Origin of the sequence: Anoxybacillus sp. FSL W8-0104, from assembly GCF_038004465.1 — a bacterium.
In the GTDB taxonomy this organism is placed as follows: domain Bacteria; phylum Bacillota; class Bacilli; order Bacillales; family Anoxybacillaceae; genus Anoxybacillus; species Anoxybacillus flavithermus_G.
This window is the reverse complement of sequence record NZ_JBBOQU010000001.1, coordinates 1,287,161-1,517,846: the sequence shown is the minus strand read 5'-3', so window position 1 is coordinate 1,517,846 and position 230,686 is coordinate 1,287,161. Positions and strand designations below refer to the sequence as shown.

The window sequence follows — 230,686 nt, the reverse complement described above, 5'->3', positions numbered from 1 at the left end:
ACCGATCAGTTCGCTAAATTGCAAGCAGGGGTAGAAAATCAGTCTAAATTACTTGAGTCACAAATCGAGTTGACAAAAAATACGAGCCATGACGTCACGAGTCGATTAGTTGATCAAATTACCGGTGGAACGCAGCAATCGATTACGCACTTTACTACACTCGTTCAAGATGCACAAAGTCTTCAACAACAAATGATGATAACGGTTGAGAGATTAATTGAAAACTTTGCAAGTACGGAAAAGAGTCAAGCAACCACGCTAGAACGTACAGAAAAAATGTTTGAACAATTTGAGAAGATGACCCTTGAGTTAGAAGGAATGAGAAATCATTATAAAGAAACAGCGAGTGTCATGGAGAACTTAGGATTGACGTTCCAACATATTCAACAAATGACAAAAGAGCAGCTTCCTGTTCAACATGAAATTGTCAAAAGTAATCAGACGCTAGTCGAGAAATATAGCGACTTAACCGAAGGATTTAAGCAATTTAACGCTCAGTTAGAGGCAAAGTATGAAACGCTCCTTCAACAAATCGTGACGACTTCGGACTCTTTATCACATTCATTCAAAGAAATGGCCGAACGCTTTGAACGCTCGCTTGTCATGCAGCAAAAGACACTACAAGAATCGGAGGTTCTTCTAACCAATATTCAGTCGGTTGTTTCTGTGTTGACACCTTTAGCTCCAGAGTTGAAGGATGTAGCTGGAGATATTAGGCGTCTACAAGAGCAGCTGTTACATATGCAGGAGATACAAAATGAATTGTTGCCTGAGCTTGTTCACCTAAGAACACAAACGAACGAAACGGTAGAAAATGCATTGCAAACAACGAAAATGTATATGCAAGACATAACAAAGCAGCTAAGTGTACTTGAAGAAAATTGGACAACGACGAAAGAACAACTCACAAAAATAACAGATGCGTTACATTTGTCGATGAAAGATTTCGCTGAAAACGTTGATAGTGGTTTAAGTAAAACGTATCACCATTTCGATGAGACGTTGACGAAAGCGGTACAAGAAGTAAGCAATCTTGTTTACCAATTTAGTGAAGTACAATCAGAGTTCATTGATACGTTTGAAGAAGTGGTAGAACATCTCGATAAGATGAAAGCAGGGGCAGCATCATGAGGTACAGAAAAAGAGGAGAGGTAAACTACTGGATGTCTTATGCTGATCTTATGAGTGCAATGCTCATGGTGTTTGCCCTGCTGCTTATGGTTGTTATTCTTGATTATCGTGAGCTACTTGAAAAAAAAGAAAAGCAAATTAAAGAAGTGGTGAGTGTTAAGACAGAAATTATTCAAGCACTAACAGAAGAATTTAAAAAATCGAATATGTCTATCGAAATTGATCAACAAACCGGGGCGATTCGTTTTCCAGGAAGTATATTGTTTAAAACAAATTCTTCAGAAATCTCAGAGGAAGGGAAAGTATTTCTCAAAAAATTTATTCCGAAATATTTAGGGATTTTATTGCAAGATCGATTTAGAAACGAAATTTCTAGCATTATTATTGAAGGGCATACAGATAAACAAGGGACTTACATGTACAATATGTCTCTATCTCAAGCAAGGGCGTATTCTGTTTTGGCATATATTTATGGCGATCAATTTCCGAACTTTAAGGAACGGGAACTCTCGAAGAAATATATCACAGCAAATGGGAGAAGCTTTAGCAGTCCATTGACAAATGAAAAAGGACAATATGACCCTGAGCGTTCACGACGAGTAGAATTTTTATTCCGTCTGAAAGAAGATGAAGCGATTAAAGCCATTGAAAAGTTGGTGAACGAATGAGATATGAATATAAACCGTCTTTATTGCAAGGGTGGCTGCGTGAAAAACGGCAGCCACTTTTAGAAAAGAAAATAGAAAATAGTAATGAAAAATATCGTGGGTTATTAGAGCAATTGAAAGAAGAGTTCCAAAGCAAGTCATTTCTTTCAGAAACCGCATTCATTCGCTGGGCAAATAAATTATCAAGACGGGAAAAGCTGCTTTTGCCTAACTTATACGATGAAAAATTACCAGAAGATATAAAAAAAGCAATGATTCATGTGTTTCAACAAACGGCGAAAAACGAACGTCGGTTGTTTCGTGTCATGGTGGATGTTGTGTATCAAACGTGCAACTTAGATGAGTTGTGGAAAATTTTAAAGTACTCTTACGCTTCTCATAAAGAGAGGCTTGAGAAAAGAATGGAAGAGAAACAAGCGGGAAAATGGCGGAAATTTTTAGTGAGTAAAGATCCAATTTTGTATTTAGCAACCGAAGCATATGGGAGCGAAAAAGGGATTTTAGAGGAGTTAGAGACGTTCTATCTGAAGAAAAACTTCCCACTTTTCAAGTTAGTTTTAATGGAAATTTTTAATTTAGCAGATGAACAATTTTTTCTTCAAGAACAATCGCTTTACAAAGAACTGTTTATCTCAGCAACAAATGAAGAACAACAAAAAATGGCACATCAATTGATTCATAAGTGTAAGTTGAATCATGTTAAACCGTTAGGAAAGCTTATATTTGAGAAATTAAAAACATATAGAAGGAAACCGATGTTGTGGCGGTATGTAGGGGAGGAAGAAAAGCGACGCTTTGCTCAATGGATATTGAAGTTAGAAATGAAGGATTTTTTTGGGGATGTAGACCAAAACCATGAGCGATACAGATATTGGGAAAAATTTATTAGTAAGTTAGAAGATGTTGTCGTCACGGATGGGCGTTCGACGCTTATCATGTATTTTTCAGACGTTGTCATTATGGAAGTATTAGGAACAGGGGCCGTGTACATTTACAGTTCTGCTGTTTTTCAAAAACATTTTCAGCCTAAAATTGACCGAATGTTAGCAGAAAGAGAAAAGTATAGCCACTCTTGGATGAAGTCGAGGGAGGTAAAACGAAGCGAACTAATGAACAAAGATTTGACCCTTCCTGGGGGATGGCTAGTTCATAACGGGGATTGGCAGTATAAGTTTGATGCATGGCTTCGTCGCGAACTTGGTTGGGAGGTACGAAGGGATGTTCTTCTTCAAAAAGAAGCAGAAAGAGATGAAGGTGATTTTGACACCGACTGAGGGCGGGATTCATCTATCGTTTCAAGTGCAAGACGGAAAAACAGTTCGTGATGTTCGTCTTCCGTTATCTAAGGAGGAGATTGAAACGTATTATCGATATAACGGCTTTCAACAATATGTAGCGTGGGAAGAATTGTTCGATGCAGGGGTGCTCGTTGATTCGGTCTTACCGTATGATCATTATTACGAACTGTTGCGTGATGAACAAGGACGGGAAACGTTGCGCACATTATCGTTGCCTATAGAAGAAACAGAAGTAGATGGACAGTTATTATTGCAGTCCTTGCCGCAAGAGGGGCAGTTAGCTTTGCGATTGTTTGATAAAAGTGGACGGAATTTAGACCGAATCGGTAGACCGATCGGTGCTTTTTATCATGTGAAAGACGAGTTGTATTTACTTCCAGAAAAAGTATATCACTTAAAGAAAGCACTTTCGCAAAGTTACGAATCAGGGTATCAAAAAGTTGGCATTTGTCAACAACTCGCAAAAGAAGCAGGCATCCAATTAGAACATTTCCTTGAAAACGAAACGTACCATGTGGTTGATCAATATGATTTAGACATTAAAGTGCATAGCCATGATCATATTGAGCTAGTTCCTGTTGGAAGAAATGAGTTAGAAACGATGTATTTAAATCAACCGTTACTCGAGAAAGGATTTAAAAACGGGGAGAAAAGGGATCGTTTTGTTCGTACTCCGCGTGTTCACGAAGATTTAGTTCATCTAAGTAAAAAGCGGCATATTTTTGGGGAAGAGGTACCGTTATTTTTTGAGAACCCGGCAGCGGTATTGCCAGAACATGATTATTTAATTGATTTGGAGAAATTTTCTGATCGTGTGAAAGGAATTGTACAGATTGAGCGAGTTCGGCCAATTTCCCACGAGGGTACCGGGTTAAAATGGTTTGATGAAACGAGTGGGATGCAAGTTCCTTATGATATAGAGTTTCTGAGAGAGTTAATGATGAAGCATCCGCACCAGCAATACGTGGAATATAACGGGAAATGGATCTATTTAGATCCTGCGCTTCGTAGGAAGCTACTTGAGTTGCCGCAAGATGTTGATGAGCCTCTCAAGCGTCATTTTATGCTTGATATAAAAGATAATGAGGAAGCGTTAGAGTATAAAGTTGATACTGCTAAAGAGGAGTCGTTTTATCATTATCCTATTCCAGACGGGTTACGAGCTACCTTATTCGATCATCAAGTGGAAGGATTTCGTTGGCTCTGTAACTTGGCAGATCAAGGGAGAGGCGGATTGCTTGCGGATGATATGGGGCTTGGCAAAACGATTCAAGTCATCACATTTTTATTGCATCAAAAAAATAAAAATCAATTAGGCCCGACTTTATTAGTTCTTCCCATCGCCTTAATTGAGAATTGGATTGAAGAGATCAGTAAATTTGCTCCGGAATTGATGAATAAGTTGTATGTTCATAAAGGCAGCCAGAGAATTAAATCTGCTGAATTTATTTCGCAATTCGACATTGTCATGACGAGCTACGATACATTAAAGATTGACCAATTGTTATTAGGGAAGGTTAAGTTTCAAGCCATCATCTGTGATGAAGCGCAAAATATTAAATCACACACGAGTCAACGTTCGCGTGCAATTCGAGCGATGCAAGCTCAGTTTAGATTGGCGATGACAGGGACGCCGGTAGAAAATAGCTTGGATGAGCTTTGGGCTATTATGGACTTCGTCCAGCCGGGGGCGATGGGATCGTTAAAAGAATTTCGCGCAAAATTCGTGGAAACGATGAATTATGACGGGTTATTAAAAGTGCTTCAGCCTTATTATTTACGTCGGACAAAACAACAAATTTTAGATGATCGTTTGCCAAAAAAATATGTAGTGGAACCATTTTATGTGGAAGCATCGCTGATTCAACAAGATATTGCATCATCCATGCTGGCGACAAAAGAAATGGGACAAATCGCTATTTTAAATATGTTAATGAGGTTGCGACAATTGTATGGGCACCCAGGTGCAATCATCTCACAATATGAAAATCTCTCATATGCAGAAGTCCCTAAGTTGAAGCAAACGATTGAAATCATTGAAAAAATCAAGGAGAAAAACGAGAAAGTTATCATTTTTACTGAGTTTCGCAAATTGCACTTTATTTTAAAACGTTTATTTATGAGTATGTATGGTATTTCTGTTCCTGTGATTGATGGGGATACCCCGAATCGACAAGAAATTGTGCGACGTTTTAATGAGGTACCTGGCTTTGGGATTATGATTCTTTCCCCTAAAGCCGCCGGTGTCGGATTAACGATAACAAGTGCGAATCATGTCATTCACTATACAAGATGGTGGAATCCAGCGATTGAAAACCAAGCGACAGACCGTGTGTATCGTATCGGTCAACAAAAAGACGTCTATGTATATCACATTATCACAACAGATAAGAAAAACTTTCCGAATGGTACAGTGGAAGAGTTAATGCATGAACTGTTAGAAAACAAACGAGATTTAGCGGAAAATCCTGAATCCGTGATGGATTGACATCGACTTTGACTTTTTTGCTGGTTTTATGGATGCGTGATCCACAATTCCCTTTTTATGTTTAAAACAGATGTCATCTTCACTCTCGGAAATGAAATAAATATCCTTTTTAGGTATATAAACCAAAGAAAAAACAAAAAAGGACAGAGGGTTAGGATGAGTACAGAATTGCGAACAATCGTTCGTTATGCTCCTTCTCTCCATTTTATGTAAATGTTCAGTAGGGGCTCGCTATAGCCACTCCTTCGCGTCAGTTTCATCCAGATCTGTCGTGATCGGCGGACGAGTCGACCTGCCATCGTGATCACCGTCTGAATGATCGTCTTGATGCGGCGGCGTTTCACTTTATGATGTAATGGATGTCTCGGATCGCTTAATAGATCTTGTCCAATCAGGCGAAGAAGGTTGTACACGAATGCTCCCATGACTAACACGAGCGCATTCGTTTTCATCTTCCCTGATGGAAGTCGCTCTAAATCTAAGTCGCTTTTCAGTTCGCTATGAAACTGTTCGCATGTCGCATGATCGTGATACAATGCGAGCACATCACTCATTCGAACATGCTCGTATCCTTCGAGGCGCACCCAGTAGCTTTCGACTTCGTAATCAGGAACGAGCATCAGCTGTCCATTTCGTTCCATCGTTCGTTCCGTCACTTGGGTGACTTGAACGTACGTATACGTGTGTCCATCGATTGCTGCTGTCTGTGGAAGGCATAACTCATACGTTTGTACTCCTTCTGTTTGTCCATCATCGACGCGTCTGCCCTTTTGCGAAGCGATCTGGAACCAAAGCGCTTTCGATTCTCGGCGTAAGTTTCGCTTGATGACAAAGTCCACGTCTTCCTTTAGACATACGTGCACATTCGCTTCCGCATCGTTTCCTGCATCCATGCGGACAAGCAGACGAGACGAGGTCAGCGGACGAGCTCGACGGATGGCGGTAGTTAAAAACGAAGGCATGTTGTCTTGTACATGTTGTTTCCCTGGACGCAGCTCGGCATGAACGATATACCCTTCCTTCCCTGCGTACGCAAACAACGGCGTAAAACCGTCAAATCCTTTATACGTTCGACTCACTCCTTCTTTCTTCGTATCGGAGTTGTCAAATGGGGAAGCATCTATATCAAGGGGAAGCCATGTCGTTTTCCCTTTCGCCCAACAAGGGGACAAGGTAGCGTGTTGTCGAACCAACAGACGCATCGATTCCTCCCAAATGATGGTTTCGGTCATCGGAAGACAAGCGAGCTGATCGAGACGCTGTCGCAACGTTGGGGAGGAAGGTACGTGCCGAATGCCCATTGATGTCGAAAAGATATCGTCCTGACGATACGCTTCGATATGATCAAAATCCGTTTTTCCTGTGGCAAGCAAGCCGATCATCGAGCGAATGACGTCGCTATGGGAAATGTGCACATCTCGACGAACCGTTGGGAGCCGAAGTGCGTTTACTCGTTTATCCAGCTTCGTTTGGTGCAGTAAGTAGCCCACGAGAGCAAGCCCAGCACTTGGAGTAATCGCTTCATCTGTCAATACAAACCGAATCGGGAAATCTTTCATCACATTCACCTACTTGATGAAGAATCGTCAACGTCGTTTTCCCTTATCGTATCAACGGTTTGCGACCATTGTAAAGATGTTTTGTCACGGATTCAGGGAAAATATCATTGTTCCATTTAATGTATCGGACATTCAACAAAAAATCGTTGAGCAGATGGTATCGTAAGTAAGGGTGTGTATGTTTAATTGCTTTATTTTTCAGTGGGGTTGGAACGGTGATAGATACGTTTCTAGCATTCTTGGGAAGGTTAAAACATCACTTGTGCTAAGTACAGGTTGTGGTGATGAATTTAATAATCCCAGATACTATTCCCGAGGAGGGCTATATATAGCTGGGAAGTTTAACTTGTCGGAAAATTAATCGCTCACTCCATTTTCGAGTGAGCGATTTTATTGACCATTAAAGAAACTTTCATTCTTCTAGCCACAACCCACCTATTTTATATTATAATGGTATAAAAATCCTATTTTCCACTGGAGCTGGTTGAGATGGCGTACACGATTCCGGAAACGATTCGTTCGAGTGCAACAGCAGGGGAGCGGTTGTTGTTTCGAACGCTAAAAACGTATTTACCAGATGACTATATTGTCTATTATGAACCGGAGATTCGGGGGAGACGACCGGATTTTGTCATTATTGGCCCCGATTTAGGGCTTGTTGTGCTTGAGGTCAACAACCCAATGACTAAAGTCATGGGCTTGTAAGCCCCATGTTGACCAGACCAAGGCTTGAAACAGAGCCTACGTTATAGATGTCATGACACGTTCGGGTGCTTCTCCAGCCCGTTCCTCTGTCGTGCAAGGTTAAACAAGCGTGGTGGGTAGCGCTAGTGTCTTGCACATAACAAGCATCTATAACATGGTCGAGGAGAATATGACCTGCTTTATGCAGAGGAAAGGGGAGAACCCTATGGTTTTTGTGTTAGACACAAACAAACGTCCGCTTGCTCCTTGTCACGAAGCAGTTGCGAGAAAGCTGTTGAAACAAGGGAAGGCAGCGATTTACAGGCGATTTCCATTTACCATCATCTTGAAAAAATCAGTAGACGAATCAGAAATTAAAGCAACATATCGGCTAAAAATCGACTATGGAAGCAGGCATACAGGATTAGCGATTTTGCGAGGACAAGAAGTGGTATGGTTAGGGCAACTTGACCATCGCACAGACATCAAGGAAAGAATAGATAAAAGGCGTGCTTTTCGTCGAGCAAGACGAAATCGAAAAACAAGATACAGAAAACCACGCTTTCTGAACCGCAAGCGAAAGGAGGGGTGGTTGCCGTCATCACTAGAGAGTCGTGTGCAAAATATCCAAACATGGGTTAACCGCCTAAAGAAGTTATGCCCCATTGGGTATATATCATACGAAAATGCCAAATTCGACACGCAACTCATGCGAAATCCTGAAATCAATGGTGTAGAGTATCAACAAGGCACGCTACAAGGATATGAAGTACGGGAGTATTTGCTTGAAAAGTTTGGGCGGAAGTGTTGTTATTGCGGAAAAGAAAATGTTCCACTTGAAGTGGAGCATATCATTCCAAAATCGAGAGGTGGAACAGACCGAGTGGATAACCTATGTCTTGCCTGTCATGACTGTAATCAGCGCAAAGGAAGTAAGACAGCAGAAGAATTCGGGTATCCGCACATTCAAAAGCAAGTCAAAGAAACATTAAAGGATACAAGTGCTATCAACTCGACAAGATGGAAAGTGTATGAAGTGTTAAAGCAGACAGGATTAGATGTCGAGTGTGGAACAGGTGCACGAACAAAAATGAATCGTATTCGTTTAGACTTGCCGAAAACACATTATTTTGACGCTTGTTGTGTAGGCGAAAGCACAACAAATCACTTATATTTCAAAACAAAAGAAGTGTTATTTATCAAGGCAAAAGGGCGTGGTAGTCGCTCTCGTACAAACCTAGATAGATATGGCTTCCCAAGAGGTTATCTTGCAAGACAAAAGTTCTTCTTTGGCTTCCAAACAGGGGACATGGTTAAGGCTGTTATCCCAAGAGGGAAATATCAAGGCGTTTGGTTTGGCGAAGTCGCATGTAGAAAGACTGGAAGTTTCGATATTAAAGGCAAGGACGGTAAACGTATCGCACAAGGAATAAATTATAGATATGTCCAAGTCATTCAGCGATTTGACGGATATGCTTATGGAAAGGGGGTGGCGGAACTTGCGTAAGGTGCAATTCCTCCCCGTGCCTAAAGGCAGGGGCTTCCTTGCGTAAGTTTCGTGATTGATCGTGACAACATATGGAATTAACCAAACCGTATTTGAACGCCTAATGGCATATTTTCAAAGTGAAGAAGAGATCCGACGAGTTATTTTATTCGGCTCGCGCGCGAAAGGAACGGCGCGTTACAACTCCGATATTGACTTGTGCATCGATTATATAGGAAAGCAAAAGTGGAAAGTCATCGATGCGATTGATGAAATCGTCGGTATTTATTCGTTCGATGTGTTGTTTGCTGACTCGTTGAACAAAGAAATCGCACAGCAAATTAAGCGTGACGGAGTCGTTATTTATGAGAAATAAACAAGCAGGGGACAATCGTCCGCCTGCTTGTTTGGTTTTATGCTGTAACGGATGCTTTTGTTTTTTTCCGCAGGTCAAAGCGGTCAGCGTTCATCACTTTTACCCAAGCCTTGATAAAGTCGCGGACGAATTTTTCCTTGTTGTCGTCTTGGGCGTAAAATTCGGCGTACGAACGGAGGATCGAGTTCGAACCGAACACTAAGTCGACACGTGTGGCAGTCCAACGAACTTCTCCTGTTTTCCGGTCGCGAATGTCGTACAAGCCATCTTCTTTTGGTACCCACTCATAGCTCATATCGACGAGGTGGACGAAGAAATCGTTCGTTAGCACGCCGATACGATCCGTAAATACACCGTGAGGAAGGTCGCGATACGTTGCCCCTAACACGCGCAATCCACCAACTAATACAGTCATTTCTGGAGCGGTTAAGCCAAGCAACTGCGCTTTGTCGACAAGCAGCTCCTCAGGCGTGACGCTGTATGCTTTCTTTTGGTAGTTACGGAATCCGTCCGCAACCGGTTCTAATACAGCAAAGCTTTCGACATCTGTTTGTTCTTCGGTTGCGTCGCCGCGCCCAGGCATAAACGGTACACGAACGTCAAAACCAGCGTCGCGAGCAGCTTTCTCGACAGCGGCGCTACCGCCAAGTACGATTAAATCGGCAAGGCTCACTTTTTTCGGAAGTTCACGTTGAATATCTTCGTAAACGGAAAGCACTTTGGCAAGTCGCTCTGGTTCGTTTACTTCCCAATCTTTTTGCGGAGCGAGTCGAATACGCGCACCGTTTGCTCCGCCGCGCTTATCGGAGTTGCGGAATGTGCTAGCGGACGCCCAAGCTGTTTTTACAAGCTCGCTCACTGTTAGTCCTGATTGCAAAATGCGCGTTTTGATGTCTTCGATTTCTGCATCAGTTAATTCCACATCGCCTGCTGGAATCGGGTCTTGCCAAATGAAATCTTCTTTCGGTACTTCTGGACCGAGATATCTCGTTTTCGGCCCCATGTCGCGATGAATAAGTTTAAACCATGCGCGTGCAAACGCATCAGCAAATTCTTCAGGATGTTCATAAAAGCGGCGAGCAATTTTTTCATATGCTGGGTCGAACCGTAACGCTAAATCGGTTGTCAGCATCATCGGTGGCACTTTCTTGTTCGCATCTTCGACATCTGGAGCGAGATGTTCTTCTTTTAAGTTCACTGCTTCCCACTGATACGCACCAGCTGGACTTTTCGTGAGCTTCCATTCGTATTCAAAAAGCAATTGTAAATAGCTGTTATCCCATTTTGTGGGTGTCGGTGTCCAAGCGCCTTCTAGGCCACTTGTAATCGTATCACGTCCTTTTCCTTTTCCGTATGAGCTGATCCAACCTAATCCTTGTGCTTCGATTGGAGCGGCTTCTGGCTCCGGACCGACATGCGATGCATCGCCAGCTCCGTGCGCTTTACCAAACGTATGACCGCCTGCGATCAGCGCCACCGTTTCTTCATCGTTCATGCCCATTCGTTTAAACGTCTCACGAATGTCACGTGCGGCTGCGAGCGGATCTGGATTACCGTCCGGACCTTCTGGATTGACGTAAATGAGTCCCATTTGCACAGCAGCAAGCGGATTTTCTAACTCACGATCGCCTGTATAACGTTCCGAAGCGAGCCATTCTTTTTCCGCACCCCAATAAATGTCTTCCTCTGGATGCCATACGTCTTCACGGCCAGCGCCAAACCCGATCGTTTTTCCACCCATCGACTCAATGGCTACGTTGCCAGCTAATACGATTAAGTCCGCCCACGAAATTTTATTGCCATACTTCTGTTTAATCGGCCACAGCAGGCGACGTGCTTTATCTAAATTCGCATTGTCTGGCCAGCTGTTCAACGGTGCAAAACGTTGCGTGCCTGTTGATGCTCCACCTCGTCCGTCACCGATGCGATACGTTCCTGCCGAATGCCAAGCCATGCGGATAAATAGCGGTCCGTAATGACCGTAGTCGGCAGGCCACCAATCTTGGCTTGTCGTCATCAGTTTGCGTAAATCTTCTTTTAACGCCCAATAGTCAAGTTTTTGAAACTCTTCCGCATAATCGAACGTTTCGTCATGTGGGTTCGTTTTTCGGTCATGTTGATGAAGGATGTTTAAGTTTAGTTGATTTGGCCACCAGTCTTTGTTTGTTGTTTTGTTTGAAGCGTGACTTGTCACGCTCCCATGGAATGGGCATTTGGATACGTGTTCGTTTTTGTTTTCCACTCTTTTATTCCCCTTTCTAGCATATAAATAAAATGAATTGTCTCTCAGTTGTATACACAATGAAGTGATAATGATTATCAAATTATAATTATACTAAATTAATATTTAATAGTAAAGTATAAAAAATATTTTTATAAAAAAATTATAAAAATCCCCCATTTCATTCTGTTTACAGAATAAAATGGGGGATTTATACGTTTACATCTGTATCTCCGTTCATCGTTTCACTCCAATCTTTAACTTTGGATCATATGTTGGACTTGTTCAGTTGTCAAATTGCGAATAAATTCGATTAAATCAATTGCTTCAATGCCGAACTCACGACATTTTTCAACGTATCTTTGGTAAGCTTTTGTATACATATCCATAAACAAAACCCCTTTCGCACGTTTCTTTTGTTAGCTACATTGTATTATAACAGATTTAAAAAATCAATATCTGTTATATAATTATTTTTTATTCTTGTTGCAGGAGCGAATGCAGGAAAGTTTGGGATTGATCGATGGGTTATCCCATATGTGCGTAAATATTGAATTAAATAAAACAAAGACGGCCATGTGCACTATTGTGCGTGGCCATTTTTTTCTTGTTTTAAGTAATTTTCGCATGTAAGTAGTACAATGAAAATGTTTGTAGTACAATAGAGTAGGCGCCTGTAAGGGATTATACATATTTAACCAAACAAGAAAGGATGGACATACATGCATATCATAGAGCTAATTAAAGCGCTTATTTTAGGGCTAGTGGAGGGAGCGACAGAGTTTGCACCTGTTTCATCGACAGGTCATATGATTATTGTTGATGATATGTGGCTAAAATCGAGCGAGTTTTTAGGAAAATATGGGGCGAATACGTTTAAAGTCGTCATCCAGCTCGGTTCAGTTTTAGCTGCTGTTGTTGTGTTTAAAGATAAATTTTTTGAGTTGCTTTATTTACGAAAAGGTGAAGTGAGAAAAGGACCACGCTTGACGCTGATGCACATTTTCGTTGGTCTTTTTCCTGCTGGAGTGTTGGGGGTTTTATTTGAAGACTATATTGATGAACATTTATTTTCCACAAAAACGGTGCTCATTGGGCTCGTGCTTGGAGCTTTGTTGATGATCGCAGCGGATCGTTTCGGAAAACGAACAGTAGCACAAACTGTAGATGACATTACGTATAAGCAGGCGTTTATTGTCGGTCTTGTTCAATGTTTATCGCTTTGGCCTGGGTTTTCGCGTTCAGGTTCGACCATTTCAGGTGGCGTACTTGTTGGCATGAGCCATCGTGCTGCAGCTGATTTTACATTTATTATGGCGGTGCCAATTATGGCAGGAGCAAGCGCCATTTCGTTATTGAAGAACTGGCAGTACATCACGTTTGATGCGCTACCATTTTTCGTTGTTGGTTTTATTAGCGCGTTTATTTTTGCGTTAATTACTATTCGCTTTTTCTTACGTTTAATTAATCGTGTTCGCCTCGTTCCATTTGCCATTTACCGTATTGTGCTTGCAGCGGTCATTTATATTTTGTATTTTGCTTAAATCTCCACGATGGCTTGTGGAGATTTTTTTATGTTAAAAAATCGTCAAAAACGCACGAACGTAGTGCTGGATAATCAGTCTATAATGAATGTGACGGGCGGTTATATGGAAAGTCAACAACCCAATGACTAAAGTCATGGGCTTGTAAGCCCCATGTTGACCAGACCAAGGCTTGAAACAGAGCCTACGTTATAGATGTCATGACACGTTCGGGTGCTTCTCCAGCCCGTTCCTCTGTCGTGCAAGGTTAAACAAGCGTGGTGGGTAGCGCTAGTGTCTTGCACATAACAAGCATCTATAACATGGTCGAGGAGAATATGACCTGCTTTATGCAGAGGAAAGGGGAGAACCCTATGGTTTTTGTGTTAGACACAAACAAACGTCCGCTTGCTCCTTGTCACGAAGCAGTTGCAAGAAAGCTGTTGAAACAAGGGAAGGCGGCGATTTACAGGCGATTTCCATTTACCATCATCTTGAAAAAATCAGTAGACGAATCAGAAATTAAAGCAACATATCGGCTAAAAATCGACTATGGAAGCAGGCATACAGGATTAGCGATTTTGCGAGGACAAGAAGTGGTATGGTTAGGGCAACTTGACCATCGCACAGACATCAAGGAAAGAATAGATAAAAGGCGTGCTTTTCGTCGAGCAAGACGAAATCGAAAAACAAGATACAGAAAACCACGCTTTCTGAACCGCAAGCGAAAGGAGGGGTGGTTGCCGTCATCACTAGAGAGTCGTGTGCAAAATATCCAAACATGGGTTAACCGCCTAAAGAAGTTATGCCCCATTGGGTATATATCATACGAAAATGCCAAATTCGACACGCAACTCATGCGAAATCCTGAAATCAATGGTGTAGAGTATCAACAAGGCACGCTACAAGGATATGAAGTACGGGAGTATTTGCTTGAAAAGTTTGGGCGGAAGTGTTGTTATTGCGGAAAAGAAAATGTTCCACTTGAAGTGGAGCATATCATTCCAAAATCGAGAGGTGGAACAGACCGAGTGGATAACCTATGTCTTGCCTGTCATGACTGTAATCAGCGCAAAGGAAGTAAGACAGCAGAAGAATTCGGGTATCCGCACATTCAAAAGCAAGTCAAAGAATCATTAAAGGATACAAGTGCTATCAACTCGACAAGATGGAAAGCGTATGAAGTGTTAAAGCAGACAGGATTAGATGTCGAGTGTGGAACAGGTGCACGAACAAAAATGAATCGTATTCGTTTAGACTTGCCGAAAACACATTATTTTGACGCTTGTTGTGTAGGCGAAAGCACAACAAATCACTTATATTTCAAAACAAAAGAAGTGTTATTTATCAAGGCAAAAGGGCGTGGTAGTCGCTCTCGTACAAACCAAGATAGATATGGCTTCCCAAGAGGTTATCTTGCAAGACAAAAATATTTCTTTGGTTTTCAAACAGGGGACATGGTTAAAGCCAACGTACCAAAAGGGAAATATCAAGGCGTTTGGTTTGGCGAAGTCGCATGTAGAAAGACTGGAAGTTTCGATATTAAAGGTAAGGACGGAAAGCGTATCGCACAAGGAATAAATTATAGATATGTCCAAGTCATTCAGCGATTTGACGGATATGCTTATGGAAAGGGGGTGGCGGAACTTGCGTAAGGTGCAATTCCTCCCCGTGCCTAAAGGCAGGGGCTTCCTTGCGTAAGTTTCGTGAACCGTTTTGCGTATATATACCAGAGCGCATGAGGGAAAAAGGGGAATCCCAAACCGTGTTCGCTTAACGCGAGCGTGGTTTGGGATGATGTATAATTAAAAATCAAAGTTATCTGGATCTGGACCGATGCGACGGTTTTCGTTTAATGCATCGATCGCATCCATTTCTTCTTTCGTTAACGTAAAGTCAAAAATGTTTGCGTTTTGCGCGATGCGTTCAGGTGTGACGGATTTTGGAATTGTGACAACTTCATGTTGTAAGTCCCATCGTAAAATGACTTGAGCCGGCGTCTTGTCATACTTTTTCGCAATGTTGACAAGTGTTGGCTCGTTCAACAGTTCGCCGCCGCGCATGAGCGGTGACCAAGCTTCTAATTGGATATGATGCTGTTTACAAAATTCAAGAAGCGGTTTTTGTGTTAAGCGGGGATGGAATTCGACTTGGTTTACCATCGGCTTAATTTCACAGTCGGCGAGAACATCTTCCAAATGGTGAGTTTGGAAGTTGCTTACCCCAATCGCCCGAACAAACCCATCTTTATACAATTTTTCAAGCGCTTTATACGTTTCTTTATATTTTCCTTTCACTGGCCAATGGACTAAGTACAAATCAATATAATCAAAACCGAGCTTTTTTAAGCTTGTGTCGAACGCTTTCAACGTCGATTCATATCCTTGGTCGGAGTTCCACACTTTTGTGGTGACAAAAATTTGGTCGCGAGGGATGCCAGATTCGCGAATCGCTTGTCCGACTCCTTCTTCATTTTGATAAAACGCGGCGGTGTCTACATGGCGATAGCCGACTTCCAACGCCGTTCGAACAGCTCGTCTCACTTCGTCTCCTTCTTCTACCTTGTAAACCCCTAATCCGAGCCACGGCATGCGAACGCCGTTATGTAACGTTGCCCCATCTTGTAAATGTTTCATCGCTCTACCCCTTTCCAATATTTATCTATTTTATTATTAGCCTGTTTCTGTGAAAAAGCAAAACATATGCTTATACGACGCTATAAATTCAAGTCACGATAATTTGGATGATGCTTTAACAGTTCAGAAACAGTAACAAACGTATACCCTTTCTGTTTTAAAATCGGTAAAATTTCTTTCAATGCTTGTACCGTCTGTTTTCGGCTACCGCTTCCATGGTCGTGAAACAAAATAATTTGTCCAGGCTGAATGTGGCGAATGACGCGGCGGACGATTCGATTCGTTCCGGGGTTTTGCCAATCGTATGTATCTTGATGCTTCGACCACATGACGACCGTATATCCTTGTTCTTTTGCGATGTTCAAGATGCGTTGATTGTAATACCCAAGCGGTGGACGAAATAATGTCGGGCGCTTTCCTGTGATGTTGTACAATACTTCTTCTGTTTTTTGTATTTCTTCCACAATCGTTTCTTTTGATTGGCCACGAAAATCGCGATGTTCGTACGTATGATTGGCAATTTCATGCCCTTCCTCTATTTGTCGTTTAATGATGTCGGGATATTTTTCAGCACGAAATCCGACGACGAAAAAAGTCGCCTTTGCATCGTATTGTTTTAAAATCGCTAAAATGTCAGGTGTATATAACATATCTGGGCCGTCATCAAACGTAATCGCAACCATTTTTTCATTGACGGGAACGTGCCAAACAATATCGTCATGTATACGTTGTACTGGAGTTGCAGCGACTAGAACTAAAGACAAAAGCAACGAAAATACGTTCATGTTCATCCCCACTTTTTTATATATATCATGTGAAAAAAGTTGTTTTGCCATTCTCTTTTTCTCGAAAGACGTAGTACAATAAAAATAACGCACGATGGGAGTCAACAACCCAATGACTAAAGTCATGGGCTTGTAAGCCCCATGTTGACCAGACCAAGGTTTGAAACAGAGCCTACGTTATAGATGTCATGACACGGTGGGGTGCTTCTCCAGCCCGTTCCTCTGTCGTGCAAGGTTAAACAAGCGTGGTGGGTAGCGCTAGTGTCTTGCACATAACAAGCATCTATAACATGGTCGAGGAGAATATGACCTGCTTTATGCAGAGGAAAGGGGAGAACCCTATGGTTTTTGTGTTAGACACAAACAAACGTCCGCTTGCTCCTTGTCACGAAGCAGTTGCGAGAAAGCTGTTGAAACAAGGAAAAGCAGCGATCTACAAACGCTATCCATTTACGATTATTTTAAAAGAAATTGTCGATAATTTTCGACCGAAAACACCGTATCGGCTCAAAATCGATCACGGAAGCAAACACACAGGACTTGCGATTTTGCGAGGACAAGAAGTGGTATGGTTAGGGCAACTTGACCATCGCACAGACATCAAGGAAAGAATGGATAAAAGGCGTGCTTTCCGTCGAGCAAGACGAAATCGAAAAACTCGATACAGAAAACCACGTTTTCTTAATCGTAGGAGAAAAGACGGGTGGTTGCCGCCATCACTAGAGAGTCGTGTGCAAAATATCCAAACATGGGTTAACCGCCTAAAGAAGTTATGCCCCATTGGGTATATATCATACGAAAATGCCAAATTCGACACGCAACTCATGCGAAATCCTGAAATCAGCGGCATTGAGTATCAACAAGGCACGCTACAAGGATATGAAGTACGGGAGTATTTGCTTGAAAAGTTTGGGCGGAAGTGTTGTTATTGCGGAAAAGAAAATGTTCCACTTGAAGTGGAGCATATCATTCCAAAATCGAGAGGTGGAACAGACCGAGTGGATAACCTATGTCTTGCCTGTCATGACTGTAATCAGCGCAAAGGAAGTAAGACAGCAGAAGAATTCGGGTATCCGCACATTCAAAAGCAAGTCAAAGAATCATTAAAAGATGCAAGTGCTGTCAACTCGACAAGGTGGAAAGTGTATGAAGTGTTAAAACAAAGCGGATGCGAAGTAGAGTGTGGAACAGGTGCACGAACGAAAATGAATCGTATTCGTTTAGACTTGCCGAAAACACACTATTTTGACGCTTGTTGCGTGGGAGAAAGCACACCAAATCACTTATATTTCAAAACAAAAGAAGTGTTATTCATTAGAGCAAAGGGGCGTGGTAGTCGTTCACGCACAAACCTAGATAGATATGGCTTCCCAAGAGGTTATCTTGCAAGACAAAAGTTCTTCTTTGGCTTCCAAACAGGGGACATGGTTAAGGCTGTTATCCCAAGAGGGAAATATCAAGGCGTTTGGTTTGGCGAAGTCGCATGTAGAAAGACTGGAAGTTTCGATATTAAAGGCAAGGACGGTAAACGTATCGCACAAGGAATAAATTATAGATATGTCCAAGTCATTCAGCGATTTGACGGATATGCTTATGGAAAGGGGGTGGCGGAACTTGCGTAAGGTGCAATTCCTCCCCGTGCCTAAAGGCAGGGGCTTCCTTGCGTAAGTTTCGTGAAGAGTATATGAAAACATTTGTGACAATTATTATCGTTTTCACAGCGATCGTGGGGGGCGGTTATTTGTTAGCGCAAGGAAATGAAACAGTGCGGGCGACGTGGCTTTGGAATCCATGGTTATTCATTCAAGATGAAGACCGCGTCCTTTCGTTTTTAGAAAACAAGCGAATAAGCGACGTATATGTGCAAATTGACAAAGAAGTTCCAATAGATGCGTACCGGCAATTTATTCGTCGTGCAAATGAGAAGGGCATTCGAGTTTATGCGCTCGATGGAGCCCCAAATTGGATTGAACATGAAGAAGCGTTGGAGCGCCTATTTCAACGGCTAGATCAATATGAAAATGACGCTCAGCCAAATGAAAAGTTTAGCGGCGTACATTTAGACGTTGAACCGTACTTGCACGTATGGTGGCGTACGAATCGCGAGAAGGCGATCGTCTCGTACCAATCTGTTTTACAGCGCGCCCGTCAACTAGCGAATGAGCGATCGTTGCGGTTCGAGGTGGATATCCCATTTTGGTTTGACGAAGTAAAACATAGGGATAAAACGCTCGCGGAATGGGTTATTGCTCATGTGGATGGCGTAACGATCATGGCTTATCGCGATCGGGCTGATGCGATCATTAACATTGTGGAAAAAGAAATGCGATTAGCTAAAAAATACGGAAAACAAGTTGTCGTCGGCGTAGAAACAGGACAAGTCGGTGAAGGAGATGACGTTTCCTTTTTTGAAGAAGATGAGGCATACATGAACGAGCAACTTGCTATTGTCCAAAAACATTACGCCCGAACAAAAAGTTTTTCTGGTATCGCGGTGCACCATACAGAACAATGGATGAAACGAAATGGAATTGTGTTTGAATAAAAAATTTTTTTCGCGTTTTGTTGGAGAATATGAAGTGAAATATGGAAAGGGGCTCATGTATGTCTAAACATACGAAACTTATAAACGAAGCAGAAACAAGAGTACAGCGTGCAAAAGAAAAAATGGACAGCACGTATCGCTTAGCATACCATATTATGACGCCGGTAAACTGGATGAATGATCCAAACGGATTGATTCAATGGAATGGAGAGTACCATGTATTTTATGTAACTATTCAGCCACATCATAAAGTGAGCTGAATATTTTTTGCTTTTCCTGTCCATGATGTGAATATTGATAGACAAGGAGGTGAATCGCATGTTGACGGTACAACAAGCTGTATTTACAGTTGAAAGCTTAATCAGCAAAGTCCAACAACAAAAGCAGCTCATTACTCACCAACAACAAGTCATTGAGCAACTGTTGAAAGAAAACAAACAGCTACGCAAAGAAAATGAACAACTGAAGTACCGTGTTCAAGAGCTGGAAGCACGCACGAAAAAAAACAGCTCCAATAGCCATTTGCCCCCATCTTCTGACCGTTTTGCCAACACACGTTCTTCTCGTCAACCATCTGGCAACAAGCCAGGCGGACAAGAAGGACATCAAGGAACGACGCTCCGTCAAGTGGAACATCCACATCATCGTGTCGTCCACCGTGTGCATACGTGTCAAGGATGTGGGGTTTCTTTGCGTGACGTCAAACCGTTCAAAGTCGATATCCGTCAAGTGTTTGATGTCCCTCCTGTGGCGATCGAGGTGACACAACATGAACGTGAAGTGAAATCGTGTCCGCATTGTCGATGCGTGCAACAAGCCGAATTCCCATCCCATGTCACGAATCATGTGCAATACGGTCCACGCCTTACTGCGCTCGTTGTTTATTTACATCATATCCAATTGATCCCGTACAAGCGTTTAAGTGATACAATCGAAGCGTTATATCAACACTCGATTAGTACAGGAACCCTTGCCAATATGGTGAAACGAGGACGCGAAGCGCTGGAATCAAATATGGACATCATCGAAGACGCCTTACTTGAATCCAACATCCTGCATGTCGATGAAACGAGTTTGCGCATCAATGGGAAACTCGCATGGGTGCATGTCGCGTGTACATCGAGATATACATACTTGGCTTCTCACGCTTCTCGTGGAAAGAAAGCAACGGATGAGATCGGGATTCTTCCACAATACAAAGGGACGATGATGCACGATGGGTTCGGTACGTATCCGAAATACACACATGCCACCCATGCCCTTTGTCATGCCCACCATTTGCGTGAGTTAAAAGGATTCATCGAACAAGGGCATACGTGGGCGATGCGCATGACCACGTTTCTGTTAGCCGCCAAGCAAGCCGTCGAAGCCCATCACGGTGCACTTTCCGAAGAAGAAGCGAGACGGTGGGAACGAGTGTATGATCGCATCCTAGAAAGAGCACAACATCGATTGGAAACGATGACACCTCTTCCGAAAAAAGCACTCGCTTTTGTTCGACGGCTTCAGAAACGAAAGGAAGAAGCGTTGCGTTTCTTACGTGAAGTACATGTTCCCTTTGACAACAACCAAGCCGAACGCGATCTTCGCATGGTTAAAGTCAAAGAGAACATTTCGGGTACGTTTCGCGTAGAAACATTCGCCCAGTCTTTTTGTATCACAAGAAGCATCGTTTCCACACTGACGAAACACGAAAAAAACGTGTGGGATTCGTTATGTCTTCTGTTGACGGGTGACACGCTTGATCGCGTTCTTTCTACCACTTAGGGCATTTTCTATTACGGGGATGCCCTATTTGTGTTGCGCTTCTTTACATACTACTATCGGAGTGAATAGTTACTATTTTATCAGTTCCATCCCGACAGTCCAAAGTGGGGGCCGATGCATTGGGGGCATGTGAAAAGTAAAGACCTCGTACATTGGGAGCGTGCACCGATTGCGCTTGCACCGAGTGAGTGGTACGACGAAGGCGGTTGTTTCTCTGGAAGCGCAGTCAATAATAATGGTGTCCTGACACTCATTTACACAGGAAACGTTTGGCTAAATGAGGAACAAACGGAACTGAAACAACATCAATGTATTGCAACAAGCAAAGATGGCATCCATTTTGAAAAAGACGCGTCCAATCCTGTGCTTTCCGAGCCACCATTTGACTGCCAAGGGCATATTCGCGATCCGAAAGTGTGGAAGCGTGGCGACGACTGGTATATGGTGCTTGGGACAAGAGAGGGGAATAACGGAAAAGTCGTTTTATATAAGTCGAAAGATCTGCGTCAATGGGAATATGTCAACATCCTTGCACAGAGCGATGGTAGCTTAGGATATATGTGGGAGTGCCCGGACGTCTTTCATTTGAATGGAAAAGATATATTGCTGTTTTCCCCACAAGGAATCGAACCAGATGGTGATCGTTTTCAAAATCTCCATCAAACGGGCTACGTTGTCGGAACGCTTGATTATGAAACAGGAAAACTAGCGCACGGAGCGTTTGAAGAGTTGGATAAAGGATTTGATTTTTATGCCGCTCAAACGTTCGAAGATGAAAAAGGACGACGCATTTTGTTCGGCTGGATGGATATGTGGGAGTCTTTTATGCCGACGCAAGCACATGGTTGGGCAGGGGCGTTGACGATCCCTCGTCTTTTGGAATTAGCGGATGATGAGAAACTGTTGATGAAGCCGGTGCCGGAATTGCAGTTACTACGCGAAGGTCACGTGCGGATGGAATCGATTTCAATTCGAGAAGGTACATATACGTTACCTGTGAAAGACGACCGTTTAGAGTTGCTCGTCCGCTTTTCGTTAACCGATTTTCGTGGGAATGCATTTGGTGTCAAAGTGCGCTGTTCGAGTGATGGAAGTGAAGAAACGATCTTCCGCTATGATGTGAAAGACTCGATCGTGACGTTTGACCGAAACCGGTCCGGAAAAGGAGAGGGCGGCATTCGCCGTGCCGTATTGGATAAGCAAGAAGACGTCGTCACGTTCCATGTCTTTATTGACCGTTCTTCTGTTGAACTATTTGTCAACGGCGGCCGGCTTGTCATGACAGGGAGGATTTATCCATCTGAAACGAGTCAAGGGATTAAATTGTTCGCAGAGGGTGGAATTTTGACGGTGCTTTCTGTTGAGGCATGGACGTTGCAAGATATTTGGGGTGAGGAATAAAACGAATCGCCCACCTTTGTCGTGGGCGATTTATACATATTTGCTGATCGCTTCGTTAAACTGTTTTTGTATATCTTTGGTATTATGTCAAGATTTTGGACTGCCATACGTTTCTCTTGACTCGATATGAATCGTTTTGATTTGCTTTTTCAATGCTTCCTGTCTTTTCTTTTGTTGACTTTCTGGTCGTTTGACCCATGCATAGTATCCACTTCTTGAAACGCCTAAGACTTCACACGTCTTCGCCACGCGAAACTCCTTTCTATGCGTATGAATGAATGTATAAGCTTGTCGCTATCACCCGAAAAGGCGAAAGCACGCCGTTTGTGGCGTACCAATACGATGAAGGCGGCCGCCGCATTCAAAAGAACGTGGATGGCGTCATAAAAATGATCGGATGAAAAAGAGCAAGGAGAGGATATTGGTGTGAGGAGAAGGTTCTTAGAAGTAGGGGGAATTGTCAGAATTAAAGCGAATTTTTATGTTATCGTACATAGTGAAATGGTATAATATGTTTAATAAGCCCCGCCTTAATTGAAAGGAGTGAAAAAGCATGGATTTTGTACGAGTAATAAAACACAGTAATGATTTGGAAAAGTTTATAGATATACCTGAAGGATTAAAGAATAGGAAAGTAGAGATTATTATCCTTCCTTATACAGATCAAGAAGATATAGAACAAGGGAAAAAAAAGAGCTTGAGGGGAGCTCTATCAAAGTACAAAAATGAGGTTTTGCAAAATCAAGAAAGCGATGCTTGGTCTAAAAACGTGGTGGATCAATATGAAAATCGTTGATGCAAACATTGTTCTAAGATATTTGCTTAATGATCATGATGATTTGTCAGCGAAAGCAGCAATGATTATTGAAAATAACAAGGTGTTATTGCCGAATGAGATAGTAGTTGAAGTTGTTTATGTTCTTGAAAAAGTGTACAGAGTAAAAAATGACGAGATATGTGATACTCTTTTAGAGCTGTTTAAGTACGATAATATCGACGTGGATGATATGGAAATATTAGAAGAGGCGCTCATTCTCTTTAGAGAAAGACGGCTAGACTTTGTTGATACTCTTTTATACGCCTATAATAAAGTGAAGGGGTACCAGGTATATACGTTCGATAAGAAGCTAAATCAGTTACTTAAGGAATAGGCATCATTGGAATGTGGACATTGATTATCACTATATAAAATAAACCGAAAGAAGTAACCACTTCCCTAAAAACTAACGGAAGAAGCTGGTTACTTTTTTGTTGATCGGGTTAGATATCGTGCAGTCCGCTGTCTCAACTCCACAAGCGCATGTCGTTCCTCCACATTTTCTCCATATTTTTTTTGCTATAATGAAGAAAAACGCCAGTAAGGAAGGAATTTTTGTGCGAAAACTTTCGTTTAAGTTAGGGCTATTGTTTTTTGTCTTTGTACTAGGAATCGAAACGGTATTATTTGCGTCGTTATACGTGACACTTGTGAACGCGAGGATTAATGAAGAATTTGAGCAGTTGCTGGCAAGAGGAAACAATCACCGGGATGTATTGGAAAAAAGCTATCACCCTTCCACGTTAGAACATGTCGTCATGATGGAGTCGGAAGCGGAAACGGATGTCGTCATTACCGATGCGAAAGGGAATGTGTTGTATTTTTCTGATCATATTTTGCCGTTTGCGAAAAAACTTATTCCGTCTGTGGATGTCCGCCACATTCCACATAGCGGAATGGTCGTGCAAAGCAACTGGAAAAATGAATCGTATATCGCCACCGCCAGCCCGATTCGGATGGACGGCAAAACAAAAGGACATGTCTATATGTTTCAGCGGACGGCTTCCATTCAAAACATGATTGCCAAATTAAAACACCATTTTCTCGTTGTCGGCATTCTTTCTGTCTTTTTGACGATTTTGACGATTTTTTTCTTATCGAGGGTGATTACGATTCCGCTCGTTCGAATGAAACAAGCGACTGAGAAACTAAGCAAGGGGGACTTTTCAGTTCGTGTGCAAGTAAAAGGAGAAGATGAGTTAGCACAGCTCGGAAAAGCGATTCAAACCCTTGCGACCGATTTGGAATATTTAAAGAAAGAACGAAATGAATTTTTAGCGAGTATTTCACACGAGTTGCGCACTCCGCTTACTTATGTGAAAGGATATGCCGACATTGCGCGCAGACCGAACATCGCCGAGGAAGAACGAGCAAAATATTTGTCCATTATTTATGAGGAAGCAGAGCATATGCAAAAATTAGTGAAAGACTTGTTTGAGCTTGCGAAAATGGATCAACATTCGTTTCAAATCGAGAAAGAGCCAACTCCGCTTTGCCTTTTTTTAAAAAAAGTATACGTGAAAATGTATCCCGCGTTTCAGGCGAAAAATATGTCGCTTGTCTACCGCTGTGATGAAGACATTACTGTCCATATTGATCGACAGCGTTTTGAACAAGTGATGATCAACCTTTTAGACAATGCGTTAAAATATTCGCATCAAGGCTCTACCGTTTCCATTGATGGGAGAATGGAGAAAAATAATGTGATGATCGCTATTTCAGATGAAGGAATAGGAATTCCTGAAGCAGATTTGCCGCATATTTTTGAACGATTTTACCGAGTCGATAAATCACGGTCGCGAACAGGCGGGGGCACAGGGTTAGGTCTGGCGATTGTGAAAGAAATTGTCGAAGCGCACGGCGGTTTGGTTTATGCAACAAGCCACTGTAGAAAAGGGACGACGATGATTATTACGTTACCGAAGGGAGATGAACATGTACACGATATTACTAGTGGATGACGAAAAACGAATGTTGGATTTACTAGAGTTGTATTTGATCCCGAACGGGTACCGTTGTGTGACATGCGAGTCGGGAGTAGCGGCGATCCGCTATTTAGAAAATAATAAAGCGGACCTTGTGTTGCTGGATGTAATGATGCCAGAGATGGACGGATGGGAAACGTGCAAACAAATACGGGAGTTTTCAAACGTTCCGATCATTATGGTTACTGCACGGGATGCAACGACAGATGTTGTGCAAGGACTAAAAATTGGCGCGGATGATTATATTACAAAACCGTTTGACGAATCCGAATTGCTCGCTCGGATTGAGGCGGTATTGCGCCGTTCGGTCGGAAAACAAACGAAACTCGAGTTTAACGGCTTAGTTTGGGATGAAGCGCAGCATAAAGTTCAATACGATGGGCACGATATTTTTCTCACACCAAAAGAGTTTGCCATTTTAGGTCTTTTTCTCACACATCCAAACCAAGTATTTAGCCGAGAACAGATCATCGTGACATTATGGGGATATAACGCCAATACGGAAGAACGAACTGTCGATTCACATGTGAAAAATATTCGCGAAAAGCTCCGCCAAGCCGGTTTTCCGATCGATGAATGTTTGCAGACCGTTTGGGGTGTAGGATATAAATGGAAGAGCAAGTAATTGCTTTATTTCATACGTATCCATCGATCGCTTTTCTCATCAGCATTGCCATTAATATCGGGATCAGTATTTTAGGCGTTGTCCCGAGCGTCTTTCTTACTGCGGCTAACTTGGCGGTATTCGGTTTTTGGAAAGGCACCTTTTTATCGTTTGTAGGGGAAGCGGTTGGCGCGATTGTATCGTTTCTGTTGTATCGAAAAGGTTTTCGGAAACTTTCGGAAACGAAATGGTTTTCCTATCCGAAAGTCAAACGTTTGCTTGCGGCAGAAGGAAAAGAAGCGTTTTTGCTCGTTTTATCGTTGCGTCTTCTGCCATTTGTTCCATCAGGAATTGTCACGTTCGTTGCCGCTATTGGGCGCATATCGCTTCTCCTTTTTACAGCCGCCAGCTCGCTCGGAAAGCTGCCAGCACTTTTGTTAGAGGCATATTCGGTGTATCAAGTGATGAATTGGACATGGCAAGGGAAAGTGATATCGACTGTTTTTGCTGTTTTTTTATTTATCTTTACTTGGAAAAAAGTTGTTCAGAACAAGACGTAAACGCCCCATTACATCTTGCATATACAAAATCTACGTTTATACAAAGGAGAATCAATCATGACAAAAATGACGAAAGCGATCATCATTACATCATCCATTCTTCTTCTAAGCGCTTGTTCATCATCCAATGAAAAAGAACAGTCCTTTATTACGAGCAAAGAACAAGCAAAATCCAACACATCTGTTACAAATAATCCTTTCTTTAAAGAAAAGAAAGAAGGAAAGTTCGAACATTTACATGGAATTGGTTATGCAGGCAACCAAAATGCGATTTACTTTGCTACACATGAAGGTTTACTTGTTTACCAAAATAATAAGTGGTATGAAACGATTTCGAATAAACACGATTATATGGGCTTTTCAGCTACAGACGACGGCTTTTACTCATCAGGGCATCCGGAAGAAGGTTCATCTTTAGGAAATCCACTTGGTCTTGTGAAAAGTTTTGATAATGGACAAACATTGATGAATTTAGGATTTTATAAAGAATCTGATTTTCATTATATGACCGTTGGCTATAAAAGCCATACCATTTATGTGGTGAACCAAGAAGAAAACAAAACGCTCGGACAAGGGGTATTTTACAGTAAAGACGACGGCAAAACGTGGTCGCCAAGTCAATTGAACGGCTTGCCGCAAACAGCAGCGGGAACGATTGCTGCCCACCCAACGGATGAAAATATGGTTGGAATTAGTACATCGGAAGGAATTTTTGTTTCAAGAGATAATGGGAATACGTTTGAACGGTTCACGCGAAAAATCAATACGACGACGTTTGCGTTCCAAGAAAAATCCATTGTATTTGCAGCTGTAGAGAACGATAAGCCGATCCTCATCAAACAATCACTAGACACAAAACAAGAAGAAGTTCTTTCCGTTCCTGCATTGGATGAAAAAGATCATATCATGTATATCACTTTTAATCCAGCAAATGACAACGAAATAGTAATTGCGACGATGAACGGGGATATTTTCATGACGAAAAATAACGTAACTATTCAGCCACATCATAAAGTGAGCTGAATATTTTTTGCTTTTCCTGTCTATGATGTGAATATTGATAGACAAGGAGGTGAATCGCATGTTGACGGTACAACAAGCTGTATTTACAGTTGAAAGCTTAATCAGCAAAGTCCAACAACAAAAGCAGCTCATTACTCACCAACAACAAGTCATTGAGCAACTGTTGAAAGAAAACAAACAGCTACGCAAAGAAAATGAACAACTGAAGTACCGTGTTCAAGAGCTGGAAGCACGCACGAAAAAAAACAGCTCCAATAGCCATTTGCCCCCATCTTCTGACCGTTTTGCCAACACACGTTCTTCTCGTCAACCATCTGGCAACAAGCCAGGCGGACAAGAAGGACATCAAGGAACGACGCTCCGTCAAGTGGAACATCCACATCATCGTGTCGTCCACCGTGTGCATACGTGTCAAGGATGTGGGGTTTCTTTGCGTGACGTCAAACCGTTCAAAGTCGATATCCGTCAAGTGTTTGATGTCCCTCCTGTGGCGATCGAGGTGACACAACATGAACGTGAAGTGAAATCGTGTCCGCATTGTCGATGCGTGCAACAAGCCGAATTCCCATCCCATGTCACGAATCATGTGCAATACGGTCCACGCCTTACTGCGCTCGTTGTTTATTTACATCATATCCAATTGATCCCGTACAAGCGTTTAAGTGATACAATCGAAGCGTTATATCAACACTCGATTAGTACAGGAACCCTTGCCAATATGGTGAAACGAGGACGCGAAGCGCTGGAATCAAATATGGACATCATCGAAGACGCCTTACTTGAATCCAACATCCTGCATGTCGATGAAACGAGTTTGCGCATCAATGGGAAACTCGCATGGGTGCATGTCGCGTGTACATCGAGATATACATACTTGGCTTCTCACGCTTCTCGTGGAAAGAAAGCAACGGATGAGATCGGGATTCTTCCACAATACAAAGGGACGATGATGCACGATGGGTTCGGTACGTATCCGAAATACACACATGCCACCCATGCCCTTTGTCATGCCCACCATTTGCGTGAGTTAAAAGGATTCATCGAACAAGGGCATACGTGGGCGATGCGCATGACCACGTTTCTGTTAGCCGCCAAGCAAGCCGTCGAAGCCCATCACGGTGCACTTTCCGAAGAAGAAGCGAGACGGTGGGAACGAGTGTATGATCGCATCCTAGAAAGAGCACAACATCGATTGGAAACGATGACACCTCTTCCGAAAAAAGCACTCGCTTTTGTTCGACGGCTTCAGAAACGAAAGGAAGAAGCGTTGCGTTTCTTACGTGAAGTACATGTTCCCTTTGACAACAACCAAGCCGAACGCGATCTTCGCATGGTTAAAGTCAAAGAGAACATTTCGGGTACGTTTCGCGTAGAAACATTCGCCCAGTCTTTTTGTATCACAAGAAGCATCGTTTCCACACTGACGAAACACGAAAAAAACGTGTGGGATTCGTTATGTCTTCTGTTGACGGGTGACACGCTTGATCGCGTTCTTTCTACCACTTAGGGCATTTTCTATTACGGGGATGCCCTATTTGTGTTGCGCTTCTTTACATACTACTATCGGAGTGAATAGTTACAAAATAACGGTGCAAGCTGGACAAAACTAGCATCGAAAGGGAAAATATAAAAAGAGTATGAGTAAAATGTTTGTGGGAGGGCGCTAAATCCTCTTCCATATGTTTCAAGGGGAGGGTTCCTTGAACAGAAGGGGGATGAGCAAAAAAGATGCAAAAAGGACTCTCTCCCTGTAATGATAATTTACAACATACGTTAATCACGTTATGCTATTAGTAGTTAAGATTTTTTATCTGGCAGGGGAAATTTTATGTTGCCGTATGAAGGAATTTGGGGAATTATAGAAAAAATTATTGAACATGGGCCGGAAATCAAGACTTCTCGCAGATACAAAGGTTTTGACGAAGAACTTTTTGAGGAACTAAAAAATAAGGTAGAAGAGTATTATTTAAATACAGCAGAATATCCAGATAAAATCGTTGAATTAATTAAACATATTCCTGAAATTGACTTTACGGGGGAAGCGCAAGAAAGCCCCTGTCTTTAGACACGGGGATGAATTGCGTATTTTTTTTTGATAAATTTATTAGATGTGTTTATTTTATCTATTGTTTATGGTATATTTAGTATAGAGGTGATTGTTTTTGGAAAACGAAAAATACACCGATAAAAAAGGGATTGTTTATCTCAATCAATATCATATTGTGTTTTGTCCAAAATACCGTAGAAAAGTGTTAGTTGGAGATATTGAACGAGATTTAAAAAGAATTTTTGAAGAAGTTGCCAAAGAACATGATGTACAAATCAAAGCAATGGAAATTATGCCTGATCATGTTCATTTGTTCATTTCTTTTGACCCTCGTCAACATTTGCACAAAATTATACAAGCGTTTAAAAGGAAAAGCAGTCGAATATTAAGGGAGAAATATCCTTCGTTAAAAAGCAGACTACCGTCGCTATGGACACGAAGTTATTTTTGTTGTACTGTCGGCCATATTTCAGAAGAAGCGGTTAAACAATACATCGAAAACCAAAAGAACGTATAAAGGAAGTGGTGTCGTTGGCGAAAACAAAAACCAAAAGTTACGTGCTGACGTTGAAACTCAAAACAGAACTATGGCAGGTGCACATATTAGAGAAACGTTTTGAAATTGGCAGAAAAATATACAACGCTTGTTTGGGCGAATTGCTGAAACGGCATAAAAAATTACAACATGATAAGCAGTATCGTCATCTAGCCCAACAACCAAAATCAAAAGAAAGAAACAACTTGCTAAATGAGTTATATCGTCAGTACGGAATCAATGAATACGCTATGCACGATTTTGTTAAGCCAATGCAACACCATTTCAAGAAACACATCGACTCACACACCGCACAAAAAATCGCTACGAGAGCATGGATAGCAATGGAAAAACTCATCTTTGGTAATGCAAAAAAAGTGTCTTTTAAGAAATACAACGATATGGATTCATTAGAAGGAAAAACAAATAGCACAGGCATCCGTTTCAAAAACAAACATTTGCTTTGGAATGGTTTATCTATTCCTGTTATAATTCACCCAAACGACATATATGCACATCTGGCTCTACAAGACCGTATAAAATATTGTCGCATCGTCCGTAGACGAATTAGAGGAAAAATCAAGTATTTTCTTCAACTCACTCTTGGAGGTGTGCCACCAAAGAAAATAAACCGCCAAACAGGAGAAATAAAACATCCAATAGGGCGAGGCGATGTTGGTATCGACATAGGAACACAAACCGTCGCTATTTGCTCGATGAATAATGTCAAGTTGCTCATTCTTGCGCCGAGCATCGAAAACATAGAAAAGCAAAAGCGAGTTCTTCGACGAAAATTGGATCGTCAAAGACGGGCGAATAATCCGCACAAATACAATGAAGATGGGACAATAAAAAAAGACAACAAGGAAAAATGGGTTTGGAGTAAAAATTATCTCAAAACGAGAAATCAGTTAGCAGAATTACAAAGAAAAATAGCAGATAAACGGAAACAAGATCATCAACGGCTTGCCAATTGGATCATCGCATTAGGTCATCATATCCAAGTAGAAAAAATGAATTTCAGAGCACTTCAAGCAAAGGCAAAAGAAACAAAAGTCGATGCCAACGGAAAATACAAAAAGAAAAAACGATTTGGAAAAAGTATTGCGAATCGTGCACCAAGTTTGTTTTTAAACATACTGAATCAAAAACTGCAATATGAAGGCTATTCCCTTCAGTACATCGACACATTTCGCGTCAAGGCAAGTCAATACGACCACCAAAACGATGAGTACAACAAGAAAACACTTTCCCAACGATGGCACGAAGTAGACGGACATAGAGTGCAACGAGATTTATACAGCGCATTTTTAATCATGAATGTGAAAGACAATCGAAAAGAAATAGATAGACAAAAATGTTTAGAGAGATGGGATCAATTTATTCGACTGCATGATGAAGAAATCAAACGACTTCGTCTTCATTCATGTGTCGTAAGTAGTATGGGAATTTAAATGATAAAAAGCGTCTTGAACCGGGCGCACAGGGCGATAAGCACCAGTAAGGTGTTTGCCCATGAAAGTCTTGTGGAACAAGGGTGAGTTCTACACACAGGTGTACGAGAAACCCTTTTGTACACAAGAACCCCGTGGCTTTAGCCATCGGGAGGTTCAGAAGGATCCTGTATCAATAAAGCTGAAATTAGAACGTAATCAATTGACAAAACAGCTCTACAAAATTGCAAACGACATTTTAGGAATACGATTTATTATTAAAGCAGAGACTGCAGAGTTGAAACAGATAGTTCATGAATTTGTAACATGTTGTCCGTATGGACAAGATGCATGCAACATTGTTGATCAAACATTAGGGAAAACTTATGATGATGGGTATAAAGCTATTCACGTTTATATAAGACCAAATAATTATGTTTTCCCTATTGAAATTCAATTTTGGACAAGAACACATGCATTATTGAATGAATATTTACATGAACAAATATCACTAGTGTCGCATTAAAATAATTTAACACCTTTAAATAAACAGAATTTTCTGAAATATAATCCAAACACAAAAAAATCCTTTATAATGGTTGGGTGGTAGTAAACCATCCAAATCCAATACAAAGGACAAAACCATGGATAAGTTTACACGAAAAACATCATTTGAACAATGGTTTTCACCGATTAATCGTCCATTATTTGACGACCTAGTGAAAACACATCAATTAAATCACTATACCAAGAAACTTTATATGGCTTCATTTATGAAACTGCTTTTGTATGCCCAACTCCATGAAACCGAGAGTTTACGGGCGTTGAGTGACGCTGTCTTTTTAGAAGAATTACAACGAGCAACGGGATTGGAATCGATTAGTTTTTCACAGTTAGGGAGACGAATCAATACCATCCCAACTGAGTTCTTTCAAACGATTTTTCTCGATTTAGTGGCACAAATTCATCGGAAAACCAATTTCCAAACAAGAAGAAAAGTGACAACGCCTTTGAAAATCATTGATTCGAGTACATTACCGCTTAATTTGACCAATCATAAGTGGGCAGAGTTTCGAAAGACAAAATCAGGAGTAAAGCTTCACTTACGACTTGTTTTTATGGAAAAAGGACTCTCCTATCCAGATAAAGCCGTACTCACGAATGCCAACGAACATGATCGTGGTCAACTAGAAGTATTCGTGGATGACAAAGAATGCATGTACGTGTTTGATCGTGGTTACTTGGATTATAGGCGCTTTGATCAAATGACGGAAGATGGCTATTTCTTTGTGACCCGTTTGCGTAAAAACGCTGTTGTCCGAGTGTTAGAATCCTTTTCGTTACCAGAAGATTCACCCGTATTCTCTGATGAAATGGTTGTCATTGGAACACCACAAAATCGTTCTGAAAACGTGTTTCGCTTACTCAAATTGCAAGATACAAAAGGAAATGAGCTTCATTTACTGACAAATCGGTTTGACATTGACGCAGATGAAATTGCAGAAATCTACCAATCACGTTGGGCAATCGAACTTTTTTTCAAATGGATGAAACAACATCTGAACATTAAAAAGTTTTTTGGTCACAGTGAACAAGCTGTACATAATCAAGTGTACGTAGCCATGATAGTGTACTGTCTGAATGTTTTAGCTCAGTTGAACACGAATAGCGAACGCAGTTACTTACAAATTAGTCGCTATTTGAAGGCTTCTTTGTGGAAATCCGCTCACATTTGGTTACGAAAAATCGAAGGAAACAGCGTCCCATAAAGGTTTGCCAGTCGTTGTTGCACAAGTCATAGGTTATAGTAAAAAAATGGATGTATACTACCCTCGCTTAGGTGTTTTCGTTTTTTCTCTAAAGTCCAGAAAAAATAAAACTGAAAATTCAGACATCATTTATGCGACGGTAGTGAACAAATATACAAAATGGATAATGATCAATTAACCTGAATCCGTGACAAAACATCTTTACAATGGTCGCAAACCGTTGATACGATAAGGGAAAACGACGTTGACGACTCTTCATCAAGTAGGTGAATGTGATGAAAGATTTCCCGATTCGGTTTGTATTGACAGATGAAGCGATTACTCCAAGTGCTGGGCTTGCTCTCGTGGGCTACTTACTGCACCAAACGAAGCTGGATAAACGAGTAAACGCACTTCGGCTCCCAACGGTTCGTCGAGATGTGCACATTTCCCATAGCGACGTCATTCGCTCGATGATCGGCTTGCTTGCCACAGGAAAAACGGATTTTGATCATATCGAAGCGTATCGTCAGGACGATATCTTTTCGACATCAATGGGCATTCGGCACGTACCTTCCTCCCCAACGTTGCGACAGCGTCTCGATCAGCTCGCTTGTCTCCCGATGACCGAAACCATCATTTGGGAGGAATCGATGCGTCTGTTGGTTCGACAACACGCTACCTTGTCCGCTTGTTGGACGAAAGGGAAAACGACATGGCTTCCCCTTGATATAGATGCTTCCCCATTTGATAACTCCGATACGAAAAAAGAAGGAGTGAGTCGAACGTATAAAGGATTTGACGGTTTTACGCCGTTGTTTGCGTACGCAGGGAAGGAAGGGTATATCGTTCATGCCGAGCTGCGTCCAGGGAAACAACATGTACAAGACAACATGCCTTCGTTTTTAACTACCGCCATCCGTCGAGCTCGTCCGCTGACCTCGTCTCGTCTGCTTGTCCGCATGGATGCAGGGAACGATGCGGAAGCGAATGTGCACGTATGTCTAAAGGAAGACGTGGACTTTGTCATCAAGCGAAACTTACGCCGAGAATCGAAAGCGCTTTGGTTCCAGATCGCTTCGCAAAAGGGCAGACGCGTCGATGATGGACAAACAGAAGGAGTACAAACGTATGAGTTATGCCTTCCACAGACAGCAGCAATCGATGGACACACGTATACGTACGTTCAAGTCACCCAAGTGACGGAACGAACGATGGAACGAAATGGACAGCTGATGCTCGTTCCTGATTACGAAGTCGAAAGCTACTGGGTGCGCCTCGAAGGATACGAGCATGTTCGAATGAGTGATGTGCTCGCATTGTATCACGATCATGCGACATGCGAACAGTTTCATAGCGAACTGAAAAGCGACTTAGATTTAGAGCGACTTCCATCAGGGAAGATGAAAACGAATGCGCTCGTGTTAGTCATGGGAGCATTCGTGTACAACCTTCTTCGCCTGATTGGACAAGATCTATTAAGCGATCCGAGACATCCATTACATCATAAAGTGAAACGCCGCCGCATCAAGACGATCATTCAGACGGTGATCACGATGGCAGGTCGACTCGTCCGCCGATCACGACAGATCTGGATGAAACTGACGCGAAGGAGTGGGTACAGTATACTCCTACTGAATGTGTATCAAAAATGGAAAGAGGCAAGATAACAAACAGATGTTCGGGTACTCATATCCATCACTCCCCCCTGTACTTTTTTTGTCTCTTTTTTGGTTTGTATCTCCATAAAAGAGGATTTATCTCGTTTTCAAACATGAAAGTGGTGCAGGGAATCATCAAAAAAAGGGATGTATGGATCATATATCCATAGAACTAACACCAAAATCAAAGTTGATTTCCAACCATCACGGATTCAGGAATTAAATCAATATGCGTTGGATTTGAGTAAGTGGCTTGAAAGTGTTCCAAGATTTCCTAATAGCGATGAAGTTGCAATTAAGTCATATGTAGACTATATTTATGAACAAGCATTTTCAAACAAATATTTAGATGAAAACGATGAAGATATTGATGACGTTGACCAATATTAAAATGGGTAAAGTTAGGTATCAGTCGGGTATAATTCACGTAATAAGTGGGGGAAATGAAAAATGAGCAAAGTTTATATTATTTCTGCTGCGGATGATAAGTCGGTTATTCTGGAATTACCGTCAACAAAAGAGGCTAAAATAGCCTACAAATACATTCGTTCTAAAACACCAGAAGCAAGCATTGGAGTATATGGTGCAAGAGATCTTCAAACATTTAGAAGAACACAAAGGACAATCGGACCTGCTACTGTGACGAGATCAGTTGAAACTTTTGTGAAAGCTTTGAACCTGAAAGAAAAATATATCCGGCGTGAACCAAAGACCACCTTATAAAAGAGGTGGTTTTCTTTTTGTTTTGATTGTCATGCCTGAGTTCGACAGTGACTAGGCAAACCAAATGTCTCTCATCCGTTGATACAAAAGGGACGAGAGGCATTTGGGCATACTTCGGGCGTGTATCTAGGTGCGAGGATGGATGCATAGAATCTTCGGAGGAAGTTTCAGCCCTAGAGCCGCAAAGAGTTGAGTCTGTTTGTCCGTCAGTTCGATTCGTTGAGAAAAGTCTCTGTTTTTGGAAGAAAAATGTCCAAGCATGAGACGCTCACACTCTTCTCTTACTTTCGGATATGATTCATGAGTCAGGGGAAAGGAATCGCAACTTTTGGCCAAACGCCCCAAGACAGCGCGATCCACCTCGTCTTCGTGCCCGAACGAATCCATCACCTTCGCTTTCGCATATTTGGACTTCGGGTTCCAATTCGTTGTGAGCAGGCTGGAGATAGGCCATGATCGTTCCATCTTTGTTTTTGCGTGTGACTCGTCGTATGTACATGCCTATATTATAATTGACCTGTGGTGCTAGTTGAGCGCTAGCGGTCAACTAGCACCACGAGTAAAGTTTTTATAATTTACATTTCGTACCCTCTCGACAAACTGAAGTGATAGAATTTTTGTTTCATAAAAAATCTACCAAAAGTGAATAGATCATGGGAAAACGTTGACGATAATAATGTTGTCAACACTTTCGTTGCTTTATATACCCATTACCGGTATAATGTAATTGAAGAGGTGATATTTGATGAACCATTGCGAAGATCATAATATGGATAAAAAAATGGTTCCGCGTACAGAAGAAGAGATCGAAAGCATTATGAAGCGCTTGAAGCGCATTGAAGGACAAGTGCGCGGGGTGCAAAAAATGGTCGAAGACAATCGGTATTGCATCGATATTTTAGTGCAAATTTCTGCAATCACGGCCGCGTTAAATAAAGTCGGATTAAATTTACTCGAACGCCATGTCAGTCATTGCGTTTCCAAGGCGATCCGTGAAGGAAGCGGAGAAGAATCGATTCGTGAATTAATGGATGTCATTAAGCAATTCTCAAAGTAAGGGAGGGAAAGGTGGATGGATGAACAAAGAACCGTGACACTGAAGGTGACTGGCATGACATGTGCCGCGTGTGCCAATCGGATTGAGAAAGTACTAAATAAGATGGATGGAGTAGAAGCCAATGTCAATTTGGCGATGGAAAAAGCAACGATTAAATATGATCCATCGAAACAAACAATCGCCGATATCGAAACGAAAATTGAGAATTTGGGGTATGGCGTTGCGACAGAAAAAGTGACGCTTGATATTGAAGGAATGACATGTGCGGCATGTGCGACACGGATTGAAAAAGGGTTAAATCGGATGGAAGGTGTGACAAGCGCTGCTGTAAACTTGGCGACAAACAGTGCTGTTGTCGAATACAAGGAAGGCGTTACATCTGTCGAAGACATTTTAGAAAAAATCAAAAAGCTTGGGTACAAGGGGCAGATTCGAAACGAAGAACAAGACGATGCTGGCCGGAAAGAAGAGCGGCTGAAACGAAAACAACGGCAACTCGCGATTTCTATCATCTTATCGTTGCCGCTGCTTTATACGATGCTTGCCCATATGCCGTTTGATATAGGCTTGCCGATGCCGCATCTGCTGATGAATCCGTGGTTCCAGCTTCTTTTAGCTACACCGGTTCAGTTCTACATCGGCGGTCCCTTCTATGTCGGGGCGTACCGGGCGTTACGAAATAAAAGCGCAAACATGGACGTTCTCATAGCGCTTGGAACATCGGCTGCGTACTTTTACAGCTTGTATGAAGCTTTTCGGACGCTTGGGAATCCTGAATATATGCCAAGATTATATTTTGAAACGAGTGCCGTCTTGATTACGCTTGTGCTTGTCGGCAAATACTTTGAGGATCTTGCGAAAGGGAGAACAACCGAAGCGATCTCTAAGCTGTTGAGCCTTCAGGCAAAGGAAGCGACTGTCATCCGTAATGGGGAGGAAAGAAAGGTTCCGCTCGAGGAAGTGGTGATCGGCGATACGATTCTTGTCAAGCCAGGAGAAAAAATCCCGGTAGACGGTACGGTCATCGCCGGGGCATCTTCCGTAGATGAATCGATGATTACTGGTGAATCGATTCCAGTTGATAAGAAGGAAGGCGACTATGTGATCGGGGCGACGATGAATACGAATGGCGTACTGACCATTCGTGCCGAAAAAGTCGGAAAAGATACCGCGCTGGCCAATATCATTAAAATCGTTGAAGAGGCGCAAGGGTCGAAAGCCCCGATTCAGCGGATGGCGGATACCATTTCCGGCATTTTCGTACCGATTGTTGTAGGAATTGCTGTCGTTGCATTCATTATATGGTACTTCTTTGTTGCGCCGGGTGATTTGGCAAAAGCGCTTGAAGTGGCCATCGCTGTTCTTGTCATTGCGTGTCCTTGTGCGCTCGGTCTTGCCACGCCGACATCGATTATGGTCGGTACAGGAAAAGGGGCAGAACAAGGAATTCTCTTTAAAGGAGGTGAGTACCTAGAGGGAACGCATAAAATCAATGCCGTATTACTGGATAAAACAGGAACAGTGACAAAAGGAAAACCGGAAGTGACAGATGTGTTACAATTCCAAGAAAACATGCTTGACTATGCCGTTTCAGCCGAGAGCGCTTCAGAACATCCATTGGCACAAGCGATTGTGGCTTATGGAAAAGAAAACGGAATTATCGCGCAGCCGTTGACGCAATTTTCTGCGCTTGTTGGACATGGAATTGAAGCAACGGTGAATGGAAAACATGTACTCATTGGCACACGAAAATTAATGAACGAACGAGGGATCGAAATCGCCGAACATGAACTAGCCATGATAAAGCTTGAAAACGAAGGAAAAACGGTCATGCTCGTTGCCATCGACGGACAGCTTGCTGGAATGATTGCTGTTGCTGATACGATCAAGGAGACATCAAAGCAAGCGATTGCGACATTAAAACAAATGGGCATCGATGTATATATGGTGACAGGCGATAACAAACGAACAGCCGAAGCGATCGCCAAACAAGTCGGCATAGAACATGTGTATTCGGAAGTGCTTCCGGAAGACAAAGCGAACATCGTCGAGGAATTGCAAAAGCAAGGGAAACGAGTGGCGATGGTCGGTGATGGAATTAACGACGCTCCAGCTCTTGCGAAAGCGGATATTGGGATGGCGATTGGCACAGGCGCAGATGTCGCGATTGAAACGGCGGATGTGACGCTTGTTGGCGGCGATTTACTGCATATTCCAAAAGCGATTGAACTGAGCCGGCAAACGATGCGCAACATTCGGCAAAATTTGTTTTGGGCTTTGTTCTATAATACAGTTGGCATTCCTGTAGCCGCTCTCGGATTATTGGAACCATGGATCGCTGGGGCAGCGATGGCATTTAGCTCTGTATCCGTTGTGACAAACGCGCTTCGTTTGAAACGCGTGAAAATATAAACATTTAAGGAGGAATGGATGATGACGATTACGTTACAAGTACAAGGAATGACATGCGGACATTGCAAAGCGGCGGTGACAAATGCACTTCAAACGTTAGATGGAGTCAGCCGCGTCGAAGTACATTTGCAAGAAGGTACGGTTGATGTGGATTATGATGAAACAAAAGTAAGCGTAGAAAAACTAAAAGAAGCGATTGAAGAGCAAGGATATGATGTGAAGTAAGGGAGAAAAGGGTATTCCTCTGTCGAAGGGATGCCCTTTTTGTAGTATCGAAAGTTTTTTTCTTTTTATGAAGAATAATGAAAAAACGAGATGTTATAATTTATAATGAAAATAACAGGTATGTATAAAAGTAAGCGTCAAACTCTTCCCACCTAGTTTTATCCCTATATCCATGTCATAATTTCTTTCAAAATCTTAATTAAAGCAGTTTAGATATGGATAAAATTGAAAATTATTCGTGGGGATCATAACGGATTTTGGTTGTATTATTGCTGACTCGAACGTGGAACATTTGATTGGCCTTCTGAGCATCACTCGGAACCTTTAAAAATTAGTCCACGCCAATTACGCTGGCTACTCGATGGACTATCATTCGACCAGAAACAAGCTCACTCTTCTGTAACCGCAAAGAAAGTTATTAATCTTTGTTGGCTTATTCCCTGGTCGGGCTGGTTGAGCGCTGAGGCTCAACTAGCACCACGGGTTTTTGTAAACAGTTTTTGTATGGAATAAATTAAAAGAATACTTGAAATAAAGATTAACAACGTATAAGCATTAACATAAACAGTATTTGTATATTGATTTATCCAGCTAAAACGGTAGATTCTAGAATTTATGTTAGATGGGGGTCCTCCGAGTTGTTTAATTAAGTCTAAAACATATATAATTTCTAAAAAAGCGGACATGCTTAAAATACAGAGTGAACCAATACTCATAAACAACAAACCTCTCTTTGAGATACTCATGTTAGTGAGGATTTTCCATAACCCCCTCCCAAAGAACAAAAATGAAATTGCAGCTAACATAATAATAAGAAGCCCTGGATTTCCGTTCCCTGAAGTTACGTGAGGCTCTATCGTAAAAAGTTCCGTTAGATATAACATCAATAAACAAACTAAAAATGATATAATAAGTTGTTTAGAGAATAACTTCAATATAATTCCTCCTCGTATAGTATGTTTAGAAAGATTTTTAAATCGAATTTCCAGTTCGATATGCTCCTTGACAATCGCATATTCTTGGGTGACTTGCCCACGGGGGAGGGGCGCCCCTCCCCCGTGGGTCGCAAACATATTTCACAAACATCGGGGTTGGACTTTTCGCGATGTTCCTAGATAATGATCTTGAGGATCATCGGGGACACTCTTCTTCCTTCTGTAGCCTTGACTACTCGTGAAGTCTGTCTCCCCGGCTCCTGTTCGTACGTCTAACCCGCAGGCTGTTCCCGTTGGTTCCCCATGCTGGAAGGAGCAGCTTCCAGGCAGCCCATGGCCCAACGTGAGTTCTCATACGCGAGGGTGACTGGTCAACAGGCGCGGTCCGGGGGCATCCCGAAGAGTCCCAACCCCACGATCCTACTTATCCATTTTTATAAATTTACTGTAGATGAGCAAATTTACTAACATAAATTTACAACCAAACAAAAAAGAAGACATGAACCCGATTCCTTGGTTAGAATAGATGTGCCAACAAACCATTCACAAGGAGGTTCATGTCTCATGAATAGATTAGCACATCACCAAGGAATCCACAAGTTTTTGACGATGTTGGGGTTGGCCCTTTATTTCTCGAAACCTGTCATGAAGCATCTCGTTCATATCGTGGATGCGATGATTACAAAGGGCTTTTCGGGAACGCTGACCGATCTACATCATGGGAGTTTTCATCCGAACCATCGCACGACACTGAGCCATTTTTTCACGAAAAGCCCATGGGAGGAAGAGACGCTGCTTCGCAAACTCCAACAGTGGGTGCTTCATCGTGTCGAACGCAGCTCGAAACGAGAGAATCAACCCATTTTTGTTTCGATCGATGATACGATTTGCCAAAAAACGAAGCCCTCGTCACGGGCAACACACGCCATTCAAGGGTGTGATTGGCACTATTCTCACGCAGAGAAAAAGTCGATCTGGGGACATTCTCTCGTTTGGCTCATGGTTCATACGATGACCCAAGCGTTTCCTTTTGCCTTTCGCCTCTACGACAAGACGGTGGGGAAAAGCAAAGGGGAACTCGCGATCGAGATGCTTTCTTCGTTGGATGTGAGTCGACCCGTTTATGTGCTCATGGACTCTTGGTATCCATCGAAAACCCTCGTGGGAGCCTGCTTAAAAAAAGGGTTCCACGTCATCGCGATGCTGAAGACGAATCGGATTCTCTATCCAAAAGGGACGGCCATTCAAGCAAAAGAATTTGCCAAATCTATGGAGCCACGGGATACCCGCCTCGTCACGGTGGGAAAAGAGCGTTATCGGGTGTATCGCTACGAAGGCGCTCTGAACGGTCTCAAGGATGCCGTGGTGCTGCTCGCATGGAAAGCCGATCAGCCGATGACGCCGAAACATCTTCATTGCGTCTTGAGCACCGATCGCGAGCTAAGCGATGAAGAGATCTTGCGCTACTATGCTGCACGTTGGTCGATCGAATGTTTTTTCCGTCAAGCGAAAGACCAGCTGAAACTCGATGGATACCGCGTTCGCGGGCGTCGGGCGGTGAAACGGTATTGGATCTTGGTGCAACTTGCGTATGTGTACAGCATGTTCGAGTCTAACAGTGATTTTTCGGATGGGCTCGATCTCCTGCGCAAGAGAAAAGGACATAGCCTCGTGGAGTTCATTTATCGTGCAGCAAAACAAAATATTCCCATTGATACCGTGAAAAAACAGCTCCACGTGGCATAAGGGGTACCCTGTTTGTCTCTTTTTAAATGGTAATTATTGTAACGAAAATTGCTCAACTACAGTAAATTTATATGAATGATAAAAGCCCTTAATTAACATAAGGGCTGTTTTATGTTTAGGATAGCCACGCAAAATCGATGTCTTGGTCATCGTCTGTCCAATCAAACCAGTGCGTACCTGTATTATCCGCACCATTATCAGGATCTTTGTAAGCGACATGTAAATCGCCTGCATAAGAACCGTTTTTATCATATCCAATTCCACAAACAAAATGATATTCGATTGATGTTCCACCAGAGTCAAATAAATCAAAACGGATGGCAACAGGATCGTTGCTATCTATGGCACCAATAAACTTAGAACTATTCCCAACCGCATCTGTTACTGTATTAGAGCTCCAAGCATTACTTGTATGGTAAACGTGTGTAAGAGCACCGTTGGCCCACATTGTAATTGTTGTTCCTAACCATGTACTCCCCATCTCGTTATAAAGATGATTAACTAACGCGGCCCATGAGCCATAATAAGCGTTATCTCGAACATTATAACCTAACTCATCATGATAATAATCCATAATCATAGCGGCTACTGTTGGACCACAAGCTGAATTCGGATTATTAATTCCGGAACTACGCTGATAGATACGGTCAACGCCACTTAATACTTTATAGTCTGTAGCGGCGATAGATACCATTCCGTTGCCACTATCTTTCAACAAACCGTCCCAACCTGGGCTTCTCTTATCACCTTTTTTCAACGATTTTAATTGTGCTTTTTCAACTTTTTTATACTCTTCTGTTCCATCTTTTTTTTCGTCTTTTAATTTCTTTAATGTTGCAGATTTAGCCTTCTCAAATTTTTCTTTTACCTCCTTACCGCTTTTACCGAAGCTAAATTTGTTTACACCGAAATAGTAAACTTTTTCATCTTTCATTTTTTTATTCAGAGTTTCTTCTAGGTCTACATCTACACCATACTGTATCATAGGATCTATTGTATCAACAGCTGAAGTAATAAAATAGCCTTTTGTCTTTTCGGACTCCACAGCGAAATAATATCCCACAACGGTATCATCAATATCGTAGAGATGTTCTTTAAATACAATTTTACCGTCTCTTAAATTATATAACTGTAGTTGAGCAATTTTCGTTACAATAATTACCATTTAAAAAGAGACAAACAGGGTACCCCTTATGCCACGTGGAGCTGTTTTTTCACGGTATCAATGGGAATATTTTGTTTTGCTGCACGATAAATGAACTCCACGAGGCTATGTCCTTTTCTCTTGCGCAGGAGATCGAGCCCATCCGAAAAATCACTGTTAGACTCGAACATGCTGTACATATACGCAAGTTGCACCAAGATCCAATACCGTTTCACCGCCCGACGCCCGCGAACGCGGTATCCATCGAGTTTCAGCTGGTCTTTCGCTTGACGGAAAAAACATTCGATCGACCAACGTGCAGCATAGTAGCGCAAGATCTCTTCATCGCTTAGCTCGCGATCGGTGCTCAAGACGCAATGAAGATGTTTCGGCGTCATCGGCTGATCGGCTTTCCATGCGAGCAGCACCACGGCATCCTTGAGACCGTTCAGAGCGCCTTCGTAGCGATACACCCGATAACGCTCTTTTCCCACCGTGACGAGGCGGGTATCCCGTGGCTCCATAGATTTGGCAAATTCTTTTGCTTGAATGGCCGTCCCTTTTGGATAGAGAATCCGATTCGTCTTCAGCATCGCGATGACGTGGAACCCTTTTTTTAAGCAGGCTCCCACGAGGGTTTTCGATGGATACCAAGAGTCCATGAGCACATAAACGGGTCGACTCACATCCAACGAAGAAAGCATCTCGATCGCGAGTTCCCCTTTGCTTTTCCCCACCGTCTTGTCGTAGAGGCGAAAGGCAAAAGGAAACGCTTGGGTCATCGTATGAACCATGAGCCAAACGAGAGAATGTCCCCAGATCGACTTTTTCTCTGCGTGAGAATAGTGCCAATCACACCCTTGAATGGCGTGTGTTGCCCGTGACGAGGGCTTCGTTTTTTGGCAAATCGTATCATCGATCGAAACAAAAATGGGTTGATTCTCTCGTTTCGAGCTGCGTTCGACACGATGAAGCACCCACTGTTGGAGTTTGCGAAGCAGCGTCTCTTCCTCCCATGGGCTTTTCGTGAAAAAATGGCTCAGTGTCGTGCGATGGTTCGGATGAAAACTCCCATGATGTAGATCGGTCAGCGTTCCCGAAAAGCCCTTTGTAATCATCGCATCCACGATATGAACGAGATGCTTCATGACAGGTTTCGAGAAATAAAGGGCCAACCCCAACATCGTCAAAAACTTGTGGATTCCTTGGTGATGTGCTAATCTATTCATGAGACATGAACCTCCTTGTGAATGGTTTGTTGGCACATCTATTCTAACCAAGGAATCGGGTTCATGTCTTCTTTTTTGTTTGGTTGTAAATTTATGTTAGTAAATTTGCTCATCTACAGTTTATCATTTATTTGTAATAATGCTTCCTTAGCAGTAAGATTAATCTCTTTACCGGATAAAACTTCTGTATTGGTTGCCAAAGGCAGTTTCTTACTGGAGTCCTGTGCGGTGTTTTCTTCCTTCATATTCATGTTGGACATGTCGTGTCCTTGCATCGAAGAATTATTTGAGCAAGCTGCACTCAGCGCAATGACTCCTACCAATACAGTTCCTAACCATAATTTCTTCATCGCTTTCCCTCCATAAACTTGTGATGTAAGTCATAGTAACATCATCATAAAAAATAAATGTGCAAAATGTATGGAGAAAAGCTTATAAAGACAGTGGTCAAAATTTATGGTATAGTCTTTTATGTGAATGAGAGTTTTTGTTCATCATTTCTCCACATTTTATTGTTTAAATAAAATAGCAAAAACGAAACAGCAAGTTTAATCATTCTCATGTGCAAAATGACGACTAGATGGAGGAAACTGTAGGATGTGTGGTTTTGTTGGCTATATCTCTGATGTTCCGAAAGAGATAAATAGTAACTGGAAAGAAACGTTCCAAAACATGAACGATCTGATCACTCATCGTGGTCCGGATGATTATGGCTATTTTTTTGATGAGCATGTAAGTTTTGGATTTCGACGTTTAAGTATTATTGACCTTGAAAGTGGACATCAGCCACTATGTTATGAAAATGAGAGATATTGGATTATATTTAACGGGGAAATTTACAACTACGTCGAGTTGCGTGACGAATTAATCAAGAAAGGGTGTTCGTTTTCTACCCATTCTGATACAGAAGTGATCGTTGCTTTATATAGTATTGAAAAAGAAGACGTGGTAAATAAACTTCGTGGCATGTTTGCATTTGTGATTTGGGATAAACAAGAGAAAGAAATTTTTGCAGCACGTGACCCGTTCGGAATTAAACCTTTTTTTTATGTAGAAAAAGACGATCATCTGTTTGTCGCTTCTGAAAAGAAAAGCATTTTATATGCTCTTGAACACGACGAACTAAATCATGAAGCTTTGCAACATTATTTAACCTTTCAATATGTTCCAGAGCCATTGACAATGTCTGCTCACATTCGTAAGCTAGAACCTGGACATTATATGAAGAAAAAAATAGGAGAAAAATTAAATATCCAGCGCTATTGGAAGGCTACATTTCATCCAATTAATCAATCGGAAAGTGAACTCGTCAAAGAAATTCGACAAGTGTTGTTTGATTCGGTAAGTATTCATATGCGTAGCGATGTTCCGGTCGGCTCATTTTTGTCAGGAGGAATTGATTCTTCGCTTATTGTAGCTATTGCAAAACAATTTCATCCGCATATCAAAACATTTTCAGTTGGATTTGCGAGAGAAGGATTTAATGAAATTGATGTAGCAAAAGAAACGGCAGAAAAGTTAGGAGTTGAAAACATCAGTTACATCATTTCTCCAGACGAATATGTGGAGGAATTGCCGAAAATTATATGGCACATGGACGATCCATTAGCAGATCCTGCAGCTGTCCCTCTTTATTTCGTAGCAAGAGAGGCTAGAAAACATGTAACCGTTGTTCTTTCTGGCGAAGGGGCGGATGAGTTGTTCGGGGGATATAACATTTATCACGAACCAAAATCTTTACAAATATTCGAGAAAATCCCGAGTTTCATACGATCTATTTTAGCGATGATCGCAAAAGTATTGCCAGACGGGGTAAAGGGGAAAAGTTTTATTGAACGTGGGATCACTCCAATCGAACAACGTTACATTGGCAATGCAAAGATGTATAGTGAGCGGGAAAAGAGAGAATTGTTGAAAGTATATGATCCAAATGTATCATACACCAACATTACCGCACCGTTTTATCACGAAACAGAAGGATATCCTCCGATCAACCGAATGCAACATATTGATATTCATACGTGGTTGCGAGGCGATATTTTGTTGAAAGCAGATAAAATGACAATGGCTCATTCTTTAGAACTGCGCGTCCCTTTTCTTGATAAAAAAGTATTCGAAGTAGCCACGAAAATCGCCCCGGAAATGAAAGTCAAAAATAAAACAACCAAGTATATTTTGCGAAAAGCAGCAGAAGGAATTGTTCCGGATCATGTTTTACATCGCAAAAAGCTAGGCTTTCCTGTTCCTATTCGGCATTGGTTAAAAGATGAAATATATGACTGGGCGAAACGTACGATAAAAGAAAGTGAAACAGATCATCTATTTCATAAAGATGTATTGTATCGTCTGCTAGAGGAACATTGTCAAAACAAAGCGGATCATAGTCGGAAAGTATGGACAGTACTCACTTTCATGGTTTGGCATCAAGTGTATGTCGAGAAAAAATATCACTTTATGAATGAAGAAGAAAAAATAAAACTGTTCGTGTAAATGGTTAGTTATGTTCGGAGCTTCTTTTTATCTAGGAGCTCCTTTTTTATTGCGTTTTATGCATACAATAATATAAAGGTAGCGTCAAAAAATCTATGAAAAGTCATCACGGGCTACCTTTTGAAGGAAAATAAAGAGGATAGTGGAATCAAAGGAGGAGAAAACATGGAAAATCAAACAGGTTTTCGTGTGAATGTGCAACGTTTTGGCAGTTATTTAAAAAATCCAATTATTTACGCACTTATTCTCGGTGTGATGTTTCGATTCGCTCATATTCCAATACCATCGTTTATTTGGCAGCCGCTCGAACGTGTAGCCGATGCCTTTTTGGTGATTGCTTTGCTGACGTTAGGTGCTCAACTCGCCTATATGAATATGAAGCGGCTTCCTCGTCTTATGTTTATAACGAATGGTAGTCGTCTCGTTTTATCTCCTTTGATCGCTTTTTTAATCGTTTCACTTTTACATATCAAAGGGACGACAGCTCAAGCACTACTCATCGCTAGTGCATATCCTTGTTCACGAAACACAGCGTTGTACGCATTAGAATATAATCATCATCCAGAGTATGCTGCTCAAGCTGTATTTTTATCTACGTTACTTAGTCCGTTGACGGTATCGGGTGTCATCGGGCTTGCCCGTGTTTGTTTTTAACTTGCATGCCAAAGGAGTGCTCTGCTCCCGCACCTTTGGCTATGTTTGTTCGGTTATTTACGTATAACGGGAACCCATAATTCATTTTCAGGACGGTGATCCGGCGCATAATAACATTCAATACACGGAGCATCAGCAAGTTCATATTGAGAAAAAGGAAGCCATTCATATAATTGATTCCACGCCTCAGTTACGTTTGAAATCACCACCCACGTGTCATGTTTGATCGTCATATATTGCATATCGCTCGGAACTTCCCCGTCATAACGTATTCCCATAAAATAAGTAAACTGTTCGCCTGTTATTTTAGCTTCTTCCCCACAAACACCCAACAGCCCTTCAAGTGTGCATTTTGGATGCTCCCATGAGAGATCGATCAGTTTTTGCATAAATCCATCTTGTTCGGCATAAGCCCAAAGCGAAGGAATCATTTGGAATGCTTCGTCTGTTTTCACGCGGTACCCTTTTCCTACAATGGTTAATTCAAATGGAATCGTCTCAATTTTGTGCTCCATGTTTGATAGCTCCTTTTATTGATATGGATATTTTTGTGTGAATTGAAATTCCTCACCTTTTTATATTAACATAAAAATCCAATATGAGTTTGTACCTGAATCCGTGACAAAACATCTTTACAATGGTCGCAAACCGTTGATACGATAAGGGAAAACGACGTTGACGATTCTTCATCAAGTAGGTGAATGTGATGAAAGATTTCCCGATTCGGTTTGTATTGACAGATGAAGCGATTACTCCAAGTGCTGGGCTTGCTCTCGTGGGCTACTTACTGCACCAAACGAAGCTGGATAAACGAGTAAACGCCCTTCGGCTCCCAACGGTTCGTCGAGATGTGCACATTTCCCATAGCGATGTCATTCGCTCGATGATTGGCTTGCTTGCCACAGGAAAAACGGATTTCGATCATATCGAAGCGTATCGTCAGGACGATATCTTTTCGGCATCGATGGGGATTCAGCACGTGCCTTCCTCCCCAACGTTGCGACAGCGTCTCGATCAGCTCGCTTGTCTTCCGATGACCGAAGCAATCATTTGGGAGGAATCGATGCGTCTGTTGGTTCGACAACACGCTACCTTGTCCCCTTGTTGGGCGAAAGGGAAAACGACATGGCTTCCCCTTGATATAGATGCTTCCCCATTTGACAACTCCGATACGAAGAAAGAAGGAGTGAGTCGAACGTATAAAGGATTTGACGGTTTTACGCCGTTGTTTGCGTACGCAGGGAAGGAAGGGTATATCGTTCATGCCGAGCTGCGTCCAGGGAAACAACATGTACAAGACAACATGCCTTCGTTTTTAACTACCGCTATCCGTCGAGCTCGTCCGCTGACCTCGTCTCGTCTGCTTGTCCGCATGGATGCAGGGAACGATGCGGAAGCGAATGTGCACGTATGTCTAAAGGAAGACGTGGACTTTGTCATCAAGCGAAACTTACGCCGAGAATCGAAAGCGCTTTGGTTCCAGATCGCTTCGCAAAAGGGCAGACGCGTCGATGATGGACAAACAGAAGGAGTACAAACGTATGAGTTATGCCTTCCACAGACAGCAGCAATCGATGGACACACGTATACGTACGTTCAAGTCACCCAAGTGACGGAACGAACGATGGAACGAAATGGACAGCTGATGCTCGTTCCTGATTACGAAGTCGAAAGCTACTGGGTGCGCCTCGAAGGATACGAGCATGTTCGAATGAGTGATGTGCTCGCATTGTATCACGATCATGCGACATGCGAACAGTTTCATAGCGAACTGAAAAGCGACTTAGATTTAGAGCGACTTCCATCAGGGAAGATGAAAACGAATGCGCTCGTGTTAGTCATGGGAGCATTCGTGTACAACCTTCTTCGCCTGATTGGACAAGATCTATTAAGCGATCCGAGACATCCATTACATCATAAAGTGAAACGCCGCCGCATCAAGACGATCATTCAGACGGTGATCACGATGGCAGGTCGACTCGTCCGCCGATCACGACAGATCTGGATGAAACTGACGCGAAGGAGTGGCTATAGCGAGCCCCTACTGAACATTTACATAAAATGGAGAGAAGGAGCATAACGAACGATTGTTCGCAATTCTGTACTCATCCTAACCCTCTGTCCTTTTTTGTTTTTTCTTTGGTTTATATACCTAAAAAAGATATTTATTTCATTTCTGAGAGTGAAGATGACATCTGTTTTAAACATAAAAAGGGAATGGTGGATCACACATCCATAAAACCAGCAAAAAAGTCAAAGTCGATGTCAATCCATCACGGATTCAGGTTTGTAAATTTTTTAAGAAGGTGTTGCATGGCATGGTTCGTTTTACTGTTGTTGGAGTGAGTAATACATTTGTGGATTTTTTGTTATTTTTCTCCCTCATAGCACTTCATGTGCCATATATGTGAGCACAAATGTTTGGCTATAGTGCAGGTGTGATCAATAGCTACATATGGAATCGGGCGTGGACGTTTCGATCAGTAGGAGGGGGGAAAAAACAATTCGTTCGTTTTCTTGCCGTAAACCTTTGTTCTCTCATCGTGACGATCATGATGCTACACGGTTTCAGAGAAATGTTTCCGATTGTTTTAAACAAAATGATAGCGACGATAAGCGGAATGGCGATCAACTGGATCGGAAGTCGTATGTGGGTGTTTTCTACAAAAAGTGTGTCGTAAAGATAAACTTTTAGGTTACGTGGTTGGAGTTGTCGGCATCGATTTGTCTATGTAGTCACACAGTAAGCCAGTTGCGCTTATCAGCTGGCTTACTGGTATTGATTTAACGTAGCAAAAAATTGTTTTACGAACTGATAAAATACGTTGACAGAAGGTGCGAGGTCACATTTTGGTAAAATGATTCCGACGTTGCGACGAACGAGTGGAAATTCGATCGGGACTTTCGCTGTATAACGAAGTGTTGTTCCGTAAAATGTGCTTTCAGGGAGCAGAGTTACCCCGATTCCTGCCGAAACGAGTCCTTTGATCGCGTCTAAATCTTCCCCTTCCGACGAAATGATTGGAGAAAAGCCGGCTTGTTTACAAGCATCTTCGACTATTTTTCGCAAAATAAATCCTTGGGGAAACATGATAAACGGTTCGTGCCGCAATTCGCTTAAAGCAATGCTTCGTTTTTGACTAAGTGGATGATCTGTCGGAATGAGTGCGGCGAACGACTCCGTAAATAAAATATCCCCTTGAATGCCTTTTTCTTCTGTCGGCACAGGACCTAAAAAAGCTAAATCAATTTCCCGTTTTTTTACCGCCTCAATTAAAAATTTATATGAGCCTTGACGCAGATGGAAAGAAATATGAGGGTGTTGTTGCTTAAAAGTTGAAATGACCATTGGCATCGTATAGCTTGCGAGACTTGTTGGAAAACCAATTTTAATCGTTCCTCGTTCAGGGTCTAAATACTCCTCAATTTGTTGTTTCGCATAGTCAATTGCTTTTAATGCTAATTCAATATGTTGTAAAAAGTGACGGCCGATAGGTGTTAATTTGACATTCCTTCCTTCTCGTTCAAATAACTTAACCCCGAGTTCATCCTCTAAATTTGAGATTTGGCGGCTGACAGCGGATTGAGCGACATGTAACGCTTCAGCAGCCTCCGATACATGTTCTCGTTTGGCAACTTCCGTGAAATAAATCAATTGTCTTAATTCCATTTTTTCCACCTCTTTCTATTGTTCTCGAAATGAGATGAATATTATCTAAATTATATATTGTTTGTATGATTATTGAAACCTACAATTATACATACATGATAACGGAATGGGGGATTCGCATGAGAGGACTACCAAAAGTGCAAGGATTGTACCGTCCACAATTTGAACATGATGCATGCGGGATTGGGTTATACGCTCACTTAAAAGGTGAAGCGTCTCATCATATTGTGAAGCAAGGTCTTCACATGTTACGTCAACTAGAGCATCGGGGAGGCCAAGGAAGCGATCCGCAAACAGGTGATGGCGCGGGGATCATGGTACAAGTTCCTGATGATTATTTTCGATCCGTTTGTTCATTTTCACTTCCCGCAAAAGGACGTTACGGAGTCGGAATGGTTTTCTTTTTTGAACATAGTGAACAAAAGAGAGTCATTTTAGAGCGGAAAATCAATGAAATTATCTGCGAGGAAGGACAAACGTTACTCGGATGGCGTGATGTACCTGTAGATATCGGAAAACTCGGAATATTAGCGAAACAAAGTCGACCGTTTATTCGCCAACTTTTTATTGCAGCGAGCGATGACGTAACAGATGAGCAACATTTTGAGCGTAAGTTGTACGTCATTCGTAAACGAGCGGAAAAGTTAGTAAAAAACAATGAGTACTATTTTGCGAGTTTATCCAGTCGAACGATCGTTTACAAAGGGCTAGTCACCCCTGAGCAACTGGATGCTTTTTATATTGATTTACAAGATGAACGATTTCGCTCCGCGTTTGCGCTCGTTCACTCGCGTTTTAGCACAAATACATTTCCGAGTTGGGAGCGAGCGCATCCGAATCGTTATTTAATTCATAACGGGGAGATTAATACGTTGCGCGGAAATATTCATTGGATGATGGCGCGTGAGAAGCAGTTTTCCTCCCCGATGTTTGGGGAAGATTTACAAAAAGTACTCCCGATTTTAGATACGAACGGAAGCGACTCTTCCATGCTCGATAACGCGTTTGAGTTTTTCGTTTTAGCCGGAAAGTCGCTTGCTGAAACAGCGATGATGTTGATCCCAGAACCGTGGTATTGGGATAAAGAGATGGATGAACATAAAAAAGCGTTTTATGAATATTACAGCTGTCTGATGGAGCCGTGGGACGGTCCAACGGCAATCGTATTCACAAATGGCAAGCAAATTGGCGGTATTCTCGACCGCAACGGTCTTCGTCCAGCTCGTTACTATGTCACAAAAGATGACTATATTATTTTTTCATCAGAAGTAGGCGTGATCGATGTAGAGCCGAACAATATTTTATACAAAGAACGATTAAGCCCGGGAAAAATGCTTTTTATTGATTTAGAAGAAGGGCGAATCATTTCTGATGAAGAGGTCAAAAAGCAAATTGCGCATAAGCATCCGTATCGTCAATGGGTGAACGAACAAACTGTTTCTATTGAACAACTTGACGAGCAGTTTGCGGGAGATGAGGAACAGCCGTTTGACAATCTTATCACATGGCAGAAAGCATTTGGGTATACGTATGAAGATGTTGAAAAAACGATCATTCCAATGGCGACGGAAGGAAAAGACCCAACCGGAGCAATGGGCAACGATACGCCGCTAGCTGTATTATCCGAACGTCCGCAAAGTTTATTCAATTATTTCAAGCAATTGTTCGCCCAAGTAACGAACCCGCCGATTGATGCGATTCGTGAATATGTTGTCACATCCACTGTCACGTGGCTCGGAAAAGAAGGAGATGTGTTGCATCCAGATGAGTCGTCTGCGCGGCGCATTCGCTTGTATTCCCCAATTGTCACGAATAAGCAATTACAAGCATTGCGAATGAATCCATACCGCGAATTTTTATGCGTTACATTGTCTACTGTTTTTACAAATGATTTAAAAGAAGCGTTAGACAAATTATGTCAAGCGGTAGATGAAGCAATTGCTAATGGTGTGACGTTAATTGTTTTATCCGATCGCTCAATGAATGAGCAGCGCATAGCCATACCTGTTCTTTTGGCAGTCAGCGCGGTGCATCAACATCTCGTACGGAAAGGGACGCGCACGAAAGTGAGTTTAATTGTTGAAAGTGGGGAAGCGCGCGAAGTACATCATTTCGCTGCGTTAATCGGTTACGGAGCGGATGCGGTCAATCCGTATTTGGCATTTGCGACCATTCGAGAAGCAGTCGAAAAAGGAGTTATTGCTTCCACATACGAAAAAGCAGTTGAAACGTACAAAAAAGCAGCGACAGATGGCGTTGTGAAAGTGATGTCAAAAATGGGCATTTCAACAGTGCAAAGCTATCGCGGTGCGCAAATTTTTGAAGCAATCGGTATCGGGGATGATGTTATCGATCAATATTTCACCGGAACAGCGTCGCAAATTGGCGGAATCGGTTTGAATGAAATTGCCCAAGAAGCAAAAATGCGCCATATGCAAGCGTTTTTCACGTCTTATGATGAAACATTAGATTCTGGAAGTGAATTACAATGGCGTAAAAACGGTGAACATCATGCGTTTAATCCGAAAACGATTCATACGTTACAATGGGCATGTCGAAAAAATGACTATGAGTTATTTAAGCAATATTCCAACATGGCCAATGAAGAGCAACTAACGTTTTTGCGCAATTTGTTTGAGTTTGACGAAACGCGTACGCCAATTCCACTTGATGAAGTCGAACCGGTAGAAGCGATTGTTCGTCGATTTAAAACGGGGGCGATGTCGTACGGTTCATTGAGCGAAGAAGCACATGAAGCGCTTGCGATTGCGATGAATCGCATCGGTGGAAAAAGTAATAGTGGAGAAGGTGGCGAAGATCCGCGTCGCTATGTACGGGATGAAAATGGCGATCTTCGTCGTAGTGCAATTAAGCAAGTTGCATCCGGTCGTTTCGGTGTAAAAAGTCATTATTTAGTTCATGCGGATGAACTGCAAATTAAAATGGCGCAAGGAGCAAAGCCTGGAGAAGGTGGTCAACTGCCTGCGAATAAAGTATATCCGTGGATTGGAAAAGTACGCGGCTCCACGCCGGGTGTGGAACTTATTTCGCCACCACCGCATCATGATATTTATTCCATTGAAGATTTAGCCCAACTCATTTATGATTTGAAAAATGCAAATCGCGATGCGCGCATTAGCGTGAAGCTTGTCGCAAAATCTGGCGTTGGTACGATCGCGGCAGGAGTGGCTAAAGGTGGTGCGGATGTGATCGTCATTAGCGGATATGATGGCGGTACAGGTGCTTCGCCAAAAACGAGCATTAAACATGCCGGGCTTCCGTGGGAACTCGGTTTAGCTGAAACGCACCAGACGCTGATGTTAAACGGACTCCGTGATCGCGTCGTATTAGAAACAGACGGAAAATTAATGACTGGTCGCGATGTTGTCATGGCGGCGTTATTAGGTGCTGAAGAGTTTGGCTTTGCGACGGCTCCACTTGTCGTTTTAGGGTGTGTCATGATGCGCGTTTGTCATTTAGATACATGCCCAGTCGGTGTAGCGACACAAAATCCAAAACTGCGGGAAAAATTTACAGGTAAACCAGAGCATATTGTGAATTTCATGTATTTTATCGCTCAAGAAGTGCGCGAAATTATGGCTCAACTTGGCTTCCGTACAATCGAAGAAATGGTTGGACGCGTCGATGTATTAAAAATAAGCGAGCGGGCAAAGCGGCATTGGAAAGCGAAACATCTTGATTTATCGCGTTTGTTGTATCAAGTGGAAGGACCGCGAACGTTTTCTAAACCACAAAATCATCATCTTGATCGAACGCTTGATGATACGGTCATTTTGCCAGCAGTCAAGCGGGCAATTGAACAAAAAGAGCCGGTACAATTGCAAGTTGCCATCCAAAACGTTCATCGTACAGTTGGCACGATTGTCGGCAGCGAAATATCGAAACGGTACGGTGAAGAAGGGCTTGCAGAAGATACGATTCAGTTATGTTTTCACGGTTCCGCTGGGCAAAGTTTTGCGGCGTTCGTACCAAAAGGAATGACGATGACATTAATTGGCGATGCGAATGATTACGTCGGAAAAGGTTTATCGGGGGGGAAAGTTATTATTCGTCCGCCGCACGAGGCAACGTTTGCATGTAGCGATCAAGTGATTATCGGAAACGTAGCTTTTTATGGAGCGACGAACGGTGAAGCGTATATTCGCGGTCGCGCCGGCGAGCGTTTTTGTGTTCGAAATAGCGGCGTGCATGCGGTCGTTGAAGGAGTAGGGGATCATGGTTGTGAGTATATGACCGGAGGGCGCGTCGTTATTCTCGGATCAGTTGGAAAAAATTTCGCTGCTGGAATGTCTGGTGGTGTAGCTTACGTATTCGCTTACGATGATACGTGGCAAAAAAACGCGAACCGTGAACTCGTTTTATTTGAGTCCTTAGTCGATGAAAAAGAAAGAAGCGATGTGCGCGAAATGATTGTGAAACATTACAAATATACAGAAAGTCCAAAGGCAGCATATGTGCTTGCGAATTGGGACGATGTAGTCAAACGGATCGTTAAAGTGATCCCGAAAAACTATAAATTGATGATTGAAACAATCGAGGCGATGAAGCAACGCGGGATGTCGCATGATGAAGCGGTATTTGAGGCGTTTGAAACAGTTGTAAACAAAAAAGGTGTGAAAGTGGTGGAAGCGGTCGCGAAATAGGCGAACGCTTCCGAATAGGTGAAAGGGGGAGAATGATGGGGAAAGCAACGGGATTTATGGAATATGTACGGGAGGAAGAAAAAAAGCGCGATCCGCTTTCCCGTTTACATGATTGGAATGAATATACGTTTCCATTTTCAACCGACACGTTAGCGAGACAAGGTGCGCGATGTATGGATTGCGGTACGCCGTTTTGTCATATGGGCATAGAGCTTCAAGGCTTGACATCTGGCTGTCCGATTCATAATCTCATTCCAGAATGGAACGACCTTGTGTATCGTGGAAGATGGAAAGAGGCGTTTGAACGGTTAGTGAAGACAAATAATTTCCCAGAATTTACAGGACGCGTTTGCCCAGCGCCGTGCGAAGGATCGTGTACAGTAGCGATTTCTGATCCGGCAGTAGCGATTAAAGGAATTGAACGAGCGATTATTGACAAAGCGTTTGAGGAAGGGTGGGTTCAACCGCGCATTCCGAAAAAGAGAACCGGAAAAAAGGTGGCCGTCATTGGCTCTGGTCCTGCAGGGTTAGCTTGTGCAGATGAACTAAATCAAGCTGGTCATTTTGTCACTGTGTATGAGCGCGCGGATCGAATTGGTGGTTTGTTGATGTACGGCATTCCGAATATGAAACTTGGAAAAGACGTCGTTGAGAGACGTGTACGCTTGCTTGAAAAAGAAGGAATTACGTTTGTTACAAACATAGAAGTCGGAAAAGATTTGTCGGTGGATGAATTGCGCAAACAATATGATGCGGTTGTGCTTTGTATTGGAGCACAAAAGCAACGCGATCTTATGATCGAAGGACGCGAGCTTGATGGCGTTCATTTTGCGATGGACTACTTGACAATGACGACAAAATGGCTACTTACCGGCGAAAAAGATGAAACGTTTATTGATGCCAAACATAAACATGTCATCGTAATCGGTGGTGGCGATACAGGGGCTGACTGTGTCGCGACGGCATTGCGGCAACAATGTAAAAGCGTTGTGCAATTCGGCAAACATCCGGCATTGCCAAAAGAGCGTACAAACGATAATCCATGGCCGCAATACCCGCTTGTATTTACAGTTGACTATGCATATGAAGAAGCGGAAGCGAAGTTCGGCAATGACCCGCGTCAATATTGTATTCAAACGAAAAAAATTGTTGGTGATGAGAGAGGGAGAGTAAAAGAACTGCATACGATCCAAATGGAAAAAATAATAGATGATCAAGGGCGTGCTGTATTTAAAGAAATTCCAGGTACAGAGAAAATATGGCCGTGTGATCTCGTATTGATCGCTATTGGTTTTGAAAGACCAGAACCGCAACTTTTACAACAGTTTGGAATCGAGACAATTAGTAAAGCATACAAGACGAATGTTGAAGGTGTATTTGTCGCAGGTGATGCAAGACGTGGACAAAGCCTTGTTGTTTGGGCGATTCATGAAGGACGCGAAGCAGCGAAAGAAATAAATCATTTTCTTATGGGGGATTGAGAGGGGGACATCTGCGAAAGTGCATATTTTAAAAACTCTTTTTCTGCGTTTTTTGTAGAAAAAGAGTTTTTTTATTTTTAGAATTGTTATTTTATTTAAAAAAATGTTACAATGTTTTTTAACAAGTTCAGAAAAAATGGAGGGATTTGTTTTGCGTAGCGATATGATTAAAAAAGGATTTGACCGTGCACCCCATCGCAGTTTATTGCGTGCAGCAGGGGTAAAAGAAGAAGATTTTCATAAGCCGTTTATTGCGGTTGTGAACTCGTATATTGATATTATTCCAGGTCACGTTCATTTGCAGGAGTTTGGTAAAATTGTAAAAGAGGCAATCCGTGAGGCCGGTGGTGTTCCGTTTGAAATGAACACCATCGGGGTCGATGATGGCATTGCGATGGGACATATTGGTATGCGGTATTCGTTGCCGAGCCGAGAAATTATTGCTGACTCTGTTGAGACGGTCGTTTCTGCCCATTGGTTTGATGGGATGGTATGCATTCCGAACTGCGATAAAATTACACCTGGCATGATGATGGCGGCGATGCGCTTAAATATCCCGACTATTTTTGTAAGCGGAGGACCGATGAAAGCAGGTGTGACGAGCGATGGGAAAAAAATTTCGCTCTCTTCTGTATTTGAAGGAGTCGGTGCATATCAAGCCGGAAAAATCGATGAAAAAGGGTTACAAGAACTTGAACAGTACGGCTGTCCGACATGTGGTTCTTGTTCAGGAATGTTTACAGCAAATTCGATGAACTGTTTAGCCGAGGCGCTCGGCTTAGCGCTCCCTGGTAATGGCACGATTTTAGCGATTGATCCGGCACGAAAAGAATTTGTACGACGTTCAGCTCAGCAGTTAATGTATTTAATCGAGCATGATATTAAACCGCGCGACATCGTCACCGAAAAAGCAATTGACAATGCATTCGCACTTGATATGGCGCTCGGTGGTTCAACAAATACAGTGCTACATACGCTAGCTATTGCTAACGAAGCAGGCATTCATTATCCGCTTGAGCGTATTAACGAGGTCGCATCTCGCGTGCCGCATCTAGCAAAATTGGCACCAGCATCAGATATGCATATTGAAGATTTACACGAAGCGGGTGGTGTATCTGCAGTATTGCACGAACTGTCGAAAAAAGAAGGCACCCTTCATTTAGATGCATTGACGGTGTCAGGCAAAACACTTGGTGAAAACATTGCAGGATGCGAAGTAAAAAACTATGAAGTCATTCGTCCAATTGACAATCCGTACTCAGAAACAGGTGGACTGGCTGTTTTGTTTGGAAATTTGGCTCCAGACGGCGCCATCATTAAAACAGGTGGTATTCAAGGTGGCATTACACGCCATGAAGGACCGGCGATCGTATTTGATTCTCAAGAAGAGGCGCTTGAAGGCATTGCGGCAGGAAAAGTACAACCTGGGCATGTCGTCATTATTCGTTACGAAGGACCAAAAGGTGGACCAGGGATGCCAGAAATGCTTGCGCCGACATCGCAAATTGTCGGTATGGGACTTGGACCGAAAGTTGCCCTCATTACGGACGGTCGTTTCTCCGGTGCTTCTCGTGGTTTATCGATCGGACACGTATCGCCAGAAGCTGCCGAAGGGGGTCCAATTGCTTTTGTACAAAATGGTGACCATATTGTCATTGATATTGTGAAACGAACAATTGATGTCCTCGTTCCAGAAGAAGAATGGGAAAAGCGAAAAGCAAATTGGAAAGGATTTGAGCCGAAAGTGAAAACCGGGTATTTGGCCCGTTACTCGAAACTCGTCACGTCAGCTAGTACAGGCGGCATTATGAAAATTTAACGGATGGGCGAATCGCCCTCCTTTTTTTGTAAAAATATTAGCCTTAAAAAGCGTTTACTATTTTTTGAAGCGTGAAAGAATCTTTAATAAATTGAAAAAATAGTACGTTTGCCCGTAACTATTCATCCCGATAGTAGTATGTAAAGAAGCGCAACACAAATAAGGCATCCCCGTAATAGAAAATGCCCTGATGTCGTTGTGCCTGTCACCTGTCGAAGATTTATACAGCGCATTTTTAATCATGAATGTGAAAGACAATCGAAAAGAAATAGATCGACAAAAATGTTTAGAGAGATGGGATCAATTTATTCGACTGCATGATGAAGAAATCAAACGACTTCATCTTCATTCATGTGTCGTAAGTAGTATGGAAATTTAAATGATAAAAAGCGTCTTGAACCGGGCGCACAGGGCGATAAGCACCAGTAAGGTGTTTGCCCATGAAAGTCTTGTGGAACAAGGGTGAGTTCTACACGCAGGTGTACGAGAAACCCTTTTGTACACAAGAACCCCGTGGCTTTAGCCATCGGGAGGTTCAGGGTGTCGTATTTGTTATTGTATGTTCGATCATGAAGCTAGTTCGTTTTCTAAAAAGACGTTTGCAATAAATGATACGTTGCACAAAATATTTTTGAACGTTTCCGCCATCCTGTACTGGATGGTTTTTTGTTATACTTGTTTCATCGATACATAGAAAGGACAACGAAGATGGAACGAGAACATTTGTTATTAATTGACGGGATGGCGTTATTGTTTCGAGCGTTTTATGCGACAGCACCGCGTTGGATGATCAATAGCCGCGGTGTGCCAACGAATGCGGTATATGGGGTAGTGAAACAAATCGAAGCGGCAACAAATGCACTTCAGCCGACGCATGTCGTTTGTTGTTGGGACATGGGAAGCACGACGTTTCGCACGGAATGGTTTCCAGATTATAAGGCTAATCGAGGCGAGCCACCGCATGAATTAATGCCGCAGTTTGATTTGGCGAAAGAAGCGGTTGCGATGCTTGGCATTCCGAATATCGGCGTACTTGGTGCCGAAGCGGACGATTGCATCGGCTCGCTTGTAAAGCAATATCGTGATGGGATGCGCATTTCGATTGTGACTGGAGACCGTGATTTATTCCAGCTTCTTTCGGAACATGTCACTGTTTATTTGTTGGCAAAAGGCATTGGCAACTATGAGGCGTATACGCTCGACCGCTTTACTCAAGAAAAAGGGATTCAGCCTCATCAGCTTATTGATGTGAAGGCGCTTATGGGCGATGCAAGCGACAATTACCCAGGCGTGCGCGGCATCGGTGAAAAACAAGCGTTTAAACTTATTCAACAATACGGATCAATTGAAGGAATCATCGAAAATTTTGCGAACTTAACAAAAGCACAGCAACAAAAAATAACCGAACATCTCGACTTGCTTCATTTGTCGCGAAAACTTGCGGCCATCCATTGCGATATCCCAATTTCGTTGCGATTGGAAGAGGCGAGATGGGATGATGAGCGTAAGTGGTTTGCGGAAGTATTAGAAGCAATTCGGTAAGACGAAAAACCCAGCCCCATATAGAGGCTGGTTTTTATGTCCGCACTTGCCCGTTCCCGTACACGAGCGTTTTTGTTGTCGTGATGGCGCGTAAGCCCATTGGACCGCGGGCGTGCAGTTTTTGTGTGCTAATGCCGATTTCCGCACCGTATCCGAACTGTTCGCCGTCGGTGAAGCGGGTAGAGGCGTTATGGTACAATACGGCGGCATCGACGCGAGCGAAAAATTGCTCCACGTGTTCCTTACATTCAGAAATAATTGCTTCGGAATGTTTTGTGCCGTAGCGCTCAATATGCTCTATCGCTTCATCGACTGTTTCAACGAGCTTCACCGCTAGAATCGGGGCTAAAAATTCGGTTGCCCAATCTTCTTCTGTCGCTTCACGGACGAACGGATATGTAGCCGCAAGCTGGTTGTCACCGCGTAGTTCGACCCCTTTTTCATGCAGCGTTTCAAGCAACTCGTTTATATATGGCCATTGGTGGTGGATGATGACCGTTTCGACCGCATTGCAGACAGATGGGCGTTGCAGTTTAGCGTTTATGGCAATATCAATCGCCATTTCTTTTTCAGCAGAGTCGTCAATGAAAATATGGCAATTGCCGACGCCTGTTTCTAACACAGGAATCGTTGCGTTTTCGACGACGGATTGAATAAGACCGGCGCCGCCGCGTGGAATGAGAACATCCACATATTCTTTTAAACGAAACATATGTTGTGCCGTTTCGCGACTCGTATCTTCTAGCAGTTGAATCGCGTCAACTGGGACAGAAGACCATTTTAACGCCTCTTGCATGACCGACACGAGCGCTTTATTCGAGTGAATAGCGGAAGAACTGCCGCGCCACAAGACGGCATTTCCTGTTTTTAAGCAAAGACTCACGGCTGTTGATTATCCAAAATTAGGCATACTCCTCCCATATATTCGGGCATACTCAAATAAGACAGCTGCCATCTCGGATTTCCATTCGAGAGGAAGTTGCCCAGAGAAAAAACGACGGACAAACGAAAGAAAGGTAAGGGACGAGGTTGTCCGTTTTTCCGTTCGATGATATAGCCATCTCAGTAACACATAAGCGATAAATGCCGCAAAAAGTTGGTTGTATACCGCATGCTCGTTGGTGCCAAATAAGGTCGGAACGTTTAGATATTGCTTGATCCATCGGAAAAACACTTCCACTGTCCAACGTTCTTGATACATCTCGGCAATCTTTTCCGCCGATGCCTCTAAGACGTTCGTGACCACACGGATTTCATGCCCGTTCGCATCCTGAAAGATCACGACGCGATGGCGCTTTTTGGAACGACATTGTTTCGTTCCTAACTGGCAAGTAAAATCCGCCACAATAGAAGAAGAGGAGGAAGAAAGGCGCTTTAGGCTCTTTTTTTGATGGATCTCGACATTGTCTTTCATCCGAATCACAAACGGTTGCTTCTGTTCGACAAACCGATCGAGGCGTTCAATTTTAAAGTACGCTCGATCTTCGACAAGAACCGTTTGTACGTCTGTGAGCCGCTCTCCCACCGGTCCATCGTGGCGCAACCCTACGGTTTCTACGATGTCGCTCGGCATTTGTTGCTCAGGGGAATACGCGACGTGCATTTTCACTCCGGATCGTTCCCCATGATAGGGTGCCCATGTCAGGCGGTTTTTCCCCACGGTGACGGTCGTGGAGTCTACTATACGCAATGCTTTTGGAAAGCGAAGCGAACGGCGGGTTTGGCGATTGCACTTAGAAACAACCAAAGCAAATAAGCGCTTCATCACCTCGTACGGAACTTCTTTCGCTTTCTTAGAAACCGTCGAGTAATGAAACGTCGGCAATCCGTACATTTTCGCCACATCGGCACCATGACGGAAACTTTTCCATTCGTGAAGTGCCGCCAGCAGAAAAAAATCAACCAACGTGCGCACCGTAAACGTCCGCGAAGTGTCATGGTAGCCAACGGCTTCGGTAATCGACTGGAGATCTTCATCAGAAACAATTTTTTGCATCAAATTTGGGAGTGTGGTATGCTTGTGCATAGAGAGCACCTCCTAGGTTTGTTTGTGTTGTTACTTACATTCTACAGGAAAGGTGCTCTTTTTTCTATGTTTTTTATGGATATTATTGGTTAATCAACACGCCTGGCAAAGACTAGCTGCATCGACTGTTACATTTGGACGGGCTTCATATACCATACCGACAACACCAAGCGGTACGCGAATTTGTTTTAATAGGAGTCCGTTTGGTCGCGACCATTGTTCGATCGTTTCGCCGATTGGATCTGGTAGCTGAATCACTTGGCGAACACCGTCAGCAATTTGGTGAATACGTTCTTCCGTCAGTTGTAGTCGGTCAAGCAAGGAAGGGGAGAGCCCGTTTTCTTTTCCACTTGCCATATCTTTTTCATTCTCTTCTAAAATGTACGATTTTCGTGCAATTAGTGTTTCCGCGATGATCGCCAGCGCCTCGTTTTTTTCTTCCGTCGATAAAATCGCTAAACGTTTCGCGGCCTGTTTTAATTTTTTTGCTTTTGTTAGTAATTCGTTCATCCGTTTTCGCTCCTTTCGTTTTTAGTGGACAGGCGTCCTTTTTAAGCAAACTAAATGATCGCGATGAATGACTTCTGGGCGGTGATGGAAAGAGTATTGTTTTGCGTGTTCACTTGCCATTCCTTTTACCTTTTGTAAGTCATCCGCAGCATAATATACTTGCCCTCTAGCGATCACGTCGCCTTTTTGATTGACGACGTTGACGACATCGAGCGCTTGGAACGAACCGAACACATTGGTCACCCCAGCAGGTAATAAACTTTTTCCTTTATGCAAAATGGCTGTTTCTGCTCCTTCATCGATTTCGATTGCTCCGGTGACTTCGGAATGGTATGCAATCCATTGTTTGCGCATTTGCATCTGTTCTTGAAAAGGAGAGCCGATATACGTCCCGTCGCCTTTTCCTTCTAAAATATGTTTGATTTTTTCTTTTCCTGTTCCTGTCCCGATAAAGACGCTGACACCAAAAGAAAGAGCTTTTTGTGCGGCAAGCAGCTTCGATTTCATTCCCCCCGTTCCAACCGCTGATCCGCTACCTCCAGCTTGTTCCAACAGTTCGTCAGTAATTTCAGACAGAAAATGATATTTTTTTGCTTCCGGGCGGCTTGGGTGTTGGTCATATAGGCCGTTAATGTCCGTTAAAATGATCAAGGCATCCGCATGCAAAAAACCGGCTACAAGCGCGGACAATAAATCGTTATCTCCGAACGTCAACTCTTCCACTGAAATTGAGTCGTTTTCATTAATAATTGGAAGAACGCCACGTTCTAACAATGTAGAAATTGTCGCAAATAAGTTACGAAACCGCTCGCGATCGTAAAAATCTGCGCGTGTTAACAACAATTGTCCGGCAACGATATCAAACGAACGAAAGGCGGAAATGTAGCTTTGCATCAGCATTCCTTGCCCGACAGCCGCGGCTGCTTGTTTTCCCGCAATCGTTTTCGGACGCGAACGATACCCAAGCAACCCAAACCCAGCGGCGACCGCTCCGGAAGAAATGAGAATGATATCGTGCCCAAGTTGTTTCATATACGCAAGTGCTTCAACATGTTCACGTAGTTTTTGTTCCGAAAGCGTCCCGTTTTTTTCGGTTAATGAGCTACTGCCAATTTTGACGACGATTCGCTTTTTTCTCACCATTTCACCCCTTTCCACAAAATAAAAAACGCTTTTTCGCCCTTACAGAAAAGGACGGAAAAGCATTTTTTCCGCGGTACCACCTTTTTTGGCGCAATGCGCCCACCTCGTGCCCTGTAACGTCGGGGGAACGGCTTATGTTTGCATAAGCGGCCGTATAGGGTAGGTTCAACCGACTTTCCGTGAGGAACCTTCCAGCCTATGGGTTCCATTCTCTGTCACATTCCATCGGTTTACTCGTCCCGTACCTCGTTCCATATATACCTTTTTTCAGAATTATGAAACAAAAAAACAAAGATGTCAACGGATTTTTTGAACATAAAAAAGTAAATGTATGAAACTTTTACCTGTATTTATACGTTATAATGGAATAAAGGAGAAAGTCCTGCGGTAATATGTCAAGGTGAAAAATCATCGAAATTGGAAATTCGATTGTCCGATGACCCGAAAAAAGGCAATACTTAAGAAGCCCAGTCTTGTCTTATGTCATTAACTGGGTTTTAATGCAAAATCAGTTAGATCGATACCCCTATCGATCTTCCCCCTTTCTTGGCGTGTAGATTTGACCGTTGCGTAGCAGCGCATCGATCACACGCACGAGTTTTCGAGCGGTGAGGACGAGGGCTCGTTTGTGTTGGTGCTTTGGTACTTCCTCATACTTCTTCCGGTAATAGGTGCGAAACGACGCATCATGCCGTTGTACCGAGTTGGCAGCCTCCACTAGGTAGTAACGGAGATAGCGATTGCCGGAACGAATGAGGGAAGTCTCCTCGGCTTGGAACCGACCGGACTGGTGCTTAGACCAAGTCAAACCTGCATACTTTGCTAAGGCGGCTTGGTTGTCAAAGCGCTCGATTTGTCCAATTTCGGCTAAGATGCCAGCGGCGTAGACCGGACCAATGCCGGGAATCGTTTGTAACGTATTTGGGATGCCTTCCAAATGGCGAGTAATCGCTTTATCTAGCTCTTTAATTTGCGCTTGAAGGCTACGGATGGATTGAATCGATAGCCCTAAAAGCAAGTCGATGGAATCCTCGACACATTTGGAAAGCCGATACGACGAACGAGCCGCCTTTTGAATGGACTTGGCGATGCATTCCGGATCGGCAAAGCGATTGCGTCCTTTTTGGCGCAAGAAGTCAGCGAGCTGTTGCACGTCCATCTGACTGATTTCGTCTAAGCTAAACGACTCGAGAAGAAGCTCTAAGATGGCATGTCCGAACACGGAGCTGTCCACCTCTTGGGTAAAGGAACTGCACTTGTAAAACAAGTGTTGGAGGAAGTACTGCTTTTCCCGAGTCAGCTGATGGACGAGATGATAGCGCATGCGCGTGAGCCGTTGAAGGGCGATAAACTGTTCTTGCATGACAGCTGTCACTTTCAAACGGCCAAAGCGAAGCCGATCGGCGATGATCCACGCATCGATGCCGTCCGTTTTATCCAAGTCAGTGTACGCTTCTTTAAATTTGCGAATGAGCTTTGGATTGATGGTAAACACCTTGACATTCCAAGACTTCAGCTCCTCCTGTTGGTGGAAAAACATCGCTGGATGCCAGCTGTAGACCGAAGTGGCTTCCATCCCGATGAGAATTTCGGATGGTTGGAGCTTGTTGGCCCACAGGAGGATTTGATCGCGAAGGAAGGTCGCGCCAAGGAGATGATTGTCCACCTTGAATTGGGCGCACGTGTTTCCTTCTTGATCCATGATACACGTGTATAAGTCCGTTGAGCTCACGTCAATCCCGACGTAGAGTTTCATGAGATCACCTCCAATCGTAGTAGGATCGTGGGGTTGGGACTCTTCGGGATGCCCCCGGACCGCGCCTGTTGACCAGTCACCCTCGCATATGAGAACTCACGTTGGGCCATGGGCTGCCTGGAAGCTGCTCCTTCCAGCATGGGAAACCAACGGGAACAGCCTGCGGGTTAGAAGTCCGAACAGGAGCCGGGGAGACAGACTTTCTAAGTAGTCAAAGCTACAGGAGAGAGAAGAGTGTCCCCGATGATCCTAAGACCATTATCCAAGAACATCGCGAAAAGTCCAACCCCGATGTAGTGCCATCCACGGGGGAGGGGCGCGCCCCTCCTCCGTGGGCAAATCACTTACACATATGCGATTGTCAAGGAGCATATCCAACTGGAAATTCGATTTAAAAATCTTTCTAAACATACTATACGAGGAGTGGAAAACATGGGATTAGTGTTGCAACATGTAACAAAACAGTTTGGCTCGTTTACAGCAGTAGATGATGTGACGTTGTCTATTCCGGAAAAGGGTATATTTGGATTTCTGGGGGCGAACGGAGCAGGAAAAACGACAACATTTCGAATGATCTTAGGATTGCTTGAGCCAACGAAAGGAGAGATTACATGGAACGGTGAGCATATTACGTATAAACATAGTCATCTCATCGGATATTTGCCGGAAGAAAGAGGATTGTATCCAAAGTTAAAAGTAAAAGAACAGCTTATTTATTTAGGGAGATTGCGAGGATTACATAAAGAAGAAATTGTGAAAGAAATGCACAATTGGCTGGAGCGTTTTAAAATCCCGCAATATGAAAATCAAAAAGTAGAACAGTTATCGAAAGGTAATCAACAAAAAATTCAATTTATCGCTGCGGTGTTACATCGTCCGCAATTGCTGATTTTAGATGAACCATTCAGCGGATTAGATCCGGTAAATGTTGAAATGTTGAAAAAGGCAGTAATAGATTTACAACAACAAGGAACAACGATTGTCTTTTCAAGTCATCGGATGGAACATGTTGAACAATTATGTGAACATATATGCATTATGCATAAAGGAAGACCTATTGTTCATGGATCAATTAAAGAAATTAAGCAATCTTTCGGCAAGAAAAATGTCATTATTCACGGAGAACTTCCGTTTGAAACATTAACAAACGTTCCTGGTGTATTAAAAATGGAGAAAACGGTTGAAGGAGTTCGCTTACAAATAGCAGATGAAAGTGTATCCCAGCGCATTCTTGAACATATTTATGCAAAAGGATTTATTCGTACGTTTTCGCTAGAAGAACCATCGCTCAATGACATTTTTATCGAGAAAGTAGGTGCAGCGTATGAACAATAAGTTTTGGATCGTTTTTCTTCACACGTACGTAACGAAATTAAAATCAAAGTCTTTTTTCATTTCAACGATCATTACTGCTTTTATTGTATTTGGTATTAGTCAGTTAGATCGTATCATTGAAGCGTTTAGCGATAATGCTCAAAAAACAATTGGTGTTATTGATGAAACAAATGGGTGGTACGAAGCATTGCAATCGCAATTGCAATCGAATAAAGAAATAAGTCTTGTTCGCCATGATGGAAGTGAAGAACAAGCGAAAATATATGTTCAAACGGATCAATGGTATGCGTATATCGTGCTTGACGTACAAAATGCGCAGCCGAAAGTGACATATTATGCAAAAAATATTGCAGATAGTGATGTCATTCATGGCATTGAGCAAGCGTTGCAACAAGTTAAAATTGCGATGATGGCAAAACAAATTGGATTAACGTATGAACAAATAAACGCATTATATGCTCCAATTGCCATAGAAAAAGTAGCGCTTGAAGAACATGCAAAAACAGAAGAACAATTAAATCAAGCAAGAGCGATCGTATATGTGCTATTGTTTGCGATGTATATGTTCGTGTTAATGTACGGAAGTATGATTATGATGGAAGTAGCAACGGAAAAATCATCACGTATTATGGAAATTTTAATTTCAAGTATCTCACCTGTTCAACAATTGTTCGGAAAAATTTTAGGAGTTGCTTTGTTAAGTTTGACGCAGTTTATGTTTATTTTTTCAGTTGGCTATGTCTCGATGAAACAAAGCGATATATTGCGTCAGTTGCTTGGTATGAATGAACTCCCGCTTTCTTTAATTACGTACGGCATTATCTTTTTCTTGCTCGGTTATTTGTTGTATGCGATGTTATTTGCGGTACTTGGCTCGATTGTCAGCCGCGTCGAAGAAGTACAACAAATGGCTGGTCCTGTGACGATGCTCGTTGTCGCAGCGTTTATCATGGCGATGTTTGGTTTAAATGCACCGGAGTCACCATTTATTACAGCAATGTCGTTTGTCCCGTTTTTTACCCCGATGATTATGTTTTTACGTATTGGCATGTTGAACGTTTCAACTTGGGAAATTGTCCTTAGCATCGGTTTGCTCGTCGGAACAATTGCCTTTTTATTCGTATTTGGTTCAAAAGTGTATCGTGGCGGCGTGCTCATGTATAATCAAGCATCTTCATGGAAAGATCTCAAGCGGGCATGGCAATTAACGAAAAAATAAAAAACCGAGCGAAATGCTCGGTTTTTTACATCGGCTTTGTCGGTGTCGGTTTAGCATAGCCTTCTTTATATGTTTCATCAATAAGACGGCGAATGTCTTTCACAGACATACCTTTTTCATATTGCTCGATTGAAATGGCTGCGATTTCTAAACAAACTCCGCACTTTGTCGCATGGTCATCCCAGACGATGGCACCGTCGCTTTTGTTGTCATATACAAAACAATCATAATTATTTTTGTGATCAACCGATTCACCACAGCCGCAATAACAGGGGATGTTTTCTAACAACGTTTGATGATTTGCAGCCTGTTCGTACAAATGAGCCATGGATTCGTTATGTTTGGCTAAAAAAGACGGCAAACGATGAATGGAAGCCGTTTCTTCGCGTATATCATTTGTTTGATGTTCCTCAGCATGATCATTTTCTTTTTGTGCACATCCACTTAGCAATAAACTAATGGAAAGTATTGCGCTAAATGTAGCTCGCTTTTTCATATCACCCATCCTTTTATTACGAAATTCATTATACAGTCCGACTTTTTTCACTATTTCTTTTTATCTTTTTTACTATTATAATAAAAATAATGGAAAATGATAAGGGAAAAAGGCGGGGGAAAAATGGATTGCATCGAGGTAAAAGGAAACACGCTAGAAGAAGCGATTGCAGAAGGGCTAAAACAACTTCAAGCGACGCGTGAAGATGTCGTCGTTGAAATCGTTCAACAAGAGCGTAAAAAGCTGTTTGGTATCGTTTCGCAACCAGCTGTTGTTCGACTAACGAAGAAGCATCAAACAAAGCAAACTGTTCAGCAGAAAGAAGGAAAAGCGTGGATACAAGACGGAGATTTTTGTTACGAATGTTTGGACGTAGGCCCAACGATCATTATTGGCGAGGGAGTCATTTGTTTGCATAACGGGAAAGCGATCGAAGGAAAGGTGACGTTACAAGAAGGCGACGACGTTCGCATTTGCCCAAAAGAAGAAAGCATTGCACAATCCGTTTGGAGAGTTGATGTAGATGCTATATACATCCAATTTAAAATTTTAACCTCTGGTTCACGCAGTACACCCGATGCGGCGCAACACCTCATCCGGGTGTTGTAGAACGTACTGTTCAAAGCGAGTAATGGACTGGGCAATGTCATTTTGATCCTTGTGAAAAACATTGGCAATCACTTCATCTTTCAACCACTTCCATAACCGTTCAATCGGGTTCAACTGTGGAGAATACGGCGGCAAAAAGATGAAATGAAAAGCAGTACCTTCCTCGCCATCAAGAAAGGCTTGTACCATCTTGGCATGATGAATACGCGCATTGTCTAACACAAGCACGAGGAATTGATCGGCATATTTCTCTTTCAATCGGCGCAAAAAGTCAAGGAACGTTTCGGCATTGGCAGATGAAGCACGATGGAAAACCACATCGCCTTGTTGAACATCGACGGCGCCAAAAATAGAAACGTGGGCATGGTGACCGTAGCTTGGCACTTGTTTTTGATTTCCTACTTCTGCCCATGTCGTACGTAGCGCTTGATAAGCACGAACATGTGTCTCATCCACATAAAACAGCGTGACATTCTCGGTAATTAGTTTTTTTTTATAAATTCAAGTTCTTTTTGAAAGGCAGCTTGACGCTTAGCGTCTCCTTTGACGAGCTTATACGTCGGACGTGTCCATGACAAACGAAGACGATGCAACAACTTACGAATCCCTTCACGTGACATCGAAACGCCATAAGTTTGTTGGATGTAAGATTGTAAAATGCGCGTGTTCCATGATGAAGCGATGCCCCAGCCAGCATCCACAGGTGTGGTAGTTAACACGAGTTGTCTAATTTCTTGTTGTTGTTCTTCCGTAAGAAACGGCACACGACCAGGCGGCAACCGACGATCGAGTAGATGATCGAGCCCACCTTGATTAAACCGTGCAACGTAGATGGCAACGGATTGACGGCATAGATTGACCATTTTGGCCACATCTTTACCGAGATGACCTTCCATGACAAGACGAACAGCGGTCACCCGAACGCGAAGGGAAGCATCTTTGATTTTCCGTTCTTGTTTCCGAAGTGTTCGAGGCGTCCAACCGTGATCATTTGTGATTTTCAAACGTTTCATGCCAATTCCGCTCCTTTTGTATAGAAATATTTAGGAGCAGTATAACCATGAAAAAGGTGTTCATACAGAAGTCATGGTTTTAAGGTGCATGTATATAGAAAGTTAGAAGCAACATTAACGTTTGTGCCTGGGGTGCGACGTCGATATGTACTTGAAGATCAGCAACCATCTAACAAATTACATATACAAGCAAAAATGGAGAATGAGCTCATTTATGATGTGTCATATGAGCAAGTGATGGCGAAACTGCAAGAGTTAGGGATTGTTTACGGCGTGAACGAAGACATGATTCGAGAAGTGTTGCAGTCGGAGAAAAAAGTAAGCACGACTATAGCAAAAGGAGTTGAGCCAATTGAAGGAACAGACGGTTGGGTGGAAGTAAAAGTAGGAGAGGGGAAAAGGAAGCCGAAAGTACGTGAAGATGGAACGGTTGATTATCGTGAAATGGAAACGATCGCAACGGTCGGTGAAGGAGATTTAATCGCGATTGTTCATCCCCCGCAGCCTGGAAAGCCGGGATTAAAGGTGACGAATGAAGTGATTCCTGTTCGCGAAGTGCATCCAGTCATGGTTAAACTAGGCAAAGGTGTAACGATGGATGAAAACCGCATTTTAGCAACAACAGGAGGAAGGCCACAAATGGCAAAAAAAGGAAAAACGGTCGTTGTCTCCATTATTCCAAAGCTCGTTCATCAAGGTGATGTCGATTTATCGGTAGGAAACATTCATTTTAAAGGTGATGTTGAAATTACAGGCAATGTTCAAGACGAGATGGTCGTTGAAGCGCTTGGTAGTATTATGATTTTACAAAATGTCAATCGAGCAAAAATTCGTGCGCAACAATCTATTTTTATTCAACAAAACGTCATTGGCGGTACAGTCACATCAGGTGAAAATAAAATGCTCGTTACACAGCTTATCAGTTTATTACAACAAATTCGCCACTCGCTTGAACGAATGATTGTTGCCATTCAACAATTGATGGTCATGTCAAAAATTCGCGAACAAGATATTTATCCGCTAACGAAAAGGCTGCTTGAAAGTAAGTTTCAAACGATGATGGAAGCAATGAAAAAGTATAAAATGATGTGCGAACAAAAACGCGAACAAATTGGTGAACAATGGTTCGATATTGGCTCACAGTTGGATGGTTGCTTGCTCGCTGATCGTCCGAATCATTTTCATTGTTTAGCAGGCATGGCGAATTTGCTTCGAGAACTAAATACGTTTATCGGGCAATACGACCGCGAAGAAAACGATGCAATTGAGCTTTCTTACGCTTTAAATAGCGTCATTCACGGAAGTGGAGATGTCGTTGTAACGGGAAAAGGGTGTTACAATTGTAACATTTATGCTGGAGGCACATTGACTGTTCACGGAGTGTTACGCGGTGGTGAAGCGTATGCGCAAAAAGGGATGAAAATTAAAGAAGTTGGCTCTTCGCTCGGGATTAAGACTGTATTAGCTGTTCCAAAAGGGGAGACGATCTATATTGAACACGCATGGGAAGGAACAGTTGTACAATTTGGTAAAAAGACGTATACATTTTATGAAGAGAAAAAACACGTTGAAATGAAATGGGACGACGAACGTCAAGAAATTGTATTTGGATAAAAAAGACGCATGGCCAACAAAGCAGATGCGTCTTTTTGTATATTTTTCGGATAATCATATAGTATAATGTAAATGTTCTTAATTTTCTTTCTTTTTGAAGAAGGGGCTAGAAAATGAAAGCGACTACGGATAGGGATATTTTATGGACGCCAACGAAAGAACAAATCGAACAATCAAGCGTGAAAAAGTATATGAATTGGCTAGAAGCAAAAAAAGGGCTTACGTTTGATTCGCATGCGGCGTTATGGAAATGATCGGTCGAGAATCTTGAGCAATTTTGGGAAACGGTGTGGGAATATTGCAGCGTTCAGTCGTCTGCACCGTATACCAGTGTGTTATAAGAACGAAAAATGCCACGGGCAAACTGGTTTCCAGGGGCACGGCTAAACTATGTGGAACACATTTTTCGCAACATGCAGGAGAAGCCAGCGCTTTTGTTCCGTTCCGAACACGTTTCGGTGCGTGAAGTGACGTGGAAAGAGTTAAAACAACAAACGGCAGCCGTCGCTTCGGTGCTGAAAAAACTGGGGGTCAAGCAAGGAGATCGCGTCGTTGCTTAAATCGCCAATCGCCTTTGCGACTTGTATTTGGGCGTCATAGCGTTAAAAGAAGCGGAAGAAAACGAACGAAAACAAATTATCGCCCGCCTTTTCTTACAGCATATTTGGGGATGCGATTTATTCGATGCCGAGATGTTATCGGTTCGTCATTTTGATTTAGTGATGAATGAAACGAAAGAGGTAGAAGTATAAAAAGGCAAGGGACCAAGTCGGTTCCTTGCCTTATAGTAAAACAAATACAGCCAGAAAATGAGCCACAGACCCGCCTAATACAAACAAGTGCCAGACAGCATGATGAAATTTAAAGCCGCGCCATACGTAAAAAACAGCGCCGACTGTGTACAAAATTCCGCCGATGACTAAATATAACACACCGTTTGGCGAAAGGCTGGAAACGAGCGGTTTCCATGCAAATACAATCAACCAGCCCATGATGATATATATAATCGTCGATGTATATAAAAACCGATCGACGAAAAAGCATTTAAATACGGTACCGAAGAGTGCAAGCCCCCAGACGATGCCAAACAATGTCCAACCGATCGCTCCTCTCACCGCTAAAAACAGAAACGGCGTATACGTGCCTGCAATAAAAAAGTAAATCGCCGAATGGTCGAAAATCTCAAACAATCGCTTCCAGCGCCCTTCCGGCAACGCGTGCACAATCGTTGATGACAAATACAAAATAAGCATCGTGCTTCCAAACAACGTGAAACTAACGACGTGCCATGCATTTCCGTACATCGCAGCCATGACCGTCAAAATAACGAGCGCCGCGATACTAAACACCGCACCGATGCCATGAGTAATCGCATGCACGATTTCTTCTTCTTTCGTAAACGTATGGGTAAAAGCCAATAGTCTCATTCCTTTCATTGAAAGACATTTTGTTTATTATATCACATCGATATACATTTTTGTGCATTGTTGTTTTCGTTCGCGACATAATGGAAAAAAGAGAGGTGAGGACGATGCAAATACAGGTAGAAAGGCAACGAAAGACAAAAAAATGGCTTGTACCATCGTTTATTGGTGTATTGTTGCTTGCGGCGATTGCGTGTGTCGCCATTTCCATTTACGTCGGTTGGAATTTGACACATAAAGAGCGAAAAGCAGTCGTCGAAACGCCGAAGGCTTATGAAATGGCTTATCAAGATGTGACATTTACAAGTAAAGACGGCGGACTAAAGCTGAAAGGGTGGGTGATTGAGCCAAAGAAACAAGCGAAAATGACCGTTATTTTTTCGCATGGATATGGCGGCAATCGCTACGAACCAAACGTCCCGTTTTTGCCAATTGCTAAAGTACTAACAGACGAAGGATATCGCGTCATTATGTTTGATTTTCGCGCAAGCGGCGAATCGGAAGGAGACATGACAACGATTGGCGCAAAAGAAAAATATGATTTGCTTGGTGTCATTGATTATGCAAAACAACATTATGCCGAACCGATTGTTCTGTATGGAGTATCGATGGGAGCAGCAACGTCGATTTTAGCAGCAGGAATGGATAAAGAGGTGAAAGCGGTTATTGCTGACAGCCCGTTTAGCGATTTAGAAGGATATTTGCGCACATATATGCCTGTATGGACGCATTTACCGAATGTTCCGTTTACGTATTTAATCATTACCCTTATTCCGATGATTACTGATTTAGATCCAGCCGAGTCGGTGCCGATCAAAGCGGTTGATGCAATTGCTCCACGGCCGATTTTATTTATTCATAGCAAAGCCGATCTATCTATTCCATATGAAGAAAGTGTAAAGATGTACAACAAACATCCAGAAGTGTTTGCACTTTGGCTCACGGACAAAGCCAAACATGTGAAAAGTTTTGCGATGTATGAAGAGGAATATATTAAGCATATGTTAGCATTTCTAGAAAAAGTGCAAAAATAAAAGACAAACCGTCGTTCCAAGAGGGGAGCGACGGCTTTGCTTTTAGTTTGCTTTTTTGAGCATGTGCAATTCTTCCTCTGCACGTGCAATACGGCCGAGTTGATAGTCAAGTCGTTCGTGGATATAGGCAATGTCCTGCTTTGTAGCCATTTCCCCACGAATGTGGGCAATTTCATGACGCATAGCATCTTGAAGGCTACGTTGTTCTAATTGATTGTCTCGAATAGCCTTAATCATTGCCGTATTTTCTTTCATTTGCTCTTTTAACCAATGAATATCTTCTTCCTGCTTATGCACTTTTGTTTTTAATTCATGCATCTCTTGCTTCATTGTTTGTATTTCTTGCTTCATTGTTTGTATTTCTTGCTTCATCCATTGCATGTCTTCGGATAAGTTTTGGACGAGGTTAACGAGCTGGAGGAGAAGTTGTTCTTGCACGCCTGATTCACCTACCTTTCATCATAAAGGTATACGGCATTTCTAGTGGGAAATATGAAGAGGAGTTTGATGAAATGCCTTTGCCGTCATCTTATCATAATTTGTCGAAATGGACAAACTATTTTTTATATATGTGTTTGAATCGCTTATTTTGTCGTACGTGTAGCATACATGCGTTCTTTCGCAACTTGTAATAACTGTTGTAATTGTTCCCCTTCGATTGGATATGTCGCATAGCCGACGAGAAAAGATATCGGGCTATTTTGTTTAATTCGCTTAATTATTGTAGATGGTTTTGCGTTATTTTCGACAGCGATAATTAAATACTGGTCATTTGACCATTTGGCTACGATGTCACTTTTTCTCGTTGTCTCGACTAACAGCTGTTCGAAGGCAGTTTGTTGTTGGGGATGACTGTCTTTTTTCGTTTGGAGCAAATAGATTGTTAAACGACTATCTGGGTCGCGATCAACGAGCGCTGCGATTTTTTCGAATGTACTCGTAGCAAAGTCTTTGCTTTTTAGCTGATATATTAGATCTTTTACACAAGCTTTTCGATCATATCGATTACCAAAATAAATGCCGATAATCGTCTGAAACACGTAAAAACCAATGACAACATATAATTCTGTTCCATGGAGTTGTGTTAAATCAATTGTACCGTTCATAGCCATTATTTCTGGTAACAATACAAGTTGGCTAACGAATAAGCCGATTGTTTTTCCGATATGTTGTTTAAGCATATACGTCACCTCTCTCCATACTATGAATCAAACGCGCCATTGGGATGGACAAATAAAAGTGAAATAAAAAAAGGGCGAGATGACTGCCCTTTTGCGTTAAAAAATGAAATGTGCAATAAAAACGATAATTGGTAACGTAATAAATGTGCGAAGAAGGAAAATGACAACGAGATCCTTAAACGTAATTGGTAGTTTTGACGCAAGTAGCAATCCGCCTACTTCGGACATGTAAATCAATTGTGTTACAGAAACACAAGCGATAACAAAGCGAGTAAATTCGCTTTCAATGCCGCTACCGATAATGGCAGGTAAAAACATGTCCGCAAAGCCGACAACCATCGTTTGTGCAGCGGCTGACGCTTCTGGCACTTGTAGGAGCGTCAAGATCGGTACAAACGGTTTACCGAGCCATTCAAATACCGGTGTTGTTTCGGCGATAATTAGTGCGACCGTTCCAATGGCCATAACGACAGGTAATACGCCTAACCACATATCGATCACGGTTTGTACACCGTTTTTCAATAATTTCCCCATGTCGCTATTGCGCTGTGCCACTTCTGTTGCCTGTTTTAATCCCCATTGAAAAGGAGTATAGCCAGCTGGTACTGTTTCATCAACGGGAGCGTGATGTTCATGATAATATGTGTCTGGCTTTTTTGATAATGGAGGGATACGCGGCATAATGATCGCGGCTACAAGACCAGCAACGACGATCGTAAAATAGTATGCGCCAAACATATGTTCAAGTTTCATATACGTGATGACAACGATGCTAAATGTAATCGATACAACGGAAAAAGTTGTTCCAATCACCGCTGCTTCCCGCTTCGTATAAAAGCCGTCTTCATATTGTTTATTTGTTAACAATACGCCGATCGTTCCGTCCCCTAACCAAGAAGCAATACAGTCAATGGACGAGCGACCAGGTAATTTAAATACCGGACGCATAATCTTTGTTAAAAGTGCGCCACATAATTCAAGTAATCCGAAATCTAATAGTAAAGGTAAAAACAAGCCTGCAAATAAAAAGACGGAAAACAAAATGGGAATGAGACTATACAACAGCAAAGCACCTGTATTTTCTGACCATACCCATTCCGGACCGATTTGCCACAACGTCATCGCTCCTAAAATTGTTCCAACGATGCGCGCAACGACGAACAAACCATTCACATCGAATAAACGCCGAAGAAATGGGCTGTTCATGATGAAAGAAGGATAAGCAATTTTTGCAACGATTGTGCCAACCGTAGCGATAAACATAAATAAAACAGAAATTGTCGGAATGACTGAAGAAAAGTTTCCTTCGACCCATTTAGCTAAAATAGCTACAGGGATCGTCATCTCGCCTTTATAAGGAACAGGGATCATAAATAAAAATACCCCAACAAGCGAAGGAATAAGAAATTTCAGTATGTCAGAGAGATGATGCGATTGTGTATGTTTTTCTTTTTGTACGACATTCATTTTCTAAAACCACCTTCCATTTTATGTTTTGAAAACGGATACATAACATTACTACTATCGTAATATAAAAATGAAAATAGTCAATATAGCAAAATGATTCAGAAATATAAATGAGCGATAAGGACTGCATAAATATGAAAGTATAAAATTATACAAATACACAAATACGAATAAATAATAATTAAGTTATAGTAAAATAGGCAACATAAAGCATAATAAAACAAAGTGACGATATAATCAATCATTTTTTTGTATAAACGTTCAAATTCAAAATTTTTTGTTTTTTTCAACACATTGATGCGTGTATTTTTTCTGTTTATGCGATATGATAAGCGAAAATATGTGTGAAAGGAGTACGGGTAGTGTGGCATTATGGTGAGGAAAAACGGTATGTCCATGAGCTGTTAGAAAAATATCGGGCAGGCAAGCTGCCGCTAAGTAGTGTAACAGCCGTCATTCGTTCATGGGCCATTCGCTATCAAAACGAATATTTGTTGAAACAACGATATTTTCAACCTTATCCAGAACCGTTACTTGACGTGACGGATTCAGGAAAAGGAAGAGATTATTAAAAGAAGCGACAAAGGGTTATCCTTGTCGCTTTTTTGTAACGATATAATATACCGGAATGCCAGATATCGTCACAACAATCGATAAAAATGTATCGAGCGGTGCATGGAGTACCGTACTTATAATAATATATGCTGTGCCAACAATAGCAACAATCGGGGTGAAAGGATAAAATGGCACTCGATATAATTGTTCGTTAGATGGTAATGATTTTCGTAATAAAAATACCGCATAAAAAGCAAAGCCGTAAAATAAAAAGACACTAAAAATAGCAATATCCGTTAAGCGATCTGCATTACCAAGTAACATCATGATAATTGCAATAGTAATTTGCATGAACGTTGCTAATACAGGTGTGCGCCACTTTGGATGGATGCGAGAAAAATAACGAGCAAGTGGAAATAGCCCATCTATTGCCATTGCCAATGGCATGCGAGGGAACGTGAGTACTTTTCCATTTAAACAACCAAAAATAGAAATTAAAATGCCAATAGCGATCAATTTTCCACCAAATGATCCGAATAAAATGGTTGCAGCTTCACTCGCTGCATTCGGACCGAGTGCAACAATGTCATCAGCGCGAAGCACGTGAAGTAATGCTACATTCACAGCTACATAGGCAAACATCACGATAAGAATACCGGTAATAATCGCTTTCGGTAATGTTTTCGCAGGGTTTTTCATTTCCCCAGCAACAAACCCAACGTTCATCCATCCATCGTACGCCCACAATGTTGCTAAAACTGCCGCCCCGAAGTTTATTGCTTGACTAGAGTCGCTATCCATGCCGAAAATAGGTACATTACCCTTGAACACCCCGAAGACAATGATAAGAAAAATAGGTAATAATTTCGCCGCTGTTAAAACACTTTGAACGATTCCACCAACCTGTGAGCCGAGCGTATTTACAACGGACAAAAACAAGACTGCCATGATCCCGATCCAAAGTTCGCTTTCTTTTGGTAGAGAAAAAATACCTGCAAACAGTGTACCAAAATACAGCCCTAGTGCACCGATAACGGCAGGACCGTAAATGATCGTTTGTACCCATCCGCATAAAAAGCCCCAAAACTTCCCGTAAACTTTTTCAATATATACGTACAATCCACCTGTTTCAGGAATTTTTGAGCTCACTTCTGCAATCGTTAACCCACTAGCTAACGTAATGATTCCCCCGATAATCCAAGCGAGAAGAGCAAATGTTGAATTTCCAGTTGCTTCAATGACAACAGCGGGTTTCATAAAGATACCGGATCCTATCACAGTACCAACGACGATGGCTGTTGCTGTAATAAAGCCGATGCTTTGTTTCAATTCTGTTTTCGTCATGTTGTTCACCTCTAAAAAACAGTTGTTTTTTTGTGTCGGACAATCGATATTATAGCATGAGATGAATGAAAACTTCTTTTTTTGAAAATTAAAATATTGACAGGGAGAAAAGAAAAGAATAAGATAAAATTAAATTTGGTTTAAAGAAACTTTTTTAACCTTAATCATCATTGTTTGCTTGTTCCACATGTCACACGTTTTTTGTTCATGCATATAATGGGCATATAATGGGCGGCAAACAAATTTTTTTGGCTTTATGTTGCATTGAGGAAACTTTTATATCCTTATACAACTTTGGTAGCGTCAAAAAATCTATGAAAAGTCATCATGGTCTACCTGTTGAAGGAAAATAAAGAGGATAGTGGAATTGGATTCGCCCTTGACCAACACTCGCCAAAGGAGAAAAACGGTCAGTAAGGGCAAGGGCAGAAAAGAAGGGCATAGGAAAGCAGCCCTTGCCCTATCCTGATTTTACCTTTGGCGAGGTTCGGATGGTCAAGGGTACGCTCCGCCGAATCCGTCCTTAGGATGCAGCTTGTTGGGTCAACATCTCTTGAGCCATGACAATGAGCCTTGCCCAACGTGCCGGCATATGCGGAAGGCTCTCTAATGCTGGGATGACGACCGGTACCCGTTTTTCTAACGCGCTATGCGGACGCAAGAAGTTGAAATACGCCACAAAGAGTGTGACAAAGGAAACCGAGCCTTCTTCTGCGCCAAACCCATGAGTCGGTCGGTAGTTGCCTTTAAACGTTCGGTTGAATCGTTCAATGATCTGTTTAAGTGGTCGATATTCCTCGGACACAGGATCCTCGTTTGTCAGCCCGATGACTTGACGGACATCGAAAGAAATCCCTTGTTGGGCGAAAAAGTGCTGCGCCAACAAGTAGATCGGGTTGCCATCGACGACAAAAGACAAATCTTCAGGAATGGACGGCAGTTTCTTGAGAACATCATCGATCGCACGGATGGCAGAGAGTGTATCCCGATGTGGAGAGACCCGGTAAGACAGCACGACCTTTTTCACGGCATCAAACATAAAAAACAAGTAATGCCAGCACCCTTTGACGCGGATATACGTCTCGTCGCCGCAAAAAGAACCAGACAGTTCGTAAGGAAAGTGATCGATGAAAGGTTTGACGATCAGCGCAACACTGTTGGCATAGTTGATGACGGTCTGATGAGAAATCGACAACCCATGAATGTCTTTCATGATCCTCGCTGTTTTCCGCGCGGAGAGCCCATAGTTGACGTGATACGTCAAGATGAGTCCGAGTGTATGCGAAGACACGGAAAGACGCGACAAATCCACCTTCGACTGTATCGGTGACGACGGTGCCAACGGCTGAAAATCAAAGAGAAACTCACGGAAAATGTATCGAACTTTAAAGGCATACGGCGCATGTTGAAACTGTTCTTTTTCCTGAGGTGTCATCTGTCGCAAGTTTGCTTGGTAAAACGAGCAATCATCATTCTTACATTTGTGGATGTAATAATCGTTGCGCTCTTTGATTTTCTCGAGTGCCTTTAAACAATGTGGGCACCGAAAAATCACTTGTTTGGCAAAACGGCTACGATGGTTGAAACGGCAACGACACACTTTGCATTGATACTGCCCTTTACCCCCGTTGTTGGCGTACACATAATTAGATGGCGCTTGGCACTGTGGACACGTCAATGCATCAGGCACCGTGGTTTTCGTGTTCGCGTGCCTCTTGATCGGCTTCAACGGTTTTCCGTGTTGTTGTTCGTATTCGACAAGAAGATGACGATAGTCTAAACGCGGAAGCGTTTCGATGACAGGCAGTTCATCGACTTGGAGTTTCTGATACGATTGATTCACCGGTTCTTCGTCATCCCAGTCTGTGAGGGACTTTCCAAAAAGTACACCTAGTAAATAAATAATGATTTGATATTGGGTCTTGATTATTTGAAGACATTTGATTAATAATTGAGGTAACAAGCTTGTCACTCCTTTGTTTGGATTGGGTGTGTGGTTACCTCAATCGTACCAAAAACAGCAGGGGTGGCAAGCTTTTTTTGTCGAAAACCGCATAAAATCAATAAAAACTTAGGGTATGTCTTTAAAACTTTTGACAATACCACAACTTTTGAAGGAGGATGTATATGAAAAAATGGTTGGTTGTATGGACCGTTTTATTATTGTTGTTCGGTTGTGAAACGAAAGCACCTAAAAAAGACGTTATTTACGTTGTCGCTACAACGGGGCAAATTGCAGATTTAGTTGAACATGTCGGGGGAGAGTATGTTCATGTGGAAGCGTTGATGGGGCCAGGGGTAGATCCGCATTTGTATAAAGCGACACAAGGTGACATTCAGAAGTTAAGTCAAGCAGACATCATCTTTTATAACGGGCTTCATTTAGAAGGAAAACTCGGAGAAATATTCACAAAAATGTCAAAAACGAAAAAAGTCGTCGCAGTAAGTGAAACGATTCCGAAAGAGAAGTTAATTGAAATAGACGGAGTGTATGATCCGCACATATGGTTTGATCTTGATTTGTGGAGATATGCAACGCAAAAGGTAAGAGACGAATTAAGTGCAGTGGATCCGAAACATAAACAAATATATCAAAAACGAGCAGAAGCATATGAATCTCAACTCATGCAGTTAAAAGAGGAAGCCAAAAAAGAGATGAACGCCATTCCAAAAAAACAGCGTGTTTTAATTACAGCCCATGATGCTTTTCATTATTTCGGTCGTGCGTATGATATCGAAGTAGTTGGCCTACAAGGGTTAAGTACAGATGCAGAATACGGATTGAAAGATATTCAAGAACTTGTTGATATGATTGTTGACCGAAATATTCAAGCTGTATTTGTGGAAAGCAGTGTATCGAAAAAGGCAATTGAAGCGGTTGTTGAAGGAGCAAAACAGCGTGGCCATCACGTTTCGATTGGTGGAGAACTATTTTCAGATGCGCTCGGAAAAAAGGGGACTGAAGAAGGGACGTTCATTGGTATGTATCGTTACAATGTTAAAACGATTGCACAAGCATTGAAGGGGGAAGGACGATGAATCCGCTAGTTGTTGACCAAATGACAGTTGCGTATGATCGGCAACTTGTATTAGAAGACGTATCATTTTCTGTTCCAGAAGGAAAGTTAGTAGGGATTATCGGTCCAAACGGAGCAGGAAAATCAACATTAATGAAGGCGATGTTAAATTTTATTCCGCGTATGCACGGGAATGTTTTCGTATATGGCCAACCGTATGAGAAGCAAAGACATCTTGTCGGATACGTTCCGCAACGAAATTCTGTTGATTGGGATTTTCCAACGAATGCGCTTGATGTTGTATTAATGGGGAGATATGGTCATATCGGACTATGGAAACGACCACGAAAAGAAGACGTAGAGATTGCAATGCAATGTTTAGATAAAGTCGGCATGTTGCCTTATGCGAAACGGCAAATTAGCCAACTATCTGGTGGACAGCAGCAGCGTGTGTTTTTAGCGCGTGCACTCGCACAAGATGCTTCTATTTATCTTATGGATGAACCGTTTGTTGGAGTGGATGCCGCGACAGAAAAAGCGATTATTCAACTGTTAAATGAACTAAAAACGCGTGGAAAAACGGTATTGGTTGTCCATCATGATTTGCAAACGGTGCGAGATTATTTCGATTATGTTTTATTGTTAAATAAACGTGTCATAGCGTTTGGTGAAACGGAACGCACATTCACGTATGATCATATTCAAAACACGTATGGTGGGAAAGTGACTTTTCTCTCTACCACACATATTGTGGGGTGAACGAAATGGATGTTAATGTTCAATGGGTATTTACAAGCATGGCTTTGCTCGGATTGGCGAGTGGGATGATTGGCACGTTTGCCTTGTTGAAGAAACAAAGTTTGATAGGGGATGCAATGGCACATGCCGCGTTACCAGGCATTTGTATCGCTTTTCTCTTCCATGGACAAAAATCGCTTCTCGTTTTTTTAATTGGTGCTGCTTGTTCAGGTTATATGGCAACAGTATGTATTCAGTTTATTGTAAAACATACGCGCATTAAAGAAGATGCTGCCATTGGCATCGTATTGTCTGTATTTTTTGGTTTAGGCATTGTGCTATTAACATGGATTAATCAACATGAAGGTGGAAATCAGAGCGGGATCAATGACTTTTTGTTCGGAAAAGCAGCATCGTTAACTGGAAATGATGTGAACGTTTTAACCATAACGGCTGTACTAATGGTTATAACGATCCTCTTTTTTTTCAAAGAGTTCAAAATCATTACATTTGATCGAGCATTTGCGCAAGGAATCGGTATACCTGTGTCGTTGTTGAATGGTGTGCTTATGTTTTTAATCGTTTCGGTTGTTGTGATTGGTTTACAGGCTGTGGGCGTTGTGTTAATGTCTGCGCTACTCATTACGCCGGCGTTAGCTGCAAGATATTGGACTGAAAGACTCGGATGGATGACATTGTTAGCCGGCGTATTTGGTGCTTTATCTGGAGTTGCTGGGGCATATGTGAGTTTGATTGCTTATGTGCCTACCGGTCCACTCGTTATTATTTTTGCGACGGCTCTGTTTCTCTTCTCGTTTTTATTCGCCCCGAAACGTGGTTTATGTAGCAAAATCATTCGTCGGCATGTAGAAAGAAAAAAATTGCGCGTGAAACAACTAATGTATGAGCGAGGGGAGCAGTTATGAGTTATACGATTTGGATTTTGCTTACTGCAACTCTTGTCGGGATTAACTGTGGATTAGTCGGTACATTTCTCGTATTACGGAAAATGTCGATGCTCTCTGATGCGATCAGTCATAGCGTATTGCTAGGAATTGTGGGGGCGTATATGGTAAGCCATCAACTGCAAGGGGTGTCTATGCTCATCGGCGCTTTGCTTGTCGGATTGCTAACAACATTTCTCGTCCAATTGTTGCATCAAAAGGGGGTGCAAAGTGACGCAGCCATCGGGGTTGTGTTTACATGCTTGTTTGCGATCGGGGTTGTCCTCATTTCCTTATTCGCAGATCGTGTTCATTTAGATGTCGAACATGCGCTGATGGGTGAAATTGCATTTGTGCCGTGGGATGTGCTGGAAGTTGGCGGACGAAGTATTGGACCGAAAGCCGTTTGGTTGCTTGGATTTGTTTTAGCGATCAATATATTCGTTATTGTTTTTGCTTACAAAGAATTAAAAATTAGCTCATTTGATCATGAAATGGCAATTACGCTTGGAATTCCGGTCGTGCTGATTCACTACGTATTAATGGGGATGTTGTCGTTAACGACTGTTGCCTCATTTGATAGTGTTGGTGCCATTTTAGTTGTAGCGATGCTTATTGTACCGAGTGCAACAGCTTATTTATGGACGGATCGACTTAGCATGATGCTTATATGTAGTGCTTTTATCGGTGTATTGGCATCGGTGATCGGCTACGTGGGAGCGACAGCATTCAACGTCTCTATTTCTGGAGCAATTTCTGTATCAACCGGTGTCATCTTCTTTGTTTCATTATGGATCGCTCCAAAACATGGGGTATTGCGGAAATGGATGAAAAAATCTCCTGCCTAGGCAGGAGATTTAATCTTTTATGGCAGAAAGAAATGCATCAACAACGCCTACATCATTTGTGATTAAAAAAGCAGGAAGTAACGTTATAATTGTCACAACTGTCGCATATGAGACGATAATATTTTTTCATTATTTTCATTGTGTTCACTTCCTTCTGATTTTATTTTCTTAATTTTTTGTATTTTTGTCAATATTTTTTTACAAGAGAAATTTTTGTACGAAAATGGTATAATAAAAAAATAGTTGTTTTTAAGGGGGGATACGATGCGAATACGAGATTGGGATCGAAACTTACGTATTCGTTTAATTGGGGAATCACTCGTTGGAGTTACTTTTTGGATGATATTTCCTTTTATCGCTATTTATTTTTCTGGCATATTCGGTCGAGAAAAAACAGGTGTATTGCTTGTTATTTCGCAATTATTTTCGGTAATTGCTAATTTACTTGGAGGGTATTTTGCTGATCGCTTTGGAAGAAAAAAAATGATGGTGCTCGCTGCGTGTGGGCAGGCAGTTGCTTTTTTCTTATTTGCATTAGTCAATTCTCCACTATTCTCATCACCTGTGATGAGTTTTATTTGTTTTGCCCTCGTAGGCGTATGCGGTTCACTTTATTGGCCTGCTAGTCAAGCGATGGTTGCCGATGTCGTGGCAGAAAAGGATCAAAGTAGTGTATTTGCTGTATTTTACACGATGAATAATGTAATGGTCGTTATTGGTCCGCTACTTGGAGGAATTTTTTATCCACAACATTTTTTTTACTTACTGCTCGTTGCCGGAATATTTTGTGCAATTGTTGCTACCGTTTTGTTCATTTACTTAGAGGAAACGGCACCGTTGTGGGCGAAAACGACAGGAACATGGTACACCTTTTTTGTTGAGCAATTAAAAAATTATCGTCTTATTGCGAAAGACCGCACGTTTCTTTTGTTTATCATTGCTGGTGTCCTCGTTGCCCAAACGTTTATGCAACTTGATATTTTAATCCCTGTGTATGTGAAAGACGTTGTTTCAGAGCAAACGTTAATTTCTACCGATCATTGGTCACTTTCGTTGAGCGGAGAAAAAGCATTTAGTGTACTTATTGCTGAAAATGGATTGCTTGTTGCTTTATTTACGGTGGCGGTAACGAAATGGATGGGAAACTACAAAAAAAAGTCGGTATTTGTATGGTCCTCTCTTTTGTATGGACTCGCTATTTTCTTTTTCGGTCAAACGACATCCCTTTGGATCATGGTCATTTTAATCGGTATATTTACACTTGCGGAACTTATGACGGTTGGTTTACAACAAACATTTGTCGCTAGATTAGCCCCTGATCATATGCGTGGACAATATTTTGCTGCAGCGAGCCTACGTTTTACGCTTGGGCGCATGATGGCTCCACTCGCTTTGACGCTTCCTTTTGCGTATCATTGGACGTTTTTTATTTTAATGTTACTTGCCGTATGTAGCGCATGGTTGTATGCTGTTATGTTTCAAATGATGGGAGGAAAGCGTGCATGATTATTCTCATTCGGCATGGAAAGCCTGTTTGTAAAATGGTACACAAGCAAGAAAAAGTAGGCATATTGGGAAGTTGTGACGTTATCGTTGACAAGGCGCACACCGTGATGTACATATATGGTGTGTAGCCCCTTCTCTTTCTCATATTTTCCCTTTTCTTCTCATACATATGATGATGTAAATATGAGAAAAGAGGGGAAATACGTGTGAATGAAAAAGGGGGATTACAAAAAGAAGCGATGACACGAAGCGAACGACGAAAACGAAAACAACGATTTGTTTTTGTATGTTTATTATTCGTTGTAAGCGCGTGTGTCGTCGGTGCATGGGGAGTGGCGAAACAAGAGACGAGTGAACAGAAAGTAATTGAGCAATTCATCACCGCGTTACGTCAAGAAGATATGAATACGTTGAAACAGTTCATTGATGCTCCATTAGAAGAAAAGGCGTCACTTTTACCACTTTTTGCGTATTTACGTAAACATCCAGAGGGTTATGACCAAATAAGGAAAGAGTTAGCGCAACAAAAAGATGATCGAGTTTACATAAAAGGATTAACGTCAACTCCGCCGATTTTTTTAATGAAATTGTCGCAAGGAACGTACAAATTTGAACCGACGCTGTATCATGTATATGTGCAAACGAACGAGCAAGGGGCTCGTATTTTGATTAACGACACATACGTCGGTGAAACGAATGCATCGTTAGTGAAAGTAGGAGAGTATGTTCCAGGCCTATATGAAGTGAAAATGGTGACAGATGAACGAGAACAAACGAAGCAAATATCGCTCTTTGGAGGAGAGCGGATTCGTATCGTTCGTTTCGATTCGAACTAAAAGATGCAACGACATGTTGCGTCTTTTTTTGTCAAAGTCGAAACATATCTTCTCGTTCGTACGTAATATAGTCATCATTTTCATTTCATAAAAAATCATAGTAAAATAAAGGAACATAGACGATGGGAGGACAACAATGAAACGGTTCATTCGAACAATATGGCGATGGTTTGTATCATGGAATATCGGTTTATTTAGTGCTCTGATCTCGCTGCTTGCATTTCGTTTGCCTTTTTTCATTTCATTTTTGATTGGTGTAAGTGTAGGAGTGATTTATTCCGTTTACATGAAGAAAAAAGAAAAGAAGGATCGATTGCATGATTTTAAAGACGAGCGATTGAAAGATGCGAAAAAAAAGGTTCGGAAAATCGGACAAAGTTTATGGCGAATTCGTTCGATTTCGATGTTTTCTAAGCTTTCTCGTTTATACTCCATCTGTCAAAAAATAATTGAAATTGTCGAAAAGCAACCAGATCGTCTCGCTGTCGCGCAACCGTTTTTTAACACAACATTGGACTCCATTGTTACCATTATTGATAAATATATTTACTGTAGATGAGCAAATTCGCTAACATAAATTTACAACCAAACAAAAAAGGAGACATGAACCCGATTCCTTGGTTAAAATAGATGTGCCACAACTATCCACAAGGAGGTTCATGTCTCATGAATAGATTAGCACATCATCAAGGAATCCACAAGTTTTTCATAACGTTAGGGTTGGCGCTTTATTTCTCGAAACCTGTGATGAAGCATCTCGTTCATATCGTGGATGCGATGATTACAAAGGGCTTTTCGGGAACGCTGACCGATCTACATCATGGGAGTTTTCATCCGAACCATCGCACGACACTGAGCCATTTTTTCACGAAAAGCCCATGGGAGGAAGAGACGCTGCTTCGCAAACTCCAACAGTGGGTGCTTCATCGTGTCGAACGCAGCTCGAAACGAGAGAATCAACCCATTTTTGTTTCGATCGATGATACGATTTGCCAAAAAACGAAGCCCTCGTCACGGGCAACACACGCCATTCAAGGGTGTGATTGGCACTATTGTCACGCAGAGAAAAAATCGATTTGGGGACATTCTCTCGTTTGGCTCATGGTTCATACGATGACTCAAGCGTTTCCTTTTGCCTTTCGCCTCTACGACAAGACGGCGGGGAAAAGCAAAGGGGAACTCGCGATCGAGATGCTTTCTTCGTTGGATGTGAGTCGCCCCGTTTATGTGCTCATGGACTCTTGGTATCCATCGAAAACCCTCGTGGGAGCCTGCTTGAAAAAAGGGTTCCACGTCATCGCGATGCTGAAGACGAATCGGATTCTCTATCCAAAAGGGACGGCCATTCAAGCAAAAGAATTTGCCAAATCTATGGAGCCACGGGATACCCGCCTCGTCACGGTGGGAAAAGAGCGTTATCGGGTGTATCGCTACGAAGGCGCTCTGAACGGTCTCAAGGATGCCGTGGTGCTGCTCGCATGGAAAGCCGATCAGCCGATGACGCCGAAACATCTTCATTGCGTCTTGAGCACCGATCGCGAGCTAAGCGATGAAGAGATCTTGCGCTACTATGCTGCACGTTGGTCGATCGAATGTTTTTTCCGTCAAGCGAAAGACCAGCTGAAACTCGATGGATACCGCGTTCGCGGGCGTCGGGCGGTGAAACGGTATTGGATCTTGGTGCAACTTGCGTATATGTACAGCATGTTCGAGTCGAACAGTGATTTTTCGGATGGGCTCGATCTCCTGCGCAAGAGAAAAGGACATAGCCTCGTGGAGTTCATTTACCGTGCAGCGAAACAAAATATTCCCATTGATACCGTGAAAAAACAGCTCCACGTGGCATAAGGGGTACCCTGTTTGTCTCTTTTTAAATGGTAATTATTGTAACGAAAATTGCTCAACTACAGTATTTATTTAACAAAACAACCCGTAAAAAGTGAGGAGATTCGACAGGCGATGAGGGAAGCAGAGGGAGCACTTGATCTGGCGCTAATGAAAGCGGAAAATGAACTGTTGGACATGCTTGAAGAAGATTTGTTTGATTTAAAGACGGAAGTAAAGCTTGTGAAACATACGATTGCATCAGACGATCCCTTTTCTTTACCAACAAAACATACAATAACAGTGACGGAGGAGAAAAAGCATGAGCAAAAACGATGAAATGCTTTGGACAAGTTCGATCGATTCGTTGCTTGCCAGTCCATTTGGCGAAGTGACAGAAGCAAGCGTCAATCCATCATCTCCGCGTCTCATTGATCAATTAAAAGAAGAGCATCGACAGAAGGCGTTAGCACTTGCTGAGCAAATTGATCCGCGCAATCATCAAGCTATTTTACAATATGGAGTAGCAGCGCAAGCGGAGTTGTCACGCTTTTCCCATTCGATTTTAAATCATGTGCAAAAGAAAGATGTTGGACCTGTTGGGGAAGTCATTCATGAACTTATGATTAAAATGAGAGAAGTTAATGTAGAAGAATTGACAATGACTAAAAAAAGCTTCTTAGCTCGCATGCTTCAATCTGTTACACAGTCCGTTCAACATATTTTATCTAAATATCAAAAACTTGGTGTGGAGATTGATCGCATCGCGGATCAACTTGAGAAACATCGTCAAATGTTATTTCGTGACATTATGATGTTAGAAACATTATATGAAAAAAATAAAGAATACTTTGATGCCTTAAACATTTACATCGCTGCAGCGGAGTTGAAATTAGAGCAACTGCGAACAAAAACGATTCCAGAGCTAGAGAAAAAGGCATTACAGTCACAAAATCAAATGGACGTGCAAGAAGTCAATGATATGATTCAATTTGCTGATCGACTTGAAAAACGGATTCATGATTTAAAATTAAGTCGACAAATTACAATTCAAACGGCACCGCAAATTCGGCTCATTCAACATGTCAATCAAACGTTAGTTGAACGTATTCAATCGTCCATTTTAACAGCCATTCCACTCTGGAAAAATCAACTTGTTATCGCACTAACGCTCTTCCGCCAAAAGAAAGCGGTAGAGGCACAAAAAGCGGTAACAAAAACGACGAATGAGCTGTTGCTGCGTAACTCGGAAATGTTAAAAATGAATACGATTGAAGCAGCCAAAGAGAATGAAGAAGGGCTTGTTAGCATCGATACGTTAAAAAAGACGCAAGAAAATTTATTAGAAACACTTGAAGAAACATTGAAAATTCAACAAGAAGGGCGCATGAAGCGTCAGCAAGTGGAACGAGAGCTTGTTGAAATGGAAGAACAATTAAAACAGAGGTTGCTTACACTAAAAAGGGCTGAATAAAATCAGCTCTTTTTTATTGATTTTATATACCTGTTAGGGTATGATGTAAAAGGGAGGTAAGACAACATGACTTATATAGTAATCGGTGTGCTCGTGCTATATGCTTTATATTATCGCTATGTACCTGTTCGTGGTGTCAAAGAGTTGACGTCTTTATCATCATATGAACAAGTGACGTTGCTTGATGTACGTGACTACAACGAGGCAGACGAAATGAATGGGGCTCTCCGCGTTCCCGTTGCATACTTAAAACGTTATTATCAAACCATTCCGAACCGTCAAGTGATTGTCATTGCAAAAAGCAATCTAGCGAAAAATGTCGCGATCCGTTTACTTAGACGTTATCATTTCTCAATAGAAGGATATTATATAAAAGGGCACGAGCATGTAAATGAGTTAAATATGGTAAAATGTCACTAACTGTTCAAACTTTATGAAGCAATTGTTTGTTATAATACGGTTACACGTACTTGTATACGGAGGGGATGTACAATGAGAAAAATCGTCATTGTTGGTGGTGTGGCTGGAGGTGCTTCCGCTGCGGCACGTTTGCGTCGGTTAAGCGAAAAAGATGAAATCATTATGTTTGAACGCGGTGAATATATTTCATTCGCAAACTGCGGGCTCCCTTATTACATTGGGGATGTCATTCAAGAACGAAGCAAGTTGCTTGTTCAAACGGTTGATGGCATGTCAAAACGGTTTCGTATTGATGTGCGTAACTTAAGTGAAGTGACGAGTATTAATCGTGAGCGAAAAACGGTAACGGTAAAACATTTACGAACAGATGAACAATATGAACAACCGTATGATGTTCTTATTTTATCGCCAGGGGCAAAACCAATCGTCCCACCAATTCCAGGTATAGACGAAGCAAAAGCGCTTTTTACGTTGCGCAATGTGCCTGATACGGATCGTATTCGCTCGTTCGTTGATAATGAAAAACCGAAACGAGCTGTCGTTATCGGTGGTGGCTTTATCGGTGTAGAAATGGCTGAGAACTTAACAGAACGCGGTGTGCATGTGACGCTTGTAGAAATGGCGAATCAAGTGATGGCACCGATCGATTACGAGATGGCAGCGATTGTGCATACACATATGAAAGAGCACGGCGTTGACTTGATTTTAGAAGATGGCGTACAGGCGTTTGAAAACGAAGGACGGCGCGTCGTGTTAAAAAGTGGACGCACGATCGAAACAGATATGATTATTTTAGCCATTGGTGTCCAGCCAGAAAACCAATTGGCGAAAGAGGCAGGATTAGAACTTGGTTTTCGTGGTGCCATTAAAGTGAACGAACATTTACAAACGTCTGATCCGAACATTTTTGCGATCGGTGATGCTATTGAAGTGAAAAGCTTCATTCATGGATTTGAAACATTCATTCCGCTCGCATGGCCAGCGAATCGACAAGGGCGGCTTGTTGCTGATTACATTAATGGCCATGATGTGAAGTACAACGGAACACTCGGCACGTCAATCGCTAAAATTTTTCATATGACTGTAGCAGCCACAGGATTGAACGAAAAAATATTAAAACACCACGGCATCGATTATGAAGTTGTTCACGTTCATCCAATGAGCCATGCGAGCTATTATCCAGGCGCAACACAAATGACGTTAAAATTAATTTTTGATCGTCAAAGTCGCATTTATGGAGCGCAAGCAGTCGGACAAGATGGCGTGGACAAACGTATTGACGTTATTGCCACAGCGATAAAAGGTGGATTGACAGTATATGATTTACCAGATTTAGAATTGGCCTATGCTCCACCGTTTTCATCAGCAAAAGATCCAGTCAATATGGCTGGATATGTAGCGTCAAACTTGTTAGATGGTATGGTAGAAACGGTGCAATGGCATGAAATTGATAATATTGTGGCGAACGGTGGATTGCTCATTGACGTTCGCACACCGAAAGAATTAGAAACAAGAGGAGCAATTCCAGGAAGCATCAACATTCCACTTGATGATTTGCGCGACCGCCTCCATGAATTACCGAAAGATCAAACGATTTATGTGACATGTCAAGTCGGTTTGCGCGGATATTTAGCTACTCGTATTTTAAAAGAACATGGCTTTGAAGCCAAAAATTTAGACGGTGGTTATAAATTGTACTCGAGTGTGAAGTAGGAGGAGTAGGTATGTTTGAAAACATTTTACCGACACAAGCGGATAAGCTACGTCATGAAGCAAATGTCGAAGTTCTGGATGTTCGGGAAGTGCATGAAGTGGCGGCAGGAAAAATTCCAAATGCGCGCCATATTCCGCTCGGGCAACTATTTGCTCGTTTAAACGAGCTTGATCGAAATAAAACGTATATCGTTGTTTGTCATTCAGGTGGGCGAAGTGCATTAGCGTGCGAATGGCTATCTGAACGCGGCTTCCATGTAAAAAACATGGTAGGCGGCATAATGAATTGGGAAGGAGACGTGGAATAAGACTGGTGGTATGCCAGTCTTATTTTTTATGCATTGGCATCGTTTTATTGTACAATAAAATACATGTATTGGAAGATAGAAAGGAATGAAGGGGAATACATATGTGGAAAGATAAAAATGTCATTCTTATTTTTATTGGTGAGTTTATTGCTGGGATTGGTTTATGGCTTGGGATTATCGGAAACTTAGAATTCATGCAAAAGCATGTCCCATCTGACTTTGTAAAGTCGCTTATTTTATTTTCGGGATTGCTTGCTAGTGTGATTGTTAGTCCAATCGCGGGGAAGTGGATTGATACATATGCAAAAAAACGTATTCTTTTATACGCCGGAATCGGTCGTGTATGTAGCGTTATTTTTATGCTGTTTGCATTAAAATATGAATCTATTTTTCTCATGATATGTTTTATGATCTCCATTCAAGTCGCAGCTGCTTTCTATTTCCCGACGTTGCAAGCAATCATCCCACTTGTTGTGCGGGATGAGAAACAACTCATGACGATCAATGGGATGCATATGAATATTTCAGCGCTATCACGAATTTCTGGTACCGCCTTTGGTGGTGCTCTCCTTATGATTACAAGTTTGCAAACGTTATATATTGGCGCAATAGTCGCATACAGTTTATTATTTTTACAGGCGTGTTGATTAACCAATAATATCCATAAAAAACATAGAAAAAAGAGCACCTTTCCTGTAGAATGTAAGTAACAACACAAACAAACCTAGGAGGTGCTCTCTATGCACAAGCATACCACACTCCCAAATTTGATGCAAAAAATTGTTTCTGATGAAGATCTCCAGTCGATTACCGAAGCCGTTGGCTACCATGACACTTCGCGGACGTTTACGGTGCGCACGTTGGTTGATTTTTTTCTGCTGGCGGCACTTCACGAATGGAAAAGTTTCCGTCATGGTGCCGATGTGGCGAAAATGTACGGATTGCCGACGTTTCATTACTCGACGGTTTCTAAGAAAGCGAAAGAAGTTCCGTACGAGGTGATGAAGCGCTTATTTGCTTTGGTTGTTTCTAAGTGCAATCGCCAAACCCGCCGTTCGCTTCGCTTTCCAAAAGCATTGCGTATAGTAGACTCCACGACCGTCACCGTGGGGAAAAACCGCCTGACATGGGCACCCTATCATGGGGAACGATCCGGAGTGAAAATGCACGTCGCGTATTCCCCTGAGCAACAAATGCCGAGCGACATCGTAGAAACCGTAGGGTTGCGCCACGATGGACCGGTGGGAGAGCGGCTCACAGACGTACAAACGGTTCTTGTCGAAGATCGAGCGTACTTTAAAATTGAACGCCTCGATCGGTTTGTCGAACAGAAGCAACCGTTTGTGATTCGGATGAAAGACAATGTCGAGATCCATCAAAAAAAGAGCCTAAAGCGCCTTTCTTCCTCCTCTTCTTCTATTGTGGCGGATTTTACTTGCCAGTTAGGAACGAAACAATGTCGTTCCAAAAAGCGCCATCGCGTCGTGATCTTTCAGGATGCGAACGGGCATGAAATCCGTGTGGTCACGAACGTCTTAGAGGCATCGGCGGAAAAGATTGCCGAGATGTATCAAGAACGTTGGACAGTGGAAGTGTTTTTCCGATGGATCAAGCAATATCTAAACGTTCCGACCTTATTTGGCACCAACGAGCATGCGGTATACAACCAACTTTTTGCGGCATTTATCGCTTATGTGTTACTGAGATGGCTATATCATCGAACGGAAAAACGGACAACCTCGTCCCTTACCTTTCTTTCGTTTGTCCGTCGTTTTTTCTCTGGGCAACTTCCTCTCGAATGGAAATCCGAGATGGCAGCTGTCTTATTTGAGTATGCCCGAATATATGGGAGGAGTATGCCTAATTTTGGATAATCAACAGCCGTGTTATTTTTACTTACTTTTTTTATTGATATAAAAGAAGAAAAGAGAGACATAAGCAGTTATACAAAAGAAAAACAACGATTTACAGACATATTCCCGATCATTCGCGGATTGCCTGTTGTTTATACGGCTGTTGTTTTAACGATTGTACCGCAGTTGTTTATTGGGGGATTCAATTTGATGGTTATTAATATTAGTGAATTACAAAATGACCCTTCGATTAAAGGGTGGTTATATACGATTGAAGGCGTTGGTTTTTTATTTGGGGCCTTCCTCATTAAATATATCGCTCGTGAACAAACATACGTAAAATGGATGTATGGATTAACATGTTTTATTGCTTTTACACAATTATCTTTATATTTCGCTCATGTCAAATGGGTTTCGCTCGTTTCATTTGGATTGTTTGGCATATGCGTCGGTTGTTTTTTTCCGATGATCGCGACGATTTTTCAAACGAGCGTTCCGAAATTGTATCACGGTCGCTTTTTTTCATTTAAAAATATGTTTGATCGCGTGACGTTCCAAGTCGTATTGTTAGCTACGGGATTTTTATTAGATACGATCGGACTAGAATATATGGTTGTCTTGTTTGGTGTTTTATCGTTGTTATTAATTGTGTACACGATGTTTCGTAAAAAAGAAGCTGTGTTAAAAGGCGAAAGGGCACAAATTTTTATTAAGGACCACGAAAAAATGTAAATTTATTTTCTAATAAAGAAATATTTGTATTTACAAAATTTTTCGTTTGTTTATAATGGGAACTAACAAATAGTGAAAGGTTGAGGCGCATGTCAGCGCGTACAAAAGGATTATGGATGGTAATCATTGCTGCGACGATGTGGGGGCTTTCTGGCACAGCGGCACAATGGGTGTTCCAACAAAAACATGTAGGGACGGAATGGCTTGTTTGTGTGAGGATGATCGTTTCTGGCTTTTGTTTGTTAGCTTTTGCATCATTCCGTGGCATTCCCTTGTTTCACATTTGGCGCGAGCGAAATAGCCGGTTGTTGCTCATTTTATTTAGTTTCGTTGGCATGCTCGGGGTGCAATATACGTATTTTTTGTCTATTGCATATGGCAATGCTGCGGCTGCAACGTTATTGCAATATTTAGCGCCCATTTACATCGTATTATATTTTTTTATTCGTGAGCGGAAACATCCATCTGTTTCGATTTGGGGTGCTCTTATGCTAGCGATTTGCGGTACATTTTTGTTGTTAACAAATGGAAAAATAGGGGCGCTAAGCATTTCTTTTCCCGCGTTTTTATGGGGGGTTGTGTCGGGAGTGCTTCTTGCGTTTTATACGATTTGTTCAGCGAAACTATTAAAAAAATGGGATTCGCTTATTATTGTCGGATGGGCGATGGTGATCGGCGGAATCGCTATAATGCCGAGCGTTGATTCATTTTTTGCGCCGTTTGCAACATTTGATTTTCAAACGGTTGCTTCGCTTTTATTTATTGTTGTATGCGGGACGTTGCTTGCATTTTTGCTATTTATTGAAAGCATTCGGTATTTATCACCAACGGAATCAAGCATTTTATCAAGTGTAGAGCCTCTGTCGGCTATTGTTGCGTCCGTTTTATTTTTACACGTATCGTTCGGCTTTTTTCAAACGGTTGGAAGCTTACTCATTATTGCGACAGTGATTCTTTTAGGAAAACAAAAAATGGCGTCTCCGTCGTGAAAAAATATATACATGCTAGTCAAAGGAGACGCCAAGCGTCAAGCATTTTAATTTTGGCCGTTCGGATTGATGTTGCTAGCCGAAAACGGAAAACAAGTTAGATAAAAAAGCTGATCGTTTTCTCGGTCAGCTTTTTTCATTTATTGTATAATTGTTTCGGAGGGATGTTTGTGCAAATACATACAGTTATTTTACGATACTTACAAATGGAATTAAAATCACCATTTACAACAAGTTTTGGGACGATGAAAACGCGTCCTGTTTTATTAGTTGAAGTCGTTGATGAAGACGGTGTGTGTGGCTGGGGAGAAGGTGTCGCGTTTTCTGCTCCGTGGTATACAGAAGAAACGATTGAGACGACGTGGCATATGCTCGAAACATTTTTAATTCCGCTTCTTTTTCAAGCACCCGTTTATCATCCTGACGAATTGCGTGACCGATTTTCGATTGTTCGCCGCAATTACATGGCAAAAGCAGCGCTTGAAGGAGCCGTTTGGGATGCGTTTGCGAAACGACATGGGGTGTCGTTAAGCTCTGCGCTCGGCGGTGAAAAAAAAGAAGTGAAAGTCGGCGTCAGCATTGGCATTCAACCGATAACAAATATATTAAAACGGATCGAACAGGCGCTTGCGGAAGGATACCAACGTATAAAAATAAAAATTAAGCCCGAATGGGATGTAAATGTTGTTCGAGAGATTCGTCATCATTTTCCAGACGTTCCGCTCATGGTAGATGCAAACTCCGCTTACTCGCTACGGGATATCGACCGCCTGAAAGCGCTTGATGACTATGAGTTACTGATGATTGAACAACCTCTTGCTGTAGATGATATTGTCGATCATGCAAAACTACAAGCGAAATTAAAAACGCCGATTTGTTTAGATGAAAGCATTTGTTCGTATGAAGATGCGAAAAGGGCGATTGAGTTAAAAAGTTGCCGAGTGATCAATATAAAAATTGGTCGGGTCGGTGGACTGACAGAAGCGAAACGCATTCATGATTTATGTCAACAACATCATATTCCTGTATGGTGTGGTGGTATGTTAGAAGGCGGAGTCGGACGAGCCCATAGCATTGCTTTAGCAACTCTCCCTCATTTTTCTCTCCCGGGGGATACAGCGGCATCAGCAAATTATTGGGAACGGGATTTCATTGATCCGGAAGTAACCGTTGACAATGGACGAATTTTCGTTCGGCAACAGATTGGAATCGGTTACACCGTTAATCTGACAGAAGTCGAGCGGCGTATCGTTCGCTCAAAAATATATAAAAAATCGAGAGGATGAGCATATGTTTGACCCAACGATTTTCGACAATTTAAAAACGGTCATAGAAGGAGCTGTTTATGATTTAGATGTAACAGATGAACTCGTAACAGTTGTTGATCGCTCAGACATCATTGATTTAGCGAAATTTACGCGCGCATATGCGCTTTCTTTTCAATTGCGGCATGCGCGTAAAGTGACGTGCACTATTTCTCTCGCGATGACGCTTCAACATATTGCAAACGAATTGTTATATGAAGAAATCTCGCAGGCCGGATGCACGATGACCGTTTCGTTTTCTTTTTCGGCTACACATGTCGATGGACAAGCTGTAGAACAGATGCTAAAGCACATTTGGGGGGAACAGCGCACAGTTATACAAACGTTAACGTATACATACCCAAAACATGAGCGATATACTCATCAAGTGACGATTGATTTCGAACGCATGATTAACGAAAGTCATGTCGACGATTTATTGCAGATGATTCCGTACATCATTCGTTCGCTTGAGCATTTACAACAATATGCCAAGTAAAAATCATTGAAGGAAGCAAACATTCAAAGTATGATAGAAATGAAAATGATTATAGTTATCATACTTGGAGTGTGACGAAATGAAAAAAGTGCACTTTTGCAAGAAAAATAAGTTTGCAACAAAAACGTTATATATGTTTCTAAAACAAACATTCAAACATGTCAAAATAAAACGAAAAGATTGCGTTGGTAAATGTAAAACATGCAAACATTGCCCGTTTGTCCTAATCGATGGCGAAGTCGTTAAAGCGACAACAACGGATGAATTGTATGATCGCATTTCTTATGAAGTGACAAAACAATGGTGGGCGTTTCGAAAAAAATAAGCAGGAATTTTTTTATTTTTGTTTAATTTCATGTGTGAAAGGGGGGGAAAACAATGTGGTCAGAAGTGAAAAACGTTTTATCTCGCATGATGTCCTCACTTGCTTTTGAAACATGGATTGAAGGAACGACAGCGACGATGGAAGACGATAAAGTCATCATTCATTGTACAAACCCACTGCAAAAAAATTGGATACAAGCGTTGTATATGCCTCACATTGAACAAGCGATTGAAAAAGTTTACAGGAAGCGAATGATTATTCAGTTAGAGGCGCCTCATGAGCTGTCTGACGAACAATTTATGCGCATGTGGAACTACATGATCGCCCTCGAAAAACAAACGTGGAACCTCGAAGCGCGTGTAACGAAAGTCGAACGACAAATGGAAGAAATAAAAAAAGAAGTCGCTCAACTACAAGAGCGCACCGATTTTCTTGAACGGTTGCTATCTGCTGAGGAACAACCAGTATCGAAAACGTATATTCACTAAAAAGGTGTTCCAACTAACGGAACACCTTCATTCATTAACATTTTTTATAATGCACAGTCATACATAACTTTCCACAGCAAATAGAACCAGTTGATCCGTCGGGTTTAAGACATGTAATTGATACTTTTTTCAAACTATTAAATGTTTTAGAAAACGATTGTCCTTCTGTTAACGTAGCAATTAATGTATCGTTCACATATACTTCGACACCATCACAACTATTTTCCACTAATACCGTTACGGTTCCAAATGGTTTAATGACATCCCCATCTGCTTCCCAAATCGTACGATCTGTACTGTCGCAACGAAACTCCCAGTTTTGACAAACTTCATCCGTCGCGATTGGACGGTCTGGACAACATCCGCCACAGCTCATTATATCCGCTCCTTTTTGTTTTTTATGGAAGAATAATCCTCCCTTATATACAATGCAGCAAACAAAAAAGTGTGTAGGATGTTGTCCTATGTTTCGTACCTATTTTTTATTACATTTTTTCATCGTACGTCTATGCACGAATGTATATCGACACATAGTATGATATATCGAATGAAAAGGAGGGAGTGGCAGGTGGAGAAGCATTGTATTCATGTGGAAAAAGTGTTTGATTGGGTTTCGCGTTCGATAAAATTAACGAAAAGAGAGACGTTGACCGAGCCGATTGTCGAGCATAATATTTGTGTTAACATTTGCGCGCCATGCGAGGAAAAAACGATCGTATGGTCAGCGGAAGAACATGTGCATGCGTTTGGAACGGTGACGGTTGTATATTATGAACAAGGGTGCGGACGACAAATGGACGTTTTGATTAACGGAGAAATCGTATGTTCATTACAAGAAGGGGAATCCCGTTCATTGACGATGTCACATTTGCGCGATGTGCATGTTGAATGTAAAGGAAATGGGACGTGCGTCGGACGTGTATGCATTCAACTTCATCAACAGCTCGATCGTCTTGACGATTGTGAACATATTCGTTGTATATTGACCGATGCGTGCGGTCAGCCGATTGTGCCAGAACAGATGACTTGTCGTGTGCTTGATGAACGCCAGACGGTGCATGTCACGTTGCCAAACGGAAAGAAAGTTGCATTGCAAAAAATATATGTTCTCGTTGAAACATTTATTGTATTACAATGTACACGAAAAGATGGGACGGTATGGAAAACAAAACCGATTTCACTAGCAACGATCGAGGACGTATTATTATGTGCCCCGCCAGAGACGGATATCGTTTGTGAAACGGTTGTTGCTGACTGTAAAGCAGCGCTTCTTTCAACAACGTGCCCGCAAATACTCATTTCTGTTCATCTTTGTCAACATATTCAATCGCTCGGACGTGTCAAAATTGAAATTGAAGGAACAACATGCACGCCGCGCGTCGAACAACAAGTCGACATATGCCCACCACATCACATACCCAGTTGTCCGATATAAAAAGAGAGCGACGCGTCAAGCGAAGCTCTCTTATCGCGTAAAGCCAAATATGCCCGAAATAAAACAGCTGTTGATGATCCATGTGTTGTTCATTGTTGTCAAACGCACGGTTCCCTTCCCGACGGCATCGATTGTAACATTTTGTATATTGTTAAACTGTCCCGTCGCAAGTGTATCGACATCTACCGTTTGTCCTTGAATACGTTGCAAAAAGCTTGTAATTGAACGTCCACAACAATCACACGTTTCGTCAATGGCGGGAAGAGGAATATCCTTTAACACATTTCCTCTCACCCCGACGACGTTACAAATCGGAAATGCTGCTGAACGTTTATTTTGTCCGCTTCCAGGGATCTTACCGGTGACAATCAAGTCATTTACGATCTCACTAACAGTAAAATTATTATTTCCTTGCCCTGACCCTGTTTGATCGAGCATGGCAACATCGACTTTTTTTCCGTTTAGCTGTGCTAGCACCTCTTTCATTCCTTCGACACAGCACGGGCATTCATCGCGCTGTGGTGGTATTGGTTTATGACGCACAGGTGCACAACAACATTTTTTCATTTCGTTTCCTCCTCTCTATTTTATCTTATGAATGAGAGAGAGGAACGGTGTGGACGGGCGGCTATAAAAACGGATTGCGCCATTCCATAAGCAAGGCGTAGTTTTGTCATCGTACTTCCGTATCCTGCTTTTCGTTTGTCGATGACAACAACGTCTAAATCCGTTTCACTCAAATAATAAGCACATAACGCTCCTGATCTGCCCGCTCCGACAATTAATACGTCGCATTGTATGTCGTTGTCTAGCGGTGGATACGAAGGGGGCATCAGGAAATGTCGTTGGCCAGTATAATTTTCCTGTTTGTAAATCCATCGCAACAACCATCTTTTTTATTCGTTTTAGTCTTTTTTAGATTGGCTTGCATATGTAAAAGTATGCGATAAGAGTAACACTATTTATATACTAACATAACAAAAAAACTTTCTTATTTTTGGAATATTTGATAAAATAGAACGAAACGACAATCGAAGTACGAAAAGGTAGGGATAGTGTATGAGAGTATTTCTCGATTTAATGTGGTTTTTTAAACAAGAAAAAAAAGCATACATAATCGGCATTATATTACTTGCGATCGTTTCATTGCTTGAGCTCGTTCCCCCAAAAGTAATTGGGCATGTTGTGGATGCTGTAAAAGCAGGAGAACTGACGAAAGAAAAGCTGATTATGTGGTTAAGCTTGCTTGCAGGTGTTGCGCTTTGTATGTACGGTTGTCGTTACGTTTGGCGGACGATGATTTTTGGCTCAGCAGCAAAGCTCGCCCGGTTGTTGCGCGATCGGCTATATGAGCACTTTACGATGATGTCGCCGTCATTTTACCAAAATCGCCGCATCGGTGATTTAATGGCGCATGCGACAAATGATTTACAAGCGATTCAACAAACAGCAGGTGTTGGCGTCTTGACGCTTGTTGACTCATTATGCATTGGGGGCTTTGTCATCGCGACAATGGCGTTAACAATTAGCTGGAAACTGACGCTTATTTGTTTATTGCCGATGCCGCTTATGGCGTATTTAACAAGCTATTACGGTTCTTTGCTTCATCAACGGTTCCATTATGCGCAAGAGGCATTTTCTGCTTTAAACGATAAAGTACAAGAAAGCATCGCTGGAATCAAAGTAATAAAAACGTTTGGACAAGAAAAAGAAGAAATTGAATCGTTTCGAGCGCAAGTTGATGACGTCGTTCGAAAAAATATGGCAGTTGCTCGCATTGATTCGTTGTTTGATCCAACGATTTCGCTCATTGTCGGCGTGTCGTTTTTTTTATCGATTGTTTTTGGGGCACGTTTTGTCGTTCAAGGAGAGCTAACGATTGGACAGCTCGTTTCTTTTACGATGTATTTAGGACTGCTCATTTGGCCGATGTTAGCATTTGGATGGTTGTTTAATATTGTCGAACGCGGTAGGGCTTCGTATGATCGGGTGTCATCATTGTTGCGTGAAAAATCGGATATACAAGAAGACGATGGATTGCTTGATGAAGTGCCGACAGGTGACATCACATATGACATTCGTTCCTTTACGTATCCGAATGAAACGGAACCGATATTGCAACACATTCAGTTTACGTTAAAGAAAGGGGAAACGTTAGGAATTGTCGGGAAAACAGGAGCCGGAAAGACAACGCTTTTGAAAGTGTTGCTGCGGGAGTTTGTTGGAATAGATGGAGACGTGTATTTTGGTGGATATTCGATCACGCAATATCGATTAGAACGATTGCGTGAAGCGATTGGCTATGTCCCGCAAGATCATTTTCTTTTTTCTGCTTCCATCCGAGATAATATTGCGTTCGCTCGCCCTGATGCAAGTCAAGAAGAAGTGGAACGGGTCGCTAAACTCGCTCAAGTGCATGATGATATTATGCAGTTTCCAGAAGGATATGAAACGGTCGTTGGCGAAAGAGGCGTTTCTTTATCTGGAGGACAAAAACAACGGTTGTCGATTGCTCGTGCGCTGTTGCTTAATCCAGAAGTGCTCATTTTAGATGATTCGCTATCGGCTGTAGATGCACAAACAGAGGAGCGTATTTTGCAGTCATTGAAAGAAAATCGTGCGGGAAAGACGACAATGATTGCGACACATCGGTTAAGTGCCATTCAACATGCACATCTCATTTTAGTGCTTGAAGATGGAAAAATTGTTCAACGTGGCACGCATGACGAGCTCGTTGCACAAGACGGATGGTATCGGGATATGTACGTTCGTCAACAGCTTGAACAATTTGTGGAACGTGGGGGTGCGCAATGAAATCAAATATGAATCAACGACAAGTGTTTATGCGACTGATGGGCTATACTGCACCGCATCGAAAGTCGTTGTTGTTCGCTTTTTTTCTTTTAGCGTTAACGACTGCTGGAGACGTACTTGGTCCGATCATTGTAAAAATTTTTATTGACGATTATTTAGCGCAGATGACATTTCCGCTTCGAGCAATGATCGGACTAGCGACAGCGTATATCATGATTCATATCGGAAAAGTGTTTCTTTCTTATTTTCAATTATTAAAGTTCCAAGAGATTGCATTAAAAATCATTCAACAATTGCGCATAGACGTGTTTGCGAAAGTGCAATCATTAGGAATGCGTTACTTTGATCGCACGCCAGCTGGAAGCATCGTTTCACGAGTGACAAATGATACAGAAGCCATTAAAGAAATGTTTGTTGAAGTGCTTGTCACGTTTATTCAAAGTGCTTTTTTCTTAGTCGGCGTGTTTGTCGCAATGTTTTTGCTTGATGTCCGATTAGCTGCTTTTTGTTTAGTCATTTTACCGACCATTTATTTTATTATCCGTACGTATCGGAAGTACAGTTCGGTGTTTTATAGCGATTTACGCGAATATTTAAGTCAACTCAATGCGAAATTAAATGAGTCACTTCAAGGAATGGCGATCATTCAAGCGTTCCGTCAACAAAAGCGGATGAAAGAGCAATTCGGAGTCATTAATGAAAAACATTATACGGCAGCGATGAAAAATATTAAACTAGATAGTTTATTGCTTCGTCCAGCAACAGACTTAGTTTATGTGTTTTCGCTCATTGTTGTGTTAAGTTATTTCGGTATTTCTTCCTTTCAAAGTCCAGTTGAAATTGGAGTGTTATATGCTTTTGTCAATTATTTAGAGCGTTTTTTTGAACCGATTAACCAAATGATGATGCGGCTATCGATGTTTCAACAAGCGCTTGTTGCTTCCTCACGTGTATTTCAATTGTTAGATGAACAAGAAGAAGAACCGAAACAAGCTGAAAAACCGCTTGTTATTGAAAAAGGAACGGTTGAATTTCGCAACGTATCGTTTAGCTACGATGGAAAACGCGATGTGCTAAAAAATATTTCGTTTATTGCTCGACCAGGAGAGACAGTTGCGCTCGTCGGGCATACCGGAAGCGGAAAAAGCTCAATTATTCAACTGCTCATGCGTTTTTATGAGTTTGAACGTGGTGATATTTTGATTGATGGTCATTCGATTAAAGAGTATCCAAAGAGAGAGTTGCGGAAACATATCGGCCTTGTGCTTCAAGACCCGTTTTTGTTTTATGGGACGGTACGAGATAACATTCGGCTCCATCATCAACATTTGACGGATGAACATATTGAGCAAGCTGCCAAATTCGTTCAAGCTCATGCGTTTATTGAAAAGTTGCCAAAAGGGTATGATCATCCCGTAACAGAGAGAGGGACGACGTTCTCAAGCGGCCAGCGTCAGCTCATTGCGTTTGCTCGTACAATTGCGATGAACCCAAAAATATTAGTGCTTGATGAAGCGACTGCAAACATTGATACAGAAACAGAAGAAGCGATTCAACAAGCGCTTGAAAAGATGAGAAAAGGGCGAACAACGATTGCCATCGCCCATCGCTTATCAACAATTCAGGATGCAGATCAAATTCTTGTCTTGCATCAAGGGGAAATTGTCGAGCGTGGCACTCATCAGCAATTGCTTGCAAAACGAGGATTGTATTATCGCATGTACGTATTGCAAAATGGGGTAACGGAAGATATATGTATATAAGAGAATAAGTCTGAACCGCCACGCTTTATGTGGCGGTTTCACAATGTACGATTTCGCCTAATTTCAGCACACGTAGTTGTTCGTTCGGAAAGTTGCGACGTTTCCATTCAGCATAAAGGCGATCTAACGCTTCTTTTGGTGTATCATCAGCTAGCGGGAATGTGCCATAATGCATCGGAATAAATGTTTTCGCCCGGCAATCGACAAATGCTTGAATGGCTTCTTCAGGGGTAACGTGTTGAGGCCCCATAAACCACTCGGGTTCATATGCACCAATCGGCAATAAAGCGTAATCGATATGGAAACGTTCCCCAATATCGCGAAATCCATGAAAATATCCGCTATCCCCTGCAAAATAAAACGTCGGTTTATCTTTTGCTTCAATCACCCATCCACCCCAATGGGACGTATTTGTATCAAATAACGTTCGTTTCGACCAATGTTGTGCAGGAACGAATGTGAATGAAACATCTCGTTCGACAACGGTGTCCCACCAATTGCATTCCACAACATGCTCGAACCCTCTTTTCAGAAAGGATGAACGCAACCCGCTCGGTACAAGAATGAGTGGGTTTCCTTTCAGTTTTTTAATGCTCGCAAAATGTAGGTGATCGTAGTGACTATGAGAAATTAATATGACGTCAACGGGAGGTAGATCGTCAATCGACAGAGCGGGCTCCGTTAGTCTGCGGATCGTTCCTAATCGTTTTGCCCAAACTGGATCTGTAACAATCGTCAATCCGTTTATTTGAATAATGAATGTCGCATGCCCTATCCATGTGAGTAGCGTTTGCCCCGTATTTGTATGTAGCAACGAAGGTTGAATATGTTCGCAAGGCAAAGTATATGACCAATCTTTCTTTTTTTGTCTTCTTTCCGCATACCATTTCCGCAAGTCAGCAAACGATTTCGTTGTTGGGACGCCACCTAAATTTTCATATCGCTTTCTCATTTTTTCTCCTCCGATATGGGTGTTTCTTTCAAGTATTACATTCTATATATAATCCTTTATTGTTATATAACATAATTTCATTGTTTTTTGTTCGTATTAATAAAAAATATATCTATGTTCGATTTTTGTCACTATCTATTTTATCAAAAGAAAGGCTTGCTGGTGAAAATGAAAGGCAAGAGCTTTCTATATTTGTTAAGAGATATTTTAGTAAGGGGAGTCACTATGCTCTGTTCTATTTTTTATTGTGTACATATTGATTATAATAGGTGTATGAAACAAAAGAGCGGAGACGTAATGGACAATATACGAATACATTATAGTAAAAATGATTGGAGAGAAGAATGGTGGAAGATGTTATCCATCAACATGCAGAGCAGCTGAAGCGTTGGGAAGAAAAACAGAAAGAAATTTTGCAAGAACTTATTGAAAATCAACAAAAAATTCGGCAACAAAACGCTTTATATTATAACGAAAAGGAAGAAGAGCGCATCATTGACCGATATTACGAACACATCGATCATCAAACGGATGGAAAGTTGTTATTTCAAGCGTATCACGATTTAATGAAACGGACGCATATACGTCGCATCCCGTATTTTTTAAGCAAAGATTACTATTTATACACATGGGTCGATTTGCAGCCGGATGGAACAGTAAAAAGCATTTATTCGGGGAAAAAGAAAGATCCACGTACAATTATTTTACAAGATTACGAGATCATTCAAAAGCGATATGAACAATTTGTTCAGCTTGTAAAAAAGGCAAAAAAAAGCGAACTCGATTTTAATCAAAAACTGTAGTTGAGCAATTTTCGTTACAATAATTACCATTTAAAAAGAGACAAACAGGGTACCCCTTATGCCACGTGGAGCTGTTTTTTCACGGTATCAATGGGAATATTTTGTTTTGCTGCACGATAAATGAACTCCACGAGGCTATGTCCTTTTCTCTTGCGCAGGAGATCGAGCCCATCCGAAAAATCACTGTTAGACTCGAACATGCTGTACACATACGCAAGTTGCACCAAGATCCAATACCGTTTCACCGCCCGACGCCCGCGAACGCGGTATCCATCGAGTTTCAGCTGGTCTTTCGCTTGACGGAAAAAACATTCGATCGACCAACGTGCAGCATAGTAGCGCAAGATCTCTTCATCGCTTAGCTCGCGATCGGTGCTCAAGACGCAATGAAGATGTTTCGGCGTCATCGGCTGATCGGCTTTCCATGCGAGCAGCACCACGGCATCCTTGAGACCGTTCAGAGCGCCTTCGTAGCGATACACCCGATAACGCTCTTTTCCCACCGTGACGAGGCGGGTATCCCGTGGCTCCATAGATTTGGCAAATTCTTTTGCTTGAATGGCCGTCCCTTTTGGATAGAGAATCCGATTCGTCTTCAGCATCGCGATGACGTGGAACCCTTTTTTTAAGCAGGCTCCCACGAGGGTTTTCGATGGATACCAAGAGTCCATGAGCACATAAACGGGTCGACTCACATCCAACGAAGAAAGCATCTCGATCGCGAGTTCCCCTTTGCTTTTCCCCACCGTCTTGTCGTAGAGGCGAAAGGCAAAAGGAAACGCTTGGGTCATCGTATGAACCATGAGCCAAACGAGAGAATGTCCCCAGATCGACTTTTTCTCTGCGTGAGAATAGTGCCAATCACACCCTTGAATGGCGTGTGTTGCCCGTGACGAGGGCTTCGTTTTTTGGCAAATCGTATCATCGATCGAAACAAAAATGGGTTGATTCTCTCGTTTCGAGCTGCGTTCGACACGATGAAGCACCCACTGTTGGAGTTTGCGAAGCAGCGTCTCTTCCTCCCATGGGCTTTTCGTGAAAAAATGGCTCAGTGTCGTGCGATGGTTCGGATGAAAACTCCCATGATGTAGATCGGTCAGCGTTCCCGAAAAGCCCTTTGTAATCATCGCATCCACGATATGAACGAGATGCTTCATGACAGGTTTCGAGAAATAAAGGGCCAACCCCAACATCGTCAAAAACTTGTGGATTCCTTGGTGATGTGCTAATCTATTCATGAGACATGAACCTCCTTGTGAATGGTTTGTTGGCACATCTATTCTAACCAAGGAATCGGGTTCATGTCTTCTTTTTTGTTTGGTTGTAAATTTATGTTAGTAAATTTGCTCATCTACAGTCAAAAAATAAAATTGGTTGATCAACAATTGAAATTTAATGCCGAACATGTCGTGCCACAATCGTGGTTTGGGGCAAAGGAACCAATGAAAGGGGATTTGCATCACTTATTTGTTTGTGAACCGCGATGCAATTCTATTCGCTCGAATTTTCCGTATGCGGATTTTCCGTTTTATGAACCAGAGTCTCCTAATGAAATCGTTCAAAACGATTGTGGCGTGGCATACGGGGAACATTTTGAACCTGAACACGGAAAAGGGGCGGTGGCGCGAGCGATGCTATACTTTCTCGTTCGCTATCCACGAGCAATCAAACAGCCTTTTATTGATCAAGTCTATATTCCGCTACTTGTTCAATGGCATAAACAATTTCCTGTTACAACATATGAGAGGCATCGAAATGCGGCGATTTTTCGAATTCAAGGAAATCGCAATCCATTCATCGATAAACCAAATCTTGTTGATCAACTTTATTTTTTGATTGGACGTAAAAGTGATTAGGCGTTCGCACACATCGTTCCCTTTTTCATATGCTGTATTACAGTTTATGAAAAGGGGAAGAGGACGATGGGTGTGGAGTTAACAGCGTTACATTGGATTTACGTCTCATTTATTTGTATCATTATCGCATTGATGATTTGGCGTAAAGATACATCTTTAGCTTGTATGGTAGGCATTTTTTTGTTAGCGATTACAGCGACAGGATCTTTACCGCAGCGAAGACGACATAGCGGATATATTCGGTATGGATCCAGCGTTCTTCAAAACATCCGTTGTGAGGGAGGTGATTAGTTACTATTAGGAATGTCTACTTAAATAATGCTAATGCAGACAGTGAGGTAGTTCACTGTCTTTTTGTATTCTTTCCGGAAAGGTTGTGAGTGGATGGAACAACGCATTCAAAAATTGGAGGCAGACATGGTGGATGTAAAAACACGCTTGGCGGTCGCAGAATCAAACATCAAAGATATGCGTGAAGATATTTCGGCAATCAAGAACAACACAACATGGATTTTACGGTTAATTGTAGGCGGGATTGTAGGAGCTTTATTAACTTTCATGTTTCGAGGAGGAATGCAATAATGGAAGCTATTCTTTCAGTTGAATTTACCGCGTATGTAGCGTTGGCCGTGTTGTTGTATGCCATTCGTGAAGCAACAAACATTCCTAATCGCTATATCCCAATTGTCGCGGTTGTGTTAGGCGTTGCTTTCTCTATCTTTGAGAAGAACGCTTTTTCTTTTGAAGTGTTAGTCCAGGGGCTTCAATATGCACTGTACGGTGTTGGTTCGGTGGCGACTGTGAAATATGCACTTGAAAAAAGGGGAGATAAATAATGGTGAGAATTGTGCTTGACGCAGGACATGGTGGAAAGGATGTAGGAGCGGTCGGGAACGGCTTGAGAGAGAAGGACTTAACACTTACTATCGTCAAGCATATTGGGCGTATGCTTGGTGAATATGAAGGCGTAGAAGTGCATTATACACGTACCGATGACCGATTCTTGGAATTATCCGAACGCGCGGAGCTCGCAAACAAATTGAAAGCCGACTACTTCATTTCCGTCCATATCAATGCCGGCGGCGGCACGGGATTCGAATCATATGTGCACCCAAACGCTAACTCAGCAACGATTGCGTATCAAAATGTAATTCATGCGGAAATCATGAAAGCGATCGGCAACGTGACTGATCGTGGTAAGAAGCGAGCTAACTATGCTGTTTTGCGCGAAACACACATGCCGGTCATCTTGACGGAGAATCTTTTCATCGACAATGCCAATGACACGGCGAAACTCAAGTCAGAGCAATTCCTTCTACAAGTCGCGCATGGTCACGTTGAAGGTATCGTGAAAGTGTTTGGGTTGAAGAAAAAAGCAAAAACACAACCACAACAAAAAGTGCCTGACGGAAAACTCTATAGAGTGCAAGTCGGGGCGTTCAGCGACATAGAAAATGCAGAACGGCTTGCGGAGGAATTGAAAAAGAAAGGATATCCGTCTATCATCGTGTGACCCCTGCTACTCGGCAGGGGATTTTTTTGTTTTTATGACATGTTTCGACATTTTTCATGATGGTTGTCTGATATGATAATAAACAAAAAATAACTAGGGGGATCAAAAATGTACGTTGTGGATAGTGTTGGTAGAGTCACTTATCCCTGAATCCGTGACAAAACATCTTTACAATGGTCGCAAACCGTTGATACGATAAGGGAAAACGACGTTGACGACTCTTCATCAAGTAGGTGAATGTGATGAAAGATTTCCCGATTCGGTTTGTATTGACAGATGAAGCGATTACTCCAAGTGCTGGGCTTGCTCTCGTGGGCTACTTACTGCACCAAACGAAGCTGGATAAACGAGTAAACGCACTTCGGCTCCCAACGGTTCGTCGAGATGTGCACATTTCCCATAGCGACGTCATTCGCTCGATGATCGGCTTGCTTGCCACAGGAAAAACGGATTTTGATCATATCGAAGCGTATCGTCAGGACGATATCTTTTCGACATCAATGGGCATTCGGCACGTACCTTCCTCCCCAACGTTGCGACAGCGTCTCGATCAGCTCGCTTGTCTCCCGATGACCGAAACCATCATTTGGGAGGAATCGATGCGTCTGTTGGTTCGACAACACGCTACCTTGTCCGCTTGTTGGACGAAAGGGAAAACGACATGGCTTCCCCTTGATATAGATGCTTCCCCATTTGATAACTCCGATACGAAAAAAGAAGGAGTGAGTCGAACGTATAAAGGATTTGACGGTTTTACGCCGTTGTTTGCGTACGCAGGGAAGGAAGGGTATATCGTTCATGCCGAGCTGCGTCCAGGGAAACAACATGTACAAGACAACATGCCTTCGTTTTTAACTACCGCCATCCGTCGAGCTCGTCCGCTGACCTCGTCTCGTCTGCTTGTCCGCATGGATGCAGGGAACGATGCGGAAGCGAATGTGCACGTATGTCTAAAGGAAGACGTGGACTTTGTCATCAAGCGAAACTTACGCCGAGAATCGAAAGCGCTTTGGTTCCAGATCGCTTCGCAAAAGGGCAGACGCGTCGATGATGGACAAACAGAAGGAGTACAAACGTATGAGTTATGCCTTCCACAGACAGCAGCAATCGATGGACACACGTATACGTACGTTCAAGTCACCCAAGTGACGGAACGAACGATGGAACGAAATGGACAGCTGATGCTCGTTCCTGATTACGAAGTCGAAAGCTACTGGGTGCGCCTCGAAGGATACGAGCATGTTCGAATGAGTGATGTGCTCGCATTGTATCACGATCATGCGACATGCGAACAGTTTCATAGCGAACTGAAAAGCGACTTAGATTTAGAGCGACTTCCATCAGGGAAGATGAAAACGAATGCGCTCGTGTTAGTCATGGGAGCATTCGTGTACAACCTTCTTCGCCTGATTGGACAAGATCTATTAAGCGATCCGAGACATCCATTACATCATAAAGTGAAACGCCGCCGCATCAAGACGATCATTCAGACGGTGATCACGATGGCAGGTCGACTCGTCCGCCGATCACGACAGATCTGGATGAAACTGACGCGAAGGAGTGGGTACAGTATACTCCTACTGAATGTGTATCAAAAATGGAAAGAGGCAAGATAACAAACAGATGTTCGGGTACTCATATCCATCACTCCCCCCTGTACTTTTTTTGTCTCTTTTTTGGTTTGTATCTCCATAAAAGAGGATTTATCTCGTTTTCAAACATGAAAGTGGTGCAGGGAATCATCAAAAAAAGGGATGTATGGATCATATATCCATAGAACTAACACCAAAATCAAAGTTGATTTCCAACCATCACGGATTCAGGTTATCCATCTAACTTTGCAAATAATTTATGGAGTGGGCAAACGCTAAAAAGAGGTGATCGAAATGATTATGTGAAAACGCTGCAATCTTGGCTTTACAAAGCCGGATTTAACCCTGGGGGAATTGATGGAGTTTATGGAGCAAATACAGAGAAGGCTGTGAAGGAATTTCAGAAGAAGGTTGGAATCACGACCGATGGAATTGCGGGGAAACAAACGTACCAAGCTCTACAAGAGTATGTGAGAACACAAACAACAGTGTCCCGATCAAACTCATCAGGTAGCGATGATCATTGGACAGGTCAGACGCTTAGAGAAGGAAGCAAAGGAGAGGCTGTAAAGGAATTACAAAGAATGTTAAATTCGGCAGGATATAATATTAAAGTGGATGGTGTATATGGTTCCGAGACAGAGGGAGCTGTAAGAAGTTTTCAAAAATCAGTTGGTATATCTGTTGATGGTGTAGCCGGGGCGCAAACTTATAGAAGTCTAAAGTCTTATATCTCATCAAAAGCTAATAAGGGCGTAACAGTTGATATATCTAAAGAAGCACAAAGACTTCAAAAAGAGGCAGAGGAAAAGAAGAAACAGGAATTAGCTAAGTCACTAATGGATGTGGTCACCGATTTTGTTCCTGTTGTTGGTCAATTTAAAGACGCATATAATCTTGTCAATACTTTATTTAATCCTAATGCTACTGCTAAAGAAGTTGGATTAGCATTATTTGCATTCATACCTGTTATTGGAGACTTAAAAGACTTAAAAAATATTGGGAAAGCAGTCGATGTAATCAAAACGACGGTAAAAAAAGGAACAGATAAAATTGATGATGCTGCAGTCAAATTCATTTCAGATAAAATAAACAATATTGACGCAGGAACATTATTAAATTATTCTGAAGATAAAGGTCATACAATTCTAAAACATGTTTCTTTAAAAGATAATGAATTAATTGATCGTATGAAATCAGAAAGAAAAGACGTAAGTACTTATACTAATAAAACTACTGCCAATAATGTGATTGAACTAACAATAAAAGCGAATGCTGATAAAATTGCTGGTTGGCTGTTAAACTCCGAAAGTACAACATTAAGTCTAAATTATAAATATAAACATCCGGTGGGAAGAGGAGTTAAAAAGGGTGCAAATAAAATTGATTATGACCGTAACTATTCACTCCGATAGTAGTATGTAAAGAAGCGCAACACAAATAGGGCATCCCCGTAATAGAAAATGCCCTAAGTGGTAGAAAGAACGCGATCAAGCGTGTCACCCGTCAACAGAAGACATAACGAATCCCACACGTTTTTTTCGTGTTTCGTCAGTGTGGAAACGATGCTTCTTGTGATACAAAAAGACTGGGCGAATGTTTCTACGCGAAACGTACCCGAAATGTTCTCTTTGACTTTAACCATGCGAAGATCGCGTTCGGCTTGGTTGTTGTCAAAGGGAACATGTACTTCACGTAAGAAACGCAACGCTTCTTCCTTTCGTTTCTGAAGCCGTCGAACAAAAGCGAGTGCTTTTTTCGGAAGAGGTGTCATCGTTTCCAATCGATGTTGTGCTCTTTCTAGGATGCGATCATACACTCGTTCCCACCGTCTCGCTTCTTCTTCGGAAAGTGCACCGTGATGGGCTTCGACGGCTTGCTTGGCGGCTAACAGAAACGTGGTCATGCGCATCGCCCACGTATGCCCTTGTTCGATGAATCCTTTTAACTCACGCAAATGGTGGGCATGACAAAGGGCATGGGTGGCATGTGTGTATTTCGGATACGTACCGAACCCATCGTGCATCATCGTCCCTTTGTATTGTGGAAGAATCCCGATCTCATCCGTTGCTTTCTTTCCACGAGAAGCGTGAGAAGCCAAGTATGTATATCTCGATGTACACGCGACATGCACCCATGCGAGTTTCCCATTGATGCGCAAACTCGTTTCATCGACATGCAGGATGTTGGATTCAAGTAAGGCGTCTTCGATGATGTCCATATTTGATTCCAGCGCTTCGCGTCCTCGTTTCACCATATTGGCAAGGGTTCCTGTACTAATCGAGTGTTGATATAACGCTTCGATTGTATCACTTAAACGCTTGTACGGGATCAATTGGATATGATGTAAATAAACAACGAGCGCAGTAAGGCGTGGACCGTATTGCACATGATTCGTGACATGGGATGGGAATTCGGCTTGTTGCACGCATCGACAATGCGGACACGATTTCACTTCACGTTCATGTTGTGTCACCTCGATCGCCACAGGAGGGACATCAAACACTTGACGGATATCGACTTTGAACGGTTTGACGTCACGCAAAGAAACCCCACATCCTTGACACGTATGCACACGGTGGACGACACGATGATGTGGATGTTCCACTTGACGGAGCGTCGTTCCTTGATGTCCTTCTTGTCCGCCTGGCTTGTTGCCAGATGGTTGACGAGAAGAACGTGTGTTGGCAAAACGGTCAGAAGATGGGGGCAAATGGCTATTGGAGCTGTTTTTTTTCGTGCGTGCTTCCAGCTCTTGAACACGGTACTTCAGTTGTTCATTTTCTTTGCGTAGCTGTTTGTTTTCTTTCAACAGTTGCTCAATGACTTGTTGTTGGTGAGTAATGAGCTGCTTTTGTTGTTGGACTTTGCTGATTAAGCTTTCAACTGTAAATACAGCTTGTTGTACCGTCAACATGCGATTCACCTCCTTGTCTATCAATATTCACATCATAGACAGGAAAAGCAAAAAATATTCAGCTCACTTTATGATGTGGCTGAATAGTTACTTATGACCTAAGAAATACTTTCACATTATTAAAAAGAGATCCTAATTCTCCATATGGTTTTTATATTGTTACATCTTATCCGAAGTGGTGATGAATATGATGGAAATTGAGAGAAAATTTAAGACGCTTAAATACTTTGTAGACGGATATTATAATCAATCAATCGATGATCATGAATTTGACGACATGATTAGAGAATTTAGAGACGAAGAACCAGAGAGTTTGGTTAACGCATTAAGAGCTGAATTAGCTGAATTACAAAAACTAATAGACAATGGGGATAGAGAAACATTTAAAAAAGTAGAGATTTTATTGCATGATAATAGTTTACGATATATTGAGTTTGAAGATGGTCAAGCGTTTATTAATCGTGTTTTAAATGTTCTGGATAATAAAAACTAAAATATCCTTACCCAATTTAATTAAAAAAGGCGGAATATGAGCAACGAAAAGAAGGCGGAGTGATCCGCCTTGTTTTTATTGTTTCTTTTGTTGTCTATCGGTGTGGCGATGGCGATGAATTTATTCGGGCACGGCATTGCACTATCAGGTGATTTTATTATTCAAGGAGCACCGAAATTAACAGCAGACGCAGCGGGGATTCCTGTTTCCGACGTCATTTCAGCAAGCATTCCTCTCGTTTTTATCATGGGGATCGTCACCGTGACAACCGCATTTTTCTTATTGCGTCGAGATGTAAAAAAAGGTAACATTCCACAAAGCGAAGCCATTTCGATCGAAGAAAACGAAGTGCAGTCTCACTTATTAACGAGAAGGATGAAAACAACATTTGCGTTTCTCATCCCCATTTTATTTGGATTAGATGTTGTAGCGATGTACTATTTTCAATTGCAAGGTGGAGATGCAACGGCATTAATTGGTGGAACAGCGATTTTCATTTTATCTCTTTTATCAGTCGTTGCATATCACTAGCATTGCAGTAATTAAATCTGATGATTCAAAATACTAAGAATGTTCAATTTTTTATTGATTTCGAAACAAAAAAATCCTTTACAATGGAAGTACAGGTGGTTCCTGTCCAAATCCAATCGTAAAGGATAACTGTTATGGACAAGAATACACTAATTTCATCATTTGGTAAATGGGTTTCACCCATAAATATTCAAAAACTTAGCGAACAAGTCAAAGAATTGAAACAGGACTATTACACAAAAAAGCTGACAACAGAAGCCTATATTAAATTTTTATTGGTAGCCCAACTGCTCGAATTTAAGAGCTTAGAGGAAATGAGTGATGCACTTGTAGACGAAGATCTTCAAAAAGCACTCGGATTTGAATCGATAAGTGCCTCTCAGCTATCCCGAAAAAACAATCAGATCAACCCACTAATTCTTGCAAATTTGTTCTTGGATCTTGTTTGGAAAATTCAACGGTACCATTATAAAAACGGAAAGAATATGCCACTGAAAATCATTGATTCGAGTACACTCCCGTTGAATTTGACCAATTATAAATGGGCAAAATTCCGTAAAACAAAAGCTGGTGTAAAGCTACACTTACGGCTCGTTTTCATGGATAAAGACACCGTCTATCCTGAAAAAGCAGTGATTACGACAGCAAAAGAACATGACCGAAATCAACTCGAAGTCCTAGTGGATGATAAAGAAGCCATGTATGTGTTTGACCGCGGTTATGTGGACTATGAACGTTTTGACCGGATGACAGATGATGGCTATTTCTTCGTTTCAAGACTGAAGAAAAACGCAGTCATTCGTGAAGTCTATACATTTTCACTTCCTGATGATTGTCACGTTCTATCCGATAAAATGGTCTATATTGGTACCACACAAAATCGTACTGAAAATGTCTATCGTCTACTAGAAGTTATGGACACAAAAGGGAACTTACTTCGTTTAATTACCAACCGATTTGATTTAAAAGCAGAAGAGATAAGTGGTATTTACCGATCTCGCTGGGCTATTGAACTCTTTTTCAAATGGCTTAAGCAACACGTAGAAATTAAGCACTTTTATGGAATGAGTGAAACAGCTATTCAAAATCAAATTTTCTTAGCCCTTATCACGTATTGCTTACATGTTCTCATTCAATTGGAGATGAAAAGTAAGAAATCCCTACTTCGAATTACTCGTTGGTTAAAGAGAGCTCTGTGGAAACCAGCTTATGTTTGGTTGCGAAAATTTGATGGGCGAGCCAGTCCATAATCTCCCTTTTGTCGTTGTCGCTCTGATTTAACTGTATATATTTACCAAATGGACAGTGCCGCCTTTCTTTAGGTTTTGTCTTTTTGGCACAAATTCACAAAAAATAATTAACAGAAAATTCTAACTATATTTATGCAATGCTAATGGTTGCATATAAAAAGAAAAGTTTAGAACAAATTACAGATTTGTTCATTCAAGGATTTCAATTTGGGTTTAAAGTGTTCGGTCCGGTCATTCCGATTGCCGCTTTCTTCTACTTAGGAGATTCAGGATTTCAAACAATTATAGGAGAGTTTTTACCAAAACAGTCGCATGGTATTGTGAATGACTTAGGTGTTGCTTTATCTAGTGTCGTTCCATTAAGCAAAGAGGTAGGAGCGATTACGTTAACAGGAGTAGGAGCGATTACCGGATTGGATGGATCAGGTTTTTCAGGCATTTCTCTTGTTGGTTCTATTGCCAAATTGTTTGCAACGGCAATCGGAACAGGAATTGCTACATTAACAGCACTTGGTCAAATTGCAGCCATTTGGGTTGGTGGAGGAACATTAGTGCCTTGGGCGCTTATTCCAGCAGCTGCGATTTGTGGTGTTAGCCCATTTGAGTTAGCGAGACGAAATGTTGTGTCGGTTATTACAGGATTGATTGTCACGACAATTGTCGCCATGTTTCTTATTTAATTCAAGAGAGTGTCTCTATGGAGGCACTCTTTTTTATGTTACAAAACATAACATAAAAATAAAAAAATTTTCGAAAAACTGTTGCATTTCTTTCTGTTTATGTAATATATTATAACCATAAATGTTATAAAAAATAACATAAGGGAGAGATGGGAATGAATGAGGCACAGTTGAGTTTGGCGCTTGATTCACTTTGGGTTATGTTAGGAGCGATTTTAGTCATTGGAATGCAAGTCGGATTTGCTTTGTTAGAAGCTGGGTCAACACGAATGAAAAACGCAGGTCATGTCGCTGGAAAACAAATATTAAGTTTTGCGATTGCATCACTTGCGTTTTGGGCAGCAGGTTTCGCAATTACATTCGGAAAAGGGAATGGATTCATTGGCACAGAAGGATGGTTTTTAAAGGAAGGAAAAGAGACGTTTTCTTCTCTTTCGTGGGCAAACGTTCCACTTGAGTTGAAATTTCTATTTCAACTTGCCTTTGTTGGTGTATCTTTAGCGATCGCGTGGGGAGGATTTGCTGAGCGAGCAAAACTATCTGTTTACTTCATTTTTGGAACGATTTTCACGATCGCCATTTATCCAGTCATCGGTCATTGGGTATGGGGAGGCGGTTGGCTTGGAGAAATGGGAATGCAAGATTTCGCGGGCTCGACGGTTGTCCATTTACAAGGAGCGATTGCAGCACTCATTGCGACAATGTTGTTAGGGCCGCGCATTGGCAAGTTTAATAAAGATGGGACACCGAATTACATCCCAGGACACAATCAAGTATACACAGTCATTGGTGGCTTCGTATTATGGGTCGGTTGGTTTGGGTTTAATGCGGGAAGCACAATGGGAACTGCAGATGGATTTTTCGGTTATGTAGCGTTAACGACAAATATTGCGGCAGCAGCTGGCGCGATCGCTTCCATTTTGACGGCAAAATGGCTCGTTGGAAAAGCGGATATTCCAGCCATGGTCAACGGTGTATTAGCAGCTCTCGTTGCGATTACAGCAGCATGTGCATTTGTTGAGCCATGGGCAGCTGCAGTCATTGGTGCCGTTGCGGGATCGTTTACATTTTGGACGTCTGTATATTTTGAGCGAAAAGGCATTGACGATCCGATTTACGCGTTTTCAGTTCATGGTATCGCCGGTATTGTTGGTACGATTTCAACGGGCTTTTTTGCTTCACCACGTTTAGTAGAGATCACAGGAATTGGAAAACCGGGATTGTTTTATGGTGGAGGAACTGATCAACTTATCGTTCAAACAGTCGGCGTTTTAGGTGCAGCGTTGTACGTGGCGATTGTCTCATTTATTGTTTTATATACTTTAAAAAAGACGATCGGCTTACGAGTGACGCCTGAACAAGAAATTTCTGGACTTGATATTAGTGAGCATGGTTCATATGGGTATCCAGAACAATTAGATCCAGCTTATAAACAAACGACAACAGTCGTTTCATCTCGTTCGTCATGAAGATGGTGATGTCATGAATAATTTTGAAGCAATCATCGTTCGAGCGGAACAATGCAACAATATGTCAGAATTGAAGCAACTTCACGATGAAGTTGCTTTTCTCCTCTCCTCTTTTTCAATTTCTTTTTCCTGTATATTTGAAGTATACGATATGCTTTGTATGTGCCACGATGCATTCATGAAACAGGCGCTGTCGTTAGCTGAACGGGAGGTTGATCGAAAAGGAATTGGCAAAAAGCCCTCGTCTTTTTGTTGGTTTGTGATGGGGAGCAGCGGACGGAAGGAGCCGACCATTTGGACAGATCAAGATAACGGAGTAATTTTTTCATGCTTTTGCAATGAAAAAGAAGAATGCTACGTATATATGCGTGAGTATGCGCGCGTTGGTGTTCTTTTTTTGAATGAAATAGGGTATCCGTATTGTAGTGGGTATGTGATGGCAACAAATAGAAGATGGCTAAAAGAAGCAGATGATTGGAATGAACAAATTGATAAATATGTAGCAAACGAACATATAGATGATATTCGTTATTTATCTATGTTAGCTGATATGCGGCCAATTTACGGCGAGTATGCACTTGCTAATCAGCTGAAAACGACATTGTATAAAAAGATTGCGACGACTTTTTCTTTACGTAGTCGAATGATTGATAGCGTTCGTATTCCCATTGTGCCGATTGGACCTTTTGGACGGGTGTACGTCGAACGTTGGGGGGAGAAAAGCGGCATGGTTGATATAAAGCAAGGGGGGTATGTTCAGCTCAGTTATATGTTAAAATGGGTTGCCGTTCAAAAACAATTTATTGATGCGCATTCAACATTCGAGCGATTAACGCGTTGGTATGATGAAAATGGTTGTTCACAACAGCAATTTGAACGCATAAAAGAGGCACTTGAGACGTTTTTATATTTCCGTTTACGTTGTTCGTTAGAAGGAACTAATTTAGTCATCCATCATTTATCGAAAGAAGAAAAAAAGCGACTAAAAAGAGCGCTAGCAGTAGCTAAACGAGTACAACGTGATGCAAGGAAGTGGGTGTGATTGATGGAGCGACCGTTTCAATGGATCAGTCGCATACTATCGCTTGGTCTTCGATACGATCAAGCAACAGCGGTCGGTCCAGCTTTTCAACAAGAGGCGTGGATTCGAAAAATAATGAAAGAAGCAAAGAAGCATACGTATTCGCTCGAAACGCCGCTTTCTGACGTGACGTTTATTTTATTAGATACAGAGACAACAGGTTTTTCTCCACAAAGGGGAGATGAAATTTTTTCACTTGCAGCCTTAAAAACAAAAAACGGTGACCCGCTTGATTTATATTGTTCCAACTTCCGACCAAAACGCCGCATTCCCGAACATGTTGAGGTGCTTACAGGGATAACAAACGACGATGTTGCATGCGCTCCGTTATTAGAGGAGGAAATTCATCATATTCTTTCTTTTTTGAACCATGGCATTTTACTCGGTTATCATATTCAGCATGATGTGGCGTTTTTAAATGAATTTTTATCACGAAATTATCGTACAGTTTTACAACAAACAACAATAGAAATGAGAAAAATTATGGAATGTATATATCACGACTCATTTCCGACGCTTGATGATGCTCTTTCATTTTATCATCTAACTCCGATTGATCGTCATACAGCAAAAGGAGATGTCATGAGTTTATTTGAAATGTGGAAGCGAGTGTTTATAGAGTTGCAACAGTTACAAATTGATACGTTGCACGACTTATATACATTACTTAGTCAATGTTCGTAAACGAGCGTTGACTTTTTTTGTGAAAAACTATACAATTTGATTAACTTATATGAACATATATTCATATATTGAAAGAGAGGGGATCGTATGGAACATCAATATGAGCAGTTAGATGAAGAAACGCTTTTCATCGTATCACAAACATTTAAAGCGTTAAGTGACCCGACGCGTATTCGTATTTTACATTTGCTTTCATCTGGCGAGTTTTCAGTAACTGAAATTGCGAATCGGTTGTCACTTTTACAATCGACTGTATCCCACCAACTTCGATTTTTGAAAAACTTACGTCTCGTTAAATATCGGAGGGAAGGAACGACACTATATTATTCGCATGATGATGAACATGTTTTGCACATTCTTGAACAAACGATTCGCCATGCGCGCGATCATTAGGGGGGGAATCAAATGAAAGAGTATGAAATCAAAGGATTAACATGCGCTAATTGTGCGCGGGCATTAGAAGAACAAATTCAGTCACTTCCATATGGCGACGGAGCAACGTTGAACTATAATAGCGGAAAATTACGCGTACATGAACGCATCGATTTAGAAAAAGTACGGACGATTTTAGCAACAGATGGGGCATATATAGCAGACGATGAACAGACGCAAAAAAAACGAAATCCGCTCCTCTATCTCGTAGGTGCCTCTCTTTTTCTTTTTTTGATGGCGCTTGTGCTTGAGCATTTGGACATAGATGGTGCGAGCATTGTTATTTATATGACTGCGATAGCACTGAGCGGATATAAAACATTTGTTAAAGGATTAAAAAATATCATTCGTTTTCGTTTTAATATGGATACGTTAATGACGATTGCACTAATTGGCGCATTTGGAATTGGTGAATGGAAAGAAGCCGCTGTCGTTGCTATTTTATTTGGTATTAACGAATATTTAGAAGGACTAGGGATGGAACGAGCGCGTCGCTCGCTTGATATGCTGCTGAAACAAGCGCCAAAAGAAGCACTTCTTATATCGAACGGAAACATGCGTGTCGTTTCCATTGATTCGCTACAAGTTGGCGATGTGGTGGTTGTTCGCCCTGGCGAAAAAATTCCCTCAGACGGTGTCGTTATTGAGGGGAAAAGCTCTGTGAATGAAGCAGCGATTACAGGCGAAGCCATGCCGATCGAAAAAGAATTAGGAATGAACGTGTACGGCGGAAGTATAAATAACGAAGGGGTGTTACACGTTCAAATTACAAAACAATATAAAGACAGCTCTTTGGCGAAAATTTTACATCTTGTACAAGAAGCGCAAGAAACAAAAACACCACTTGAATTGTTTATTCATCGTTTTGCAAAATATTATACTCCCTTTATTATGATTGTTTCGTTATTCGTCATGCTCGTTCCACCGTTATGGTTTGAAGCGTCTTGGCATGATTCGTTATATCAAGGGTTAGCTGTATTAATTGTCGGATGTCCTTGCGCCCTTATTTTATCTTCCCCAATCGCTTTATTAGCTGGCATGACGCGCAACGCGAAGAACGGCGTGTTAGTGAAAGGTGGCGTTCATTTAGAAACGCTTGGACGCGTACGTACGATTGCTTTTGATAAAACAGGAACGATAACAAAAGGAAAGCCACACGTAACAAATGTGATTGCATATAGCGATGAAAATGAACTGCTTTATATTGCTGCGTCTTTAGAAAGTGTATCTTCCCATCCGCTTGCACAGGCCATTGTCCAAAAAGCAAAGCAACACCATATTGCATACAAACAACCAGAACAAGTCGAAACACGAACAGGAAGCGGTATGGAAGGAAAAGTCGATGGGATATGGTATCGTATCGGAAACGAAAGAATGTTTGATCACCAATTGTTTACCGAACAAATTCAACAAGATGCAGAAAAGTTAAAATGTGAAGGGCGTACGATTGTTTTTGTCGCAGATGAACAACGTATACTTGGTTTATTTGGTATCGCTGATGAAATACGTGAAGAGAGTAAAAAGATCATTCAGCAACTACACCGTATTGGTATTCGGCGCACGGTCATGTTAACAGGAGATCACGAAAAAACAGCTAAACAGGTTGCTAAACAAGTTGGAGTGACACATACATTCGCAAAACTTCTTCCGGAACAAAAAGTAGAAAAAATAAAGGAGTTAATGAAAACAGATATAGTGGCAATGGTAGGAGATGGAATGAATGACGCCCCTGCCCTTGCTCATGCTCACGTTGGGATCGCGATGGGGAAAGGAACAGATAGCGCCATTGAAACTGCTGATGTCGTGCTTATGCAAGATCATCTCGAGAAATTGCCAGAGGCGATTGTTATTGCCCGGCGTGTAAATCGCACCATTCGTTTAAATATCGCAATTGCCCTTTTGTTAAAGGCAACGGCGCTACTATTAACCATTCCAGGTTGGTTAACATTATGGATCGCCATTTTATCGGATATGGGGGCAACGATTTTCGTTAGCATACTGAGCTTATTCATTTTATGGGAAAAGCGCACGATTTAAAGTTGTGCGCTTTTTTAAAAAAAGGATATTGTTCAGAAATATTAGAAACGTTGTTGATTTTTTCACCGTTTTCGCCATTTTTATCATCTTCGTGTGAATCGAGAGCTGTTAAAAAAGTTGATTCATGATGCACAACATGGTCGCATCGTTTCGTATGATATTTTGAAGGAAGATGAGCGTAAAAATATATATGTTCAAGCCACCGCTCTATGTAACAAAACAGGTATGCTACAAGCCATTGTTGTGACGTATCGTGACGCACCGTTTATTGATATGCGTCTCACTTCTTCTATGGCTTCAATGGCGTCTGAATTTACATTTATTTTATCATCAGAAGGTGAAATTACATACGTTTCACCAAGTGCTCAACACGTGCTAAAATGCGCAGAAGAAGTGTGTAACCATGAGTTGTTTTCTTTCGTTCATCATGATGACATCCCGCTTTTGATGGAAAAATTACATACGATTTACGCGACAAAAGAGAAAGAAACAACTGTTGAATGTCGTTGGCGAACACACAAAGGGCATTTCATATGGATTGATATGCATGCTCAGCCGTTACTAAATGAAAAAAATGAGATAGAACACGTGATTGTTGTGGCAAAAGATATTACAAAATGGAAATGTTGTGAGGAAGAACTGATCAAATTAAAACATTTCGATTCGCTAACTAATATTCCAAACCGCTTTTATTTTGAAACGTATGTGCAACACATGATTCAAAAAATGCGTCCATTTGCATTATGCTACATTGATTTTGACAAAATTAAGTGGATTAACGATCATTTTTCATATCAAGCAGGGGACTTTTTTTTTACAAGAGGCGGTTCGTCGCATTCAGCAACATTTGCAACAAGAAGACTTTTTTGCTCGTATCGGTGGCGATGAGTTTGTCATTGTGTTACATGATGTCAACAAAGAGACGATGGTTGCGCGCATGGACCATTTGCTTCAATCGTTTGTAGAGCCATTTCGATATAAAGAGCATGTCATCCAATCAGGTCTTTCTATTGGGGTGACGTTCTCTCCGCAAGATGGTACGGATTTAGACACGTTGCTGAAACAAGCCGACCAAGCGCTTTGCTATGCGAAGGAACGTGGGAAAGGGTATCACTTTTATCACCCTCAACAAAATCGAAAAACGATGATTGAACAAGAGTTACCGCTTGCGTTATTGAACAATCAGTTTTATTTATGTTATCAACCGAAAGTGTCGTTAGATAATAAATCAATTATGGGGGTCGAGGCGCTCATGCGTTGGACACACCCGACGCTCGGAGTGATCTCGCCATTAGAGTTTATCCCAATTGCTGAGAAAAACGGCTTCATTTTTGAAATTACAACATGGGTGTTAAAAGAAGCGTGCCAACAAGTAAAACAATGGAAAACTCATTTTCCGACATTAAAGCTCGCAGTAAACTTATCACCATTTTTACTCAATCGAAAAGAATTTGTGATGCATGTGAAAAATATTTTGCAAGAAACACAGTTTCCACCTAACTATTTAATTTTAGAAATAACGGAAAGCGGATTAATGGAAAACATCGAAACAGGAAAACATATTTTAACAGAGTTAAAACAGATCGGCATTCAAGTTGCGATTGACGATTTTGGTACCGGCTTTTCATCGCTTGCTTATATTCGCAATTTGCCTGTTTCGTTATTAAAAATCGATCGTTCATTTATTCGCGATATTACCGACAATTCGAAAGATGCAACGATCGTCGATACAATTATTCATCTCGCTAAAAGTTTAGATTTACAAGTGCTCGCTGAAGGGGTAGAACGCGACGATCAAGTCTCTTTATTACAGAAGATGGATTGTGATTTTGCCCAAGGGTTTTACTTTAGTCAATCGTTAGAAGCAGAAAAGTTACTTCAATGGCTTGAACAACATAATCAATCGAAAGAGGCGCTACATTAGCGTCTCTTTTCACGTTTTGTTCACATATATTTTCTTTTTTCTTCACAAATTTACATTAATGTGGATATATAAATGACAAACATGAGGACGGAGTGGACATGCGTAGCTTATTTTTTTTGCTCATACCGATCGTTACACTTTTGTTTACAAAAACGGTATATGGAGAAAAGATTGAAGCACATAAACAACTGCAACAAGCTATTGATGAAGCACATGCTGGCGACGTGTTAATCGTGAAAAAAGGGATATACAAAGGTCCGATCATCATTCATAAGCCGATTCATCTCATTGCTGAACCCGGAGCGGTAGTTGATGGGGAAGGAAGCGAATATGTTGTGACAATTCGTGCTCCTCGCGTTCATGTCGAAGGATTAACGATTCGCAACAGCGCATATGGAAAAGGAGCTGGTGTGCTCATTCAAAAAAGTTCACATGTTACGTTAAAACACGTACGTATAGAACATGTACATTACGGTGTTTATGTAGAAAAAGGAACAAATATCAACCTTTTAAACAATGTCATTCGTGGACGAGATATTCATTTCGCTCAACGAGGAAACGGTATTCACCTATTGAAGACAAGCGGGGTTGTTGTGCGAGAAAATCATATTTCACGTGTGCAAGATGGCATTTATTTAGATTGGGCTAAACATACAATGATCGAAAAAAACGAAGTAACGAATGCACGCTATGCCATTCATTTCATGTATGCTGAAGACGGGATGGCAAAAGAAAATGTGCTCGCAGAAAATATTAATGGAATGATGATGATGATGTCCAAGCAGTTTACGATTGGATATAATACGATTGCTAAACAATTAGATTATCGTGGATACGGAGCGCTCATTTACGATAGTGAACATGTAGTGATGCACAACAACACCTTCCGTTATAATAGCACAGCTTTATCGTTACAAAACGCACGTCATTGTCATGTAAAAGATAATGAATTTATCGGTAACTATCGTGCATTGCACAGCTTATATGAAAATCCCAACATCATTGTTGTGAAAAATAAATTTTTAGGAAATATGGAAGATGCACTTATCCAAGGAGCGCCCATTACATTTGATGATGGAATAAAAGGGAATTATTGGGATGCTTATCAGTTTTATGATTTCAATGATGATGGAGTCGGTGATACCCCACATCGCATTCGTTCTATGTATAGTCGACTGCTGCGGAAATGGCCAAGTGTGCAATTTTATTTTCAAAGTCCGGCGTTATCACTTCTTGATACAACGGAGTCATTTTTTACGCAAGCACAGGCGCAAGGGGAAGACCGCTTTCCACTTATAGAAGTCGATCGCAATAAAAACGAAACAATCGAAAGATCGTGGAAACTGTTGCTGTTTGGAAGCATTTTATTTGTAAGCAGCTTGCTTATGATTGGATATGGAAGGAGAATGACATATGAAAAAAATTGCTAGCCTTTTCTTTGTATGTTTTCTCGTCGCATGTAGTGGAGCGAAAACGTACGAGCCTGAAGAAATTAATCCAGATATTGATGTATGTGTAGTTTGTAATATGAGTATAACAGCAGAACCATATGCTACAGAAATAATTTTAAAAGATGGAACGGTGCATAAGTTTGATGATATTGGGTGCATGATCGAGTGGATGAATAAAAGCAAAGAGGACATTGCAAAGAAATACGTTCGCGATGTAACAAACGGGGAGTGGATTGAGCTTGAGCACGCTGTTTTTGTATACAATCCAAATTATTGGACGCCGATGAATTATGGAGTCGTTTCATTTGCAAACGAAAAACATGCCAAAGTATACATGGAACAAGAAGGAAATGGAGAGTTATGGACGTATGAGCAATTAAAAAAACATCGGTGGGGATTTGAACAATGAATACAGCGATAAAGTACCAATGGATGATGATGATTCGTAGCAAATGGCTTATCACTTTTGCCGTTTTGTTTGCCGTTTTATCATCAACTGTGATCGCAAGTAGCGGACACGAGGCATCAGGAGTATTTACACGTTCGACCGCGGCTTTATTAAATTTGTCCCTTTTGCTTGTCCCACTCGTTGCTTTATTAGCAGGTAGTTTGTTTATTGCGGGGGAAAAGGAAGACGGCCGATTATCGCTTATATTAACATATCCGGTTTCCACTCACTCTTTAACGCTTGGTTTATATGTGGGGAGCTGCATATCATTATGGACAGTTGTTGCGCTCGGGTATGGAAGTGCAAGTATCGCTCTTTTTGCAACAGGAGGGACGTGGTCGACGTTTGTTTTCCTTTCATTTGTATTCACCATTGTATTAACAAGTATTTTTTTAGCGATTGCTTTATTCGTTGGACTTGTTGCCTCTAATCGTTTACAAGCCCTCGGCATTAGTTTATTTATTTGGGCGTTTTCCGTTTTATTTTATGAATTTATCGTATTATTTTTATTATCAGTTGTTCCAAAGCAATGGACCATTTTTTTATTTGCTTTATCTATCATATTGAATCCGGTTGAACTCGTGCGTGTTTGGACCGTGGCTGCTCTGAAAAGTAGCGCACTATTTGGTCCGCAATTATATGAATGGTCAAAATGGGCAGAGAGTGCAAGTGGCCAGCTTACCTTTATTGCAATCGCATGCATATGGATCATTGTGCCGTTGTTTTTAGTAAACGTATGGATGAAACGAGGGAAACGTTATGCTTGAAGTGAGACAATTGACGAAAATATATAACGAACAAAATAAAGTAGAAAACATTTCTTTTTCTGTTCAAGAAGGACAATGTTTAGCGTTATGCGGCGGTAACGGTGCAGGAAAAAGCACGATTATTAAAATGCTAATCGGACAGCTCCCACCGACGAAAGGAGACATGTATGTAAACGAACAACCAATTCAAAACAACGACAAGCAATGGTTTTCGTTTATGCCGGATCATCTTCAATTTCCCCCGCTTTTAACAGGTTATGAAGTGTTATCTTTATTTGGACAATGGCAAGGAGCAACAGACGAGCGGGTGAAACAATGTTTAGATGTTGTCGGACTGACGAATGATCAACATAAGCAAGTAAGGATGTATTCAAAAGGCATGCAACAGCGGCTCGCTTTTGCGCAAGCGCTCTTAGCGGATGCCGCATTGCTTATTTTAGATGAACCAACAAACGGTTTAGATCCGTATTGGGTATGGGAATTTAAACGACTTATTCGTTTGGAAAAGGAAAAGGGAAAAGCTATTATTTTTTCGACACATATGCTGTCAATAGTTGAGGAAATTGCAGATACTGTCGTATTTATTCATCAAGGACAAATGCTTATATACGATTCGGTTTCCGCGCTTTGTCAAGATGGAAAATCGTTAGAGTCTATATTTTTTGCACAAATTTCACAACATATGTCATACTGAAAAAGTAAGCAAATATTGCTTGCTTTTTTCATTCGAAGGGGGAGGTAAAGTGTTAAAATTATACGTCATTCGTCATGCTGAAACAGAGTGGAATGCACAACAACGCATGCAAGGATGGAAAGACTCGCCTTTAACTGAAAAGGGAAAAAAACAGGCAGCACTTTTACACGATCGGTTTCGTACAGTTCCGTTTACTGCTGCGTATTGTAGTCCAAGTGATCGTACGAAAGAAACAGCACAAATTGTTTTAGGGCAACGTCATGTGCCAATATATTTTGATGAACGGCTACGTGAGATTTACTTAGGTGATTGGGAAGGGAAAACGATTGCAGAAATTGCGCAATCCGACGAGCAAAATCATTATCATTTTTATCATGATCCAGATGCATACAAGCCGATTATTGGCGAGACGTTTTTTGATGTTCAACGTCGAGCTGTTGCTACGATCCAACATATAGCTAAAAATCATTCAGAAGGTCATATTCTTGTCGTTACACATGGTATGGTGATTCGCACGCTTCTTGTATATTGGAAACAACAAACGCTTGCGGAGTTGTGGAAAAATAGCCGTGTATACGGTACGAGTGTGACGATCGTATCGTTTGACGGGGAAAAGTGGGATATGGAATGTGAATCAGACATTTCACATCTTGAAAGTGGGCTGACACATTTATGAGAAAATGGATTATGTTTTTTACGGCAATTGTCTTTATTGTCGGTTGTACATCGCAAAATAAAGAGAAAACATTTGTTACGACAGTAGAATATGTTGTTGATGGGGATACAGTAAAAATAAAAAAAGATGGCGAAATCGTAACGGTTCGTCTACTAAATATCGATACCCCCGAAACGTATCGCGAAAAACAGGCGTATGGCGAAGAGGCAAAACAATTCGCTAAAGACGTTTTGCTTCACAAAAAAGTGACAGTTGAACTAAGCGCAAAAGAACAACCGTACGATCGTTATGGTCGATTGCTTGCGTACATATGGTTAGAGGATGGAACTTTATACCAAGAAAAAATTGTACAAGAAGGGTTTGCGCGTGTTGCTTACGTATTTGAACCGGACACAAAATATGCAAAAAAAATTGTATAAAGCACAAGAAAAAGCAAAAAAAGCAAAAAAACGAATATGGAGTGTCGATGGATACGTGACAGAAGAAGGATTTAATATGAGTGTATGGTTAAATAAAGCTTCGTAAATGTGAAAAGGGCTGGATGAAACAGCCCTTTTAATGTGCGAGCATCGCTTGCATATCTTCTTCTACATCGCCGATAAGTTTGAGACCGAACATGTCTTGTAGGACGCGTAACACACTTTCAGAAATAAAGTGCGGTGCTTTCGGTCCAATTCGAATGTCTTGAATGCCTAAACTAAACAATCCGAGTAAGATTGCAACTGCTTTTTGTTCAAACCATGAAAGAACGATGCTGACCGGTAACTCATTGACCTCACAGCCGAATGCTTCCGCAAGCGCCATTGCAATTTTGACAGTCGAAATCGAGTTGTTGCATTGCCCTAAATCAATATATCGTGGAATGTTCGTGCCAGGAACAACCCCGTAGTCGACATCGTTAAAGCGGAATTTCCCACAGGATGTCGTTAAAATGACAGTGTTTTTCGGTAACGATGTAGCTAACGTGCGATAATATTCACCGCCTTTTCCAGGAGCGTCGCAACCTGCGATAACGAAAAAGCGTTCAATTTTTCCTTCTTTTACAGCTTGAATAATTTCTGGTGAAATTTGAATTACAGTTTCGTGATGGAAACCAGTCACTAACGTTTCATCCGATTCAATGTTTGCTTCTGGAAGTTGTAGCGCTTTCTCAATTAACGGCGTGAAATCATCGTTTTCGATTTTTTGCACATGTTCTAATCCGGCTACATCATATGAAAACATGCGATCAGCATATGAACCTTTTATCGGCATGACACAGTTTGTTGTCGCTAAAATAGCACCAGGGAATTTTTCAAATAGGCGACGTTGATCGTACCATGCTTTTCCGACATTTCCTTTCAGATGTTTATATTTTTTTAATTGTGGGTAACCATGTGCTGGAAGCATTTCGGAATGTGTGTAAATGTTAATTCCTTTTCCTTCTGTTTGTTTTAATAGTTGTTCAAGGGCAAATAAGTTATGTCCTGTAACGAGAATACATTTTCCTTCAATTCTATTTTGCGTTACACGAACAGGTTGAGGAATGCCAAGTCGTTCTGTATGTGCTCGATCGAGTAGTTCCATTACGCGAATGGCTGCTCTTCCGACTTTCATCGCCATGTCTATATGTTCTTGTACGTTAAAGTTAGAGTTTGTTAACGTCATATATAACGCTTCATGTGTCGTTGTATCAACGAACGGATCGGTATACCCAAGTTGATGGGCATGCGTGCGATATGCTGCAATTCCTTTTAATGCAAATACGATCGTATCTTGCAAACTTGCAATTGTTTCATCTTTCCCGCAAACTCCAACAACAGTACATCCCCCTGTTGGTGTTTGTTCACATTGATGACAAAACATGATGACCCCTCCTTTTCTTATTGACACTTTAACAATAGGAGAAAATATGTACGTCGTAAGTGATACATATCACACTTTCATACAAAGTAACTATTCAGCCACATCATAAAGTGAGCTGAATATTTTCTTCTTTCCTTGTCTATGATGTGAATACTGATAGACAAGGAGGTGAATCGCATGTTGACGGTACAACAAGCTGTATTTACAGTTGAAAGCTTAATCGGCAAAGTTCAACAACAAAAACAGCTCATTCATCAACTCGTTCAAGAAAATGAACATTTGCGTCACGAAAACAAACAACTACGCAAAGAAAATGAACAACTGAAGTACCGTGTTCAAGAGCTGGAAGCACGCACGAAAAAAAACAGCTCTAATAGCCATTTGCCCCCATCTTCTGACCGTTTTGCCAACACACGTTCTTCTCGTCAACCATCTGGCAACAAGCCAGGCGGACAAGAAGGACATCAAGGAACGACGCTCCGTCAAGTGGAACATCCACATCATCGTGTCGTCCACCGTGTGCATACGTGTCAAGGATGTGGGGTTTCTTTGCGTGACGTCAAACCGTTCAAAGTCGATATCCGTCAAGTGTTTGATGTCCCTCCTGTGGCGATCGAGGTGACACAACATGAACGTGAAGTGAAATCGTGTCCGCATTGTCGATGTGTTCAACAAGCCGAATTCCCATCCCATGTCACGAATCATGTGCAATACGGTCCACGGCTCACGGCGCTCGTTGTTTATTTACATCATATCCAATTGATCCCGTACAAGCGTTTAAGTGATACAATCGAAGCGTTATATCAACACTCGATTAGTACGGGAACTCTTGCCAATATGGTGAAACGAGGACGCGAAGCGCTGGAATCAAATATGGACGTCATCGAAGACGCCTTACTTGAATCCAACATCCTGCATGTCGATGAAACGAGTTTGCGCATCAATGGAAAACTCGCATGGGTGCATGTCGCGTGTACATCGAAATATACGTACTTGGCTCCTCACGTTTCTCATGGAAAGAAAGCGACCGATGACATCGGGATTCTTCCGCGATATCAAGGGACGATGATGCACGATGGGTTCGTTACGTATACGAAATACACACAAGCCATCCATGCCCTTTGTCACGCCCATCATTTGCGTGAATTGAAGGGTTTCATCGAACAAGGGCATATATGGGCATCGCGCATGACGACGTTTCTGTTAGCCGCCAAACAGGCCGTCGAAGCTCATCACGGTGCGCTTTCCGAAGAAGAAGCGAAACGATGGGAACGAGTGTATGATCGCATCCTAGAAAGAGCACAACACCGATTGGAAACGGCGACGCCTCTTCCGAAAAAAGCACTCGCTTTTGTTCGACGGCTTCAGAAACGAAAGGAAGAAGCGTTGCGTTTCTTACGTGAAGTGCATGTTCCCTTTGACAACAACCAAGCCGAACGCGATCTTCGCATGGTCAAAGTGAAAGAGAACATTTCGGGTACATTTCGCGAAGAAACATTCGCCCAGTCTTTTTGTATCACAAGAAGTATCGTTTCCACACTGACGAAACACGAAAAAAACGTGTGGGATTCGTTATGTCTTCTGTTGACAGGCGACACGCTCGATCGTGTTCTTTCTACCACTTAGGGCATTTTCTATTACGGGGATGCCCTATTTGTGTTGCGCTTCTTTACATACTACTATCGGGGTGAATAGTTACCATACAAAAATGTGAACGGAATTTGACAATAATCCATATTGAATCAAGACCTGAATCCGTGATGGTTGGAAATCAACTTTGATTTTGGTGTTAGTTCTATGGATATATGATCCATACATCCCTTTTTTTGATGATTCCCTGCACCACTTTCATGTTTGAAAACGAGATAAATCCTCTTTTATGGAGATACAAACCAAAAAAGAGACAAAAAAAGTACAGGGGGGAGTGATGGATATGAGTACCCGAACATCTGTTTGTTATCTTGCCTCTTTCCATTTTTGATACACATTCAGTAGGAGTATACTGTACCCACTCCTTCGCGTCAGTTTCATCCAGATCTGTCGTGATCGGCGGACGAGTCGACCTGCCATCGTGATCACCGTCTGAATGATCGTCTTGATGCGGCGGCGTTTCACTTTATGATGTAATGGATGTCTCGGATCGCTTAATAGATCTTGTCCAATCAGGCGAAGAAGGTTGTACACGAATGCTCCCATGACTAACACGAGCGCATTCGTTTTCATCTTCCCTGATGGAAGTCGCTCTAAATCTAAGTCGCTTTTCAGTTCGCTATGAAACTGTTCGCATGTCGCATGATCGTGATACAATGCGAGCACATCACTCATTCGAACATGCTCGTATCCTTCGAGGCGCACCCAGTAGCTTTCGACTTCGTAATCAGGAACGAGCATCAGCTGTCCATTTCGTTCCATCGTTCGTTCCGTCACTTGGGTGACTTGAACGTACGTATACGTGTGTCCATCGATTGCTGCTGTCTGTGGAAGGCATAACTCATACGTTTGTACTCCTTCTGTTTGTCCATCATCGACGCGTCTGCCCTTTTGCGAAGCGATCTGGAACCAAAGCGCTTTCGATTCTCGGCGTAAGTTTCGCTTGATGACAAAGTCCACGTCTTCCTTTAGACATACGTGCACATTCGCTTCCGCATCGTTCCCTGCATCCATGCGGACAAGCAGACGAGACGAGGTCAGCGGACGAGCTCGACGGATGGCGGTAGTTAAAAACGAAGGCATGTTGTCTTGTACATGTTGTTTCCCTGGACGCAGCTCGGCATGAACGATATACCCTTCCTTCCCTGCGTACGCAAACAACGGCGTAAAACCGTCAAATCCTTTATACGTTCGACTCACTCCTTCTTTTTTCGTATCGGAGTTATCAAATGGGGAAGCATCTATATCAAGGGGAAGCCATGTCGTTTTCCCTTTCGTCCAACAAGCGGACAAGGTAGCGTGTTGTCGAACCAACAGACGCATCGATTCCTCCCAAATGATGGTTTCGGTCATCGGGAGACAAGCGAGCTGATCGAGACGCTGTCGCAACGTTGGGGAGGAAGGTACGTGCCGAATGCCCATTGATGTCGAAAAGATATCGTCCTGACGATACGCTTCGATATGATCAAAATCCGTTTTTCCTGTGGCAAGCAAGCCGATCATCGAGCGAATGACGTCGCTATGGGAAATGTGCACATCTCGACGAACCGTTGGGAGCCGAAGTGCGTTTACTCGTTTATCCAGCTTCGTTTGGTGCAGTAAGTAGCCCACGAGAGCAAGCCCAGCACTTGGAGTAATCGCTTCATCTGTCAATACAAACCGAATCGGGAAATCTTTCATCACATTCACCTACTTGATGAAGAGTCGTCAACGTCGTTTTCCCTTATCGTATCAACGGTTTGCGACCATTGTAAAGATGTTTTGTCACGGATTCAGGTCAAGAGAAAAAATGTATTAAAATGAAAGAAATTTGAATCAATCAAACTACTAGGGGTGCCGGATGGCGATGGCTGAGAGGAAAACGCGCAATCAGTTTTCCAACCCTTTGAACCTGATCTGGTTTGTACCAGCGGAGGGAAGTAGGCTATGTTTTCAGTACGCAAACTAGTCGACTCTGTCCGACTAGTTTTTATTTTTTTTAGGGGGAATGAATGATGAATGTAGGACAATGGTTAACGCGTGTTAGGAAGGAGTCACCACTCGTACATAATATGACAAATGTTGTGGTGACCAATTTTGTTGCGAATGGTTTGCTTGCTGTAGGCGCATCTCCTGTTATGGCGTATGCAAAAGAAGAAGTAGCGGATATGGTTCGGTTAGCTCGTGCTTTAGTGTTAAACATTGGCACGCTAAACGAAACAGACGTAGAGGCGATGTTAATTGCCGGAAAAGCAGCAAATGAGGCAAACATTCCTGTCATTTTCGATCCTGTTGGAGCTGGTGCGACAGCGTACCGCACCGAAACAGCCAGACGTATATTACGTGAAGTAAACATTTCGATTTTACGTGGGAACGCATCGGAAATTGCGAGCATTGCGGGTGAACAAGTACGTACAAAAGGAGTCGATGCAGGAGACGTTCAAAGTGACCTCGTGGATGTAGCGAAAAAAGCAGCACTCATGTTTCGCTCTGTAGTTGTTGTCACAGGGAAAGATGATGTAGTAACCGATGGAGAACGTATTGTAATCGTCTCAAATGGTGATGCGATGTTAACGAAAGTAACCGGGACAGGTTGTTTGTTAAGTTCGGTATTAGGTGCATTTGCAGGTATAGGAGACGATATGATGATGTCATCAGTTGCTGCCCTCGCTTATTACGGTGTGGCGGCTGAAAAAGCAGCCAAACAAGCAAAAGTACCTGGTTCTTTTCAACTTTCTTTTTTAAATGCTTTACATGAAACGAGCGCAGAAGAAGTTGATCAATACGCGCGTATTCAAGGGGAATAAATGATGAAGCAGAAGCTATCGTTGTATTTCGTTATGGGAAGTATCGATTGTACGAAAGATCCGCTCGCTGTGCTTGATGAAGCAATTAAAGGCGGTATTACAATGTTTCAGTTTCGCGAAAAAGGAAAGGGGGCGCTTACGGGGATTGAAAAATACCGCTTAGCCGAGAAATTACTTGAACGATGCCGAATGTATAATATTCCTTTTATCGTGAATGACGATGTCGATTTAGCCCTCGCTTTACAGGCAGATGGCGTTCATGTCGGTCAAGAAGACGAAGTAGCTGAACGCGTTCGCGATCGCATAGGAGATAAATATTTAGGCGTATCTGTTCACAACTTAAATGAAGTAAAAAAAGCGCTTGCTGCTTGCGCTGATTATGTTGGATTAGGTCCGATTTTCCCAACTGTTTCCAAAGAAGATGCAAAGCAAGCATGTGGACTGACGATGATTGAACATATTCGTGCCCATGAAAAACGTGTTCCACTCGTTGCGATCGGTGGAATTACAGAACAAACAGCCAAACAAGTGATCGAAGCGGGTGCAGACGGAATTGCTGTCATTTCGGCCATTTGCCGTGCTGAACATATTTACGAACAAACAAAACGACTATATGAGATTGTCATGCATGCAAAACAAAAAGGCGACAGATGATGTCGTCTTTTTGTTTTGTTCTGTGCAGGATTTTATTCATATATGTCGAAAGAAAATAGCGAACAAACGAAAGAGGGGATGGAGAAGATGGAACATATCGTACTATCATACGAAAATCGCGTCGCAACCATTGAATTGAATCGTCCGAATGCGCTAAATGCCTTACATGAACAAATGTTAACAGAGTTGTTACAAGCGTTAAAAGAAGTTGAAGCAAGTGAAGCGGATATCGTCATCATTCGTGGGCGTGGCAAAGGATTTAGCGCAGGGGGCGACATTAAGACGATGTTGCAATCAACGAATGAACATTCATTCATTGAAGTGATGGAAACGATTAAACAAATAGCGATGACATTGCATCAATTGCCGAAACTAACGATTAGCTACATACATGGTGCCGCTGCAGGATTAGGATTTAGTTTAGCCCTTGCTTGCGATCATGTAATCGCAAATGAACAAGCGCGCGTTGCAATGAATTTCATTGGCATTGGTTTAGTTCCAGATGGTGGGGGACATTTCTTTTTAAATCGAAAAATTGGAGATGTCAAATCAAAACAAATCATATGGGAAGGAAAAATAATGAGTGCACAAGAGGCATATGAAGTGGGACTCGTTGATGAAATCGGTGATGAACAAGCGATTCAGCACAAAGTGAATGAATGGCTAGCAAAACCGATTCGTGCGATGATTGCGACGAAGCAGTTATATGCTCGTTTAAGCGAACAACAGTTGTTTAACACGTTACAAATGGAGACAGCGTATCAAGCGGAAATGCGCAAAACAAAAGACCACGAAGAAGGGATTCGAGCATTTTTAGAAAAGCGACGTCCGCATTTTAGCGGAAAATAAAAAATTTGCAAAACTTTCATGATTAATCACGCAGGAAACCCCTGCTTTCAAGCATGGGGAGGAATGCGTTTTTTTGTTTATTTTGAATGATTGTGTAAGCACCTAAGTACCATTCTGGAAACAAACCGATTCGGTTATGAACATTGCCGATCACTTTGCGACGAATAATATATTGCTCACCAATTTCCCCCGATACCATATCCATTAAATACGCGCGTAACGTTTGTTTTAAGCGATCAATCGTTGAATGATTATCAATAATGCGTCTTAAATGAGGCATTTGCCCAACTTGATCGTAAAACGCATTGACGATTCGTTCGACATGTTTAGCAAAAAGTGGGCGAATCGAAGTAAGTCGTTGTACATCTTCCTCTGTTAATTTGACGAACGCAACTTGTTGCTTCTGATCGCTTGAGGCGAGTTGGCGATAATATGTAGCAACATGTTCAGTGGTAGGAGAGCGAGAAGTTGTATTTTCTTTTTCTTGTTGGTGCTTTTTGCGAAAAAATTGCATGGCTCCACGTTCATTAAAAAGAGCATGAAACGGACATTTTGACATCGCATTCCCTCCAATTTTCATAAAAAATTCCCCAAAAACATTATATCATGTGCAAAAAAAGAAGAAGGAAAATTTTTATGTTATTTCCGAGGGAAGCGCAAAAAATGACAAAGTTTTCCCTGCTTGTCGAACAAAGAAGAACGAAGTAGAATGTTTATTTATGAACAATAAGAATAGAGGAGAGAGAAGCGATGAGTAAAAAAATTTTATATTTATTTTTTGTGCTAGTGGGAGCTATAGTTATCATTTTTGCCAATATGAAGCATAACATTTATACGTTCATGTAAAATAGGTATTTCCATTAGTACATGTATACCCCTTGATACATACGCTAGTAATGTAACGAAATTCAATACGAAAGGGGTATGAAATATGCATTGTCGCCCAAATATGATGCCGCCAATCGTTCATCCGACGAAGTGCTGTACACAACATCAAATACAAACAACGATTGTGCCGCACATTCATCCGTCACATACGACGTATGTGAACCATCATGTATTTCAACATCAACATTATTTTCCGCATACGCAATCTGTTGTAAACGATGTATCCCATCAACATGTTGTTTGTCCAGGGCCTGGTCCGTTTCCACGTCCATTTTAACCGAAGGCAATTCGCCTTCGGTTTTTTGTCGAAAAAAAGACGAACTTTGTGAAAATGAAAAATTGACAACGACTGCTTTTTTTGAAAGAATAGGTGTAGACATGGATAATTGAGGTGAGCAAACGTGCTTTCGGATCGCATCAACTTAACAGCAAAAGACATTCTTGAAAAAGAGTTTAAAATAAGCATGCGCGGATACAATCAAGATGAAGTTGATCGCTTTCTTGATTTAGTCATTAAAGACTATGAAACATTTCATCAAATGATTGAACAATTGCAACAAGAAAATGCAAAATTGAAAAGCCAATTGCAGGAGGCACAAAAACGTCAGCCATCTCAAACAGGGACGACGAACTTCGATATTTTACAACGTCTTTCCAATTTAGAAAAACATGTTTTCGGAAACAAACTTTACGAATAAATATTCCAACCTTTTCTATTGATTTGGCTTATCGTTTCGGATATACTAGCATATGCTTACATGAATCATGTTCGGGTAATCGCTGCGATGTGTATGCATCGTAGAGGAAAGTCCATGCTCGCACGGTGCTGAGATGCCCGTAGTGTTCGTGCCTAGCGAATTCATAAGCTAGGGCAGTCTGGCGTTGCGCTGGGCTGACGGCAGGGAAAGAGCCTACGTCCTTCAACGGATATGGCTCGACTACCTTTAAAGTGCCACAGTGACGTAGTCTTGCTGGAAACGGCAAGAGTGGAACGCGGTAAACCCCACGAGCGAGAAACCCAAATGATGGTAGGGGCACCTTCTCAAAGGAAATGAACGGAGAGAAGGACAGGCGTGCAGCCTGTAGATAGATGATTACCACCGAAGTACGAGGCGCAAGCCGTTTGCAGTACGACGGAACAGAACATGGCTTACAGAACATGGTTCATGGCACCACTCTCCTGCATTACGTCAGGGGAGTTTTTGTTTTGCAGACATGAGGGGAGAGCGTGTTGTGAAGAAACGGATGTCGACGTTGTTTGAAACAGATACATTTTTAGCTATTGCCTATACTATTATTCAAGAGGCAGATGAAGGAATAATTGTTACCGGTGAAAATGGGCATATTTTATTAGCTAATCCGGCCTTTGAAACGGTAACAGGCTATACACAAGAGGAAGTGCTCGGAAGGAAGACAAATATTCTTCGCTCCGGATTGCATGATCGTACGTTTTACGAAAACATGTGGGAAACGTTACGTGACCATGGGATTTGGAAAGGAGAAATTTGGAATAAAAGAAAAAATGGTGAATTGTTTGTTGAATGGTTAACGATTAAGGCGATTTGCGATGCTACTGGAAAACCGACGCATTATGTGGCCATTTTTTCAGATGTGACACAACATAAACGGACGATGGAGCAATTAGCACGGCTGTCAAATTATGACGTGTTGACCAACGTTCCAAACCGCCAACTATTTACAAAACGTTTACAACATTTACTTCATATGGCGCAACGTCATAACCAACAGTTAGCGATCTTATTTCTCGATTTGGACCGATTTAAATATATTAATGACGAATTCGGTCATTATAGTGGAGACATATTGTTAAAAAAAGTAGCCAATCGTCTAAAAAAGCTACTGCGCACGAAAGATACGTTAGCTCGCATTGGTGGAGATGAATTTGTTGTTATTTTGCCGAAATTAAAAGACGTTCAAGAAGCTGTTAGCATAGCAGAACAAATGATTGAATCATTACAAGCTCCTTTTCTATTACATAACAAAGATATATACATCTCGGCAAGCATTGGGATAAGCATGTATCCGAACGACGGAGATGATGGGGAAACGTTATTACGTCGTGCCGATCGCGCTATGCAAAAAGCGAAAGAAAGCGGAAGAAATCGTTTTGAACTATATACGGCTAAATTAGACTATCAAAGCAAAGTAGTGACGTTAGAAAATTATTTGCGAAAAGCGATTGAACGAAATGAATTATTTGTTTACTATCAACCGATTGTCAATATGAAAACGAAAAAAATTGAAGCATTAGAGGCGTTAATGCGTTGGAAACAACCGAATATCGGGTTCGTTTCTCCTGCGCAATTTATTCCATTAGCAGAAGAGACAGGATTTATCGTTCCAATTACGAAATGGCTGTTAGAACAAACGTGTATACATATAAAGGCGATACATTCGTTCGCTCCGCATATGAAAGTCGGAGTAAACATCTCAGCTGTCCATTTTCAACAAGATGATTTTGTTGAACAAGTATCACATATTGTAAAAGCGAACAATGTTCACCCACGCTTTTTTAAATTAGAACTGACGGAAAGTACGATTATGCCAAATGCAGAGGAATCTGTTCAAAAACTTGTACAGCTTAAACGGTACGGTTTTAAGTTGGCGATTGATGACTTTGGGACAGGTTTTTCTTCTTTAAGTTATTTGCATCGTTTCCCAATCGATATTTTAAAAATTGATCAATCGTTCATTCGACGTCTCTCCTTATATAGTGATGATGCGACGATTGTATCTACAATTATTATGATGGCACACAATTTGCACTTAGCTGTTGTGGCCGAAGGGGTCGAAACAGAGCAACAATATGAATTTTTAAATAAACAACAATGTGATATGGTGCAAGGATATTACATTGCTAAACCGATGCCAATCGACGAGGTACAACAATTTGTTCAAGAATGGGACGAATACATCAATGAAAGGTGAATGAATATGGGACAGATCACATTAATTGCTACTGCAGCAATGGGGCTTGAGTCGATTGTTGCAGATGAAGTGCGTGCGCTCGGGTATGATTGTCAAGTGGACAATGGAAAAGTGACATTTGTGGCGGACGAGCGGGCGATTTGCCGTACAAATTTATGGCTTCGCACAGCTGACCGTGTAAAGGTAAAAGTAGGGGAATTTCGCGCAACGACGTTTGATGAGTTATTTGAACAAACAAAAACGCTTCCGTGGGCACAGTTTTTACCGGTTGATGCCCAATTCCCTGTTGTAGGAAAATCAGTCAAATCAACATTGTTTAGTGTATCCGATTGCCAAGCGATTGTAAAAAAAGCGATTGTAGAACATTTAAAGCAACATTACGGTGTTTCGTGGTTTGAAGAAACGGGTGCGTTGTTTCGTATTGAAGTTGCTCTCCATAAAGATGTTGCTACATTAACGATCGATACGAGCGGGGTAGGGTTGCATAAAAGAGGATATCGCGTAAGACAAGGAGAGGCACCATTAAAAGAAACATTAGCGGCAGCGCTCGTTCGGTTGACGAATTGGATACCAGATCGTCCATTCGTTGATCCGTTTTGTGGGTCGGGAACGATTGCGATTGAAGCGGCGCTGATTGGTCAAAATATCGCACCAGGATTTAACCGCGATTTTGTATCTGAACAATGGAGTTGGATTCCACCTCATTTATGGGATGAAGCGCGGGAAGAGGTGGAAGATTTAGCACGCTATGATCAACCGCTACATATTGTCGGATTTGATATTGATCACCGCATGGTCGACATCGCGAAAACAAACGCACAAGAAGCAGGATTAGCAGATTTGATTACATTTAAGCAAATGCAAGTGAAAGATTTTCGAACGAAAGAGGAATATGGCGTCATCGTCGGCAATCCTCCTTATAGTGAACGATTAGGAGAAAAGGAAGAAGTAGAACAGTTATATCGAGAAATGGGAAAAACATTCGCTGCACTCGATACGTGGTCGATTTATATATTGACCTCTCACCGCCATTTTGAGCAATTGTACGGGAAGCAAGCAACGAAGCGTCGCAAATTATTTAACGGTTTCATTGAAACACAATATTATCAATTTTGGGGACCTCGTCCGCCACGTTCATATGACAAGCTGTCTCATTGACAGCTTTTTCTTTTCAACTTCATTGACATCTTTCTTTTTTTGGTCAATAATTAATGTTTGTGTACTTCGTTAAAATTAATGGAGGAGCTAAAAAGTATGAACAAATATCCGTTTGTATTAAATAAAAATGAGAATTTTTTTGATAAACTTAACGAATGGATCGGGGATGTATTTTACGATATTTTACCTGAAGCAGGTTTTGAATTGCGAGATGAACAAATTTTTATGGCATTTCAACTTGAGCGGGCATTTAAAGAGAAAAAAGTGATGTTTGCTGAAGCTGGAGTAGGAACAGGAAAAACGATTGTATATTTGCTTTATGCCATTTGTTATGCACGTTATATCGGAAAACCAGCCATTATTGCCTGTGCAGATGAAACGTTAATTGAACAGCTTGTAAAAAAAGAAGGAGATATTGCTAAAATTTCACGCGTTTTAAACATAAACATCGACGTTCGCCTAGCGAAATCGCCCGATCAATATTTATGTTTAAACAAATTAGACGATATATTGATGACGGAGGAAGAGGAATTATATGAACAAATTTTTGATGAATTGCCTTCATTTGTTCATGACCATGCTCCGCTTCAAACGTTTTACCATTATGGCGATCGAAAAGATTACGCTCACTTAAGCGATGAGCAATGGTCAAAAATTGCTTGGGATCCGTTTCAAGACTGTTTAGCGTGTGAAAAACGTCATCGTTGTGGGCAAACGTTATCGCGCGATTACTATCGCAAAGCGAAGGATTTAATTATTTGTTCTCACGATTTTTATATGGAACATATTTGGACGTATGAAGCACGGAAACGCGAAGGGCAGTTACCACTTTTACCTGAAGCGAGCTGTGTCATTTTTGATGAAGGGCATTTATTAGAATTTGCTGCTCAAAAAGCGTTAACATATCGCATGAAAGAGGCGACGTTAGAAACGTTGCTTTCTCGTTTATTAGAAAATGATATTCGCGAACAATTAGCTTACTTAATCGAAGATACATTAGAACTTAGTGCACGGTTTTTTGATGAGTTGATGAATCATGCTAAAGCGGTACCAGGATCCAATCGTCAAGAATTAATGTTCACTCCGTCTCTGTTACAACTAGCACAAACGTTACGAACAAAAGTTGAACAAATTGGAGACGAGCTCGTATTTGAGAGTGAGACGTATACGATCGACCATTATCAATTGAAAGTTGTTGATGAATACTTAGATCAAATTCACCATTCACTATATTTATTCATTCATAATCGGGATGCGATTACATGGCTCGAATCGTCGCTCGATGGCAACACGCTTGTTATTATGCCGAGAACGGTTCAAGAAGTGTTGCGCGAAAAAGTATTTTCTAAACGTATACCATTTATTTTTTCATCTGCCACATTATCCAATGAAAAATCATTTGATTATATGGCAAAAAGTCTGGGTATTGATGAGTATTTATCATTTCATGTTGATTCCCCGTTTGACTATGATGAACAAATGGCGATTTATATGCCGATATTTGAAAATAACGAACGCACATCTGAAAAGAAATACGCATACGCTATCGAAAAAATTCGGGAAACAAACGGGCGTGCACTTGTATTGTTCCCAACGCGCGAACAATTGAATGAATTTAAAGCTCGTGCACAACAAGAAGAAGGACTCACTTTTTTATTTGAAGGCGATCAAGAAATTAGCGAACTCGTTTCGCGCTTTCAAAACGAAGAGGAAACGATTTTATGTGCCCAACATTTATGGGAAGGATTAGACATTCCTGGTCCGTCACTAAGCAACGTCATCATTTGGGCGCTCCCTTATCCGCCAGATGACCCTGTTTTTCAAGCGAAACGAAAACAAACAGACAATCCATTTTGGGAAGTCGATGTTCCATACATGATTTTACGATTACGACAAGGGGTAGGCAGACTTATTCGCCAACGAGATGATCGGGGAATTGTATGTATTTTTGTGACAGACGATGAACCTATGCAAGTGATTGAAACAATAAAGCGTGTACTGCCGACAGACGTACATCAAAAATGAAGGAAATTTATAAGTATTGTAGAATAACAAATACAATGGAATGGAGGGAGAAGATGAAAAAAAATATTCAAGCAGTAGAGAAGCAGTTTTTACAGTATGTCAAAAAAATAATGGCATATAAGGAAGCGATTTCGCTTATGTATTGGGACTTACGTACAGGGGCGCCGAAGAAAGGGATTGACCAACGCTCGGAAGTGATCGGGATGTTATCACAAGAGGTGTTTCATATGTCAACGTCCGAGCAAATGGCCGCATATATTGCGGAACTTTCAACGAAGTCTGTACAAGAACAAGTATCGTCGGTCACTCGTTATACGTTAGCAGAATGCCAAAAAGAGTATGAACGCAACAAAAAAATTCCTGCTGATGAATACAAACAATATGTCATTTTACAATCAAAAGCAGAGAGTGTGTGGGAAGAAGCGAAAGCGAAATCTGACTTTTCGCTTTTTGAACCATACTTAAAGCAACTTGTTGATTTCACAAAACGCTTTGTCACATATTGGGGGACAAATGGACACCCATATAATACGTTATTAGATTTATACGAACCTGGTGTGACTGTCGACTTGTTAGATGATGTGTTTTCAAAATTACGCAATCATATTGTTCCGCTCGTTCAACAAATTAACGAGTCGCGAAACAAACCGAAAACGAACTTTTTATTTCAGTCATTTCCGAAAGAAAAGCAACGAGCGTTTAGTCTAGTCCTTTTAAAAGAATTAGGCTATGATTTTGATGCAGGACGACTTGATGAAACTGTACATCCTTTTGCGATAACGTTAAATGAAGGGGATGTCAGAATTACAACAAAATATGACGAAAACGATTTTCGAACAGCAGTATTTGGTACGATTCATGAATGCGGCCACGCTCTTTATGAACAGAACATCTCTAAAGAATGGGCAGGTACACCGCTTTACGATGGTACGTCGATGGGCATTCATGAGTCGCAGTCGCTGTTTTATGAAAACTTTATTGCTCGTCATTATTCGTTTTGGAAGCGATATTATAGCTTGCTACAACAATATGCTCCGCATTTTGTTGACATTTCATTGGATGATTTTTATTGCGCAATTAATGAGTCCAAACCGTCTCTTATTCGCATTGAAGCGGATGAGTTGACGTATCCATTACATATTATTATTCGATATGAAATGGAAAAAGCGTTGTTTGATGACGCAATTGAAGTAAGAGATCTACCACATATTTGGAATGAAAAATATGAGGCGTATTTAGGTGTTCGTCCAAAACGTGATGCAGAAGGGATTCTTCAAGATGTTCATTGGGCTGGGGGAAGTTTTGGTTATTTTCCGTCATACGCCCTCGGATATATGTATGCCGCCCAGTTTAAATACGCAATGGAGAAAGAGTTGACAAATATTGATCAGTTGATTGAAAACGGGGAATTCGGGCGTATTCGAGAGTGGCTTACAAACCATATTCACCAATATGGAAAGACGAAAAAGCCGCTTGAGATTTTGTATGAAGTAACTGGAGAGGGGTTAAATCCAACTTACTTGATTCGCTATTTGGAAGATAAATATAAACATATTTATCGATTATAAAAAAAAAGTAACTATTCAGCCACATCATAAAGTGAGCTGAATATTTTTTGCTTTTCCTGTCTATGATGTGAATATTGATAGACAAGGAGGTGAATCGCATGTTGACGGTACAACAAGCTGTATTTACAGTTGAAAGCTTAATCAGCAAAGTCCAACAACAAAAGCAGCTCATTACTCACCAACAACAAGTCATTGAGCAACTGTTGAAAGAAAACAAACAGCTACGCAAAGAAAATGAACAACTGAAGTACCGTGTTCAAGAGCTGGAAGCACGCACGAAAAAAAACAGCTCCAATAGCCATTTGCCCCCATCTTCTGACCGTTTTGCCAACACACGTTCTTCTCGTCAACCATCTGGCAACAAGCCAGGCGGACAAGAAGGACATCAAGGAACGACGCTCCGTCAAGTGGAACATCCACATCATCGTGTCGTCCACCGTGTGCATACGTGTCAAGGATGTGGGGTTTCTTTGCGTGACGTCAAACCGTTCAAAGTCGATATCCGTCAAGTGTTTGATGTCCCTCCTGTGGCGATCGAGGTGACACAACATGAACGTGAAGTGAAATCGTGTCCGCATTGTCGATGCGTGCAACAAGCCGAATTCCCATCCCATGTCACGAATCATGTGCAATACGGTCCACGCCTTACTGCGCTCGTTGTTTATTTACATCATATCCAATTGATCCCGTACAAGCGTTTAAGTGATACAATCGAAGCGTTATATCAACACTCGATTAGTACAGGAACCCTTGCCAATATGGTGAAACGAGGACGCGAAGCGCTGGAATCAAATATGGACATCATCGAAGACGCCTTACTTGAATCCAACATCCTGCATGTCGATGAAACGAGTTTGCGCATCAATGGGAAACTCGCATGGGTGCATGTCGCGTGTACATCGAGATATACATACTTGGCTTCTCACGCTTCTCGTGGAAAGAAAGCAACGGATGAGATCGGGATTCTTCCACAATACAAAGGGACGATGATGCACGATGGGTTCGGTACGTATCCGAAATACACACATGCCACCCATGCCCTTTGTCATGCCCACCATTTGCGTGAGTTAAAAGGATTCATCGAACAAGGGCATACGTGGGCGATGCGCATGACCACGTTTCTGTTAGCCGCCAAGCAAGCCGTCGAAGCCCATCACGGTGCACTTTCCGAAGAAGAAGCGAGACGGTGGGAACGAGTGTATGATCGCATCCTAGAAAGAGCACAACATCGATTGGAAACGATGACACCTCTTCCGAAAAAAGCACTCGCTTTTGTTCGACGGCTTCAGAAACGAAAGGAAGAAGCGTTGCGTTTCTTACGTGAAGTACATGTTCCCTTTGACAACAACCAAGCCGAACGCGATCTTCGCATGGTTAAAGTCAAAGAGAACATTTCGGGTACGTTTCGCGTAGAAACATTCGCCCAGTCTTTTTGTATCACAAGAAGCATCGTTTCCACACTGACGAAACACGAAAAAAACGTGTGGGATTCGTTATGTCTTCTGTTGACGGGTGACACGCTTGATCGCGTTCTTTCTACCACTTAGGGCATTTTCTATTACGGGGATGCCCTATTTGTGTTGCGCTTCTTTACATACTACTATCGGAGTGAATAGTTACAAAAAAAACCGGGCAAACGCCCGGTTTTTTTTACCAAAGTTTAAATCCTTTTGAGCCAGGAGGTGCATTTTGGATCATATCGATAAATGGAACAGTATATGCAATTAAAATGAGTACAACAGTAATGCCGATCCATAATTTCCAGTTTTCAAATACGAGTGGTGTACGCTCAGCCTGTTCAGCAACTTCAGCAACTGGAAACTCTGTCTCACCTTTTGGAGCGAAAAATGCTAAGTTTGTAACGATAATGAGCACAAGAATAATACCGATGAATAAGATTGTCCCGCCAACTGCTTGAGCGATTTGGTAAGGAATCCACTCTAGCGCTTGTGGTGCATCTCCGTATGTTGAAAATGCTGAACGGCGAGGAGCGCCAAGCAACCCTGCAAAGTGCATTGCACCAGACATGAAAATCATACCAATCGACCAAACGATCGTTTGAATGATCGCTAAACGGTTCATCGCTTTTGTCATCACACGTCCTGTTAAATGTGGGATGAGCCAATAAGCTGCACCAAAGAATGTCAATACAACGGTTGTCGCTAATGTTAAGTGGAAGTGGCCCGTTACCCAAATCGTGTTATGAACAACTTGGTTTAATTGATGTGATGCGTTGATAAGACCACCGGCACCAGCAGGGATAAAGAACAACATACCGATAAAAGGTGCAAAGAAACGAGCATCACCCCAAGGGAGTTTACGTAACCATCCGAACAATCCTGTTGCCCCTTTGGAGCGACCGTACATCTCAAACGTTGCAAACATCGAGAACGCTGTCATTAATGATGGAATAACAACCATAAACGTTAAAACAACTTGTAAGTATTTCCAAGCTGGATCGATTCCAGGCTCCACAAGTTGATGGTGGAAACCGACAGGAATCGAGAAAATTAAGAATAAAATGAACGACATGCGAGCAAGTGAGTCTGAAAACATTTTTCCGCCAATAATTTTTGGGATAATCACATACCAAATCATATATGCAGGCAATAACCAGAAATAGACGAGCGGGTGACCAAAGTACCAGAACAATGTTCGGCTCACAAGTACGTTAATGCGATCGACATAACCTAATGACCAAGGAATAAGTTGGAATAATACAGTTGCTGCAACACCGAGCGAGCAAACGAGCCATAACACCATGTTAACAACAGACATGAACGTAAGTAACGGACTTACTTGACCAGGATGAGCTTTTTTCCATTTTGCATAATGAGCGAACATCGCAAATCCACTCACCCAGCTACCGACAACAACAAGTGTTAAACCAATATAAAAACCCGCGTGTGCTTGTAGTGGTGCATAGAATGTATATAAAACAGAAGCTTCACCAATTAAAATGTAAAAGGCAGTAATTGCTGTACCAATTGTCATGAGCCAAAAACCGACCCATCCCCAAAAGCGTGCGCGATCAGAAAGCGTTCCAGCCGTCCGACTTACAGCTGCAAATTGAAAACCGATAATGAAAAATGTAGTTAAAACGAGTCCAAGCAATACGCCATGCGTTGTTAAAATTGTATAATAGCTAATGCCTGCCGGTAATTCTAGTTTTCCAGAGCGTACAAGTACTTGTAATAGACCAGCGAGTCCTCCTAACGCCAGAGCAACGAAAGCGACATAAATATGGGCCATGGCTAATTTGCCATCACGTGCATCTACTTTCCAAGTTCCGTTCATCATTGTTCAACCACCTTCACTTTCGCCGTCATTAAGTGGTGACCGGCACCGCAATATTCGTTACACAAAATGACATACTCACCGACTTTATCGAATGTTTGTGTGTAGCTGCTTACATAACCAGGTTCAACCATCATATTTACGTTTGTTCCGGCCATTTCAAATCCGTGAATGACATCTTTCGTTGCTACGTTGATCGTTACTTTTGCTCCTTTTGGAATTTCGACTTGATTTGGCGTGTACGCAAATGCAGAAGCAACGATATTGAGTTGATATTCATTGTCTCCAGTTTTAATAAGACCAGGTTTATCAAATGGTGGTGTTTGATCGACTTTTTCCGGATCGATCGTTGTTAAACAGCTTGGCGGCTGTGTTCCTTGTGCGAATGCACCAACTCCTAAGACAGCTAAAAATACAAATAATGAACCGATGCCGAAAAACAGCCAAATTTTTTCATATTTATGCATGTGCATAACGTCCCGTCTCCTTTCTCTCTATAAACGATTCAAAAACAAGAAATATACGCTTACCCACGTGAAAATGAGGAAAAATCCTAAAAATAAAACAGAAGCGAGCGTTCCTTTCAATGTAGGCTCTTTCTCCACTTTTGTTTTTGGGGTGTTTGTGTTTAATTGGGTTTTCATTTTTATTCCTCCCTCCCTAAATAAACCTTAATTAGAAATGTATACACTTACATCATACAAAACAATTTGCGAAATGAAACGCTTTCTTCGTACATTTCACAAATTGTTCATTCGTTACTTTACCATCATCATAACCGTAAAAATAAGGAGTAGCTGTGACTTTTGTCACACAAATTTTGTGAGGTTGTGAAAAAAGTGTGAAATATTTAGAAAAAGATGGATAAAAAATAAAAAAGAAGCTTACAAACGCAAGCTTCTCTTTGCACTTATTCGTTATCAATTGTTAAAATAAGCTGCAATTCTCCTTTATTTTCAAAGTGAATCGGCACGCGAAATGCTTTATCAAAACCGTAAATTCTTGTTTGACCAACAAGAACAGTAGGAGGAGTGATATCGATTGTAATTCCTTTTTGAGATACGATCGTTGCTAAGTTTCCTGCAATCATATTGCCGAGCTCACCGGTAAATGATTCGAGCATTTCACCTTCTAAAGGCATGCCGAACATCGTTTCTCCGATACTTCCAAATATCGTTTCATGCCCTTCAATCATTAGGCGTCCCCGTAAGTCTCCGGTCATCCCAATCAATACATTAATGGACGTTTGAGTGAAAGGTTGTGTAAACAATGAAGGTTTTTCGATTGTCATTGCTAGCGGGATGACAGAGCGAATCGATTCGATCGTTCCGTTTAAAATCGTTGTAATTTTCTCATCTAAAGCCATAACAAGCCCCCTTTTTCTTCATCATAACAAATTTTTCGTTTCGATTACATCATTTTTCGACAAATCTAGACAAAGAAAACATAAAAAAACATAGTGACGAAACAATAAATTGCGTTATAATGGAAGTGCACAACAACATACCTCCTTTCAAAACGTCGAAAGCTTTCCTCCTATTGTGGTGAGGGAGGCTTTTTTACTTAAATTGTTTTTAAGAAAAAACGGGATTTGTGTTTCGCAAATTGAACATTTTGTCGTACATCCAGGTGGTAAATTCGTGTAGAGGAACAGGCGCTACGTTTATTAAAATCCCCTCATAAGTAGGGGGATTTTATTTTTCTGTGAACTACAGTAAAATGAAGGTAGATTTTTTAAAAGGGGTATGGGGAAAATGCATATGACAAAAACACAATCATTGCAACAATGGTTATATTGTCTCATCGCACTTCATGACGAATTTATCAAAAGAGGTGACATGACTCAAGCAAATAAAACAAGACAATTAATTAAAAAAGTGTATCATAAAGAGTTTACGATTGCTCTTTGTGGACACTTTTCTGCAGGAAAATCTAGTTTAATTAATGAGTTGATCGGTGCTCAGCTTTTACCGTCTAGTCCAATTCCGACAAGTGCAAATCTTGTGAAAGTAAAAACAGGGAAACCGTATGCGCGTGTATATTATAAATCTGGCGAACGGATTGAATATACGGCTCCTTATGATTACGACGAAGTGAAAACGTTTTGTCGGGATGGCGACGCCATTGACATGATCGAGATTAGCGATGAAACAGAGGTGATTCCGTCCGGAATAGTACTTATGGATACACCAGGTATTGATTCAACCGATGATGCTCATCGCTTGGCGACAGAGTCGGCACTTCATTTAGCGGACGTCATATTTTATGTGATGGATTACAATCATGTTCAAGCGGAATTGAACTTCGAGTTTACGAAGCGTTTGTCACAGTATGGAAAAACGCTATACTTAGTTGTGAATCAAATTGATAAACATCGTGATGAAGAACTTCTATTTTCACAGTTTACTCGTTCTGTCGAGGAATCGTTTCAGCAGTGGGGCATCACATTTGAACGAATATTTTATACGTCGCTGAAACAAAAAGATAATATATACAACGAACTTGAGACATTAAAACAATTATTGCAGTCACTTTTTAATGAAAAAGAGGAACGACTTCATCAAAACATCCATATCGCTGTCGACCAAATGATCGACGACCATATGCAGATCGTCATCGCTCAACAGGAAGAAGAAAAGCGAAATATACGTCAGTTACTCTCGTTTGATCATGAACATGAGCTTCTTGCAAAACTTGAAGAAATCGAGCGAGTGATTGATCATATTCATACAACGTGGACAAATGCTAAGCAACATATTGAACAACAGTTGGAAACAACGTTACACAACGCATATGTGATGCCTTATGAAACACGAGAGTATGCGCGTGCCTATTTAGAAGCGTGTCAACCTGATTTTAAAGTCGGTTTTTTATTTACAAAGCAAAAAACAGAGGAAGAACGTAAAAAGCGGTTGCATGCGTTTTATGAAGATTTACATCAAAAAATCGAAAGTCAGCTTGAATGGCACATCCGTGACTTATTGAAGCAGTTTTATCAACAATATGATGTTCACGACCATGAATTATTGCATCGTATTCAACAATTAACCGTCCCGTTTTCAGAACAATGGATTGTTGAACGAAAACAAAATCAACCAGTTGTCACAGGCGATTATGTATTAACATATACGAACGACATAGCAAACGAAATGAAACGGTTATATCGCGATGCAGCTATTCAACTTGTCGAACAAATCATTGAGAAGGGAAAAGTACAACAAAAATTGAGTATGTATCAACAACAACTCAATAAGTTGATGGGGGAACGGGCATGCTGGGAGCAATTGAAGCAACTTGCTCGTGAGCGTGAACATACGCGTCAACAATTGCAAAAAGTCGTCGAAAATGCCAATTCGTTAAGCGATGATGCTGTTTATCCGTTTGTTCATGAGACGTTTACAATAAGAACAAGCAGTGAAAGCAAAGAAGAAGTTCCACATGGAAATGAATCAACGCAAGAACAACATCCAATTCAAACGGTGCAAATAGAAAATGAGACGACCGAGCAAATGATCGAAAAATTGCGGACGATTAGTCAAATGATCGCCCCAATTAAAGGAATGAAACAGCTAGCAAATGAAATGGAAGTAAAAGCTCAGCAGCTTCAACGACGGACGTTTACGATTGCTTTGTTTGGCGCCTTTAGCGCAGGAAAATCTTCATTTGCAAACGCGTTAATCGGTGAACATGTCTTACCTGTTTCGCCACATCCGACGACGGCAACCATTAACAAAATTGTTCCACCAACAGGTGATCGTCCGCATGGAACCGTTGTCGTACAAGTAAAAACGGAACAGCAGCTTTTAAACGATTTACAACACTCTTTGCGCTTTTTCGGTATGCAAGTTCATTCATTACAAGAGGCGATCGAAGAAAGTAAAAAAGCTATTCGTAATGAAGCTGTTGATGCTAAGGAACGAGTGCATTGGGCGTTTTTACAAGCCGTTGTGCGCGGATATGAACAAATGAAAGAAAAGCTTGGACAATTGCTTACGATTTCACTTCAGCAATTTCATGAATATGTAGCGAATGAAACAAAATCGTGTTTTGTTGAATGGATTGAGCTATATTATGATTGCCCATTAACGCGCGAAAACATTATTCTTGTCGATACACCAGGCGCGGACTCTGTTAACGCTCGTCATACAGGAGTTGCATTTAACTACATTAAAAATGCTGATGCGATTTTCTTTGTCACATACTATAACCATGCGTTTTCAAAAGCGGATCGCGAATTTTTAATTCAGCTTGGTCGAGTAAAGGATACGTTTAGTTTAGATAAGATGTTTTTCATCATTAATGCAGCGGATTTAGCACATACAATAGAGGAATTACAAGCTGTTGTTCACTATGTGAAAGATCAGCTTTTACAATTTGGTATTCGTCATCCTCGTCTTTTTTCGCTATCAAGTAAATGGGCGCTCGCAGAAAAGAAGGGAGAGTTGTGGAAACATGATGTGCTATCCAATTCGGGAATGGACGCATTTGAGCAGGCGTTTTATCCGTTCATTAATCAAGAGCTTAGCTCGCTAGCGCTTGCTTCCGCTCGTTTGCAAATAAAACAAGCGCAAAAGCGACTAGCAGAATATATTGCAGAAGCAAAACAAAGCGATGAAACAAAACGTAAAAAGTTGCACATATTGCACCAAGAGCAACAACAGCTTGAGCGGATTATCGAACAATACGAAGCAAATCACGACGTTCATGCGATCGAGCAAGAATTAAATGAATTAGTTTATTATATTCAACAGCGCGTCTTTTTTCGTTTACCGGATTGGTTTAAAGAGTCGTTCAATCCCTCTGTTCTTCATGATCGACAGAGCAACATAAAAAAAGCGTTACAATTATGTTTGGATGAATTTTTATATTCCATTGGATTTGATTTGGCGCAAGAAATGCGTGCAACTAGTTTGCGAATCGAAGCATTTATAAGCAAACGTTATGATCTTCATTTTATGGCGTTAGAAAAACAATGGAAGGAAGTTCATGATCTCATTGTAACAAAAGCGGATCTTCCTGTTTTTCCAACAATGGAATTTCCACTTGCTTTTGAACAACTAGATCGCAACATGTTTAAAAAGGCATTAGCGTTGTATAAAAACGCAAAATCATTTTTTGAAAAAGATGAAAAACGATTGATGAAAGAAGAATTGGAACGGCAATTGCATGAACCGGTAAAAGCATATATAACTGAGCAGAAACAGCGTTTGCTTGTTCACTATAAGGAGCAATGGAATATAATGATTGAGCAACTTCACCATCATATGCGTGAGCAATTGAATGAACATTTCACCGGTTTAAGTGCTGCTTTAACAGCCCAAGCGTCAATAGATGAATTACAACATATTTATGACACGATTGGAGGAATGAATAATGACTGAAGTTCACCGAGCGATTACAGCGCATTCGCAAAAACAACACGCACTCGTTCGGGCATTTGTCGAGCTAAATACGAAACGGGAAACATATATTGAAGAAGCCATTGCCTTATGTCAACGAGGAGAGTCATTTTCTGTACAAAAAATTAATGAAGTGACAAAACAAATAAATGAACTAGCGAAAAATGGAATTGTACCACAGCGAAAATATGTAACAGTTGACATGGTAAAGGAGTATGTCCAAAAATTAAATAACAAATCGTCGTAGTGTGAAACGTCCCGTTCGCGCATACTATCTGTGCATCATGTATAAAAGGAGGATAAAGCGATGGGACGAACAAAATTTGGAAATGCTAATGCCCAACGAAATAATAATGCGAAGCATAAAAACGAATTAAAAACGGAATTTGCTTCATATGCTGAAGTGGAAGTAAAAAAAATGAGCAATGAGCATAAAAATATTCGATAAGGAGGCGCACATGCGCCTTTTCTTATGAGATGACAAATAGAAGGGTAGGTATGTTGATGAAAAAGTGGATGGCCATCATCGTTTTATTTAGTTTTTTTGCATATATGTTTTGGGAACATACGGCGGAGAGACAAACAATCAAAACAGGTATTCATATTGGCATGAAGGCCCCAAACTTTTCTTTAAAAACGATTGATGGGAAAACCGTACAACTTTCACAATTACGCGGAAAAGCAGTTATTGTGAATTTTTGGGCAACATGGTGTCCGCCTTGTCGTGCAGAAATGCCAGATATGCAGACATTTTATGAACAGTATTATAGACAAGTAGAAATTGTAGCCGTAAATGTGATGGTGCGAGATTCGCAAGAAAAAGTACGTGAGTTTATTAAGGATTACCATTTAACGTTTCCAGTTGTGCTAGATGTTGATGGCAATGTGATGAAACAATATGACATTCAACCGATTCCAACATCGTTTATTATCGACCGTCAAGGAATAATTCGCGAAAAACAAATCGGTCCTATGTCATATGAGCAAATGGTACAGTATGCAGAAAAATGGGGAAAATAGCCGAGGAGTCGGCTATTTTTTGTATATTTTTCATTATGTTTGGAAAAGATAGAAAAAAACAAAAAGTAGGTGAATACATCATGCGAAAAATAAGAAAACGGACATTTGCAGAACTCGTCATGGAAAATAAAAGACAACTATTAAATGATGTCAGCGCATTAGAAAAACTGGAAGAAAAAATGGAAACACGTTGGCTTCATAAAGCAGAGTAATATAGCCATACTACAAGGGAGAGGGGGATGAAAAATGGGTAATCCAAAAAGTAATCAACAGCCATTTGTGCCGCAACATATCGGAACGAAACCGCGATCAGCAGGTGGCAATAAAGGAAAGCAAATGCAAGATCAATCTGGTCAACATCCACAAGTCATTCAAACGAAGGGTGAGTAAGGGCGAATATTCGCCCTTATTTAAGTTTACATAATTTTATTATGATAAACGAATTAACGTGCATAATATAGAAAAATCGTACATGATAAAGGATGTATATTTATTTCGATGAGGAGGATGAATAATGAAACTAAATTATGATGATCGTCGCGATAATGTAGAAAAGTTACAAGACATGGTAAAAAATATGCTTGAAAATATTGAAAAGACGGAAGAGTCAATGGCGTTTGTTAGTCCAAAGGAGCGGGAGAAAATTAGGGAAAAAAATCATCGCCGTGAAGAAGCAATTGAGGCGATGCGTGCAGAGATTAAAGACGAGGCAAGAGCACGAGAAAAAGGATACGAATTGTAAAAGCTGCATATGTGCGGCTCTTTTTTTTCTGCTTTTCCTATGTTTATGGTAAAATAGTGATAAAGTATCGTTATGTTGGAGAGTGGGAAATGATGGTCATTTCACAAAAAGAGATTGAAGTGCGTTACGCAGAAACGGATCAAATGGGGATTGTTTATCATGCGAATTACTTAATTTGGTTAGAAATAGGACGAGCTCATTTTATTCAACAGCTTGGTTTTCAATATGCTGATATGGAGAAAAGAGGGATTGTGTCCCCAGTTATTGATTTGCAAATTTCTTATAAGAAGCCGTTACGATATGGGGAAATAGCTACGATTAAAACGTGGGTGGAATCATATGATGGTATTCGGGTTGTTTATGGATACGAAGTATTGACCCCGACAAATGAAATCGCAGCAACAGCAACTTCAAAACATGTTTGTGTGACAAAAGAAACGTTTCAACCAGTTTTAATCAGAAAATATTTTCCAGATTGGCACGAGGCATACGAGCGGGCAAAAAAAAGATAAAGGCGGGATCCCCCGCTTTTATCTATATGTGAATACCGGCTCGTTTTGCTTTTCATCAAATTCAATATGTAAATCGTGACCGTCAAAATACCACATATCGTTTTGTTCAACAAAAAAGATGACGCCGTTCTTTTCTAGTGTAACTGCAGCATCGATCGGCTCTTCCTTATTTACTCCTAAAGAAAAACCTTTTTGTACATTGCTACATCCGCCATATCGAGCAAAAAAACGAACATAGTCCCCGCGCTGTAATTGAAGTTCTTCTTTATACCACTGAAATGCTTGATCACATATAAATATGTTCATGACATTCACCACCTTTCATAAATGATTATAAAAGAACGAGAAATATTTTTCTATTTTGTACATGCCATTCGAGAAAAAATAAAAACCTGAATCCGTGATGGTTGGAAATCAACTTTGATTTTGGTGTTAGTTCTATGGATATATGATCCATACATCCCTTTTTTTGATGATTCCCTGCACCACTTTCATGTTTGAAAACGAGATAAATCCTCTTTTATGGAGATACAAACCAAAAAAGAGACAAAAAAAGTACAGGGGGGAGTGATGGATATGAGTACCCGAACATCTGTTTGTTATCTTGCCTCTTTCCATTTTTGATACACATTCAGTAGGAGTATACTGTACCCACTCCTTCGCGTCAGTTTCATCCAGATCTGTCGTGATCGGCGGACGAGTCGACCTGCCATCGTGATCACCGTCTGAATGATCGTCTTGATGCGGCGGCGTTTCACTTTATGATGTAATGGATGTCTCGGATCGCTTAATAGATCTTGTCCAATCAGGCGAAGAAGGTTGTACACGAATGCTCCCATGACTAACACGAGCGCATTCGTTTTCATCTTCCCTGATGGAAGTCGCTCTAAATCTAAGTCGCTTTTCAGTTCGCTATGAAACTGTTCGCATGTCGCATGATCGTGATACAATGCGAGCACATCACTCATTCGAACATGCTCGTATCCTTCGAGGCGCACCCAGTAGCTTTCGACTTCGTAATCAGGAACGAGCATCAGCTGTCCATTTCGTTCCATCGTTCGTTCCGTCACTTGGGTGACTTGAACGTACGTATACGTGTGTCCATCGATTGCTGCTGTCTGTGGAAGGCATAACTCATACGTTTGTACTCCTTCTGTTTGTCCATCATCGACGCGTCTGCCCTTTTGCGAAGCGATCTGGAACCAAAGCGCTTTCGATTCTCGGCGTAAGTTTCGCTTGATGACAAAGTCCACGTCTTCCTTTAGACATACGTGCACATTCGCTTCCGCATCGTTCCCTGCATCCATGCGGACAAGCAGACGAGACGAGGTCAGCGGACGAGCTCGACGGATGGCGGTAGTTAAAAACGAAGGCATGTTGTCTTGTACATGTTGTTTCCCTGGACGCAGCTCGGCATGAACGATATACCCTTCCTTCCCTGCGTACGCAAACAACGGCGTAAAACCGTCAAATCCTTTATACGTTCGACTCACTCCTTCTTTTTTCGTATCGGAGTTATCAAATGGGGAAGCATCTATATCAAGGGGAAGCCATGTCGTTTTCCCTTTCGTCCAACAAGCGGACAAGGTAGCGTGTTGTCGAACCAACAGACGCATCGATTCCTCCCAAATGATGGTTTCGGTCATCGGGAGACAAGCGAGCTGATCGAGACGCTGTCGCAACGTTGGGGAGGAAGGTACGTGCCGAATGCCCATTGATGTCGAAAAGATATCGTCCTGACGATACGCTTCGATATGATCAAAATCCGTTTTTCCTGTGGCAAGCAAGCCGATCATCGAGCGAATGACGTCGCTATGGGAAATGTGCACATCTCGACGAACCGTTGGGAGCCGAAGTGCGTTTACTCGTTTATCCAGCTTCGTTTGGTGCAGTAAGTAGCCCACGAGAGCAAGCCCAGCACTTGGAGTAATCGCTTCATCTGTCAATACAAACCGAATCGGGAAATCTTTCATCACATTCACCTACTTGATGAAGAGTCGTCAACGTCGTTTTCCCTTATCGTATCAACGGTTTGCGACCATTGTAAAGATGTTTTGTCACGGATTCAGGTAAAAAATGAACTATACAAATGGTGGCAAAACATGTATCATTAATCCGTAATGATTGTGAAAACGAAAGGAGTGACAGTTCCGTTATGAGCAGGGCGAACACGAATGAACCAGAACCAGCAATAATAGAGGAAGTAGCTTCGTTTTTTGGCGCTGGAACGTACTGCTCACAAACGAAACAGGCGCTCCAACGGCAAAAAAGTGGCGCTTACCTCTAGTAGAGAAGATAGGGGGGGTTACGCCATGATGAACATTTATTTATCGAATGACCAAGGAAAATTAGAAGAAATTCACGAACTAAAAAATGGTTGTTGGGTAAATCTCATCTCTCCAACGGAGAGTGAAATTCGCTACATTGCAGAACATCTCAATATTCCCATCGATTCTATTAAAGATGCACTCGATGATGAAGAGCGTTCACGCATCGAAAAAGAAGATAACCATGTACTCATCATCGTAGACATCCCAATTATTACGTACGATGAAGGAAATATTCCAACATATGAAACCATTCCAATTGGAATGATTATTACAAATACATGTTTTATCACCGTTTGCCTTCAAGAAAACCCGATTTTTGAAGAGTTTACAAAGAACAAGGTGAAAAATTTTTATACGTATATGAAAACGCGTTTTGCGTTACAAATGTTATATATGATTTCTACGTATTATTTAAGATATTTAAAGCAAATTAATCGAAAAACGAGCGAAATTGAAAAACAGCTACATCAATCGATGCAAAATAAAGAGTTGTTTTCTTTGCTTAGTTTAGAAAAAAGCCTTGTTTATTTTACGACATCGTTAAAAGCGAACAATATTGTGATGGAACGATTGCTTCGTTTAAATTATTTACGGATGTATGAAGACGATCAAGAATTGTTAGAAGATGTCATTATTGAAAACAAGCAAGCTATTGAAATGACAGAAGTATATAGCAGCATTTTAAGTGGAATGATGGATGCCTTCGCTTCTGTTATTTCAAACAACTTAAACATCGTCATGAAATTTTTAGCTGCGATTACAATTGTTATTTCCTTTCCAACGATGGTAACAAGTTTTTATGGAATGAACGTTCCGATTCCGTATCAAGATAAACCGTATGCATATTTAGTTGCTTTAGGCATTTCTTTCGTGCTTTCAAGTATTACGGCGTTTGTTTTTTGGAAGAAACGTTACTTTTAGCGAGGACGGTGTTAGCCGTTCTTTTTTTTATATGTTAAGATAACACGAACATTAAATTATTTTTTTTAAAAAAAGATCGCTTTTTATTGACTGACTATATGTTATTTAGTATATTAACATTCGGAAAACGGAGGGTGAGGGATGAATGATGAACAATCGTTACGATGTAATTGTTGTTGGGGCAGGTCCGACAGGGATTTTCACTTGTTATGAATTGACATTAAAATTACGAGGGGCACGTGTGCTGTTAATTGATAAAGGGCACGATATTTATAAACGAAATTGTCCGATTTTGCAGAAGAAGATTGAAAAATGTCCGTCACCAGTTGGAAAAAAAGATTACGCAGGTTGTTTACCTGCTTGTTCGATTACAAATGGATTTGGTGGGGCAGGAGCTTATTCCGATGGTAAGTTTAACATTACGAGCGAGTTTGGTGGATGGATGACAGACTATTTACCTGATTCAACGGTGTTACAACTCATTCGTTATGTGGACGAAATTAACTTGAAACATGGTGCAACGCATACATTGACCGATCCATTGACAGATGAAGTGAGAAAAATCGAAAAGCGTGCTTATGCTGCTGGATTGAAATTGTTGCGCGCACAAGTTCGTCATCTCGGTACAGAACAAAATTTAGAAATTTTAAAGAGCATATATGAATATTTACGTACCCATATTGATATGATGTTCAAAACGGAAGTAAGCGATATTTTGACGGAAAAAATAAATGGCACGCATCATGTAAAAGGAATTCAATTAAAAAATGGACATATGCTATATGCCGATCGTGTCGTCATCGCTCCAGGACGTGATGGCTCTGCTTGGTTAACAAACATATTGAAGCGTCGTGGGTTGAAAATGATCAATAATCAAGTCGATATTGGCGTTCGTGTCGAAACGTCTAACGTCGTTATGGAGGAAATTAATACACATTTGTATGAGGGAAAGTTTATTTTTAACACATCCGTCGGAACACAAGTTCGGACATTTTGTAGTAACCCTTCTGGTCATGTTGTTGTCGAAAATCATTCAGGAATTATGCTTGCAAATGGTCATGCGTATAAAGACCCGAAACTAGGAAGCAACAATACAAACTTTGCTCTTCTTGTTTCTCATAAATTTTCAGATCCGTTCGATCAACCGAACGAATACGCCCATCAAATTTCTCGTTTAGCGAATGCATTATCTAACGGCGGCATTATTGTACAAAAATACGGAGATATTTTAAAAGGGAGACGCTCAACAGAAAAACGGATTAAAGAAGGCTTCATCGAACCAACGTTAAAGGAGGCTGTTCCTGGAGATTTAGGGCTCGTTCTTCCATATAACACAATGAAAAGTTTAATTGAAATGACAGAAGCATTAAACGCTGTAACCCCAGGCATTGCTTCAGAACATACACTTTTTTACGGAGTAGAGGCAAAGTTTTATTCTGCCCGTCCAAAATTAAATGAACGTTTCGAAACAGAAATCTCAGGGCTATATGTTGGAGGAGACGGCGCAGGAATTACACGCGGTCTGGCGCAAGCGGGGGCATGTGGGGTATGGATTGCCCGAAATATTGTCGAAACGTCTAACTAGCGAAGGTTGTTCGCTAGTTTTTTTGTTAACTTAAATAAAAACAATGTTGACATATAACTTCTAATCGAATACGATTATTGGTAATTAGAAGTAAAAGGGGGAGAACAATGGATTGGTTACTATTAGCAAATCGTGTGTTAGATGGGGGAGACATTACAGATGATGAGGCGCTTGCAATATTAAATTGTCCCGATGATGAGCTATTGCTATTGTTGCAAGGTGCTTATCGCATCCGTAAAACGTACTACGGAAATAAAGTGAAATTAAATATGATTATGAATGCAAAGTCGGGATTGTGTCCGGAAAATTGCGGATATTGTTCCCAATCTTCTATATCAACAGCCCCGATTCCGACATATAAAATGGTAAACAAAGAGACAATTTTGCAAGGTGCAAAGCGGGCGTATGAGGGCAAAATAGGAACATACTGCATCGTTGCAAGCGGAAGAGGACCGAGCGATAAAGAAATTGATATCGTTGTATCTGCGGTTAAAGAAATTAAAGAAACGTACGGCTTAAAAGTATGTGCCTGTTTAGGAATACTAAAGCCAGAACAAGCGTTGCGCTTAAAAGAAGCAGGTGTAGATCGCTACAATCATAATATTAATACGTCAAAGGAACATCATCCTCATATTACGACTTCCCATACATACGATGATCGGGTACGTACGGTAGAAACGGTCAAGGAAGCAGGGATGTCTCCGTGTTCAGGGGTGATTATCGGTATGAAAGAAACAAAACAAGATGTAATCGCAATGGCGAGAAGTTTAAAAGCGTTAGATGCGGATTCGATCCCTGTAAATTTCCTTCATGCAATTGATGGAACGCCGTTAGAGGGGACAAAAGAACTAAATCCACGTTACTGCTTAAAAGTATTAGCATTATTTCGATACATTAACCCTACGAAAGAAATTCGTATTTCTGGAGGGAGAGAAGTAAACTTACGTAGTTTGCAACCACTCGGCTTGTATGCTGCGAACTCCATTTTTGTTGGCGATTACTTAACGACTGCCGGACAAGAAAAACATGCTGATTTTCAAATGCTTGAAGATTTAGGATTTGATATTGATTTTGCCCCAGCATCTTATGCGAGATAAAAAAGCCGACGTTGTGTGTCGGCTTTTTTATCTGTACATATACTATTACTAATTACGATGCTCAACATTGGAGTGAAGTTCATGTGATATCTCGAAAATTTGAAAACGAGCGATTGCGTCGAAAACAAGAAGAAAAAGAGATTATTGACGGTTTACTAGATATTTATAACGATTACAAGTGGTTGTACGAACGATTTGGTGATGAACAGTACGAACAGATGATGGAACAAATCATTGAGCAATTAAAAAAGTTTACCCGACGGAGACGACGCGAATGAAATTATATGCATTGCGATAATACAGATATGAAATAAGGAATACAGAAAAAGAGTATGATATAGAATAATACATTCGTGATCGTTTCCATCCATCGATCGATTCGTTCGTTCATAAGCTTGCCCTCCGTTCCTTTTTACCTTCAACGTATGTGTACATAGCGGTAAATATACATAAAAACGGCTGACATAAATGGATCATTTTTTCATAACATAATACAAAGGGGGCGATGTTGTGAAAGAAATTGAAGTTGTGATCGATACGGAAGAAATTGCGGAGTTCTTTTACAATGAACTTGTTCGGCGAGGGTTTGTCCCAACAGAGCGTGAAATGGAAGAAATAGCAGATATTATGTTTGATTATTTGATTGAAAAAAGTATTATTGATGAGGAAGTAATTGATGAATAAAACGGCGGATGTCCCGTCGTTTTTTTGCTTGAAATTTGAAACATTTTCTTTTTTTTATTCGTACAACGTAGTGTATTGATAAATAAGAGGAGGGTTTTTATGGGTCTGTTTAATAAAGTTTTAGCGAGTATTGGGATTGGTGCGGCGAAAGTAGATACAAAGTTGCATGAGTCACATTTATTACTCGGTGAAAGTGTGACTGGGGTTGTAGAGGTAACGGGAGGAAATATAGAACAACAAATTGATGATATATATTTATCTCTCTGCGCTACATATACAAAAGAAGTAGATGATCGCAAAGTAACGAAGCAAGCAATTATTGAAAAATGGAAAATCGCCCAATCATTCAAAATTCGTGCTGGAGAAAAGAAAGAATTTCCATTTTCTTTTTCCCTTCCGCTTGACACACCAATTACAGTTGGAAAAACAAGAGTGTGGTTACACACAGGACTTGACATAAAAAATGCTGTCGATCCGACAGATGAAGATTACATTCGTGTTCAACCTAATCGGATGATGAACAAAGTATTTCGTGTGGTGGAAAACTTAGGCTTCCGCTTAAAAGAAGCCGAGTGCAAAGAAGCTGCCTACCATGTCCGTAAACGACTCCCTTTTGTTCAAGAATTTGAATTTGTACCGATTAGCGGGGAATTTCGCGGGAAGTTGGATGAAGTAGAAATCATCTTTTTCCCACATGCGCTAGATGAATGTGAATTGCTTATACAAGTCGATCGACGAGCGCGTGGGTTAGCTGGATTATTTGCAGAGGCGCTTGATTTAGATGAAACATTTATTCGCATCACAATCCGTGAACAACATATGCACACATTACAAACAGATCTTGCTTCACTCATTCGCCGATACGCTTAAAACTTAAAAAGATTGGGGATTCCCAATCTTTTTATTATGTCGGAATTTTTATATATATTCGACAAAAATAGTAAAAAAACGCAAAAGGAATCGACAAAATGAATCACTAATATGTTACGTAAAGAAAAAAGGGAGTGGATGTTAGTGATTCGGATGTTTATGGGGAAAATATTAAAATCAACAAAAAGCTATGATGTAACGTTATTTCAAACACCACAATTTGGTCAAACGAAAGGCTATCGCCAAGTATATCGATTGACGGTGAGTGGTGAGGATCATGATGACGTATTAGCTGAAGTTTATCGCATGTTTAATGTTCCAGATTTAGTACCGAAAGATTATCGTGCGCGATATGTTAGTACAGGTGATATATTGCTTATTGATGAAGGGATATACGGTCAATTTTTTTATCGTTTAAGCTCGGATGGATGGGAACGTATTCACCGTATGCATGTGCGTTAAAAAATGTCTTTAAATGTTCACAAAATTGTGCTATATTGTATATAGACAATGAGCACAAGGTTAGAGTATGATAAAAAATTCCCCTTGTGCGTGCAAGGGGATTATTTTTTTCGTTTATCAGCATTGTACTCTTTATCGTGTGCTTCAGCGATCAATGTTTCTTTCGGAACATGGTTATTTTTCTTCGGGCTATTGATACGGTTACGATGTTTTTTTCCCAATTGGAAACCTCCTTTACGTGTAGTTACATCCATTAACATCGACAACATCATAAAAAATATACATACAGGGTGGGAAAAACGATGTTTGCATTTATGATTTCTTCCATCGTCGGAATTGTTGCGATTTTTTGTTCCTTGTTTATTAAATTCGAATTAGAGCGGCTCATTGGGCGGAGAAAGAAAATTTTCCTCCTTCATTTGGCAAACATTAGCTTCACTAACGTGGTTATTGCAAGCGCTTACTATGTGTTTAGTGGGATGTTTGAAACAAGCGAGCACCCATTTTACCTCATTTATTTAGCGTCTTTAGAAGCGATGTTACCAATTTATGTTGTTTGTTATTTAATATATGAACATTATGAGCAAGCGAAGAAAAAATATGTTGTAAGTGCAGGCGTGTTGATTAACCAATAATATCCATAAAAAACATAGAAAAAAGAGCACCTTTCCTGTAGAATGTAAGTAACAACACAAACAAACCTAGGAGGTGCTCTCTATGCACAAGCATACCACACTCCCAAATTTGATGCAAAAAATTGTTTCTGATGAAGATCTCCAGTCGATTACCGAAGCCGTTGGCTACCATGACACTTCGCGGACGTTTACGGTGCGCACGTTGGTTGATTTTTTTCTGCTGGCGGCACTTCACGAATGGAAAAGTTTCCGTCATGGTGCCGATGTGGCGAAAATGTACGGATTGCCGACGTTTCATTACTCGACGGTTTCTAAGAAAGCGAAAGAAGTTCCGTACGAGGTGATGAAGCGCTTATTTGCTTTGGTTGTTTCTAAGTGCAATCGCCAAACCCGCCGTTCGCTTCGCTTTCCAAAAGCATTGCGTATAGTAGACTCCACGACCGTCACCGTGGGGAAAAACCGCCTGACATGGGCACCCTATCATGGGGAACGATCCGGAGTGAAAATGCACGTCGCGTATTCCCCTGAGCAACAAATGCCGAGCGACATCGTAGAAACCGTAGGGTTGCGCCACGATGGACCGGTGGGAGAGCGGCTCACAGACGTACAAACGGTTCTTGTCGAAGATCGAGCGTACTTTAAAATTGAACGCCTCGATCGGTTTGTCGAACAGAAGCAACCGTTTGTGATTCGGATGAAAGACAATGTCGAGATCCATCAAAAAAAGAGCCTAAAGCGCCTTTCTTCCTCCTCTTCTTCTATTGTGGCGGATTTTACTTGCCAGTTAGGAACGAAACAATGTCGTTCCAAAAAGCGCCATCGCGTCGTGATCTTTCAGGATGCGAACGGGCATGAAATCCGTGTGGTCACGAACGTCTTAGAGGCATCGGCGGAAAAGATTGCCGAGATGTATCAAGAACGTTGGACAGTGGAAGTGTTTTTCCGATGGATCAAGCAATATCTAAACGTTCCGACCTTATTTGGCACCAACGAGCATGCGGTATACAACCAACTTTTTGCGGCATTTATCGCTTATGTGTTACTGAGATGGCTATATCATCGAACGGAAAAACGGACAACCTCGTCCCTTACCTTTCTTTCGTTTGTCCGTCGTTTTTTCTCTGGGCAACTTCCTCTCGAATGGAAATCCGAGATGGCAGCTGTCTTATTTGAGTATGCCCGAATATATGGGAGGAGTATGCCTAATTTTGGATAATCAACAGCCGTGTTGTAAGTGAAGATAAAAAGGTTTTATACGTGAAACCGAAGTATTTTCGCAAAATGTCGTAAAGAGGGAATCCCCTCTTTTTTTACATGAAAAACAATGCTTTAGTGAAATATAGGAGTGTGGTATAGTATATATGCAACGATAAAGATTAAAGGAGGATACATATGAGTGTTCATATTGGAGCAAAAGAACACGAGATTGCAGATAAAATTTTACTTCCAGGAGATCCACTTCGCGCAAAATATATCGCTGAAACGTTTTTAGAGGGAGCTACTTGCTATAACCAAGTTCGCGGAATGCTTGGATTTACCGGTACATATAAAGGGCATCGTATTTCCGTTCAAGGAACAGGGATGGGGGTTCCGTCTATCTCTATCTATATTACTGAACTGATGCAAAGCTACAACGTTCAAACATTAATTCGCGTCGGAACATGTGGGGCGATCCAGAAAGATGTCAAAGTTCGTGATGTCATTTTAGCAATGGCATCTTCAACAGATTCTCAGATGAATCGCATGACATTTGGAGGGATTGATTACGCTCCAACGGCTAACTTTGACTTGTTGAAAACAGCGTATGAAATTGGAAAAGAAAAAGGATTACAATTAAAAGTTGGTAGTGTATTTACGGCGGACATGTTTTATAATGAAAATGCACAATTTGAAAAACTAGCACGATACGGTGTACTGGCTGTAGAGATGGAAACAACAGCGCTTTATACATTAGCCGCTAAATTTGGCAGAAAAGCATTATCGGTATTAACAGTAAGCGATCACATTTTAACAGGGGAAGAGACAACGGCTGAAGAGCGCCAAACAACATTTAACGAAATGATCGAAGTTGCTCTTGAAACAGCGATTCGCCAATAAACTAAAAAATAAAGAAAGCTCCTGCGAATCATTTTCCTCGCGGAGCTTTCTTCTATTCGTGAGGGAGAAAAAGATGAAAAAATGGTTATGTTGTTTTTTGATAATAACTAGTGGCTGTCAATCCTTTGGATCACTTGAACCTGAACAAAAACCGTCTAAACCCCCCGTACAAGTTGAAGAGCCATCTTCTGAAGCACCGATACCATCTTCTGAAACGAAGGAACAAGAAGAGCTTGTACTTGAAGAGAGATTTTGGAATCAAATCGAAGTGCAAAATGGGGTAAAAGTCATCATAAATCCAGATAATATACTAGCTTTAGTAAATAAGGAGCAGCAATTACCTGCTGACTATAAGCCGGCTGACTTAGTTGTTCCAAATGTTCCGTTTACATTTAAAGAAACGGATGTTGAAAAACGACACATGCGTGCAGAAGCTGCAAAAGCGTTAGAATCGATGTTTACAGCAGCGAAACAACAACAAGTTTTGTTATATGCTGTATCTGGCTATCGTTCGTATGAACGGCAACAACAGTTGTTTACATTTGAAGTTCAACGATCAGGAGAAGAAAAAGCAGTTGTTGCCGTTGCGATGCCTGGGAAAAGTGAACATCAAACCGGATTAGCGATGGATATTACAAGTCCGAGTGTTCAATATACCATTACCCCTGCTTTTGGTGACACGCGAGAAGGAAAGTGGGTAGCTGAGCATGCGCATGAATTTGGTTTTATTATTCGCTATCCGAAAGGAAAAGAGCATATTACAAAATATCAATACGAGCCTTGGCATTTGCGTTATGTCGGCGTGAAGGCAGCCAAAATTATTTATGAAAAACAAATCACGCTAGAGGAATATTTTCAAATTGTAAAGAAAATATAAAGTTATACACATTTGAATACACGATATTGTTCAAACACACGAGCAAGTTTTGTAGAAATATAAATGTATATTTCTGACCGATATACTGCACTTAGTGCTTGACGGAAATGCATTTGTTTAACGAATAAATCAATTTGATGTTTAGCGTATTTCATCGCCTGGTGTTGTGAAATAATTTGTTTTTTCATAATTTTTAACTCAATTTCTGTCAATAAGGAGACAGAAAAGCGAAGGATTGCTGCCTCTGTTTGGTCGATAAATTGCGAAATCATCGTTATCATTCCTCCTTCGAGCGTATTTACAATTTCGAAATATACTTTACAATACATTAACATATTTCGTTTAAAAAAAATGTCGGAATGTGCGCCGAAATTTCGACAAAAAGGGAGCTACTGTTTGAAAGTAGCTCCCTTTTTATAACACAATTGCTGCGATCCATGCGAAAATAATAACGGGAATATTGTAGTGAATAAATGTTGGAACACATGTATCCCAAATATGGTGATGTTGACCATCAACATTTAAACCCGATGTTGGGCCGAGTGTGCTATCAGAGGCAGGTGATCCAGCATCACCAAGTGCACCAGCAGCACCAATAATCGCAATCGTTGCCATCGGACTAAGCCCAAGTTTCATACAAATTGGTAGAGTGATGAAACATCAAACACTTTATCACATTTTTTTATTAGACGTCAACAGTAAATTTGGTTAAAGGCAATGTTATTGCATGTTTCCTACTGTTCTTCAATGAACCAATTTTGTTGCTATAGACCCACACGATGTACGCTTGGTACAATGTTAACGCAAAAATGATTGAGAAGTTGGTGGAGCATATGACACAAATGAAGCCTGAGATAGGGGCATGGGTAAGTATTGGTGCTTATATTGTTTTATCTTTAACTAAGTTGTACGTCGGATATATGTCAAGTTCTGAAGCATTAAAAGCAGATGGGTGGAATAATTTTACTGATATTCTTGCTTCTATCGCCATTTTAATCGGATTACTCATCGCAAAAAAACCTCGTGATGATAACCATCCGTATGGCCATTCGCGTGCAGAACATATTTCTTCTTTAATCGCAGCGTTTATTATGATGTCTATCGGATTAGACGTATTAGTAAACGCCGTGCAAACGTTGAAGGAAGGGGAGTATGTAAAGCCGGATTTAGTAGCAGTATGGACGGCTGGCGTTTCAGCCGTATTTATGTTTGCTGTATATATGTTCAATAAGCGTTTAGCTATCGTCACAAATAGCCAAGCGCTTGCCGCTGCTGCCAAAGATCATTTGTCCGATGTACTTGTTAGTGTAGGAACCATTGTTGGTGTGATAGGTGCCCAGTTACAGATGCGTTGGCTCGACCCTGTCACCGCTTTTGTTATTGGATTTATCATTTGCAAGACCGCATGGGGCATTTTTAAAGAGGCGTCTCATATGTTGACGGATGGGTTTGATGACAAAACGCTACAAAAGTATAAACAGGACATTGAGCATATTAACGGCGTGGAGCAGGTGGTAGATATTAAGGGGAGAATGTATGGCAATGATGTTGTCATAGACGTTATTATTTGTGTCGCCCCGCATTTAAATGTTGTAACAAGTCACGACATTGCGGATCAAGTTGAGCGTTTGCTTGAACAAAAATATGGCGTTGTTTATGCTCATGTGCATATCGAGCCGTATGAGCATGAGGATTGAGATGAAGGAAGGAGCTGCAAAATGGAAAATAAAAAACTCGGCACGATCTATGCCCTGCTCGCTTATGTATTGTGGGGAATATTGCCTTTGTATTGGAAATTACTCGAACATATCGAGGCGAAGGAAATTTTATCTTATCGTATTGTTGCTTCATTTTTTTTTATGATTGCGTTGTTGATCGTTCAAAAAAATTGGTCTACATTTTTGCATACATGTCGATTGTTATGGCGAGAAAAAAAGCGTGCCATCGCTTTAATCGTTGCATCGCTACTCATTAGCGTTAATTGGTTTATTTACATATGGGCTGTCAACCATAATCATATGGTTGAAGCAAGTTTAGGATATTATATGAATCCATTGTTAAACGTATTGTTAGGTATCGTTGTATTAAAAGAGCGTCTTTACAAATGGCAAGCAGTATCGTTTATTCTAGCAGCTGCTGGAGTTTTACTTATGACGATTGAATATGGAAAAATTCCATGGGTTGCGCTTTCACTTGCCTGTAGCTTTGCGCTATATAGTCTTGTGAAAAAAGTGATTTCGATTGACGCAACAATTGGTTTGACTGTTGAGACGATGCTTGTGACTCCTTTTGCGCTCATATTCATTATACACTCGTTTGGACAGCTAAACGTTGCTTCTTTTTCGTTTGCAACGATGTTATTGCTTGTAGGGGCTGGTCCAGCGACTGCCTTGCCCCTTTTATATTTTGCCAAGGGGGCTCAGCATATTTCGTTAACCTTTTTAGGATTTTTGCAATATATTTCACCAACGTTAAGTTTACTTCTTGGTGTGTTTTTGTTTCACGAGCCGTTTACAAACGCTCACATGTATGCATTTGGTTGTATTTGGACGGCTTTGCTTTTATTTTCACTTTCAAGCACATGGGAGAAACGAAGAGAAAAATCATTAAACGCATAACGTCTGTCGGTGAGACAGGCGTTTTTTTACCCATTTTTTCAAAAACCATAACGTTTTCCCTAGTCGTTGAATAGGTTGTTAGTACAAGAAGGAGGTGTCAGAAGATGAGTGGAGGACATCATCACGGCGGTGGTTTCGCGTTAATTGTTGTATTGTTTATTTTGTTAATCATTGTTGGTAGTGCTTATATTGGTGGCTGGGGATATTAATTAAACGATAAAGGAGGAAATGCATCATGTATGGATATGGCTATGGATATGGATATGGTTATCCAGGATACGGAAAAACATTTGTGCTCATCGTCGTACTTTTTATCTTGCTTATTATCGTCGGTGCAGCTTGGTGCTAAAAAGCAAGAGGGGGCTCCCTCTTGCTTTTATATATGTTTCCATTTTTGTCGTAACCGTACGAATAACAATATGGCACCTGAGGCTAAACCGGTAATAAGACCGATCCAATATCCAAACGGTCCAGCAGTTGTATAATGAGCGAATATATATCCGACAGGCAAACCGACGAACCAATACGATACGAGCGCAATAAAAAACGGGAAACGAACGTCTTTGTATCCACGTAATGCGCCTTGAATAGGGGCAGCAACAGCATCAGAAAATTGGAAAAATAAAACGTATAACAAAAACTGTTTCGTCCATTGCAAAACGTGTTCATCATTCGTATATAGGAAAGCGATCGGTTCACGAAATAATAGTAGAACGATAGAGGCAACAATAGCCATCATTACAGCAGATGAAATGCCGATGATACAATAACGTTTGGCATGTTCTGAGCGACTAGCACCTACTTCAAAACCAACAATAATTGTTAAAGTAAGCGAAATGCTTAGTGGAATCATATATAAAAGTGAACCGAAATTTAATGCTGCTTGATGAGCGGCGATTGCCGTTGTTCCAAATTGACTCATTAACAACGTGACAGCAGAAAAAATACTCGTTTCAAAAAAGATCGCTAGTCCAATAGGTGTACCGATCAAAATTAATTGCTTCCAAATGGATAACGAGATCGGATGAAATTTCTTAAGTATATTGTACGTTGAAAAAGGTTTACGAAAGCGAACGAGCAAAAACGCACATAGTAACAAGCAACAATACGTGATGCTTGTGGCATATCCTGCACCGACTCCCCCGAATGCGGGGATACCCCATCGTCCGAAAATGAATATATCGTTTAGTAAAACGTTTAAAGGGAGTGAGCATAACGTTAACATCATTGTAACCTTTGTTTGACCGAGGGCATCCATAAAGGAGCGGAGAACGTAATAAATAAAAATTGGGATAATGCCAATACATAATGCTTGTAAATATTGATGGGCAACGATTTGAACATTGCTCTCGATATACATGTTTTCCAATAAAATAGGGACGAGAAAATAAATAATTGTCAACACAAAGCAGGCAAAAACGATCGCCAAGTATATTGCCTGCTCGATTGTTCGAGAAATACGCTCATGATCTTTTGCCCCAAATGCTTGGGAAACGATTGGGGTTAGACCTGTCAATACTCCGCCAATTCCTGTAAATATAGCAACCCAAATGTTTGAGCCGATGGCTACACCTGCTAAATCAACTGCGCTATATTTTCCTGTCATTGTCACATCAAAAAAGTTCATCATATATAGGCTGATTTGGGTAAGAAAAACAGGAAGTAGTATATGTAAGAACTGTTTTATTTTTTCTTTTAACGTAGATGTTTCTTTCATTTTTTCCTCCAAAAATACGTGTAAAAATATAGACAGACGATATTATAACATATCATTTTTGCATATTCATAGATAATCCTCTTGCTTTTCATGTTATGTTTTGTTACATTAAAAAAGTCGTTTTTTAATTATAAACATCAGGTGAGGTGACGAGTATGCAATTATTACAAACGATCGTATCATTTTTAAACAACATATTATGGTCGTACGTTTTGATTGCACTTTTAATTATCGTTGGGTTGTACTTTACGTTCCGCACAAAGTTTGTTCAATTTCGTTATTTCGGTGAAATGTTCCGTGTCATTACAGAAGGGCCAGAAAAAACAGGTGCGATTTCGTCGTTACAAGCGTTTTTTATGAGTACAGCGTCCCGCGTTGGAACAGGTAACTTAGCCGGTGTTGCGTTAGCGATTTCTGTCGGTGGACCTGGTGCGGTATTTTGGATGTGGTTAATTGCTCTAATTGGGGGGGCATCAAGTTTTGTGGAAAGCACACTTGCTCAAATTTATAAAATAAAAGATAAAAATGGTTATCGTGGAGGCCCAGCGTATTATATCGAGCAAGGGCTCAAGAAACGTTGGCTTGGTATATTGTTTGCTGTTTTAATTACGTTTTCATTTGGTCTTGTATTTAACTCTGTTCAGGCAAATACGATTACGTTTGCCTTTGAGCATGCATTTCAAATGGATCGGATCGTCATCGGTATTTTACTTACTGTTCTGACGGCATTTATCATTTTCGGTGGTGTGCATCGTGTTGCGAAAGCATCGTCGATCATCGTTCCCGTTATGGCCGGTTTATACTTATTGACTGCGTTTTATGTCGTGTTGACAAACATTGCTGAATTACCATCTGTATTTGCTTTGATCTTGAAAAATGCATTTGGCGTTGAACAAGCTGTAGGTGGAGGATTTGGTGCAGCAATTATGATGGGGATTAAACGAGGTTTATTCTCTAACGAAGCCGGTATGGGAAGCGCGCCGAACGCTGCGGCGACAGCAGAAGTTTCCCATCCTGTAAAGCAAGGTTTAATTCAAACATTAGGTGTATTTGTAGATACGTTAGTAGTTTGTAGCGCAACAGCGTTCATGATCTTATTATCAGGCGACTATATGAAGGAAGGGCTTGATGGAATCACGTTAACACAAACGGCATTGAGCACACACATTGGTGAGTGGGCACAAGGATTTGTGGCAGTCAGCGTATTTTTATTTGCATACAGTTCGATTATTGGAAACTATTATTACGGTGAAACAAATATTGAATTCATTCGTTCGAGCAAGGTATCATTATTGATCTATCGTTTAGCTGTATTATTCATGGTTATTTGGGGATCTGTATCGAGCATTCAAATCGTATGGGATTTAGCTGATTTATTCATGGCGTTTATGGTAGTTGTAAACTTAATTTCGATTTTCTTGCTCGGTCGTGTTGCTTTTGCTGCCTTACAAGACTATACAACGCAACGAAAACAAGGAAAAAATCCGGTATTTTACGCACGTAATATAGGTATGGACAATCAAGTAGAATGCTGGAAGGAGGAACAAGTGGAACAGAAAAAAGAAGCGTAAAAATGAGGCTGCGATGAAGCAGCCTCATTTTTTTACATAAACGGGCAGTTCGATAATAAAACATGTACCACGTCCGAATTCGCTTTGCACACGCATTGAACCTTTATGAAGTTCAATAATTTTTCGCGACAAAGATAGACCGAGACCTGTTCCCGTTTGTTTCGTCGAAAAAAACGGATCAAAGATGTGATGAATAATTGTAGGAGGGATGCCAGGTCCATTGTCGCGGACGTAAATTTGAACAAGGTCATTGTGCAGAGTTGTTTGAATGTGTACATTCAATGACTTTTCTGTTTTTGCTTCAATCGCATTGCGCAATAAGTTAATAAACACCTGCATCAGTTGATTTTTGTCAATATAAACACCACGATGTTGTAGTTTTTCATCTAGATCGTATGAAAGCTCTACATTGTGAAGAAGGGCTTCGCTTCGTAATAAAAGATCTAAATCGTTTTGAATAAATTCGTTTATGCCAATCCACTCTATTTTCATTTCGTTTGGTTTTGCAACGTTTAAAAAGTCTGTAATAATATCGTTTGCTCGATCGAGTTCGGGAATTAACAGTTGTTCGATGAGTGTGACAATATGTTCAGGTAGTTGCTCTTTCAAAAACTGTAAATATCCTCTTACGGTAGTTAACGGATTTCGAATTTCATGCGCAATCCCGGCAGCAATTCGCCCAGCGATCGCTAATTTTTCAGCTTCTTTCATTTGATTAAGCGATTGAAACATGCTAATGACGCGTTTAATTGATCCATCTTCATTGTATAAAATACGTGTATTAATAATGCCATAGTACCGATCAAGCACTTCACAATTGTAAAGCGGTTGTTTTGTCCGCAGTGTTTTTAGCGTCATAATCTGTTCGTCAGGAATGTTTAACAACTCCCGAATATGTTTTCCAATGATTTCATCCCGATTGACGCCAATGTCGTTCGCTGCCTGTAAGTTACATAATGTAATGATTCCGTTCGCATCAACAAAAACGATATGATGGGAAACAAGATCAAAAATAGGCGCTAAAAATTGTTCAACTTGTTCAAATGGATAATCTTTTTGTAAATTCATTTTCCATTGTATTATTGGTTTTTGTCGCTCATTTTTTTTTATTCTTTCGACGATCGGAGTAGATATATCATTTTCCTTTTTCAACATCTTTCCTATTTCGTGATCGACGTACGAAAATGGGAAAGGAATGTGTTCGATAAAACGTTTATATAATTTCACTTCTTCTTCAAGATCGTTTATTTTTCGTTTTAATTGCTCATGAGTTTCCATCGTTCTAACCCCTTGTTTCACTATTTCTATGTTGAAGTTTATCGTAAAACAAATAAATCAGCTAGTATGTATTTTATTTTTTATAAAACTATGTTCTAAATAAAAAATGTAATAAACACAAATACGAGTGAATAAACTGGAAAGGAAAAGTTAGAAAGGGGGAGGAAAATGACACCGCAATTTATGGCTTTCATCGACCCTTATGTTTATCAAACGTTACAAACGATTAAAGGAAGGGAAGTAGTAATCGAAACGGTACGTGGAAATATGCAAGGCATAATTCAAGATGTAAAACCAGATCACATTGTATTAAAAAGTAGCGATACCCTCTTTTTTGTTCGCATTCAGCAAATCATTTGGATTATGCCAAAATAAGAGGGGGAGTGCAATGTTTACAAGAGTGAACAAACTGCAGATTGAATTGCCGAAATCTACGTACGCGGATGCAAATGCTGCCGCAGCAGTACAAGAGTTGCTCGGCGGAAGATTCGGGGAAATGTCAACGTTAAATAATTATTTGTTTCAGTCGTTCAACTTTCGTGAAAAGAAAAAATTAAAACCTTTTTATGATTTAGTTGCAAGTATTACAGCAGAGGAATTAGGTCATGTCGAACTCGTTACAACGGCGATTAATCTATGTTTGACGGGAACAACGTTTGAAGGGGATCCGGATGTTACTCCGATGCAAAGCGGGGTAGATAAACGAAATACGTACCATTTTATCGCGACAGCACAAACTGCTTTACCAGGGGATTCAATGGGAAAATCGTGGTCAGGGGATTACGTCTTCAACAGCGGGAACTTAGTTTTAGATTTGCTGCACAATTTTTTCTTAGAATGTGGTGCCCGTACACATAAAATGAGAGTATATGAGATGACCGATCATCCTGTCGCAAGAGAAATGATTGGTTATTTACTTGTGCGTGGAGGAGTGCACATTATCGCTTATGCGAAAGCACTTCAAATTGTCACAGGTGTTGATGTGACAAAAATGTTACCAATCCCTAACTTAAGCAATGATAAATTTGATGTAGCACGTAAATACGAACAGCAAGGATGGCATCGGAAGTTGTACACATTTAGTGAACATGATTATCAAGACGTAAAGCAAATTTGGAAAGGAACGCATCCGCTTGATGGGGGACAGCTCGAAGTGATTCAAGGAACACCAGCGGGAGCGCCGATCCCCGATTTGGAATCAGTCGAGGAAACATTTGCCCCAGGAATTTCATACGAGGATTTTCTCGAAATTGCAAGACGTCTTCAACAATCAGCGGGGTTGTGAGCTGTGCAATATGCATAGCTTTTTTTTCTGCCCAAATTTAAATAATAGAACTATGTTCTAAATAATCAATTAAAAATCAAAGAAAGAAAATAGGCAATTGCTTGTTTATGATCAAATAACATATAATGAAAAAGACGCAAAGGAGGATGAGATGAATTGATCACGCTACAACACATATACGAAGCGCAACAACGAATGAAATCAGTTGTTCACAAAACTCCTCTTGAATTTTCACAAACGTTTAGTCGACTATCAAATAATCGAGTGTACATGAAATTAGAAAACTTACAGAAAACAGGTTCATTTAAAGTTCGAGGATCGTACAATAAAATCATTTCATTGAGCAAAGAAGAGAAAAGGCGTGGGGTAATTGCAGCTTCAGCGGGAAATCATGCACAAGGGGTAGCTTATTCTAGCAGCATGATCGGAATACCATGTACCATTGTCATGCCGAAGGGGGCGCCATTAAGTAAAATTCAAGCGACACAAAGTTATGGCGCAAACGTTATTCTACACGGTGATGTATTTGACGAATCGTTAGAATATGCCCGAAAGCTTCAGCAAGAAACAGGTGCAACATTCGTTCATCCGTTTGATGACCCAACCGTTATTGCTGGACAAGGTACAATTGGTTTAGAATTATTTGACCAGCTTGACCATATTGATGCAGTCGTTTGCCCTGTTGGTGGTGGTGGGTTACTTGCAGGATTAGCTATTGCTATGAAACAAAAAAAGCCTACTATCCGCATATATGGCGTTGAATCTGCTGCTTGCGCAAGCACCACAGCGGCTAAACAATATAATCAACCCGTTATGATTACTCCATCAAATACAATTGCAGACGGGATCGCTGTTAAACGAATTGGAGATTTAACGTTCTCATACATACAAAAATATGTGGATGATATTGTTTGTGTGGAAGAAACAGATATTTCACGAACAATGCTATATTTACTCGAGCGAAATAAATTGCTCGTTGAAGGATCAGCGGCTTGTTCATTAGCTGCTTTATTGTACAAAAAAATTCCGCTTGAAGGAAAAAACATTGTAGCCATTTTAAGCGGGGGGAATGTCGATGTAACGCTCATTTCACGCATTATCGAACGGGGACTTGTTGAATCTGGACGCTTTGTTACATTTTCAACAGTCATTTCAGACAAACCGGGACAACTAAATAAATTGTTGCGCATTATCTCCGATTTAGAAGCTAATGTCATGTCCATTGATCATCAACGAATGGGAACAAACGTTCTCCCAGGACAAGCCGAAATACGTTTTTCCCTTGAAACAAAAAATAGGGAGCATATTGATCAAATTCAACATGTGTTAATCGAATCTGGTTACACCATTCATCGTCTTGATTAAAAGGTAGTTTTTTGTATGAAATAATGCTTTTAAACGTATACATTTTCTACTATTATTAAATTAAATACACGTTTGATGTTAAAGGTGGGGAGAGAAAATGAAACGAATGGAGTTTTTTATCGTTCCGCACCCAAGGGGAACTGTACGAGTAGATGTATACAAAAAAAATGGAACGTATGAAGCGCACGCCAAATTTAAGGATGTGGCCACCGCGCAGGCAAGCGGGAACGATAAACATTTTGCAGTATTGCAAGCACTACATGAACTCGCTAAATTTTTAAATAAATATAAAGGTTCTTGAAGGAGGCATCGCTCATGATTCATTTGAGCTGGCATGAACGTCCAACAATAAAAACAGTTGTATGTAATCATACGAACGCGGAAAAGTACATTGTTCACAATGTATTAACTCCAGGTAAAGAATATGAAGTAAAAAACGAAACAGACGATTTTTATTTCATTGTTGATAACCGTGGAAAAGTTGGCGGATACTATAAGCACTATTTTACAGAAAAAGCGGTATAGCACCGCTTTTTTTCATTTTTAACACATTTGTTTCAAACAAACTTCACAAATATATAGTACATTGAACTACGGATTGAATGAAGAGGGGGATTTTTTCAATGAAAAAATGGATGATTTTATTGGTAGTGCTCTTTATTTTCGCATTGACAGGATGCAACAACAATCAAGCAGGAGATAATCAAGAAGAGACGAAACAAGTTGAGCAAAACAGAGAAGTAGAAAAGACCGTGCAAGAAGACGTGTTTATGAAAGCTGCGATGGCGGAACCAGACGAAAATACAGTGTGTGTATTTTGCAACATGAAAGTATATCCAAAAGAACATGAGCTCGGTAAATTTACAGCCAAATCAGCAACTGAAAACGGTGACGTCTTGTTTTTTGATGATATCGGATGTTTATTCAACTATGAAAGAGACCACAGCGAAGCTGCAAAAAAATATGTACGCGACTACAATACGTTAGAATGGATTGAATTACAAAATGCGACAGTTGTGAAAGCTGATATTAAAACACCAATGAACTATGGATATGCGTTTTTTGCCAAAAAAGAAGATGCTGACAAGTTTGTAAGTGAACAACCGGGCGCGATGATCGTATCATGGGAAGCTGTTGATAAGGTCGCCCACGAACGTTATATGAAAAAGAAACAGATGATGCAAAACAAGGAAGATGGACAAGGTCATGGTCATAACGACAATATGCAACAAGATAGTCATCAAAATGGACATAGCCATAAATAAAAAAGCCTGTCATTTTGGCGGCTTTTTTATTTTTTTAGAAATATTAATATTTACATAAACCGTATTATGTAATATAATACAGATATAACAGTTAGTACAGGAAAGGAAGGGAGGGCGTCATGTTTGATCTGGATTTACGAAGTCGAAAACCAATTTACGAGCAGCTTATCGAGAAAATGAAAGAAATGATTATTCATGGTGTGCTGAAACCGAACGAGCAACTACCATCTGTTCGCTTGCTAGCTAAACAGTTAACGATTAACCCAAATACAATTCAAAAGGCGTATCGAGAATTAGAAAGAGAAGGGTATATTTACTCTATTCCAGGGAAAGGAAGTTTTGTTGCTAATAAAAAAGAGGCTGTTTACAGTGAAAAAGTCAAGCAACTAGAAGAAAATATGTTGAAACTATGTCAGGAAGCATTCTATATCGGATTAAAAAAAGAACAAATTTTTTCAATTGTTGAACGCGCAGAACGTGCGATACGAGGAGGAGAGGAACATGATTCAAATTAATCATGTAAGCAAGCGGTTTGGGGAGTTAGAGGCGATCAAAGATGTGACATTTTCCGTCCCAAAAGGATCAATATATGGGTTACTCGGATCAAATGGTGCTGGAAAAACAACACTAATGAAAATGATAGCAGGTATTTATAAACAAGACAGAGGGTCAATCACCGTTGATGGTGAACCGATTTTTGAAAACATCAAACAGAAAGAACGGCTCATTTTTTTACCTGATGCACTTTATTTTTTTCCGCATACAACAATCCGACAAATGGCCGATTTTTATCGTCATATATATCCAAAATGGAACGGAAAACGTTTTCACGAAATGAAAGAGCTATTTCCTATTGACATAAACCAAAAAATACAACGTATGTCCAAAGGGATGCAGCGCCAAGTCGCCTTTTGGTTAACATTTTCAGCGATGCCTGATGTACTCGTTTTAGACGAGCCGCTCGACGGACTAGATGCTGTCATGAGGCAAAAAGTGAAAAACATTTTATTTCAAGACGTAGCAGATAGAGAAATGACCGTCATTATTTCTTCGCATAACTTATTTGAAGTAGAAGATTTGTGTGACCGTATCGGCATTTTGCATAATGGCTCACTCATTATCGAAAAAGAATTAGACAATTTGAAAACAAACATCCATAAAGTGCAAGTGGCGTTTCACGGTCAACCTCCTTCTACTTTCCTTCAACATTTGGATGTTGTTTATCAAGAACGTCGCGGTAGCGTCCTTCTTTGTATCATTCGTGGAGAAGAGGAACAAATCAGCGCGCATATTCACAAGTATGAGCCCATTTTATTTGATTTATTGCCGCTAACGTTAGAAGAAATTTTTATTTATGAACTGGGGGAAAGAGGATATGCCATTGAAAACATTCTTGTTTAATCGGGGAATTTTTAGTCAAATTGTTCGCAACGTCGGATGGGTTGCACTTGTTTATTTCGTCGGCCTTCTTTTTGCACTACCTATCCATATTTTTATGATGACTGAAGATGAAAATTGGCTTATGCATCATCAGACGGGTCGCATATTTGATATCGGAAGTATAATTCAGTTTTCCCTTATGTTCACACTTCCTGTGTTGCTTGCCATCTTTTTATTTCGCTATATGCAAGTGAGATTGTCTGCAGATTACATTCATAGTCTGCCAGTTAAACGTGAGGCACTGTTTCTTCAGCATATTGTTACTGCGATGATCATTCTTACTGTGCCCGTCGCAATGATTGCGGGATGTTTAATAATCATGAAACCGCTTCTTCCTGTTTCGCTATATTCACTGAAGCATATAGCCATTTGGTTTACAGGTACGCTGGCAATGAATGTATTATTATTTTCTGGAACGGTGTTTGTTGGGATGTTTACTGGCATGTCCATGCTACAAGGCGTGTTTGCTTATGTTCTGTTTTTCTTCTCAGCAGGAATATTCGTTTTACTTATGTTTAACTTGAAATATTTTTTACACGGTTTTGCATATGAATATTATTTATCCTATAACATTGACAAAATCGCGCCTTTTATTCGGGCATTGACCTGGGAATCAAAACCTATTCAACCAATCGAAATATATATATATATTGTGCTCGCTTTTATATTTTATGTATTGAGTGTATGGCTATACAAAAAACGACATGTTGAAGCAGCAACAGATGCGATCGCTTTTCGTCCGCTCCGCTCCGTATTCACATATGGTTTTACATTTTGTGTCATGCTTGTCGGTGGAGCATATTTCGGGGAGATGCAACAACGAATAACTTGGATCATTTTTGGATATGTATTTGCTTCATTGATCGGCTACTTCATTGCCCGTATCATTTTAGAAAAAACATGGCGCGTGTTCACGCATTGGAAAGCATACGTTCAATATATAGGTTTTATTGCCGTTGTCAGTTTATTATTTGCATTTGACTTATTTGGTTTTGGGAAATACCAACCCCCGTTAAATGACATTGAACGAGCATATTTTGGTGATGATATATACTATTTTGAAAATGATAATGAAAACGGGGAGAATGCGTTTTTCTACGAAAGAGACAACATCGAGCACATTTATTTGTTCCATCAGCAGTTAATGAAGCAGCAAAAATTGCAAACTGAAAATACTAAACATGTTGTCATTGGTTATGACTTGAAAAACGGAAAACGGATTGTTCGTCAATATGCTGTACCATTAGAAGTATATAATCAGTTTTACAAACCTATTTTTCATTCGCTTGAGTTTAAGAAAAATCACTATCCAATTTTGCGTATAAATGATTTCAAAAACGTTTTACAAGTACGAATAGATTCTAATTTAGGAGGGAAAGCCGTTCGATTGCGTGATCGTGAGGAGATCGAATCGTTTTTACACATACTACAGCGTCAGTTGGTAGATGAAACATTTGATCCAATCGCATGGAATCGAGAATGGGGAGCAATTATCGTCACGTATGAAAAACAAAAAGGAATAACCGAGGAAACTATGATCAAGTGGAAAAAGTCGTATCATCTCGTAGATGAATGGTTGCAGCAGCGCGGTTTATTGCAGCAAGCACGGGCGACAGTAGAAGACGTGAGCGAAGTGAAAATAATTAAAAACACAAAACGGTTGAAAACATATGAGTGGACAGATGACATGATTGAACGAGCCGAGGGAATCGTCGTAAAAGATAAAACAAAAATAGAACAATGTATGCAAGTGGCTGGTTGGGATGAACGTGCGGATTATATTGTCGTTACCTACTATAAAAGTGGATATGCCGACATACAGTCATTTACTAAACATTTTATCCCTCCATTCCTTCATTGAAGACCTGAGTGCTCAGGTCTTTTTTTCGTTGTTGGCAAAAGCCACGTATATTCGGTAATATATTGTTGTCCATCTCACATTTCGCACCCTCTCGACAAAAATCGGGAGGATTTTTTTATCTTCCTGTCGAATAAAACCTTGGAATACAAGGAAAGCAAAGGAGTTTGCTCATCATGGACGTTCAAATTCGGGCCATTTATGAAAGTTCTTATTTGAATATAATAAGCGCCCTGTTCAAAGATCTTGACCTTCCTCAGTTGATTGATCGTCTCGTTCCCGTGGATCCGCAATGCCAAACTCGAGCCAGCGATATCGTCAAACTAATCGTTCTGGATATCTTGAGCGGCCGGCAAGCGCTCGTTCATTTGGAACAATGGGCGCATGACATCGATTTGCCGAAGCTGATTCGGCCAGGGCTGGAGCCGTCTTGGTTCAACGACGATGCCATCGCGCGTCATTTGGATCGCCTGTATGAGGCGAATATCCATCAAGTCCTTTCGTCTTGCCTCGTGCAGATCTACAAGAAAGAAGGCCTCTCTCTTCGCGTCTTCCACGCCGATACGACGGACAAGACCGTTTATGGCGCGTATGAATCGGCCTCGCCGGATGCCTTGCAGATTACGCATGGCTACAACCGGCATCATCGTTGGCAAAAGCAGATCGGATTTGGGCTGATTGGCAACGAGGATGGCATCCCGTTTTATGGCGATGTACACGACGGCAACCTGCCGGATAAGACGTGGAATCCCGAGGTGTTGTCCCGTGTGCAGAAACAGCTGAAGCAGGCGAAGATCGAAGATGAATGGATTTATGTTGCCGATTCTGCCGCCATGACGAAAGACACACTGGCGCAAACGAAGGCCGCCAACGCCTTTTTGATCACAAGAGGCCCTTCTTCGCTCCGGATCGTCAAAACCGCGCTGGCTAAAGCTGATGCCCAAGACACGCCGTGGAGCGATCCGTTCTCCTTAGCGGAGAAAAACGGAGCCACCTACCGGGTGTGGGAAACGACATCGACGTACGAAGGTCATTCGGTCCGGTTGATCGTCGTTGAATCCAGCGCGCTCGACCAACGAAAAGGAAAGACGCTCGAAAAAGAGCGAAACCAAGAAGCAGAGCTTCTTCGGCAGAAACAAACCCAGTGGGAAAGCCGTCTGTTTTCGTGCCGGGAAGACGCCGAACAAGCCCTAGCGTCTCTAAAGACGTCCCTTCGTCTCCGGTTCCATCGCGTCGAGGCGTCGGTCGAAGCGATCGTGCGTCCGAAAAAACGGCGCGGACGTCCGAAAAAAGGGGCGGAACCGGACATGGAAACGCTGTACGCCCTTCGCTTGAACGTGGAATTCGACCAAGATGCGTGGGAACAGGCGAGACGGAAAGCGTCCCGGTTTGTCCTTGTCACGACAGTTCCGGAGGAATGGAAAGGTCAACCGATGGATGCGAAAGAGATCTTGAAGTTGTATAAAGGCCAAATCTCGGTGGAAATGAACTTCTCTTTCTTGAAAGACCCGTTCTTTACGGATGAGATTTACGTAAAAAAACCGGAACGGGTCGCGGTATTGGGCTATTTGTTTCTGTTGGCCTTGGCGATTTACCGCGTCTTCCAGCGCCGGGTGCGTCAGTTCATCACCCCGGAACACCCATTAAAGGGCGCGGGAGGCCGGAAACTGACCCGACCGACCGGACAAGCGATTTTTCAATTGTTTTGGTATGTCAGAGTCGTCCTGTTGGAACTGCCGGATGGACGAATTCAACGCGCGTTAGGTCAACCGCTCACGTACGAGCAGCGAAGGATTCTGCAAGGATTAGGGATGGACGAGAGCATTTACGTCTAATGGGATAAAGAACGACCAACGATGGTAAAAAAAGGATACCATCGCTTTTGGTGTTGGTTTAAAAGTTATTCTAAAAAACTGAATAAAAAATCCTTTTGTTCCGCCCTACCAAGGTGCGAAATATGAGGTCCATGATAAAAAATAGAGAGGTTGACTAGTTGTGAGACAAATTGAATTATTGGCGCCAGCAGGAGATTGGGACTGTCTTCGTGCAGCTGTCGCAAACGGAGCAGATGCGGTTTATTTTGGTGTCGATAAATATAATGCGCGTGTACGGGCGAAAAATTTCCGTATGGAAGAGTTAAACGATGTCATGGCTTATTTGCATAAATACCATGTTCGCGGATATGTCACTTTTAATATTTTAGTGTTTGAAAATGAATTACAAGAAGCAAAACAGTTAGTTGAAGCATGTATAAATGCCGGGGTGGATGCGCTCATTGTACAAGATTTAGGTCTTGTTAAACTTATTCGAGACATATCACCCGACTTTCCGATTCACGGATCGACACAAATGACAGTTACATCGCCGGAAGCGGTTGAATTTTTAAAGCCTTATCACTTGGAAGTTGTTGTTCTCGGTCGGGAAAATAATTTATCTCATATTCAAAAAATTGCTGAGAAAACAAACGTGCCATTAGAAGTGTTCGTCCATGGGGCACTTTGCGTATCGTATTCCGGACAATGTTTAACGTCAGAAATGTGGGGAGGACGTTCGGCTAACCGCGGCGAGTGTGCACAAGCATGCCGTCTTCCATATGATTTAATCGTTGACGGCGAACAAAAAGAAATGGGAAACGTCGCTTACTTACTTTCTCCAAAAGATTTAGCAGCGCTTGATCTTGTTCCAGAACTTATCGAGGCTGGTGTAAATACGTTTAAAATTGAAGGGCGATTAAAATCACCAGAATATGTAGCTAACGTCGTGAGCAAATATCGAAAAGCAATTGATGAATATTTAGCAGGACGTTATTACACCCCTTCAAAAGAAGAAATACGTGAGCTACAACAAAGCTTTAGCCGTGGATTTACACATGGCTTTTTAAAAGGAACGAACAATAAGCAGCTCGTTGATGGAACTTTTCCGAAAAGCCGAGGTGTATTTCTAGGGACGGTCAAAAAAGTATTAAAAGATGGGGTGCTATGCGATCTACAAGCTCCATTAAAGCGCGGTGATGGAATTGTATTCGACGCAGGACGTCCAGAAGAAAAAGAAGAAGGCGGACGGGTATATGACTTGAGGAAACATGGTAAAAAAATCGAAGGTGAAGTGGAAAAAGGTCTTGTTGAAATAATCCCCGGCCGGCATGATGTCAATTTAACACGTATACATGTCGGAGATCGCATTTGGAAAACGAGTGACCAAGAGCTTGATCGCCGCCTGCGTAAAACATTTGAAACGGAGCGACCATATCAGTTGTTTCCGGTGACTGTACATGTATATGGCGAAGCAGGGAAGCCGCTTGTTTCAACGTGGCGTGACGAAACAACAGGGAATGAAGTCGTCGTTCAATCCGAACAAATGTTAAATGTTGCGCAAAAACGGCCATTAACGTTAGATTTTATAAAAGAACAGTTTGGCAGATTAGGTGGGACTATTTTTGAGCTAAAAGACGTTGATATGCATATGAATGGTGACGTCATTCTTCCGGTTAAAGAATTAAACCAAATGAGAAGAAAAGCGGTTGAACAGCTCATTAAGAAACGTCAACAACCACGGTTGTATATAAAACAAACAGTGGATTTGACATCCCCCTATCGACAAAAGCAACGAACTACAACCCCTGCCTTGATGGCTCTTTGCCGTACAATGGAGCAGGTAGAAGTCGCATGCCATACAGATGTAGACATGGTATATGCAGATTTTGAGTTTACAACCGACTATCCGAAAGCTGTCGAGATAGCACGGTCGGCAAATAAACCAATTGCCCTAGCTACCCCACGTATTCATATGCCTGGAGAAAATGGAATTTTGAGAGGGATTTTAAAGGCTGAACCAGACGCTATTTTAGTTCGTAGTTTAGGTGCAGTACAGTATTATACAAGTCAATCGGTGCAACAACAGCTAATTGGAGACTTTTCGCTTAACATTTCAAACCATCTATCTGCACGATTGTTTCTAGAGCGAGGACTCGATCGAATTACACCTTCATACGATTTAAACATTCAACAGATGATTGATTTACTTGAGGCGGCACCAACAGAACATATCGAAATTGTCATTCATCAACATTTACCAATGTTTCATACTGAACATTGTGTATATTGTACATTTTTAAGCGAAGGAACTGATTTTACAAACTGTGGACGACCATGTGAAAAGCATCGTGTCTCCTTGCGAGATCGTATCGGTATGCTTCATCCAGTTCGTGTCGATATCGGTTGCCGAAATACAGTGTACAACGCCATTGAACAATCTGGGGCAGAATATATTCCAAACTTTTTATCCCTTGGTGTTCGTTCATATCGTGTTGAGTTTTTGGAAGAGTCGCCGAAAAAAGTAGAAGAAGTTGTCAATTTATATCGTGAAGCGCTTGAGGGTAAACGAAGCGGTACGAGCGTATGGCGTACACTGAAAGCTATTAACCAACTTGGTGTAACACGCGGACAGCTAATCAAAAAATAAGCGGGCTCAAGCTTGCTTATTTTTTGATATTTGTACATTTTGCTATAATAGTAAATGAACGAGGAAAAGAAAGGGTGATTTGTATGCCAGCTGTTGAATCAAATATGTTTCCATTAGGAGAAAAAGCTCCGTCGTTTGAGCTTGTTAACGTCATCAATGGCCAAACCGTTCGTTTAGAAGATGTCAAGTCGGATATTGCAACAGTAATCATGTTCATTTGCAATCATTGCCCATTTGTGAAACATGTTCAAGAAGAACTTGTTCGTTTGGCTAATGATTATCAACCAAAGGGAGTTTCATTTATTGCGATTAATTCAAATGATGTAGAAAAATATCCAGACGATTCTCCAGAAAAAATGAAAGAAGTAGCCGAACAACTCGGATATCCGTTTCCATATTTATTTGATGAAACACAAGAAGTCGCAAAAGCATATCAAGCTGCATGTACGCCGGATTTTTATATATTTAATGGGGAACTACAATGCGTTTACCGCGGACAGCTTGACGATTCACGACCAAGCAATGGGATCCCGGTGACTGGATCTTCCATTCGAGCCGCTTTAAATGCATTACTATCAGGCGAACCTGTCCCGAAAGAACAAAAGCCGAGCATCGGTTGTAGTATCAAATGGAAAGAAAAATAAAAAAACATTTGACATTCTCGTTTCGAGCCTATATACTAAAGAAGTACCATTTCGTTCGTTATATCAATGATCGTTATAAGCTGCACCTTTGTCGGGTTCATCTTATAAGGACTTGGCAAAAGTGTAGCTTTTGTTTTATGAGTAATGCAACGGTGGTCAATCTTTAAAATTGTTTTGGAGGAATTTCACATGAACACAGGTAAAGTAAAATGGTTTAATGCAGAAAAAGGTTTTGGATTCATTGAGACGGACGGAGGTACAGACGTATTCGTTCACTTCACAGCGATCCAAAGTACTGGATTCAAAACGTTGGAAGAAGGCGAAAAAGTAACATTTGACATCGTGAATGGCAATCGTGGGCCGCAAGCGGCAAACGTCCAAAAAGCATAAATCGTCAAACGTACGGGGTCTCGCTTTTCGTGAGATCCCGTTTTTATATGCAACAAAACAAATTCACACTGGCGCAGCTTCGGAGCTGCAAGGACGGAGGAGAGGTAGGGGTTCCGTCGTTTTTGTTTGTTCAAACACGCTTATGGAAAGCGTGTCTTTTTTAAAATAAAAATACAGAAAATTTGATAAAAAACTATTGAAAAACGATAAATGATTCCATATAATAAACTCATGTTATAAAACTATACATAAGAATGTGAGGTAATGTAACATGAGTAAATTGCTTGTTTCTGAACAAACAAACACTTCGACACTTGAACAAATTAAAGAAGTGATAAAGCAAAAACATGTTGAACTATTACATTTGCAGTTTGTTGATATTGAAGGGATTTTAAAACATGTCACAGTTACAGCGGAGCAACTAGATGATGTAGTAGAAGGAAAAATAATGTTCGACGGATCATCGATTAAAGGATTCTCACCGATCAATCGTTCGGACTTATATTTACTCCCTGATTTACAAACATTCGCTGTATTGCCTTGGACAGTAGAGAATGGATACGCGGAGGCGCGTTTTCTCTGTTCTGTCGTCAATCCCGACGGAACATTATTCGAAGGAGACCCGCGTAACGTATTGAAAAAAACGGTGGAACGCGCAAAGCAAAAAGGATACACGATCTCCGTCGGTCCTGAGTTAGAGTTCTTCTTATTTGAAACGGATGAAAACGGAAACCCAACAACAAAACCACAAGATAGCGGTGGCTATTTTGAGCCATCTCCAAAAGATCTTGGAGAACGTGTCCGCTTAGATATTTATCGTGCGTTAAAAGCAATGGGATTTACAGTCGAGGCCTCACACCATGAAGTTGCTGAGGGTCAACATGAAATTAATTTCAAATATGCCGATGCGTTAGGTGCTGCTGACAACGCCACAACATACAAATGGGTTGTAAAAACGATTGCTAAAAAATACGGATTGCACGCTACGTTTATGCCAAAGCCGATTTTTGGTATTAACGGTTCAGGAATGCACGTAAATATTTCTTTATTTAAAGATGGAGAAAATGCGTTTTTTGATCCAGCCGATGACAATCAATTATCTGAAACGGCATATCAATTTATTGCTGGTTTATTGAATAACGTAAAAAGTTTCGCAGCCATTACGAATCCATTAGTCAACTCGTATAAACGTCTCGTCCCAGGATATGAAGCGCCTTGTTATATTGCGTGGTCGGCATCGAACCGCTCCGCATTAATTCGCATCCCTGCAAAACGAGGATTGGCAACACGCGTTGAGCTTCGTTGTCCAGATCCATCTGCCAATCCGTATTTAGCATTTGCAGTTATTGCTGAGGCAGGGCTTGATGGTGTAGAAAAAGAACTCACTTGTCCAGCACCAATCGACGAAGATATTTTCCATATGACGAATGAACGTCGTAAAGAGCTTCGTATTGAAAACCTTCCAGGTAGTTTAGGGAAAGCGATTGAAGAACTAGAAAATGGCACAATTGGCCGTCATACATTAGGAGATCACGTATTTAACGAATACGTAGCGATGAAAAAGAATGAATGGGATAGCTATCGGACAGCTGTTCATACTTGGGAAATTGAACATTATCAAACGAAGTTTTAAGAGCGAGCACATTGGGCTCGCTTTTTTGCATGTTTTCATTATGTGTTTACACAACAAATGGTATATGATGAGAGGTAGAAAAAAGGAAAGGGTGATATCGTGGCTAAACGAATCATTTCAATCGTTGTCGCCATTTGTGTTGCCACAACGATGTTATGGATTTTCGGTTTAATCGTTACTATTCAAGACCAATTTTTTTATGAATCTTCTTCATCAACAAAACAAATCGAGGTGACAAATTCAAACTCAAAACAAAAAGATGCGCTTTCGATTGTCGCTCTCGGCGATTCGTTAACGCGTGGAACTGGAGATGAAACAGGAAAAGGATATGTCGGTCATGTGATGGATGAACTTAAAAAACGAACAGACAAACAAATTCAATTTACTAATTTAGCAATTAAAGGGCAACGGTCTGCACAGCTTATTGAACAGTTGAAACAAAAAGAAGTGCAACGTCAAATAATAGAAGCAGACATCATCTTGATGACGATTGGAGGAAATGATTTATTTCGCGGTGGTGAAGCATTACGCGATTTGTCGACAACACAAATAGAAAAAGAGAAGAAAAAATTTATTGAACAACTAAATACAATTTTCCTACTTATACGTGAGATGAACGAAGATGCACCTGTATTTTATATCGCCTTATACAATCCATTTAATGATTTAGACAACGGAAAAGAAACGTCGGCGATTGTGCGAAATTGGAACTATGCCGCATCCGAAGTGGCCGCCCAATACAAGTCCATCATTTGTGTTCCAACGTACGATTTGTTCGAACTTCAAGTAAACGACTATTTATATACGGATAAATTCCATCCAAATAAAGAGGGATACAAACGAATAGGTGAACGCGTCGCCGCACTTATCACATTAACGGAAGGAGAGAAATAATGGAAGAAACGTTAGTTGTACAAAACGTAAAAAAAACGATTGGAAAAAAAGAAATTATTAAAGGACTTTCATTTTCTTTAAAAAAAGGAGAAGTGTTCGGCTTTTTAGGCCCAAATGGCGCAGGAAAAACAACGACGATTCGTATGCTCGTCGGATTAATCAAGCCGACATCCGGGAAGATTTTTGTTTGCGGATATGACTTGCAAAAACAATTTACAAAAGCCATTCAACATATTGGTTGTATCGTTGAAAATCCTGAACTTTACCCATATTTAAGCGGATGGGAAAATCTTGAGCATTTTGCACGTATGTTGCCATCCATTTCTACAACACGCATTCAAGAAGTTGTTGAGCTCGTCGGCTTACAAAATCGGATTCATGATCTTGTTCGAACATACTCTCTTGGCATGCGGCAGCGTCTCGGTATCGCACAAGCGTTACTTGGAAAACCTACCGTGCTCATTTTAGATGAGCCAACGAACGGTCTAGACCCTGTCGGCATTCGTGAAATGAGACAATTTATTCGTACACTTGCCGAACAAGAACAGTTAACCGTTCTCGTTTCTTCCCATTTGTTAAGCGAAATACAACTGATGTGTGATCGGGTGGCCATCATGTCTAAAGGGGAAATTATTCGTATTGATACAGTTGAACATTTATTGAAAGAACAAGCACGGATATACTGGAATGTTCACCCGATTCATATCGCAAAACAAATATTAAAAAACGAAACAACCGTTCTAGGTGAAAAAGATGACTTCATCGTTACAGTTTACGAATCAAACGAAGTCATCGCCCGTTGTAATGCCCGCCTAATTGAAGCTGGAGTGAGTGTGAGTAGTATTGAGCGCAAACTTCCAACACTCGAAGACTTATTTATCGAATTAACAGGAGGGGAAACGATTGATTAATCTCGTATACAATGAAATGTTAAAAATCGTTCGTAAAAAACGGTTGTTTATTATCGCAGCAATTGTTGCTGTTCTCGTTAGCTTATTTACATATGCGCAATTTAAACAAGTCGAAACGATCCGAGAACGAATCGGAACAACAGATTGGCGCACACAACTACAACAACAAATCATCGATACACAAAATCGGTTAAATTCGACAGGAATTTCTGAAGAGTGGAAAAAATTTCTTAAAATTCGTTTACAACAACAACAATATTATTTAGACAATGACATTAATCCGATGGCACCTGGTGCACCGACGTTTATGCGCATGTTCATCGAAAATTCGATTGAACTGTTTTTGCCGCTTCTTGTTATGGTCATTGCCGCTGACCTTGTCTCGTCAGAAGCAAGCGGGGGAACAATTAAACTATTGTTGACACGTCCTGTGAAACGATGGAAAATTTTAATGAGCAAATATATCGCTATGATTTTATCTACATCCTTTATCGTGTTTTCCGTTGCAGTTTTATCGTATGCCATCTCGGGCATTGTATTTGGATATGGCGGATGGAATTTGCCTCTTTTAACAGGATTTTCGATCCAAGGTGAAGAATTAAATACAGCGGGTGTTCACCTCATTCCTCAATGGAAATACTTACTTATTGAATTTGGACTTGCTTTTTTTGTTGCACTCGTCGTCGGCACGCTTACATTTATGCTTTCCGTGTTGCTGCGTAGCACAGCAGCAGTAATGGGAATCATGCTCGCCGCTCTTATTTCTGGAGCGATTTTATCAAGCATGGTGTCGTCGTGGGAATCCGCAAAATATTTGTTTATGGTCAATTTGCGACTCACAAGCTACGTTAGTGGCATGGCACCGCCTATTGATGGAATGACACTTTCATTTTCGATGACTGTACTAGCCATTTGGGCGCTTGTGGCGCTTATCATTTCTTTTTATGTATTTACGAAAAGGGATGTTTACTGATGAAAAAAAGGTTGTATACCGCGATGGAGAAGTTGCAACAGCGAACGCCAACGATCATGGACTTTGACACATTTGCTCAATATGCCGTACTTCTCCCGCTCGTCCGTCAAAATGACGATATATTTGTTTTATTTGAAGTACGCTCATTATATTTGCGTCGTCAACCGGGGGAAATTTGTTTTCCAGGTGGAAAGATAGACGAATGTGATCAAAATCCGAGCAATGCCGCTGTTCGTGAAACGTGTGAAGAGCTAGGTATTCAAAAAGAAAATATTACACACATCGTCCCGCTTGATTACATGTTGTCGCCTTTCGGTATGGTCATTTATCCGTTTGCTGCGTTTGTAGATATGACGTGCATGAAAATAAATGAAAAAGAAGTGGCAGAAGTATTTACCGTTCCGCTATCCTTCTTTGTTGAAACAAAGCCAGACATATATCACGTTCAGCTTGAACCGAAACCCGAAGAGCATTTTCCATTCGAACATATCCCAGGGGGAAGGCAGTATAATTGGCGGCCGCGACAAATTGAAGAACATTTTTATTATTACAAGGATAAAGTCATTTGGGGACTGACAGCAAAAATCGTTTATCATTTCACCCGACTCATTCAAACAATGGAAGGGGAATACGCATGACAAAACCAGTTGATTTAGGGTTTAGTATTTCGCTTATTGATTTATATGACTTACAAACTGCTCAACGAACAGGAGCATATGTATTTCAAGAGGAAGAAGTGACAATTATTGAAACGAGCGCAAGCCCCTCGATCCCACATTTAATTAAAGGGTTAGAAGCATTGTCCATTAACTTACACGATGTGAAAAATATTATCGTCACTCATATTCATTTAGATCACGCGGGCGGGGCGGGTGTGTTATTGCAGCATTGTCCAAATGCTCGCGTATTTGTTCATCCGAAGGGAATGCGACATTTGGCTGATCCGTCTCGTCTTATTCAAGGAGCAAAAGCGGTTTATGGTGAAAAATTTGATGCGTTATTTGATCCGATCGTTCCAATTCCAGAAGACCGACTGGTCATAAAAGAAGATGGGGAAACGTTACAAATCGGAGAAGATCGTACATTAACGTTTCTTCATACACCAGGGCATGCGAATCACCATTTCTCTATTTATGACGAAAAAAGCAACGGTATTTTTACAGGTGATACGGCAGGTGTTTTTTATCCACAGTTACTTTCATATGACATGGAGTTATATTTGCCATCTACATCACCAAATCAATTTGATCCCGAGGCGATGCTTGCATCCATTGAAAGATTTAAGGCATTACGTCCGGGGCGTATATATTTCGGTCATTTTGGCATGTCGCAACAAGTGCAAACGGTTTGGGAACAGTTGCACTACTGGCTTCCTATTTTTGTTCAAGTAGGCAATGAAGTCTTGAGTGAACAAGCCAATCAATCGTTTACAGAAAAAACCGAGGCCGTTTTCAATCGTTTATTTGAGATCGTTCGCACCTTTTTGCGTAAACAACAAGTACCAGATGATGCTGATGTATATCAACTACTTCAACTTGATTTACAAGTATGCGCAATGGGGCTTGTTGACTATATTGAAAAACAAAAAAGTAATTGACGAAAAATCATGTTTTCGCTATAATTTCTTTGGCACCCCACTGTACGGAGGAGTACCCAAGTCCGGCTGAAGGGGTCGGTCTCGAAAACCGATAGGGGTGTCAAAGCCCGCGGGGGTTCGAATCCCCCCTCCTCCGCCATCTTCCTCTTTCATTCCTTCTTTTGTGACCTTCAACTTTGTTTCTTTATTCCAATTCGTGAGGATGTGACAAATTGAAAAAGTATTATGTCGTTTGGCAAGGGGCGAAAACAGGTATTTTTTCTTCTTGGGACGAGTGTAAACAGTACGTCATTGGCATTCCCGGGGCAAAATATCGCTCATTTTTATCGAAAGAAGAAGCGGAGCAAGCATTTGCATCTGGTCCAATGATGGGTGGCACGAAGAAGAATAAGATCGTCGAACGTTCAATGAGTTATATAGAAGAAAGCATTTGCGTAGATGCAGCATGTAGCGGGAATCCAGGATGGATGGAATATCGAGGGGTACATACGAAAACAGGGAAAGAGTTGTTTCATGTTGGTCCGATGATCGGAACAAACAACATTGGTGAGTTTTTAGCCATTGTACATGGACTAGCGTGGCTACAAAAACAAAACAAAAATTGGCCGATTTATTCAGACTCCGCTACGGCTATCAAATGGGTGAAAGAAAAAAAGGCGAATACAACGCTCGTTCGCAACGCTGAAACAGAACGTGCCTGGCAACTTGTTGAACGTGCTGAAAGTTGGTTGCGCACGCACCATTATACGAATGAAATTATGAAATGGGAAACCGAGCAATGGGGAGAAATTAAAGCGGACTTTGGACGAAAGTAAAAGGAGAGGGATATTAACCTTCTCCTTTTTGCATATTATCGAGTTGTTGTTTTAGTGTTTGTTTATCCAATTGTTCACCAATCACAACAAAATGTAGCGGAACATTCATTTCCTCTTTCATATAGAGCGGTGTACCGTATGCATACTGAAAAGAATAAACCCCACTTGTACGAGTAAAGCGTAAAAACCCTTTCATTCGGTAAATGGTATCAGGTAACTGCCGTACCCATTGTTCGAACACATCTAAATCAATCGGGCTTGTAAATGTATGTACGTATGTTTGAATGCGTAATCTTTCGATGTTCATTCGCTCATGCTCGTTTCTTACCCGCTTCGATAACAAATGAATATCTTCCATTCGTACGTTAGAAAATGTTGTAAAAATTGTACGCGCTTCATTGTTAATCGTTTGTAACTCAAACGACAATTTTGCTTGTTCTTCTGGGTGTAATTCATCTGTCTTATTGACAATTAATACATCCGCGTGACGAACTTGTTCTTTTAATAACATTTGCAAGGGAATGGAGAGTTGTTGACGATTCATCCAACGTGTTGCATCGATTGTCGTGATGATACCTCTCATTTGAAGACGATGAGCAAGTAATGGCGACACACACGCATCGAGCACTTCAACAGGATGCGCTACCCCTGTTGTTTCAATGTAAATGACATCTAATGAATGTTGCTGGAGCAACGAATAAAGCTCTACTTCAAATTGATCTTGAATGGTACAACATACACAGCCGCTTAATAATTCGCTTAGTACAGCATCTTCTGAAACAGCATGTGAGTCAATGGACACTTGGCCAATTTCATTCATCACAACCGCTATTTTTCGTCCTCGTTCTTTTTCACTTTGCAAGAAACGCTTTAATAGTGTCGTTTTCCCGCTTCCAAGAAATCCAGATAAGATGTATATGTCTGTATGTTTCATAAAGATCTCCCTTCTACATGTTCCTTTTTGATCATAGTCAAAAATAATAAATAGCACAAGAAAATATATCGTACATCGATGGACAATTTGCTTAAAACTGTAGATGAGCAAATTTACTAACATAAATTTACAACCAAACAAAAAAGAAGACATGAACCCGATTCCTTGGTTAGAATAGATGTGCCAACAAACCATTCACAAGGAGGTTCATGTCTCATGAATAGATTAGCACATCACCAAGGAATCCACAAGTTTTTGACGATGTTGGGGTTGGCCCTTTATTTCTCGAAACCTGTCATGAAGCATCTCGTTCATATCGTGGATGCGATGATTACAAAGGGCTTTTCGGGAACGCTGACCGATCTACATCATGGGAGTTTTCATCCGAACCATCGCACGACACTGAGCCATTTTTTCACGAAAAGCCCATGGGAGGAAGAGACGCTGCTTCGCAAACTCCAGCAGTGGGTGCTTCATCGTGTCGAACGCAGCTCGAAACGAGAGAATCAACCCATTTTTGTTTCGATCGATGATACGATTTGCCAAAAAACGAAGCCCTCGTCACGGGCAACACACGCCATTCAAGGGTGTGATTGGCACTATTGTCACGCAGAGAAAAAATCGATTTGGGGACATTCTCTCGTTTGGCTCATGGTTCATACGATGACTCAAGCGTTTCCTTTTGCCTTTCGCCTCTACGACAAGACGGCGGGGAAAAGCAAAGGGGAACTCGCGATCGAGATGCTTTCTTCGTTGGATGTGAGTCGCCCCGTTTATGTGCTCATGGACTCTTGGTATCCATCGAAAACCCTCGTGGGAGCCTGCTTGAAAAAAGGGTTCCACGTCATCGCGATGCTGAAGACGAATCGGATTCTCTATCCAAAAGGGACGGCCATTCAAGCAAAAGAATTTGCCAAATCTATGGAGCCACGGGATACCCGCCTCGTCACGGTGGGAAAAGAGCGTTATCGGGTGTATCGCTACGAAGGCGCTCTGAACGGTCTCAAGGATGCCGTGGTGCTGCTCGCATGGAAAGCCGATCAGCCGATGACGCCGAAACATCTTCATTGCGTCTTGAGCACCGATCGCGAGCTAAGCGATGAAGAGATCTTGCGCTACTATGCTGCACGTTGGTCGATCGAATGTTTTTTCCGTCAAGCGAAAGACCAGCTGAAACTCGATGGATACCGCGTTCGCGGGCGTCGGGCGGTGAAACGGTATTGGATCTTGGTGCAACTTGCGTATATGTACAGCATGTTCGAGTCTAACAGTGATTTTTCGGATGGGCTCGATCTCCTGCGCAAGAGAAAAGGACATAGCCTCGTGGAGTTCATTTACCGTGCAGCGAAACAAAATATTCCCATTGATACCGTGAAAAAACAGCTCCACGTGGCATAAGGGGTACCCTGTTTGTCTCTTTTTAAATGGTAATTATTGTAACGAAAATTGCTCAACTACAGTTAAAAGACAAAAAAATGATGCATCTGTCCTTGCATACCTTTTGTTTTCTTTCATATACATATCTTCGTGATCTGTTTGGAAAAATTTTTATCCTGAATCCGTGATGGTTGGAAATCAACTTTGATTTTGGTGTTAGTTCTATGGATATATGATCCATACATCCCTTTTTTTGATGATTCCCTGCACCACTTTCATGTTTGAAAACGAGATAAATCCTCTTTTATGGAGATACAAACCAAAAAAGAGACAAAAAAAGTACAGGGGGGAGTGATGGATATGAGTACCCGAACATCTGTTTGTTATCTTGCCTCTTTCCATTTTTGATACACATTCAGTAGGAGTATACTGTACCCACTCCTTCGCGTCAGTTTCATCCAGATCTGTCGTGATCGGCGGACGAGTCGACCTGCCATCGTGATCACCGTCTGAATGATCGTCTTGATGCGGCGGCGTTTCACTTTATGATGTAATGGATGTCTCGGATCGCTTAATAGATCTTGTCCAATCAGGCGAAGAAGGTTGTACACGAATGCTCCCATGACTAACACGAGCGCATTCGTTTTCATCTTCCCTGATGGAAGTCGCTCTAAATCTAAGTCGCTTTTCAGTTCGCTATGAAACTGTTCGCATGTCGCATGATCGTGATACAATGCGAGCACATCACTCATTCGAACATGCTCGTATCCTTCGAGGCGCACCCAGTAGCTTTCGACTTCGTAATCAGGAACGAGCATCAGCTGTCCATTTCGTTCCATCGTTCGTTCCGTCACTTGGGTGACTTGAACGTACGTATACGTGTGTCCATCGATTGCTGCTGTCTGTGGAAGGCATAACTCATACGTTTGTACTCCTTCTGTTTGTCCATCATCGACGCGTCTGCCCTTTTGCGAAGCGATCTGGAACCAAAGCGCTTTCGATTCTCGGCGTAAGTTTCGCTTGATGACAAAGTCCACGTCTTCCTTTAGACATACGTGCACATTCGCTTCCGCATCGTTCCCTGCATCCATGCGGACAAGCAGACGAGACGAGGTCAGCGGACGAGCTCGACGGATGGCGGTAGTTAAAAACGAAGGCATGTTGTCTTGTACATGTTGTTTCCCTGGACGCAGCTCGGCATGAACGATATACCCTTCCTTCCCTGCGTACGCAAACAACGGCGTAAAACCGTCAAATCCTTTATACGTTCGACTCACTCCTTCTTTTTTCGTATCGGAGTTATCAAATGGGGAAGCATCTATATCAAGGGGAAGCCATGTCGTTTTCCCTTTCGTCCAACAAGCGGACAAGGTAGCGTGTTGTCGAACCAACAGACGCATCGATTCCTCCCAAATGATGGTTTCGGTCATCGGGAGACAAGCGAGCTGATCGAGACGCTGTCGCAACGTTGGGGAGGAAGGTACGTGCCGAATGCCCATTGATGTCGAAAAGATATCGTCCTGACGATACGCTTCGATATGATCAAAATCCGTTTTTCCTGTGGCAAGCAAGCCGATCATCGAGCGAATGACGTCGCTATGGGAAATGTGCACATCTCGACGAACCGTTGGGAGCCGAAGTGCGTTTACTCGTTTATCCAGCTTCGTTTGGTGCAGTAAGTAGCCCACGAGAGCAAGCCCAGCACTTGGAGTAATCGCTTCATCTGTCAATACAAACCGAATCGGGAAATCTTTCATCACATTCACCTACTTGATGAAGAGTCGTCAACGTCGTTTTCCCTTATCGTATCAACGGTTTGCGACCATTGTAAAGATGTTTTGTCACGGATTCAGGTCTTTTTTATCGCTACAAAATATGCACCAATTGTCAAAAGTTCATTAGTCATTGCAGTCAATGCACCGCTCATTACGCTTTTATCTGCGTTGTTTTTAAAAGAAAAATTGAACAGAAGAAGCGTACTAGGAATGTTTCTTGCAGTATTTGGAGCTATATATATTATTACAGATGGTCATCCTTCTGTGCTTATTGACATAGGATTCTCCCCAATCGATCTCGTGCTAGTGGGGGCATGTCTTAGCTGGAGTACATACTCTGTCATCGGAAAAATCGCGATGAAAAAGTTTAGTCCTCTTGCGGCAACAACATATGCAACAGGTTTTGGGACGCTATTTCTAGCGCCGTTTGCGCTATATTATACTTCCTTCGCATCCATCGAAGCGAGCGGATGGGATGTTTGGTTGAGCGTTCTATACGTTGCTATTTTTGTTTCAGCGATCAGCTTTGTTTGGTGGTATAACGGCATTCAAAAAGTAGGTGCTTCAACCGCCTCTGTTTTCATTAATGTCATGCCTATTTCTGCTACTGTGATGGGTACGATGTTTTTTAATGAACATTTGACATTCACTCATATTATTGGCGCAGCGTTTGTCTTTAGTGGTATTTTACTTAATATTTACAGCAAACAAGAAAACATGGTGTTTTCTCTCAACAAAAAAGAAGCAAACACATAAATTTTTGTAAATCGTGACGTTTCTTCTATCGATGGTATTTTTACATGAAAACATGTCGTCTATTCAAATGATTGGGGGACTGATTGTGTTGAGTGGAGCTATGCTTGTTGTCACAACAAAAGAACTTAAACCAAAGAAAAAATCGATCTCCATCAGTACGTGATGGAGGTCGATTTTTCAAAATGGCAGGAATATTGCCTATCGTTATCTAATTCCAATAAATGTTTCTTTATAGTAGCGAGGAGGATTGTTGTGAACCAAAATGTAAACTCCCCGTCGGTGGCGCTAGTGACAGGAGCCTCAAGCGGGTTTGGACTACTCGTCAGTGTTGCACTTGCGCGTGAAGGATATCAGGTCGTTGCTTCGATGCGAAACATGCAAAACAAAGAAATGCTTACAACCGTGGCGTCTGAAGCCGGCGTGTACGATCGGATAGAAGTCATATCTCTCGATGTCACCGATTTCGCTACGGTGGAATCGGTCGTGAATGATGTAACTAATCGCTATGGACGAATCGATGTATTAGTTAACAACGCAGGGTTTGCCGTTGGTGGTTTTGTCGAGGAACTCTCAATTGAAGAGTGGGAGCGTCAATTTGCGACGAACTTTTTTGGGTTAGTTGCCGTCACAAAAGCTGTTTTGCCGATTATGCGAACGCAACGTAGCGGTAAGATTATCAACATTAGTAGCATTAGTGGACGAGTCGGTTTTCCGGCGATGGGGCCATATGTCGCTTCAAAATTTGCTGTCGAAGGATTTAGCGAATCGCTTCGTTTAGAAATGTTGCCGTACGGAGTACATGTCGTCTTAATCGAGCCTGGGTCATTCAAAACAAATATTTGGTCGAAAGGACTTCAAGGAGTGTCCGTCCGTTCCGATTCACCATATGCAAAAGAAATGAAAACCATTGTGCAATACGTGAATCGAGTAGCTAAAACAGCACCACCCCCTGACGAAGTCATTAGGCAAATCATTAAAGCCGTCCAATCGCCGACTCCTCGTTTGCGTTACCCTGTAGGGAGAGGAGTCAAACTGACGTTAATGCTGAAAAACTGGTTGCCATGGAAGTGGTGGGAGCGGATTTTCCTGAAAACGTTTAATAAACAGAAATAAGCACAACCTTCATGTAGAGTTGTAGAAAACATACATTTGGAAGTAGGAGTTTTGTCAATTTTAGCGAAATGATGTGTAAAATCGTTGGGGATTGATCAACAAAATGCTTTAGACCAAGAATTAAGCAGGTGGCGAAAGAGATGGGAAATGTTTATTTTTTTCACCGGATTTCCGGGATTTATTTCGTCGATGTTGCTTGAGAAGTTTGTAAAGAAGGGGGAAGAGGAATGATTGTTGAGATGAAAAATGTTTCATTTATTAGAGAAGGGCGCGTCATTCTAGACCGTCTACATTGGGAAGTGCAAGAAAATGAACAATGGGTCATTCTCGGGTTAAATGGTTCAGGAAAAACATCGCTACTTAATATTTTATTAGGTTATGAATACCCATCAAAAGGAGAAGTTTCCGTATTAGGGCACCGATTTGGAAAAACAAATTTGCCAGAACTCCGCAAACACATCGGGTTTGTAAGCAACTCGTTTGAGAGATTTCAACCTACATTAGAATCGGAAACGGTGGAAGAGGTAATTGTTAGCGGAAAATTTGCTTCGATTGGGCTGTATGAGCCTGTCACAGTCGAAGATTTTCATCAAGCCGAACAATGGATGAATGTCTTTCGAATTGGTTACTTAAAAGGAAAAACGTATCGCACCTTATCGCAAGGAGAAAAGAGAAAGGTACTGATTGCTCGAGCACTAATGGCAAAGCCAAAGCTACTCATACTGGATGAACCAACCGTAGGACTAGATATGTTAACACGAGAAGAACTTTTAGCACTCATTAAAGACGTTATCATGAAAAAAGTATGCCACGTGTTATATGTCACACATTATATTGAAGAAATCATCGAAGAAATGACCCATGTTTTATTATTAAAAGATGGAAAAATTATAGCAGCCGGACAAAAAGAAAAAATACTCACTGACGATTATTTGTCAGAAACGTTTCAAATAGATGTGCACGTCCGTTGGGAACATAATCGGCCGTGGGTATCGATAAAAAAAGCCCTGCACTTCAGTAAATAGGAAAATAAAGGAGGACGAAAGGCGTAAAATGAATGAGAAAAGGGAGGAAAATTTCACTTCAATGTCCGTAAAGAAGCCAACAAATATACTAGAGAAATTACAAGCGCGATTAAGTCATCGGTTTGCGATTTTGGAAGAAGACATCTTTCATCTTATAAAAGAAGAATTGGTGTCGTTAGAAATTACGCCCGAACCTTTTCGTACAGTAAAGGACGTTTGGGACGATATAGATCTGTATTGTTTCGATGAAAATTTATTCAATCGATGCGAAGAGAAAATACAAACGTTTCTTTATGACCTACTTGCTGATTGTGTGAGGGAATTAGGAGTGGACGAAGTACGTACGTATCTCATCACCCAAGGGTGGTCAAATGAGGTAGAAGAAATGGACATGGAAGACCTTATTTATGGGGTAAATGAGCTATTAGACTGGGAAATTGAAGAAATCACATTGGATTTGCTTGAGCATTTTGGCCAGTATGAATTGTCATTTCTCTATCGCAAAGAATATCCGTTTCAACAGTTATGTAAACAAATAGAAAAACCAGTGGATTTGCATTTTTTGAACAATGCTCTATCTTCTTGGTTATTTGCAAGAAAGGAACAGATAAAAAAACAAATTCAAGAGGAGTACGGGGAAATGCTGTTAGATGATTCATTAAAGATAACAGCTTTTTCGAGCGAGAAGCTAGTACAAGCCTTTTTTGGTGTGGTGGATGAAGAACACCTAGCACAAATAGTTAAATACGTAGAAACAGAATTGACGAACGAAATAAAAACTCGCTTCCAAGCCTTTCTTGCCATTCGTCAAACATCTATATGGAAAGTTTGTGAATCCATTATTGATCAACACGTAGGCATATGGCTCCATGAAGTAAAAAAAGAAGCAAAAGCCCTGTACGATGAATGGGAGGAGCTCTGTCGCTTGCTCGAGAATAGTTGTTCTAAAGAGATGATAATAATTCTTGATAAAATGCGGCACTATCCGACTTTTATAAAAGAAGTGGATAAAAAACGAAGAACGAAAGAGGAATACGAAGCGATTTTATCTAAAATTGCGTATACGTATGTACAGTTGCTAAACGAAAAATATCAATGTTCAATAGAATGGAATCCACAGAAAATGAACCGCTGGTTGAGTACGTGGTTTACATCAATGGAGGAATTTGAACGCTCGTTTCTTCATTCTAAAGAGTTTAACCGCCACTTAAAGGCGATAAGCAAGCAAATTTTTGACCACCCTTTATCACTTTCCGCTTCATCGGTTCACAAAAAATATGTCGTTCATGTCGGTCCGACTAATTCTGGAAAGACATATGATTCGATGCAACGGTTGCTTCAAGCGAAAACAGGGATGTATTTAGCCCCATTGAGATTGCTTGCGTTAGAAAAGTTTGAAGAGATGTGTTCCCACGGTATTGCATGTGCCTTAATAACAGGGGAAGAAAGAAAAAATGTACATGGCAGTACACATATAAGCGCAACGGTCGAGTCGGTGAATGTCAACGAGGAATTTGAAGTTGTCGTTATTGATGAATGTCAATTATTAGCGGATGAAACGAGGAGGGCTGCTTGGGTCAAAGCGATTATCGGGGCGAAAGCGAAAGAAATTCATTTGGTTGTTGCACCGCATGCTGTTGGCTTGCTTCAAACACTGCTAACTTACCATCAGTTTGATTTTGAAGTAATCGAACACAAACGTACCACTCCACTCATTTGGGAAGAAAAGGATTTTTCTTTTCCAAATGACTTGCAAAAAGGAGATGCACTTATTGTTTTTTCAAAAAAGAACGTTCTCCATGTTGCCGCTTCACTCGTAAAACGAGGATATAACGTCTCGGTTTTGTACGGAAGCATGCCTCCTGAAACAAGAAGAAAACAAGTCAGGCAATTTCGGAAAGGGTTAACCGATATATTAATAGCAACCGATGCTATCGGCATGGGAATGAATCTTCCTATTCGAAGAGTCATCTTTATGGAAAGTAAAAAGTTTGATGGGAAAGCCGTTCGAACGTTAAAAGCAGAAGAAGTACAGCAAATCGCAGGACGAGCAGGAAGAAAAGGAATATATGAAGAAGGGTTCGTCTGCGCTATGGTAAATCGAAAAAAAATAAAAAAGTTGTTAGAGGCGCCGGTAGCTCCTATTGAATATAGTTTTCTCCCTATATCAATCGAATCACTAAAAAAATTTCCTTACGAATCATTCGATTTATTCAAACGGGCATGGAGCTTTTATCAAAACGAATTAAAAGAAACGCCTTATCGTGTTCGTGAAATAAGCGAATGGGAAAGAAAAATGTTCGTTTTAGAGAAAGCATTGAAAAAGATGAAGATCGAACTTCCTCTTTGGAAGAAATTATCTTTCTGTTTCGTTCCGTTTTCAATCGAAGAAACGAAGATAACAGATTGTTGGCTAACGATGATTAGAGAATATTTAACGGAAGGGAAGGTATCTCTGCCGCCTATCCTTACGTCGGTCGATGCAATTGATGAATTGGAGAACGGCTATAAACAGCTTATGTTATTTACGTCATTTGCTTATTCTCAATCGTTGTCTTTTAACGAAGAAGAGGTTTTTGAACTAAAAGAAAAAATTTCTGAAAAAATATTTGAAGTACTATCTAAACATTTGATACGCTATATGAAAAAATGTAAAATTTGCAATCAGGAATTGCCTTGGGATTTTCCATATCCACATTGCCATCATTGTCATGAATATATGTATGTGGAGATGTCTTTTTAATTTGCTGCTTATCTTTCTAGGAGAATTTTTCATAAATGAACAATATAAAAACTTATTTCCTTCTATATAAAAGCGGATGAGATAAAAATAAGCTGTTGAGCTTGTGTCAACAGCTTATTTTCTTCTAGCTACTAATTTCCGAGAGACAGTTGCCATGATACACCGTATCGGTCTTCTACCCATGCAAACTTAGTACAAAGTTTATACTTAAATTGGAAGTGAGGTCATTCAATGTATCGGATTAGCGAACTAGCCAAACGGTGTGGCGTGAATAAAGAAACGATCCGCTATTATGAAAAGCGACAGCTACTTCCACTCCCTATGCGAACAGAAGCGGGGTATCGTTTATATTCAGATGCAGATGCAAAGCGCGTCCAATTCATTAAACGTCTGCAACAACTCGGATTTTCTTTAACGGAAATTCATCAGCTACTTGGCATTGTCGATCAAGATAAGGAAAGATGCGCGAATATGTATGTGTTTGTATCGAAAAAAGTGGAAGAAGTGCAAAAGCAAATCAAAGACTTGCAGCGAGTAGTACATGTGCTACAAGACTTGCAGAAGCGGTGCCCGGACGAAAAAGCGTTATACGAGTGCCCGATGATTGAAATGCTAATTGAGGAGGAATTTTCAACATGAAAAGATATATGATGCTCATTGAAGGAATGACGTGTCCAAGCTGTGAAAAACATATTGCTTCGATTCTTAAACAAATCGGCGCAAAATCCATTGATGTTAGTTTTCGTCGTAGAGAAGCGGTGTTTGAACTTCCTCATGCCAACGTGGAAACGGCAAAACAAGCCATAACTATGGCTGGTTATGAGCCGATAGAAGCAGGGGAAGTTGATGCAACAAGAGAATATGACTACATCATCATTGGCTCTGGTGCTGCCGCTTTTGCGTCGGCAATCGAGGCAAGCAAGTACGGGGCGAAAGTTGTCATGATTGAAAGAGGAACGATAGGAGGAACATGCGTTAATATCGGCTGTGTCCCTTCAAAAACGTTGCTCCGGGCAGGAGAAATAAACTACTTAGCAAAAAATCATCCGTTTCTTGGGCTGCATACGTCTGCAGGAACGGTCGATTTATCTGCACTAATCGAGCAAAAAAATGAATTAGTGCGCGATCTACGCCAAACGAAATATGTAAATCTCATCAACGAATATGGATTTACGCTCATACAAGGAGAAGCGGTATTCTTAGACGAAACGACAGTAGAAGTCAATGGGAAAAAATTATCAGCGAACCGCTTCCTGATTGCCACAGGTGCTTCTCCGGCAGTTCCTAATATTCCTGGGCTTGCGGGTGTGGATTACGTCACAAGCACGACGCTACTTGAACGAAAAGAAGTACCGAAACGATTAGCGGTCATCGGTTCTGGTTATATTGGTATCGAACTCGGCCAACTGTTTCATCATCTTGGTTCTGGGGTCCCACCAACAAAAAGCGCAAAACATACGCTAAGCAAATTTCGACATGAATAAAGCCGAGTTTTCCTACGCTAAGGAAATTTCGGCTTTTATTTTTATTGAATAAGAGGGCGCAGTGAATTTAAACTAGCTATTTTCTTCATATCAAAGGTGTATTCACCAAGAAAATTGATATGCTCCCATCCTAATGGTGAAATATGTTTTAGCAAGTCTTCTCGCAAATCTCCTTTTTCCTTCAACAAATTTATTGCTTCGGTAAGGTATACGGTATTCCATACACTAATGGCATTAATTATAATGTTTAAAGCACTTGCACGTTGAAGTTGATCTTGTAGTCCTCGTTCTCGTAATTCGCCTCGTTTTCCAAAGAATAACGCTCTTGCCAAGCCATTCATAGCTTCTCCTTTATTTAATCCTCGCTGAATACGCCTACGTAGGGCTTCATTAGATATATAATCTAAAATAAAAATAGTCTTTTCGATTCTTCCCATTTCTCGTAAGGCAGTAGCTAACTTGTTTTGTCTTGCATATGACCCTAATTTCCCCATAATCAGCGAACCAGACACTTTTCCTTCTCGAATCGAATGGGCTAAACGGAGCACATCATCAAAGTTTTTTTGAATAATCTTTGTGTTAATTCGCCCACGAAGTAATTTTTCTAGATCAGGAAAATCACTTGGCTTTTGAATGGTGTATAGTTTAGCATCAGCTAAATCACGAAGTCTTGGTGCAAAACGAAAACCTAACAAATGACTTAAACCAAAAACTTGATCGGTATAACCAGCCGTATCAGTATAATGCTCCTCAATATTTAATTCGGTTTCATGATGAAGCAGTCCATCGATGACATGTACAGCATCTCTTGCATTTGTATTAATGACTTTCGTATAAAAAGATGAAAATTGATCACTCGTAAATCGATAAATGGTTGCCCCCTTCCCTGTACCATAATGAGGATTTGCCTCGGCATGTAACGATGAAACTCCAACTTGTACTCGCATTCCATCAGATGAAGATGTGGTGCCATCTCCCCAATAAGAGGCTAAAGCAAGTTTGTGTTGAAAATTTACCAAAGTTTCCTGTGCTCGATTTATAGCATCATCATACAATCGCCATTGTGCGGCATTGGCCATCTGGTGATAAGTAATTCCAGGTGTAGCATCTGCCATTTTAGTCAACCCAATATTCGTTCCCATCGCCATAAGTGCAGCCATCAAAATGACCTTTTCCTCTCCCTTCGGAGGGCGATTGGTGGAAGCGTGTATTAACATTTCATCAAATCCTGTCCAGTGTGCTACTTCCATTGAAAGATCAGTGAGCTTAATTCTTGGAAGCATATTATATAAGGATAAACTGAAGGTTCGTGCATCTTCTGGGGTATTCTTTTCTAAACGATCCACTCTAAGTTTTGCTTTTTCTATATTTACTCCTTCAAGACTATCAAGGTTATTTGAAATCCATGTAAAGCGTTCAGCTAGAGCCTTTCTTCTTTCTTCAAGATATTCCTCTGCTGATGAACGAACTGCCAGTCTAGTTTCCTTTAAATTGGTTGTTGTCCATTCATCTTTGGGAACAAGGTAATCCTCAAAGTCTTTATGGAGCCTACTACCGACTACAGATACGTCTCCTGAACGAATATGATTTTTTAATTCCGTTAGGGCAGCCATTTCATAATAATGTCGATTAATAATTCCTTCCTCGTCATACACATGCTTTTCCCATCGTTTTGGGACGAAATCTAACGGAGCTCCATCTGGTACTTTTCTTTTGCCGGATTTATTCATCTCGTTCAATGTTTTTAATGCACGTAATAATGGTTCTGCTGCTTTTGTAGAACGAAATTCTAACGATTTCAGAAGAGCAGGGGTGTACTTTCTCAAATAAGTAAATCGATTCTCTAGCAAATCAAGGTAATCATAATCCATTGGTCGGGCTAATTTTTTTGCTTCTTCAACGGAAGCAACGATTTTATCCCAAGGCATTACCTTTTCAATGGTGCTAAATGGATCAAGTCCTTCATCTCGTGCTTGGGTAAGTGCAGCCCCAATATCTGCAAAATGAACAACTTTTTCATTAACTGCTTTTCCATTTTCCCTTTGCATTTCCTCTTGTGTTTTACGGCCTTTCGATTGTAAAATCATCATTTGTCGATCATGAATTTCAATTGCTTGGTCAATTAAATCCTGACTTAGTGTTACTAGGTATGCTATAAGAATGGCATATTTCTTATTTTCTTTAAATCTACGAAATGAATGAGGTTCATAACGAGCCCCAATGCGAGATAATTGAAGTAATCGATTAGGATGAACTTCATTCATGTTTAATGGGAGTTTCAACTCTCGAATATATTCTAAACGTTCTATTACTTTCAGAAAGGCATCGGGTGATGATTGGCCGGGAAGTTCTCTCAACCATGCTAATGGGGTTTTCCTGCTGTCCACAAAAGGATCTATAAGTTGATCCAATTTATGTTTTTGCCACACTGAAAGAGTGGCAGTTAAGGTTTTAAAAATCTTTTCCTCTGCCCTACGACGAGTTTCCCACACGAGTCGCTCTATTGTAGTCACTCCAGGAAGAATTATTTTTCGATTCCTAAGTTCTTCTTGAACAGTTCGAAGCAGATACATGGAATTTCCATTTTGAAGAGCATGTTTCAAAAGATACTGAGCTAATTCCCGATATGTACTTAAAGAAAAATTCTGATATCCATATACCTGTCGAATTTCTTCCATATGTTCATGCTTGGTTGGGTCACGTTGGGCATATAAAGAGAAAGAATCAGGATTAGCATTGATTTGTTTAGCTATATATTGGATTATATAATCTGGTATAGGTTCAACGTCTGTGAGAGACCATCCGGGATAGCGCAGTACACATAATTGGACAGCAAATCCCAAACGATTATGATCTCTTCTATGCCTTTTAATAATCTCTATGTCATATTGAGAAAAAGTATAGTAGGTTTCTAGTTCCCGTTCGGTCATATCAGCCGGAATTCTTACAAATTCTGCTCTTTGATCAGTTGTAAGCAGTTCCTTTCCTCTTGATGCCATTTCCTCCCGTCCCTTCATAAGTTTAGTTTATTTCTTTTCTAGGTATCGATAAACGGTTGTTCGTGAAACTCCCCACATTTGGGCAATATCTGTAATAGGTGTCCCACTTGCCACTAGTGTCTTTAACATCTCTAATTCTTTCTTATCTAACTTTTCCGGTCTTCCTCCTAATCGTCCTCTGGCTCTTGCTGCAGCACGTCCGGCTGCCGAACGTTCGTGAATAAGATTACGCTCAAATTCGGCAAAAGCCGCAAAGAGATGAAACATAAGTTGTCCCGTAGCGCTAGCCTTGTCCATCGTAATGTTTTCTTGCAGACTATGAAAACTGACGCCTTGATCATTGAGATCATTGACAATCTTAATAAGATGCTGCATATTCCTTCCCAATCGATCTAAGCGCCAGACCACTAAAGTATCACCAGTTCGAACAAAACGGAGAGCATCTTCTAATCCCTGTCGTTTATCTTTAGCTCCACTGATCTTATCGGTAAATATCTCCCCACAGCCATGTTTTTTAAGCGCATCTAATTGTAAATCTAAATTTTGAATACCTGTGGAAACGCGCGCATATCCTACCTTCATTTATTTCATCCTCTTTTGATTATTCTGTTTTTATCGTAACATAACTTAATCGGTAGGTAATATCTGAACATAGATTTATTTACAGGGTTTATCACTAGCATTGCAGTAATTAAATCTGATGATTCAAAATACTAAGAATGTTCAATTTTTTATTGATTTCGAAACAAAAAAATCCTTTACAATGGAAGTACAGGTGGTTCCTGTCCAAATCCAATCGTAAAGGATAACTGTTATGGACAAGAATACACTAATTTCATCATTTGGTAAATGGGTTTCACCCATAAATATTCAAAAACTTAGCGAACAAGTCAAAGAATTGAAACAGGACTATTACACAAAAAAGCTGACAACAGAAGCCTATATTAAATTTTTATTGGTAGCCCAACTGCTCGAATTTAAGAGCTTAGAGGAAATGAGTGATGCACTTGTAGACGAAGATCTTCAAAAAGCACTCGGATTTGAATCGATAAGTGCCTCTCAGCTATCCCGAAAAAACAATCAGATCAACCCACTAATTCTTGCAAATTTGTTCTTGGATCTTGTTTGGAAAATTCAACGGTACCATTATAAAAACGGAAAGAATATGCCACTGAAAATCATTGATTCGAGTACACTCCCGTTGAATTTGACCAATTATAAATGGGCAAAATTCCGTAAAACAAAAGCTGGTGTAAAGCTACACTTACGGCTCGTTTTCATGGATAAAGACACCGTCTATCCTGAAAAAGCAGTGATTACGACAGCAAAAGAACATGACCGAAATCAACTCGAAGTCCTAGTGGATGATAAAGAAGCCATGTATGTGTTTGACCGCGGTTATGTGGACTATGAACGTTTTGACCGGATGACAGATGATGGCTATTTCTTCGTTTCAAGACTGAAGAAAAACGCAGTCATTCGTGAAGTCTATACATTTTCACTTCCTGATGATTGTCACGTTCTATCCGATAAAATGGTCTATATTGGTACCACACAAAATCGTACTGAAAATGTCTATCGTCTACTAGAAGTTATGGACACAAAAGGGAACTTACTTCGTTTAATTACCAACCGATTTGATTTAAAAGCAGAAGAGATAAGTGGTATTTACCGATCTCGCTGGGCTATTGAACTCTTTTTCAAATGGCTTAAGCAACACGTAGAAATTAAGCACTTTTATGGAATGAGTGAAACAGCTATTCAAAATCAAATTTTCTTAGCCCTTATCACGTATTGCTTACATGTTCTCATTCAATTGGAGATGAAAAGTAAGAAATCCCTACTTCGAATTACTCGTTGGTTAAAGAGAGCTCTGTGGAAACCAGCTTATGTTTGGTTGCGAAAATTTGATGGGCGAGCCAGTCCATAATCTCCCTTTTGTCGTTGTCGCTCTGATTTAACTGTATATATTTACCAAATGGACAGTGCCGCCTTTCTTTAGGTTTTGTCTTTTTGGCACAAATTCACAAAAAATAATTAACAGAAAATTCTAACTATATTTATGCAATGCTAATGATTAAAATTAAATTAATACAACACTAGTGAGAATGGAAGAAAAAAATAAAATTATAGAAACACGGCTGTTGATTATCCAAAATTAGGCATACTCCTCCCATATATTCGGGCATACTCAAATAAGACAGCTGCCATCTCGGATTTCCATTCGAGAGGAAGTTGCCCAGAGAAAAAACGACGGACAAACGAAAGAAAGGTAAGGGACGAGGTTGTCCGTTTTTCCGTTCGATGATATAGCCATCTCAGTAACACATAAGCGATAAATGCCGCAAAAAGTTGGTTGTATACCGCATGCTCGTTGGTGCCAAATAAGGTCGGAACGTTTAGATATTGCTTGATCCATCGGAAAAACACTTCCACTGTCCAACGTTCTTGATACATCTCGGCAATCTTTTCCGCCGATGCCTCTAAGACGTTCGTGACCACACGGATTTCATGCCCGTTCGCATCCTGAAAGATCACGACGCGATGGCGCTTTTTGGAACGACATTGTTTCGTTCCTAACTGGCAAGTAAAATCCGCCACAATAGAAGAAGAGGAGGAAGAAAGGCGCTTTAGGCTCTTTTTTTGATGGATCTCGACATTGTCTTTCATCCGAATCACAAACGGTTGCTTCTGTTCGACAAACCGATCGAGGCGTTCAATTTTAAAGTACGCTCGATCTTCGACAAGAACCGTTTGTACGTCTGTGAGCCGCTCTCCCACCGGTCCATCGTGGCGCAACCCTACGGTTTCTACGATGTCGCTCGGCATTTGTTGCTCAGGGGAATACGCGACGTGCATTTTCACTCCGGATCGTTCCCCATGATAGGGTGCCCATGTCAGGCGGTTTTTCCCCACGGTGACGGTCGTGGAGTCTACTATACGCAATGCTTTTGGAAAGCGAAGCGAACGGCGGGTTTGGCGATTGCACTTAGAAACAACCAAAGCAAATAAGCGCTTCATCACCTCGTACGGAACTTCTTTCGCTTTCTTAGAAACCGTCGAGTAATGAAACGTCGGCAATCCGTACATTTTCGCCACATCGGCACCATGACGGAAACTTTTCCATTCGTGAAGTGCCGCCAGCAGAAAAAAATCAACCAACGTGCGCACCGTAAACGTCCGCGAAGTGTCATGGTAGCCAACGGCTTCGGTAATCGACTGGAGATCTTCATCAGAAAGTATGAGTAAAATGTTTGTGGGAGAAAAAAAGACAGGTTCCTGATTTGGTATAATAAGGAACCTGTCAGATATGTAAGCAAAATAGATGAAAAACGGGCTCTCCTCCTGGTAAGGTAGTAAGTGCGAAAAAAAATACAACCAAAGAAAGGAGTGGAGCCCATGCAGGATTATATCACAAACGGCTTGACATTAAAAGAGATCGAACAGTCTTTATTTAGACATATGCAAAAACAATATGGTCATCTCCTTCAACAGGTGTTGGAGGAGATCGACCGCACATTGGCAGAACAGCGGGACAAGAAACGATATGCGCTCAAAGATAAGCGGACGATCCGACTCCAAACGCTATTTGGAGAGGTGGAAGTGAAGCGAAACTACTACTTTGACCGTGAAAAAAAGGTGTATACGTCTTTACTCGATGTCTTTCTCCAGTTCGATGGGGCGCATGGAGTGAGTCCGCTATTAGAGGAGACAGCGATTCATCTCGCCGTGACGGGTTCTTCGTATCGACAGGCTGCGCAGTCGCTTGAAAAGCTGGTGGGGTATGCATGTATGAGTCACGAAACGATTCGCCAGTCCATCATCGAGGCAGAGGTGGAAGGGCACCGTGCGATGGAGAAAAAAGGGCGCGTGTTTTTTATCGAAGCAGACGGGTTGTACGTGAAACGTCAACGAAGCCGCATCAAAGGAAAAGAAGAAAAGATCATCACGATTCACCAAGGATGGGAGAAAAACGGGAAACGCGTATCCTTAGTGAATCGACGGTATATGGTTCATCAAACGAATGAACCGATTTGGGAAGCTGTAGAGAATTTTCTGATGAAGGAATACAGCTATGATCCGTTTGAGGATTGGGTGGTCATCAATGGAGATGGAGCCCCATGGATTACAGCGTGTCGAGAATATTTCGGGGACAGGGGGTACTTTCAGCTTGATCGGTTCCATGTGGCAAGAGAGATTCGTCAATTGTTCCGAGGTCATGCGAGATATCGGGTGATTCGAAAGAAGTTAGCATCATGGGATGAAGAAGGTGTGTTACGAGAACTCACAAGTGCCATCGGTACGTTAGAACATGAGGAGAAGGAAAAGCAACTCGAGGCGCTTGTTCGTCGAATCGAGGAGATACCAGGATGTTTACGTGACTATCGCGTATGGTTGAAGGAAAAAGGGATTGACACGACAAACATGAGGGCGATGGGGAGTGCGGAAGGAACGATGCATGTGTTTGCGAAACGAAGTAAAAACGGTCGAAGTTGGAGGGATGCAGGGATTGAAGCGATGTTGCGAGCGATCGTCGCGATAAAAGATACGTTACTCATTCGGACACGCGATGGAGTGATGTATGGCGTGGAAGAACGAGAAGAAACGAAACGAGAAACGATCGTGAAAAAGGCACTGAAGCGCGTGCAAACGCAAATGACAGAAGTGGTACGAGATAACATCCCATACCTTCGCCAATCTTCAGGGACACCGATTTACGAGGCATTGCAAGCATTGAAAGGTTTTTAAAACGAGAGAAAACGCACATACCTACAGGATGAGAGTAAGTAAAAGCGCTTACATATAACGATTTTATAAAACCATATATAACCAAAAAAATCGGTCGAGAAAAAAATCTCCCACAAAGTCTTGACTCAAACCATCAGAAACAATTTTTTGCATCAAATTTGGGAGTGTGGTATACTTGTGCATAGAGAGCACCTCCTATATACATCCAAATTGACATTTTAACCTCTGATTTACGCAGTACACCCGATGCGACGCAACACCTCATCCGGGTGTTGTAGAACGTACTGTTCAAAACGAGTAATGGATTGGGCAATATCGTTTTGATCCTTGTGAAAAACGTTGGCAATCACTTCATCTTTCAACCACTTCCACAGCCGTTCAATCGGGTTCAACTGTGGGGAATACGGTGGCAAAAAGATGAAATGAAAAGCATCGCCTTCCTCGCCATCAAGAAAGGCTTGTACCATCTTGGCATGATGAATACGCGCATTGTCTAACACAAGCACGAGGAATCGATCGGCATATTTCTCTTTCAATCGGCGCAGAAAGTAGAGGAAGGTTTCGGCATTGGCGGATGATGCACGATGAAACACTACATCGCCTTGTTGAACATCGACGGCGCCAAAAATAGAAACGTGGGCGTGGTGACCATAGCTTGGCACTTGTTTTTGATTTCCTACTTCTGCCCATGTCGTACGAAGCGCTTGATACGCACGAACATGCGTTTCGTCCACATAAAACATAGTGACGTTCTCGGTGATTAGTTTTTTTTATAAATTCGAGTTCCTTTTGAAAAGCAGCTTGATGTTCTGGATTCCCTTTCACAAGCTTATACGTCGGACGTGTCCATGACAAACGAAGACGATGCAATAACTTACGAATGCCTTCACGTGACATCGAAACGCCATAGGTATGTTGGATGTAGGATTGTAAAATACGCGTGTTCCATGATGAAGCAATGCCCCAGCCAGCATCCGCAGGTGTAGTAGTTAACACGAGTTGTCTAATTTCTTGTTGTTGTTCTTCCGTCAGAAATGGCACGCGACCAGGCGGCAACCGACGATCGAGTAGATGATCGAGCCCTCCTTCATTAAAACGTGCAACGTAGAGGGCAACAGATTGACGGCACAGATTGACCATTTTGGCCACATCTTTGCCAAGATGACCTTCCATGACGAGACGAACAGCGGTCACCCGAACGCGAAGCGAAGCATCTTTGATTTTCCGTTCTTGTTTCCGAAGTGTTCGAGGCGTCCAACCGTGATCATTTGTAATTTTAAGACGTTTCATGTCATTTCCGCTCCTTTTACACATGAGTATTTAGGAGCAGTATAGCCATGGAAAAGGGTGTTCATACAGAAGTCATTACTTTAAAGTGCATGTATATATAAACCAGTCTAGACTGGTTTATAAAAACTAATCGAGGTAGCTTAAATGAAAAAAAGTTATAAAGTAATGATACTTTTATTGCCGATAATAGTAGCTTTAGTTACTACGTTAAGCGTTCAATTCATTGAGGGAACTTTGAAATCGGAGTTACTTCACTTTACGATGTTTGAAAATCTAATGATGTTTACAATGATCTTTTTAACAATCTATTTATTTACTATTGCTTTTGTAGTACCTATTAATATTTATATAACTAAGAAAATTGATAATAAATTAATATCATTTGTTTTATTTAATATTGTAGGTTTAATTTTAATAGGTTGCGTTGATATTTGGGTATTAAAAAATTTTGAATTAAAGTCTTTGTATCTAATTTTCCCACTATTTGCAGTTCTATCTTTGTTTCAGTCGAATTCTAAAAGTGTTTAACAAAATATATATCAGAGAAGGATGACCGATTAGAGTTGTCCTTTTTTGTTTTATAAAAACGTTCAGATTTTTTTGGAAAAAACTAGGGTCCTGCCGACAAACGGCATTTATCTATACTTAGGACTAAAAAAACCTTGATTTGATAAGGTTTTTACATTAAGGACATGTGAACAACGTATTATTCTTAAAATCGAGTCTCCCTACACGAATTCTACAACAGATCGTTGCCATGAATGCAACAAGAACGCCTTAAGGCGTTCTAATGAATTAAAAGGCATAGGTTATTCAAATAAGATTAATTAATTTTAATGCCTTCTCGTTATCAAGTATTCAAAAAGTGACTTTTTACTCTATTTTTCGTCTCAATAAATTCCTTAATGTATAATATTTGTGTTTTGTCGGTAGGATCTCTTATTGAAAAAGATTATATTGCCTCAGTCTGTAATAAAGCCGATGATTCCTTAGCGTAGGAACAATCGGCTTTTTTTATGTCGAAATTTGCTTAGCGTATGTTTTGCGCTTTTTGTTGGTAGGACCCCGTTCTGAAGTCACATTGATGCAACGGAGCCAACGACTATTAAAAACATATGAGCCAGAAGTTTCAGAGGCGATGACAAAAGCGCTCACGACTCAAGGCATCCACCTCCTCACAGGAGCGTCCTTTGAACGCGTCGAACAAGACGGAAACGTCAAAAAAATATATATAGAAATCGATGGAAAAAAACAGGTGATCGAAGCGGACGAATTGCTGATTGCCACTGGGAGAACACCGAATACTGCAGCGTTACGTTTAGAAGCGGCTGGGGTGAAAACGGGTTCGCGTGGCGAAATTATTGTTAATGACTATTTACAAACGACAAATCCGCGCATTTACGCAGCGGGAGATGTCACACTCGGCCCACAATTTGTTTATGTCGCCGCATACGAAGGAACGATTGCCGCAGCAAACGCCGTTGGTGCCCAAAATAAAAAAGCTCAGCTTGACACCATCCCAGCGGTTACATTTAGTTCTCCGGCGGTCGCAACGGTTGGACTAACGGAACAGCAAGCAAAAGAAAAAGGATACGAAGTAAAAACATCTGTTTTGCCGTTAGAAGCTGTCCCGAGAGCAATTGTCAATCACGAAACGATCGGTGTCTTTAAACTAGTGGCAGATGCAAAAACAGGGAAATTGCTAGGAGTCCACATTGTAGCAGAACATGCGGGAGAAGTCATTTATGCAGCGACACTCGCGGTCAAACTCGGCTTAACGATAGACGACCTTCGCGAAACGCTCGCGCCGTACTTAACGATGGCAGAAGGATTAAAACTAGCGGCGTTAACGTTCGACCAAGATGTCGAAAAATTATCTTGTTGCGCAGGATGAGCCACTTCCATGCAGAAGCGGCTCTAGTTTTTTTTCTTATCTAACGCTTGTTTTAACAAATCTCCTAAGCTTGTACTAAACGAATCATTCTCGGCACTATATTTTCTCAGTAGTGCCCGTTCTTTTTGCCCAAGTTTTGTTTTTTTCTGTTCTTCTGCTTTTTCAATAACATTGCAAGGGCGGCATTGAAAGTAGATACCTGCTTTTCCTTCATGAATTTCCATCCGTTTTTTGCATTGTGGGCAGCGACGATGCGAAAGTTTTGGATCTTTTCGTTTTCGGAATCGGCATGTCATATTCGAACATACGAGCATGCGACCTTCTTTTGTCACTCGTTCTTTTAAAAACGAGCCACATTCTGGACACATCGAGCCAGTTAAATTATGGGGGCGGTACGTTCGCTCGCTCTGTTTTATTTCTGCGACTAGACGATCTGTTTGTTTGCGGATGTTTCGAAGGAAAGCTTTCGGATTCCCATTTCCGCGAGCAATGGCTTCTAGTTGTTTTTCCCACCTTGCCGTTAACTGTGGTGATTTTAATTCCTCATTTACAAGTTCAATTAACTGTTTTCCTTTCGATGTTGGATAAAACCGCCCATTTTTCCGCTCGACCGTTTCTGTTTCAACGAGGCGTTCAATAATTTCCGCACGTGTCGCTGGCGTACCTAGTCCGTACTTTTCCATTTGTGACAGAAGATCTGCTTCAGAATAACGAAGAGGGGGGGGGCTGTTAGCGATTCCCTTTTCTCTAACATAACAGAAACCCGTTGCCCTTTCGTAAACGTAGGGAAGGTCGGCTGCTCCTCTTGCTTTTCTAAGATGCGGCGGAATCCAGCATTCACGATTCTTGTTTCCCGCGCGACAAACGATTCTCCATCAATAGAAAAAACAACATGAATCGTTTCGTATTCGCAAGCTGGATAAAAAAAGAGCCAAAAAGCGATGAGCGATCAAGTCATATAGTTTTCGTTCATCAGCAGAGAGCTTGCTGATGTCAAGCCGTTCTTCTGTCGGAATAATCGCATGATGATCTGTTACTTTTTCGTTATCAAAAACTCGTCGAGCCATCACTTTTCCCTTATTCTTTAACAACGGGATAACTTCGTCTACATATCCAGATTTCATTGCCTCTAGCCGCTCAAACATCGTGTTTTCCATATCAGTTGTTAAATAGCGCGAATCGGTGCGCGGGTAGGTGACGAGTTTGTGTTGTTCATATAGCCGCTGCAACACGCTTAACGTTTTCTTCGCTGAAAAGCTAAATCGTTTATTTGCGTCTCGTTGTAATTCGGTCAAATCGTAAGGGAGAGGCTGTGCTTCTTTTTTTATTTTTCGCGCAACAGAAATAACCGTCGCTTGCTTGTTTTTTAGCTTTTCATATAGCTGTTCCGCTAGTTCTTTCGAAAAAATTCGTTTTTCCCCGTTACGCTCCCAAACAGCAGGAACAGACCCGACGTTGGCATGAATCGTCCAATATGGCACCGGTTGAAACGACTGAATTTCTTTTTCCCGCTCGATGATCATCGCAAGCGTCGGTGTTTGAACACGACCTGCAGAAAGAGGTTCATTGTATTTAGTCGTTAACGCTCTCGTCACGTTTAACCCAATAAGCCAATCAGCTTCTGCGCGACAAACAGCCGATTCGTATAAACGCTCAAACTGTTTTCCTGGTTTTAAATGTTGGAATCCATCCCGAATGGCTTGATCGGTTTGGGACGAGATCCAAAGGCGAAGGAGCGGCTTTTTCCAACGGATTTTTTGCAAAATCCATCGTGCAACAAGTTCGCCTTCCCGTCCGGCATCGGTGGCGATGATGCAGTTTTTCATATCCGGACGTTTTGCTAATGTTTCGATCGCCCGAAACTGATGACTCGTTTGGCGAATGACGTTCAGTCCCGTTTTTTCCGGAATAATCGGCAAATCTTCTAGCCGCCACGTTTTATAAGCGGGATTATAATGTTCCGGCATTTTCAATTCAATTAAATGCCCGAGCGCCCATGTGACGACATATTTCGGCCCCTCAAAATAATGTTTATGTTGTTCCCGACACCCAAGTACGCGAGCAATTTCCCGCGCCACACTCGGCTTTTCAGCAAGAACTGGTGATTTCATTCGTTTTCCTCCTAGCCACAAGACTACTTGTTCAGTATAGCGGAAAGGGGGGAGTTTTGCACACTTGACACTTCAAACGAAAAAAGGATTGCAATAAAATGAGATAAGATTGCCAACAACCTTTAGTCATCGTTATCGTTTCCGCTACGATTGGGACGTTAATTTAGAAGGGGAGTCGTGCTCATCGATCCGTTAATAGCTCATAAGATTAAGATCGGGATAAAATGAAGAAAGCAAGGTGAAATCCACTGTTGCAAAGTTTATGTAAGACACGGAAAAGGCAATTACCAAAGGATATAGTGCGATTTAATTCGATCTGAAAAAATATCATCAGAATGCCCAGATGATTTTGAGCATAGGATGAACAACATAAAAATAGCGGATTATACGACAAATATTCCGACGCGTAGCGACAAACGAATCTTAACCGTGAAAGGGCAGTATAAAATGCACCTTTCTTTTTTTATGCGTTTTTAGTTTACATAACATAAATTATAGGAAGTTGAACAAATTGTATCTCATATAATAAGTAAACTTTTATTTTTGAGACGGAAGAAGAAATTATAAGCCCGCAGCTGCTCATAAATACAATACATTAGTAACTAGCTACGGGCTTGTGATGAAACAAACACTATATAATCCGTCCTTTCTTATGTCACTTATGCGATATCTTCATTATAATAGCGAACGCCTTTGTATTGAATACGGATCGGAATTTGTTTTTCTTGTTCATACTGGCGACACAATTTTTTCGCTTTTACACACGCATCCATCATGCCATCTGCAATAATGGCTTCTTCCCATACAACTGGTTGTTGGTGATGTGTACTAAAAGTGAAGATGTACTGTTTCATAAACATCCTCCTCTCTCAATTTATTTATATATTCATTATAATCATTTCGTTTATTATTATAATGCAAACCTGTATTACAAAAAAGATTGAAACTGTTACAACATTGTAAACTTTTATACTCATTTTCCAGCAACTTTTTTCATTTGTTCTTCTTCACGAATTGGCCAGCATTCAACACCTTTTAACCCCTCGATATCATCAGCATAGAATACTGGATTTTCTCCGCGTTTCCGTTTTATCATATAGTCATCAAGCTTTTTAAAAAAATTTTTTTGATGATTAACATAAAAACACCCACCATTCTGGGTGTTTTACAATTTATGCAGCAGTAATTTCTTTAGCAATGGGGCTAAAAATATTGGTAATTGCTCTACGTTTGGAACGAGTACACTATAATGTCCATATATATTTTCAATCGTTTTTTGTTGACTTTCGCTAATTATTCCATTCGCCAAAAACACATTTACTACTTCAATTCCTAATTTTCTCGCTTCGGTAACTGCCTCGTGTGTATCTACAATCCCATTTTGATCATAGCCGAAAGCAGCTGGTTCCCCATCCGAAAAGACGAGTAAAAATTTTTGTTTTTCGTTTCTTTTTTGCAATTCTTCTGTCATTAATCGAATAGCCAAACCATCACGATTATCTTCTTGTGGCTCCAATTGCATAATTCTTGCCCCATGATCTTTTCTTAGAGAATCATCAAAATCAATAACAGTTTGAAAATAATTAGGTTGATAAGACGATGTAGCGTCGTTCGTATCCTCCCAAAAACCAACAATTTTATGCGGAACGCGAAGCGCTTTAAGAGATTCGTGAAATAAAATAATTCCTTTTTTTGTTTCTTCCATCTTGTCATACATCGATGCAGAACAATCGACAAGCAAAACAAAAACAGCATCTAATAACGGGGATGTTTCGTGTTTTTTATAGAATAAACGCGGATGTTCTTCTGTAAAAAAGCGTAATAGCTTTTTATTTAAACGACCTGCATGTAAATCTGTACGTGGGTGCATTTTTTTATGTTCAAGCACTTTTTCAATGGATTGTGTCAATTTTTTTTGATATGGCGCAATTACTCCCTGGTTACGTTCATACTGTTTAGTTTGCTCAGTTGTCGGTGGCAAAGCATCCACAAATATCGGCTTAGCATAACGATTTTCTTTTCCGTATTCATACTCGGAACGTCCAGAAAGTTCGTGGCGCTGCTCTTGTTGTTCTAAATGCGTATAATCATTATGTGTTGTTTTTTGTGATGAACCATGCACTATCCCAAGAGCTTGATCTCCCGCTTCCCCTTGACGAACCCCTTCCCCGAGCAAGTCAGTCTGTGAACCTTGCTCGAGATCAAACTGTAAAAAACTATTCGTCATATCGCTTGTTTCACGATGCCATGTATGCATCGTCTCTTGAAAAATATCTTCATTTTCCGATTTCTTATCAAGTACGTCATGATTTTTCAATGGATCTTTTCGTCGGATATCTTCCCTATCTTGTTGCTGATTAACGTAAATATACTCCGGGAGATGAAAATACGTGTTTAGCATATCAGTATCTAACAATTCATCTAACACATCTATAACTGTAAGTACAATATGTGAAATATGAGCGGTTGATTTTGCATCATATACATTTCTTATTTCGCGCTCAACAAATGGAAGAGCTAAACGTAAACGTTCAGGAAGAAAAATATCGTTTACGGGTTGTTCCGCTGTTAATAGTAAATATAAATAATTAAACAATGCATCTGTATAAACGCTTTTTATCATATTCACATTCCATTGAGTTTCAAAGTAATGGCGATATACATGTTTCCGAATAACGAACGCTTTTTTTGTACCAGGACGTACATGCCGACATATATCTTCTAACCGCATGTCTTCAAGCAACACAAACAATTGTTTAGCAAAGTTTGGGATACAATATGATTTTATTTGGTTAAGAAAAAAAAGGATATCTTCGTCATTTGTATGATAAAAATTTCCGATCGTGCGCAAAAACACATCGCTTTTTAATCCATATACGTACTGTTCTTTTGGACGGTTATCCCAAAAGTAACTGACAACGACTTTTTTATGTTGCCGATCAAGATACGACTGATAACCGAACTCGAGCTCCATTTCCTCATCTTTTGTTAATGTTTTCACTAAATCAGATAGCTCCATAAACAAAAAAGAATCAACTTTTTTATCATTAAACATAATAAAACGGTTCATGTAACCACCCTCATTCATCAAACAACGTTTCGGCTAAATTGCGCACCGCAGCTTTTTCCCGCTCGTCTTCTAATTTCTCGACGATCGCCCGTTCAATGGCGCGTCGAGGTGGAATATACACCGCTAAATCACAAGCATCGATCAACGCCCGAATGGAAGCAGCTTCTTCTGATACATATCCTTGCTTCACTTGAACAATTAAATCTGCAGATAGTGTAACAAAACGATCTAATAACACTTCATTTGTTAGCTTCGTTTGTTGTTGTAAAATACGTTTTAATGCTTCACCTTGGACGTACGGCACATCAATGACAACAAAACGGTTTTTCAATGCTTCATTCAATGGTACTGTTCCAACGTATCCTTCGTTAATCGCTGCAATGACGCCAAATGTCGGCTTCGCTTTAACAACTTCCGCAGTAAATGGATTTGTAATCATTTTTCGATAATCGAGTACCCCGTTTAAAATCGGTAACGTCTCCGGCTTAGCCATATTAATTTCATCAATATATAGCAGATGCCCTTTTGTCATTGCTTGAATCACAGGCCCGGGGATAAATTCAATTGTTGCTTGCCCATTTGTTTGTTGAATCGTCTTGAAACCAAGCATCGCCTCAGCATCTAAATCAATTGAACAATTAATGCTGTGCATTGGCTGTCCAAAGAAAAGCGATAACGTTTCAGCTAATTTTGTTTTTCCGGATCCTGTCGGCCCCTTTAACAACACATTTTTCCCTAGGGCCAAAGCAATAATTGCATCGTATAAAATAGACTCATGAGCGGGTGTATATGCCGTATATCCAGTCTGTTCGTCTATGTTATTTTTAAACATCTCTCTTCTTTCTTTAATGATCGCTTCAATCGTTTCTGGTAGTGTAAATGACTGTGTATAAATCATGATGTCATTCCTTTCTATATTTTTATACGTACGTATTGTACAAAAAACAAATGGATTTGTACAAACAAAAGAATAGTTTAACATAATTATATTATGTTAACAAATGAATGAGAAAGGGAGCCACTCGGCATTATCGACTTTTGACGAGTAGCTCTACCGCTTCTTGAATAAGTTTTTCACTTTCTAATGATCCTGTTTCTATATCCTTACGAATGCAACGCTCTAAATTAGCACTTACAACAACCGCAATGGCACGATCAACAGCACTACGAATAGCTGACAATTGAGCAACGACTTCTTTGCAGTCTTTCTGCTCATCCATCATTTTTAGTACGCCGCGAACTTGTCCTTCAATTCGTTTTAAACGGTTCTTCACTTGATTATCATATGTCATATTCATCAAACCCCTTTTCTTATACCCTTATCAGTATATTAAATGAAATATAATTCTTTTGTCAACTAAAATTATCTTTGATCGCTTTACGGATAAGCGCTTCACAACGATCAAGTTCTGTTTTTAATTGTCGCTTATACAACTGGGCTTTCTTATATCCTTCCTCAGTAAAACGATAATAAACAACTTCTTGGTATTTCATCCCTTCTTTTTTCTTTTTTACTTGTTCTAAAATGCCATCTTCAATCAAATCATGTAGCGCTTTGTATACTTCTGAATGATTCGGGCGATATCCAAATGGTTGAAACTCTTCACGAAGCACATCTAACAATTTCAACCCATACAATCGTTCCTGTTCAGTTAAAGTAATTAAATATAACTTTAAAAATGCGCGTTGCTTTAATAAAAATCCGCTCGGTTTTCTTTTTTCACTCATTTTTTCTCCTCCTTTCATATGACACTTTCTTCACTTAAAAGAAAATCCCTTCTCCATTTCCATTATAATTGAACATTTTTATTTTTATTCAGTTTCTATTTAGAACATAGTTTTATGATATCAATTTTTTGTAAAAAAAAAAAAGAAGAAGGTTCCCCCTCCTTCATTTAAAAACAATTGTTTTATTTTCATGAATAATGACACGGTCTTCTAAATGCCATTTTAGGGCGCGGACAAGAACCGTTTTTTCGATCATACGCCCGATTCGCTTTAAGTCCTCTACATGATGCTTATGATCCACCCGCTCGACATCTTGTTCAATAATTGGGCCTTCATCTAAATCATCTGTTACATAATGAGAAGTAGCACCGATCAGTTTCACTCCGCGTCGATAAGCTTGCTCATATGGTCGTGCGCCAACAAATGCCGGTAAAAACGAATGATGAATATTAATGATTTGTGCTGGGAAAGTTGCAACAAAATGCGGTGATAAAATTTGCATATAACGTGCAAGCACAATGACATCCACATCGTGTTCCTTTAATAGTTGGATTTGTTTTTCTTCCGCTTCCTCTTTTGTTTCTTTTGTTACCGGTATATAATAGTATGGGATTCCAAAAGACTCTACCGTTTCTCTCATTTGCTCATGATTGCTAATAACTAGAGCAAAATCTGCAAGTAATTCACCCGCTTGCCACTCCCATAGTAACTCTAATAAACAATGCTCTTCTTTTGAAACAAATATCGCTACTTTTTTCACATGTGTATGTAAGCTCAATCGCCAATTCATCTCAAACTGTTGTGCAATCGTTGCAAATTCCTTCTCTATCGTCTTTTTTCTTTCTAACTGTAGATGAGCAAATTTACTAACATAAATTTACAACCAAACAAAAAAGAAGACATGAACCCGATTCCTTGGTTAGAATAGATGTGCCAACAAACCATTCACAAGGAGGTTCATGTCTCATGAATAGATTAGCACATCACCAAGGAATCCACAAGTTTTTGACGATGTTGGGGTTGGCCCTTTATTTCTCGAAACCTGTCATGAAGCATCTCGTTCATATCGTGGATGCGATGATTACAAAGGGCTTTTCGGGAACGCTGACCGATCTACATCATGGGAGTTTTCATCCGAACCATCGCACGACACTGAGCCATTTTTTCACGAAAAGCCCATGGGAGGAAGAGACGCTGCTTCGCAAACTCCAACAGTGGGTGCTTCATCGTGTCGAACGCAGCTCGAAACGAGAGAATCAACCCATTTTTGTTTCGATCGATGATACGATTTGCCAAAAAACGAAGCCCTCGTCACGGGCAACACACGCCATTCAAGGGTGTGATTGGCACTATTCTCACGCAGAGAAAAAGTCGATCTGGGGACATTCTCTCGTTTGGCTCATGGTTCATACGATGACCCAAGCGTTTCCTTTTGCCTTTCGCCTCTACGACAAGACGGTGGGGAAAAGCAAAGGGGAACTCGCGATCGAGATGCTTTCTTCGTTGGATGTGAGTCGACCCGTTTATGTGCTCATGGACTCTTGGTATCCATCGAAAACCCTCGTGGGAGCCTGCTTAAAAAAAGGGTTCCACGTCATCGCGATGCTGAAGACGAATCGGATTCTCTATCCAAAAGGGACGGCCATTCAAGCAAAAGAATTTGCCAAATCTATGGAGCCACGGGATACCCGCCTCGTCACGGTGGGAAAAGAGCGTTATCGGGTGTATCGCTACGAAGGCGCTCTGAACGGTCTCAAGGATGCCGTGGTGCTGCTCGCATGGAAAGCCGATCAGCCGATGACGCCGAAACATCTTCATTGCGTCTTGAGCACCGATCGCGAGCTAAGCGATGAAGAGATCTTGCGCTACTATGCTGCACGTTGGTCGATCGAATGTTTTTTCCGTCAAGCGAAAGACCAGCTGAAACTCGATGGATACCGCGTTCGCGGGCGTCGGGCGGTGAAACGGTATTGGATCTTGGTGCAACTTGCGTATGTGTACAGCATGTTCGAGTCTAACAGTGATTTTTCGGATGGGCTCGATCTCCTGCGCAAGAGAAAAGGACATAGCCTCGTGGAGTTCATTTATCGTGCAGCAAAACAAAATATTCCCATTGATACCGTGAAAAAACAGCTCCACGTGGCATAAGGGGTACCCTGTTTGTCTCTTTTTAAATGGTAATTATTGTAACGAAAATTGCTCAACTACAGTTTCTAATATATTCGGAGCATCGAACTCGATTCGTAAAAAAAACGTACCGCCCTCAGGATCTGTCGAATATTGACTGGATTCCACAATATTAGCTCCCTTTTCGTACAAAAAAGTAGTGACAGCGGCCACAATGCCTGGTTGATCTGGGCATGAAATAAGCAAGCGTGCTCGCTCTTTATATTTGTTCATAAACTTTTGCACATGTTTTTGTTGAAAATACATCATAACTCCCCCCATAGACAGAAAAATGAAATAAAATAATAACTTTTATTATAACAAATAAAAAAATAGTCGAGAACATATCCCGACTATTTTTTACTTATTCAATATTTTTCTTACTCCAAACGCCCCTTTCCACACAGGCGTAGATTGTTTATTAGATGAAAGATATGTGTATAACGCCCCCATAAATAATGAGCCACCAATGATATTCCCAAGCGTTACAGGGACGATGTTATGGATAATCCCTGCTACATGAATTGTATCTGGATGCTCGACAGCTAAAGCAAGTGAAAAAATAACAAAGTTTGCAATAGAGTGTTCATATCCGGAAGCAAAAAAGACGAAAACGATTAAAATCATCGCAAACATTTTTGCCATATCTTCCTTCATTTGCATTGGAATAAAAATAGCTAAACAAACAAGCCAGTTACATAAAATCCCTTTGACAAACAATTGTATCGTTGTTGCGTGCATTTTTTTCAAGGCAATTGCAAAAAGTAAATGATCCATCGGAATGTCATGAAAAATACCTGACTGTGCAATCAAAAAGGCGAAGAAAATCGCACCAAGCAAGTTGCCGCTATAACACGCCACCCAGTTACGAAGCGTGTCACCAATCGTCGTTTCTTTTTGAAGCGTACTTACAGTAAAGTACATCGTATTCCCTGTAAATAGTTCTGCACCGCCATACATAATCAACACAAGGGCAATTCCGAAGAAAATACCGCTCACTAAATACGTTACAGGTGAATGCGCCTCATAAAAGTATTGTCCGATACGTACGCAAAGAACGAGAGCAAAACCAATGTATACACCTGCCAACGCAGCACGAATCATATATTGAAGAGGCGTTGTTTGCAAAATGGAGCGCTTCTTTAATGCAAGCTCTTTACATGTTTGTAAAGCTTCCATTGTTTTCTCACTTCTCTTTCTTTTTTGTGATGTTTTTCACATTTATCCTACTCCTCTTCGTTCTATTTTTCAATGCATTTGTGTAAATGTTAAGAGAACTGTCAACACTTTATTTTTGTAAACGTTTACGAATAAAATGACTATTGCAATTTTTTTATCTGATGTTCTCATCCTTTGCAAACTCATGCACAAATGTATTAATATAAAGAAGGCGCAAAATACATTGTTAGAGGAGGAAGCTATGAACTACATAAAAGAGCAAAATGGACAGCTATGGTTAACAGAAGATGAGCGTGAAAATTTAAAAATTAGTTATCGTATTAAAGAGATTATTTACTCAGAACGTTCACCATTTCAACATGTGATGATTTTAGACTCATACGACTTTGGAAGAATGCTTGTGCTTGATGGAATTGTACAAACAACTTCTATTGATGGACATATTTACAATGAGATGATCACACATGTTCCTCTTTCTCTTCATCCGTCGCCAAAAAAAGTTTTAATTATCGGTGGGGGCGATTGTGGTGCAGCTCGTGAAGTGGCGAAATATGAAGAGGTAGAAGAAATCCATCTCGTCGAAATCGATGAACTTGTTGTTCAAGCATGTAAAGAACATTTACCTGAAGTATCGGGAAATCTCTCCGATCCACGTGTTCAGTACGTATATAAAGATGGGGTTCAATTTGTGAAAGATCATATGAATACGTACGATGTCATTATCATTGACTCGTCTGATCCTATTGGTCCTGCCCAAGTATTATTTGAATACGATTTTTATGAAAGTGTGCATAAAGCGCTTAAAGAAGATGGAATGATGGTTTGTCAAAGCCAATCGCCGATTTTCCATATGGACGTATTGAAACAAACATATGCAAATATTCGTCATTTATTCCCGCATGTTCACGTATATACAGCTACTGTTCCAACGTATCCTGGTGGGCTATGGAGCTTCACTCTTGGTGCAAAACAGCCGATTTTATTTGAACGGCTCCACACTTTCACAAAGCAAACGAAATATGCAAACGCTGATATTTTAAGCCAATGTTTCCGTCTTCCACAATTTATGAAGGAACATCTTCAATCGTAGTCGGAATCATTCCGGCTGCGAGTGTTGACAAAGAGGCGTTTTTATATTATGACACAAAACGCAATGATTCCTATTTTCTTTATAAGGAGAGTGCCTATATGCGTGTGAAAGTTGTTTTACAATGTACAGAAACTGGAGATCGCAACTACATAACAACGAAAAATAAGCGTAACAATCTTTTTGTTGCGCTTATGCGCTTCTTTAATAAGATTATCAAAAGCTTGAACAATTTGCTCCACAGATTGTCGCATCATTTATTCCTCCTTAGTTAAAGCGATTACAACATTTCTTGTAAACTTGTATATACAAGTTAGTTAACCGCTTTCAAATAATTTTCAAAGAAAAAAGATGCCCTTGTGGACATCTTTTTCACATTTATTTACTTTCTTTTTTTCGTGCATACATCGCCGCGTGTCGTTTAATTTCGCCAATTAATTGTATTTCCTCTTGTTTTGAAATCTCTAGGGAAAGACCGTATTGAAATTTGTTTACATATGTTTTCTTCCAAATGACAATCCCACGCACGTTGATTGGTTGATCAACGATTGTAAATTGCAACTCCACTTCGAGTTCACCTTTGGCGGAGTCAATGGGTAAATTTAAGTTTGTCTCCAGTCGAATACCGCGTGGACTAATATCGTGAATTTCGGCCGCTCCTTTATCCGTTTCTACTTCCCGTTCCCCAATATGTGTAATACGAAATGTACAAGGAAGCGGTTGACCAAATTGATATCGAAAAGGTTCTTGACGTTTAAACCTCATCATAAATCCCCCACATACAAACTATACCTTCTTCAATATAATTGAAATCATAAATAAATGCAAGGGAATTATGACCATTTCACCCATGTATCTGTCACGTTACCTGTTTCGTCACAATCAATTACATACGTAACATTACCATATCGATCGCTTAGTCGTAACTCATCGACACGGACGTCTTCCGTCATTCCTTTCTCTGTCCTTAAGATAACGCGACCATGTGAAAGGAAGTGACAACTTACTAATCGATGTGGATTCGTTTTCACTTCTTTAATGAGAAGTTGTCCTCGTTTCGCACGAGTAGATGGTTCGACCTCTGCCCGAGCGATTTTTTTCACCGCTCCACGTTTTGTTACAAGAATTATGTTTTCGTCTGTTGCCTGTTGACCAGAAACAACATAATCTCCATCTTTTAAATGAATGCCTTTTACTCCCGCCGCTCGAACGCCTACTTCTCCAATTTCTTCTTCTGAAAACAATAATCCGTATCCATATTGTGTGACAAGAAATATATGTCCCATTCCGTTTGTTTGATATACGTTCACAACTTCATCATCTTCTTTTAATCGCATAGCAACAAGCGGCTTAGAATAACGTTGCGCTTTATAATGAACGAGATGTGTTTTTTTCACCAACCCTTGTTTTGTAATAAATAATAAATACCCGTTGTTAAAACTTGCGATTGGGATGGCACTAGTCAACTGCTCGTCTCGATCAAGCGGAATGATATGAGAAATGTGTTGACCAAGATCTTTCCAACGAATGTCTGGAAGTTCATAAACAGGACAATATAAATAGTTTCCTTTATTTGTGAATAACAATAACGTATGTGTTGTATTCATCTCAAACATTCCGAGCAACCTATCGCCATCTTTCATTCCGATGTCCTGTCCGTTCGAGGCGCTATAGGATCGAAGGCTCGTGCGTTTAATATATCCGTCTTTTGTAATAGTGACAATGACATCTTCCTCTGGAACAACAACGTTCATTTCAATTTTAATTTCTTTTATTTCTTCTTCAATGGTCGTTCTTCGTTCATCGGCATACGTTTTTTTCATTTTTCTTAATTCCGATTTAATGACAGATAATAGCTTTTTTTCACTTTCTAAAATCGATGTTAGCTGCTCAATTTTATCATGAAGCGCATTTGCTTCTTCACGTAAATCATAAATATCTGTATTCGTCAAACGATATAACTGCAATGTGACAATGGCTTCTGCCTGAGGTTCTGTAAACCCATATCGATCC

At 41.1% G+C, this 230,686-nt stretch carries 209 protein-coding genes, 1 tRNA gene, 1 other RNA gene, 27 pseudogenes and 1 riboswitch (2 of these 239 cut by a window edge); of the genes and pseudogenes, 173 read left to right on the top strand and 65 right to left on the bottom strand.

Going from position 1 to position 230,686, the window contains the following annotated elements; genetic code table 11:
* The 4 genes in view from NST18_RS08065 to NST18_RS08050 are tightly spaced (each overlapping or abutting the next) and all read left to right on the top strand, a layout consistent with a single transcriptional unit that may run on beyond the window.
* Window positions 1–1,131: the 3' portion of a MotA/TolQ/ExbB proton channel family protein gene (locus tag NST18_RS08065; RefSeq protein WP_340721334.1), read on the top strand. 699 nt of this gene lie to the left of the window's left edge; 1,131 of the gene's 1,830 nt are visible here — the last part of the coding sequence; the start codon falls outside the window, past its left edge; its stop codon occupies window positions 1,129–1,131.
* The gene (locus tag NST18_RS08060; RefSeq protein ID WP_088223264.1) at window positions 1,128–1,799 is read left to right on the top strand and encodes an OmpA/MotB family protein; all 672 of its coding nucleotides are present in this window, start codon (window positions 1,128–1,130) and stop codon (window positions 1,797–1,799) included. The genes NST18_RS08065 and NST18_RS08060 overlap by 4 nt, the downstream gene beginning before the upstream one ends.
* A complete protein-coding gene (locus NST18_RS08055) occupies window positions 1,796–3,073 on the top strand; it encodes a hypothetical protein (RefSeq protein ID WP_340721332.1) in 1,278 nt (425 codons plus the stop codon). The genes NST18_RS08060 and NST18_RS08055 overlap by 4 nt, the downstream gene beginning before the upstream one ends.
* Window positions 3,048–5,585, top strand: a complete 2,538-nt coding sequence (locus tag NST18_RS08050; RefSeq protein WP_232467195.1) for a DEAD/DEAH box helicase — start codon at window positions 3,048–3,050, stop codon at window positions 5,583–5,585. Before NST18_RS08055 ends, NST18_RS08050 begins: the two co-directional genes overlap by 26 nt.
* A 185-nt stretch (window positions 5,586–5,770) precedes the next feature.
* Here NST18_RS08050 and NST18_RS08045 read toward each other — a convergent pair whose 3' ends face one another.
* A complete protein-coding gene (locus NST18_RS08045) occupies window positions 5,771–7,144 on the bottom strand; it encodes an IS1380 family transposase (RefSeq protein ID WP_340721331.1) in 1,374 nt (457 codons plus the stop codon).
* Between the two features lie 489 nt (window positions 7,145–7,633).
* On the opposite strand from NST18_RS08045, the pseudogene NST18_RS08040 reads away from it, so the two are divergent.
* The 3 genes and pseudogenes from NST18_RS08040 to NST18_RS08030 form a co-directional block, all read left to right on the top strand.
* Window positions 7,634–7,822: pseudogene (locus tag NST18_RS08040) on the top strand (nuclease-related domain-containing protein); the annotation flags it as partial.
* A 232-nt stretch (window positions 7,823–8,054) separates the two neighbouring features.
* Window positions 8,055–9,335, top strand: coding sequence for an RNA-guided endonuclease IscB (gene iscB / locus NST18_RS08035; RefSeq protein WP_088223581.1), 1,281 nt, complete (start codon window positions 8,055–8,057; stop codon window positions 9,333–9,335).
* Window positions 9,336–9,396: 61 nt separating this feature from the next.
* Window positions 9,397–9,690: a nucleotidyltransferase family protein gene (locus NST18_RS08030; protein WP_171700871.1), complete on the top strand. Its 294-nt coding sequence runs from the start codon at window positions 9,397–9,399 to the stop codon at window positions 9,688–9,690.
* Window positions 9,691–9,727: 37 nt separating this feature from the next.
* Here the strand turns inward: NST18_RS08030 and katG are convergent, their stop codons facing one another.
* Together katG and NST18_RS08020 are read right to left on the bottom strand one after the other, a co-directional pair.
* A complete protein-coding gene (gene katG, locus NST18_RS08025) occupies window positions 9,728–11,932 on the bottom strand; it encodes a catalase/peroxidase HPI (RefSeq protein WP_340721329.1) in 2,205 nt (734 codons plus the stop codon).
* A gap of 236 nt (window positions 11,933–12,168) precedes the next feature.
* The gene (locus tag NST18_RS08020) at window positions 12,169–12,300 is read right to left on the bottom strand and encodes a hypothetical protein (protein WP_006319602.1); all 132 of its coding nucleotides are present in this window, start codon (window positions 12,298–12,300) and stop codon (window positions 12,169–12,171) included.
* A 333-nt stretch (window positions 12,301–12,633) separates the two neighbouring features.
* Here NST18_RS08020 and NST18_RS08015 point away from each other — a divergent pair, with 333 nt between their 5' ends.
* Both NST18_RS08015 and iscB (NST18_RS08010) read left to right on the top strand, forming a co-directional pair.
* Complete coding sequence (locus NST18_RS08015; protein ID WP_004890033.1) at window positions 12,634–13,455, top strand: undecaprenyl-diphosphate phosphatase; 822 nt, start codon at window positions 12,634–12,636, stop codon at window positions 13,453–13,455.
* A 353-nt stretch (window positions 13,456–13,808) separates the two neighbouring features.
* A complete protein-coding gene (gene iscB / locus NST18_RS08010; protein ID WP_340720757.1) occupies window positions 13,809–15,089 on the top strand; it encodes an RNA-guided endonuclease IscB in 1,281 nt (426 codons plus the stop codon).
* A gap of 150 nt (window positions 15,090–15,239) precedes the next feature.
* Here the strand turns inward: iscB (NST18_RS08010) and NST18_RS08005 are convergent, their stop codons facing one another.
* Window positions 15,240–16,070, bottom strand: coding sequence for an aldo/keto reductase (locus tag NST18_RS08005; RefSeq protein ID WP_004890037.1), 831 nt, complete (start codon window positions 16,068–16,070; stop codon window positions 15,240–15,242).
* A gap of 80 nt (window positions 16,071–16,150) precedes the next feature.
* Complete coding sequence (locus NST18_RS08000) at window positions 16,151–16,855, bottom strand: polysaccharide deacetylase family protein (RefSeq protein ID WP_035019183.1); 705 nt, start codon at window positions 16,853–16,855, stop codon at window positions 16,151–16,153.
* 341 nt (window positions 16,856–17,196) lie between these two features.
* On the opposite strand from NST18_RS08000, the gene iscB (NST18_RS07995) reads away from it, so the two are divergent.
* From iscB (NST18_RS07995) to NST18_RS07975, 5 genes and pseudogenes are all read left to right on the top strand, one after another.
* Window positions 17,197–18,477: an RNA-guided endonuclease IscB gene (gene iscB, locus NST18_RS07995; RefSeq protein ID WP_340721627.1), complete on the top strand. Its 1,281-nt coding sequence runs from the start codon at window positions 17,197–17,199 to the stop codon at window positions 18,475–18,477.
* 62 nt (window positions 18,478–18,539) lie between these two features.
* Window positions 18,540–19,400 carry a hypothetical protein gene (locus NST18_RS07990; protein ID WP_004890040.1) on the top strand — a complete coding sequence of 287 codons (861 nt, stop codon included), beginning with the start codon at window positions 18,540–18,542 and terminating at the stop codon, window positions 19,398–19,400.
* A 59-nt stretch (window positions 19,401–19,459) separates the two neighbouring features.
* Window positions 19,460–19,627: pseudogene (locus tag NST18_RS07985) on the top strand (glycoside hydrolase family 32 protein); the annotation flags it as partial.
* 91 nt (window positions 19,628–19,718) lie between these two features.
* Window positions 19,719–21,167, top strand: a complete 1,449-nt coding sequence (gene tnpC / locus NST18_RS07980) for an IS66 family transposase (protein WP_088223283.1) — start codon at window positions 19,719–19,721, stop codon at window positions 21,165–21,167.
* Between the two features lie 84 nt (window positions 21,168–21,251).
* Window positions 21,252–22,568 (top strand): annotated as a pseudogene (locus NST18_RS07975) (glycoside hydrolase family 32 protein); the annotation flags it as partial.
* A 93-nt stretch (window positions 22,569–22,661) separates the two neighbouring features.
* Here the strand turns inward: NST18_RS07975 and NST18_RS07970 are convergent.
* A pseudogene (locus NST18_RS07970) lies at window positions 22,662–22,853 on the bottom strand (IS3 family transposase); the annotation flags it as partial.
* Between NST18_RS07970 and NST18_RS07965 the strand changes: the two are divergent.
* The 16 genes and pseudogenes from NST18_RS07965 to NST18_RS07890 form a co-directional block, all read left to right on the top strand.
* Window positions 22,853–22,954 (top strand): annotated as a pseudogene (locus tag NST18_RS07965) (RHS repeat-associated core domain-containing protein); the annotation flags it as partial. The pseudogenes NST18_RS07970 and NST18_RS07965 overlap by 1 nt on opposite strands.
* A 167-nt stretch (window positions 22,955–23,121) precedes the next feature.
* Window positions 23,122–23,364 carry a hypothetical protein gene (locus NST18_RS07960; RefSeq protein WP_004890056.1) on the top strand — a complete coding sequence of 81 codons (243 nt, stop codon included), beginning with the start codon at window positions 23,122–23,124 and terminating at the stop codon, window positions 23,362–23,364.
* Entirely contained in the window at window positions 23,351–23,719 is a 369-nt protein-coding gene (locus NST18_RS07955) for a PIN domain-containing protein (RefSeq protein WP_035018613.1), read from the top strand. The genes NST18_RS07960 and NST18_RS07955 overlap by 14 nt, the downstream gene beginning before the upstream one ends.
* Window positions 23,720–23,942: 223 nt before the next feature.
* Window positions 23,943–25,346 carry a sensor histidine kinase gene (locus tag NST18_RS07950; RefSeq protein WP_004890063.1) on the top strand — a complete coding sequence of 468 codons (1,404 nt, stop codon included), beginning with the start codon at window positions 23,943–23,945 and terminating at the stop codon, window positions 25,344–25,346.
* Window positions 25,321–25,995 (top strand): response regulator transcription factor, encoded by a 675-nt coding sequence (locus NST18_RS07945; protein ID WP_035018615.1) that lies wholly within the window; start codon window positions 25,321–25,323, stop codon window positions 25,993–25,995. The genes NST18_RS07950 and NST18_RS07945 overlap by 26 nt, the downstream gene beginning before the upstream one ends.
* Window positions 25,980–26,534 (top strand): TVP38/TMEM64 family protein, encoded by a 555-nt coding sequence (locus NST18_RS07940; protein WP_004890066.1) that lies wholly within the window; start codon window positions 25,980–25,982, stop codon window positions 26,532–26,534. The genes NST18_RS07945 and NST18_RS07940 overlap by 16 nt, the downstream gene beginning before the upstream one ends.
* 57 nt (window positions 26,535–26,591) lie before the next feature.
* Window positions 26,592–27,557, top strand: coding sequence for a F510_1955 family glycosylhydrolase (locus tag NST18_RS07935; RefSeq protein WP_340721328.1), 966 nt, complete (start codon window positions 26,592–26,594; stop codon window positions 27,555–27,557).
* 58 nt (window positions 27,558–27,615) lie between these two features.
* Window positions 27,616–29,064 (top strand): IS66 family transposase, encoded by a 1,449-nt coding sequence (gene tnpC / locus NST18_RS07930; protein WP_088223283.1) that lies wholly within the window; start codon window positions 27,616–27,618, stop codon window positions 29,062–29,064.
* Between the two features lie 321 nt (window positions 29,065–29,385).
* Window positions 29,386–29,622: a hypothetical protein gene (locus NST18_RS07925; protein ID WP_004890070.1), complete on the top strand. Its 237-nt coding sequence runs from the start codon at window positions 29,386–29,388 to the stop codon at window positions 29,620–29,622.
* A 97-nt stretch (window positions 29,623–29,719) separates the two neighbouring features.
* A complete protein-coding gene (tnpA, locus tag NST18_RS07920; RefSeq protein ID WP_004890072.1) occupies window positions 29,720–30,121 on the top strand; it encodes an IS200/IS605 family transposase in 402 nt (133 codons plus the stop codon).
* Window positions 30,122–30,129: 8 nt separating this feature from the next.
* Window positions 30,130–31,593 (top strand): transposase, encoded by a 1,464-nt coding sequence (locus NST18_RS07915; protein WP_338122463.1) that lies wholly within the window; start codon window positions 30,130–30,132, stop codon window positions 31,591–31,593.
* Window positions 31,594–31,654: 61 nt separating this feature from the next.
* Window positions 31,655–32,098 carry a hypothetical protein gene (locus NST18_RS07910; RefSeq protein ID WP_004890076.1) on the top strand — a complete coding sequence of 148 codons (444 nt, stop codon included), beginning with the start codon at window positions 31,655–31,657 and terminating at the stop codon, window positions 32,096–32,098.
* Between the two features lie 118 nt (window positions 32,099–32,216).
* On the top strand, window positions 32,217–33,341 hold the full coding sequence (locus tag NST18_RS07905; protein ID WP_064214406.1) for an IS4 family transposase: 1,125 nt from the start codon (window positions 32,217–32,219) through the stop codon (window positions 33,339–33,341).
* A gap of 275 nt (window positions 33,342–33,616) precedes the next feature.
* Complete coding sequence (locus NST18_RS07900) at window positions 33,617–34,990, top strand: IS1380 family transposase (protein ID WP_088223305.1); 1,374 nt, start codon at window positions 33,617–33,619, stop codon at window positions 34,988–34,990.
* Window positions 34,991–35,128: 138 nt separating this feature from the next.
* A complete protein-coding gene (locus NST18_RS07895) occupies window positions 35,129–35,371 on the top strand; it encodes a hypothetical protein (protein WP_340721326.1) in 243 nt (80 codons plus the stop codon).
* A 60-nt stretch (window positions 35,372–35,431) separates the two neighbouring features.
* Window positions 35,432–35,704, top strand: a complete 273-nt coding sequence (locus tag NST18_RS07890; RefSeq protein ID WP_021095624.1) for a hypothetical protein — start codon at window positions 35,432–35,434, stop codon at window positions 35,702–35,704.
* Between the two features lie 312 nt (window positions 35,705–36,016).
* On the opposite strand, the pseudogene NST18_RS15190 reads toward NST18_RS07890, so the two are convergent.
* A pseudogene (locus NST18_RS15190) lies at window positions 36,017–36,203 on the bottom strand (IS1634 family transposase); the annotation flags it as partial.
* A 246-nt stretch (window positions 36,204–36,449) separates the two neighbouring features.
* On the opposite strand from NST18_RS15190, the gene NST18_RS07885 reads away from it, so the two are divergent.
* The 4 genes and pseudogenes from NST18_RS07885 to NST18_RS15185 all read left to right on the top strand — a co-directional run.
* Entirely contained in the window at window positions 36,450–36,761 is a 312-nt protein-coding gene (locus tag NST18_RS07885) for a metal-sensing transcriptional repressor (RefSeq protein ID WP_004890079.1), read from the top strand.
* Between the two features lie 15 nt (window positions 36,762–36,776).
* Window positions 36,777–39,173 carry a heavy metal translocating P-type ATPase gene (locus NST18_RS07880; RefSeq protein ID WP_004890082.1) on the top strand — a complete coding sequence of 799 codons (2,397 nt, stop codon included), beginning with the start codon at window positions 36,777–36,779 and terminating at the stop codon, window positions 39,171–39,173.
* A 21-nt stretch (window positions 39,174–39,194) separates the two neighbouring features.
* A complete protein-coding gene (gene copZ, locus NST18_RS07875) occupies window positions 39,195–39,398 on the top strand; it encodes a copper chaperone CopZ (RefSeq protein ID WP_035019187.1) in 204 nt (67 codons plus the stop codon).
* Window positions 39,399–39,686: 288 nt separating this feature from the next.
* Window positions 39,687–39,911 (top strand): annotated as a pseudogene (locus tag NST18_RS15185) (hypothetical protein); the annotation flags it as partial.
* Here NST18_RS15185 and NST18_RS07870 read toward each other — a convergent pair.
* Complete coding sequence (locus NST18_RS07870; RefSeq protein ID WP_004890085.1) at window positions 39,866–40,333, bottom strand: hypothetical protein; 468 nt, start codon at window positions 40,331–40,333, stop codon at window positions 39,866–39,868. The pseudogene NST18_RS15185 and the gene NST18_RS07870 overlap by 46 nt on opposite strands.
* A 564-nt stretch (window positions 40,334–40,897) precedes the next feature.
* On the opposite strand from NST18_RS07870, the gene NST18_RS07865 reads away from it, so the two are divergent.
* Entirely contained in the window at window positions 40,898–42,079 is a 1,182-nt protein-coding gene (locus NST18_RS07865) for an IS701 family transposase (RefSeq protein WP_088223189.1), read from the top strand.
* Window positions 42,080–42,194: 115 nt separating this feature from the next.
* On the opposite strand, the gene NST18_RS07860 is transcribed toward NST18_RS07865, so the two are convergent.
* The 3 genes and pseudogenes from NST18_RS07860 to NST18_RS07850 form a co-directional block, all read right to left on the bottom strand.
* Window positions 42,195–43,244, bottom strand: coding sequence for a C39 family peptidase (locus NST18_RS07860; protein WP_004890087.1), 1,050 nt, complete (start codon window positions 43,242–43,244; stop codon window positions 42,195–42,197).
* Between the two features lie 26 nt (window positions 43,245–43,270).
* A complete protein-coding gene (locus tag NST18_RS07855) occupies window positions 43,271–44,452 on the bottom strand; it encodes an IS701 family transposase (RefSeq protein WP_340721325.1) in 1,182 nt (393 codons plus the stop codon).
* A 116-nt stretch (window positions 44,453–44,568) separates the two neighbouring features.
* Window positions 44,569–44,802 (bottom strand): annotated as a pseudogene (locus tag NST18_RS07850) (multicopper oxidase family protein); the annotation flags it as partial.
* Window positions 44,803–45,049: 247 nt separating this feature from the next.
* Between NST18_RS07850 and asnB the strand changes: the two are divergent.
* Both asnB and NST18_RS07840 read left to right on the top strand, forming a co-directional pair.
* Window positions 45,050–46,942 carry an asparagine synthase (glutamine-hydrolyzing) gene (asnB, locus tag NST18_RS07845; protein ID WP_064214459.1) on the top strand — a complete coding sequence of 631 codons (1,893 nt, stop codon included), beginning with the start codon at window positions 45,050–45,052 and terminating at the stop codon, window positions 46,940–46,942.
* 213 nt (window positions 46,943–47,155) lie between these two features.
* Window positions 47,156–47,596, top strand: a pseudogene (locus NST18_RS07840) (AEC family transporter); the annotation flags it as partial.
* A 53-nt stretch (window positions 47,597–47,649) separates the two neighbouring features.
* Here the strand turns inward: NST18_RS07840 and NST18_RS07835 are convergent.
* Window positions 47,650–48,111, bottom strand: coding sequence for a GyrI-like domain-containing protein (locus tag NST18_RS07835; protein WP_004890116.1), 462 nt, complete (start codon window positions 48,109–48,111; stop codon window positions 47,650–47,652).
* 191 nt (window positions 48,112–48,302) lie between these two features.
* Between NST18_RS07835 and NST18_RS07830 the strand changes: the two genes are divergently transcribed.
* Window positions 48,303–49,676, top strand: coding sequence for an IS1380 family transposase (locus tag NST18_RS07830; protein ID WP_088223330.1), 1,374 nt, complete (start codon window positions 48,303–48,305; stop codon window positions 49,674–49,676).
* A 337-nt stretch (window positions 49,677–50,013) separates the two neighbouring features.
* On the top strand, window positions 50,014–50,277 hold the full coding sequence (locus NST18_RS07825) for a GtrA family protein (RefSeq protein WP_230456179.1): 264 nt from the start codon (window positions 50,014–50,016) through the stop codon (window positions 50,275–50,277).
* A gap of 89 nt (window positions 50,278–50,366) precedes the next feature.
* On the opposite strand, the gene NST18_RS07820 is transcribed toward NST18_RS07825, so the two are convergent.
* Window positions 50,367–51,266 carry a LysR family transcriptional regulator gene (locus NST18_RS07820; protein ID WP_004890118.1) on the bottom strand — a complete coding sequence of 300 codons (900 nt, stop codon included), beginning with the start codon at window positions 51,264–51,266 and terminating at the stop codon, window positions 50,367–50,369.
* A gap of 119 nt (window positions 51,267–51,385) precedes the next feature.
* On the opposite strand from NST18_RS07820, the gene gltB reads away from it, so the two are divergent.
* From gltB to NST18_RS07795, 5 genes are all read left to right on the top strand, one after another.
* A complete protein-coding gene (gltB, locus tag NST18_RS07815; RefSeq protein ID WP_004890120.1) occupies window positions 51,386–55,930 on the top strand; it encodes a glutamate synthase large subunit in 4,545 nt (1,514 codons plus the stop codon).
* A gap of 35 nt (window positions 55,931–55,965) precedes the next feature.
* Window positions 55,966–57,411, top strand: coding sequence for a glutamate synthase subunit beta (locus NST18_RS07810; RefSeq protein WP_004890122.1), 1,446 nt, complete (start codon window positions 55,966–55,968; stop codon window positions 57,409–57,411).
* A gap of 103 nt (window positions 57,412–57,514) precedes the next feature.
* Entirely contained in the window at window positions 57,515–59,230 is a 1,716-nt protein-coding gene (gene ilvD, locus NST18_RS07805; RefSeq protein ID WP_051035070.1) for a dihydroxy-acid dehydratase, read from the top strand.
* A gap of 241 nt (window positions 59,231–59,471) precedes the next feature.
* Window positions 59,472–59,609 carry a hypothetical protein gene (locus NST18_RS07800; RefSeq protein WP_192950785.1) on the top strand — a complete coding sequence of 46 codons (138 nt, stop codon included), beginning with the start codon at window positions 59,472–59,474 and terminating at the stop codon, window positions 59,607–59,609.
* Between the two features lie 329 nt (window positions 59,610–59,938).
* Window positions 59,939–60,772, top strand: coding sequence for a 5'-3' exonuclease (locus NST18_RS07795; RefSeq protein WP_004890127.1), 834 nt, complete (start codon window positions 59,939–59,941; stop codon window positions 60,770–60,772).
* A gap of 34 nt (window positions 60,773–60,806) precedes the next feature.
* Here NST18_RS07795 and NST18_RS07790 read toward each other — a convergent pair.
* The 5 genes and pseudogenes from NST18_RS07790 to NST18_RS07770 form a co-directional block, all read right to left on the bottom strand.
* Window positions 60,807–61,658 (bottom strand): annotated as a pseudogene (locus NST18_RS07790) (glutamate-5-semialdehyde dehydrogenase); the annotation flags it as partial.
* Between the two features lie 6 nt (window positions 61,659–61,664).
* Window positions 61,665–62,798: an IS4 family transposase gene (locus NST18_RS07785; protein ID WP_088223289.1), complete on the bottom strand. Its 1,134-nt coding sequence runs from the start codon at window positions 62,796–62,798 to the stop codon at window positions 61,665–61,667.
* A 105-nt stretch (window positions 62,799–62,903) separates the two neighbouring features.
* Window positions 62,904–63,308, bottom strand: a pseudogene (locus NST18_RS07780) (gamma-glutamyl phosphate reductase); the annotation flags it as partial.
* A 21-nt stretch (window positions 63,309–63,329) separates the two neighbouring features.
* Window positions 63,330–64,451, bottom strand: coding sequence for a glutamate 5-kinase (proB, locus tag NST18_RS07775; RefSeq protein WP_004890135.1), 1,122 nt, complete (start codon window positions 64,449–64,451; stop codon window positions 63,330–63,332).
* A gap of 526 nt (window positions 64,452–64,977) precedes the next feature.
* The gene (locus tag NST18_RS07770; protein ID WP_064214420.1) at window positions 64,978–66,207 is read right to left on the bottom strand and encodes an IS110 family transposase; all 1,230 of its coding nucleotides are present in this window, start codon (window positions 66,205–66,207) and stop codon (window positions 64,978–64,980) included.
* Window positions 66,208–66,639: 432 nt separating this feature from the next.
* On the opposite strand from NST18_RS07770, the gene NST18_RS07765 reads away from it, so the two are divergent.
* Together NST18_RS07765 and NST18_RS07760 are read left to right on the top strand one after the other, a co-directional pair.
* Window positions 66,640–67,542 (top strand): ABC transporter ATP-binding protein, encoded by a 903-nt coding sequence (locus NST18_RS07765; RefSeq protein WP_004890140.1) that lies wholly within the window; start codon window positions 66,640–66,642, stop codon window positions 67,540–67,542.
* A complete protein-coding gene (locus NST18_RS07760; RefSeq protein WP_004890142.1) occupies window positions 67,532–68,761 on the top strand; it encodes an ABC transporter permease in 1,230 nt (409 codons plus the stop codon). Before NST18_RS07765 ends, NST18_RS07760 begins: the two co-directional genes overlap by 11 nt.
* Before the next feature lie 25 nt (window positions 68,762–68,786).
* Here NST18_RS07760 and NST18_RS07755 read toward each other — a convergent pair whose 3' ends face one another.
* Window positions 68,787–69,257 carry a PCYCGC motif-containing (lipo)protein gene (locus NST18_RS07755; protein WP_004890144.1) on the bottom strand — a complete coding sequence of 157 codons (471 nt, stop codon included), beginning with the start codon at window positions 69,255–69,257 and terminating at the stop codon, window positions 68,787–68,789.
* A 123-nt stretch (window positions 69,258–69,380) separates the two neighbouring features.
* Between NST18_RS07755 and NST18_RS07750 the strand changes: the two genes are divergently transcribed.
* Complete coding sequence (locus NST18_RS07750) at window positions 69,381–69,866, top strand: Jag N-terminal domain-containing protein (protein WP_232467198.1); 486 nt, start codon at window positions 69,381–69,383, stop codon at window positions 69,864–69,866.
* On the opposite strand, the gene NST18_RS07745 is transcribed toward NST18_RS07750, so the two are convergent.
* Both NST18_RS07745 and NST18_RS07740 read right to left on the bottom strand, forming a co-directional pair.
* A complete protein-coding gene (locus NST18_RS07745; RefSeq protein WP_088223292.1) occupies window positions 69,819–70,322 on the bottom strand; it encodes an IS630 family transposase in 504 nt (167 codons plus the stop codon). The two genes, NST18_RS07750 and NST18_RS07745, sit on opposite strands and share 48 nt — an antisense overlap.
* 26 nt (window positions 70,323–70,348) lie before the next feature.
* Complete coding sequence (locus NST18_RS07740) at window positions 70,349–70,879, bottom strand: helix-turn-helix domain-containing protein (RefSeq protein ID WP_004890151.1); 531 nt, start codon at window positions 70,877–70,879, stop codon at window positions 70,349–70,351.
* 84 nt (window positions 70,880–70,963) lie between these two features.
* Between NST18_RS07740 and NST18_RS07735 the strand changes: the two genes are divergently transcribed.
* The 3 genes and pseudogenes from NST18_RS07735 to NST18_RS07725 all read left to right on the top strand — a co-directional run bounded on the left by NST18_RS07735 (window position 70,964) and on the right by NST18_RS07725 (window position 73,245).
* Complete coding sequence (locus NST18_RS07735; RefSeq protein ID WP_340721324.1) at window positions 70,964–72,493, top strand: DUF342 domain-containing protein; 1,530 nt, start codon at window positions 70,964–70,966, stop codon at window positions 72,491–72,493.
* 113 nt (window positions 72,494–72,606) lie between these two features.
* Window positions 72,607–73,050: pseudogene (locus NST18_RS07730) on the top strand (acetyl-coenzyme A synthetase N-terminal domain-containing protein); the annotation flags it as partial.
* 30 nt (window positions 73,051–73,080) lie between these two features.
* A complete protein-coding gene (locus NST18_RS07725) occupies window positions 73,081–73,245 on the top strand; it encodes a hypothetical protein (protein ID WP_230456181.1) in 165 nt (54 codons plus the stop codon).
* A 30-nt stretch (window positions 73,246–73,275) separates the two neighbouring features.
* On the opposite strand, the gene trhA is transcribed toward NST18_RS07725, so the two are convergent.
* The gene (gene trhA / locus NST18_RS07720) at window positions 73,276–73,929 is read right to left on the bottom strand and encodes a PAQR family membrane homeostasis protein TrhA (RefSeq protein ID WP_035018625.1); all 654 of its coding nucleotides are present in this window, start codon (window positions 73,927–73,929) and stop codon (window positions 73,276–73,278) included.
* A gap of 95 nt (window positions 73,930–74,024) precedes the next feature.
* Here trhA and NST18_RS07715 point away from each other — a divergent pair, with 95 nt between their 5' ends.
* Complete coding sequence (locus NST18_RS07715) at window positions 74,025–74,951, top strand: alpha/beta hydrolase (RefSeq protein ID WP_004890157.1); 927 nt, start codon at window positions 74,025–74,027, stop codon at window positions 74,949–74,951.
* A gap of 42 nt (window positions 74,952–74,993) precedes the next feature.
* On the opposite strand, the gene NST18_RS07710 is transcribed toward NST18_RS07715, so the two are convergent.
* The 3 genes from NST18_RS07710 to NST18_RS07700 all read right to left on the bottom strand — a co-directional run bounded on the left by NST18_RS07710 (window position 74,994) and on the right by NST18_RS07700 (window position 77,599).
* Entirely contained in the window at window positions 74,994–75,389 is a 396-nt protein-coding gene (locus NST18_RS07710) for a hypothetical protein (protein WP_128356927.1), read from the bottom strand.
* Between the two features lie 146 nt (window positions 75,390–75,535).
* Window positions 75,536–76,132 (bottom strand): Stand-alone sensor domain-containing protein, encoded by a 597-nt coding sequence (locus tag NST18_RS07705; RefSeq protein ID WP_340721323.1) that lies wholly within the window; start codon window positions 76,130–76,132, stop codon window positions 75,536–75,538.
* Window positions 76,133–76,228: 96 nt separating this feature from the next.
* Window positions 76,229–77,599 (bottom strand): YjiH family protein, encoded by a 1,371-nt coding sequence (locus tag NST18_RS07700; protein WP_064221368.1) that lies wholly within the window; start codon window positions 77,597–77,599, stop codon window positions 76,229–76,231.
* 362 nt (window positions 77,600–77,961) lie between these two features.
* Here NST18_RS07700 and NST18_RS07695 point away from each other — a divergent pair, with 362 nt between their 5' ends.
* Window positions 77,962–78,171, top strand: coding sequence for a DUF1722 domain-containing protein (locus NST18_RS07695; RefSeq protein ID WP_035018628.1), 210 nt, complete (start codon window positions 77,962–77,964; stop codon window positions 78,169–78,171).
* Window positions 78,172–78,187: 16 nt separating this feature from the next.
* Here NST18_RS07695 and NST18_RS07690 read toward each other — a convergent pair whose 3' ends face one another.
* Together NST18_RS07690 and NST18_RS07685 are read right to left on the bottom strand one after the other, a co-directional pair.
* Window positions 78,188–79,498 carry an APC family permease gene (locus NST18_RS07690; protein WP_064221369.1) on the bottom strand — a complete coding sequence of 437 codons (1,311 nt, stop codon included), beginning with the start codon at window positions 79,496–79,498 and terminating at the stop codon, window positions 78,188–78,190.
* Between the two features lie 523 nt (window positions 79,499–80,021).
* Entirely contained in the window at window positions 80,022–81,461 is a 1,440-nt protein-coding gene (locus NST18_RS07685; protein WP_064214575.1) for a DDE-type integrase/transposase/recombinase, read from the bottom strand.
* Between the two features lie 164 nt (window positions 81,462–81,625).
* On the opposite strand from NST18_RS07685, the gene NST18_RS07680 reads away from it, so the two are divergent.
* The 21 genes and pseudogenes from NST18_RS07680 (at window position 81,626) to NST18_RS07580 (ending at window position 99,316) form a co-directional block, all read left to right on the top strand.
* Window positions 81,626–82,537, top strand: coding sequence for a metal ABC transporter solute-binding protein, Zn/Mn family (locus NST18_RS07680; protein WP_004890167.1), 912 nt, complete (start codon window positions 81,626–81,628; stop codon window positions 82,535–82,537).
* The gene (locus NST18_RS07675) at window positions 82,534–83,274 is read left to right on the top strand and encodes a metal ABC transporter ATP-binding protein (RefSeq protein WP_237811502.1); all 741 of its coding nucleotides are present in this window, start codon (window positions 82,534–82,536) and stop codon (window positions 83,272–83,274) included. Before NST18_RS07680 ends, NST18_RS07675 begins: the two co-directional genes overlap by 4 nt.
* A gap of 5 nt (window positions 83,275–83,279) precedes the next feature.
* Window positions 83,280–84,179, top strand: coding sequence for a metal ABC transporter permease (locus tag NST18_RS07670; protein ID WP_339174003.1), 900 nt, complete (start codon window positions 83,280–83,282; stop codon window positions 84,177–84,179).
* On the top strand, window positions 84,176–85,045 hold the full coding sequence (locus tag NST18_RS07665) for a metal ABC transporter permease (RefSeq protein WP_340721320.1): 870 nt from the start codon (window positions 84,176–84,178) through the stop codon (window positions 85,043–85,045). The genes NST18_RS07670 and NST18_RS07665 overlap by 4 nt, the downstream gene beginning before the upstream one ends.
* 264 nt (window positions 85,046–85,309) lie before the next feature.
* Entirely contained in the window at window positions 85,310–86,551 is a 1,242-nt protein-coding gene (locus NST18_RS07660) for an MDR family MFS transporter (protein ID WP_004890176.1), read from the top strand.
* A gap of 206 nt (window positions 86,552–86,757) precedes the next feature.
* On the top strand, window positions 86,758–87,387 hold the full coding sequence (locus NST18_RS07655; RefSeq protein WP_004890179.1) for a PEGA domain-containing protein: 630 nt from the start codon (window positions 86,758–86,760) through the stop codon (window positions 87,385–87,387).
* 136 nt (window positions 87,388–87,523) lie between these two features.
* Window positions 87,524–87,946 carry a 5-bromo-4-chloroindolyl phosphate hydrolysis family protein gene (locus NST18_RS07650; RefSeq protein ID WP_340721319.1) on the top strand — a complete coding sequence of 141 codons (423 nt, stop codon included), beginning with the start codon at window positions 87,524–87,526 and terminating at the stop codon, window positions 87,944–87,946.
* A 107-nt stretch (window positions 87,947–88,053) separates the two neighbouring features.
* The gene (locus NST18_RS07645) at window positions 88,054–89,235 is read left to right on the top strand and encodes an IS701 family transposase (RefSeq protein ID WP_088223288.1); all 1,182 of its coding nucleotides are present in this window, start codon (window positions 88,054–88,056) and stop codon (window positions 89,233–89,235) included.
* Between the two features lie 48 nt (window positions 89,236–89,283).
* Window positions 89,284–89,550, top strand: a complete 267-nt coding sequence (locus tag NST18_RS07640; protein ID WP_340721318.1) for a 5-bromo-4-chloroindolyl phosphate hydrolysis family protein — start codon at window positions 89,284–89,286, stop codon at window positions 89,548–89,550.
* Window positions 89,534–90,685, top strand: coding sequence for a toxic anion resistance protein (locus NST18_RS07635; protein ID WP_004890184.1), 1,152 nt, complete (start codon window positions 89,534–89,536; stop codon window positions 90,683–90,685). Before NST18_RS07640 ends, NST18_RS07635 begins: the two co-directional genes overlap by 17 nt.
* Before the next feature lie 66 nt (window positions 90,686–90,751).
* The gene (locus tag NST18_RS07630) at window positions 90,752–91,105 is read left to right on the top strand and encodes a hypothetical protein (protein WP_004890186.1); all 354 of its coding nucleotides are present in this window, start codon (window positions 90,752–90,754) and stop codon (window positions 91,103–91,105) included.
* A gap of 72 nt (window positions 91,106–91,177) precedes the next feature.
* A complete protein-coding gene (cdr, locus tag NST18_RS07625; protein ID WP_004890189.1) occupies window positions 91,178–92,818 on the top strand; it encodes a CoA-disulfide reductase in 1,641 nt (546 codons plus the stop codon).
* A gap of 11 nt (window positions 92,819–92,829) precedes the next feature.
* Window positions 92,830–93,126 (top strand): rhodanese-like domain-containing protein, encoded by a 297-nt coding sequence (locus NST18_RS07620; protein WP_004890191.1) that lies wholly within the window; start codon window positions 92,830–92,832, stop codon window positions 93,124–93,126.
* A gap of 101 nt (window positions 93,127–93,227) precedes the next feature.
* Window positions 93,228–93,761, top strand: a pseudogene (locus NST18_RS07615) (MFS transporter); the annotation flags it as partial.
* Between the two features lie 105 nt (window positions 93,762–93,866).
* Window positions 93,867–95,000, top strand: a complete 1,134-nt coding sequence (locus NST18_RS07610; RefSeq protein ID WP_088223289.1) for an IS4 family transposase — start codon at window positions 93,867–93,869, stop codon at window positions 94,998–95,000.
* Between the two features lie 9 nt (window positions 95,001–95,009).
* Entirely contained in the window at window positions 95,010–95,711 is a 702-nt protein-coding gene (locus NST18_RS07605; RefSeq protein WP_340721317.1) for an MFS transporter, read from the top strand.
* 89 nt (window positions 95,712–95,800) lie between these two features.
* Window positions 95,801–96,700: a DMT family transporter gene (locus NST18_RS07600; RefSeq protein WP_004890195.1), complete on the top strand. Its 900-nt coding sequence runs from the start codon at window positions 95,801–95,803 to the stop codon at window positions 96,698–96,700.
* Window positions 96,701–96,864: 164 nt separating this feature from the next.
* On the top strand, window positions 96,865–97,986 hold the full coding sequence (gene menC / locus NST18_RS07595) for an o-succinylbenzoate synthase (RefSeq protein ID WP_004890197.1): 1,122 nt from the start codon (window positions 96,865–96,867) through the stop codon (window positions 97,984–97,986).
* A gap of 4 nt (window positions 97,987–97,990) precedes the next feature.
* Window positions 97,991–98,503 carry a hypothetical protein gene (locus NST18_RS07590; RefSeq protein ID WP_004890201.1) on the top strand — a complete coding sequence of 171 codons (513 nt, stop codon included), beginning with the start codon at window positions 97,991–97,993 and terminating at the stop codon, window positions 98,501–98,503.
* A gap of 79 nt (window positions 98,504–98,582) precedes the next feature.
* A complete protein-coding gene (locus NST18_RS07585) occupies window positions 98,583–98,828 on the top strand; it encodes a DUF1450 domain-containing protein (RefSeq protein ID WP_004890203.1) in 246 nt (81 codons plus the stop codon).
* 53 nt (window positions 98,829–98,881) lie between these two features.
* Window positions 98,882–99,316, top strand: a complete 435-nt coding sequence (locus NST18_RS07580; RefSeq protein ID WP_004890207.1) for a DnaA N-terminal domain-containing protein — start codon at window positions 98,882–98,884, stop codon at window positions 99,314–99,316.
* 34 nt (window positions 99,317–99,350) lie between these two features.
* Here NST18_RS07580 and NST18_RS07575 read toward each other — a convergent pair whose 3' ends face one another.
* Window positions 99,351–99,692 (bottom strand): DUF3992 domain-containing protein, encoded by a 342-nt coding sequence (locus tag NST18_RS07575; protein ID WP_004890209.1) that lies wholly within the window; start codon window positions 99,690–99,692, stop codon window positions 99,351–99,353.
* Window positions 99,693–99,884: 192 nt separating this feature from the next.
* On the opposite strand from NST18_RS07575, the gene NST18_RS07570 reads away from it, so the two are divergent.
* Complete coding sequence (locus tag NST18_RS07570) at window positions 99,885–100,751, top strand: DUF3992 domain-containing protein (protein ID WP_230456182.1); 867 nt, start codon at window positions 99,885–99,887, stop codon at window positions 100,749–100,751.
* Window positions 100,752–100,781: 30 nt separating this feature from the next.
* Here the strand turns inward: NST18_RS07570 and NST18_RS07565 are convergent, their stop codons facing one another.
* A complete protein-coding gene (locus NST18_RS07565) occupies window positions 100,782–101,318 on the bottom strand; it encodes a hypothetical protein (RefSeq protein WP_339174032.1) in 537 nt (178 codons plus the stop codon).
* A gap of 65 nt (window positions 101,319–101,383) precedes the next feature.
* Window positions 101,384–101,642, bottom strand: a pseudogene (locus tag NST18_RS07560) (FAD-dependent oxidoreductase); the annotation flags it as partial.
* A 168-nt stretch (window positions 101,643–101,810) separates the two neighbouring features.
* On the opposite strand from NST18_RS07560, the gene NST18_RS07555 reads away from it, so the two are divergent.
* Window positions 101,811–103,565, top strand: a complete 1,755-nt coding sequence (locus NST18_RS07555) for an ABC transporter transmembrane domain-containing protein (protein ID WP_004890216.1) — start codon at window positions 101,811–101,813, stop codon at window positions 103,563–103,565.
* Window positions 103,562–105,328 carry an ABC transporter ATP-binding protein gene (locus NST18_RS07550; RefSeq protein WP_004890217.1) on the top strand — a complete coding sequence of 589 codons (1,767 nt, stop codon included), beginning with the start codon at window positions 103,562–103,564 and terminating at the stop codon, window positions 105,326–105,328. The genes NST18_RS07555 and NST18_RS07550 overlap by 4 nt, the downstream gene beginning before the upstream one ends.
* A gap of 25 nt (window positions 105,329–105,353) precedes the next feature.
* Here NST18_RS07550 and NST18_RS07545 read toward each other — a convergent pair whose 3' ends face one another.
* The gene (locus tag NST18_RS07545; protein WP_004890221.1) at window positions 105,354–106,280 is read right to left on the bottom strand and encodes an MBL fold metallo-hydrolase; all 927 of its coding nucleotides are present in this window, start codon (window positions 106,278–106,280) and stop codon (window positions 105,354–105,356) included.
* Between the two features lie 347 nt (window positions 106,281–106,627).
* Between NST18_RS07545 and NST18_RS07540 the strand changes: the two genes are divergently transcribed.
* The gene (locus tag NST18_RS07540) at window positions 106,628–107,083 is read left to right on the top strand and encodes a hypothetical protein (RefSeq protein ID WP_230456183.1); all 456 of its coding nucleotides are present in this window, start codon (window positions 106,628–106,630) and stop codon (window positions 107,081–107,083) included.
* 56 nt (window positions 107,084–107,139) lie between these two features.
* Here the strand turns inward: NST18_RS07540 and NST18_RS07535 are convergent, their stop codons facing one another.
* A complete protein-coding gene (locus NST18_RS07535) occupies window positions 107,140–108,321 on the bottom strand; it encodes an IS701 family transposase (protein WP_088223189.1) in 1,182 nt (393 codons plus the stop codon).
* A 135-nt stretch (window positions 108,322–108,456) separates the two neighbouring features.
* On the opposite strand from NST18_RS07535, the pseudogene NST18_RS07530 reads away from it, so the two are divergent.
* From NST18_RS07530 to NST18_RS07500, 7 genes and pseudogenes are all read left to right on the top strand, one after another.
* Window positions 108,457–108,939, top strand: a pseudogene (locus tag NST18_RS07530) (endonuclease I family protein); the annotation flags it as partial.
* Between the two features lie 66 nt (window positions 108,940–109,005).
* A complete protein-coding gene (locus NST18_RS07525; RefSeq protein WP_035018629.1) occupies window positions 109,006–109,230 on the top strand; it encodes a hypothetical protein in 225 nt (74 codons plus the stop codon).
* A gap of 93 nt (window positions 109,231–109,323) precedes the next feature.
* Window positions 109,324–109,521 (top strand): hemolysin XhlA family protein, encoded by a 198-nt coding sequence (locus tag NST18_RS07520; protein ID WP_004890228.1) that lies wholly within the window; start codon window positions 109,324–109,326, stop codon window positions 109,519–109,521.
* Complete coding sequence (locus tag NST18_RS07515) at window positions 109,521–109,775, top strand: phage holin family protein (protein ID WP_004890231.1); 255 nt, start codon at window positions 109,521–109,523, stop codon at window positions 109,773–109,775. Before NST18_RS07520 ends, NST18_RS07515 begins: the two co-directional genes overlap by 1 nt.
* Window positions 109,775–110,452, top strand: a complete 678-nt coding sequence (locus NST18_RS07510) for an N-acetylmuramoyl-L-alanine amidase (protein ID WP_004890232.1) — start codon at window positions 109,775–109,777, stop codon at window positions 110,450–110,452. The genes NST18_RS07515 and NST18_RS07510 overlap by 1 nt, the downstream gene beginning before the upstream one ends.
* A 242-nt stretch (window positions 110,453–110,694) precedes the next feature.
* On the top strand, window positions 110,695–112,068 hold the full coding sequence (locus NST18_RS07505) for an IS1380 family transposase (protein WP_088223305.1): 1,374 nt from the start codon (window positions 110,695–110,697) through the stop codon (window positions 112,066–112,068).
* Window positions 112,069–112,346: 278 nt separating this feature from the next.
* Window positions 112,347–113,459 (top strand): peptidoglycan-binding protein, encoded by a 1,113-nt coding sequence (locus NST18_RS07500; RefSeq protein ID WP_340721316.1) that lies wholly within the window; start codon window positions 112,347–112,349, stop codon window positions 113,457–113,459.
* Window positions 113,460–113,512: 53 nt separating this feature from the next.
* On the opposite strand, the gene tnpC (NST18_RS07495) is transcribed toward NST18_RS07500, so the two are convergent.
* Entirely contained in the window at window positions 113,513–114,961 is a 1,449-nt protein-coding gene (tnpC, locus tag NST18_RS07495) for an IS66 family transposase (protein WP_088223283.1), read from the bottom strand.
* 187 nt (window positions 114,962–115,148) lie between these two features.
* Between tnpC (NST18_RS07495) and NST18_RS07490 the strand changes: the two genes are divergently transcribed.
* The 17 genes and pseudogenes from NST18_RS07490 to NST18_RS15180 all read left to right on the top strand — a co-directional run bounded on the left by NST18_RS07490 (window position 115,149) and on the right by NST18_RS15180 (window position 130,103).
* Window positions 115,149–115,454 carry a contact-dependent growth inhibition system immunity protein gene (locus NST18_RS07490; protein WP_019417960.1) on the top strand — a complete coding sequence of 102 codons (306 nt, stop codon included), beginning with the start codon at window positions 115,149–115,151 and terminating at the stop codon, window positions 115,452–115,454.
* An 87-nt stretch (window positions 115,455–115,541) separates the two neighbouring features.
* A pseudogene (locus tag NST18_RS07485) lies at window positions 115,542–115,979 on the top strand (hypothetical protein); the annotation flags it as partial.
* 140 nt (window positions 115,980–116,119) lie between these two features.
* The gene (locus tag NST18_RS07480; protein ID WP_032101754.1) at window positions 116,120–117,235 is read left to right on the top strand and encodes an IS4 family transposase; all 1,116 of its coding nucleotides are present in this window, start codon (window positions 116,120–116,122) and stop codon (window positions 117,233–117,235) included.
* A 143-nt stretch (window positions 117,236–117,378) separates the two neighbouring features.
* Window positions 117,379–117,915: pseudogene (locus tag NST18_RS07475) on the top strand (hypothetical protein); the annotation flags it as partial.
* 155 nt (window positions 117,916–118,070) lie between these two features.
* Entirely contained in the window at window positions 118,071–119,384 is a 1,314-nt protein-coding gene (locus tag NST18_RS07470; protein WP_064214479.1) for an ammonium transporter, read from the top strand.
* 13 nt (window positions 119,385–119,397) lie between these two features.
* Window positions 119,398–120,426, top strand: coding sequence for a DUF294 nucleotidyltransferase-like domain-containing protein (locus tag NST18_RS07465; RefSeq protein WP_004890244.1), 1,029 nt, complete (start codon window positions 119,398–119,400; stop codon window positions 120,424–120,426).
* A gap of 3 nt (window positions 120,427–120,429) precedes the next feature.
* The gene (locus NST18_RS07460) at window positions 120,430–121,149 is read left to right on the top strand and encodes an exonuclease domain-containing protein (protein WP_004890245.1); all 720 of its coding nucleotides are present in this window, start codon (window positions 120,430–120,432) and stop codon (window positions 121,147–121,149) included.
* 87 nt (window positions 121,150–121,236) lie between these two features.
* Window positions 121,237–121,542, top strand: coding sequence for an ArsR/SmtB family transcription factor (locus NST18_RS07455; protein ID WP_004890247.1), 306 nt, complete (start codon window positions 121,237–121,239; stop codon window positions 121,540–121,542).
* Between the two features lie 12 nt (window positions 121,543–121,554).
* The gene (locus tag NST18_RS07450; protein WP_004890249.1) at window positions 121,555–123,618 is read left to right on the top strand and encodes a heavy metal translocating P-type ATPase; all 2,064 of its coding nucleotides are present in this window, start codon (window positions 121,555–121,557) and stop codon (window positions 123,616–123,618) included.
* A gap of 117 nt (window positions 123,619–123,735) precedes the next feature.
* Window positions 123,736–125,542, top strand: a pseudogene (locus NST18_RS07445) (EAL domain-containing protein).
* A 98-nt stretch (window positions 125,543–125,640) separates the two neighbouring features.
* Window positions 125,641–126,972 carry a right-handed parallel beta-helix repeat-containing protein gene (locus tag NST18_RS07440; RefSeq protein WP_004890254.1) on the top strand — a complete coding sequence of 444 codons (1,332 nt, stop codon included), beginning with the start codon at window positions 125,641–125,643 and terminating at the stop codon, window positions 126,970–126,972.
* On the top strand, window positions 126,956–127,402 hold the full coding sequence (locus tag NST18_RS07435) for a nitrous oxide reductase accessory protein NosL (RefSeq protein ID WP_004890257.1): 447 nt from the start codon (window positions 126,956–126,958) through the stop codon (window positions 127,400–127,402). The genes NST18_RS07440 and NST18_RS07435 overlap by 17 nt, the downstream gene beginning before the upstream one ends.
* Complete coding sequence (locus NST18_RS07430; RefSeq protein WP_004890260.1) at window positions 127,399–128,208, top strand: ABC transporter permease; 810 nt, start codon at window positions 127,399–127,401, stop codon at window positions 128,206–128,208. Before NST18_RS07435 ends, NST18_RS07430 begins: the two co-directional genes overlap by 4 nt.
* Window positions 128,201–128,902, top strand: a complete 702-nt coding sequence (locus tag NST18_RS07425; RefSeq protein ID WP_004890263.1) for an ABC transporter ATP-binding protein — start codon at window positions 128,201–128,203, stop codon at window positions 128,900–128,902. The genes NST18_RS07430 and NST18_RS07425 overlap by 8 nt, the downstream gene beginning before the upstream one ends.
* Before the next feature lie 49 nt (window positions 128,903–128,951).
* Complete coding sequence (locus NST18_RS07420; RefSeq protein ID WP_064214604.1) at window positions 128,952–129,578, top strand: histidine phosphatase family protein; 627 nt, start codon at window positions 128,952–128,954, stop codon at window positions 129,576–129,578.
* Window positions 129,575–129,997: a thermonuclease family protein gene (locus NST18_RS07415; RefSeq protein ID WP_340721314.1), complete on the top strand. Its 423-nt coding sequence runs from the start codon at window positions 129,575–129,577 to the stop codon at window positions 129,995–129,997. Before NST18_RS07420 ends, NST18_RS07415 begins: the two co-directional genes overlap by 4 nt.
* Window positions 129,978–130,103 (top strand): hypothetical protein, encoded by a 126-nt coding sequence (locus NST18_RS15180; protein WP_445290563.1) that lies wholly within the window; start codon window positions 129,978–129,980, stop codon window positions 130,101–130,103. The genes NST18_RS07415 and NST18_RS15180 overlap by 20 nt, the downstream gene beginning before the upstream one ends.
* 30 nt (window positions 130,104–130,133) lie before the next feature.
* On the opposite strand, the gene hcp is transcribed toward NST18_RS15180, so the two are convergent.
* Window positions 130,134–131,423 (bottom strand): hydroxylamine reductase, encoded by a 1,290-nt coding sequence (gene hcp / locus NST18_RS07405; RefSeq protein WP_004890267.1) that lies wholly within the window; start codon window positions 131,421–131,423, stop codon window positions 130,134–130,136.
* 177 nt (window positions 131,424–131,600) lie between these two features.
* Between hcp and tnpC (NST18_RS07400) the strand changes: the two genes are divergently transcribed.
* Window positions 131,601–133,049: an IS66 family transposase gene (tnpC, locus tag NST18_RS07400; protein ID WP_340720647.1), complete on the top strand. Its 1,449-nt coding sequence runs from the start codon at window positions 131,601–131,603 to the stop codon at window positions 133,047–133,049.
* 330 nt (window positions 133,050–133,379) lie between these two features.
* On the opposite strand, the gene NST18_RS07395 is transcribed toward tnpC (NST18_RS07400), so the two are convergent.
* Window positions 133,380–134,753, bottom strand: a complete 1,374-nt coding sequence (locus tag NST18_RS07395) for an IS1380 family transposase (protein ID WP_088223305.1) — start codon at window positions 134,751–134,753, stop codon at window positions 133,380–133,382.
* Window positions 134,754–134,892: 139 nt separating this feature from the next.
* A riboswitch (TPP riboswitch) is annotated at window positions 134,893–135,008 on the top strand.
* Between the two features lie 56 nt (window positions 135,009–135,064).
* Between NST18_RS07395 and thiM the strand changes: the two genes are divergently transcribed.
* The 3 genes from thiM to NST18_RS07380 are packed head-to-tail and all read left to right on the top strand — an operon-like array spanning window position 135,065 to window position 137,362.
* Window positions 135,065–135,859: a hydroxyethylthiazole kinase gene (gene thiM, locus NST18_RS07390; RefSeq protein WP_081253644.1), complete on the top strand. Its 795-nt coding sequence runs from the start codon at window positions 135,065–135,067 to the stop codon at window positions 135,857–135,859.
* Window positions 135,860–136,513 (top strand): thiamine phosphate synthase, encoded by a 654-nt coding sequence (thiE, locus tag NST18_RS07385; RefSeq protein WP_004890272.1) that lies wholly within the window; start codon window positions 135,860–135,862, stop codon window positions 136,511–136,513.
* A gap of 42 nt (window positions 136,514–136,555) precedes the next feature.
* A complete protein-coding gene (locus NST18_RS07380) occupies window positions 136,556–137,362 on the top strand; it encodes an enoyl-CoA hydratase (protein WP_004890274.1) in 807 nt (268 codons plus the stop codon).
* A gap of 22 nt (window positions 137,363–137,384) precedes the next feature.
* On the opposite strand, the gene NST18_RS07375 is transcribed toward NST18_RS07380, so the two are convergent.
* Window positions 137,385–137,921, bottom strand: a complete 537-nt coding sequence (locus tag NST18_RS07375; protein WP_004890275.1) for a protoglobin domain-containing protein — start codon at window positions 137,919–137,921, stop codon at window positions 137,385–137,387.
* 372 nt (window positions 137,922–138,293) lie between these two features.
* On the opposite strand from NST18_RS07375, the gene NST18_RS07370 reads away from it, so the two are divergent.
* From NST18_RS07370 to tnpC (NST18_RS07335), 8 genes are all read left to right on the top strand, one after another.
* A complete protein-coding gene (locus NST18_RS07370; RefSeq protein WP_004890278.1) occupies window positions 138,294–138,527 on the top strand; it encodes a CotD family spore coat protein in 234 nt (77 codons plus the stop codon).
* Window positions 138,528–138,651: 124 nt separating this feature from the next.
* Complete coding sequence (gene gpsB / locus NST18_RS07365; RefSeq protein WP_004890279.1) at window positions 138,652–138,948, top strand: cell division regulator GpsB; 297 nt, start codon at window positions 138,652–138,654, stop codon at window positions 138,946–138,948.
* Window positions 138,949–139,015: 67 nt separating this feature from the next.
* Window positions 139,016–139,408: RNase P RNA component class B (rnpB, locus tag NST18_RS07360), an RNA gene on the top strand.
* A gap of 57 nt (window positions 139,409–139,465) precedes the next feature.
* Window positions 139,466–141,199: a putative bifunctional diguanylate cyclase/phosphodiesterase gene (locus NST18_RS07355; protein WP_340721310.1), complete on the top strand. Its 1,734-nt coding sequence runs from the start codon at window positions 139,466–139,468 to the stop codon at window positions 141,197–141,199.
* Window positions 141,200–141,205: 6 nt separating this feature from the next.
* Window positions 141,206–142,357, top strand: a complete 1,152-nt coding sequence (locus NST18_RS07350; RefSeq protein ID WP_004890284.1) for a THUMP domain-containing class I SAM-dependent RNA methyltransferase — start codon at window positions 141,206–141,208, stop codon at window positions 142,355–142,357.
* Window positions 142,358–142,453: 96 nt separating this feature from the next.
* On the top strand, window positions 142,454–144,382 hold the full coding sequence (locus tag NST18_RS07345) for an ATP-dependent DNA helicase (protein WP_004890285.1): 1,929 nt from the start codon (window positions 142,454–142,456) through the stop codon (window positions 144,380–144,382).
* A gap of 53 nt (window positions 144,383–144,435) precedes the next feature.
* The gene (locus NST18_RS07340) at window positions 144,436–145,950 is read left to right on the top strand and encodes a carboxypeptidase M32 (RefSeq protein WP_004890289.1); all 1,515 of its coding nucleotides are present in this window, start codon (window positions 144,436–144,438) and stop codon (window positions 145,948–145,950) included.
* A gap of 98 nt (window positions 145,951–146,048) precedes the next feature.
* Window positions 146,049–147,497 carry an IS66 family transposase gene (gene tnpC, locus NST18_RS07335; protein WP_088223283.1) on the top strand — a complete coding sequence of 483 codons (1,449 nt, stop codon included), beginning with the start codon at window positions 146,049–146,051 and terminating at the stop codon, window positions 147,495–147,497.
* Window positions 147,498–147,600: 103 nt separating this feature from the next.
* Here the strand turns inward: tnpC (NST18_RS07335) and NST18_RS07330 are convergent, their stop codons facing one another.
* The 4 genes from NST18_RS07330 to NST18_RS07315 all read right to left on the bottom strand — a co-directional run bounded on the left by NST18_RS07330 (window position 147,601) and on the right by NST18_RS07315 (window position 150,613).
* Window positions 147,601–149,250, bottom strand: a complete 1,650-nt coding sequence (locus NST18_RS07330; protein WP_064214400.1) for a b(o/a)3-type cytochrome-c oxidase subunit 1 — start codon at window positions 149,248–149,250, stop codon at window positions 147,601–147,603.
* Window positions 149,247–149,720, bottom strand: coding sequence for a cytochrome c oxidase subunit II (locus NST18_RS07325; RefSeq protein ID WP_035018632.1), 474 nt, complete (start codon window positions 149,718–149,720; stop codon window positions 149,247–149,249). The genes NST18_RS07330 and NST18_RS07325 overlap by 4 nt, the downstream gene beginning before the upstream one ends.
* Before the next feature lie 21 nt (window positions 149,721–149,741).
* On the bottom strand, window positions 149,742–149,891 hold the full coding sequence (locus tag NST18_RS07320) for a cytochrome c oxidase subunit 2A (RefSeq protein ID WP_003396066.1): 150 nt from the start codon (window positions 149,889–149,891) through the stop codon (window positions 149,742–149,744).
* Between the two features lie 266 nt (window positions 149,892–150,157).
* Window positions 150,158–150,613 (bottom strand): chemotaxis protein CheX, encoded by a 456-nt coding sequence (locus NST18_RS07315; RefSeq protein WP_004890295.1) that lies wholly within the window; start codon window positions 150,611–150,613, stop codon window positions 150,158–150,160.
* Between the two features lie 379 nt (window positions 150,614–150,992).
* Between NST18_RS07315 and NST18_RS07310 the strand changes: the two genes are divergently transcribed.
* The 8 genes from NST18_RS07310 to NST18_RS07275 all read left to right on the top strand — a co-directional run bounded on the left by NST18_RS07310 (window position 150,993) and on the right by NST18_RS07275 (window position 156,920).
* Window positions 150,993–154,628, top strand: coding sequence for a dynamin family protein (locus NST18_RS07310; protein WP_064214399.1), 3,636 nt, complete (start codon window positions 150,993–150,995; stop codon window positions 154,626–154,628).
* Window positions 154,621–154,893, top strand: a complete 273-nt coding sequence (locus tag NST18_RS07305) for a YpbS family protein (RefSeq protein ID WP_004890299.1) — start codon at window positions 154,621–154,623, stop codon at window positions 154,891–154,893. Before NST18_RS07310 ends, NST18_RS07305 begins: the two co-directional genes overlap by 8 nt.
* Before the next feature lie 60 nt (window positions 154,894–154,953).
* Complete coding sequence (locus NST18_RS07300) at window positions 154,954–155,094, top strand: hypothetical protein (protein ID WP_088223298.1); 141 nt, start codon at window positions 154,954–154,956, stop codon at window positions 155,092–155,094.
* 50 nt (window positions 155,095–155,144) lie between these two features.
* The gene (locus NST18_RS07295) at window positions 155,145–155,666 is read left to right on the top strand and encodes a peroxiredoxin family protein (RefSeq protein WP_004890304.1); all 522 of its coding nucleotides are present in this window, start codon (window positions 155,145–155,147) and stop codon (window positions 155,664–155,666) included.
* Between the two features lie 80 nt (window positions 155,667–155,746).
* Entirely contained in the window at window positions 155,747–155,878 is a 132-nt protein-coding gene (locus tag NST18_RS07290) for an FbpB family small basic protein (RefSeq protein WP_077428929.1), read from the top strand.
* Between the two features lie 34 nt (window positions 155,879–155,912).
* A complete protein-coding gene (locus tag NST18_RS07285; RefSeq protein WP_004890310.1) occupies window positions 155,913–156,056 on the top strand; it encodes an acid-soluble spore protein N in 144 nt (47 codons plus the stop codon).
* Between the two features lie 124 nt (window positions 156,057–156,180).
* Window positions 156,181–156,408, top strand: coding sequence for a small acid-soluble spore protein Tlp (tlp, locus tag NST18_RS07280; protein ID WP_004890313.1), 228 nt, complete (start codon window positions 156,181–156,183; stop codon window positions 156,406–156,408).
* Between the two features lie 92 nt (window positions 156,409–156,500).
* Window positions 156,501–156,920, top strand: a complete 420-nt coding sequence (locus NST18_RS07275; RefSeq protein ID WP_004890314.1) for an acyl-CoA thioesterase — start codon at window positions 156,501–156,503, stop codon at window positions 156,918–156,920.
* Window positions 156,921–156,938: 18 nt separating this feature from the next.
* On the opposite strand, the gene NST18_RS07270 is transcribed toward NST18_RS07275, so the two are convergent.
* Both NST18_RS07270 and NST18_RS07265 read right to left on the bottom strand, forming a co-directional pair.
* On the bottom strand, window positions 156,939–157,226 hold the full coding sequence (locus tag NST18_RS07270) for a HesB/YadR/YfhF family protein (RefSeq protein ID WP_035018635.1): 288 nt from the start codon (window positions 157,224–157,226) through the stop codon (window positions 156,939–156,941).
* 293 nt (window positions 157,227–157,519) lie between these two features.
* Complete coding sequence (locus NST18_RS07265) at window positions 157,520–158,893, bottom strand: IS1380 family transposase (RefSeq protein WP_088223305.1); 1,374 nt, start codon at window positions 158,891–158,893, stop codon at window positions 157,520–157,522.
* Window positions 158,894–159,075: 182 nt separating this feature from the next.
* Between NST18_RS07265 and NST18_RS07260 the strand changes: the two genes are divergently transcribed.
* From NST18_RS07260 to NST18_RS07205, 12 genes are all read left to right on the top strand, one after another.
* On the top strand, window positions 159,076–159,207 hold the full coding sequence (locus tag NST18_RS07260; RefSeq protein ID WP_268915711.1) for a hypothetical protein: 132 nt from the start codon (window positions 159,076–159,078) through the stop codon (window positions 159,205–159,207).
* A gap of 25 nt (window positions 159,208–159,232) precedes the next feature.
* Complete coding sequence (locus NST18_RS07255; RefSeq protein ID WP_004890318.1) at window positions 159,233–160,171, top strand: magnesium transporter CorA family protein; 939 nt, start codon at window positions 159,233–159,235, stop codon at window positions 160,169–160,171.
* Between the two features lie 148 nt (window positions 160,172–160,319).
* The gene (locus NST18_RS07250) at window positions 160,320–161,756 is read left to right on the top strand and encodes an NAD(P)/FAD-dependent oxidoreductase (RefSeq protein ID WP_340721626.1); all 1,437 of its coding nucleotides are present in this window, start codon (window positions 160,320–160,322) and stop codon (window positions 161,754–161,756) included.
* A gap of 107 nt (window positions 161,757–161,863) precedes the next feature.
* Window positions 161,864–162,853 carry a biotin synthase BioB gene (bioB, locus tag NST18_RS07245; protein WP_004890322.1) on the top strand — a complete coding sequence of 330 codons (990 nt, stop codon included), beginning with the start codon at window positions 161,864–161,866 and terminating at the stop codon, window positions 162,851–162,853.
* Window positions 162,854–162,936: 83 nt separating this feature from the next.
* Entirely contained in the window at window positions 162,937–163,131 is a 195-nt protein-coding gene (locus NST18_RS07240; RefSeq protein ID WP_004890325.1) for a hypothetical protein, read from the top strand.
* Between the two features lie 232 nt (window positions 163,132–163,363).
* The gene (locus NST18_RS07235; protein ID WP_004890329.1) at window positions 163,364–163,537 is read left to right on the top strand and encodes a YozD family protein; all 174 of its coding nucleotides are present in this window, start codon (window positions 163,364–163,366) and stop codon (window positions 163,535–163,537) included.
* A 99-nt stretch (window positions 163,538–163,636) separates the two neighbouring features.
* Window positions 163,637–164,407 carry a sporulation protein gene (locus NST18_RS07230; RefSeq protein WP_004890333.1) on the top strand — a complete coding sequence of 257 codons (771 nt, stop codon included), beginning with the start codon at window positions 163,637–163,639 and terminating at the stop codon, window positions 164,405–164,407.
* A 111-nt stretch (window positions 164,408–164,518) separates the two neighbouring features.
* Window positions 164,519–164,869, top strand: a complete 351-nt coding sequence (locus tag NST18_RS07225) for a hypothetical protein (protein WP_004890336.1) — start codon at window positions 164,519–164,521, stop codon at window positions 164,867–164,869.
* 302 nt (window positions 164,870–165,171) lie between these two features.
* Window positions 165,172–165,504, top strand: a complete 333-nt coding sequence (locus NST18_RS07220) for a hypothetical protein (RefSeq protein WP_035018638.1) — start codon at window positions 165,172–165,174, stop codon at window positions 165,502–165,504.
* An 82-nt stretch (window positions 165,505–165,586) separates the two neighbouring features.
* Window positions 165,587–166,720 (top strand): IS4 family transposase, encoded by a 1,134-nt coding sequence (locus tag NST18_RS07215; protein ID WP_088223289.1) that lies wholly within the window; start codon window positions 165,587–165,589, stop codon window positions 166,718–166,720.
* Between the two features lie 176 nt (window positions 166,721–166,896).
* Window positions 166,897–167,601: a purine-nucleoside phosphorylase gene (deoD, locus tag NST18_RS07210; RefSeq protein WP_004890338.1), complete on the top strand. Its 705-nt coding sequence runs from the start codon at window positions 166,897–166,899 to the stop codon at window positions 167,599–167,601.
* A gap of 73 nt (window positions 167,602–167,674) precedes the next feature.
* Window positions 167,675–168,478 carry a M15 family metallopeptidase gene (locus NST18_RS07205; RefSeq protein ID WP_004890339.1) on the top strand — a complete coding sequence of 268 codons (804 nt, stop codon included), beginning with the start codon at window positions 167,675–167,677 and terminating at the stop codon, window positions 168,476–168,478.
* Between the two features lie 2 nt (window positions 168,479–168,480).
* Here the strand turns inward: NST18_RS07205 and NST18_RS07200 are convergent, their stop codons facing one another.
* Both NST18_RS07200 and NST18_RS07195 read right to left on the bottom strand, forming a co-directional pair.
* On the bottom strand, window positions 168,481–168,813 hold the full coding sequence (locus tag NST18_RS07200) for a hypothetical protein (protein ID WP_035018639.1): 333 nt from the start codon (window positions 168,811–168,813) through the stop codon (window positions 168,481–168,483).
* A 79-nt stretch (window positions 168,814–168,892) separates the two neighbouring features.
* Window positions 168,893–169,132 (bottom strand): annotated as a pseudogene (locus NST18_RS07195) (Na+/H+ antiporter NhaC family protein); the annotation flags it as partial.
* A gap of 179 nt (window positions 169,133–169,311) precedes the next feature.
* Here NST18_RS07195 and NST18_RS07190 point away from each other — a divergent pair.
* The 4 genes from NST18_RS07190 (at window position 169,312) to NST18_RS07175 (ending at window position 171,445) form a co-directional block, all read left to right on the top strand.
* On the top strand, window positions 169,312–170,175 hold the full coding sequence (locus NST18_RS07190) for a cation diffusion facilitator family transporter (protein ID WP_035018641.1): 864 nt from the start codon (window positions 169,312–169,314) through the stop codon (window positions 170,173–170,175).
* Window positions 170,176–170,196: 21 nt separating this feature from the next.
* Window positions 170,197–171,096 (top strand): EamA family transporter RarD, encoded by a 900-nt coding sequence (rarD, locus tag NST18_RS07185; RefSeq protein ID WP_004890348.1) that lies wholly within the window; start codon window positions 170,197–170,199, stop codon window positions 171,094–171,096.
* Window positions 171,097–171,200: 104 nt separating this feature from the next.
* Window positions 171,201–171,305, top strand: coding sequence for a YjcZ family sporulation protein (locus tag NST18_RS07180; RefSeq protein ID WP_021094060.1), 105 nt, complete (start codon window positions 171,201–171,203; stop codon window positions 171,303–171,305).
* Window positions 171,306–171,331: 26 nt separating this feature from the next.
* Window positions 171,332–171,445, top strand: coding sequence for a YjcZ family sporulation protein (locus tag NST18_RS07175; RefSeq protein WP_006318569.1), 114 nt, complete (start codon window positions 171,332–171,334; stop codon window positions 171,443–171,445).
* A gap of 27 nt (window positions 171,446–171,472) precedes the next feature.
* Here the strand turns inward: NST18_RS07175 and NST18_RS07170 are convergent, their stop codons facing one another.
* Window positions 171,473–172,813, bottom strand: coding sequence for an MATE family efflux transporter (locus tag NST18_RS07170; RefSeq protein ID WP_004890351.1), 1,341 nt, complete (start codon window positions 172,811–172,813; stop codon window positions 171,473–171,475).
* A gap of 155 nt (window positions 172,814–172,968) precedes the next feature.
* Between NST18_RS07170 and NST18_RS07165 the strand changes: the two genes are divergently transcribed.
* Window positions 172,969–174,384 carry an alanine/glycine:cation symporter family protein gene (locus NST18_RS07165; protein WP_004890353.1) on the top strand — a complete coding sequence of 472 codons (1,416 nt, stop codon included), beginning with the start codon at window positions 172,969–172,971 and terminating at the stop codon, window positions 174,382–174,384.
* Window positions 174,385–174,408: 24 nt separating this feature from the next.
* On the opposite strand, the gene NST18_RS07160 is transcribed toward NST18_RS07165, so the two are convergent.
* Window positions 174,409–175,662 (bottom strand): two-component system sensor histidine kinase NtrB, encoded by a 1,254-nt coding sequence (locus tag NST18_RS07160; RefSeq protein WP_004890354.1) that lies wholly within the window; start codon window positions 175,660–175,662, stop codon window positions 174,409–174,411.
* A gap of 168 nt (window positions 175,663–175,830) precedes the next feature.
* Between NST18_RS07160 and NST18_RS07155 the strand changes: the two genes are divergently transcribed.
* From NST18_RS07155 to NST18_RS07055, 21 genes are all read left to right on the top strand, one after another.
* Entirely contained in the window at window positions 175,831–176,037 is a 207-nt protein-coding gene (locus NST18_RS07155) for a YuzF family protein (protein ID WP_003398689.1), read from the top strand.
* A gap of 13 nt (window positions 176,038–176,050) precedes the next feature.
* Window positions 176,051–176,947 carry a manganese catalase family protein gene (locus NST18_RS07150; RefSeq protein ID WP_004890357.1) on the top strand — a complete coding sequence of 299 codons (897 nt, stop codon included), beginning with the start codon at window positions 176,051–176,053 and terminating at the stop codon, window positions 176,945–176,947.
* Between the two features lie 156 nt (window positions 176,948–177,103).
* Window positions 177,104–178,312 (top strand): threonine ammonia-lyase, encoded by a 1,209-nt coding sequence (gene ilvA / locus NST18_RS07145; protein ID WP_064221399.1) that lies wholly within the window; start codon window positions 177,104–177,106, stop codon window positions 178,310–178,312.
* A gap of 97 nt (window positions 178,313–178,409) precedes the next feature.
* On the top strand, window positions 178,410–178,613 hold the full coding sequence (locus tag NST18_RS07140; RefSeq protein ID WP_003398692.1) for a hypothetical protein: 204 nt from the start codon (window positions 178,410–178,412) through the stop codon (window positions 178,611–178,613).
* Between the two features lie 14 nt (window positions 178,614–178,627).
* On the top strand, window positions 178,628–178,837 hold the full coding sequence (locus tag NST18_RS07135; protein WP_004890363.1) for a DUF6501 family protein: 210 nt from the start codon (window positions 178,628–178,630) through the stop codon (window positions 178,835–178,837).
* Window positions 178,838–178,935: 98 nt separating this feature from the next.
* On the top strand, window positions 178,936–179,577 hold the full coding sequence (locus NST18_RS07130; protein ID WP_004890365.1) for a nitrous oxide reductase accessory protein NosL: 642 nt from the start codon (window positions 178,936–178,938) through the stop codon (window positions 179,575–179,577).
* Between the two features lie 119 nt (window positions 179,578–179,696).
* Entirely contained in the window at window positions 179,697–180,092 is a 396-nt protein-coding gene (locus NST18_RS07125) for a GntR family transcriptional regulator (RefSeq protein ID WP_004890367.1), read from the top strand.
* Window positions 180,079–180,978 carry an ABC transporter ATP-binding protein gene (locus NST18_RS07120; RefSeq protein WP_064221402.1) on the top strand — a complete coding sequence of 300 codons (900 nt, stop codon included), beginning with the start codon at window positions 180,079–180,081 and terminating at the stop codon, window positions 180,976–180,978. The genes NST18_RS07125 and NST18_RS07120 overlap by 14 nt, the downstream gene beginning before the upstream one ends.
* Window positions 180,953–182,878, top strand: coding sequence for a DUF6449 domain-containing protein (locus tag NST18_RS07115; protein ID WP_004890372.1), 1,926 nt, complete (start codon window positions 180,953–180,955; stop codon window positions 182,876–182,878). Before NST18_RS07120 ends, NST18_RS07115 begins: the two co-directional genes overlap by 26 nt.
* A 173-nt stretch (window positions 182,879–183,051) precedes the next feature.
* Window positions 183,052–184,710 carry an IS1634 family transposase gene (locus NST18_RS07110; RefSeq protein ID WP_340721135.1) on the top strand — a complete coding sequence of 553 codons (1,659 nt, stop codon included), beginning with the start codon at window positions 183,052–183,054 and terminating at the stop codon, window positions 184,708–184,710.
* Window positions 184,711–184,870: 160 nt separating this feature from the next.
* A complete protein-coding gene (locus NST18_RS07105; RefSeq protein ID WP_004890374.1) occupies window positions 184,871–187,336 on the top strand; it encodes a DUF3656 domain-containing U32 family peptidase in 2,466 nt (821 codons plus the stop codon).
* Between the two features lie 83 nt (window positions 187,337–187,419).
* Entirely contained in the window at window positions 187,420–187,980 is a 561-nt protein-coding gene (locus NST18_RS07100; protein WP_004890377.1) for a thioredoxin family protein, read from the top strand.
* Window positions 187,981–188,169: 189 nt separating this feature from the next.
* A complete protein-coding gene (locus NST18_RS07095) occupies window positions 188,170–188,370 on the top strand; it encodes a cold-shock protein (RefSeq protein ID WP_004890380.1) in 201 nt (66 codons plus the stop codon).
* Window positions 188,371–188,641: 271 nt separating this feature from the next.
* Window positions 188,642–190,003, top strand: a complete 1,362-nt coding sequence (glnA, locus tag NST18_RS07090) for a type I glutamate--ammonia ligase (RefSeq protein WP_004890382.1) — start codon at window positions 188,642–188,644, stop codon at window positions 190,001–190,003.
* A 99-nt stretch (window positions 190,004–190,102) separates the two neighbouring features.
* Window positions 190,103–190,897, top strand: a complete 795-nt coding sequence (locus NST18_RS07085; protein ID WP_004890386.1) for an SGNH/GDSL hydrolase family protein — start codon at window positions 190,103–190,105, stop codon at window positions 190,895–190,897.
* Window positions 190,897–191,808 carry an ABC transporter ATP-binding protein gene (locus tag NST18_RS07080; protein WP_004890389.1) on the top strand — a complete coding sequence of 304 codons (912 nt, stop codon included), beginning with the start codon at window positions 190,897–190,899 and terminating at the stop codon, window positions 191,806–191,808. Before NST18_RS07085 ends, NST18_RS07080 begins: the two co-directional genes overlap by 1 nt.
* On the top strand, window positions 191,801–192,781 hold the full coding sequence (locus NST18_RS07075; protein ID WP_004890391.1) for an ABC transporter permease: 981 nt from the start codon (window positions 191,801–191,803) through the stop codon (window positions 192,779–192,781). Before NST18_RS07080 ends, NST18_RS07075 begins: the two co-directional genes overlap by 8 nt.
* A complete protein-coding gene (locus tag NST18_RS07070) occupies window positions 192,781–193,419 on the top strand; it encodes an NUDIX hydrolase (RefSeq protein ID WP_004890393.1) in 639 nt (212 codons plus the stop codon). Before NST18_RS07075 ends, NST18_RS07070 begins: the two co-directional genes overlap by 1 nt.
* The gene (locus NST18_RS07065) at window positions 193,416–194,378 is read left to right on the top strand and encodes an MBL fold metallo-hydrolase (protein WP_064221406.1); all 963 of its coding nucleotides are present in this window, start codon (window positions 193,416–193,418) and stop codon (window positions 194,376–194,378) included. The genes NST18_RS07070 and NST18_RS07065 overlap by 4 nt, the downstream gene beginning before the upstream one ends.
* Window positions 194,379–194,424: 46 nt before the next feature.
* Window positions 194,425–194,517: transfer RNA gene (locus tag NST18_RS07060), tRNA-Ser, on the top strand.
* Window positions 194,518–194,590: 73 nt separating this feature from the next.
* Entirely contained in the window at window positions 194,591–195,193 is a 603-nt protein-coding gene (locus NST18_RS07055) for a ribonuclease H1 domain-containing protein (RefSeq protein WP_064221407.1), read from the top strand.
* A gap of 13 nt (window positions 195,194–195,206) precedes the next feature.
* Here the strand turns inward: NST18_RS07055 and NST18_RS07050 are convergent, their stop codons facing one another.
* Window positions 195,207–196,127 (bottom strand): CobW family GTP-binding protein, encoded by a 921-nt coding sequence (locus NST18_RS07050; RefSeq protein ID WP_064221408.1) that lies wholly within the window; start codon window positions 196,125–196,127, stop codon window positions 195,207–195,209.
* A 216-nt stretch (window positions 196,128–196,343) separates the two neighbouring features.
* Here NST18_RS07050 and NST18_RS07045 point away from each other — a divergent pair, with 216 nt between their 5' ends.
* The gene (locus NST18_RS07045; protein ID WP_340721308.1) at window positions 196,344–197,525 is read left to right on the top strand and encodes an IS701 family transposase; all 1,182 of its coding nucleotides are present in this window, start codon (window positions 196,344–196,346) and stop codon (window positions 197,523–197,525) included.
* Between the two features lie 362 nt (window positions 197,526–197,887).
* On the opposite strand, the gene NST18_RS07040 is transcribed toward NST18_RS07045, so the two are convergent.
* A complete protein-coding gene (locus NST18_RS07040; RefSeq protein ID WP_088223305.1) occupies window positions 197,888–199,261 on the bottom strand; it encodes an IS1380 family transposase in 1,374 nt (457 codons plus the stop codon).
* A gap of 99 nt (window positions 199,262–199,360) precedes the next feature.
* Between NST18_RS07040 and NST18_RS07035 the strand changes: the two are divergent.
* The 4 genes and pseudogenes from NST18_RS07035 to NST18_RS07020 form a co-directional block, all read left to right on the top strand.
* A pseudogene (locus tag NST18_RS07035) lies at window positions 199,361–200,035 on the top strand (DMT family transporter); the annotation flags it as partial.
* A 252-nt stretch (window positions 200,036–200,287) separates the two neighbouring features.
* On the top strand, window positions 200,288–201,148 hold the full coding sequence (locus NST18_RS07030; protein ID WP_004890406.1) for an oxidoreductase: 861 nt from the start codon (window positions 200,288–200,290) through the stop codon (window positions 201,146–201,148).
* Window positions 201,149–201,375: 227 nt separating this feature from the next.
* Window positions 201,376–202,173 carry an ABC transporter ATP-binding protein gene (locus NST18_RS07025; protein ID WP_004890407.1) on the top strand — a complete coding sequence of 266 codons (798 nt, stop codon included), beginning with the start codon at window positions 201,376–201,378 and terminating at the stop codon, window positions 202,171–202,173.
* A 61-nt stretch (window positions 202,174–202,234) separates the two neighbouring features.
* Window positions 202,235–204,916, top strand: a complete 2,682-nt coding sequence (locus NST18_RS07020; RefSeq protein WP_340721307.1) for a helicase-related protein — start codon at window positions 202,235–202,237, stop codon at window positions 204,914–204,916.
* A 131-nt stretch (window positions 204,917–205,047) separates the two neighbouring features.
* Here the strand turns inward: NST18_RS07020 and NST18_RS07015 are convergent.
* Window positions 205,048–205,110: pseudogene (locus NST18_RS07015) on the bottom strand (VOC family protein); the annotation flags it as partial.
* A gap of 37 nt (window positions 205,111–205,147) precedes the next feature.
* Between NST18_RS07015 and merR the strand changes: the two are divergent.
* Window positions 205,148–205,555: an Hg(II)-responsive transcriptional regulator gene (gene merR / locus NST18_RS07010; RefSeq protein WP_004890413.1), complete on the top strand. Its 408-nt coding sequence runs from the start codon at window positions 205,148–205,150 to the stop codon at window positions 205,553–205,555.
* Window positions 205,552–206,397 (top strand): annotated as a pseudogene (locus NST18_RS07005) (FAD-dependent oxidoreductase); the annotation flags it as partial. The gene merR and the pseudogene NST18_RS07005, both read left to right, overlap by 4 nt.
* Window positions 206,398–206,441: 44 nt before the next feature.
* On the opposite strand, the gene NST18_RS07000 reads toward NST18_RS07005, so the two are convergent.
* Together NST18_RS07000 and NST18_RS06995 are read right to left on the bottom strand one after the other, a co-directional pair.
* Entirely contained in the window at window positions 206,442–209,399 is a 2,958-nt protein-coding gene (locus tag NST18_RS07000; RefSeq protein ID WP_004890417.1) for a Tn3 family transposase, read from the bottom strand.
* A 27-nt stretch (window positions 209,400–209,426) separates the two neighbouring features.
* Window positions 209,427–209,981, bottom strand: coding sequence for a recombinase family protein (locus NST18_RS06995; RefSeq protein ID WP_004890419.1), 555 nt, complete (start codon window positions 209,979–209,981; stop codon window positions 209,427–209,429).
* A gap of 232 nt (window positions 209,982–210,213) precedes the next feature.
* Here NST18_RS06995 and NST18_RS06990 point away from each other — a divergent pair, with 232 nt between their 5' ends.
* Window positions 210,214–211,329, top strand: a complete 1,116-nt coding sequence (locus NST18_RS06990) for an IS4 family transposase (RefSeq protein WP_032101754.1) — start codon at window positions 210,214–210,216, stop codon at window positions 211,327–211,329.
* 218 nt (window positions 211,330–211,547) lie between these two features.
* Here NST18_RS06990 and NST18_RS06985 read toward each other — a convergent pair whose 3' ends face one another.
* A complete protein-coding gene (locus tag NST18_RS06985; protein ID WP_340721625.1) occupies window positions 211,548–212,651 on the bottom strand; it encodes an IS4 family transposase in 1,104 nt (367 codons plus the stop codon).
* A 147-nt stretch (window positions 212,652–212,798) separates the two neighbouring features.
* Here NST18_RS06985 and NST18_RS06980 point away from each other — a divergent pair, with 147 nt between their 5' ends.
* Window positions 212,799–214,148 (top strand): ISLre2 family transposase, encoded by a 1,350-nt coding sequence (locus NST18_RS06980; protein WP_075039588.1) that lies wholly within the window; start codon window positions 212,799–212,801, stop codon window positions 214,146–214,148.
* A gap of 230 nt (window positions 214,149–214,378) precedes the next feature.
* On the opposite strand, the pseudogene NST18_RS06975 reads toward NST18_RS06980, so the two are convergent.
* Window positions 214,379–215,321 (bottom strand): annotated as a pseudogene (locus NST18_RS06975) (IS630 family transposase).
* Window positions 215,322–215,582: 261 nt separating this feature from the next.
* Here NST18_RS06975 and NST18_RS06970 point away from each other — a divergent pair.
* Both NST18_RS06970 and NST18_RS06965 read left to right on the top strand, forming a co-directional pair.
* Window positions 215,583–215,966 carry a hypothetical protein gene (locus NST18_RS06970; protein ID WP_032101750.1) on the top strand — a complete coding sequence of 128 codons (384 nt, stop codon included), beginning with the start codon at window positions 215,583–215,585 and terminating at the stop codon, window positions 215,964–215,966.
* 541 nt (window positions 215,967–216,507) lie between these two features.
* Window positions 216,508–217,332: pseudogene (locus NST18_RS06965) on the top strand (FAD-dependent oxidoreductase); the annotation flags it as partial.
* A gap of 23 nt (window positions 217,333–217,355) precedes the next feature.
* On the opposite strand, the pseudogene NST18_RS06960 reads toward NST18_RS06965, so the two are convergent.
* The 8 genes and pseudogenes from NST18_RS06960 to purU form a co-directional block, all read right to left on the bottom strand.
* Window positions 217,356–219,443 (bottom strand): annotated as a pseudogene (locus NST18_RS06960) (DNA topoisomerase III).
* Between the two features lie 659 nt (window positions 219,444–220,102).
* Complete coding sequence (locus tag NST18_RS06955; RefSeq protein WP_006318467.1) at window positions 220,103–220,297, bottom strand: hypothetical protein; 195 nt, start codon at window positions 220,295–220,297, stop codon at window positions 220,103–220,105.
* A gap of 119 nt (window positions 220,298–220,416) precedes the next feature.
* On the bottom strand, window positions 220,417–220,539 hold the full coding sequence (locus NST18_RS06950) for a hypothetical protein (RefSeq protein WP_268915712.1): 123 nt from the start codon (window positions 220,537–220,539) through the stop codon (window positions 220,417–220,419).
* A 69-nt stretch (window positions 220,540–220,608) separates the two neighbouring features.
* Window positions 220,609–222,513, bottom strand: a complete 1,905-nt coding sequence (locus NST18_RS06945; protein WP_004890435.1) for a vWA domain-containing protein — start codon at window positions 222,511–222,513, stop codon at window positions 220,609–220,611.
* A 10-nt stretch (window positions 222,514–222,523) separates the two neighbouring features.
* Window positions 222,524–223,345, bottom strand: coding sequence for an AAA family ATPase (locus NST18_RS06940; protein WP_230456253.1), 822 nt, complete (start codon window positions 223,343–223,345; stop codon window positions 222,524–222,526).
* 196 nt (window positions 223,346–223,541) lie between these two features.
* A complete protein-coding gene (locus NST18_RS06935) occupies window positions 223,542–223,805 on the bottom strand; it encodes a metal-sensitive transcriptional regulator (protein ID WP_003397198.1) in 264 nt (87 codons plus the stop codon).
* Between the two features lie 61 nt (window positions 223,806–223,866).
* Complete coding sequence (locus NST18_RS06930; RefSeq protein WP_003397201.1) at window positions 223,867–224,241, bottom strand: helix-turn-helix transcriptional regulator; 375 nt, start codon at window positions 224,239–224,241, stop codon at window positions 223,867–223,869.
* 163 nt (window positions 224,242–224,404) lie between these two features.
* Window positions 224,405–225,085: pseudogene (purU, locus tag NST18_RS06925) on the bottom strand (formyltetrahydrofolate deformylase); the annotation flags it as partial.
* A gap of 122 nt (window positions 225,086–225,207) precedes the next feature.
* Between purU and NST18_RS06920 the strand changes: the two are divergent.
* Window positions 225,208–226,389 (top strand): IS701 family transposase, encoded by a 1,182-nt coding sequence (locus tag NST18_RS06920; protein WP_088223189.1) that lies wholly within the window; start codon window positions 225,208–225,210, stop codon window positions 226,387–226,389.
* Window positions 226,390–226,446: 57 nt separating this feature from the next.
* On the opposite strand, the pseudogene NST18_RS06915 reads toward NST18_RS06920, so the two are convergent.
* Together NST18_RS06915 and NST18_RS06910 are read right to left on the bottom strand one after the other, a co-directional pair.
* Window positions 226,447–226,674, bottom strand: a pseudogene (locus tag NST18_RS06915) (ACT domain-containing protein); the annotation flags it as partial.
* A gap of 93 nt (window positions 226,675–226,767) precedes the next feature.
* The gene (locus NST18_RS06910) at window positions 226,768–227,586 is read right to left on the bottom strand and encodes a formate/nitrite transporter family protein (protein ID WP_004890446.1); all 819 of its coding nucleotides are present in this window, start codon (window positions 227,584–227,586) and stop codon (window positions 226,768–226,770) included.
* A 241-nt stretch (window positions 227,587–227,827) separates the two neighbouring features.
* Here NST18_RS06910 and speE point away from each other — a divergent pair, with 241 nt between their 5' ends.
* Both speE and rpmG read left to right on the top strand, forming a co-directional pair.
* Entirely contained in the window at window positions 227,828–228,676 is an 849-nt protein-coding gene (gene speE / locus NST18_RS06905) for a polyamine aminopropyltransferase (RefSeq protein ID WP_035018651.1), read from the top strand.
* A 98-nt stretch (window positions 228,677–228,774) separates the two neighbouring features.
* Entirely contained in the window at window positions 228,775–228,948 is a 174-nt protein-coding gene (rpmG, locus tag NST18_RS06900) for a 50S ribosomal protein L33 (protein WP_080601141.1), read from the top strand.
* Window positions 228,949–229,051: 103 nt separating this feature from the next.
* On the opposite strand, the gene NST18_RS06895 is transcribed toward rpmG, so the two are convergent.
* Together NST18_RS06895 and parC are read right to left on the bottom strand one after the other, a co-directional pair.
* Window positions 229,052–229,438 (bottom strand): PilZ domain-containing protein, encoded by a 387-nt coding sequence (locus NST18_RS06895; RefSeq protein ID WP_035018652.1) that lies wholly within the window; start codon window positions 229,436–229,438, stop codon window positions 229,052–229,054.
* Between the two features lie 68 nt (window positions 229,439–229,506).
* Window positions 229,507–230,686, bottom strand: partial view of a DNA topoisomerase IV subunit A gene (parC, locus tag NST18_RS06890; protein WP_004890454.1) — the 3' end only. Its footprint extends 1,217 nt past the window's final position; the window shows 1,180 of its 2,397 coding nt (coding positions 1,218–2,397); the start codon falls outside the window, past its right edge; it ends in the stop codon at window positions 229,507–229,509.

Excerpts from the sequence above, each read along its gene's own strand:
- NST18_RS08060 (WP_088223264.1), top strand. The coding sequence starts at position 1,128 with ATGAGGTACAGAAAAAGAGGAGAGGTAAACTACTGGATGTCTTATGCT.
- NST18_RS08055 (WP_340721332.1), top strand. The coding sequence starts at position 1,796 with ATGAGATATGAATATAAACCGTCTTTATTGCAAGGGTGGCTGCGTGAA.
- NST18_RS08050 (WP_232467195.1), top strand. The coding sequence starts at position 3,048 with ATGAAGGTGATTTTGACACCGACTGAGGGCGGGATTCATCTATCGTTT.
- NST18_RS08045 (WP_340721331.1), bottom strand. The coding sequence starts at position 7,144 with ATGAAAGATTTCCCGATTCGGTTTGTATTGACAGATGAAGCGATTACT.
- iscB (WP_088223581.1), top strand. The coding sequence starts at position 8,055 with ATGGTTTTTGTGTTAGACACAAACAAACGTCCGCTTGCTCCTTGTCAC.
- NST18_RS08020 (WP_006319602.1), bottom strand. The coding sequence starts at position 12,300 with ATGGATATGTATACAAAAGCTTACCAAAGATACGTTGAAAAATGTCGT.
- NST18_RS08015 (WP_004890033.1), top strand. The coding sequence starts at position 12,634 with ATGCATATCATAGAGCTAATTAAAGCGCTTATTTTAGGGCTAGTGGAG.
- iscB (WP_340720757.1), top strand. The coding sequence starts at position 13,809 with ATGGTTTTTGTGTTAGACACAAACAAACGTCCGCTTGCTCCTTGTCAC.
- NST18_RS08005 (WP_004890037.1), bottom strand. The coding sequence starts at position 16,070 with ATGAAACATTTACAAGATGGGGCAACGTTACATAACGGCGTTCGCATG.
- NST18_RS08000 (WP_035019183.1), bottom strand. The coding sequence starts at position 16,855 with ATGAACGTATTTTCGTTGCTTTTGTCTTTAGTTCTAGTCGCTGCAACT.
- iscB (WP_340721627.1), top strand. The coding sequence starts at position 17,197 with ATGGTTTTTGTGTTAGACACAAACAAACGTCCGCTTGCTCCTTGTCAC.
- NST18_RS07990 (WP_004890040.1), top strand. The coding sequence starts at position 18,540 with ATGAAAACATTTGTGACAATTATTATCGTTTTCACAGCGATCGTGGGG.
- tnpC (WP_088223283.1), top strand. The coding sequence starts at position 19,719 with ATGTTGACGGTACAACAAGCTGTATTTACAGTTGAAAGCTTAATCAGC.
- NST18_RS07960 (WP_004890056.1), top strand. The coding sequence starts at position 23,122 with ATGGATTTTGTACGAGTAATAAAACACAGTAATGATTTGGAAAAGTTT.
- NST18_RS07955 (WP_035018613.1), top strand. The coding sequence starts at position 23,351 with ATGAAAATCGTTGATGCAAACATTGTTCTAAGATATTTGCTTAATGAT.
- NST18_RS07945 (WP_035018615.1), top strand. The coding sequence starts at position 25,321 with ATGTACACGATATTACTAGTGGATGACGAAAAACGAATGTTGGATTTA.
- NST18_RS07940 (WP_004890066.1), top strand. The coding sequence starts at position 25,980 with ATGGAAGAGCAAGTAATTGCTTTATTTCATACGTATCCATCGATCGCT.
- NST18_RS07935 (WP_340721328.1), top strand. The coding sequence starts at position 26,592 with ATGACAAAAATGACGAAAGCGATCATCATTACATCATCCATTCTTCTT.
- tnpC (WP_088223283.1), top strand. The coding sequence starts at position 27,616 with ATGTTGACGGTACAACAAGCTGTATTTACAGTTGAAAGCTTAATCAGC.
- NST18_RS07925 (WP_004890070.1), top strand. The coding sequence starts at position 29,386 with ATGTTGCCGTATGAAGGAATTTGGGGAATTATAGAAAAAATTATTGAA.
- NST18_RS07910 (WP_004890076.1), top strand. The coding sequence starts at position 31,655 with ATGAAAGTCTTGTGGAACAAGGGTGAGTTCTACACACAGGTGTACGAG.
- NST18_RS07905 (WP_064214406.1), top strand. The coding sequence starts at position 32,217 with ATGGATAAGTTTACACGAAAAACATCATTTGAACAATGGTTTTCACCG.
- NST18_RS07900 (WP_088223305.1), top strand. The coding sequence starts at position 33,617 with ATGAAAGATTTCCCGATTCGGTTTGTATTGACAGATGAAGCGATTACT.
- NST18_RS07895 (WP_340721326.1), top strand. The coding sequence starts at position 35,129 with ATGTATGGATCATATATCCATAGAACTAACACCAAAATCAAAGTTGAT.
- NST18_RS07890 (WP_021095624.1), top strand. The coding sequence starts at position 35,432 with ATGAGCAAAGTTTATATTATTTCTGCTGCGGATGATAAGTCGGTTATT.
- NST18_RS07885 (WP_004890079.1), top strand. The coding sequence starts at position 36,450 with ATGAACCATTGCGAAGATCATAATATGGATAAAAAAATGGTTCCGCGT.
- NST18_RS07880 (WP_004890082.1), top strand. The coding sequence starts at position 36,777 with ATGGATGAACAAAGAACCGTGACACTGAAGGTGACTGGCATGACATGT.
- copZ (WP_035019187.1), top strand. The coding sequence starts at position 39,195 with ATGACGATTACGTTACAAGTACAAGGAATGACATGCGGACATTGCAAA.
- NST18_RS07865 (WP_088223189.1), top strand. The coding sequence starts at position 40,898 with ATGAATAGATTAGCACATCACCAAGGAATCCACAAGTTTTTGACGATG.
- NST18_RS07860 (WP_004890087.1), bottom strand. The coding sequence starts at position 43,244 with ATGGTAATTATTGTAACGAAAATTGCTCAACTACAGTTATATAATTTA.
- NST18_RS07855 (WP_340721325.1), bottom strand. The coding sequence starts at position 44,452 with ATGAATAGATTAGCACATCACCAAGGAATCCACAAGTTTTTGACGATG.
- asnB (WP_064214459.1), top strand. The coding sequence starts at position 45,050 with ATGTGTGGTTTTGTTGGCTATATCTCTGATGTTCCGAAAGAGATAAAT.
- NST18_RS07835 (WP_004890116.1), bottom strand. The coding sequence starts at position 48,111 with ATGGAGCACAAAATTGAGACGATTCCATTTGAATTAACCATTGTAGGA.
- NST18_RS07830 (WP_088223330.1), top strand. The coding sequence starts at position 48,303 with ATGAAAGATTTCCCGATTCGGTTTGTATTGACAGATGAAGCGATTACT.
- NST18_RS07825 (WP_230456179.1), top strand. The coding sequence starts at position 50,014 with ATGTTTGGCTATAGTGCAGGTGTGATCAATAGCTACATATGGAATCGG.
- NST18_RS07820 (WP_004890118.1), bottom strand. The coding sequence starts at position 51,266 with ATGGAATTAAGACAATTGATTTATTTCACGGAAGTTGCCAAACGAGAA.
- gltB (WP_004890120.1), top strand. The coding sequence starts at position 51,386 with ATGAGAGGACTACCAAAAGTGCAAGGATTGTACCGTCCACAATTTGAA.
- NST18_RS07810 (WP_004890122.1), top strand. The coding sequence starts at position 55,966 with ATGGGGAAAGCAACGGGATTTATGGAATATGTACGGGAGGAAGAAAAA.
- ilvD (WP_051035070.1), top strand. The coding sequence starts at position 57,515 with ATGTTACAATGTTTTTTAACAAGTTCAGAAAAAATGGAGGGATTTGTT.
- NST18_RS07800 (WP_192950785.1), top strand. The coding sequence starts at position 59,472 with ATGAATGTGAAAGACAATCGAAAAGAAATAGATCGACAAAAATGTTTA.
- NST18_RS07795 (WP_004890127.1), top strand. The coding sequence starts at position 59,939 with ATGGAACGAGAACATTTGTTATTAATTGACGGGATGGCGTTATTGTTT.
- NST18_RS07785 (WP_088223289.1), bottom strand. The coding sequence starts at position 62,798 with ATGCACAAGCATACCACACTCCCAAATTTGATGCAAAAAATTGTTTCT.
- proB (WP_004890135.1), bottom strand. The coding sequence starts at position 64,451 with ATGGTGAGAAAAAAGCGAATCGTCGTCAAAATTGGCAGTAGCTCATTA.
- NST18_RS07770 (WP_064214420.1), bottom strand. The coding sequence starts at position 66,207 with ATGAAACTCTACGTCGGGATTGACGTGAGCTCAACGGACTTATACACG.
- NST18_RS07765 (WP_004890140.1), top strand. The coding sequence starts at position 66,640 with ATGGGATTAGTGTTGCAACATGTAACAAAACAGTTTGGCTCGTTTACA.
- NST18_RS07760 (WP_004890142.1), top strand. The coding sequence starts at position 67,532 with ATGAACAATAAGTTTTGGATCGTTTTTCTTCACACGTACGTAACGAAA.
- NST18_RS07755 (WP_004890144.1), bottom strand. The coding sequence starts at position 69,257 with ATGAAAAAGCGAGCTACATTTAGCGCAATACTTTCCATTAGTTTATTG.
- NST18_RS07750 (WP_232467198.1), top strand. The coding sequence starts at position 69,381 with ATGGATTGCATCGAGGTAAAAGGAAACACGCTAGAAGAAGCGATTGCA.
- NST18_RS07740 (WP_004890151.1), bottom strand. The coding sequence starts at position 70,879 with ATGAAACGTTTGAAAATCACAAATGATCACGGTTGGACGCCTCGAACA.
- trhA (WP_035018625.1), bottom strand. The coding sequence starts at position 73,929 with ATGAAAGGAATGAGACTATTGGCTTTTACCCATACGTTTACGAAAGAA.
- NST18_RS07715 (WP_004890157.1), top strand. The coding sequence starts at position 74,025 with ATGCAAATACAGGTAGAAAGGCAACGAAAGACAAAAAAATGGCTTGTA.
- NST18_RS07705 (WP_340721323.1), bottom strand. The coding sequence starts at position 76,132 with ATGCTTAAACAACATATCGGAAAAACAATCGGCTTATTCGTTAGCCAA.
- NST18_RS07700 (WP_064221368.1), bottom strand. The coding sequence starts at position 77,599 with ATGAATGTCGTACAAAAAGAAAAACATACACAATCGCATCATCTCTCT.
- NST18_RS07690 (WP_064221369.1), bottom strand. The coding sequence starts at position 79,498 with ATGACGAAAACAGAATTGAAACAAAGCATCGGCTTTATTACAGCAACA.
- NST18_RS07680 (WP_004890167.1), top strand. The coding sequence starts at position 81,626 with ATGAAAAAATGGTTGGTTGTATGGACCGTTTTATTATTGTTGTTCGGT.
- NST18_RS07675 (WP_237811502.1), top strand. The coding sequence starts at position 82,534 with ATGAATCCGCTAGTTGTTGACCAAATGACAGTTGCGTATGATCGGCAA.
- NST18_RS07670 (WP_339174003.1), top strand. The coding sequence starts at position 83,280 with ATGGATGTTAATGTTCAATGGGTATTTACAAGCATGGCTTTGCTCGGA.
- NST18_RS07665 (WP_340721320.1), top strand. The coding sequence starts at position 84,176 with ATGAGTTATACGATTTGGATTTTGCTTACTGCAACTCTTGTCGGGATT.
- NST18_RS07660 (WP_004890176.1), top strand. The coding sequence starts at position 85,310 with ATGCGAATACGAGATTGGGATCGAAACTTACGTATTCGTTTAATTGGG.
- NST18_RS07650 (WP_340721319.1), top strand. The coding sequence starts at position 87,524 with ATGAAACGGTTCATTCGAACAATATGGCGATGGTTTGTATCATGGAAT.
- NST18_RS07645 (WP_088223288.1), top strand. The coding sequence starts at position 88,054 with ATGAATAGATTAGCACATCATCAAGGAATCCACAAGTTTTTCATAACG.
- NST18_RS07635 (WP_004890184.1), top strand. The coding sequence starts at position 89,534 with ATGAGCAAAAACGATGAAATGCTTTGGACAAGTTCGATCGATTCGTTG.
- NST18_RS07630 (WP_004890186.1), top strand. The coding sequence starts at position 90,752 with ATGACTTATATAGTAATCGGTGTGCTCGTGCTATATGCTTTATATTAT.
- cdr (WP_004890189.1), top strand. The coding sequence starts at position 91,178 with ATGAGAAAAATCGTCATTGTTGGTGGTGTGGCTGGAGGTGCTTCCGCT.
- NST18_RS07620 (WP_004890191.1), top strand. The coding sequence starts at position 92,830 with ATGTTTGAAAACATTTTACCGACACAAGCGGATAAGCTACGTCATGAA.
- NST18_RS07610 (WP_088223289.1), top strand. The coding sequence starts at position 93,867 with ATGCACAAGCATACCACACTCCCAAATTTGATGCAAAAAATTGTTTCT.
- NST18_RS07600 (WP_004890195.1), top strand. The coding sequence starts at position 95,801 with ATGTCAGCGCGTACAAAAGGATTATGGATGGTAATCATTGCTGCGACG.
- menC (WP_004890197.1), top strand. The coding sequence starts at position 96,865 with ATGTTTGTGCAAATACATACAGTTATTTTACGATACTTACAAATGGAA.
- NST18_RS07590 (WP_004890201.1), top strand. The coding sequence starts at position 97,991 with ATGTTTGACCCAACGATTTTCGACAATTTAAAAACGGTCATAGAAGGA.
- NST18_RS07585 (WP_004890203.1), top strand. The coding sequence starts at position 98,583 with ATGAAAAAAGTGCACTTTTGCAAGAAAAATAAGTTTGCAACAAAAACG.
- NST18_RS07580 (WP_004890207.1), top strand. The coding sequence starts at position 98,882 with ATGTGGTCAGAAGTGAAAAACGTTTTATCTCGCATGATGTCCTCACTT.
- NST18_RS07575 (WP_004890209.1), bottom strand. The coding sequence starts at position 99,692 with ATGAGCTGTGGCGGATGTTGTCCAGACCGTCCAATCGCGACGGATGAA.
- NST18_RS07565 (WP_339174032.1), bottom strand. The coding sequence starts at position 101,318 with ATGAAAAAATGTTGTTGTGCACCTGTGCGTCATAAACCAATACCACCA.
- NST18_RS07555 (WP_004890216.1), top strand. The coding sequence starts at position 101,811 with ATGAGAGTATTTCTCGATTTAATGTGGTTTTTTAAACAAGAAAAAAAA.
- NST18_RS07550 (WP_004890217.1), top strand. The coding sequence starts at position 103,562 with ATGAAATCAAATATGAATCAACGACAAGTGTTTATGCGACTGATGGGC.
- NST18_RS07545 (WP_004890221.1), bottom strand. The coding sequence starts at position 106,280 with ATGAGAAAGCGATATGAAAATTTAGGTGGCGTCCCAACAACGAAATCG.
- NST18_RS07535 (WP_088223189.1), bottom strand. The coding sequence starts at position 108,321 with ATGAATAGATTAGCACATCACCAAGGAATCCACAAGTTTTTGACGATG.
- NST18_RS07525 (WP_035018629.1), top strand. The coding sequence starts at position 109,006 with ATGGGTGTGGAGTTAACAGCGTTACATTGGATTTACGTCTCATTTATT.
- NST18_RS07520 (WP_004890228.1), top strand. The coding sequence starts at position 109,324 with ATGGAACAACGCATTCAAAAATTGGAGGCAGACATGGTGGATGTAAAA.
- NST18_RS07515 (WP_004890231.1), top strand. The coding sequence starts at position 109,521 with ATGGAAGCTATTCTTTCAGTTGAATTTACCGCGTATGTAGCGTTGGCC.
- NST18_RS07510 (WP_004890232.1), top strand. The coding sequence starts at position 109,775 with ATGGTGAGAATTGTGCTTGACGCAGGACATGGTGGAAAGGATGTAGGA.
- NST18_RS07505 (WP_088223305.1), top strand. The coding sequence starts at position 110,695 with ATGAAAGATTTCCCGATTCGGTTTGTATTGACAGATGAAGCGATTACT.
- tnpC (WP_088223283.1), bottom strand. The coding sequence starts at position 114,961 with ATGTTGACGGTACAACAAGCTGTATTTACAGTTGAAAGCTTAATCAGC.
- NST18_RS07490 (WP_019417960.1), top strand. The coding sequence starts at position 115,149 with ATGATGGAAATTGAGAGAAAATTTAAGACGCTTAAATACTTTGTAGAC.
- NST18_RS07480 (WP_032101754.1), top strand. The coding sequence starts at position 116,120 with ATGGACAAGAATACACTAATTTCATCATTTGGTAAATGGGTTTCACCC.
- NST18_RS07470 (WP_064214479.1), top strand. The coding sequence starts at position 118,071 with ATGAATGAGGCACAGTTGAGTTTGGCGCTTGATTCACTTTGGGTTATG.
- NST18_RS07465 (WP_004890244.1), top strand. The coding sequence starts at position 119,398 with ATGAATAATTTTGAAGCAATCATCGTTCGAGCGGAACAATGCAACAAT.
- NST18_RS07460 (WP_004890245.1), top strand. The coding sequence starts at position 120,430 with ATGGAGCGACCGTTTCAATGGATCAGTCGCATACTATCGCTTGGTCTT.
- NST18_RS07455 (WP_004890247.1), top strand. The coding sequence starts at position 121,237 with ATGGAACATCAATATGAGCAGTTAGATGAAGAAACGCTTTTCATCGTA.
- NST18_RS07450 (WP_004890249.1), top strand. The coding sequence starts at position 121,555 with ATGAAAGAGTATGAAATCAAAGGATTAACATGCGCTAATTGTGCGCGG.
- NST18_RS07440 (WP_004890254.1), top strand. The coding sequence starts at position 125,641 with ATGCGTAGCTTATTTTTTTTGCTCATACCGATCGTTACACTTTTGTTT.
- NST18_RS07435 (WP_004890257.1), top strand. The coding sequence starts at position 126,956 with ATGAAAAAAATTGCTAGCCTTTTCTTTGTATGTTTTCTCGTCGCATGT.
- NST18_RS07430 (WP_004890260.1), top strand. The coding sequence starts at position 127,399 with ATGAATACAGCGATAAAGTACCAATGGATGATGATGATTCGTAGCAAA.
- NST18_RS07425 (WP_004890263.1), top strand. The coding sequence starts at position 128,201 with ATGCTTGAAGTGAGACAATTGACGAAAATATATAACGAACAAAATAAA.
- NST18_RS07415 (WP_340721314.1), top strand. The coding sequence starts at position 129,575 with ATGAGAAAATGGATTATGTTTTTTACGGCAATTGTCTTTATTGTCGGT.
- NST18_RS15180 (WP_445290563.1), top strand. The coding sequence starts at position 129,978 with ATGCAAAAAAAATTGTATAAAGCACAAGAAAAAGCAAAAAAAGCAAAA.
- hcp (WP_004890267.1), bottom strand. The coding sequence starts at position 131,423 with ATGTTTTGTCATCAATGTGAACAAACACCAACAGGGGGATGTACTGTT.
- tnpC (WP_340720647.1), top strand. The coding sequence starts at position 131,601 with ATGTTGACGGTACAACAAGCTGTATTTACAGTTGAAAGCTTAATCGGC.
- NST18_RS07395 (WP_088223305.1), bottom strand. The coding sequence starts at position 134,753 with ATGAAAGATTTCCCGATTCGGTTTGTATTGACAGATGAAGCGATTACT.
- thiM (WP_081253644.1), top strand. The coding sequence starts at position 135,065 with ATGATGAATGTAGGACAATGGTTAACGCGTGTTAGGAAGGAGTCACCA.
- thiE (WP_004890272.1), top strand. The coding sequence starts at position 135,860 with ATGATGAAGCAGAAGCTATCGTTGTATTTCGTTATGGGAAGTATCGAT.
- NST18_RS07380 (WP_004890274.1), top strand. The coding sequence starts at position 136,556 with ATGTCGAAAGAAAATAGCGAACAAACGAAAGAGGGGATGGAGAAGATG.
- NST18_RS07375 (WP_004890275.1), bottom strand. The coding sequence starts at position 137,921 with ATGTCAAAATGTCCGTTTCATGCTCTTTTTAATGAACGTGGAGCCATG.
- NST18_RS07370 (WP_004890278.1), top strand. The coding sequence starts at position 138,294 with ATGCATTGTCGCCCAAATATGATGCCGCCAATCGTTCATCCGACGAAG.
- NST18_RS07355 (WP_340721310.1), top strand. The coding sequence starts at position 139,466 with ATGAGGGGAGAGCGTGTTGTGAAGAAACGGATGTCGACGTTGTTTGAA.
- NST18_RS07350 (WP_004890284.1), top strand. The coding sequence starts at position 141,206 with ATGGGACAGATCACATTAATTGCTACTGCAGCAATGGGGCTTGAGTCG.
- NST18_RS07345 (WP_004890285.1), top strand. The coding sequence starts at position 142,454 with ATGAACAAATATCCGTTTGTATTAAATAAAAATGAGAATTTTTTTGAT.
- NST18_RS07340 (WP_004890289.1), top strand. The coding sequence starts at position 144,436 with ATGAAAAAAAATATTCAAGCAGTAGAGAAGCAGTTTTTACAGTATGTC.
- tnpC (WP_088223283.1), top strand. The coding sequence starts at position 146,049 with ATGTTGACGGTACAACAAGCTGTATTTACAGTTGAAAGCTTAATCAGC.
- NST18_RS07330 (WP_064214400.1), bottom strand. The coding sequence starts at position 149,250 with ATGATGAACGGAACTTGGAAAGTAGATGCACGTGATGGCAAATTAGCC.
- NST18_RS07325 (WP_035018632.1), bottom strand. The coding sequence starts at position 149,720 with ATGCACATGCATAAATATGAAAAAATTTGGCTGTTTTTCGGCATCGGT.
- NST18_RS07320 (WP_003396066.1), bottom strand. The coding sequence starts at position 149,891 with ATGAAAACCCAATTAAACACAAACACCCCAAAAACAAAAGTGGAGAAA.
- NST18_RS07315 (WP_004890295.1), bottom strand. The coding sequence starts at position 150,613 with ATGGCTTTAGATGAGAAAATTACAACGATTTTAAACGGAACGATCGAA.
- NST18_RS07310 (WP_064214399.1), top strand. The coding sequence starts at position 150,993 with ATGGGGAAAATGCATATGACAAAAACACAATCATTGCAACAATGGTTA.
- NST18_RS07305 (WP_004890299.1), top strand. The coding sequence starts at position 154,621 with ATGACTGAAGTTCACCGAGCGATTACAGCGCATTCGCAAAAACAACAC.
- NST18_RS07300 (WP_088223298.1), top strand. The coding sequence starts at position 154,954 with ATGGGACGAACAAAATTTGGAAATGCTAATGCCCAACGAAATAATAAT.
- NST18_RS07295 (WP_004890304.1), top strand. The coding sequence starts at position 155,145 with ATGTTGATGAAAAAGTGGATGGCCATCATCGTTTTATTTAGTTTTTTT.
- NST18_RS07290 (WP_077428929.1), top strand. The coding sequence starts at position 155,747 with ATGCGAAAAATAAGAAAACGGACATTTGCAGAACTCGTCATGGAAAAT.
- NST18_RS07285 (WP_004890310.1), top strand. The coding sequence starts at position 155,913 with ATGGGTAATCCAAAAAGTAATCAACAGCCATTTGTGCCGCAACATATC.
- tlp (WP_004890313.1), top strand. The coding sequence starts at position 156,181 with ATGAAACTAAATTATGATGATCGTCGCGATAATGTAGAAAAGTTACAA.
- NST18_RS07275 (WP_004890314.1), top strand. The coding sequence starts at position 156,501 with ATGGTCATTTCACAAAAAGAGATTGAAGTGCGTTACGCAGAAACGGAT.
- NST18_RS07270 (WP_035018635.1), bottom strand. The coding sequence starts at position 157,226 with ATGAACATATTTATATGTGATCAAGCATTTCAGTGGTATAAAGAAGAA.
- NST18_RS07265 (WP_088223305.1), bottom strand. The coding sequence starts at position 158,893 with ATGAAAGATTTCCCGATTCGGTTTGTATTGACAGATGAAGCGATTACT.
- NST18_RS07260 (WP_268915711.1), top strand. The coding sequence starts at position 159,076 with ATGAGCAGGGCGAACACGAATGAACCAGAACCAGCAATAATAGAGGAA.
- NST18_RS07255 (WP_004890318.1), top strand. The coding sequence starts at position 159,233 with ATGATGAACATTTATTTATCGAATGACCAAGGAAAATTAGAAGAAATT.
- NST18_RS07250 (WP_340721626.1), top strand. The coding sequence starts at position 160,320 with ATGAACAATCGTTACGATGTAATTGTTGTTGGGGCAGGTCCGACAGGG.
- bioB (WP_004890322.1), top strand. The coding sequence starts at position 161,864 with ATGGATTGGTTACTATTAGCAAATCGTGTGTTAGATGGGGGAGACATT.
- NST18_RS07230 (WP_004890333.1), top strand. The coding sequence starts at position 163,637 with ATGGGTCTGTTTAATAAAGTTTTAGCGAGTATTGGGATTGGTGCGGCG.
- NST18_RS07225 (WP_004890336.1), top strand. The coding sequence starts at position 164,519 with ATGTTACGTAAAGAAAAAAGGGAGTGGATGTTAGTGATTCGGATGTTT.
- NST18_RS07220 (WP_035018638.1), top strand. The coding sequence starts at position 165,172 with ATGTTTGCATTTATGATTTCTTCCATCGTCGGAATTGTTGCGATTTTT.
- NST18_RS07215 (WP_088223289.1), top strand. The coding sequence starts at position 165,587 with ATGCACAAGCATACCACACTCCCAAATTTGATGCAAAAAATTGTTTCT.
- deoD (WP_004890338.1), top strand. The coding sequence starts at position 166,897 with ATGAGTGTTCATATTGGAGCAAAAGAACACGAGATTGCAGATAAAATT.
- NST18_RS07205 (WP_004890339.1), top strand. The coding sequence starts at position 167,675 with ATGAAAAAATGGTTATGTTGTTTTTTGATAATAACTAGTGGCTGTCAA.
- NST18_RS07200 (WP_035018639.1), bottom strand. The coding sequence starts at position 168,813 with ATGTTAATGTATTGTAAAGTATATTTCGAAATTGTAAATACGCTCGAA.
- NST18_RS07190 (WP_035018641.1), top strand. The coding sequence starts at position 169,312 with ATGACACAAATGAAGCCTGAGATAGGGGCATGGGTAAGTATTGGTGCT.
- rarD (WP_004890348.1), top strand. The coding sequence starts at position 170,197 with ATGGAAAATAAAAAACTCGGCACGATCTATGCCCTGCTCGCTTATGTA.
- NST18_RS07180 (WP_021094060.1), top strand. The coding sequence starts at position 171,201 with ATGAGTGGAGGACATCATCACGGCGGTGGTTTCGCGTTAATTGTTGTA.
- NST18_RS07175 (WP_006318569.1), top strand. The coding sequence starts at position 171,332 with ATGTATGGATATGGCTATGGATATGGATATGGTTATCCAGGATACGGA.
- NST18_RS07170 (WP_004890351.1), bottom strand. The coding sequence starts at position 172,813 with ATGAAAGAAACATCTACGTTAAAAGAAAAAATAAAACAGTTCTTACAT.
- NST18_RS07165 (WP_004890353.1), top strand. The coding sequence starts at position 172,969 with ATGCAATTATTACAAACGATCGTATCATTTTTAAACAACATATTATGG.
- NST18_RS07160 (WP_004890354.1), bottom strand. The coding sequence starts at position 175,662 with ATGGAAACTCATGAGCAATTAAAACGAAAAATAAACGATCTTGAAGAA.
- NST18_RS07155 (WP_003398689.1), top strand. The coding sequence starts at position 175,831 with ATGACACCGCAATTTATGGCTTTCATCGACCCTTATGTTTATCAAACG.
- NST18_RS07150 (WP_004890357.1), top strand. The coding sequence starts at position 176,051 with ATGTTTACAAGAGTGAACAAACTGCAGATTGAATTGCCGAAATCTACG.
- NST18_RS07140 (WP_003398692.1), top strand. The coding sequence starts at position 178,410 with ATGAAACGAATGGAGTTTTTTATCGTTCCGCACCCAAGGGGAACTGTA.
- NST18_RS07135 (WP_004890363.1), top strand. The coding sequence starts at position 178,628 with ATGATTCATTTGAGCTGGCATGAACGTCCAACAATAAAAACAGTTGTA.
- NST18_RS07130 (WP_004890365.1), top strand. The coding sequence starts at position 178,936 with ATGAAAAAATGGATGATTTTATTGGTAGTGCTCTTTATTTTCGCATTG.
- NST18_RS07125 (WP_004890367.1), top strand. The coding sequence starts at position 179,697 with ATGTTTGATCTGGATTTACGAAGTCGAAAACCAATTTACGAGCAGCTT.
- NST18_RS07120 (WP_064221402.1), top strand. The coding sequence starts at position 180,079 with ATGATTCAAATTAATCATGTAAGCAAGCGGTTTGGGGAGTTAGAGGCG.
- NST18_RS07115 (WP_004890372.1), top strand. The coding sequence starts at position 180,953 with ATGCCATTGAAAACATTCTTGTTTAATCGGGGAATTTTTAGTCAAATT.
- NST18_RS07110 (WP_340721135.1), top strand. The coding sequence starts at position 183,052 with ATGGACGTTCAAATTCGGGCCATTTATGAAAGTTCTTATTTGAATATA.
- NST18_RS07100 (WP_004890377.1), top strand. The coding sequence starts at position 187,420 with ATGCCAGCTGTTGAATCAAATATGTTTCCATTAGGAGAAAAAGCTCCG.
- NST18_RS07095 (WP_004890380.1), top strand. The coding sequence starts at position 188,170 with ATGAACACAGGTAAAGTAAAATGGTTTAATGCAGAAAAAGGTTTTGGA.
- glnA (WP_004890382.1), top strand. The coding sequence starts at position 188,642 with ATGAGTAAATTGCTTGTTTCTGAACAAACAAACACTTCGACACTTGAA.
- NST18_RS07080 (WP_004890389.1), top strand. The coding sequence starts at position 190,897 with ATGGAAGAAACGTTAGTTGTACAAAACGTAAAAAAAACGATTGGAAAA.
- NST18_RS07070 (WP_004890393.1), top strand. The coding sequence starts at position 192,781 with ATGAAAAAAAGGTTGTATACCGCGATGGAGAAGTTGCAACAGCGAACG.
- NST18_RS07065 (WP_064221406.1), top strand. The coding sequence starts at position 193,416 with ATGACAAAACCAGTTGATTTAGGGTTTAGTATTTCGCTTATTGATTTA.
- NST18_RS07050 (WP_064221408.1), bottom strand. The coding sequence starts at position 196,127 with ATGAAACATACAGACATATACATCTTATCTGGATTTCTTGGAAGCGGG.
- NST18_RS07045 (WP_340721308.1), top strand. The coding sequence starts at position 196,344 with ATGAATAGATTAGCACATCACCAAGGAATCCACAAGTTTTTGACGATG.
- NST18_RS07040 (WP_088223305.1), bottom strand. The coding sequence starts at position 199,261 with ATGAAAGATTTCCCGATTCGGTTTGTATTGACAGATGAAGCGATTACT.
- NST18_RS07025 (WP_004890407.1), top strand. The coding sequence starts at position 201,376 with ATGATTGTTGAGATGAAAAATGTTTCATTTATTAGAGAAGGGCGCGTC.
- NST18_RS07020 (WP_340721307.1), top strand. The coding sequence starts at position 202,235 with ATGTCCGTAAAGAAGCCAACAAATATACTAGAGAAATTACAAGCGCGA.
- merR (WP_004890413.1), top strand. The coding sequence starts at position 205,148 with ATGTATCGGATTAGCGAACTAGCCAAACGGTGTGGCGTGAATAAAGAA.
- NST18_RS07000 (WP_004890417.1), bottom strand. The coding sequence starts at position 209,399 with ATGGCATCAAGAGGAAAGGAACTGCTTACAACTGATCAAAGAGCAGAA.
- NST18_RS06995 (WP_004890419.1), bottom strand. The coding sequence starts at position 209,981 with ATGAAGGTAGGATATGCGCGCGTTTCCACAGGTATTCAAAATTTAGAT.
- NST18_RS06990 (WP_032101754.1), top strand. The coding sequence starts at position 210,214 with ATGGACAAGAATACACTAATTTCATCATTTGGTAAATGGGTTTCACCC.
- NST18_RS06980 (WP_075039588.1), top strand. The coding sequence starts at position 212,799 with ATGCAGGATTATATCACAAACGGCTTGACATTAAAAGAGATCGAACAG.
- NST18_RS06970 (WP_032101750.1), top strand. The coding sequence starts at position 215,583 with ATGAAAAAAAGTTATAAAGTAATGATACTTTTATTGCCGATAATAGTA.
- NST18_RS06955 (WP_006318467.1), bottom strand. The coding sequence starts at position 220,297 with ATGAAACAGTACATCTTCACTTTTAGTACACATCACCAACAACCAGTT.
- NST18_RS06950 (WP_268915712.1), bottom strand. The coding sequence starts at position 220,539 with ATGATAAAACGGAAACGCGGAGAAAATCCAGTATTCTATGCTGATGAT.
- NST18_RS06945 (WP_004890435.1), bottom strand. The coding sequence starts at position 222,513 with ATGAACCGTTTTATTATGTTTAATGATAAAAAAGTTGATTCTTTTTTG.
- NST18_RS06940 (WP_230456253.1), bottom strand. The coding sequence starts at position 223,345 with ATGTTTAAAAATAACATAGACGAACAGACTGGATATACGGCATATACA.
- NST18_RS06935 (WP_003397198.1), bottom strand. The coding sequence starts at position 223,805 with ATGACATATGATAATCAAGTGAAGAACCGTTTAAAACGAATTGAAGGA.
- NST18_RS06930 (WP_003397201.1), bottom strand. The coding sequence starts at position 224,241 with ATGAGTGAAAAAAGAAAACCGAGCGGATTTTTATTAAAGCAACGCGCA.
- NST18_RS06920 (WP_088223189.1), top strand. The coding sequence starts at position 225,208 with ATGAATAGATTAGCACATCACCAAGGAATCCACAAGTTTTTGACGATG.
- NST18_RS06910 (WP_004890446.1), bottom strand. The coding sequence starts at position 227,586 with ATGGAAGCTTTACAAACATGTAAAGAGCTTGCATTAAAGAAGCGCTCC.
- speE (WP_035018651.1), top strand. The coding sequence starts at position 227,828 with ATGAACTACATAAAAGAGCAAAATGGACAGCTATGGTTAACAGAAGAT.
- rpmG (WP_080601141.1), top strand. The coding sequence starts at position 228,775 with ATGCGTGTGAAAGTTGTTTTACAATGTACAGAAACTGGAGATCGCAAC.
- NST18_RS06895 (WP_035018652.1), bottom strand. The coding sequence starts at position 229,438 with ATGAGGTTTAAACGTCAAGAACCTTTTCGATATCAATTTGGTCAACCG.